Annotated in this window: 217 protein-coding genes, 2 tRNA genes, 1 other RNA gene and 8 pseudogenes (2 of these 228 cut by a window edge); 147 read left to right on the forward strand and 81 right to left on the reverse strand. The window is 59.6% G+C overall.

Annotated features, from left to right (window positions below; translation table 11 throughout):
* The 4 genes from dnaG to CAK95_RS13970 form a co-directional block, all read left to right on the forward strand.
* Positions 1-480, forward strand: partial view of a DNA primase gene (dnaG, locus tag CAK95_RS13955; protein WP_086088461.1) — the 3' end only. 1,464 nt of this gene lie to the left of the window's left edge; 480 of the gene's 1,944 nt are visible here — the last part of the coding sequence; its start codon lies off the left edge, out of view; the stop codon is at positions 478-480.
* 241 nt (positions 481-721) lie between these two features.
* Positions 722-3,040 (forward strand): RNA polymerase sigma factor RpoD, encoded by a 2,319-nt coding sequence (rpoD, locus tag CAK95_RS13960; RefSeq protein WP_245303758.1) that lies wholly within the window; start codon positions 722-724, stop codon positions 3,038-3,040.
* A gap of 335 nt (positions 3,041-3,375) precedes the next feature.
* The gene (locus CAK95_RS13965; RefSeq protein ID WP_245303759.1) at positions 3,376-4,458 is read left to right on the forward strand and encodes an alpha/beta hydrolase family protein; all 1,083 of its coding nucleotides are present in this window, start codon (positions 3,376-3,378) and stop codon (positions 4,456-4,458) included.
* Positions 4,459-4,583: 125 nt separating this feature from the next.
* Complete coding sequence (locus tag CAK95_RS13970) at positions 4,584-5,429, forward strand: phytanoyl-CoA dioxygenase family protein (RefSeq protein ID WP_086088462.1); 846 nt, start codon at positions 4,584-4,586, stop codon at positions 5,427-5,429.
* Between the two features lie 56 nt (positions 5,430-5,485).
* Here the strand turns inward: CAK95_RS13970 and CAK95_RS29210 are convergent, their stop codons facing one another.
* Both CAK95_RS29210 and CAK95_RS29215 read right to left on the reverse strand, forming a co-directional pair.
* A complete protein-coding gene (locus tag CAK95_RS29210; RefSeq protein ID WP_120265410.1) occupies positions 5,486-5,731 on the reverse strand; it encodes a hypothetical protein in 246 nt (81 codons plus the stop codon).
* Positions 5,712-5,996, reverse strand: a complete 285-nt coding sequence (locus CAK95_RS29215; protein ID WP_120265411.1) for a BrnT family toxin — start codon at positions 5,994-5,996, stop codon at positions 5,712-5,714. Before CAK95_RS29215 ends, CAK95_RS29210 begins: the two co-directional genes overlap by 20 nt.
* Before the next feature lie 115 nt (positions 5,997-6,111).
* Between CAK95_RS29215 and CAK95_RS29220 the strand changes: the two are divergent.
* From CAK95_RS29220 to mbfA, 4 genes and pseudogenes are all read left to right on the forward strand, one after another.
* A pseudogene (locus CAK95_RS29220) lies at positions 6,112-6,222 on the forward strand (RidA family protein); the annotation flags it as partial.
* A gap of 275 nt (positions 6,223-6,497) precedes the next feature.
* Positions 6,498-7,433, forward strand: coding sequence for a DUF817 domain-containing protein (locus CAK95_RS13980; RefSeq protein ID WP_086088463.1), 936 nt, complete (start codon positions 6,498-6,500; stop codon positions 7,431-7,433).
* 47 nt (positions 7,434-7,480) lie between these two features.
* Positions 7,481-7,858, forward strand: a complete 378-nt coding sequence (locus CAK95_RS13985) for a ribosomal maturation YjgA family protein (RefSeq protein WP_245303760.1) — start codon at positions 7,481-7,483, stop codon at positions 7,856-7,858.
* A 617-nt stretch (positions 7,859-8,475) separates the two neighbouring features.
* Positions 8,476-9,453 carry an iron exporter MbfA gene (mbfA, locus tag CAK95_RS13990; protein ID WP_086088464.1) on the forward strand — a complete coding sequence of 326 codons (978 nt, stop codon included), beginning with the start codon at positions 8,476-8,478 and terminating at the stop codon, positions 9,451-9,453.
* Between the two features lie 21 nt (positions 9,454-9,474).
* Here mbfA and CAK95_RS13995 read toward each other — a convergent pair whose 3' ends face one another.
* Together CAK95_RS13995 and CAK95_RS14000 are read right to left on the reverse strand one after the other, a co-directional pair.
* Positions 9,475-9,876, reverse strand: coding sequence for a four-helix bundle copper-binding protein (locus CAK95_RS13995; protein ID WP_086088465.1), 402 nt, complete (start codon positions 9,874-9,876; stop codon positions 9,475-9,477).
* A 122-nt stretch (positions 9,877-9,998) separates the two neighbouring features.
* Entirely contained in the window at positions 9,999-10,466 is a 468-nt protein-coding gene (locus CAK95_RS14000) for a DUF6647 family protein (RefSeq protein ID WP_086088466.1), read from the reverse strand.
* 130 nt (positions 10,467-10,596) lie between these two features.
* Between CAK95_RS14000 and CAK95_RS14005 the strand changes: the two genes are divergently transcribed.
* The 3 genes from CAK95_RS14005 to CAK95_RS14015 all read left to right on the forward strand — a co-directional run bounded on the left by CAK95_RS14005 (position 10,597) and on the right by CAK95_RS14015 (position 12,852).
* On the forward strand, positions 10,597-11,286 hold the full coding sequence (locus CAK95_RS14005; RefSeq protein ID WP_086088467.1) for a TetR/AcrR family transcriptional regulator: 690 nt from the start codon (positions 10,597-10,599) through the stop codon (positions 11,284-11,286).
* Positions 11,287-11,364: 78 nt separating this feature from the next.
* Positions 11,365-12,180 carry a lytic murein transglycosylase gene (locus tag CAK95_RS14010; protein WP_086088468.1) on the forward strand — a complete coding sequence of 272 codons (816 nt, stop codon included), beginning with the start codon at positions 11,365-11,367 and terminating at the stop codon, positions 12,178-12,180.
* A 60-nt stretch (positions 12,181-12,240) separates the two neighbouring features.
* On the forward strand, positions 12,241-12,852 hold the full coding sequence (locus tag CAK95_RS14015; RefSeq protein WP_086088469.1) for a LysE family translocator: 612 nt from the start codon (positions 12,241-12,243) through the stop codon (positions 12,850-12,852).
* Between the two features lie 9 nt (positions 12,853-12,861).
* Here the strand turns inward: CAK95_RS14015 and CAK95_RS14020 are convergent, their stop codons facing one another.
* A complete protein-coding gene (locus CAK95_RS14020) occupies positions 12,862-13,788 on the reverse strand; it encodes a LysR family transcriptional regulator (protein ID WP_086088470.1) in 927 nt (308 codons plus the stop codon).
* A gap of 140 nt (positions 13,789-13,928) precedes the next feature.
* On the opposite strand from CAK95_RS14020, the gene CAK95_RS14025 reads away from it, so the two are divergent.
* The 3 genes from CAK95_RS14025 to CAK95_RS14035 all read left to right on the forward strand — a co-directional run bounded on the left by CAK95_RS14025 (position 13,929) and on the right by CAK95_RS14035 (position 16,981).
* Positions 13,929-15,086 carry an FAD-dependent monooxygenase gene (locus CAK95_RS14025; RefSeq protein WP_086088471.1) on the forward strand — a complete coding sequence of 386 codons (1,158 nt, stop codon included), beginning with the start codon at positions 13,929-13,931 and terminating at the stop codon, positions 15,084-15,086.
* 2 nt (positions 15,087-15,088) lie between these two features.
* Entirely contained in the window at positions 15,089-15,907 is an 819-nt protein-coding gene (locus tag CAK95_RS14030; RefSeq protein WP_086088472.1) for an alpha/beta fold hydrolase, read from the forward strand.
* A 105-nt stretch (positions 15,908-16,012) separates the two neighbouring features.
* Complete coding sequence (locus CAK95_RS14035; RefSeq protein WP_086088473.1) at positions 16,013-16,981, forward strand: Bug family tripartite tricarboxylate transporter substrate binding protein; 969 nt, start codon at positions 16,013-16,015, stop codon at positions 16,979-16,981.
* A 60-nt stretch (positions 16,982-17,041) separates the two neighbouring features.
* On the opposite strand, the gene CAK95_RS14040 is transcribed toward CAK95_RS14035, so the two are convergent.
* Together CAK95_RS14040 and CAK95_RS14045 are read right to left on the reverse strand one after the other, a co-directional pair.
* On the reverse strand, positions 17,042-17,314 hold the full coding sequence (locus CAK95_RS14040) for a DUF2798 domain-containing protein (protein ID WP_086088474.1): 273 nt from the start codon (positions 17,312-17,314) through the stop codon (positions 17,042-17,044).
* 213 nt (positions 17,315-17,527) lie between these two features.
* Positions 17,528-19,117, reverse strand: coding sequence for an adenylate/guanylate cyclase domain-containing protein (locus CAK95_RS14045; RefSeq protein WP_086088475.1), 1,590 nt, complete (start codon positions 19,115-19,117; stop codon positions 17,528-17,530).
* A 191-nt stretch (positions 19,118-19,308) separates the two neighbouring features.
* Here CAK95_RS14045 and pncB point away from each other — a divergent pair, with 191 nt between their 5' ends.
* The 8 genes from pncB to CAK95_RS14085 all read left to right on the forward strand — a co-directional run bounded on the left by pncB (position 19,309) and on the right by CAK95_RS14085 (position 26,071).
* On the forward strand, positions 19,309-20,616 hold the full coding sequence (gene pncB, locus CAK95_RS14050) for a nicotinate phosphoribosyltransferase (RefSeq protein ID WP_086088476.1): 1,308 nt from the start codon (positions 19,309-19,311) through the stop codon (positions 20,614-20,616).
* Positions 20,617-20,729: 113 nt separating this feature from the next.
* On the forward strand, positions 20,730-21,182 hold the full coding sequence (locus CAK95_RS14055) for a hypothetical protein (RefSeq protein WP_086088477.1): 453 nt from the start codon (positions 20,730-20,732) through the stop codon (positions 21,180-21,182).
* 200 nt (positions 21,183-21,382) lie between these two features.
* Positions 21,383-22,615, forward strand: coding sequence for a hypothetical protein (locus CAK95_RS14060; protein WP_086088478.1), 1,233 nt, complete (start codon positions 21,383-21,385; stop codon positions 22,613-22,615).
* Between the two features lie 92 nt (positions 22,616-22,707).
* Positions 22,708-23,001: a DUF1330 domain-containing protein gene (locus CAK95_RS14065; protein WP_086088479.1), complete on the forward strand. Its 294-nt coding sequence runs from the start codon at positions 22,708-22,710 to the stop codon at positions 22,999-23,001.
* Between the two features lie 721 nt (positions 23,002-23,722).
* Positions 23,723-24,139, forward strand: a complete 417-nt coding sequence (locus CAK95_RS14070; protein ID WP_086088480.1) for a hypothetical protein — start codon at positions 23,723-23,725, stop codon at positions 24,137-24,139.
* Positions 24,140-24,250: 111 nt separating this feature from the next.
* Positions 24,251-24,682, forward strand: coding sequence for a superinfection exclusion B family protein (locus CAK95_RS14075; protein WP_245303761.1), 432 nt, complete (start codon positions 24,251-24,253; stop codon positions 24,680-24,682).
* A gap of 6 nt (positions 24,683-24,688) precedes the next feature.
* The gene (locus CAK95_RS14080) at positions 24,689-25,084 is read left to right on the forward strand and encodes an acyl-CoA thioesterase (protein ID WP_086088481.1); all 396 of its coding nucleotides are present in this window, start codon (positions 24,689-24,691) and stop codon (positions 25,082-25,084) included.
* A 96-nt stretch (positions 25,085-25,180) separates the two neighbouring features.
* Positions 25,181-26,071 (forward strand): diacylglycerol/lipid kinase family protein, encoded by an 891-nt coding sequence (locus tag CAK95_RS14085; protein ID WP_086088482.1) that lies wholly within the window; start codon positions 25,181-25,183, stop codon positions 26,069-26,071.
* Here CAK95_RS14085 and CAK95_RS14090 read toward each other — a convergent pair whose 3' ends face one another.
* Both CAK95_RS14090 and CAK95_RS14095 read right to left on the reverse strand, forming a co-directional pair.
* The gene (locus tag CAK95_RS14090) at positions 26,072-26,731 is read right to left on the reverse strand and encodes a UdgX family uracil-DNA binding protein (protein WP_086088483.1); all 660 of its coding nucleotides are present in this window, start codon (positions 26,729-26,731) and stop codon (positions 26,072-26,074) included.
* Positions 26,732-26,793: 62 nt separating this feature from the next.
* Entirely contained in the window at positions 26,794-27,390 is a 597-nt protein-coding gene (locus CAK95_RS14095; RefSeq protein WP_086088484.1) for a hypothetical protein, read from the reverse strand.
* Between the two features lie 70 nt (positions 27,391-27,460).
* Between CAK95_RS14095 and CAK95_RS14100 the strand changes: the two genes are divergently transcribed.
* The 3 genes from CAK95_RS14100 to CAK95_RS14110 all read left to right on the forward strand — a co-directional run bounded on the left by CAK95_RS14100 (position 27,461) and on the right by CAK95_RS14110 (position 29,812).
* Complete coding sequence (locus tag CAK95_RS14100) at positions 27,461-27,862, forward strand: DUF4112 domain-containing protein (protein ID WP_086088485.1); 402 nt, start codon at positions 27,461-27,463, stop codon at positions 27,860-27,862.
* Between the two features lie 52 nt (positions 27,863-27,914).
* Positions 27,915-28,880, forward strand: coding sequence for an amidohydrolase family protein (locus CAK95_RS14105; protein WP_086088486.1), 966 nt, complete (start codon positions 27,915-27,917; stop codon positions 28,878-28,880).
* 719 nt (positions 28,881-29,599) lie between these two features.
* Positions 29,600-29,812: a hypothetical protein gene (locus CAK95_RS14110; RefSeq protein ID WP_086088487.1), complete on the forward strand. Its 213-nt coding sequence runs from the start codon at positions 29,600-29,602 to the stop codon at positions 29,810-29,812.
* Positions 29,813-29,916: 104 nt separating this feature from the next.
* On the opposite strand, the gene CAK95_RS14115 is transcribed toward CAK95_RS14110, so the two are convergent.
* Positions 29,917-31,254, reverse strand: a complete 1,338-nt coding sequence (locus tag CAK95_RS14115; protein ID WP_086088488.1) for a dicarboxylate/amino acid:cation symporter — start codon at positions 31,252-31,254, stop codon at positions 29,917-29,919.
* 869 nt (positions 31,255-32,123) lie between these two features.
* Here CAK95_RS14115 and CAK95_RS14125 point away from each other — a divergent pair.
* Positions 32,124-32,744 carry a transglycosylase SLT domain-containing protein gene (locus CAK95_RS14125; RefSeq protein WP_086088490.1) on the forward strand — a complete coding sequence of 207 codons (621 nt, stop codon included), beginning with the start codon at positions 32,124-32,126 and terminating at the stop codon, positions 32,742-32,744.
* A 182-nt stretch (positions 32,745-32,926) separates the two neighbouring features.
* Positions 32,927-33,002 (forward strand) — tRNA-Ile (locus tag CAK95_RS14130).
* A gap of 14 nt (positions 33,003-33,016) precedes the next feature.
* Here the strand turns inward: CAK95_RS14130 and CAK95_RS14135 are convergent.
* From CAK95_RS14135 to CAK95_RS14155, 5 genes are all read right to left on the reverse strand, one after another.
* On the reverse strand, positions 33,017-34,207 hold the full coding sequence (locus CAK95_RS14135; RefSeq protein WP_086088491.1) for a tyrosine-type recombinase/integrase: 1,191 nt from the start codon (positions 34,205-34,207) through the stop codon (positions 33,017-33,019).
* An 814-nt stretch (positions 34,208-35,021) separates the two neighbouring features.
* The gene (locus CAK95_RS14140) at positions 35,022-35,321 is read right to left on the reverse strand and encodes a hypothetical protein (protein ID WP_086088492.1); all 300 of its coding nucleotides are present in this window, start codon (positions 35,319-35,321) and stop codon (positions 35,022-35,024) included.
* A 184-nt stretch (positions 35,322-35,505) separates the two neighbouring features.
* Positions 35,506-35,664, reverse strand: coding sequence for a hypothetical protein (locus CAK95_RS14145; protein ID WP_245303941.1), 159 nt, complete (start codon positions 35,662-35,664; stop codon positions 35,506-35,508).
* Positions 35,665-35,763: 99 nt separating this feature from the next.
* Positions 35,764-36,012, reverse strand: a complete 249-nt coding sequence (locus tag CAK95_RS29225) for a recombinase family protein (protein WP_342588012.1) — start codon at positions 36,010-36,012, stop codon at positions 35,764-35,766.
* A 67-nt stretch (positions 36,013-36,079) separates the two neighbouring features.
* On the reverse strand, positions 36,080-36,550 hold the full coding sequence (locus CAK95_RS14155; RefSeq protein ID WP_086088495.1) for a MarR family winged helix-turn-helix transcriptional regulator: 471 nt from the start codon (positions 36,548-36,550) through the stop codon (positions 36,080-36,082).
* Between the two features lie 442 nt (positions 36,551-36,992).
* Here CAK95_RS14155 and CAK95_RS14160 point away from each other — a divergent pair, with 442 nt between their 5' ends.
* The 13 genes and pseudogenes from CAK95_RS14160 to CAK95_RS14220 all read left to right on the forward strand — a co-directional run bounded on the left by CAK95_RS14160 (position 36,993) and on the right by CAK95_RS14220 (position 48,906).
* Entirely contained in the window at positions 36,993-39,230 is a 2,238-nt protein-coding gene (locus CAK95_RS14160) for a xanthine dehydrogenase family protein molybdopterin-binding subunit (RefSeq protein WP_086091414.1), read from the forward strand.
* A 16-nt stretch (positions 39,231-39,246) separates the two neighbouring features.
* On the forward strand, positions 39,247-39,690 hold the full coding sequence (locus CAK95_RS14165; RefSeq protein ID WP_245303764.1) for an SRPBCC family protein: 444 nt from the start codon (positions 39,247-39,249) through the stop codon (positions 39,688-39,690).
* Positions 39,691-39,693: 3 nt separating this feature from the next.
* Positions 39,694-40,569 carry an FAD binding domain-containing protein gene (locus CAK95_RS14170; RefSeq protein WP_086088497.1) on the forward strand — a complete coding sequence of 292 codons (876 nt, stop codon included), beginning with the start codon at positions 39,694-39,696 and terminating at the stop codon, positions 40,567-40,569.
* A complete protein-coding gene (locus CAK95_RS14175; protein ID WP_086088498.1) occupies positions 40,566-41,051 on the forward strand; it encodes a (2Fe-2S)-binding protein in 486 nt (161 codons plus the stop codon). The genes CAK95_RS14170 and CAK95_RS14175 overlap by 4 nt, the downstream gene beginning before the upstream one ends.
* A 41-nt stretch (positions 41,052-41,092) precedes the next feature.
* Positions 41,093-42,307 carry an FAD-dependent monooxygenase gene (locus CAK95_RS14180; protein ID WP_086088499.1) on the forward strand — a complete coding sequence of 405 codons (1,215 nt, stop codon included), beginning with the start codon at positions 41,093-41,095 and terminating at the stop codon, positions 42,305-42,307.
* 43 nt (positions 42,308-42,350) lie between these two features.
* On the forward strand, positions 42,351-43,064 hold the full coding sequence (locus CAK95_RS14185; protein ID WP_086088500.1) for an isochorismatase family protein: 714 nt from the start codon (positions 42,351-42,353) through the stop codon (positions 43,062-43,064).
* Positions 43,061-43,924, forward strand: coding sequence for an alpha/beta fold hydrolase (locus tag CAK95_RS14190; protein WP_086088501.1), 864 nt, complete (start codon positions 43,061-43,063; stop codon positions 43,922-43,924). The genes CAK95_RS14185 and CAK95_RS14190 overlap by 4 nt, the downstream gene beginning before the upstream one ends.
* A 26-nt stretch (positions 43,925-43,950) precedes the next feature.
* Complete coding sequence (locus CAK95_RS14195; RefSeq protein WP_183044264.1) at positions 43,951-45,003, forward strand: 2,5-dihydroxypyridine 5,6-dioxygenase NicX family protein; 1,053 nt, start codon at positions 43,951-43,953, stop codon at positions 45,001-45,003.
* Complete coding sequence (locus CAK95_RS14200; protein WP_086088502.1) at positions 44,939-46,015, forward strand: Bug family tripartite tricarboxylate transporter substrate binding protein; 1,077 nt, start codon at positions 44,939-44,941, stop codon at positions 46,013-46,015. Before CAK95_RS14195 ends, CAK95_RS14200 begins: the two co-directional genes overlap by 65 nt.
* 25 nt (positions 46,016-46,040) lie before the next feature.
* The gene (locus CAK95_RS14205; protein ID WP_086088503.1) at positions 46,041-46,532 is read left to right on the forward strand and encodes a tripartite tricarboxylate transporter TctB family protein; all 492 of its coding nucleotides are present in this window, start codon (positions 46,041-46,043) and stop codon (positions 46,530-46,532) included.
* A 3-nt stretch (positions 46,533-46,535) separates the two neighbouring features.
* Positions 46,536-48,041, forward strand: coding sequence for a tripartite tricarboxylate transporter permease (locus tag CAK95_RS14210; RefSeq protein WP_086088504.1), 1,506 nt, complete (start codon positions 46,536-46,538; stop codon positions 48,039-48,041).
* Positions 48,042-48,149: 108 nt separating this feature from the next.
* Positions 48,150-48,297: pseudogene (locus CAK95_RS14215) on the forward strand (DDE-type integrase/transposase/recombinase); the annotation flags it as partial.
* 48 nt (positions 48,298-48,345) lie between these two features.
* The gene (locus CAK95_RS14220; RefSeq protein WP_425349690.1) at positions 48,346-48,906 is read left to right on the forward strand and encodes a GNAT family N-acetyltransferase; all 561 of its coding nucleotides are present in this window, start codon (positions 48,346-48,348) and stop codon (positions 48,904-48,906) included.
* 416 nt (positions 48,907-49,322) lie between these two features.
* Here CAK95_RS14220 and CAK95_RS14230 read toward each other — a convergent pair.
* Both CAK95_RS14230 and CAK95_RS14235 read right to left on the reverse strand, forming a co-directional pair.
* Positions 49,323-49,880: pseudogene (locus CAK95_RS14230) on the reverse strand (NmrA family NAD(P)-binding protein); the annotation flags it as partial.
* 871 nt (positions 49,881-50,751) lie between these two features.
* Positions 50,752-51,387 (reverse strand): SAVED domain-containing protein, encoded by a 636-nt coding sequence (locus tag CAK95_RS14235; protein ID WP_120265413.1) that lies wholly within the window; start codon positions 51,385-51,387, stop codon positions 50,752-50,754.
* Here CAK95_RS14235 and CAK95_RS14240 point away from each other — a divergent pair.
* Positions 51,363-51,821, forward strand: a complete 459-nt coding sequence (locus tag CAK95_RS14240; protein WP_245303765.1) for an Ldh family oxidoreductase — start codon at positions 51,363-51,365, stop codon at positions 51,819-51,821. The two genes, CAK95_RS14235 and CAK95_RS14240, sit on opposite strands and share 25 nt — an antisense overlap.
* Here CAK95_RS14240 and CAK95_RS14245 read toward each other — a convergent pair.
* Entirely contained in the window at positions 51,770-52,417 is a 648-nt protein-coding gene (locus tag CAK95_RS14245; protein WP_086088506.1) for an ABC transporter ATP-binding protein, read from the reverse strand. The two genes, CAK95_RS14240 and CAK95_RS14245, sit on opposite strands and share 52 nt — an antisense overlap.
* 336 nt (positions 52,418-52,753) lie before the next feature.
* Here CAK95_RS14245 and CAK95_RS14250 point away from each other — a divergent pair, with 336 nt between their 5' ends.
* From CAK95_RS14250 to CAK95_RS30005, 13 genes are all read left to right on the forward strand, one after another.
* Entirely contained in the window at positions 52,754-53,755 is a 1,002-nt protein-coding gene (locus CAK95_RS14250; protein ID WP_086088507.1) for an amidohydrolase family protein, read from the forward strand.
* A gap of 320 nt (positions 53,756-54,075) precedes the next feature.
* Entirely contained in the window at positions 54,076-55,008 is a 933-nt protein-coding gene (locus tag CAK95_RS14255; protein WP_157699624.1) for a Bug family tripartite tricarboxylate transporter substrate binding protein, read from the forward strand.
* A 211-nt stretch (positions 55,009-55,219) separates the two neighbouring features.
* Positions 55,220-57,499: a xanthine dehydrogenase family protein molybdopterin-binding subunit gene (locus CAK95_RS14260; RefSeq protein ID WP_086091418.1), complete on the forward strand. Its 2,280-nt coding sequence runs from the start codon at positions 55,220-55,222 to the stop codon at positions 57,497-57,499.
* A 201-nt stretch (positions 57,500-57,700) separates the two neighbouring features.
* A complete protein-coding gene (locus CAK95_RS14265) occupies positions 57,701-58,234 on the forward strand; it encodes a cupin domain-containing protein (protein WP_086088509.1) in 534 nt (177 codons plus the stop codon).
* Positions 58,235-58,469: 235 nt separating this feature from the next.
* Positions 58,470-59,336, forward strand: a complete 867-nt coding sequence (locus tag CAK95_RS14270; RefSeq protein WP_086088510.1) for an FAD binding domain-containing protein — start codon at positions 58,470-58,472, stop codon at positions 59,334-59,336.
* A 2-nt stretch (positions 59,337-59,338) separates the two neighbouring features.
* On the forward strand, positions 59,339-59,815 hold the full coding sequence (locus CAK95_RS14275) for a (2Fe-2S)-binding protein (protein ID WP_245303766.1): 477 nt from the start codon (positions 59,339-59,341) through the stop codon (positions 59,813-59,815).
* Positions 59,812-62,103, forward strand: a complete 2,292-nt coding sequence (locus CAK95_RS14280; protein WP_086088512.1) for a xanthine dehydrogenase family protein molybdopterin-binding subunit — start codon at positions 59,812-59,814, stop codon at positions 62,101-62,103. The genes CAK95_RS14275 and CAK95_RS14280 overlap by 4 nt, the downstream gene beginning before the upstream one ends.
* 119 nt (positions 62,104-62,222) lie before the next feature.
* A complete protein-coding gene (locus tag CAK95_RS14285) occupies positions 62,223-62,894 on the forward strand; it encodes a TetR/AcrR family transcriptional regulator (protein ID WP_086088513.1) in 672 nt (223 codons plus the stop codon).
* A 348-nt stretch (positions 62,895-63,242) separates the two neighbouring features.
* The gene (locus CAK95_RS14290) at positions 63,243-64,205 is read left to right on the forward strand and encodes a Bug family tripartite tricarboxylate transporter substrate binding protein (protein WP_086088514.1); all 963 of its coding nucleotides are present in this window, start codon (positions 63,243-63,245) and stop codon (positions 64,203-64,205) included.
* Between the two features lie 122 nt (positions 64,206-64,327).
* Positions 64,328-65,245, forward strand: a complete 918-nt coding sequence (locus CAK95_RS14295) for an alpha/beta hydrolase (RefSeq protein ID WP_086088515.1) — start codon at positions 64,328-64,330, stop codon at positions 65,243-65,245.
* A gap of 98 nt (positions 65,246-65,343) precedes the next feature.
* Positions 65,344-66,291, forward strand: coding sequence for an amidohydrolase family protein (locus CAK95_RS14300; RefSeq protein WP_157699625.1), 948 nt, complete (start codon positions 65,344-65,346; stop codon positions 66,289-66,291).
* Between the two features lie 141 nt (positions 66,292-66,432).
* Entirely contained in the window at positions 66,433-67,884 is a 1,452-nt protein-coding gene (locus CAK95_RS14305; protein ID WP_157699626.1) for an aldehyde dehydrogenase family protein, read from the forward strand.
* 195 nt (positions 67,885-68,079) lie between these two features.
* Positions 68,080-68,325 (forward strand): 2Fe-2S iron-sulfur cluster-binding protein, encoded by a 246-nt coding sequence (locus tag CAK95_RS30005; RefSeq protein WP_245303767.1) that lies wholly within the window; start codon positions 68,080-68,082, stop codon positions 68,323-68,325.
* 90 nt (positions 68,326-68,415) lie between these two features.
* On the opposite strand, the gene CAK95_RS14315 is transcribed toward CAK95_RS30005, so the two are convergent.
* Positions 68,416-69,348 carry a LysR family transcriptional regulator gene (locus CAK95_RS14315; RefSeq protein ID WP_086088519.1) on the reverse strand — a complete coding sequence of 311 codons (933 nt, stop codon included), beginning with the start codon at positions 69,346-69,348 and terminating at the stop codon, positions 68,416-68,418.
* A gap of 286 nt (positions 69,349-69,634) precedes the next feature.
* Between CAK95_RS14315 and CAK95_RS14320 the strand changes: the two genes are divergently transcribed.
* The 8 genes and pseudogenes from CAK95_RS14320 to CAK95_RS14355 all read left to right on the forward strand — a co-directional run bounded on the left by CAK95_RS14320 (position 69,635) and on the right by CAK95_RS14355 (position 80,377).
* The gene (locus CAK95_RS14320; protein ID WP_086088520.1) at positions 69,635-70,828 is read left to right on the forward strand and encodes an ABC transporter substrate-binding protein; all 1,194 of its coding nucleotides are present in this window, start codon (positions 69,635-69,637) and stop codon (positions 70,826-70,828) included.
* An 81-nt stretch (positions 70,829-70,909) separates the two neighbouring features.
* Positions 70,910-71,785: a branched-chain amino acid ABC transporter permease gene (locus CAK95_RS14325; RefSeq protein WP_086088521.1), complete on the forward strand. Its 876-nt coding sequence runs from the start codon at positions 70,910-70,912 to the stop codon at positions 71,783-71,785.
* Positions 71,782-73,581, forward strand: coding sequence for a branched-chain amino acid ABC transporter ATP-binding protein/permease (locus CAK95_RS14330; protein ID WP_086088522.1), 1,800 nt, complete (start codon positions 71,782-71,784; stop codon positions 73,579-73,581). The genes CAK95_RS14325 and CAK95_RS14330 overlap by 4 nt, the downstream gene beginning before the upstream one ends.
* The gene (locus CAK95_RS14335; RefSeq protein WP_086088523.1) at positions 73,578-74,321 is read left to right on the forward strand and encodes an ABC transporter ATP-binding protein; all 744 of its coding nucleotides are present in this window, start codon (positions 73,578-73,580) and stop codon (positions 74,319-74,321) included. The genes CAK95_RS14330 and CAK95_RS14335 overlap by 4 nt, the downstream gene beginning before the upstream one ends.
* Before the next feature lie 19 nt (positions 74,322-74,340).
* On the forward strand, positions 74,341-75,042 hold the full coding sequence (locus CAK95_RS14340) for a cyclase family protein (protein WP_086088524.1): 702 nt from the start codon (positions 74,341-74,343) through the stop codon (positions 75,040-75,042).
* Positions 75,043-75,105: 63 nt separating this feature from the next.
* Entirely contained in the window at positions 75,106-76,509 is a 1,404-nt protein-coding gene (locus CAK95_RS14345) for an amidase (RefSeq protein ID WP_086088525.1), read from the forward strand.
* Between the two features lie 1,074 nt (positions 76,510-77,583).
* Positions 77,584-78,855 (forward strand): tyrosine-type recombinase/integrase, encoded by a 1,272-nt coding sequence (locus tag CAK95_RS14350; protein WP_342588009.1) that lies wholly within the window; start codon positions 77,584-77,586, stop codon positions 78,853-78,855.
* A 369-nt stretch (positions 78,856-79,224) separates the two neighbouring features.
* Positions 79,225-80,377, forward strand: a pseudogene (locus tag CAK95_RS14355) (IS3 family transposase).
* A gap of 721 nt (positions 80,378-81,098) precedes the next feature.
* Here CAK95_RS14355 and CAK95_RS30010 read toward each other — a convergent pair.
* Positions 81,099-81,257 carry a hypothetical protein gene (locus CAK95_RS30010; protein ID WP_245303768.1) on the reverse strand — a complete coding sequence of 53 codons (159 nt, stop codon included), beginning with the start codon at positions 81,255-81,257 and terminating at the stop codon, positions 81,099-81,101.
* Between the two features lie 9 nt (positions 81,258-81,266).
* Between CAK95_RS30010 and CAK95_RS30015 the strand changes: the two genes are divergently transcribed.
* Complete coding sequence (locus CAK95_RS30015; protein ID WP_245303769.1) at positions 81,267-81,548, forward strand: GAF domain-containing protein; 282 nt, start codon at positions 81,267-81,269, stop codon at positions 81,546-81,548.
* A gap of 59 nt (positions 81,549-81,607) precedes the next feature.
* On the opposite strand, the gene CAK95_RS14370 is transcribed toward CAK95_RS30015, so the two are convergent.
* Positions 81,608-81,841 carry a hypothetical protein gene (locus CAK95_RS14370; RefSeq protein WP_086088528.1) on the reverse strand — a complete coding sequence of 78 codons (234 nt, stop codon included), beginning with the start codon at positions 81,839-81,841 and terminating at the stop codon, positions 81,608-81,610.
* A 467-nt stretch (positions 81,842-82,308) separates the two neighbouring features.
* Entirely contained in the window at positions 82,309-83,049 is a 741-nt protein-coding gene (locus CAK95_RS14380) for a DUF1236 domain-containing protein (RefSeq protein ID WP_086088530.1), read from the reverse strand.
* 659 nt (positions 83,050-83,708) lie between these two features.
* Between CAK95_RS14380 and CAK95_RS14385 the strand changes: the two genes are divergently transcribed.
* Positions 83,709-84,383 carry a Crp/Fnr family transcriptional regulator gene (locus CAK95_RS14385; RefSeq protein ID WP_086088531.1) on the forward strand — a complete coding sequence of 225 codons (675 nt, stop codon included), beginning with the start codon at positions 83,709-83,711 and terminating at the stop codon, positions 84,381-84,383.
* A 9-nt stretch (positions 84,384-84,392) separates the two neighbouring features.
* Here the strand turns inward: CAK95_RS14385 and CAK95_RS14390 are convergent, their stop codons facing one another.
* Positions 84,393-85,484, reverse strand: a complete 1,092-nt coding sequence (locus tag CAK95_RS14390; RefSeq protein ID WP_086088532.1) for a sensor histidine kinase — start codon at positions 85,482-85,484, stop codon at positions 84,393-84,395.
* A gap of 520 nt (positions 85,485-86,004) precedes the next feature.
* Between CAK95_RS14390 and CAK95_RS14395 the strand changes: the two genes are divergently transcribed.
* Both CAK95_RS14395 and CAK95_RS14400 read left to right on the forward strand, forming a co-directional pair.
* Positions 86,005-87,237, forward strand: coding sequence for an SAM-dependent methyltransferase (locus CAK95_RS14395; RefSeq protein WP_086088533.1), 1,233 nt, complete (start codon positions 86,005-86,007; stop codon positions 87,235-87,237).
* 280 nt (positions 87,238-87,517) lie between these two features.
* Positions 87,518-88,659, forward strand: a pseudogene (locus tag CAK95_RS14400) (AI-2E family transporter).
* A gap of 577 nt (positions 88,660-89,236) precedes the next feature.
* Here the strand turns inward: CAK95_RS14400 and CAK95_RS29230 are convergent.
* A complete protein-coding gene (locus CAK95_RS29230) occupies positions 89,237-89,386 on the reverse strand; it encodes a hypothetical protein (protein ID WP_157699627.1) in 150 nt (49 codons plus the stop codon).
* An 817-nt stretch (positions 89,387-90,203) separates the two neighbouring features.
* Between CAK95_RS29230 and CAK95_RS14405 the strand changes: the two genes are divergently transcribed.
* Positions 90,204-90,461 (forward strand): GlsB/YeaQ/YmgE family stress response membrane protein, encoded by a 258-nt coding sequence (locus CAK95_RS14405; RefSeq protein WP_086088534.1) that lies wholly within the window; start codon positions 90,204-90,206, stop codon positions 90,459-90,461.
* A gap of 1,828 nt (positions 90,462-92,289) precedes the next feature.
* Here CAK95_RS14405 and CAK95_RS14415 read toward each other — a convergent pair.
* Positions 92,290-92,487: pseudogene (locus CAK95_RS14415) on the reverse strand (integrase core domain-containing protein); the annotation flags it as partial.
* A 41-nt stretch (positions 92,488-92,528) separates the two neighbouring features.
* On the opposite strand from CAK95_RS14415, the pseudogene CAK95_RS14420 reads away from it, so the two are divergent.
* Together CAK95_RS14420 and CAK95_RS14425 are read left to right on the forward strand one after the other, a co-directional pair.
* Positions 92,529-93,543 (forward strand): annotated as a pseudogene (locus tag CAK95_RS14420) (IS110 family RNA-guided transposase).
* A 289-nt stretch (positions 93,544-93,832) separates the two neighbouring features.
* A pseudogene (locus tag CAK95_RS14425) lies at positions 93,833-94,677 on the forward strand (IS110 family RNA-guided transposase); the annotation flags it as partial.
* Between the two features lie 256 nt (positions 94,678-94,933).
* Here the strand turns inward: CAK95_RS14425 and CAK95_RS14430 are convergent.
* A protein-coding gene (locus CAK95_RS14430; protein WP_157699628.1) for an IS3 family transposase occupies positions 94,934-96,087 on the reverse strand; the annotation gives its coding sequence in 2 pieces (ribosomal slippage) (positions 94,934-95,838 and positions 95,838-96,087; 1,155 coding nt in all).
* A 149-nt stretch (positions 96,088-96,236) separates the two neighbouring features.
* Here CAK95_RS14430 and CAK95_RS14435 point away from each other — a divergent pair.
* Both CAK95_RS14435 and CAK95_RS14440 read left to right on the forward strand, forming a co-directional pair.
* Positions 96,237-97,372 (forward strand): IS3 family transposase gene (locus tag CAK95_RS14435; RefSeq protein ID WP_120265451.1). Its coding sequence is split into 2 segments (ribosomal slippage): positions 96,237-96,501 and positions 96,501-97,372, totalling 1,137 coding nucleotides; the frame shifts between segments, so codons are not numbered across the junction.
* A 327-nt stretch (positions 97,373-97,699) separates the two neighbouring features.
* Complete coding sequence (locus CAK95_RS14440) at positions 97,700-98,131, forward strand: hypothetical protein (protein ID WP_157699629.1); 432 nt, start codon at positions 97,700-97,702, stop codon at positions 98,129-98,131.
* Between the two features lie 23 nt (positions 98,132-98,154).
* Here CAK95_RS14440 and CAK95_RS14445 read toward each other — a convergent pair whose 3' ends face one another.
* The 4 genes from CAK95_RS14445 to CAK95_RS29235 all read right to left on the reverse strand — a co-directional run bounded on the left by CAK95_RS14445 (position 98,155) and on the right by CAK95_RS29235 (position 100,947).
* Positions 98,155-99,012 (reverse strand): hypothetical protein, encoded by an 858-nt coding sequence (locus CAK95_RS14445; protein ID WP_147413734.1) that lies wholly within the window; start codon positions 99,010-99,012, stop codon positions 98,155-98,157.
* Positions 99,013-99,209: 197 nt separating this feature from the next.
* The gene (locus CAK95_RS14450) at positions 99,210-99,605 is read right to left on the reverse strand and encodes a hypothetical protein (RefSeq protein ID WP_086088538.1); all 396 of its coding nucleotides are present in this window, start codon (positions 99,603-99,605) and stop codon (positions 99,210-99,212) included.
* Positions 99,606-99,753: 148 nt separating this feature from the next.
* Entirely contained in the window at positions 99,754-100,281 is a 528-nt protein-coding gene (locus CAK95_RS14455) for a hypothetical protein (RefSeq protein ID WP_086088539.1), read from the reverse strand.
* Between the two features lie 303 nt (positions 100,282-100,584).
* Entirely contained in the window at positions 100,585-100,947 is a 363-nt protein-coding gene (locus CAK95_RS29235; protein ID WP_147413733.1) for a hypothetical protein, read from the reverse strand.
* 234 nt (positions 100,948-101,181) lie between these two features.
* Between CAK95_RS29235 and CAK95_RS14465 the strand changes: the two genes are divergently transcribed.
* Both CAK95_RS14465 and CAK95_RS14470 read left to right on the forward strand, forming a co-directional pair.
* Positions 101,182-101,499 (forward strand): hypothetical protein, encoded by a 318-nt coding sequence (locus CAK95_RS14465; RefSeq protein WP_245303404.1) that lies wholly within the window; start codon positions 101,182-101,184, stop codon positions 101,497-101,499.
* A gap of 397 nt (positions 101,500-101,896) precedes the next feature.
* Positions 101,897-102,205, forward strand: coding sequence for a hypothetical protein (locus tag CAK95_RS14470; protein ID WP_086088541.1), 309 nt, complete (start codon positions 101,897-101,899; stop codon positions 102,203-102,205).
* 148 nt (positions 102,206-102,353) lie between these two features.
* Here CAK95_RS14470 and CAK95_RS14475 read toward each other — a convergent pair whose 3' ends face one another.
* Together CAK95_RS14475 and CAK95_RS14480 are read right to left on the reverse strand one after the other, a co-directional pair.
* Positions 102,354-102,575, reverse strand: coding sequence for a hypothetical protein (locus tag CAK95_RS14475; protein ID WP_086088542.1), 222 nt, complete (start codon positions 102,573-102,575; stop codon positions 102,354-102,356).
* A 43-nt stretch (positions 102,576-102,618) separates the two neighbouring features.
* Positions 102,619-102,807: a hypothetical protein gene (locus CAK95_RS14480; protein WP_147413732.1), complete on the reverse strand. Its 189-nt coding sequence runs from the start codon at positions 102,805-102,807 to the stop codon at positions 102,619-102,621.
* A gap of 518 nt (positions 102,808-103,325) precedes the next feature.
* Between CAK95_RS14480 and CAK95_RS14485 the strand changes: the two genes are divergently transcribed.
* The 5 genes from CAK95_RS14485 (at position 103,326) to CAK95_RS14510 (ending at position 109,392) form a co-directional block, all read left to right on the forward strand.
* The gene (locus CAK95_RS14485; RefSeq protein ID WP_086088544.1) at positions 103,326-104,807 is read left to right on the forward strand and encodes a UDP-N-acetylmuramoyl-L-alanyl-D-glutamate--2,6-diaminopimelate ligase; all 1,482 of its coding nucleotides are present in this window, start codon (positions 103,326-103,328) and stop codon (positions 104,805-104,807) included.
* A complete protein-coding gene (locus CAK95_RS14490) occupies positions 104,807-106,252 on the forward strand; it encodes a UDP-N-acetylmuramoylalanyl-D-glutamyl-2,6-diaminopimelate--D-alanyl-D-alanine ligase (RefSeq protein ID WP_086088545.1) in 1,446 nt (481 codons plus the stop codon). The genes CAK95_RS14485 and CAK95_RS14490 overlap by 1 nt, the downstream gene beginning before the upstream one ends.
* Positions 106,253-106,260: 8 nt before the next feature.
* Positions 106,261-107,349 carry a phospho-N-acetylmuramoyl-pentapeptide-transferase gene (gene mraY, locus CAK95_RS14495; protein WP_086088546.1) on the forward strand — a complete coding sequence of 363 codons (1,089 nt, stop codon included), beginning with the start codon at positions 106,261-106,263 and terminating at the stop codon, positions 107,347-107,349.
* Positions 107,350-107,530: 181 nt separating this feature from the next.
* Positions 107,531-108,901 (forward strand): UDP-N-acetylmuramoyl-L-alanine--D-glutamate ligase, encoded by a 1,371-nt coding sequence (gene murD / locus CAK95_RS14505; protein WP_086088548.1) that lies wholly within the window; start codon positions 107,531-107,533, stop codon positions 108,899-108,901.
* 56 nt (positions 108,902-108,957) lie between these two features.
* Entirely contained in the window at positions 108,958-109,392 is a 435-nt protein-coding gene (locus CAK95_RS14510; RefSeq protein WP_086088549.1) for a GFA family protein, read from the forward strand.
* Between the two features lie 33 nt (positions 109,393-109,425).
* Here CAK95_RS14510 and CAK95_RS14515 read toward each other — a convergent pair whose 3' ends face one another.
* From CAK95_RS14515 to CAK95_RS30480, 6 genes are all read right to left on the reverse strand, one after another.
* Positions 109,426-109,638: a hypothetical protein gene (locus tag CAK95_RS14515; protein WP_086088550.1), complete on the reverse strand. Its 213-nt coding sequence runs from the start codon at positions 109,636-109,638 to the stop codon at positions 109,426-109,428.
* 147 nt (positions 109,639-109,785) lie between these two features.
* Positions 109,786-110,034: a ParB N-terminal domain-containing protein gene (locus CAK95_RS14520; RefSeq protein WP_086088551.1), complete on the reverse strand. Its 249-nt coding sequence runs from the start codon at positions 110,032-110,034 to the stop codon at positions 109,786-109,788.
* Positions 110,035-110,153: 119 nt separating this feature from the next.
* A complete protein-coding gene (locus CAK95_RS14525; protein WP_086088552.1) occupies positions 110,154-110,636 on the reverse strand; it encodes a DUF29 domain-containing protein in 483 nt (160 codons plus the stop codon).
* A 134-nt stretch (positions 110,637-110,770) separates the two neighbouring features.
* Positions 110,771-113,497, reverse strand: coding sequence for an ATP-dependent helicase (locus CAK95_RS14530; protein ID WP_183044353.1), 2,727 nt, complete (start codon positions 113,495-113,497; stop codon positions 110,771-110,773).
* A gap of 143 nt (positions 113,498-113,640) precedes the next feature.
* Complete coding sequence (locus CAK95_RS14535) at positions 113,641-114,372, reverse strand: dienelactone hydrolase family protein (protein WP_086088554.1); 732 nt, start codon at positions 114,370-114,372, stop codon at positions 113,641-113,643.
* Positions 114,373-114,484: 112 nt separating this feature from the next.
* Positions 114,485-115,036, reverse strand: coding sequence for a thioesterase family protein (locus tag CAK95_RS30480; RefSeq protein WP_086088555.1), 552 nt, complete (start codon positions 115,034-115,036; stop codon positions 114,485-114,487).
* Between the two features lie 239 nt (positions 115,037-115,275).
* Between CAK95_RS30480 and CAK95_RS14545 the strand changes: the two genes are divergently transcribed.
* Together CAK95_RS14545 and CAK95_RS14550 are read left to right on the forward strand one after the other, a co-directional pair.
* Entirely contained in the window at positions 115,276-116,703 is a 1,428-nt protein-coding gene (locus CAK95_RS14545; protein ID WP_086088556.1) for an FAD-binding oxidoreductase, read from the forward strand.
* A 343-nt stretch (positions 116,704-117,046) separates the two neighbouring features.
* The gene (locus CAK95_RS14550; RefSeq protein WP_183044352.1) at positions 117,047-120,715 is read left to right on the forward strand and encodes an AsmA family protein; all 3,669 of its coding nucleotides are present in this window, start codon (positions 117,047-117,049) and stop codon (positions 120,713-120,715) included.
* A 119-nt stretch (positions 120,716-120,834) separates the two neighbouring features.
* On the opposite strand, the gene CAK95_RS14555 is transcribed toward CAK95_RS14550, so the two are convergent.
* The 5 genes from CAK95_RS14555 to ssrA form a co-directional block, all read right to left on the reverse strand.
* Positions 120,835-121,101: a ribbon-helix-helix domain-containing protein gene (locus tag CAK95_RS14555; protein WP_086088558.1), complete on the reverse strand. Its 267-nt coding sequence runs from the start codon at positions 121,099-121,101 to the stop codon at positions 120,835-120,837.
* Positions 121,037-121,285: a DUF4169 family protein gene (locus tag CAK95_RS30485; RefSeq protein ID WP_086088559.1), complete on the reverse strand. Its 249-nt coding sequence runs from the start codon at positions 121,283-121,285 to the stop codon at positions 121,037-121,039. Before CAK95_RS30485 ends, CAK95_RS14555 begins: the two co-directional genes overlap by 65 nt.
* A gap of 192 nt (positions 121,286-121,477) precedes the next feature.
* A complete protein-coding gene (fumC, locus tag CAK95_RS14565) occupies positions 121,478-122,869 on the reverse strand; it encodes a class II fumarate hydratase (RefSeq protein WP_086091420.1) in 1,392 nt (463 codons plus the stop codon).
* A 126-nt stretch (positions 122,870-122,995) separates the two neighbouring features.
* Complete coding sequence (locus tag CAK95_RS14570; RefSeq protein ID WP_086088560.1) at positions 122,996-123,526, reverse strand: SspB family protein; 531 nt, start codon at positions 123,524-123,526, stop codon at positions 122,996-122,998.
* A gap of 91 nt (positions 123,527-123,617) precedes the next feature.
* Positions 123,618-123,977: a transfer-messenger RNA gene (ssrA, locus tag CAK95_RS14575) on the reverse strand.
* 704 nt (positions 123,978-124,681) lie between these two features.
* On the opposite strand from ssrA, the gene CAK95_RS14580 reads away from it, so the two are divergent.
* The 11 genes from CAK95_RS14580 (at position 124,682) to CAK95_RS14630 (ending at position 134,746) form a co-directional block, all read left to right on the forward strand.
* Entirely contained in the window at positions 124,682-125,263 is a 582-nt protein-coding gene (locus tag CAK95_RS14580; RefSeq protein WP_086088561.1) for a chromate transporter, read from the forward strand.
* On the forward strand, positions 125,260-125,790 hold the full coding sequence (locus CAK95_RS14585) for a chromate transporter (RefSeq protein WP_086088562.1): 531 nt from the start codon (positions 125,260-125,262) through the stop codon (positions 125,788-125,790). The genes CAK95_RS14580 and CAK95_RS14585 overlap by 4 nt, the downstream gene beginning before the upstream one ends.
* Before the next feature lie 117 nt (positions 125,791-125,907).
* Positions 125,908-126,393, forward strand: a complete 486-nt coding sequence (locus tag CAK95_RS14590) for a tripartite tricarboxylate transporter TctB family protein (RefSeq protein ID WP_086088563.1) — start codon at positions 125,908-125,910, stop codon at positions 126,391-126,393.
* Positions 126,394-126,402: 9 nt separating this feature from the next.
* The gene (locus CAK95_RS14595; protein ID WP_183044358.1) at positions 126,403-127,908 is read left to right on the forward strand and encodes a tripartite tricarboxylate transporter permease; all 1,506 of its coding nucleotides are present in this window, start codon (positions 126,403-126,405) and stop codon (positions 127,906-127,908) included.
* A gap of 150 nt (positions 127,909-128,058) precedes the next feature.
* On the forward strand, positions 128,059-129,060 hold the full coding sequence (locus tag CAK95_RS14600; protein ID WP_086088565.1) for a tripartite tricarboxylate transporter substrate binding protein BugD: 1,002 nt from the start codon (positions 128,059-128,061) through the stop codon (positions 129,058-129,060).
* Positions 129,061-129,199: 139 nt separating this feature from the next.
* Positions 129,200-129,994, forward strand: coding sequence for a thymidylate synthase (locus CAK95_RS14605; protein WP_086088566.1), 795 nt, complete (start codon positions 129,200-129,202; stop codon positions 129,992-129,994).
* A gap of 20 nt (positions 129,995-130,014) precedes the next feature.
* The gene (locus tag CAK95_RS14610; RefSeq protein ID WP_086091421.1) at positions 130,015-130,560 is read left to right on the forward strand and encodes a dihydrofolate reductase; all 546 of its coding nucleotides are present in this window, start codon (positions 130,015-130,017) and stop codon (positions 130,558-130,560) included.
* Between the two features lie 83 nt (positions 130,561-130,643).
* Complete coding sequence (hflK, locus tag CAK95_RS14615; RefSeq protein ID WP_086088567.1) at positions 130,644-131,801, forward strand: FtsH protease activity modulator HflK; 1,158 nt, start codon at positions 130,644-130,646, stop codon at positions 131,799-131,801.
* A gap of 11 nt (positions 131,802-131,812) precedes the next feature.
* Positions 131,813-132,742: a protease modulator HflC gene (hflC, locus tag CAK95_RS14620; RefSeq protein ID WP_086088568.1), complete on the forward strand. Its 930-nt coding sequence runs from the start codon at positions 131,813-131,815 to the stop codon at positions 132,740-132,742.
* 27 nt (positions 132,743-132,769) lie between these two features.
* A complete protein-coding gene (locus CAK95_RS14625; protein ID WP_086088569.1) occupies positions 132,770-132,955 on the forward strand; it encodes a DUF2065 domain-containing protein in 186 nt (61 codons plus the stop codon).
* Positions 132,956-133,198: 243 nt separating this feature from the next.
* On the forward strand, positions 133,199-134,746 hold the full coding sequence (locus CAK95_RS14630) for a Do family serine endopeptidase (RefSeq protein ID WP_086088570.1): 1,548 nt from the start codon (positions 133,199-133,201) through the stop codon (positions 134,744-134,746).
* Between the two features lie 94 nt (positions 134,747-134,840).
* Here the strand turns inward: CAK95_RS14630 and serB are convergent, their stop codons facing one another.
* The 3 genes from serB to CAK95_RS14645 form a co-directional block, all read right to left on the reverse strand.
* Positions 134,841-135,749 carry a phosphoserine phosphatase SerB gene (serB, locus tag CAK95_RS14635; protein WP_086088571.1) on the reverse strand — a complete coding sequence of 303 codons (909 nt, stop codon included), beginning with the start codon at positions 135,747-135,749 and terminating at the stop codon, positions 134,841-134,843.
* Between the two features lie 66 nt (positions 135,750-135,815).
* Complete coding sequence (locus tag CAK95_RS14640; protein ID WP_086088572.1) at positions 135,816-136,136, reverse strand: DUF5615 family PIN-like protein; 321 nt, start codon at positions 136,134-136,136, stop codon at positions 135,816-135,818.
* Positions 136,133-136,345 (reverse strand): DUF433 domain-containing protein, encoded by a 213-nt coding sequence (locus CAK95_RS14645; RefSeq protein ID WP_086088573.1) that lies wholly within the window; start codon positions 136,343-136,345, stop codon positions 136,133-136,135. Before CAK95_RS14645 ends, CAK95_RS14640 begins: the two co-directional genes overlap by 4 nt.
* An 87-nt stretch (positions 136,346-136,432) precedes the next feature.
* Between CAK95_RS14645 and miaA the strand changes: the two genes are divergently transcribed.
* Positions 136,433-137,347 carry a tRNA (adenosine(37)-N6)-dimethylallyltransferase MiaA gene (miaA, locus tag CAK95_RS14650; protein WP_086088574.1) on the forward strand — a complete coding sequence of 305 codons (915 nt, stop codon included), beginning with the start codon at positions 136,433-136,435 and terminating at the stop codon, positions 137,345-137,347.
* Positions 137,348-137,376: 29 nt separating this feature from the next.
* Positions 137,377-138,126 (forward strand): caspase family protein, encoded by a 750-nt coding sequence (locus tag CAK95_RS14655; RefSeq protein ID WP_157699630.1) that lies wholly within the window; start codon positions 137,377-137,379, stop codon positions 138,124-138,126.
* Positions 138,127-138,276: 150 nt separating this feature from the next.
* Here the strand turns inward: CAK95_RS14655 and CAK95_RS14660 are convergent, their stop codons facing one another.
* Entirely contained in the window at positions 138,277-139,119 is an 843-nt protein-coding gene (locus CAK95_RS14660; protein WP_086088576.1) for an RMD1 family protein, read from the reverse strand.
* A gap of 20 nt (positions 139,120-139,139) precedes the next feature.
* Entirely contained in the window at positions 139,140-139,574 is a 435-nt protein-coding gene (locus CAK95_RS30490; RefSeq protein ID WP_425349613.1) for a CsbD family protein, read from the reverse strand.
* Between the two features lie 201 nt (positions 139,575-139,775).
* Between CAK95_RS30490 and CAK95_RS14670 the strand changes: the two genes are divergently transcribed.
* The 14 genes from CAK95_RS14670 (at position 139,776) to CAK95_RS14730 (ending at position 153,522) form a co-directional block, all read left to right on the forward strand.
* Positions 139,776-140,615 (forward strand): TonB-dependent receptor, encoded by an 840-nt coding sequence (locus tag CAK95_RS14670; RefSeq protein ID WP_086088578.1) that lies wholly within the window; start codon positions 139,776-139,778, stop codon positions 140,613-140,615.
* A 246-nt stretch (positions 140,616-140,861) separates the two neighbouring features.
* Positions 140,862-142,622 carry an acetolactate synthase 3 large subunit gene (locus CAK95_RS14675; RefSeq protein WP_086088579.1) on the forward strand — a complete coding sequence of 587 codons (1,761 nt, stop codon included), beginning with the start codon at positions 140,862-140,864 and terminating at the stop codon, positions 142,620-142,622.
* A gap of 130 nt (positions 142,623-142,752) precedes the next feature.
* A complete protein-coding gene (ilvN, locus tag CAK95_RS14680) occupies positions 142,753-143,304 on the forward strand; it encodes an acetolactate synthase small subunit (protein WP_198343721.1) in 552 nt (183 codons plus the stop codon).
* Positions 143,305-143,307: 3 nt separating this feature from the next.
* Entirely contained in the window at positions 143,308-143,910 is a 603-nt protein-coding gene (locus CAK95_RS14685) for a LysE family translocator (protein WP_183044351.1), read from the forward strand.
* 30 nt (positions 143,911-143,940) lie between these two features.
* Positions 143,941-144,378, forward strand: a complete 438-nt coding sequence (locus CAK95_RS14690) for an RrF2 family transcriptional regulator (protein ID WP_086088580.1) — start codon at positions 143,941-143,943, stop codon at positions 144,376-144,378.
* 256 nt (positions 144,379-144,634) lie between these two features.
* Complete coding sequence (locus CAK95_RS14695; protein WP_086088581.1) at positions 144,635-145,624, forward strand: sulfate ABC transporter substrate-binding protein; 990 nt, start codon at positions 144,635-144,637, stop codon at positions 145,622-145,624.
* Positions 145,625-145,677: 53 nt separating this feature from the next.
* Positions 145,678-146,520: a sulfate ABC transporter permease subunit CysT gene (gene cysT / locus CAK95_RS14700; RefSeq protein WP_280949817.1), complete on the forward strand. Its 843-nt coding sequence runs from the start codon at positions 145,678-145,680 to the stop codon at positions 146,518-146,520.
* 7 nt (positions 146,521-146,527) lie between these two features.
* On the forward strand, positions 146,528-147,406 hold the full coding sequence (gene cysW, locus CAK95_RS14705; RefSeq protein WP_086088583.1) for a sulfate ABC transporter permease subunit CysW: 879 nt from the start codon (positions 146,528-146,530) through the stop codon (positions 147,404-147,406).
* A gap of 1 nt (position 147,407) precedes the next feature.
* Positions 147,408-148,451: a sulfate/molybdate ABC transporter ATP-binding protein gene (locus tag CAK95_RS14710; RefSeq protein WP_086088584.1), complete on the forward strand. Its 1,044-nt coding sequence runs from the start codon at positions 147,408-147,410 to the stop codon at positions 148,449-148,451.
* Positions 148,452-148,633: 182 nt separating this feature from the next.
* On the forward strand, positions 148,634-149,653 hold the full coding sequence (gene ilvC, locus CAK95_RS14715; RefSeq protein WP_086091424.1) for a ketol-acid reductoisomerase: 1,020 nt from the start codon (positions 148,634-148,636) through the stop codon (positions 149,651-149,653).
* Between the two features lie 254 nt (positions 149,654-149,907).
* The gene (locus CAK95_RS14720; RefSeq protein ID WP_147413731.1) at positions 149,908-150,855 is read left to right on the forward strand and encodes a tripartite tricarboxylate transporter substrate binding protein; all 948 of its coding nucleotides are present in this window, start codon (positions 149,908-149,910) and stop codon (positions 150,853-150,855) included.
* 206 nt (positions 150,856-151,061) lie between these two features.
* Positions 151,062-151,187, forward strand: coding sequence for a hypothetical protein (locus CAK95_RS30205; RefSeq protein WP_280949818.1), 126 nt, complete (start codon positions 151,062-151,064; stop codon positions 151,185-151,187).
* A 17-nt stretch (positions 151,188-151,204) separates the two neighbouring features.
* The gene (locus CAK95_RS14725; RefSeq protein WP_086088586.1) at positions 151,205-151,981 is read left to right on the forward strand and encodes an ATP-binding cassette domain-containing protein; all 777 of its coding nucleotides are present in this window, start codon (positions 151,205-151,207) and stop codon (positions 151,979-151,981) included.
* Positions 151,978-153,522 carry an ABC transporter permease/substrate-binding protein gene (locus CAK95_RS14730; RefSeq protein ID WP_086088587.1) on the forward strand — a complete coding sequence of 515 codons (1,545 nt, stop codon included), beginning with the start codon at positions 151,978-151,980 and terminating at the stop codon, positions 153,520-153,522. The genes CAK95_RS14725 and CAK95_RS14730 overlap by 4 nt, the downstream gene beginning before the upstream one ends.
* Positions 153,523-153,571: 49 nt before the next feature.
* Here the strand turns inward: CAK95_RS14730 and gntH are convergent, their stop codons facing one another.
* Genes gntH through CAK95_RS14745 form a run of 3 tightly spaced genes read right to left on the reverse strand, consistent with a single transcriptional unit; the run spans position 153,572 to position 156,136 of the window.
* Positions 153,572-154,630 carry a guanitoxin biosynthesis MBL fold metallo-hydrolase GntH gene (gene gntH, locus CAK95_RS14735; protein ID WP_086088588.1) on the reverse strand — a complete coding sequence of 353 codons (1,059 nt, stop codon included), beginning with the start codon at positions 154,628-154,630 and terminating at the stop codon, positions 153,572-153,574.
* A 23-nt stretch (positions 154,631-154,653) separates the two neighbouring features.
* Complete coding sequence (locus CAK95_RS14740) at positions 154,654-155,160, reverse strand: MarR family winged helix-turn-helix transcriptional regulator (RefSeq protein ID WP_086088589.1); 507 nt, start codon at positions 155,158-155,160, stop codon at positions 154,654-154,656.
* A 16-nt stretch (positions 155,161-155,176) separates the two neighbouring features.
* The gene (locus CAK95_RS14745; protein WP_157699631.1) at positions 155,177-156,136 is read right to left on the reverse strand and encodes a Bug family tripartite tricarboxylate transporter substrate binding protein; all 960 of its coding nucleotides are present in this window, start codon (positions 156,134-156,136) and stop codon (positions 155,177-155,179) included.
* Between the two features lie 421 nt (positions 156,137-156,557).
* Here CAK95_RS14745 and CAK95_RS14750 point away from each other — a divergent pair, with 421 nt between their 5' ends.
* The 3 genes from CAK95_RS14750 to CAK95_RS14760 all read left to right on the forward strand — a co-directional run bounded on the left by CAK95_RS14750 (position 156,558) and on the right by CAK95_RS14760 (position 159,240).
* Positions 156,558-157,313, forward strand: a complete 756-nt coding sequence (locus tag CAK95_RS14750) for an ABC transporter ATP-binding protein (RefSeq protein WP_086091425.1) — start codon at positions 156,558-156,560, stop codon at positions 157,311-157,313.
* 5 nt (positions 157,314-157,318) lie between these two features.
* Positions 157,319-158,110, forward strand: a complete 792-nt coding sequence (locus tag CAK95_RS14755) for an ABC transporter permease (RefSeq protein ID WP_086091426.1) — start codon at positions 157,319-157,321, stop codon at positions 158,108-158,110.
* A 116-nt stretch (positions 158,111-158,226) separates the two neighbouring features.
* On the forward strand, positions 158,227-159,240 hold the full coding sequence (locus tag CAK95_RS14760; RefSeq protein ID WP_086091427.1) for an ABC transporter substrate-binding protein: 1,014 nt from the start codon (positions 158,227-158,229) through the stop codon (positions 159,238-159,240).
* Between the two features lie 33 nt (positions 159,241-159,273).
* Here CAK95_RS14760 and CAK95_RS14765 read toward each other — a convergent pair whose 3' ends face one another.
* The 3 genes from CAK95_RS14765 to CAK95_RS14775 are packed head-to-tail and all read right to left on the reverse strand — an operon-like array spanning position 159,274 to position 163,051.
* Complete coding sequence (locus tag CAK95_RS14765) at positions 159,274-160,533, reverse strand: cytochrome c (RefSeq protein ID WP_245303407.1); 1,260 nt, start codon at positions 160,531-160,533, stop codon at positions 159,274-159,276.
* Positions 160,530-162,296 carry a GMC family oxidoreductase gene (locus CAK95_RS14770; RefSeq protein WP_086088592.1) on the reverse strand — a complete coding sequence of 589 codons (1,767 nt, stop codon included), beginning with the start codon at positions 162,294-162,296 and terminating at the stop codon, positions 160,530-160,532. Before CAK95_RS14770 ends, CAK95_RS14765 begins: the two co-directional genes overlap by 4 nt.
* A 5-nt stretch (positions 162,297-162,301) precedes the next feature.
* A complete protein-coding gene (locus tag CAK95_RS14775; protein WP_086088593.1) occupies positions 162,302-163,051 on the reverse strand; it encodes a gluconate 2-dehydrogenase subunit 3 family protein in 750 nt (249 codons plus the stop codon).
* A gap of 280 nt (positions 163,052-163,331) precedes the next feature.
* On the opposite strand from CAK95_RS14775, the gene pdxY reads away from it, so the two are divergent.
* The 6 genes from pdxY (at position 163,332) to CAK95_RS14805 (ending at position 169,487) form a co-directional block, all read left to right on the forward strand.
* Positions 163,332-164,183 carry a pyridoxal kinase PdxY gene (gene pdxY, locus CAK95_RS14780; protein WP_086091428.1) on the forward strand — a complete coding sequence of 284 codons (852 nt, stop codon included), beginning with the start codon at positions 163,332-163,334 and terminating at the stop codon, positions 164,181-164,183.
* Positions 164,184-164,316: 133 nt separating this feature from the next.
* Positions 164,317-165,213 (forward strand): PhzF family phenazine biosynthesis protein, encoded by an 897-nt coding sequence (locus tag CAK95_RS14785; RefSeq protein WP_086088594.1) that lies wholly within the window; start codon positions 164,317-164,319, stop codon positions 165,211-165,213.
* Position 165,214: 1 nt separating this feature from the next.
* Positions 165,215-165,916 (forward strand): NUDIX hydrolase, encoded by a 702-nt coding sequence (locus CAK95_RS14790; protein ID WP_086088595.1) that lies wholly within the window; start codon positions 165,215-165,217, stop codon positions 165,914-165,916.
* Between the two features lie 48 nt (positions 165,917-165,964).
* Positions 165,965-166,891 carry a polyphosphate kinase 2 family protein gene (locus tag CAK95_RS14795; RefSeq protein WP_086091429.1) on the forward strand — a complete coding sequence of 309 codons (927 nt, stop codon included), beginning with the start codon at positions 165,965-165,967 and terminating at the stop codon, positions 166,889-166,891.
* Between the two features lie 437 nt (positions 166,892-167,328).
* Positions 167,329-168,888: a 2-isopropylmalate synthase gene (locus CAK95_RS14800; protein ID WP_086091430.1), complete on the forward strand. Its 1,560-nt coding sequence runs from the start codon at positions 167,329-167,331 to the stop codon at positions 168,886-168,888.
* 194 nt (positions 168,889-169,082) lie between these two features.
* A complete protein-coding gene (locus CAK95_RS14805; RefSeq protein ID WP_086088596.1) occupies positions 169,083-169,487 on the forward strand; it encodes a Spy/CpxP family protein refolding chaperone in 405 nt (134 codons plus the stop codon).
* A gap of 59 nt (positions 169,488-169,546) precedes the next feature.
* Here CAK95_RS14805 and CAK95_RS14810 read toward each other — a convergent pair whose 3' ends face one another.
* Positions 169,547-171,556, reverse strand: coding sequence for a TRAP transporter permease (locus tag CAK95_RS14810; protein ID WP_086088597.1), 2,010 nt, complete (start codon positions 171,554-171,556; stop codon positions 169,547-169,549).
* Positions 171,557-171,724: 168 nt separating this feature from the next.
* Positions 171,725-172,774 (reverse strand): TAXI family TRAP transporter solute-binding subunit, encoded by a 1,050-nt coding sequence (locus CAK95_RS14815; protein WP_157699632.1) that lies wholly within the window; start codon positions 172,772-172,774, stop codon positions 171,725-171,727.
* 241 nt (positions 172,775-173,015) lie between these two features.
* Between CAK95_RS14815 and CAK95_RS14820 the strand changes: the two genes are divergently transcribed.
* The 3 genes from CAK95_RS14820 (at position 173,016) to CAK95_RS14830 (ending at position 174,157) form a co-directional block, all read left to right on the forward strand.
* Positions 173,016-173,522 carry a Spy/CpxP family protein refolding chaperone gene (locus CAK95_RS14820; RefSeq protein WP_245303408.1) on the forward strand — a complete coding sequence of 169 codons (507 nt, stop codon included), beginning with the start codon at positions 173,016-173,018 and terminating at the stop codon, positions 173,520-173,522.
* Between the two features lie 241 nt (positions 173,523-173,763).
* Complete coding sequence (locus CAK95_RS14825; RefSeq protein WP_086088599.1) at positions 173,764-173,964, forward strand: hypothetical protein; 201 nt, start codon at positions 173,764-173,766, stop codon at positions 173,962-173,964.
* A gap of 117 nt (positions 173,965-174,081) precedes the next feature.
* Positions 174,082-174,157: transfer RNA gene (locus CAK95_RS14830), tRNA-Lys, on the forward strand.
* A 12-nt stretch (positions 174,158-174,169) separates the two neighbouring features.
* On the opposite strand, the gene CAK95_RS14835 is transcribed toward CAK95_RS14830, so the two are convergent.
* The 6 genes from CAK95_RS14835 to CAK95_RS14860 all read right to left on the reverse strand — a co-directional run bounded on the left by CAK95_RS14835 (position 174,170) and on the right by CAK95_RS14860 (position 180,197).
* A complete protein-coding gene (locus tag CAK95_RS14835) occupies positions 174,170-175,213 on the reverse strand; it encodes a branched-chain amino acid ABC transporter permease (protein WP_086088600.1) in 1,044 nt (347 codons plus the stop codon).
* Complete coding sequence (locus CAK95_RS14840) at positions 175,213-176,076, reverse strand: branched-chain amino acid ABC transporter permease (protein ID WP_086088601.1); 864 nt, start codon at positions 176,074-176,076, stop codon at positions 175,213-175,215. Before CAK95_RS14840 ends, CAK95_RS14835 begins: the two co-directional genes overlap by 1 nt.
* A gap of 3 nt (positions 176,077-176,079) precedes the next feature.
* Entirely contained in the window at positions 176,080-176,787 is a 708-nt protein-coding gene (locus tag CAK95_RS14845; protein ID WP_086088602.1) for an ABC transporter ATP-binding protein, read from the reverse strand.
* Positions 176,780-177,502 carry an ABC transporter ATP-binding protein gene (locus tag CAK95_RS14850; protein ID WP_183044350.1) on the reverse strand — a complete coding sequence of 241 codons (723 nt, stop codon included), beginning with the start codon at positions 177,500-177,502 and terminating at the stop codon, positions 176,780-176,782. Before CAK95_RS14850 ends, CAK95_RS14845 begins: the two co-directional genes overlap by 8 nt.
* Before the next feature lie 122 nt (positions 177,503-177,624).
* Positions 177,625-178,911, reverse strand: coding sequence for an ABC transporter substrate-binding protein (locus CAK95_RS14855; RefSeq protein WP_086088604.1), 1,287 nt, complete (start codon positions 178,909-178,911; stop codon positions 177,625-177,627).
* 104 nt (positions 178,912-179,015) lie between these two features.
* A complete protein-coding gene (locus tag CAK95_RS14860; protein ID WP_086088605.1) occupies positions 179,016-180,197 on the reverse strand; it encodes an acyl-CoA dehydrogenase family protein in 1,182 nt (393 codons plus the stop codon).
* Positions 180,198-180,429: 232 nt separating this feature from the next.
* Between CAK95_RS14860 and CAK95_RS14865 the strand changes: the two genes are divergently transcribed.
* Positions 180,430-181,077 (forward strand): TetR/AcrR family transcriptional regulator, encoded by a 648-nt coding sequence (locus CAK95_RS14865; RefSeq protein WP_086088606.1) that lies wholly within the window; start codon positions 180,430-180,432, stop codon positions 181,075-181,077.
* A 29-nt stretch (positions 181,078-181,106) separates the two neighbouring features.
* Here the strand turns inward: CAK95_RS14865 and CAK95_RS14870 are convergent, their stop codons facing one another.
* Genes CAK95_RS14870 through CAK95_RS14880 form a run of 3 tightly spaced genes read right to left on the reverse strand, consistent with a single transcriptional unit; the run spans position 181,107 to position 187,143 of the window.
* Complete coding sequence (locus CAK95_RS14870; protein ID WP_086088607.1) at positions 181,107-182,924, reverse strand: CocE/NonD family hydrolase; 1,818 nt, start codon at positions 182,922-182,924, stop codon at positions 181,107-181,109.
* Entirely contained in the window at positions 182,921-185,056 is a 2,136-nt protein-coding gene (locus CAK95_RS14875; RefSeq protein WP_086088608.1) for a hydantoinase B/oxoprolinase family protein, read from the reverse strand. The genes CAK95_RS14870 and CAK95_RS14875 overlap by 4 nt, the downstream gene beginning before the upstream one ends.
* The gene (locus CAK95_RS14880; protein WP_198343722.1) at positions 185,053-187,143 is read right to left on the reverse strand and encodes a hydantoinase/oxoprolinase family protein; all 2,091 of its coding nucleotides are present in this window, start codon (positions 187,141-187,143) and stop codon (positions 185,053-185,055) included. Before CAK95_RS14880 ends, CAK95_RS14875 begins: the two co-directional genes overlap by 4 nt.
* Before the next feature lie 145 nt (positions 187,144-187,288).
* On the opposite strand from CAK95_RS14880, the gene CAK95_RS14885 reads away from it, so the two are divergent.
* From CAK95_RS14885 to CAK95_RS14895, 3 genes are all read left to right on the forward strand, one after another.
* Positions 187,289-187,975: a TetR/AcrR family transcriptional regulator gene (locus tag CAK95_RS14885; RefSeq protein ID WP_086088610.1), complete on the forward strand. Its 687-nt coding sequence runs from the start codon at positions 187,289-187,291 to the stop codon at positions 187,973-187,975.
* Between the two features lie 64 nt (positions 187,976-188,039).
* On the forward strand, positions 188,040-188,969 hold the full coding sequence (locus CAK95_RS14890) for an ABC transporter substrate-binding protein (protein WP_086088611.1): 930 nt from the start codon (positions 188,040-188,042) through the stop codon (positions 188,967-188,969).
* Positions 188,970-189,044: 75 nt separating this feature from the next.
* On the forward strand, positions 189,045-190,097 hold the full coding sequence (locus tag CAK95_RS14895) for a uroporphyrinogen decarboxylase/cobalamine-independent methonine synthase family protein (RefSeq protein WP_086088612.1): 1,053 nt from the start codon (positions 189,045-189,047) through the stop codon (positions 190,095-190,097).
* Between the two features lie 31 nt (positions 190,098-190,128).
* Here the strand turns inward: CAK95_RS14895 and CAK95_RS14900 are convergent, their stop codons facing one another.
* Together CAK95_RS14900 and CAK95_RS14905 are read right to left on the reverse strand one after the other, a co-directional pair.
* The gene (locus CAK95_RS14900; RefSeq protein ID WP_086088613.1) at positions 190,129-190,905 is read right to left on the reverse strand and encodes a cyclase family protein; all 777 of its coding nucleotides are present in this window, start codon (positions 190,903-190,905) and stop codon (positions 190,129-190,131) included.
* 18 nt (positions 190,906-190,923) lie between these two features.
* Positions 190,924-191,898, reverse strand: coding sequence for a fumarylacetoacetate hydrolase family protein (locus CAK95_RS14905; RefSeq protein ID WP_086088614.1), 975 nt, complete (start codon positions 191,896-191,898; stop codon positions 190,924-190,926).
* An 81-nt stretch (positions 191,899-191,979) separates the two neighbouring features.
* On the opposite strand from CAK95_RS14905, the gene CAK95_RS14910 reads away from it, so the two are divergent.
* The 5 genes from CAK95_RS14910 to CAK95_RS14930 are packed head-to-tail and all read left to right on the forward strand — an operon-like array spanning position 191,980 to position 196,008.
* The gene (locus CAK95_RS14910) at positions 191,980-192,699 is read left to right on the forward strand and encodes a GntR family transcriptional regulator (protein WP_086088615.1); all 720 of its coding nucleotides are present in this window, start codon (positions 191,980-191,982) and stop codon (positions 192,697-192,699) included.
* Between the two features lie 24 nt (positions 192,700-192,723).
* Positions 192,724-193,647 (forward strand): ABC transporter substrate-binding protein, encoded by a 924-nt coding sequence (locus CAK95_RS14915; RefSeq protein ID WP_086088616.1) that lies wholly within the window; start codon positions 192,724-192,726, stop codon positions 193,645-193,647.
* Positions 193,648-193,700: 53 nt separating this feature from the next.
* Positions 193,701-194,459, forward strand: coding sequence for an ABC transporter ATP-binding protein (locus CAK95_RS14920; RefSeq protein WP_086091432.1), 759 nt, complete (start codon positions 193,701-193,703; stop codon positions 194,457-194,459).
* Positions 194,456-195,232 (forward strand): ABC transporter permease, encoded by a 777-nt coding sequence (locus CAK95_RS14925; protein ID WP_245303409.1) that lies wholly within the window; start codon positions 194,456-194,458, stop codon positions 195,230-195,232. The genes CAK95_RS14920 and CAK95_RS14925 overlap by 4 nt, the downstream gene beginning before the upstream one ends.
* Positions 195,229-196,008, forward strand: coding sequence for an ABC transporter permease (locus tag CAK95_RS14930; RefSeq protein ID WP_086088617.1), 780 nt, complete (start codon positions 195,229-195,231; stop codon positions 196,006-196,008). Before CAK95_RS14925 ends, CAK95_RS14930 begins: the two co-directional genes overlap by 4 nt.
* 36 nt (positions 196,009-196,044) lie before the next feature.
* Here the strand turns inward: CAK95_RS14930 and CAK95_RS14935 are convergent, their stop codons facing one another.
* The gene (locus CAK95_RS14935; RefSeq protein ID WP_086088618.1) at positions 196,045-196,659 is read right to left on the reverse strand and encodes a TetR/AcrR family transcriptional regulator; all 615 of its coding nucleotides are present in this window, start codon (positions 196,657-196,659) and stop codon (positions 196,045-196,047) included.
* 17 nt (positions 196,660-196,676) lie between these two features.
* Positions 196,677-197,639, reverse strand: a complete 963-nt coding sequence (locus tag CAK95_RS14940) for a 3-hydroxyacyl-CoA dehydrogenase NAD-binding domain-containing protein (RefSeq protein ID WP_086088619.1) — start codon at positions 197,637-197,639, stop codon at positions 196,677-196,679.
* A gap of 104 nt (positions 197,640-197,743) precedes the next feature.
* Here CAK95_RS14940 and CAK95_RS14945 point away from each other — a divergent pair, with 104 nt between their 5' ends.
* The 5 genes from CAK95_RS14945 (at position 197,744) to CAK95_RS14965 (ending at position 203,761) form a co-directional block, all read left to right on the forward strand.
* Positions 197,744-198,889 carry an ABC transporter substrate-binding protein gene (locus CAK95_RS14945; RefSeq protein ID WP_086088620.1) on the forward strand — a complete coding sequence of 382 codons (1,146 nt, stop codon included), beginning with the start codon at positions 197,744-197,746 and terminating at the stop codon, positions 198,887-198,889.
* 120 nt (positions 198,890-199,009) lie between these two features.
* Positions 199,010-200,059 carry a branched-chain amino acid ABC transporter permease gene (locus tag CAK95_RS14950; RefSeq protein WP_086088621.1) on the forward strand — a complete coding sequence of 350 codons (1,050 nt, stop codon included), beginning with the start codon at positions 199,010-199,012 and terminating at the stop codon, positions 200,057-200,059.
* Positions 200,060-200,061: 2 nt separating this feature from the next.
* On the forward strand, positions 200,062-201,840 hold the full coding sequence (locus CAK95_RS14955; protein ID WP_086088622.1) for a branched-chain amino acid ABC transporter ATP-binding protein/permease: 1,779 nt from the start codon (positions 200,062-200,064) through the stop codon (positions 201,838-201,840).
* Positions 201,837-202,559, forward strand: a complete 723-nt coding sequence (locus CAK95_RS14960; protein ID WP_086088623.1) for an ABC transporter ATP-binding protein — start codon at positions 201,837-201,839, stop codon at positions 202,557-202,559. The genes CAK95_RS14955 and CAK95_RS14960 overlap by 4 nt, the downstream gene beginning before the upstream one ends.
* Before the next feature lie 50 nt (positions 202,560-202,609).
* Positions 202,610-203,761 (forward strand): acyl-CoA dehydrogenase family protein, encoded by a 1,152-nt coding sequence (locus CAK95_RS14965; RefSeq protein ID WP_086088624.1) that lies wholly within the window; start codon positions 202,610-202,612, stop codon positions 203,759-203,761.
* 22 nt (positions 203,762-203,783) lie between these two features.
* On the opposite strand, the gene CAK95_RS14970 is transcribed toward CAK95_RS14965, so the two are convergent.
* The gene (locus CAK95_RS14970) at positions 203,784-204,920 is read right to left on the reverse strand and encodes an FAD-dependent monooxygenase (RefSeq protein ID WP_086088625.1); all 1,137 of its coding nucleotides are present in this window, start codon (positions 204,918-204,920) and stop codon (positions 203,784-203,786) included.
* Between the two features lie 158 nt (positions 204,921-205,078).
* On the opposite strand from CAK95_RS14970, the gene CAK95_RS14975 reads away from it, so the two are divergent.
* Genes CAK95_RS14975 through CAK95_RS14985 form a run of 3 tightly spaced genes read left to right on the forward strand, consistent with a single transcriptional unit; the run spans position 205,079 to position 208,400 of the window.
* The gene (locus CAK95_RS14975; RefSeq protein ID WP_183044349.1) at positions 205,079-205,888 is read left to right on the forward strand and encodes a crotonase/enoyl-CoA hydratase family protein; all 810 of its coding nucleotides are present in this window, start codon (positions 205,079-205,081) and stop codon (positions 205,886-205,888) included.
* A 13-nt stretch (positions 205,889-205,901) separates the two neighbouring features.
* Positions 205,902-207,464, forward strand: a complete 1,563-nt coding sequence (locus tag CAK95_RS14980) for a class I adenylate-forming enzyme family protein (protein ID WP_086088627.1) — start codon at positions 205,902-205,904, stop codon at positions 207,462-207,464.
* A gap of 27 nt (positions 207,465-207,491) precedes the next feature.
* Positions 207,492-208,400: a beta-keto acid cleavage family enzyme gene (locus CAK95_RS14985; protein WP_086088628.1), complete on the forward strand. Its 909-nt coding sequence runs from the start codon at positions 207,492-207,494 to the stop codon at positions 208,398-208,400.
* Between the two features lie 45 nt (positions 208,401-208,445).
* Here the strand turns inward: CAK95_RS14985 and soxA are convergent, their stop codons facing one another.
* The 8 genes from soxA to CAK95_RS15025 form a co-directional block, all read right to left on the reverse strand.
* Complete coding sequence (soxA, locus tag CAK95_RS14990) at positions 208,446-209,231, reverse strand: sulfur oxidation c-type cytochrome SoxA (protein ID WP_245303410.1); 786 nt, start codon at positions 209,229-209,231, stop codon at positions 208,446-208,448.
* A complete protein-coding gene (gene soxZ, locus CAK95_RS14995) occupies positions 209,228-209,551 on the reverse strand; it encodes a thiosulfate oxidation carrier complex protein SoxZ (RefSeq protein WP_086088630.1) in 324 nt (107 codons plus the stop codon). The genes soxA and soxZ overlap by 4 nt, the downstream gene beginning before the upstream one ends.
* A complete protein-coding gene (locus tag CAK95_RS15000) occupies positions 209,551-210,015 on the reverse strand; it encodes a SoxY-related AACIE arm protein (RefSeq protein WP_086088631.1) in 465 nt (154 codons plus the stop codon). The genes soxZ and CAK95_RS15000 overlap by 1 nt, the downstream gene beginning before the upstream one ends.
* 1 nt (position 210,016) lies before the next feature.
* On the reverse strand, positions 210,017-210,460 hold the full coding sequence (soxX, locus tag CAK95_RS15005) for a sulfur oxidation c-type cytochrome SoxX (RefSeq protein ID WP_183044348.1): 444 nt from the start codon (positions 210,458-210,460) through the stop codon (positions 210,017-210,019).
* The gene (locus tag CAK95_RS15010) at positions 210,457-211,734 is read right to left on the reverse strand and encodes an NAD(P)/FAD-dependent oxidoreductase (protein ID WP_245303411.1); all 1,278 of its coding nucleotides are present in this window, start codon (positions 211,732-211,734) and stop codon (positions 210,457-210,459) included. The genes soxX and CAK95_RS15010 overlap by 4 nt, the downstream gene beginning before the upstream one ends.
* Entirely contained in the window at positions 211,731-213,926 is a 2,196-nt protein-coding gene (locus CAK95_RS15015; protein WP_086088632.1) for a xanthine dehydrogenase family protein molybdopterin-binding subunit, read from the reverse strand. The genes CAK95_RS15010 and CAK95_RS15015 overlap by 4 nt, the downstream gene beginning before the upstream one ends.
* Positions 213,927-213,937: 11 nt before the next feature.
* On the reverse strand, positions 213,938-214,387 hold the full coding sequence (locus tag CAK95_RS15020) for a (2Fe-2S)-binding protein (protein ID WP_086091436.1): 450 nt from the start codon (positions 214,385-214,387) through the stop codon (positions 213,938-213,940).
* Positions 214,388-214,661: 274 nt separating this feature from the next.
* Entirely contained in the window at positions 214,662-215,612 is a 951-nt protein-coding gene (locus CAK95_RS15025) for an oxidoreductase (protein ID WP_086088633.1), read from the reverse strand.
* Between the two features lie 295 nt (positions 215,613-215,907).
* Here CAK95_RS15025 and CAK95_RS15030 point away from each other — a divergent pair, with 295 nt between their 5' ends.
* Both CAK95_RS15030 and CAK95_RS15035 read left to right on the forward strand, forming a co-directional pair.
* Positions 215,908-216,534, forward strand: coding sequence for a class I SAM-dependent methyltransferase (locus tag CAK95_RS15030; protein WP_086088634.1), 627 nt, complete (start codon positions 215,908-215,910; stop codon positions 216,532-216,534).
* A 103-nt stretch (positions 216,535-216,637) separates the two neighbouring features.
* Positions 216,638-217,279, forward strand: coding sequence for a TetR family transcriptional regulator (locus CAK95_RS15035; protein ID WP_086091437.1), 642 nt, complete (start codon positions 216,638-216,640; stop codon positions 217,277-217,279).
* 27 nt (positions 217,280-217,306) lie between these two features.
* Here the strand turns inward: CAK95_RS15035 and CAK95_RS15040 are convergent, their stop codons facing one another.
* Positions 217,307-218,164 (reverse strand): EamA family transporter, encoded by an 858-nt coding sequence (locus CAK95_RS15040; protein ID WP_086088635.1) that lies wholly within the window; start codon positions 218,162-218,164, stop codon positions 217,307-217,309.
* A gap of 91 nt (positions 218,165-218,255) precedes the next feature.
* Here CAK95_RS15040 and CAK95_RS15045 point away from each other — a divergent pair, with 91 nt between their 5' ends.
* Positions 218,256-219,509, forward strand: coding sequence for a Zn-dependent hydrolase (locus CAK95_RS15045; protein WP_086088636.1), 1,254 nt, complete (start codon positions 218,256-218,258; stop codon positions 219,507-219,509).
* A gap of 10 nt (positions 219,510-219,519) precedes the next feature.
* Here CAK95_RS15045 and CAK95_RS15050 read toward each other — a convergent pair whose 3' ends face one another.
* A complete protein-coding gene (locus CAK95_RS15050; RefSeq protein WP_086088637.1) occupies positions 219,520-220,035 on the reverse strand; it encodes a TIGR02444 family protein in 516 nt (171 codons plus the stop codon).
* Positions 220,032-220,646: a UbiX family flavin prenyltransferase gene (locus tag CAK95_RS15055; protein WP_086088638.1), complete on the reverse strand. Its 615-nt coding sequence runs from the start codon at positions 220,644-220,646 to the stop codon at positions 220,032-220,034. The genes CAK95_RS15050 and CAK95_RS15055 overlap by 4 nt, the downstream gene beginning before the upstream one ends.
* Before the next feature lie 195 nt (positions 220,647-220,841).
* Here CAK95_RS15055 and CAK95_RS15060 point away from each other — a divergent pair, with 195 nt between their 5' ends.
* The 8 genes from CAK95_RS15060 to CAK95_RS15095 form a co-directional block, all read left to right on the forward strand.
* Complete coding sequence (locus tag CAK95_RS15060; protein WP_198343724.1) at positions 220,842-221,348, forward strand: MaoC family dehydratase; 507 nt, start codon at positions 220,842-220,844, stop codon at positions 221,346-221,348.
* Positions 221,349-221,493: 145 nt separating this feature from the next.
* Positions 221,494-223,122: a phytoene desaturase family protein gene (locus CAK95_RS15065; RefSeq protein ID WP_086088640.1), complete on the forward strand. Its 1,629-nt coding sequence runs from the start codon at positions 221,494-221,496 to the stop codon at positions 223,120-223,122.
* 8 nt (positions 223,123-223,130) lie between these two features.
* Positions 223,131-223,928 carry an SDR family NAD(P)-dependent oxidoreductase gene (locus tag CAK95_RS15070; protein ID WP_086088641.1) on the forward strand — a complete coding sequence of 266 codons (798 nt, stop codon included), beginning with the start codon at positions 223,131-223,133 and terminating at the stop codon, positions 223,926-223,928.
* Between the two features lie 16 nt (positions 223,929-223,944).
* Complete coding sequence (locus tag CAK95_RS15075; RefSeq protein ID WP_086091438.1) at positions 223,945-224,499, forward strand: 3-hydroxyanthranilate 3,4-dioxygenase; 555 nt, start codon at positions 223,945-223,947, stop codon at positions 224,497-224,499.
* Between the two features lie 156 nt (positions 224,500-224,655).
* Complete coding sequence (locus CAK95_RS15080; RefSeq protein ID WP_157699634.1) at positions 224,656-225,852, forward strand: ABC transporter substrate-binding protein; 1,197 nt, start codon at positions 224,656-224,658, stop codon at positions 225,850-225,852.
* A 99-nt stretch (positions 225,853-225,951) separates the two neighbouring features.
* Positions 225,952-226,809 (forward strand): branched-chain amino acid ABC transporter permease, encoded by an 858-nt coding sequence (locus tag CAK95_RS15085; RefSeq protein ID WP_086091439.1) that lies wholly within the window; start codon positions 225,952-225,954, stop codon positions 226,807-226,809.
* Entirely contained in the window at positions 226,806-227,813 is a 1,008-nt protein-coding gene (locus tag CAK95_RS15090) for a branched-chain amino acid ABC transporter permease (RefSeq protein WP_086088643.1), read from the forward strand. Before CAK95_RS15085 ends, CAK95_RS15090 begins: the two co-directional genes overlap by 4 nt.
* A protein-coding gene (locus CAK95_RS15095) for an ABC transporter ATP-binding protein (protein ID WP_086088644.1) crosses the window boundary here: on the forward strand, positions 227,810-228,144 show its 5' portion. It continues 421 nt past the right edge of the window; 335 of the gene's 756 nt are visible here — the first part of the coding sequence; its start codon is at positions 227,810-227,812; its stop codon lies off the right edge, out of view. The genes CAK95_RS15090 and CAK95_RS15095 overlap by 4 nt, the downstream gene beginning before the upstream one ends.

Consider the following 228,144-nt stretch of genomic DNA (forward strand, 5'->3'; position numbering starts at 1 on the left):
ATCCTGATGGCAGTGATCGAGCACCCCTGGCTTTTGGAAACCCATCTCGAGGAATTCGCCGAGATCGAACTGGTCCATCCCGACGCCGATCAGCTCCGCCGGGCGGTGCTGGAGACCGCCTCAGGCGAGACGGCGATCGAGAGTGAAACCCTGAAACGGGATCTGGCAGCACGCGGCCTCGACCCCCTGATCATGCGGGTTCGCGGCGCCATCACCCATACTTCGGACTGGCCGGCCCGCGCCGGAGCCGGAGAAACCGATGTTTCTCAATGGTGGGCACACATCGTTACCTTGCATCGCAAGACACGCACGTTAAATAGGGAGCTGAAAGACGCAGAGCGCGCGCTCGGGGACGATCCGAGCGAAGCCAATTTTGCCTGGATCCGGGACGTTCAGAACAGGCTCGCGGCCCTCGAGGGAACCGAGGCGCTCATCGAGGGCTTTGGAGCGTCGTCCGGGCGGTCCGTCAGGGGGTCTTGAGTTTTGCGGCCCGGCATGCATTTCGGGCAAGCTTTATGGGAATTGCCCCGTATCTGGGGCTTTTTTTAGCAAAGGCACGGGATCCTTTTAGGGTTAATCCCCACTTAAGGGAGCCCGGCGACAGTCGGTGTGTTGATTCGGCAACCTCGGGCGCATGGACTCAGCGTAAGATCGAGTCTCTCGCCATAGGGTAGGGGTGGTCGATACGGCGGGAGAACCCCGCTGCGGGAGAGAGAACTAAATGGCGAGCAAGAGCGCGACCAGCAAGACGGCGGCCAAGGTCAAGACCTCCATCAAGAATACCGTCAAATCGCTGGTCAAGTCCGCGACCGGAAAGGCCGCGTCCAAGCCTGCGCCCGCCAAAGAACCAGTGAAGGAACCAGTGAAAGTCACCGCCAAACCTGCTGCGAAGGCGCCCGCGCGCCCAGAGCCCGTCCGCCCCGCCCAGAAAACCGCCGTCAAGGCCGTATCCGAAAAGGAGGCCGTGAAGGCCAAGGTCGGCCAGACCAAGGATGAAGCCGCCGAGAAGGACAAGGACGCCGAGGCGACACCGGATACGCCGCTGCCGTTGCTCGACCTGTCCGATGCCGCCGTCCGCAAGATGATCAAGCAGGCAAAGAAGCGCGGCTATATTACCTACGAGCAGCTCAACGCCGTGATGCCGTCGGAGGAGGTCACCTCCGAGCAGATCGAGGACACGCTGTCGATGCTGTCCGAAATGGGCATCAACGTCATCGAGCAGGACGAGGCGGCGGACGAGGACGGCGAGAAGGAAGAGGACGACGACGACGAGGGTGGCGAGCTGGTCGAAGTCACCGCCAAGCCGCTCGCGACCACCGAAAAGAAAGAGCCGTCCGAACGCACCGACGATCCTGTGCGCATGTATCTGCGCGAAATGGGCTCGGTCGAGCTCTTGTCGCGCGAAGGCGAAATCGCCATCGCCAAGCGCATCGAGGCCGGTCGCGAGGCGATGATCGCCGGGCTCTGCGAAAGCCCGCTGACCTTCCAGGCGATCATCATCTGGCGCGACGAACTGAACGAGGGCAAGGTCTTCCTGCGCGACATCATCGATCTGGAAGCCACCTATGCCGGCCCGGATGCGAAGATGCCGGCGCCGGTCGGCCCCGACGGCAAGCCGCTGCCCGGCTCTGAATTTGCGGAGGCGTCGCCGCCATCCGCCCCCGCGCAGGCGACGCCGTTCAAGGCCTCGCCCAGCGTCGCCGATGGCGAGGAGAAGGACCCGGCCGAACTCGCCGCCGAAGCCGACATGGACGACGACGAGTTCGAGAACTCGATGTCGCTCGCCGCGATCGAGGCCGAGCTGAAGCCGAAGGTGCTGGAAACTTTCGACACCGTCGCCAACGAATACAAGCGCCTGCGCAAGCTGCAGGAGCAGGATATCGAGCTGCGTCTGAAGTCGGACTCGCTGTCGCCCAGCCAGGAGCGCAAATACAAGAAGCTGAAGGACGAGATCATCACCGCGGTGAAGTCGCTGCGCCTCAACCAGGCGCGCATCGACTCCCTCGTCGATCAGCTTTACGAGATCAACAAGCGCCTGGTCGGCCTCGAAGGCCGGATGATGCGTCTGGCCGAAAGCCATGGCGTCGCGAGAGACGACTTTCTGAAGAACTATTTCGGCTCGGAACTCGATCCGCGCTGGGTCAACCGCGTGTCGAAGCTGTCGGCCAAGGGCTGGAAGAACCTTGTCGCCAACGACAAGGAGAAGGTGAAGGATCTGCGCGGCGCCATTCACACGCTCGCGGCCGAGACCGGCCTCGAGATCGGCGAATTCCGCAAGATCGTGCATTCGGTGCAGAAGGGCGAGCGCGAAGCCCGTCAGGCGAAGAAGGAAATGGTCGAGGCGAACCTCCGCCTCGTCATCTCGATCGCCAAGAAATACACCAATCGCGGCCTGCAGTTCCTCGACCTCATTCAGGAAGGCAATATCGGCCTGATGAAGGCGGTCGATAAGTTCGAATACCGCCGCGGCTACAAGTTCTCGACCTACGCGACATGGTGGATCCGGCAGGCGATCACCCGTTCGATCGCCGATCAGGCCCGCACCATCCGCATTCCGGTGCATATGATCGAGACGATCAACAAGATCGTCCGCACCTCGCGGCAGATGCTGAACGAGATCGGCCGCGAGCCGACGCCGGAGGAGCTGGCCGAAAAGCTCGGCATGCCGCTGGAAAAGGTGCGCAAGGTTCTCAAGATCGCCAAGGAGCCGCTGTCGCTCGAAACGCCGATCGGCGACGAGGAAGACAGTCACCTCGGCGATTTCATCGAGGACAAGAACGCGATCCTGCCGATCGATGCGGCGATCCAGTCCAACCTGCGCGAGACCACGACGCGCGTGCTCGCCTCGCTCACCCCGCGCGAGGAGCGCGTCTTGCGCATGCGCTTTGGCATCGGCATGAATACCGACCACACGCTGGAGGAAGTCGGCCAGCAATTCAGCGTGACGCGCGAACGTATCCGCCAGATCGAGGCGAAGGCGTTGCGCAAGCTGAAGCACCCGTCACGCAGCCGCAAGCTGCGGTCGTTCCTTGATAACTGAGATCGTAAGTCAGTACTGACTTATCGCGTGTAATTGCCGGGCTTGACCCGGCAATCCATCGAAATAGAAGCCCCGGCGAAAGCCGGGGTTTTTTGTTTGTGCCTGCGTCTTTTGAGGAGGAGCGGAGAGTGTGGAGCAAGCAGAATCAAAACGCCGCGCTCAGCAATGGGCGCGGCGTTTTGATTTGTTGCTGGAATGTAAAGATGCGGCGGCTGGCTCACTTAAGCCGCTTTTATGACCGCGATAGAGATCGGGTGAGATCGACGCCTGCGGGATGATCCGGTTCAGCGCTCCGGGTTCACATCTCCCGGCTTTTGGGTCCATGAGGGGGCTTCATGCAAACGGGCATGCAAACGGAATTGAGCGGCACGGGCGTTGCGGCGTGCTGGCGGCTTTTCGGTGCCCTGTTGCTTGCGCTGGTGCTGACCGGCGCAGCCGCGACCGGCCCGGCGCGCGCGCAATCCCCGGCAATATCTCAGGCGACACCCAATGCGTCGGCCTTTCGCATCGTCGATTTCGACTGGGTCGATGGTGCGCGTTCGCGGCCGGTTCCGGCCCGGCTGCATTGGCCGAATGATGTCGCGCCCGGCGCACGCATTCCGCTGATCGTGTTCTCGCATGGCATGGGCGGGTCCCGCCGCGGATACAGTTATCTCGCGCGATACTGGGCGTCGCGCGGCGTCGCGAGTTTGCACGTTCAGCATGCGGGCAGCGACACGTCGGTCTGGGCCGGCAATCCTCTGACCCTTGTGCAGCGATTGCAGCAGGCGGCGCATGAAAGCGAGGCGCTGGCGCGGGGCCTGGATGTGCGGTTCGCACTGGACCGCGTGCTGTCGCGCGATGTCGGCGCCTATGAGGCACAGATCGACCGCCAGCGGATCGTCGTGGCCGGCCACTCGTATGGCGCCAACACGGCGCTGGTGGCTGTTGGCGCTGGCGTGATGCGCGAAGGCCGGCGGATGGAAGCGAAGGATCCGCGCTTCGCGGCGGCGATCGTCATTTCCTCGCCGCCGTTTTACGGGGAACCGCAGCTTGCGCCGGTGCTCGAGAATGTCACGGTCCCGACGCTGCATGTGACATCCACCGGCGATGTCATCAAAATTCCCGGATATTACTCGGCGGCGGCCGACCGGCTGGCGATCTACAACGCCATCGCGACGCCGCGCAAAGCGCTGGCTGTGTTTCAGGGTGGATCGCACAGCATGTTCACCGATCGCCCGGGGACCGGTGGCCTCGATCTCAATCCGAAGGTGAAGGCGGCCACGGCGGAGCTGTCCCTGGCGTTCCTCGACCTGGTGTTTGACGGTGACCGGACGGCGATGGCGCGCTGGAATGCCAAATGGCAGCCGATCATGGCGTCGTCGCCGGGCGCGCCGCCCCTTCTCCGTCCGGTCGCGCGGTCCAGCGTGACGCAGTGACATCGGCATGTTCGATCCGGCAGGATCACGCACGCCGCGCATACGCTTCGCCAGGGCGCGCACCGGCTCGACAACGGCCGCCGATGTCTGCATCCTGATAGGCCCCTGCACGGTGATGGCAACGTGTGACACACCATTCCCCGACATTCGCCGAGACGGGTTTTGCGCTTATCCCGTCCTTCCTCGCGCTGCGCGACGTGTCGGCGCTGCGCGCCGCCGTGGACAAAACGCTCACCGCGCCGCGGCATGCCGGCATGAGCCGGCCGGGTAACGATCTGCTGCCGCTGCGCTGGGATGACGCGATCGTCGCCCGCTGTCTCGGCTCGCCGCGCTGCATGGCGCTGTTGCGCAGCGTGCTTGTGCCGCGCGATCTGAAATGGCTGTCAGCTTACGTCACCAGCAAGGCGCCGTTGAGCCCGGCATTGTGGTGGCATCAGGACTGGTGGTGCTGGGACCATCCGGTCAGTTATCAAAAGGTGGCGCCGCAGGTCGCGGTTCTTTGCTATCTCACCGACACCGGCGTGGAGAATGGCGCGCTGCGCGTTCTGCCCGGCTCGCATCGCACCGGCGGCACGCTTCACCGGGCGCTGCCCGAGCCGCATTCGCAAGCGGCGAATGGGCTGCCGGAGGATCACGCCGCGATGGCCGATCATCCCGGGCAGGTGACGCTCGCGCTCCACGCCGGCGATGCCGTCGTGCTCGACTACAGGCTTCTTCACGGCACGCATGCCAACCGCAGCGCGGAGCGGCGCGATTGCATCCTGTTGTCCTTCGTGCCCGCCTGGCGCGATCTGCCGGCGGAGATCCGGGCGCACATGATCGCGCATCCGGCTTTGCCGGACGCCGGGGAAAGCGGCGCCCGCCGCGGCTGCGCCTATGCCGATCTGCTGCCGCAGTTCGACGGCGAGCCGGCGAGCCTTCCGGTCAATCGCCTGCCGCCGGCGGATTTCGCCGCGCACGAGGGCGCATAGCCGCGCGCAAGCCGGGTTTTTGTTTGCGCGTGTCTCACACTTCGCGCGAAAACGCTTTAGCCTTTCGCCTTGCCCTGCTTCTCCGCATATTGATCCACCAGCGCGCGGATCATCCGTTGATAGGGTACGCGCCGCGCCTTGGCCGCGCGCTTGAAGAAATCCAGGCTGCGCCGTGACAATTGCAGAGTCACCTTCACCGTGTCGTCGCGCGCGACGAGTTCATCGGGCGAGGGCAGGAAGTCTTCGATCACGCGCGCGCGGCCGATTTCGCCCGTGGTGTATTTAACGGTTTTTCTGCTCATAAATTCTCTTTCCTTTCCGCCAATAGCCTGCGCCGAAGATGCGGATGCGTCCCTCCCGCCAGGTGAAGCGCACGGTCATCACGCCGCCATCGACCCATCCGAAACAGAAATAGCGTTGCTCCTTCTCGCTGTGGTCGATGTCCTCCGCGATGACACGGCGCGGATCGAAGAAGGCCTGCTGCGCGAGGCGAAACGCGATGCCGTGCTTCTCCCGGTTCCGGCGATCCTTCGCCAGATCCCATTCAAAATGCGGTTTGCGGCTCATGATATGGTTATTTAGCCATATAAAACAATGGTCAAAAAATGAGTTTGTGGAGCGATTTTACATGACCTATGTGGTCGGCTACGACCAGACTTTGCTGCCGGTGATGACGGAACATGTGCAGGCGATGTTCGGCGTAGCGCTGCCGGCGCAGACGCTGGTGCCGGTCCCGCGCCTCGCGCTCGACGGCATGCTGTTCGAGGTCGACGCGGTGGTCGTGCTCGATTGAAGTCGCGCGGCCGCGAACACGTGCTCAGCGCGCCGTGTTTGGTTGTTTGTGTTTGACAGCCTCTCCACCCCACACACTCCCCGCGAAGGCGGGGACCCAGAATGCAAACGCCGCGCTCAACAATTGGGGGCGCTGGCGTTTACTGGGTCGCCCGATCAAGCAGAACGATGACAATATTGTGCCATCATTGTTAGGCTCGATTTTGCGCATTCCTAGAAATGCCATCGCCGGGGCACCCCCGGCGCTTTTTTTGAGATTTATTGCAAGGGATCATCATGTTCGACGCGCGCTCGGCCGCAAAAGAGAACGGAAGCTCGGCGGCAACATGGGCTGCGCTCAGGCCCTTCATCGAAACGGAACATCGTGTTGCATCTTGGATGGCGGAGCGCCGGAGTACGGCCCTCGTCTACGAGTTTCTGCGCTTCGGCATGAAACAGGCTTGGGCGTGCCTGTTTGGTGGCATGATGGTCGTGCTTCTGGTCGTGACCCACTTTTGGTATCCGGCGACGTTGCCTCTGGCGCGCTACGATTTCCTGTTTCTGGCTGCGCTGGCTCTACAAGTTTTTCTGCTGGCGTTCCGGCTCGAGACGTTCGAGGAAGCCAAGGTCATTCTTGTTTATCACGTGGTCGGTACAGCCATGGAGATTTTCAAGACCTCCGTGGGCTCTTGGATCTATCCCGAACCGAGCTTCTTCCGGATCGCCGGCGTGCCCCTCTTTACGGGCTTCATGTATTCCTGCATCGGCAGCTACATATGCCGCGCGTGGCGGCTCTTTCATTTCGAATTCTCGCACCATCCGCCGACCTGGGGACTGGTCGTTTTGAGCATCGCGATTTACGTCAACTTCTTTGCGCATCACTACGTTTTCGACATTCGCCTTGCGTTGTTTGCGGTGACAATCCTGCTCTTTGCACGCACGACCGTCTATTTCACGAACTGGAAAATTCAGCGTTCGATGCCACTGCTTCTTGGCCTTTTCCTGGTCTCGGTCTTTATTTGGATATCGGAGAATGCGGGCACCTTCAGCAGAGCGTGGATTTATCCGAACCAGACGAAGGCGTGGACGCTCGTCGGTGTCGGCAAGCTGGGGTCGTGGTTCCTGCTTCTTGTCATCAGCTACACGTTGGTTGTGCTTATCAAGAAGCCGATATCCGTTAGGCAAGGGAAGCGATTGTCCGCCGGTGCTGCGGAAAGTGTCGGTGTGCCGTGACCTTGTTCAAGGCAGAGGATAATCGACACTCGACTTTGAAGTTGCGATTGATCTACGCAGCCTTGGGGCTGGCCCTTGTTGCGCTCGGTTTGCTGTGGCGCTGGCCCGTTCTGAATTTGCCTCCCGTGGTCGCAAAGTATGGCGGATCGGTTCTGTGGGGCGTGCTTGTCTACGTCTGTGTTCGGGTGGCGTTGCCGAACGTTGCCATCAGAATCGTCGTGGTGCTTGCGGCTGTGTTCGCCGCTTTTGTGGAGTTCAGCCAACTATTGCATTGGCCGCCATTAGATACGTTTCGTAATTCGACGTTTGGGGCTCTGCTGCTCGGCCGCGTGTTCTCCTGGTGGGATATTGTTTCGTATTGGATCGGAATTGCCGTGATGGGGGCGCTGGATTGTTGGGGCAGGTGGCCGGAAAAAGAAGGATAGCGGCACGATTGTATCGTGCGACTCGCGTCCGCCGAAGGCGCGTCTCAAGGCCCGGTTTACGGCCGTCTTGACAAAATTCCTATCTAGGACTATATGCCTTCTCATCCCGTCCCCGCTGCAAGGGGCGTTTCATGAGCGTCGTGAGACGCGGGGCGGGATGCGGTGGTTGTGCTGTGGGGAGGACGTGACCTCGCGGCATGACCGGTTCAAGCCTTTGTCCCGTCGGGCGTGGCCGCCCGGCAGGAAATACGGTGGAGGATTGTCCACCGGGGACGAGGAGCAGACCGTCAAACACCGCGCGCGGAACGCTGGAATCGTCCAGCTTTTCCGTGGTGCTACCAATCTCATGCGCTTTCCATTTTGCGCATGGGGCCGCGGGCAGGCTGAGAGCCCGGCGTTCCGCGCGCCCTTGTGCATTGGGTGTACCCAATGCGCAACGCGAAAAAGGGCAACGGACTATCTGGAATACGGGCGCGCCCGCGCCGGCGAAAGAACAGGGCCGGCGGAGCTTTGTCTTTTTTGTCGTCCCCGGAAGGTGGGGCGACAACGGAGGCCGCTTGCCGGGCCGGACGGCCGGGCGTATCTAGATTATAATCGTTCCAATCTGGAAAAAGCCCATGTTCTCCGCCTTCGGTTCGCGCCGCAACTTCACCGATCTGTCCGAAGCCGAGATCCTGGCGCTGGCGATTTCGTCGGAGGAGGACGACGCGCGCATCTATGCCAGCTATGCCGAGCAGCTCCGCCACGATTATCCGGCGACGGCGGAGATGTTCGACGCCATGGCGGCGGAGGAGGACGGGCATCGGCGCCTGCTGATCGATACCTTCCAGCGGCGGTTCGGCCGCGTCATCCCGCTGATCCGGCGCGAGCATGTGGCCGGCTATTATTCGCGCCGCCCGGTCTGGCTCATTCAAAATCTCGGTCTCGATCGCATCCGCTCCGAAGCCGCGCGGATGGAAGACGACGCGGCGAATTTCTACACCCGCGCGGCGCAGGCGAGCAGCGATCCCGATACGCGCAAGCTCCTTGGCGATCTTGCCGCCGCCGAGCGCAAGCACGAGCATCGGGCCGAAGAGCTGAATGCCGACGCGGCGGACACCGGCACGCGCAAGGAAGAAGACGAGAAGGCGCACCGGCAATTCGTGCTGACCTGGGTGCAGCCGGGACTTGCCGGATTGATGGACGGTTCGGTGTCGACGCTGGCGCCGATCTTCGCCACCGCGTTCGCGACGCAGAACACCTGGACGACCTTCGTGGTCGGGCTCGCGGCCTCGGTCGGCGCCGGCATCTCCATGGGCTTCACCGAAGCCGCGCATGACGACGGCGTCATTTCCGGGCGCGGCTCACCGCTCAAGCGCGGGCTTGCGTCAGGGGTGATGACGACGCTCGGCGGCCTCGGTCACGCATTGCCCTATCTCATTCCGGAATTCTGGACGGCGACGGCGATCGCCGGCATCGTCGTGTTCTTCGAGCTGTGGGCGATCGCCTTCATCCAGAACCGTTATATGGAAACCCCGTTCATGCGCGCGGTTTTCCAGGTGGTGCTCGGCGGTTCGCTGGTGCTCGCCGCCGGCATTCTGATCGGCGGGAGTTAGCGACTTTATGGAAAACGCCGTTCAATGCATTTTGCGTCCGGCCTCCTGGCAGGCCTGCATGCAGCGGTGGCAGGCTTCCCCGCAGATGCGGCAATGCTCGTGCTGCGCCGCGTGGCGCATGCATTCATCGCCGCAGAGGCGGCAGGCGACCGCGCAGCTGTCCAGCATGCGGTGCATCATTTCTTCGTCGGAGCCGGTGCGCCGGGTGACGATCCGGCCGGTGATGTTGCAGATGTCGGCGCAATCGAGATTGAGCCGGATGCACTGGGTCAGGTCCTTCACCTTGTCTTCGGCGAGACAGGCGTCGGCGCAGGAGGTGCAGGTCTGCGCGCAGGAATAGCATTCCTCGATACAGCGAATGAGCGCGTCGCTGGCTTCGCCGCGCATGCTGGGATGGCTGCTGATCATTTGCTGGGCTTGCATGGCGTGTTCTCCAGGGTTTGTGGCCCCCGGCACGACAATCCCGGCAAGGCTGAAAAGTTCTGCGGGTCTGCATGCACATCCCCACCGTTCGGCATCCTCACGGTGAGAATAGAAGAACTCCCTTATAATCCACAGGATGTGCTGACCCGCAGTGTGAAGGCATCGAGATCGAAGTCATCGAACAGATTGCGGCCGAACATATTCAGCCACTTGTCCTGCGCGGCATAGGCCAGTTCCTCTCGCGCCGCCGGGCATTCGTAACGCAGTCCGCCTTCGCGCTGGACGTGATGGACCATTTCGTGGACCAGCACCGACAGATCGGCCGGGTTTTTGCTGTTCCAGCCTTCGGTCAGAAAAATCGTGCCGGTCGGCTCATCGTAAATCGCCACGGCCTTGCGGCTTTTGCCGTTCGTGTCGTTGCCGCCAACGGTTGCGAGCAGAGCCTGTTGTGCCTGCGGCGTGAAAGCTCTGTATCGCTTGAACAGAATTTCCTGCGCCGACACGACTTCCACTTTGGGCGGCTCGGATATCGCCGGTAAACCAAAATTGAACGAAAGCCATAGAGCGATCATTGCAAGCAGAGAGTCCATGCGAATCTCCTCTTGTCTGTCGCCGTCACGCGTGCCGACAATGTGTGCTGGCAAATGTAAGATCGCTCTGTAGGCCCGCGCGGGACCAGCGTAAAGTCACTCTCGCGTATACATCGCTCAGGGTCTCGCCATGCCGCGATCATCGCAACAGACGCATGCCCGCATTGTCGATGCCGCTCACGTCATGTTCTGGCGCAACGGCTTTGTACGCGCGTCTCTCGACGACATTGCCGATCAGGCGCACGTCACCAAGCGCACGCTGTATCAGCATTTCCGCAGCAAGGATGATTTGATGGCAGCGGTGTTGTCGCAGGCGAGCGAATTGTCGATGCAGCGGCTGCGTCGATATTTCGATCAGACCTACGATACACCTGCCGCATGTCTCGATGTGTTGTTTGGCGATCTGGCGAAATGGGCGGCAAAGCCGCGCTGGACGGGTGCCGGCTTCACGCGCGTTGCGATCGAACTCGCCGATCTGCCCGGCCATCCCGCCCGCATGGTGGCGCGCCGTCACAAGCAGACGGTTGAGGCCAGCTTCGTTGCGATGCTGGAGAAGACGAATGTCCCGTCTGCCGTTGAACGTGCTCGTGAGATCATGCTGCTGTGGGAAGGTGCCATGACATTGACGCTGATCCATGCCGATCGTGGCTATATCCTTGCGGCCGCCGAAGCCGCGAAACGGCTGCTGGAGAACCGCGACGCGATTTCGCCGTCGCGCAAGCATCGGGCCGGCCATATCAGCCCGGCGCTGAACCCGGAGGCGCAAGTACCTCCGGGATACGGTGAACAAGCCAGGGGCATTCGCGGGCATCGCCGTTAACCGGTCTGTGCCATCTCGCCACTTCTTTTGCCGCAATCGTCATGCGATAAGGGCGCCGGGGATTTTTTGAGGATTCGCATGTTTTTCCGACCTGCCGCCGTCCTGCTCGCCACCCTCCTGTCCGCCAATCTGATGACCACCCGGCCCGCCGATGCGGCGCAATGCGGTGGCGATTTCAATCGCTTCATCGCCGAATTCTCGCGCGAGGCGCAGGCGCAGGGAATTTCCCAAGCGACGCTGAATGCCGGGCTCAATGGCGTCACCCACGACCCGGCCGTCATGGCCTTCGACCGGCGCCAGCGCGGCACCTTTCGCAAGACCTTCGAGGAATATGCGGCGACGCGCGTCGGCCCGGCCCGGATCAAGCGGGCCAAGGCGATGATGATCAGGCATGGCTCGACGCTCAGCCGGGTCGAACAGCGCTTCGGCGTGCCGGCCGAGCTGATCGTCGCGATCTGGACGATGGAGACCGACAACGGCGCCGACATGGGCAAGCTGCCGGTGATCCGCACGCTGGCGACGCTGGCGCATGATTGCCGCCGCACCGAGCTGTTCCAGAGAGAGCTGATGGCCGCTTTGCAGATCGTGCAGCGCGGCGATCTGCCGGTGCGCGACATGGTCGGCGCTTACGCGGGCGAGATCGGCCAGACGCAATTCCTGCCCTCGTCCTACATCAAGTATGGCGTCGATTTCGACGGCAACGGCCATGTCGATCTGCGCCATTCGGTGCCGGACGTGCTTGCCTCCACCGCCAATCTGTTGAAAGTCAATGGCTGGAGACCGGGTCAGCCGTTCACCATCGGGACACCGAATTTCGAGGTGATGCGCGAGTGGAACAGGTCGGAAGTCTATCGCCAGACGCTCGGTTACTTCGCGGAGAAGATCAGGAACTAGTTCGACCGCGCCGCGCGCCGATCGGTATGCAAACTTTGCGAGAGGAAATGAGGGCTCGTCATGACGCTTGAATTCCTGCTCATCACCCTGATCATCGTGGCATCGCCCGGCACCGGCGTCGTCTATACGCTGGCCGCCGGGCTGTCGCGCGGTGGTCGCGCCAGCGTGCTGGCCGCGTTCGCCTGCACGCTCGGAATCGTGCCGCATCTCATCGCGGCGATGATGGGCCTGGCTGCCGTGTTGCACACCAGCGCGCTCGCCTACGACATCGTCAAATATGCCGGCGTCGCCTATCTCCTCTGGATGGCCTGGCAGTCGCTGCGCGAGCACGGCGTGCTGCGTGTCGAGAAGACGCCGGATGCGCGCTCCGCCTGGCGTGTCGTGATCGATGGCATTCTCGTCAACATTCTCAATCCGAAACTGTCGATCTTCTTCGTGGCCTTCCTGCCGCAATTCATCGCCGCTGATGAAGCGCATCCCTTGCTGCGCATGCTGGAATTGTCCGGGGTGTTCATGGCGATGACCTTCGTGGTCTTCGCCATTTACGGCTTGTTCGCCGCGGCCATGCGCGAGCATGTCGTCTCGCGGCCGGCGGTGATGACGTGGATGCGGCGCACCTTTGCCGCCGCCTTCGTTGCGCTCGGCGCGCGGCTGGCATTGCAGGAGCGATAGCCGCTTCGTTCACCTCGCTGTTACGTTCTTTTTGGCCACCTTCGGCGGCACAGTCATCGCCACTCTGATGAAGTTCTTCACCAGCATCAGGTCCTGGTCGGTGCGGTGGACGAGGTACAGCGGCAGGCGCGGCAGCATGTTGGCCGCGAGCGGGCGATAGACCACGGCTTCCTGATGCAGCGTCTGCATCGATGCCGGCACGAAGGACAGTCCCGCTCCGGCCGCCACCAGATTGATCGATGCCATCATGCGATGAACCTCATGCGTGACGCGTGGCATGAATCCGCCTTTGGCCAGCGAAGCAATCAGCCAGTCATAGATGCCAACGCCATCCCGACGGCGATATAGCACGAAGCCCTCTCCGTTGAGCATCTTCAGCGTCACCGGCTGTTTCGGCTTGTGCGCCAAGGCATGGTCGCGCGGAATGGCCAGCACCATCTCCTCATCGACCAACACCGCACGCGTCAGGCCCGGAAGATCGCGCGGCGCAAAGCGCATGAAGCCGGCATCGAGTTCACGCTGTTGCAGCCGCAGGATCAATTCGTAGGTCTCGCGCTCCTCCACCTCGACCTTTGCGAGCGGATAAGCATTGTTGAAGGCGCCGAGGATGCGCGGTGCGATCGGATGCATCGAGGCAGAACTGGTGAAGCCGACGGTCAGCAGGCCCTGTTCGCCGCGGTCGAAGCGGCGCACTTTTTCCATCGCCTCTTTCGCGCTCTGCAGGATCTGCCGCGCATCGTTCAGAAATTCCCTGCCGGCATTGCTGAGCACGATGCGCTTGGGTGCGCGTTCGAACAATTGCACCTTCAGCTCGGCTTCCAGCGCACGGATCTGCTGGCCGAGCGGCGGTTGCTGGATGCCGAGGCGCTGCGCCGCCTTGGTGATGCTGCCGCTTTCCGCAACGGCCACGAAGTAGCGAAGATGCCGAAGTTCCATGGTATCTATAAAGTTCCAAAGTTGTACTAAAAGAATATTTTACATTCTTTTCCTGCGAGGCCAACCTCCCGGCGAATTCACAGCGAGCGGCCCGTGAGAGCCGCCAAATGAAGTGACGCTTTGAGGGAGATGCAGCGCCAATGACGAAACCGCTTTCGATCGCCATCGTCGGAGCCGGAATGGGAGGCCTCGCCGCCGCCGCGACTTTGCGGCAGGTCGGGATCGACGTTCAGGTTTACGAACAGGCGCGGCAGTTCGCGCGCATCGGCGCCGGCATCCAGATGCTGCCGAATTCGTCGCGCGTGCTGCGCCACATCGGCATCGAGCAGAAGCTGCGCAAGACCGCATTCGAGCCCTATTCGCATCTCAACCGCGTCTGGGACACCGGCGAAGTGAAGCGCGAATTGCCGATGCCGGAAAGCCTGTTCGGCGCGCCGTTCCTGTGCATGCATCGCGGCGATTTGCACGAGGCGCTGCTTGCAAATATCCCGCAGGAAATCGTTCACCTGAACAAGAAGCTGGTCGGCCTCGATCAGCGTAACGGGAAGGTGACGCTCTCTTTCGCCGATGGCACGACCGCGCAGGCGGACGCGGCGATCGGTGCCGATGGCGTGCATTCGCTGGTGCGCGAGATCATCGTCGGGCCGGATGCGCCGATCCACAAAGGGCGCATCGCCTATCGCGCGGTGTTCGACACCAAGCTGATGGGCGGCAAGACCATCGCCCCATCGCGCGCGAAATGGTGGGGGCCGGATCGCCACATCGTCATCTATTATACGCGGGCCGATCGCAGCGAGGTCTATTTCGTCACCTCCGTTCCCGAGCCGGCAAACTGGATCACCAAGGAATCCTGGTCGGCCAAGGGTGACGTCAAGGAATTGCGCGCCGCCTATGAAGGCTTCCATCCGGAAGTGATGTCGGTTCTCAATGCCTGCCCGGATTGCCACAAATGGGCGATCCTCGAGCGCGAACCGTTGCCGAAATGGAGCGATGGCCGTGTCGCGCTGCTCGGCGATGCCTGCCATCCGATGACGCCGTATATGGCGCAAGGCGCCGCGACCTCGATCGAGGATGCGGCCGTTCTCGCCCGCTGCCTTGCCGCGGTGGAAAGCGATGATGTCGAGCGCGCCTTCAAAATGTATGAAGCAACGCGCAAGCCGCGCACCTCGCGCATCCAGGCGATCTCCAGCGCCAACACCTGGATGTCCGGCGGTGAGGAAGATACGTCATGGCTCTACGGTTACGACGCCATGAATGTGCCGTTGGTCGAGCCGGCCCGGCAAGCGGTTGCGGTCTGAGCATGCTGGCGCAAGGACTGAACTTTGCGACGACGCGCGACGGGGCGCGTCTCGCCTATCGCCGTCACGGCACGGCCGGCAAGCCGCGCATCGTACTGATCCACTCGCTGGCGCTGGACGGCAGCGTGTGGGATGGCGTGGTCGCGCGGTTGAAGGACAAGGCTGATCTCCTTGTCTACGATTGCCGCGGCCATGGCGCCTCGGATCGGAAGGCGGGCGATTACACGCCACGGCTCTTTGCCGACGATCTTGCTGTTCTGATGGATCATGTCGGCTGGCGCGATGCGGTGGTCGCGGGCTGCTCGATGGGCGGCTGCGTGGCGCAGGCCTTTGCCGGTGCTTACCCTGAACGCACGCAAGGCCTCGCGCTGATCGACACGACCGCCTGGTATGGCGAGAAGGCGCCGGCCGAATGGCGGCAGCGCGCGGAAACGGCGCGCGCGAAGGGCCTGCAAAGTCTCGCGGAATTCCAGACCACGCGCTGGTTCACCGATGCGTTTCGCGAAGCCAATCCGGATGTGCTCGAAAAATACATCGGCATCTTCGTTGCCAACGATCCTGATTGTTACGTTGCGTCCTGCATCATGCTGGGCGATGCCGATCTGCGTTCGCTGATGGCGGGTTACAAGATGCCGGTGTCCGTCATCGTCGGTGAGGAGGATTACGCAACGCCGGTTGCCGCTGCGCAAGCATTGCAGCAAGGCATTACGGGTGCGACGTTGAAGATCCTGAAAGGGCGGCACATCACGCCGGTCGAGCTGCCGGGCGACATTGCCGATGAACTGCAAACGCTCGCGGCGCGCGCTTACGGGAAAGCCTGAAGGAGTTTGAACGAACGGTCAGACAGGCCGCTGACGAATGGACGCGAGGCGGTGTCGTCTCACGTCCATAAACGACCAACAAAAGATAAAATCCGGGAGGACATCATGAAAGGTTTGAGGGCGGCAGGCCTTGCCTGCCTCTGGTTTGCTGCATCGTTATCGGGTGCCGCTGCGACGGATTGGCCGACACGGCCGGTCAAGATCGTCGTGCCGTTCGGCGCAGGCGGACAGTCGGACATCGTCGCGCGCCTGTTTGCGCAGGTGCTGAGCGAGCATTTCAAACAGCAATTCTATGTTGAGAATCTGAGTGGCGGCGGCACGACCCTGGGGTCGAAGGCGGTGGCACGTGCCGATCCCGATGGCTATACGCTGATGATCTCCGGTATGAGCACGCACGTTCTGGCGCCGGCCATCCACAAGAATATCGGCTTCGATCCGATCAAGGATTTCACGCATATCGCCTATATCGGCGGATCGCCGAGCGCGTTCGTGGTTCATCCCTCCACGGGGCTGAAGTCGTTTGAGGACTTCATGAGCTGGGTGAAGGCGACGCCTGAAGGCGTGCAATATGTGTCGCCGGGCACCGGATCGGGCGGCAATTCCGTCGCCGAATACTTTGCCTCCAAGGCCGGCATCAAGCTCGTGCATGTGCCGCATCGCGGCGGCAACACGGCGGTGAGCGATCTTCTCGCCGGGCATGTGAAGATGGGCAGTCTCACCTGGTCGACGGCGCGCGAGCATGTCAGCGCCGGCACATTGCTGCCGATCGCCGTATCGTCCGGCGATCGCGTTCCGGACTTTCCGGCTGTCCCGACCTTCAAGGACAGGGGCTATCCGGATGTCGTCACGACCGTCTGGCTGTCGCTGTCCGGTCCGCGCGGCATGCCCGACGACATCGTCGCCAAGCTCAATGAGCAGATGAACAAGGCGCTGACAGTGCCGGCGGTCAAGAAGCATCTCGAGCAGGATGCCTTCGACATCCGGCCGATGTCGGCAGCCGAAGTCACCAAACTGATGCAGAGCGAATACGACAAGTGGGTGCCGGCGATGCGCAAGGCATTGAACATCAACTGAACGCTGAAAGGGGCGGCAAACGTCAGGGGCTCTGTGCGGCCCCTGCACGTTTGCTTGCCATCAACGCGCCGGCTTTTGCGTTTCCACCACCAGCGCCACGATGCGCCGCACGAGCGGCAGGACAACAAGCAGCGTCGGGAAGGCGACAAGCCACGACAGACCCCAGGCCATCAGCCAGGTCCGTGCAAAGGCCGGCGACAATCCAAGGCTTTTCAGTGTCGAGATCGCCGAGACGATAAAGGTCATCAGCACCGACAGCACCAGCGGCATCATGATATTGGCGTAGCGCGCGGGCAGTTTCTTGCGCCCGCAAAGTAACGTCAGAAGGATCATCAGAGACTCGTTCCGATATGGTCCTTCGGTCACGTCGATGCATTCTCGCCGAAGAGATCCGGCGTGATGCCCGGCGCGAAGGACCGGGTTGGAATGCGTTGCCTGACGTGAGACGCTTACGGCGCCCGCTGAAACGCGGCGCGATGGCGGTCACATAGACGCGTGGGCCCGGTTTGGCAAGTGGCGTGATGCAGCGCGTGTCGACGCAACGCGTTACGCCGCTCCCGCCGTTCTCGTCTTCTCATTCAGCGCCGCCAATGCATTCTCGAGCAGGCGTCGCGTGCGCGCGGCGGCGACGGGGTCGATGACGTCGAGATCGAGAAACAGTTCGATGCCGGTCGCGTGTTCGCTGATCACGTGCTTGCGTTGCCGCAGATCCTGCAGCAGGCCGTCCACCGCATAGGGCACGACCTCGCGGCTGATGCCCTTCATGGTGATCAGATCGAGCGGATGCGCGCGCACGACTTCGCGCACCAGCGCATAGGTTTCGTATGACATCACGATGCCGCCCGGCTCGGCGATGGTCTGCAACCGCGCGGCAAGGTTCGCTTCGGCGCCGATGATCGTGTAGTCCATGCGGTCTTCGCTGCCGAAATTACCGACATTGCAATAGCCGGTATTGATGCCCATGCGGGCCCGGAACGGCTGTTCGATGCCGCGCCGCCGCCACTCGTTGTTGAGTTCGGCGAGGCGCGTCTGCATCTCCACCGCCATTTCGAGGCACGCCCGTGCGTCTTCGGCGGCGCCCTTGGTCTCGGGATCGCCGAAGAACAGCAGCATCGCATCGCCGATGAATTTGTCGACGGTCGCGCCATGCTTCAGTGCGATCGCCGACATCTCGGTGAAATACTCGTTCAGCAGCGCCGTCAGGTCTTCCGGCTGCAGCCGTTCGGTGGTGGCGGTGAAATCCTTGATGTCGGAGAAGAAGATCGTCAGCCGCTTCCTTTCGGTCGCGATCTGCACGTCGCGCTGGCCCGAGAAGATGCTCTTGTAGATCTGCGGCGAGATATATTTGGCGATCTTCATCGACACGGTGGCGAGAAAGTCGTTGGCCTCGGTCAATTCCTGGTTCACGCCGCGGATCTGTTTGGTCTGCTTGCGCTGCAGCCCAAGGAACGTCACGCCGACAGCGCCGACCGCGGCGAAATACGCCATCAGATATTTGAACGCGAAAATATTGTCGCCGATCGGCTGATGGATGGTGATCTCCTGGATGCCGCGCACGTCGCCGACTTTCCAGTCCTTCTTCGGCGATTCCGGGTGCTTGTTGTGGCAGTTCACGCAGGCCTGGCCCATGAACACCGGCGTCGCGAGCCGGATCGCGCGATCGAAGATATCGCCGGTCACCTTGATCTGCGGCGTCTTCGGGTCGGCGCGCAGCGCCTTGATCGCGCCCATCTCGAAATCGTCCAGCGTGTGCGAGCCGCGCCCGGCGAAGGGATAATCCGACACGAAACGGTATTGCACGGCATCGTTGCGCGCCGAGATCTGCTTGCCGAGCTCGATCGACAGCGTCGCGGGGATCGGGATGCCGCCATCCACGTCCTTATAATTATGCGTCGGCACTGCGACATTGCGCGACAGCACGCGGCCGACCACGTCACTCGCATAGAAATTGCGCATGTCGTTGATGACGCGGCTGATGTCGTCGGACTGGCGGGCGAGGAGCCGGTCGGACAGGGCACGCATGTCGAGCCAGGCGGCGATCGGCAGGCCGGCCAGCAGCACCAGCACGAGGACGATCACCAGCGGGCCATAGCTGCGCGCTTTGGCGGCGGGTTTCAGTTCAAATGGTTCGGTCATGGAAAGCTTGAGGTTATCTCTTTTTCGGTCCCCCGGAGGCGACGGACTATAGCAGATGCTGCGAAAAAGGATGTGACGGAGAGGGGCGGTCCACGCTTGGTCGGGGCGGCGGGGTTCGATATGGTGCCGCCGCGCCGGCCCAGGCGGCGCCTCCGTCCTTTGGACATCGAGCGGCAAGGCACTGAATTCTTATGACGACGCAGACGGATATCGCCAAGCGGGTCTACGACCACACCTGGAAGCTCGACCCGATCATCCGCAGCCTGCTCGATACCGATTTCTACAAGCTCTTGATGCTGCAGATGATCAAGGGCCTGTATCCGGACGTCGACGCCACCTTCACCCTCGTCAACCGCACGATGAATATCCGCCTCGCCGACGAGATCGACGAGACGGAGCTGCGCGAGCAGCTCGACCATGCCCGCACCGTGCGGCTCTCGAAAAAGGAGATGATCTGGCTCGCCGGCAACACCTTCTATGGCCGCCGCCAGATCTTCGGCCCGGACTTCCTGCGCTTCCTCGAAGACTTCCAGCTCCCCGAATATGAGCTGCGCAAGGAGGACGGCCAGTACATCCTCAACTTCGCCGGCCCCTGGACCCACACGACGATGTGGGAAATCCCCGCCCTCGCCATCGTCAACGAGCTGCGCTCGCGCGCCGCGCTCCGCGGCTGGGGCCGCTTCGAGCTCGACGTGCTCTATGCGCGGGCCAAGGCCAAGCTGTGGTCGAAGGTGGAGCGGCTCGCCGCGCTCCCCGACCTGAAGATTTCCGATTTCGGCACCCGCCGCCGGCACAGCTTTCTCTGGCAGCGCTGGTGCGTCGAGGCGCTGAAGGAAGGCCTCGGCGATGCGCTGATCGGCACCAGCAATGTGCTGCTCGCCATGGACAACGATCTCGAAGCGATCGGCACCAACGCGCATGAACTGCCGATGGTGCTCGGCGCGCTGGCCAGGACCGACGACGAACTCCGCGAAGCGCCCTATCGCGTGCTGCAGGACTGGCAGAAATATTACGGCGGCAATCTTCTCGTGGTGCTGCCGGATGCGTTCGGCACCGCCTCGTTCCTGCGCGATGCGCCGGACTGGGTGGCGGACTGGACCGGCTTTCGCCCCGATTCCGCCCCGCCGATCGAAGGCGGCGAACAGATCATCAACTGGTGGCGCGCCAAGGGAAAAGACCCGCACGACAAGCTGCTGGTCTTCTCCGATGCGCTCGACGTCGACACCATCGAACAGACCTATCGCCATTTCGAAGGCCGCGTGCGCATGAGCTTTGGCTGGGGCACCAATCTCACCAACGATTTCCGCGATTGCGCGCCCAAACCGAATGCGGCGCTGAAGGCGATCTCGCTGGTCTGCAAGGTCTCGGAAGCCAACGGCCGCCCGGCCGCCAAGCTTGCCGACAATCTCAACAAGGCGACCGGCCATCCCGACACCATCGCGCATTATCTGCGCGTGTTCGGCAACGAGGGCGTCGGCAAGCGCGAGGTGGTGATTTAAAGCGTTTTGGAGTGAACTGGTTTGCGCGCCTGAAACCGGCGAAGGCTTAGAAAGTTCTATGGTGTCAATGTCGGGGACCGCCTGAACGGACGTGCGTAAAAAAGGAGCAGTTCATGATCGGCAATCATATGCGGGCCATTGCTCTCACCGTCGCCTGCATCACCACAAGCATCTCTACAGCGCCGTCCGCCAGGGCGGCGTCTTTCGATGGCAACTGGAGCGTTGTTGCGCAGACGCCGGACCATTGCGGCACCACCCGCTGGATGGTGTCGATCGTCGGCGGCCAGGTCTTTCATCCTTATGTCGTCTTTGTCGGCGGCTGGCCGGCGACCCTGAATGGCCGGGTGTCGCCTTCGGGCCGCATCACCATCCAGGCGGTGGCGGGCCCGCGCGTTGCGACCGGCACCGGGCGGATGGCACGAAACCGGGGCCAGGGCCGCTGGGCCGGGCAGGGTCCGTCCGGCACCTGCGCCGGCGTGTGGACCGCGACGCGGCTCGCTCAGCCGGTCGCGCCGCCGTTCTATTATACGGGATTTAATGTGCCGCCGGGATCTGTGCGGCGGTAGGGGTGATTGGATTGCGACGTGTGACGCGCGCTCTGAAAGGGGCGCGTCATGCATTTATAACGTCGAGTAGAAAGTGAATTGCTCTTCGTCTGCGAGGCTAATGACTGCGTTGCGGCAAAACTGTCTTGGCCAAGCTTATTTAACGCCTACGTTGATTTTGCTAAATAGTCAGTCGATTGCTTTAAGCAGGCTCTGATTCGATGCCATTCTTTACAGTTTCAGGCAGTAGAACCCTTTTTTCCAGTGAAATACTTGCTGAGAAAATTAAAAGCGGAAAGCGCCTCATTCAAGAGGCCGTAGATGGCGTCGACCGTGACTCGTTGCTTGCGACGCCGATAAACGACCTAGTCAGTTTCGTGGAGCGGCAGTTGGTCCTTCGGCCTATCGAGCTTAACGAGGCGCATGCCTACCAATCAGATCCTGTGGAAGTGTTCTCATGGATTGATGACTACGGGCAAAGGATTAGTGCAAAGGGCTTTCAATACGAAATAAGAATTCCATACGAAGGCAATCTCATTCTTTTTGAGTATCGTCCTAGCGCATATGTGTCGCAACCAATAATGGGTGACACAACCAAGGAAGAGTTAATTATTCGAATTGGCTGCGCTGGCGAGCCTCGTGAAGTAGTCATTGACGCGATAAAAGAAAAAATTTCAGACGTGAAGAAGACGCTAAAAGCGCAGGCCGATGATATTTGTCCGTATAACGAATTTGTAGCTCAAAGGGCGCGTGAGCTGATAGATGCCCGAAAGGCGGAAATTTTGGCGGCTAGATCGATCGCGGCGTCAGTTGGAATTCCGCTTATCCGACGTGATACCGATCCAATGACCTACGTCGCAAATGTATCGAGAAATGTTACCCCAAAAATAGAACGGCCTCGGCAGGTGCCTGGTCAATATATTCCTGAGCCAACTCTCGATATGCAAGAGTATGAGCACATCCTTGCTGTCATTCAGGATATGACTTTGGTTATGGAGAGAAGCCCAAGCGCCTTTGAGCGATTGCCAGAAGAAACGTTGCGTGATTTCTATCTTGTCACCTTAAACAGTCACTATCGCGGTAGTGCGACTGGAGAGACCTTCAACGCATCTGGTAAAACGGATATACTAATTCGCGTCGACAACAAGAATATTTTCGTCGCCGAGTGCAAATTTTGGAGCGGGGAAAAATCGCTATTGTCCGCGATTGACCAATTGCTTGGTTATCTCAGTTGGAGGGATACGAAGGCCGCTTTGTTGATATTCAATAGAAACAAGATCTTTTCAAGCGTTCTAAGTTCTATTGTCGAGGCCCTGCCCGAACATGCTGACATCAAATCTGGGCCAACCGCTTTGAATGAGACGACATTTCGGTGCGTCTTTGGCAATCCGAAAGATCACAATCGTGAGATAGTTTTGACCGTGCTGGCGTTTGATGTGCCGAAGGCCGGTTAGTTGCAAAGTTATAGGCGCATCGCAGTATGCGGGGTCTCGCTTGCGACTGTCGTTCCGGTTAAAGAGACTATCCGAAACTAAGAGAGACGGAAATGCCAAAGGCCTACTGGGTATCGATCTACAAAAAAATCAATGACGAGGCGAAGGTTGCGGCCTATGCGAAGCTGGCTGGTCCCGCTTTGACCGGAGCGGGCGGCAAGTTTCTGGCGCGCGGGATGCCGGCGCAGATTTACGAGCAGGGCATCCAGCAGCGCACGGTGCTGCTCGAGTTCGAGTCCGTTGAAGCCGCGAAGGCTGCCCATGACAGCCCGGCTTATGCCGAAGCGCTGCGCGCGCTGGGCGATGGCTGCGATCGCGAAATCCGCATCATTGAAGCTGTGGAATAGGGGCGGCTCCGCGCGGGCAGTTTTGCCGTCGTCCGCTCATTCCCGCACTCGGGTCAGGCTTCGCCGGCCCGAGCACAGGCTCCGGCGGGAATCCAGACTCAAACAACGAGAGCGGTTAGCAAGACTGGATCCCCGCCTTCGCGGGGATGAGCGGAGTGAGGTGTCGTCGCCAAATTTCCTCTTGACTTTCTTCCCAATCTAGGATTTATTTCCTTTCATCCCGTCCCGCTGAAGGGGCGTTTCATGAGCGTCGTGAGACGCGGGGCGGGATGCGGTGGCTGGAGAGTGGGACGACGTAACCCGCGCTGCAGCCGGTTCAAGCCTTCGTTCCGTCGGGCGTGGCCGCCCGGCAAGGAATACGGTGGAGGATTGTCCACCGGGGATGAAGGAGCAGACCGTCACACACCGCGCGCGGAACGCCGAAGCTTTTCGGCGGTTCGTGGTGCTACCAATCTCATGCGCTTTCACACTTTGCGCATGGGGCCGCGGGCAGGCTGAGAGCCCGGCGTTCCGCGCGCCCTTCATTCTTGAAGGGCATGAAGCGGCGGTTGGGACTTCGGGCGCGCCCGCGCCGGCAAAAAAACAGGGCCGATTTCGCACGTCTGCTTGTCTGTCCACACCGCTTTCGCGCGGCTCCACTCCATAAAAATCACCCATCCGCATTCACGCTCGCGCGATCAATGGTCCCTATCATCGCGCCATGCCGAACCGGACCCGCCCCATGGCCAGATCTGCCGCGCGCAAACCCGCCAAAACCGCATCCGAGCCGCCGCCGGACGGCCCGCTCTGGAAGCTCGAAAGCAGCCATGCCCGGGTGATCTCGCGCGGGCGGTTTGCCGCGCGGATGGGGCTCGCGGCTGCGGTCTGGGGCGCCTTGATGCTGATCAGCCTCGCCATCGGCATGGCGGGCTATGGCTTTTTCGAGAGCATGAGGCCGATCGACGGCTTTGTGAACACGTCGATGGTGCTGTCCGGCATGGGGCCGGTGGAGGACAGCCGGACCTTCGGCGGCAAGATCTTCTCCGGCGCGTTCGCCGTCTTCTCCGGCTTCGTCATCATCATCGGCGCCAGCGTCATCCTCGTTCCCATCTTCCATCGCGTGTTGCATCGTTTCCATATGGAAGAATCGGGGAGCTGACGGTGCCCGGCCGCATTTCGCTTCGCGTTCTGCGGATCATAAAAGTCATGCGGGTTCACGCTGGCGCGCTGAATATGGCCTATCATCGCGCAGCCGAATCGGATCCGCCGCATGGCCAAATCCCCCGTCAGCAAATCCACCAAAAAGTCATCCGGCGGTGCCGCCTCCGGCCCGTCGCCCGAGGGTCCGCTCTGGGTGCTGGAGCGGCGCACCCACAAGGTGATCTCGCGTCATCGCTTTGCCGCACGCATGGGGCTGGCGATCCTGTTATGGGGCGTGCTCACCATCGTCGGTCTCGGCATCGGCATGGCCGGCTATGCGCATTTCGAGAACATGTCGTGGACCGATGCCTATGTGAATGCGGCGATGATCCTGTCCGGCATGGGGCCGGTCAGCGATCTGAAAACGCAGGCGGGCAAGATCTTCGCGGGCTCCTATGCGATCTTCTCCGGTCTCATCATCGTCATTGCCACAGGCTTCATCCTTGCGCCGGTCTTCCATCGTGTGCTGCATAGTTTCCATGTGGAATCGGGAAAGGACTGAGTTGACATGACGGAGCCAAAGCCGCGCGGCACTCTCACCGTGCGCGTCATCGCCATGCCGGCGGACACCAATGCCAATGGCGATATTTTCGGCGGCTGGGTGCTGTCGCGCATGGACCAGGCCGGCGGCATCGCCGCGGTCGAGCGCGCCCGCGGCCGCGCCGTGACCATCGCCATCCAGGCGATGACCTTTCACCGGCCGGTGCGGGTCGGCGATGTGCTGGAGGTCTATACCGAGGTGACCAAGGTCGGCCGCACCTCGATGGTGATCGAGATCGAGGCGATCGCGGTGCGCTTCAAGACCCGCCATCGCGAGAAGGTGACGGACGGCACCTTCACCTTTGTCGCCATCGACGATGACGGAAAGCCGCGCCCGATCCCGCAGGATACGATCACGGCGTGAACCAAACCTGCGTCGATGCATTACACTTCCCGTCATTCCGGGGCGCGCTGAAAGCGCGAACCCGGAATCCAGAGCAACGGCGGGACAGGGACGCGGATGGGCGACACACTGGTTCTTCTGAATGCGCGCGCCGGCACGCTGATCGATGCCGGCCCGGAGCGCGTGCGCGACGGACTGGTCGAGGCGCTCGACGGGCGCTGCTCGCGCAGCGATATCCGCCTGCTCAAGCCGCGCGACCTGATCGCGGAGATCCAGCGTGCGGCGACGAGCGATTATTCCACTATCGTGGTCGGCGGCGGCGACGGCTCGGTCAGTTGCGCGGCGCGCGCGCTCGCCCATAGCGGCAAGACGCTCGGCGTGCTGCCGTTCGGCACCATCAATCTTCTGGCGCGCGATCTCAACATGCCGGCCAATGTGCATGAGGCGGTGCAGGCTTTGGGCGATGCCACGCCGCGCGTGATCGATCTCGCCCGCCTGAACGGGCGGGTGTTTCATTCGCTGTCGGGCCTTGGTTTCTTCAGCCAGATGGCGCGCGCGCGCGAGGAGGTGCGGGGCACGCCGTTCGGCCGCCTGATCGGTGTCGGCATCGCCGCCTTCCGCGCGCTGTCGCGGACCTATCCGTTCACGCTCGATATCCGCACCGATCATCATCGCGAGCATGTCAAGGCGCTGGCGGTGCTGGTCACCAACAATCGCTTCAATCCGGACTGGCATCGTCCCGTTCTGGATGAAGGAACGCTCGAGTTGCACATCGCCGAACATGCGGGTGCGTTGAGCAAGCTGAAAGCCAGCGCCAATCTGCTCACCGGCGCATGGCGCAACGATGACGACACCGACGGCATCCGCAGTATCGTTGCCCGCCATGTCGTGATCGGCCGCGCCCGTAAGCGCGCCTTCGCCGCCACCGACGGCGAATTGCAGCGCGAGACAATTCCGCTGCGTTACGAGATCATGCCGAAGGCGCTGCGCGTGTTGTCGATAGGATAATCAAGCACGGATCGCCGGCGCCAGGTCGCCGATGCGTTTGAGGTCCTTGAGGAAGGCGCGATAGGCCAGTTGCCGGCTCTCCTCGTCCGGCGCCCGCAACAGCGACGAGGGATGCACGGTGATGAAGCCCTTGTGCTGCGGAAACGAAAACGGCCCGCGCATTTTCGTCACGGCAACGGCCTGCAGCGCCAGCGCCTGCGCGGCGGTCGCGCCGAGCGCCACCACGAGATCGGGTTTGATGGCGGCGAGTTCACCCTCCAGCCAGAAGCGGCAGGCGCGCACTTCGCCGGCATTCGGCCGCTTGTGCAGACGGCGCTTGCCGCGCGGCTCAAATTTGAAATGCTTCACCGCGTTGGTGACATAAGCGCGCGAGCGATCGAGCCCGGCTTCCTCCATCGCCTTGTCGAACATGCGGCCGGCGGGTCCGACGAACGGCTTGCCGGCGAGGTCTTCCTGATCGCCCGGCTGCTCGCCGACGAAGACCACGGGCGCGTTGCGCGGCCCTTCGCCGAACACGGTCTGCGTCGCATTCCGGTAGAGCGGGCAGCGGGTGCAGTGTTCGGCCTCCTGGCGCATGGCGGTAAGGCTGCCGGTGGCGTGACCGGTTTCGTCATTGCGACCTTGTCTTGCAAGCACATCCGGTTGCGCCACGGTCCTCATCTTGATCCCGCCTTTGAACGCGTCATGACGGGATAAGAGCCATGGTGTCGCGGCAGTTCCGTTCACGGCAGCAGATCGTCGGGCACGTGATCGGGCGAATAATCGCCTGGCCGGTTCCTGTTCCAGACGCGCCAGCCGGCATAGACAAAGCCGCCGCTGGTAAAGGCGATGCCGAACGTCTCGAACGAGGGCTTCCAAAGGATCAGAAACGCCGGCAATGCGCCAAACAGCAGCGCTCCCGCGAGCATCGCCGTCGAGACGATCATGTAGCGCGTCTCGCTCAATCCACCATTGAAACCGATGCGGTTGCGATCATGCATCGGGATTCGTCGGTGAAAATCGCGGATGAAATCGATGTAATGTTGCCGCTGGTCCGCATCGGCGCGGCCATGGCTATCGCCGCTGAAGATCGTGAGCTTGCGATAATTGCCGAACCTGACGGTGCAGATGCCGATGGGGATGTCGTCGCCTCGCACGAAAGTCGTCTGCAGGCGGATCGACCGGATTTCGCGGAAAGCGATCGTCCGGGTTTCGCGCTCGGAGGTGAAGGTGACGCCGGCAGCATCCAGCCGGACGCTGCGCGTGTCGATGGACCAAGACATCCCGGTGTCGCCATCGACGAAATAGAGTGGATATTCGGCAGGTTGCGCGGGTTCCATCCTATCAGTCTACGCGCCCGGTGGTTCCTGTTAATCTTGTATTCCGCTCGGCCATGCCCATGTTTTCGCTATGTCCACAACCTATGCTTCCACCCTTCACGGCAGGTTCGCGCGCTCGCCAAGCCGCGCGCAGCGGCTTGCGCGTCTCGATCGGCTGGCGACGCTGCTCGACACGGCGTTCGTGATTCCGTTCACGAAAATCCGCTTCGGTGTCGACGGCCTGTTCGGCCTTGCGCCGGTGGTGGGCGATGTCGTCACCACGGGTCTTGCGCTCTACATCGTCTATGAAGCGCACAAGCTCGGGGCGCCGAGGCATGTGCTGGCGCGCATGATCGGCAATGTCGCGCTCGACGGCCTGATCGGCGCGGTGCCGGTCGCTGGCGACGTGTTCGACGTGATCTGGCGCGCCAACAAGCGCAACGTCCGCATCCTGCGCGAGCATCTAGATCGCGAGGCGCAAAAGGGGCGGTAAACCCTAAAGCCCTGTGCTACACAAACCCCCGCAATATCCTTTGGGGGAATTCATGCTCAAGAAGCCTGCCTGTCCGGTGATCGCCATCGAGGAGCATTACTGGGACAAGGAATTATCCGACACCTATCAGGGCATCGGCCGCGCCACCCAGGCGGAAGAACAGACGCGGCGCATGCTCGATCTCGGCGAGCTGCGCATCCGCGAGATGGATGAAGCCGGCATCGATGTGCAGGTGCTCTCGCATGGCTCACCGTCGACGCAATTGCTCACCGGCCCTGAGGGCATCGCGCTGACCAAGCGCGTCAATGACCGGCTTGCCGAAGCCATCGCCAGACATCCCACCCGCTTTGCCGGCTTCTGTGCGCTGCCGACATCCGACCCGGAGGCCGCCGCGGCCGAGCTCGAACGCTGTGTCAAGAACGGCTTCAAGGGTGCGATGATCCACGGTCTCGCCAATGGTGTGTGGATGGATGACGTGCGCCTGCGTCCGATTTTCGCGCAAGCCGAAAAACTCGACGTGCCGATCTATCTGCATCCGTCGGTGCCAATGCAGCCGGTGATGGATGCCTATTACAAGGATTACATCAAGGACTTCCCGATGGTGATCCGCGCCGCCTGGGGCTTCACCGTCGAGACGGCGACGATCGCGATCCGCATGATCCTGTCCGGCATGTTTCAGGAACATCCGAAACTGAAGATCATTCTCGGCCATCTCGGCGAAACGCTGCCGTTCCTTCTGTGGCGCATCGATCATGCGCTGGCACGGCCGGGACAGAAACAGCTGAACTTCCGCGACGTCTTCTGCAAAAACTTCTATGTCACCACCAGCGGCTTCTTCTCCAATCCGGCGTTGCTCTGCACGGTGATGGAATTGGGTGTCGATCGCATCCTGTTCGCTGTGGACTGGCCGTTCGTCGCCAACACCCCCGGCACGCAATGGGTCGACACCATCCCGCTGTCGGATGAGGACAAGATCAAGATCCTCAGCGGCAACGCCAAGACGCTGTTGAAGATGTAAGACGCGCTCCGCCTTCATCTTCAAGCACAAGTCGGCTACCGCCGACTTGTGTGGATCGCGTCTCGAAGAAAGAGGCCGGGCACGATGCTCTCCCAAGCCCTCGCCCTTCGAGACGCATGCTGCGCATGGTTCCTCGGGGTGAGGGCTTGAACTCACGGCACGTCGTCATCTCCTCCGCATCGCTTTCCCTTCGAGATGCTCGATCTGTCGCGCCACGCGCCGCTACGGCGTGCCTCATTATGGCTGCATTTCAAGGCCCGATTTCGCTGGTAAAACACGGTTTTTGGGTCTATACGGCTGTGCGGACCGGGCGTGACAGTGATCGCGGTTTTGGGCGCCGCCTCGGCCATCTTGGTCCATCGAAATTGGTCCATTGAAATTTGCCCAGCGGGACATCGATCCTCACGGCTTTCGATGATCATCGTGATCGCATGTGTGCCACGGCGGCAAAATCCATGTGCGTGGCACAAGGATTCTGAATGACCTCAAAAGGTCGAAGTTCTGATCTTCAATTCGGGGATAACCGGGGACCACATTGATCGGCTTATTAGATCCATCATCGCTGCAATATTTGCATCCGATGTCCTGCCGCTGATCCGGCATGATGAAGCGCGGAGCGACTTGCTTAGCGACTCGGTCGGCGCGTCGACGCGTTGAAATCAACAAGAAACTCGGCCGTCAGGATCAACTGGAGCGGACGGCCGCAAACGGAGCTGCACATGACTGACCGCACGCATCAATTCAAAGTCGATGAATGGGTGGATATTCTCCCGTCGACCTTGCGTTCAGCCGCGCCCGGACGATATCGCATCGTTCGCCTCATTCCCTGTGATGCTGAAGATCCCCGCTATTGCATTCGCAGCCCGCAAGAAAAGCACGATCGCGTGGTGCCTGAGCGCGATCTGCGCCGCATCGAAGACGTGGTTGCTTAAAGCAAACGATCGCCAAACGATCTTTCTCTGAAGCGACGCACCTCAACCAGCCAATCGAAACGCGCGGTGCGCAATGTCCTGGCATTGCGCACCGCGCGCCATGTTTAAGCGCGCACGTGTTCCAGCTCTTCGCCAAGCTGAATCGGATGCGCCATGGTTTCGTGCAGCTTGTCCTTGTCGAGTTCGCCTTCCGACCGGCTGATGACGATGGTGGCGACGCCATTGCCGATCAGATTGGTCAGCGCGCGGCATTCGCTCATGAATTTGTCGATGCCGACAAGGATGGCGAGCGACTGGATCGGAATATCCGGCACGATGGCGAGTGTCGCCGCCAAGGTGATGAAGCCGGCGCCGGTAACGCCGGATGCGCCTTTCGAGGTGATCATAGCGACGCCGAGAATGCCCAGTTCCTGCCAGATCGTCAGTGGCGTGTTGGTCGCCTGCGCCAGAAACAGGATCGACAGCGTCATATAGATGTTGGTGCCGTCGAGATTGAAGCTGTAGCCGGTCGGGATGACGAGACCGACCACGGACCGCGATGCGCCGAGACGCTCCATCTTCTGGATCATCTGCGGCAAAACGGACTCCGATGACGATGTGCCGAGCACGATCAGCAATTCATCCTTGATATAGGCGATGAAGCGGATGATCGAGAAACCGGCCAGGCGCGCAACGCCGCCGAGCACGATCAGGACAAACAGCACGCTCGTCAGATAGAAGGTGCCGATCAGCGCCGCCAAATTCCACAACGAGCCGATGCCATAGGCGCCGATGGTGAACGCCATGGCACCGAACGCGCCGATCGGCGCAGCGCGCACGATGATGCGGATCACGCCGAAGAACACTTTCGCGGCCAGGTCGATCGCATGGGTGATCGGCTCGCCGGCCTTGCCCATGAAGGCGATGGCGAAACCCGACAGGATCGACACCAGCAGCACCTGCAAAAGATCGCCGCGCGCCAGCGCCCCGAAATAGCTTTCGGGAATGATTGCTATCAGATGCGCGACGATGCCTTGCTCTTGTGCCTGGGTGACGTAGGTCGCGATTGAATTCGGATCGATCGTCGCGGGATCGATATTGAATCCGGCACCTGGCTGCAGCGTGCGGCCGACGAGAAGGCCGATGGCCAGCGCGATGGTGGAGATGACCTCGAAATAGATCAGCGATTTGATGCCGACGCGGCCGACCCGCTTGAGATCGCCCATCGACGAAATGCCATGCACGACGGTGCAGAAGATCACCGGAGCGATCATCATCTTGATCAGCGCGATGAAGCCGTCGCCGAGTGGCTTCAGCGCCTTGCCGAGATCCGGATAGAGATAGCCGATGAGGATGCCAAGCGCGATGGCCGCGAGAACCTGGATATAGAGGATCGTGTACCAGGGGCGATGGCGCTTGATCGGGATGGGTGTTGCGACTGTCGAGATCACATCTTCGGCCATTGGATGATCCTTCGTTGCAACGCCTGACCGGGCGCCACGCCGCGGACAATCCGCGCCCTAAATAATGTCGGCCGGCGACCTTTCAGCGATGTGAATATGGAAGGCGGCATTGCATCGATGCAGAGCGCAAAACAGCAACCGAAATCAAAATGGGCAATTTCGGGCTTGACAATTCGCCACCTGAACCTGTCGAGGGGCGTGTCCTGGGACGCCATGAGACGCGGGATCAGGGCGGCGCCTGCGGGCGGGGCGGCGCAGCAAACCGACACGGCCAATGCCGGGCGACGAGGACGAGGATGACGATGGCGATCCTTATACGCTTCCGCGCGATATCTGGCGCACATGGATGGATGCCAGGAACGCGTGGTCGAGTTGTCATCGCCACGCTTGCAAACGCGAACGGGCCTGCCGCGGACGTGAGGTGCAATGCGTCGATGAATTGCCGTCGCCCAAGTGGCGCGGCAAGTCCGGAAAAAATTGAGCGCGACAACGCGCGAAACGCGGCGATCTTTCGGCGCACGTTGCGCGAGCGCGAGCTGGAACTGGAGCAGCAAGAAAGAGCCCGGAACGCCGAAGCGGCACCGCAGCCGAAAGCCCGCAGGCAGCGTCGGCCGAGACGCTGATGCGCGCGCATTGAGGCGGTTTGTGCCGGTATTAAAACCTGTGACGGGACGTGGGCGAGCCACCACATTCTCGCCGTATCCTGTCTTACCTCCAGGTCATCACGCCCGCCTGAATGGCTTGGCATGACTTACGGGTTTTGGGGCGGAAATTGTCACAAACCGTGACTTCATGCGGCGGAACGTGCCGCACCGTCGCCTCAATCAACAGTGAGCAGGAAAATATCCATAACGACGACTGGAGCTCAGATGGCTCGTTTCAGCACCTTTGGCTTTTCCACATTATCTATTGGCTTCATCGCCGCCGCTCTCGTTTCCGGCTCTGCACATGCGCAGGAAGGCGGCGCCTATTCCGGGTTGGTCTCAAGTCATGCCGCTGCGCATGGTCTGCCGCCCGCGCTCGTTCATCGCGTGATCATGCGCGAGAGCCGTTACAATCCGCGTGCCGTCTCGAAGGGCAATTACGGCATGATGCAAATCCGCCTCGGCACCGCGCGCGCGATGGGCTATCGCGGCGATGCCGCCGGATTGCTCGATCCGAACGTCAACATGACTTACGCCGTGAAATATCTCGCCGGCGCTTATCGCGCCGCCGGCGGCAATCATGATCGCGCGGTCGCGCTTTATGCGCGCGGCTATCACGATGTCGCCAAGCGCCAGGGTACGACAGCGGTGGCGCTTGCGGGCGGTGCTGCTGCGCCGGTCGCGATCCCGGCCGCTGCGGCGGGTGCGCCGGTGCCGGTCTTGCAGCCGCAAGCACGGCAGGCGCGGAATGCCGTTTACAATGAAGTCGCCTCTAGCGCGCGACGCCGCGGCAGCGATCCAGCGACGATGGTCACCACCGCGCGCGACCAGCAAGCGTTCTGGTAGGCCCCTGCGTTTTGGGAGACGGAGGGCGAGGGGATCTTGAGGCAGAGGATCCTGGGGCAGCCGATCTTTGGGCCAGAGAAATCCCGGGGCAGGGTTGATCCTGTCCCGGATTTTTTGCCGATCCGCCATTTGCGCCGACGCCCGGCATTGCTATGAGTGCGGGCCCCCGCCGGGACCCGGACGGGCCCGTAGCTCAATGGTTAGAGCCGGCCGCTCATAACGGTCTGGTTGCAGGTTCGAGTCCTGCCGGGCCCACCAGCAAAATCAATTAGTTACGCTCCGGGTTTTTGTTGGTTCATCCTCTCGGCCAATCGAACGACCAATCGATCGTTCTTGATTGGTCTCCCTTCTATTGCCGCTATGGCTCCGCTCATGAAGTCGGGGTGATGATGGCCGTAGGTCTCGCGCAACGTCTTCTCGCTCATTCCTAAGAAGCCGGCAGCCTCCCACATTGGAGCGCCGTTCTGCATCAACCAGGTTGCGGCCGTGTGCCGTAGCGTGTGCGGCGATGCGTGTTCGATCCTCGCCAGCTTCACTGCTGTCTTGAAGGAGGTCTTCACGGACTTTACCGGCTTGCCGTTCCACTCGACGAAGTGATTGACGGCGATGCCCTTGCGCACCCAGCGGCGCATATGCGCAAGAAGCCTTGGCGGAATTGGTGCGGGTGGCTGGCGCTTGTTCGTTTCCTTCTTGCCCTGTGGAAGGCGATAAAAAACGCCGCGGTCAAGATCCACAAATGACCGCCCGTCTCCCTTGATGGGCGAAGCACTGGCAATCGTAGCGGCGCGGTTACCCATGCGCAGACCGATTATGATAAACCGCGCAAGGTGACGCAACGGGCGCTTGTCGGTCTCGACTTTCTGTCCTTTCCTCGGGCCGCGGTGAATGGTCTGAATCTCGCGATGCCGCCAGCATGTCCACAACAGGTGCGCAGCTTCGCTCCGCTCAAACCATCGATCTCGTGCCTCACCCTTTGCGGGCAGCGCTACCTTAACATTCTCGCGGTGATAGCCTTCGCTTTGGTGGTGACGGATTGCTGCACGGAAGTCCTCAAGGTCTCGCCTCGAACCTCCTTCGTTGCCCCGTTTTTTCGCATAGTCCCGGCAATAATCGCCGTTTACCTGATCCAGCGTGTCGTTGCCGCAATGGTCATTAAGCCGGCCGATGCGCTTGGCCAGCTTGGTGTTGACTCCATCCGGATCTTTGAAATCGAGATAGATTGAAAGAACGTCCGCGATCTTGATCTGATCTAATGGGCGCTCTTTTCGTTTTGGTTTGTATTTGGCCGCGATGTAGGCGGCGAGCTTCTGTTGCGCGCGTTCAGTTTCGCCCGCAAAGCATCCTGTGGCGTGATGCTTTCGGTCGTCGATGATGATCCAGGTCCCGCGCTTGATGACTTTTCCCGCTTTGTTTCGGCGAGGCTTCCGCCACCAGAGCCGGACACCTTTGCTGACAGTTGGCATAAACGCCTCATTTCCGCGATGGCCGCTAGGGTGGTGTAATCTTTGCCTGCTGTCTGCTCGATGACAAGCCGGCCCTTGCCTGCCTCCCGGCGCAAGCCACTGGCAGTCATGGAGCCATCAGGATAGGCCAAGGCCGCCGCGACTTTCAATCGCAGCGGTGCGTTGGGGTCAATGTTTTCTGGCAGCTTCCCGTAGGTCATAGTCTACCTGAACTCCTGCATCGATCAAATCCCAGCGATCTGCTCCTCGTTAGAGCGGGACGTTTTAGAAGGCGCACTACTGCGCTGATAATCGTCGATGAACTGTAGGCCGGCGATAACGTCATCGATTGTTGTCGGTGCAGTCTTGAATGCTTTCCGATATCCTGCGGCGAATTCGCCGGACAAGCGCTCTGCGGATCATCACTGAGCCATTTGCCAGAGTTGGCTTGTGTTTGGGCAAGGAAGTCACCACGGAACTGTTTGCGCTTGCAGATTGACGCGGCCGATTGGAAATCGAATTTCTTGATACGTCAATGTAACAGACATCGTCCGTAATCGATGGCCAGAGACCACGTTCGCAAATGATCGCAAATTGACGAAACGCTCGCGCGCAAAAATACTTGCGTCTTGCAGAATGGAGATGGCTACGGACAGAAGCGAAAAGATTACAATCGTCTGGTTCTAGGTTTCGACCCCCGACGTCATCGATTGGAAAAAAGACTGAGCGCCGGCTGTGCCCGATCTTCTCCTGCGACGACCCATGATCAGCCGGAGGCACGGCAGTTGCTCCAACTCTGGTTCTATGCCGTCGAAGTGAGCCGTGCTTCAGCTGTTTAGTACTGGCGGATGGCAAGCACCGATTGCCCAGCCGCCCTCGTAGACAGTCTGTTGCGCACGAGCATCAGACTACGAATCTGGGGGGTCAGAAGTTCGAATCTCTTCGGGCGCGCCATTTGCGTACAAAACTGCGAACCCCAAGGCCCGATTTTTGCGGCGCCCGCGACGACCTGTTCGAGGGTCGCTTTATCGCCGATGATCCGGATGGCGTGATCGTCGACCGCGATCCGATCTACGACAGACTGGCTGTCGGCCTTGCGGAACGGGATCTCACCGCTGGGGATGTTTTCGTGCATGACCCGCCCGAACCGGGCAAGCGCTTCCGGGTCAATGGTGATTGACGATGCGGTAGGCCTGACACGATCGAGTGCAGCCTGGGCCCGCTCACGGTCAAACTTGAGTTCGGAAATCCTCGCCCTAAGGATATCGTCCTAGTCCGTCAGGCCATCCTCAACCATTTTATAGAGCCGCTTCAGCTCTTCATCGGCCTCGACGACCTCGGCACGCCGAAAGACGATCGACTTCGGCCGCCTTTTCTGCACGCTGGGTGGCGGCGGTGACAAGGATGGCCGACAGTCGTTCCGGATTGAACAAGCGATCAGCCAGATGCTCGACCACAAGATTGTCGAGCCGGTCCATCGGGATAAACCGCCCTTTGCACGCAGTCTTTCCCTGTCGCATGCAGGTCGAGCACGTGTAGTATTTGTGCACTTTGCCAGTCTTGGATGTGCCGGTCCGCTATGTCATCACGCCGCCGCAGGTTGCGCAGGTGGCGAGCCCCGTCAAGGATCGGGCCGGTGACGACCCGCGGGCTGTAACGCGCGGATCACGGGCTTTGAGAGTGGCCTGAACTGCATCGAATTCCTCCGGTGCGATAATGACCCGTACCTCGACCACGATGTGTTCGCTCACTGGCTTCTGCCGAAGCGTCTTGGAGCAACGTCGATTGAAAATCCAGGAGCCGACATAAACCGTGTTCGTCAGTATGCAGTGAACACTGGCGACGCCGAACCGCGAGCCTCGGCGCGTGCGATATCCGAGCGCGGTCCATCAACTAACGCAGTATGACTTTCTTTAGCAGGTCGGTCAGCGTGTCGTGCTCGGCCGCGCTGAGCGGAGAAAAGGTCTCCTTCGATATCTCTCGTATCGTCACTATGGCTTCATCGGCGATTCGCCGTCCCTCATCCGTCAGATCGATGGCGACGCGGCGGCTATCCAGCGGATCTTCACAGCTCTTGATCAGCCCGTGCGTTCGTAATCGATGGATGACGCCGGTGATCGTGGCCGAATCGTAATGGATCAACCTTCCGAGATAATTCTGCGAACACGGTCCGACCTCCCGCAGCTTAGCCAATGTTGAGAATTGTGGAGGCGTGAGATTCTCAATCATTTTCGATGTGAAGATCGTGGTGTGCGTGCGAAGCGCGACGCGCAACAAGAATCCCGGCTGATCATCAAGAGAGTATGAAGTGGCCGTCTCCTTTGATTTCTTGGTGGCTGGGTGTGACGGTTTGGCCTGCGGCATGAAATTCCTTCATTGATGAACGCAGAATGCAGTGCGGCGTTGTTGCAGGAGCAACCTACGAACTCGGAACTACACAGAATTTGAGCGATATGTATCGCGGATCTGAGCTGCTTGCTACATCCCGGCGTGTTGAACCTCTCTAAATGCTTGGAGGTCGTCGGTCCGACTGGATCAACGTTCCCCACCTTGCTCATGCTGAAGCTGGCGCGTGGCCGTTGAGCGCGACCAGCAGATTCGCGCCATTAGCTAATAAAGCACCCGCAATGCTTGTTTGCAAGTTATGCACTTGTGAACAAGTATTGTGCTTGCATACGAGTGAATTGAGCGCTACCGTTCCGATCAAGATGGGAACGGGCGGCGGTGGCGCTTTTCAAGTGCTGACGCTGAGCGGTCTCGGTGCGGCGAGGGGTGGTTCAAGCTCATGGATAAGGCGACGGCCCTCATGAATGTTCGGGCCGATTTGATCGAGAAAGTCACGGGTAGGGCGGAGTTTGTGACCGACCTGGATGTGCCTGGGATGCTGCACGGTGTCGTCGTGCGCTCGCCGGCGGTGCATGCACGTATTCGGTCCATCGACGCATCGGCGGCTCGCTCCGCCGCAGGCGTGGTTGATGTCTTGACTGGCGCTGACGTGGAATCGTTCGGTCAATGGGGGCTATTGCTTAGGGACCGCCCGCTGCTTGCGGTCGATCGCGTGCGCTATGTCGGCGAGCCCGTTGCGGTGGTCATTGCCGCGACCATTGAAGCGGCGGAAAATGCGGCCGAACAGGTTTACGTGGAGTACGAGGAGCTTCCTCGCGCGGCTACGATCGAGGCGGCGCTCGCAGAAGATGCGCCGCTGATTCATGATCGTCACGACTCGATCAATGACTTCTATTTCAAGGGTGGTGCGAAGCCGGTCGCAAACACCAATGTGTTTCACACCTTCTGCAACGATACGGGCGACGTCGATGCGGCAGAAGCCACAGCAGCCTACATTCATGAAGATCGCTTCCGATTTCCGGCGATTTTTCATTACGCGATGGAGCCGCATACAGTCATCGCTGACTTCAGGGGCAACGCGCTCACCGTTTGGTCGGGAGCGCAGACACCGGCGGCGGTGCAGAAAGTTCTGTCGCGGATATTCGATCTTCAGCTTGCCAAGGTTCGCGTCATCGTTCCGTTCGTAGGCGGAGGATTTGGCGGCAAGGCTTCCGTGAAGATCGAGCCGCTTGTGGCTGCCGCATCATGGAAAGTCGGGCGTCCTGTTCGCGTTGCGCAGTCGCTCGCCGAATCAATGCTGACGTGCCGCCGTCTTGGCGCCGATATCCGAATCCGCACGGCTGTGGACGCGGAAGGACGGATCGTCGCCAAGAGCGCAAAGATTGTAATGGACGGTGGCGCCTATGCGGATACCGGTCCCGCGGTTGCGACAAAGACGGCGAACCGCATCATCGGACCGTACGCGATACCCAACCTGCGACTGGACTCGTCGGCGGTCTATACCAACACCGTTCCGGGCGCGGCTTTCAGGTCGATCGGCGGGCCGCAGGCGGTTTGGGCCGCGGAATCCCACATGGACAATGTCGCGGCAGCGATCGGTCTCAGTCCAACGGAGTTTCGCCTGCGCAATCTGGCAGCGCGCGGACAACGCATTCGTCCCGATCTGCGTGCGCTGGATGTCGACATGAGCGAACTGATCGGGCTGGTCGGACAGTCGCTTGGATCCAACCCGCAGCCTTCGAGCTCCGTCGCGCGTGGCCTTGCTGTTGGGGCTACCGATCCGGGGATCGTTCCAATCGGTAATGCGGTCGTACGTCTGAAGATTGACGGGTCCGTTCTTGTCGCGATCGCGAGCGTCGAAATCGGGCAGGGTTCGCACGCGACGATGGCTCGCATCGCTGCGCAAACGCTCAACCAGCCGCTATCTTCCGTGACTGTTCTCACAACCGACACGGCAGTCGCTCCTTTCGATTGGGGAACGGGCGCGAGTCGGTCGACCGTTATCGTTGGTCTGTCGGTGGAGAATGCGGCGCAGGATGCAGCCAAACAGATTCTCGATCTGGTGGCAGACGTATGGAGTTTGCCGCTCGACCAATTGTCGCTGGTGCCAGGAGGTGTTTCGACCAGATCCGAGGTTCTGACCTTCCATCAGATCTTCCATCGCGCGTTCGGAGTCGATTCTGGCGAGGTGATCGGTCGCGGCGCCATCACGCCCCGCTCAAACAACGGAGCATTCGCAGAGGCGCCGCTGTTCTGGGAGACCGCGGCGGGACTGGCGGAAGTCATCGTCGACGAAGATACGGGGCAGATATCGCTCAAACGCTACGCGACAGCGGCCGACGTTGGCCGGGTGGTGAATCGCGTCGCGGCCGAGGGGCAGGACGAAGGGGCCGCAATACAAGGACTTGGGCATGCGTTGTTCGAGGCGCTCGAGTTCGAGGACGGTCAGCCGATCAACGCGACGCCGATCGACTACACGATTCCGAACATAGATGACGTGCCGGAAACATTCTCCACGATTCTTGTCGAAAATGAGGATGGTCCAGGTCCTCGCGGCGCCAAAGGTATGGGTGAAGGCGCCATTCTCCCGATCGCGCCGGCAATCGCCAACGCGCTGTATGCCGGCTACGGGATTCGAATCACGGACCTGCCCATGACGCCAGAAAAGGTCTGGCGCGCTCTTAAGCAAAGGAGCTGAGGACGTGCAATTTTCAATGTCGATGACGCTTCCGGCTGCTCCCGCCGATGTCTGGAACACACTGACCGAGGTTGCGCGCGTCTCTCAGTGCATTCCGGGATGTGAGGATGTCGAGGAGATTGAGAGGCTGTCGTCTTACAAGGCGATCATGAAGCAGAAGATCGGCCCGTTCAAAATAGAGGTGCCCGCCGACATCATCGTGGAGTCCCTGACTGAACCGTCACATGTGCGTACACGCGCCAGCGGCCGCGACAAATTCACAGGGACGCGGCTGGCGGTTGTACTCGACGTGAGATTGATGCCGCAGGAAGAAGGCGGCGGGTCCACGCTTGATCTTCAGGCGGAGGTTGATGTGCAGGGACGCCTCGCCTCGCTCGGCTTCGGGATCATCAAGCGGCGCGCCGACCAAAATTTCGAAGAGTTCGAGCAACGGCTCAAGACGATGTTGGAGGCATGCTGAACCATGCGTCCACCTCTCTTCGAGATCGCACGGCCGGCCAATGTGGGGGAGGCCATCCACGAGGCACTCGGACCGCAGGAAGGGATGTTCTATTCCGGTGGCACCGAGCTGCTATTGGCGATGAAGCTGCGCGTGATCCACACCGACAAGCTCATCGATATCAAAGGCATTCGCGGCCTCAGTGAAATCGCGCACGTCGATGAGAAGACATTCCAGATTGGTGCGCGGTGCACGCACAGCCAGATAGAGCAGAGCGAGCTGGTTCAGCGAATCCTGCCAACGCTGGCGCAGTTGTGTGGAAATGTTGCGAATGTTCGGGTCCGGAATGCCGGCACGATTGGCGGCAATCTCTGCTTCGGCGAGCCGCATGCGGACCCACCGACGCTGCTCGCAGCCTTGGGAGCGCGACTGTGTCTTTCGAGCATCGACGGCGAACGCCTCGTCGATGCAGACGATTTCATCCTGGATGAGTTTGAAACCGTTCGCGAGCCGCATGAACTTCTGACGCGCATACTCATTCCGATTCCAAACGGTCCGGTTGTCTATCAGCGGTTTCGTCATGGCGAGCGGCCAGCAGTCAATGCCGCGATGTTGTGGTCTCTTGACCCGAGTGGCCGGACCATCGCCAACGCCCGAATTCGGATCGGAGCCCTTGGCGCACGACCTCAGCGGCTTGAGCGTGTTGAGGCAGCGCTCTGTGGCGTCACCACCGCGGAGGCCGCTCAGGCGGTCAGCGACGTGCTGGGGTCGTCTCTCGATAGCATCGACGTGACGGATGATCGTCATGGCAGCGCTGAATACAAACGCCATCTCGCGGGTGTGCTGCTTCGTCGAAATATTGCCGAAGCCGAAACGATGTGCAGGGAGCGGCGGCGATGACCCAGTTGGTCAAGATTGCATTCTCATTGAATGGGCGGCCGGTGGAAACATCAATTCCGCCCAACACTTTGCTGATCGACTTGGTGCGGGATTGTTTTGGATTCAAAGGGACAAAGCGTTCCTGCGATATGGAGGTGTGCGGCGCTTGTACGATGCTACTTGACGGCGAGCCAATCTCAAGCTGCACCACGCTCGCTGTCGACGCTGATCAATGTGAGGTCACGACCATTGAAGGTGTGACCCCCGCCAGTGGCATGTCACGCGTGCAGGAAGCGTTTGTCGTTCACGGCGCGATTCAGTGCGGCTTTTGCACGCCAGGATTCGTTCTCGCAGTCACCGCGCTTTTGCGACGCAATCCCGCCCCAACTGACGAGGAGATTCGCCGTTACCTTCGCGGAAACCTGTGCCGCTGCACCGGATATGCGAAAATCTACGAGGCCATCAAAAGTCTTGCCAGCGAGGCAAACGCCAACGCTGCGTAACTTGAAATCATATCTCATACATTCGGGGTTCCAGAATCGCCATGAGTGCCGATCGAGTTGATAGAAAATCCAAGCTTCTGATTGCCGGCGCGGGCATTGGAGGGCTGACGGCAGCGCTCTCGTTGCTCCGACGTGGTTTTGACTGCGATGTTTTTGAGCAGGCGTCCGAACTTCGGGAGGTTGGCGCCGGCTTGTGGGTCTCCATGAACGGTGCGCGCGTGTTGATGGCGCTCGGATTGGAGGATGAACTGCAGCGGACATGCATCGTCGCCGATCAGCGCTCGATCAGGCTGTGGAACACCGGTGGCACCTGGCCGCTCTATAAACGCACGCAAGAGGCCGCGTCACATCAGCCCTTCCTCTTGCTACGAGCGCATCTTCTCAAAATGCTGGTGGATGCGGTGCGCCGGTTGAAGCCGGATGCGATTCATCTGAACGCACATTGTGTGGGCTTTAGGCAGGATGCGAACAGCGTTCGCATGAAATTCAAGGATGGATCGGTTGTCGAAGGGCGAGCGCTGATCGGTGCGGATGGTGCTCATTCGAAAGTTCGCGAGCAGATCATCGGAGCCGTGCCGGGTCAGTACACCAACGCGATTGCGTGGCGCGGACTGGTGCCGGTCGACCGGCTTCTTCCTCACCAGCGCGCGCATGTCGTGTCCACCTGGGTTGGTCCACAGGCGCATGTCACGGCATATCCGGTCCGCTGGGAGGGCACGGAGCTGATGACCTTCTCGGGACAGGTCGAGCATAGCGAATGGCAACTTGAATCGTGGTCCGAGAAGGGCTCTGTCGACGATTGTCTCAATGACTTCGCAGATTGGCATCCCGACATCCTCGAGGTGATCAAGAACGTCGTTTCACTTCACAAATGGGGATTGTTTGTTCGCCATCCGCTAGAGCGCTGGACGGAAGGGCGCGTGACGTTGCTTGGCGATGCGTGCCACTCCATGGTCCCGTATCTCGGCCAAGGTGTGAATATGGCCATCGAAGATGCTTGCGTGCTTGCGCGTTGTCTCGAAGAAACCCCAGATGATCCCGCAGCAGCATTCCTCGTCTATCAGAATGCGCGCATCGAGCGAACCTCGAAGGTCATCCGCTCCTCTGCGGGAATGCAGTACACGTTCCATCATGAAGCTCTCGCCGAAGAAGATGCGGCCAGTGAATACATTGAATCGCAGTGGTCACCGGAATCGAACGCGGCACGCTACAACTGGATATACCAGTATGACGCAACAACAGTGCCGCTTCATTGAGACGTGGCCCGCCACGAAATTCCTGTCATCGTTGAGGCTCGTAATGTCGATGCGCGAACGCCCTTGGGATCATGTGATTTCGCCTGAAGAGCAAGAAATCTATGCGCTGGGCGGTCTCGGCGGCGCTGGCGGATTTGGTCGACGCCCCGCCCTTCTCGTCATCGACGTTCAGTATCGTTCAGTCGGCGATCGGCCGATGTCGATCAAAGAAGCAATTCGACAATATCCAACCAGTTGTGGTGAGGCTGGCTGGGCGGCGATCGGTCAGATCGCGACACTAATCGAAATGTTTCGTCGTAGCGGTTGGCCTGTGATCTTTCCGCATGTCGCGCGGAAGCAGACTCACGACCAAGGCGCATTTGCCGCGAAAATGCCAGGGATCATGCAGATTCCGGAAGCGGGGTATGATTTTGTGCGCGAAGTTGCTCCGCAGCAAGGAGAGCTTTGCCTTCCAAAGACGCAGGCGAGCTCATTCTTTGGTACGCCGCTTGCGGGCTATCTGATCGGAGCAGGGATCGATTCTCTGGTTTTTGCGGGCTGTACGACAAGCGGGTGTATTCGCGCCTCGGTCGTGGATGCTTGTGCCTTGAACTTCAAGTCGATGGTGCCAAGCGATGCGGTGTTTGATCGCTCTCCGACCTCGCACGCGGTCAACCTGTTCGACATCGCAAGTAAATATGCCGATGTGATGCCGACAAGCGATGCGATCGATCGACTGAAGGCGCTGAACGACACGACATTGCGGGTGCGGTCGTGAACCAGACGAGCGCATCGGGCTTTCTTTATGGCGCCAACGTGCGCGCCAATGGAATTCGCCAACACTATCTGCGTTTCGGCGGGAAAGGCCCTGCGCTCATCATTGTGCCAGGAATTACAACGGTGGCGGCGCAGTGGGCGTTCGTCGCCGAAAGGCTCTGCGAGACGTTCGATATGTATGTTCTCGATGTGCGCGGGCGTGGCCTGTCCGAGAGTGGCGCTCATCTTGACTATGCCATCGACGCATGCGCGGCCGATATTGTGGAGTTCGCCACCGCGGTTGGGCTGAAAACATTCACCCTTCTCGGTCATTCGATGGGCGCCCGGATCGGTATCCGGGCAGCGCGCCACCACGCCAGTGCTTTCGATCAACTCGTACTGGTCGATCCGCCGGTTTCAGGGCCGGGCCGCCGCGCCTATCCCATTCCGCTGGAGCCGCTTCTGACACTCGTCCGCGCTGCAAAGCGAGGGGAGGCCGACGTTGCCCTGCGCGGTCCGAACGCGCCAAAGTGGCCGGAGGCGCACATACGCACGCGGGCGGAGTGGCTCCATACGTGCGACGAGCGAGCGATCGTCGAAACGCATCGTGGCTTCCATCACGACGACATTCACGCCGATCTGCCGCATTTAACGATGCCTACGGCGTTGATCGCCGCCGGGAAAGGCGGCGTCATCCTTTCCGAAGACGAGGTCGAAATCCGACAGCTATCGCCGTCGATGGCGATCAAACGGCTCGAGAGCGCCGGTCATCAGATGCAGATCGATGATCCCGAGGGATTTTTCTCGATTTTGGCAAGTCTGTTCAATTCAGAAAGTCTGTTCAGTTCAGAGAGCCGGCGGCGTCCGATTGGTCATCATTGAGGCATTCGCAGCGAGGAGAAACGTTCATGTCCAGAGCAGTTGTCGATGTCGAAATGCTCGATGTCTTCAAAGCCGAATTGAAGCTCTGCAAGGTGAAAGAGGGCGAGGTGGTCGCCGTACTCAGCGGCGGAAACGACCATCCTGAATATGCGCAGACCTTCATGCTGGCTGCTCAAAGCCTCGGCGCGACGACGTTCCACGTCAATGTTCCTAAGTATGGCCAGCGGAAAGCTGCCGGCGTGCAAGGGCGTCATGCGCTTACCGGCAATCAGCCCGCCGTCGATACGCTCAAGCGCGCGGACATGGTGATCGATCTGTTGGGTCTTTTGTTTTCAGCAGAGCAGGCCGAGATCCAGGCCGCCGGTGCGCGCATTCTGCGGGTCATGGAACCGTTTCATATCCTCAAACAGATGTTCCCGACCGAGGACTTGCGGCGGCGCACCGAGCTGTCTCGAACGCTTCTCCAATCGGCAAAGGTCATGCACATCACCTCGCCAGGCGGAACGGACGTTCGCTATGGCCTCAAACAGTATCCGGTGATCTCGGAATATGGCTACACGGACGAGTCCGGACGCTGGGATCACTGGCCGTCCGGCTTTGCTTTCACGCAGGCCACCGATGGCGAGGTGAATGGGACGGTTGTGCTGATGCCCGGCGATATTCTGTGTGCGTTCAAGCGGTATATCCAGTCGCCAGTGACGCTCATCATCAAGGATGGATACATCGTTGATTTGAAGGGCGAGGGCACGGACGCACATCTGATCAGGAACTACATCGAGAGCTTTGGCGATCCCCGTGGCTGGGCCATTTCACACATCGGCTGGGGATCGAATGAGCGCGCTCATTGGCACCATATAGCCGCTTCGCAGCAGCTTGCATCCGAGCACATCATGAATGCACTGTCGTTCTATGGAAACGTTCTGTTCTCAACTGGGCCAAACACGGAGCTCGGTGGAACTAACGATACGCCATGCCATCTCGATATTCCGCTTCGCGGATGTAGCCTGTGGCTCGATGACATTCATATCCTCAACAGGGGCGAGTTCGCGTATCCAGAATTGCGTGTTCCGGGTCGATAAGAACCGTGCGTGCATCAGTGACTTAGAAATTTCAGCTAACGAAGAGTGGAGAGGGGAAATGCGACGTCCAGTGGTATTGTGTGTTGTGTTTGGTCTGGCTTGTTCTGTTGCCGCGCAAGCTGCGGATGATAACTACCCGACGAAGCCGGTTACATTGACAGTGAATTACGGTGCGGGAGGCGGATCGGATGCCATCGGTCGCGCACTCGCACGTGCGCTCGAGAAGAGCTTCAAGCAACCCGTTGCCGTGGAAAACATCGCGGGCGGTGCGGGGACGCGAGGTGTAACCGCTGTTGTGACGTCAGCTCCCGATGGCTACAAAATCGGCGTGGCGACCAATAGTCCGATGACGATCGCGGTGCATTCGGTGAAGGGCCTGCCATGGGGAGCGCCAAGCACGTATGACATCATTGGCGGGATCGGGATCGTCTACAACGCGATCTGTATTCAACCGGATTCGACGCTCAAGAATCTCGAAGAGGTTGTGAGTTACGCCAAGGCTAATCCCGGAAAGCTCAAAGTTGCCAGCATTGCGGGAGGGATCAATCAATACACCTGGGATGCTTTCGCAAAGAAAGCCGGTATCAATATCCGTTTTGTGCCCTATAGCGGCGACGCCGATGGTGTCGCGTCATTTCTTGGAAAGAACACTGAGCTTGTCAATCTCACCTGGCCTGGTCTCAAAGCGCAGGTGGAGGCAGGGAAGGCCCGGCCGCTGGCGATTTTTGCTCCGGAGCGTATGAGTTCGAATCCTGGCGTCCCGACGTTTAAGGAACTCGGTTACGACGTGACCACGACCAGCGACTACATTGTATATGCTCCGAAAGGTATCCCGGCCGTGACGCGGAACAGGATCGTGGATGCAGTCAAGACGGCCGTCGCCGATCCGGATTTTGGAAAGGTGCTTGCCGCCCAGAATATCATCGTGAAGTTTACCGATGGGGCGAAGATGACGGAGCAATTCACCGACGTCTTCAATAACACCGCGCAATCGGCTCAGGCGAAGCCCTGACCCCAGCGCAATCCGGAGTCATGAAATGGAACGATATCCGCCGATTGCGAAACCTCATGTCCGCATCGCTTCGGCGATCCTGACAGCCGTGGGGTTGGTTTACGCTTACTATGCCTTGCAGCTTCCACTTGGCGATCCGGCCGGGACAGGAGTGGGAGCTGTGCCAACCGTGATTGGTGTGCTTTGGGTCGCTGTTGGTCTTTACGTTACGTTCCGCGACGTGGACCTTCAGATCCGCGATAGCGAGGTCGGGACCTGGCCAAGCCGCGAGATGGCAGTGCGTGTCGCGCTGGCAGTCGCGCTTTGCGTCGGCTTCATCGTGATGATGCCGTTGCTCGGCACGCTGATGACTTCGGGCGGATTCCTCTTCTTGATGGGACGACTTGCTGGCGCTCCATGGAGCAAAGCGCTGTTTGCGAGCATCGTCTTGCCGATTTTCTTTTGGCTCGTGTTCGGAAAGCTCCTGCAGGTTGCGCTGCCGGCAGGATCTTTGTTGGCGTTGGCGACAGGGGGCTGAGCGATGGATCTGATCAACGGCATGATCGGCGGCTTTGCTGTAGCACTGCAGCCTGTGAATTTGCTGGCTGCGCTCGTCGGCGCACTGGTTGGAACTGCGACCGGAGTTCTCCCGGGGCTTGGCGTCTTGGGTGCGATGGCCATACTCATGCCGATCACCATTCATTTTTCGGCAGTAACCGGCCTCATCATGCTGGCTGGCATCTACTATGGTGCGATGTATGGCGGCTCGACCACGGCTATTTTGCTCAAGATCCCGGGAGAGGGCGGTTCGATCGTAACGACGATCGATGGCTATGAGTTTGCCAAGAAGGGGCGGGCTGGTGCGGCGCTGATGATTTGCGCGGTCGGTTCATTCATCGCAGGAACAATCAGTATTCTCGGTTTATCTCTCTTTACGCCGGTTTTGGCAGATGTAGCCCTCCGGTTTTCATCGCCAGAGTTCTGTATGCTGGCTTTGTTGGGTGCCGTAACGCTGATTCGCATCACGGGTCGCGATCCGATGCGAAACATGCTGATGCTGCTGATGGGGGCCGCCCTCGCGACGATCGGCGTGGACGCTGTGAGTGGCGATACCCGCTTTACCTTTGAGAGAGAGAGTCTCGGACTCGGATTCGATCTCGTGCCGATCACGCTGGGACTCTACGGTTTGAGCGAGCTCTTCCAAGTGGTTGCTTCTACGCAAGGCTTTCCGCGCGCTGAAACGGTGCGTCTTCGGGACATGGTGCCAACGCGTGCAGAATGGAGCCGCGCCTGGCCCGCGATTGTACGCGGATCGGGCATCGGCTTTTTGATCGGACTTTTGCCGGGGCCGGGCTCGTTGACTTCGACCTTTGCATCGTATGGCGTAGAGCGCGGGATCGCGCGAAGGCATCGTGATGAGTTCGGGAAAGGAGCCGTGGAAGGTTTCGCAGGCCCTGAAGCTGCCAATAACGCCGTGGCGACATCTGCGCTCGTGCCGGTGCTGAGTCTTGGCATTCCCTTCACGCCCAATGTCGCTTTGCTGCTTGGGGCATTGATTGTGCAGGGCATCCAGCCCGGTCCTCTGCTCCTCGCGCAACATCCCGACGTCGTTTGGGGCCTGCTTGCGTCGATGTGCATTGGCAACATCGCGCTCCTCGCGCTCAATCTGCCTCTCGTCGGAATCTGGGTTCGACTATTACGGGTTCCGCAATATGCGCTGATTGGCGGAATCTTTGTCATCAGTTTCATTGGTGTTTACACCATGAGAAGCAGCTACTGGGATCTGTGCGTCTTGCTGGGAGCAGGTATCATTGGTTTCGTGCTTCGCCGAATGGAGTTCGACATGGCTCCTCTGGTTCTTGGATTGGTGATGGGTCCGATCTTCGAGAAGGCTTTGAGAGAAACATTGTTCTTGAGCGGCGGGAACCTTACAATCTTCGTGACGCGCCCTATCAGTGCGACTCTTGTCGCACTTTGTGTGGTGGCGCTCTTGGCGCCGTCGGCTCTGAACTGGATCAATCGACGGCGTGTGCACGTGCCATTATAACTGAGGGACGAGCGCGAAAGCGCTTCGCGGGATGCAAGCAGGAGGCGGTGCGCATCGCGCTAACCAGTAGGTTGCCCCCCGCGATCGGGTCGCATCGGATTTAAGGATATCTGGACGTCGGCGGGCTGGCTCTACCCTTGCCGTCATTCTTGACCTGCGTTGCCGCCGCGTCGTGGGCTGGGCAGTCAGCGACAGGATGAAGAAGGACCTGGCGATCAGGGCATTGGACATGGTGGTGCGCCTGCGCCAGCCTCCAGAGGAGGGTGCGGCATTGATCTAAGCAGGCAAGGCCTTTTCGAGAGTGATGGACGTGCAGATTATTGAAACCGAACGCCTGATCCTGAGGCCTTTCCGGGTGGGCGATGCTACGGACCTCTTCGCTTATCTGCGCGCGCCCACCGCCCCCTGCTTCCTGAAACTCAAGCTCGCAGATCTGGCCGAGGCGGAGATCGAGGTCATGAAACGCGCCCTCGACCAGGGTTGCGTGGCGATCTGCTTGAAAGAAACCGGTCAGCTCATCGGCGATCTGTTCGGCGGCGCTGGAGAGGATGACGAGGACGAGACTGCCTCGGTCTGCTGGAACCTCAATCCGCAATTCGGGGGTCAGGGATATGCGTTCGAAGCCACAAGGGCGCTGTTCGACCATCTTTTCCGGGCAAAGGGCTTTCGCCGACTCTATGCTTATGTCGAAGACCACAACAAGCCCTCGCAGCGCCTCTGCGAAAAGTTGGGCATGCGCCGGGAAGGCGTGTTCTTCGAATTCGTATCGTTCACCAATGACGATGCGGGCAATCCGATCTACGAAAACACCATGCAATACGCCATCCTGCGTCGCGAGTGGATGGGCGCGGTCAGCCGAAGCTGATGCAGGTCTATCGCGACGGCGGGTTGTCGTTGGACCAGTTGATGGCCTTCGCGATCACCGAGGATCACGACCGGCAGGACCATTTTCGACAACCTTTCCTATAATCGCGAGCCGTGGATCATCCGCCGCGACCTGACCAAGGCGAACGCGGAAGCGAGCGACCGGCGGGCGATCTTCGTCGGCGCGGACGCCTATGCCGAGGCTGGCGACACGATCATCCGTGACCTGTTCACGGAGGGATCGGTGCCTATTTCGAGGACGCCGCGTTGCTGGACCGGCTTGTCATCGCCAAGCTGTCGCCGCCGAGGTGCAGGCCGCGGAGTAATGGAAGTGGACGTCCGTTCACATCGACTATCCTCACGCTCATCCGATTGCGGCGACGGCCGTGAGCGATCGGCCGCCGCGCTGACCATGGCCTATCGCGGAGCGCCCGTCGCTTCGTCTCTCACACCGAACACTTCCCGATGCGCGCGAACCCAACTCTCGACATCTGTGGGCTGGAAGCCTTCCAAACCCGATCTGGCGACGTAGGACAATGCAAGGATCGCATCGGCGTCGTCGGGGCGCGCCGCAAAATAGCGGAATTTTGACGCGATGCGCCCGCCAACGCCGGCACCCATCGGGGCATCGACCTCGTGCTCAAACTCACCCGGCGACTGGCCTTGATAGCGAATCGTCCGGCCAAGGCCGACGCTGACGCGCGCTGCCAGTTCATCGCCTGTCAGGCTTTCCGGCCCGGCGATGCGATAATCGCCGCCCATTGCGCCGTGTTCCAGCAGCGTCATCGCCGCCTCGGCGCAATCGTCGGCCGATGTCCAGGCGATGCACTGCGACGACGGAATCGGCGGCGCGAACACGCCCTCGGTCATGATCTCCGCCCGTGCCGAGGGCTTAAGGAGATTGTCCAGATACATAGTCGGGCGCACGATAGCGAATGCCACGCCGGATGTTCGTGCGGCGTCTTCGATCATCTGGTTGGCAACGAAGCTCGGCTCCTCTCAAGGCTGAAACAGGGGTTCGATTCCCCTAGGGAGCGCCAGTAAAATCAATCACTTAGTACAATTTTAGCCTCGGCCGTCGAATATCGGTCGAATAAGCTTCCGGCGAACGACAGCGAACGCAAAGCCCCGCCGCAGGACTGATTCCCTACCTAAGCAAGTCAGCTCTAAGCTCTTGCCTCTCGACCAATCACGGCCTCACTGCGCAACAGCAGGCGCTTCACCAGGTCCGCGATGTCGTCCCACTTTATGCAACCGTACTGCCATATGTTGAAGAAGCTGGTCGAACCAGTCGGCTCTGCAACTGAAGAAAATGGGTAGACCGAGGTCCATTGCCCGGGCCACTGTAGTCAGGAACTATGCTGGAGACCTGCTAACTCTTAATCAGCGGGTCCAAGGTTCGAATCCTTGTGCACCCACCAATTAAATCAATCACTTAGAGAGACGCACCGTTTGAGAGGACCCGGACTCAAACGGTTTTTCAAACGGTGATTTGTTTGAAGGACGGCAGTTCGCTCTCCATAATGTGAAACAAACGAGCGTCGGGACTTTCGCGCGGCCGCTCAGTCGTGGTCTGCACCAACCTGTCGATCGCACAAGGCCAGTGCGGGCCCACTTGCGTAGTCGGAAAATTCAGCCCGGATCCGTCTGCTCGATTCCGCATTAATTCGCTGCCTTCGATTCAACGATTCGGCAGGATTGTTCGGCAGACTCAAGCCTCACACTACGAATCTGGGGATCAGGAGTTCGAATCTCTTCGGGCGCGTCACCTAACATCCTGAGAAACAACTCAATTTTTGATCGCCGCAAATTCCGCCGCAGACTAGAAATTCGATTAGTCTGCGATTTAGTCTGCGGAAATTTCCCAAAGAATTCTCATCGCGATGCGTCGGCGACCCAGTGGCTTCGGCGATGATGGATTGGAGGAATTGTATGCCCGACCACTCCGGCATGTATCATTCGCTTCCCCATTACGAAGCGTCACAGGCACCGTGAGCACCGGCGTATAGGAACGGCCTTGTCCGCCATCGAAATCAAACTCGTACAGGCGGACAGAACCGAGGGCCGGCTGACGTTGACCGAGAAAGAAAGTGAAGGCATTCGACGCGGCAACGAAAAGATGCGTGAGGCAAGCCCCAGTGGCGGGGCGCGCGGCGCGGACGGAAGTCGTCGTCGCATCCGCGAGCTCGAACGCGTGCCGACCGCATGCGACCGACTGTGCCCCAGAGCCCGTGCTGGGTTTCAGGATCAGAGGCCGTCCCACATGCGGAAGCGTGGCCTCGCAATATCGCCGCACGTCTGCTGAAACGTCGTGTGTTAGGCTGATCGCGACGGCGAGATCGGGCTGGTCCGTGCAGAGTTCTACCGATTCCGAAAGCAGGGTCGGCCAGCTTGCATCGGAGACCACGTCGTCGGCGGCCCACAAACGACGGCCCGGGCGCAGCTTTTCTGACCAATGTGCAGGCGTGGGACAAGAATCCAGGGATCGTCCAGAATTTGGGTCACGTCTTTATCTTAATTGATACCAGCATGCTTGGCGCATTATCGTGGTTGCATGCACGGATGGAGGAATTTCTATCCATCCTGCACGATACGCCTGCCGCAGATCCGGAGAATCCCGTTGTCACGCCTGACGAACGCGAAATGAAGGCCTATGCGCGAAGCAGCCGGGATGGGGTTGCTGTTTCGAAAGTCGATTTTGAAAATATTGGTTGCATCGGCCTGACCATCCTCGCAAAGGTCAATATGGGCGGCGCTTGCGTTGTCACGAACTTGAAGGCCTGGCCTTTTCCACTTTCATCCAGAACGATGCGGGCGATGGTGGGTCAAACGGGATTCACAGAGCAATGTCTGCACCTTTGTGGTCATGGTGCGTCAGCCCGGCTGGCCATGACCTGCTCGATCATATTGTTATAGAGACGCTCGCGCAGTTGAAGGTAGAGTGGCTCGCTGCGCGTTTCGATCTGCTGCCGTGGATAGCGCAGGGGCACTTCCACATTCACAGCGACCTTCGCCGACGCCCCAAGCATAATGACACGCTGTGCGACGTAAAGCGCCTCATCGAGGTCATGCGTGACGAATATGATGGTCAGACCGAGATCGCTCCACAGTTTGAGCAGAAGATCCTGCGGCTCGACGCGCCTCATGGCGTCGAGCGCGCTGAATGGCTCGTCCATCAGCAGGATCTTCGGTCGGCGAACCAATGCGCGGGCAATGGCAACACGCTGCTGCATGCCACCGGACAGTTCGTAGGGGTAGTAATGAGGATAGCGCCCAAGCCCTACCAGATCGAGCTGCTTAAGGCAGAGCTCTTCCTTCTCGGCGCGCGATGCGCCGGATTGGTACTTCACACCGAGCAGCACATTCTCGAGCACGGTCTTCCAGGGAAAGATCGATTTCGTGTATTGCTGGAAGACGAACATCATCTCGTCGCGCGGCCGGGTAATCACAGAACCGGATAGTCTGATCGATCCTGCTGTTGGTTGCGACAGACCGGAAATGATGTGTAGCAATGTCGCAGCCGGATGGGCCTATCTAGGCAACGAATTCGCCCTGGTTTACGGAAAACGTCACGTCCTTGAATGCAGCGCGTCCGTGCGATGCAAATCGCTTCTCCTGCCCGTCGATCGCCAGGTAGTTATTCATTTGCAATTCTGAGGCACCGGACGCAGAACGCTATCGCGGGAGTGTAAGACCATATCGCGCGAACAATCAAATCTTGTGCCAGACCCATGCGCTTCTGAGCGATCTCATATCAGCAATGCAGCGGCTGATCGGCGCAGCACAGAGGGCGATGCTTCCCCCCTGCGCTATCGAGGCGCAGCTATCTTTCCAACAGAGGAGTTCCCGTGCCGATCGATACTCATGCTCATTACATTCCGCCGCAACTCCTTGGCGCGATCGAACGCAAAGGCAGCGAAATTGGCGTCAGGCTGGTCGCGAGCGGCGGCGCGACGCCGGCGGTTCATTTCGACTATGGCTTTAAGGCCAGGCCGTTCTTTCCACTTCTCGTTGAGCCTGTGGCCAGGCGTGTTGCGTGGCTCGATCAGCAGCGCATCGATCGGCAGATCGTCGGAACATGGCCCGATATCTTTGGTTATGGTCTCGGCAAGGATACGTGCATTGCCTGGCACCGCATGCTGAATGACACGCTGGCAGAATGGTGCGCAGACAACAGCAAGCGCTTCTCCTGGATCGGATCGGTGCCTCTGATCGACGCGGATGCCGCGGCGCAGGAGCTGGAGCGCGCAGCCGGCCTCGGCGCCTGCGGCGTCATCATTTCCTCCAACATCGAGAACGTCAATATCGGCGAGTGTTCGCTCGACCCCTTCTGGCGCAAGGCTGAGGCGCTGAAAATGCCGGTGTTGATCCATCCGGTTCTAGTCGGTGCCGCGCCGCGGGCATCGAAATTCGGCCTCGCGCAGATCGCACAATACACGTTCGATACGACCCTCGGTGTCGGCTCGCTGATCATGACCGGTGTGCTGGATCGCTTTCCCGGCTTGATCCTGGTGCTGTCGCATGGCGGCGGCGCTTATCCTTATCTCGTCGGCCGTTTTGATATCATGCACCGCCGCATGGATCGCGCCGCTCAGAGTGATGTTGCAGCGCAAATGCCGTCTGCCTACGCGCCTCGCATGATCTATGACAGCATCGTGCATTCGCCGAAGCCGCTGCGTTTCCTCATCGATCAGGTCGGGATCGACAACATTGTGCTGGGTACAGACTATTCTTTTCCACCGGCGGATATGGAGCCTCTGGCCTTGTTGCATGCGGCTGGTTTGTCGGCTGCGGATTCCGAAGCAATTGCCGATGGAAATCCCCGCCGTGTCTTCTCGCGCATCGCGTGACGGTTGATTCATATCAACACGGGAGTGGCTGCTGCCGCGGTCACGTCCGTGTTTGTTTGTTATACAAAACGTTTCTGGCATAAAATCGGGCATGTGACGGCGAAAATTGATGCGCATTCGCAATGCGTCTCAGGTACGGTTTTTATTGCCCATTGGCTGCATAACGGTATTATTTGTGCGCGAACAATCGTTCGTGATGTCAGGTATTGTCGCCAAGGAACGTGGGGATGCCGAAACAATTGATGCGCGCAAGGCGGTGGGTTCCAACGCGCCGTGCGTTGTTGAGAGGAAGCATCGCGGCTGTGTCATCGACGCTCGCTATGCCTTTTATCGGACATTTGAGTCCGGCGCTGGCGGCCTGGCCCGATCGTCCGATCCGCTTCCTCGTGCCGTTCGGCACAGGTGGTCCCGTTGACGTGATTGCGCGTCTCATTGCGCCGCCACTGGCGGAATCATTGAAGGTGTCGATCTTTATCGAGAACAAGGTTGGGGCCGCCGGCAGCATCGGTGTGGGAATGGCCGCGCGCTCCGACCCGGATGGTTATACGATACTGGTGACATCGAATACCATGGTCATCAATCCGCTGCTGTACTTGAATATCCCTTACGACCCGGTCAATGACTTTCTACCGTTGGTCGACATGGCCGGTTCGCCGACGGTCTTCGCCGTGCAGCCCAAACTCGGCGTCAAGAATCTCAAGGAATTTGTGGCCTTGGCGAAGCAACGCGCTGGCAGCCTGAATTATGCAAGTTCGGGATTTGCGACGCCAGCTCACCTAGCCGCGGAATTCCTGAAGTCGCGGGCCGGCATTGAGATGACGCATGTACCTTTCAATGGCGGCGGCCCGGCGGTGCAAGGATTGCTGAGCGGCGCGGTCGATATGGTGTCTACGGCCTTGCCGGGTGCTCATCCGCAGATCGTTTCAGGCAACCTCACGGCTATCGGCGTGACCGGTGCAAAGCGCTGGTTCGATCTGCCCGATATTCCAACAATGGTTGAAGCCGGTTACTCAGGCTTCGTGCTGGACACCTACACGATGATGCTCCTGCCCGCAAAAACGCCGCGCGAGATCGCCGACAAGTTGACTGCGGCAACGATGGATATTCTGAAGCAGCCGGAAATCGTCGCGAAAATCCGTAAAGTCGGTTTTGAAGTTACGGCCGGCGATTCCGAATCTTTGAAGACGCGGATCGCGGCGGAATTACCGCTCTGGGCAGAAGTCGTGAAGCAGGCCGGCATCAAACCAAAGTAAGCGCTTCGTTATGAGATCGCTTGAGGGAGGGTCTTTCGACGATCGAAAGACGCACCAAAAGTTTTGAGGCTCCGAAACCCGGTAGCATGCTGGCTTCTTTCGTGAGCTCGGCTCGTCATCGAAGAGACCGGTACGTTTCCGCCTTGCAATCATGCGGCATGCAACTATGCTCGCGGGCTTCTTCGGAGTCTTCATCATCGGTCGGCCGACAATGAACAACGAAACAATAGTTGGCCAGCCCGTTCCGCGCGCAGAAGATCCGCGCCTGATCACCGGCACTGGCATTTTCGTTGACGACATTGTCCGTCCCGGCATGCTGCATGCGGTTGTTTTGCGCAGCAGCATCGCACATGGCCATATCCTCTCCATCGACACTTCGGCAGCGCTGGAGATAGAGGGTGTTCGCGCGGTGATCACCGCTGCGGATATCGGTGATGATATCCCGCTGATTCCGTTGCGTCTGGCGCCTTTGCCCGAGTTCAAGAACTATCTGCAGCCGGTGATTGCGAAGGACAAGGTTCGCTATGTCGGTGAGCCGATCGCGGTCGTTGTCGCCGACACGCGGGCGATTGCCGAGGACGCGCTCGACAATATTAACGTCGATATCGAGCCTTTGCCCGTTGCGCCTGACCGGCATGCCGCCGTTTCCGGTGCGTTGTTGTTTGAGGACAGCGGAACCAATCGTGCCGTCCGGTATGACGTTGCATTCGGGGATGCTGATGCCGCTTTTGCCGCGGCCGAATATACCCGCCGCGAAAGTTTCAAATGCCATCGGCTGGCTGGTTTGCCGATGGAGACGCGCGGACTTCTCGCCGAATGGGACGAAAACCGGCTGACCGTCTTCGGTGCCTGCAAGGTGCTGTTCTTCAATCGCCGCATTCTCGCGCCCATGCTGAAGGTGAGCGAGAGCGACATCGACATGATCGAGGTCGATGTCGGTGGTGGCTTCGGGGTGCGCGGCGAGTTTTATCCTGAGGACTTCCTGATTCCGTTCGCCGCCCGCCATGTCGGCCAGCCGGTGAAATGGGTCGAGGATCGCCGCGAACATTTAATGGCGACCAATCATTCGCGCGAGGTCGATTGCGATATCGAGATTGCCTGCAAGCGTGACGGTACCATTCTCGGTCTGCGCGGCAGCATCTATGCGGATATGGGCGCTTATATCCGCACCAATGGCGGCGTTGTCCCCGCGAAGGCGGCGCAATTTCTCCCCGGGCCATACCGCATTCCCGGCATCGCGCTCACGGTCGAAGCCGTGATGACCAATAAGACGCCGATCGGCACCTATCGCGCGCCCGGCCGCTTCGAGGGAAACTTCTTCCGCGAACGGCTGTTCGATATGGTTGCCACCGATCTCAAGATCGATCTGATGGAATTTCGTTTGAAGAATCTCATCACCGAAGCGGAATTGCCATACGCCACCGGCAAGCTGGTGCCCTACGAACCCGACACGGAATTCGACACCGGCGATTATCCCGCGACCTTCCAGCAGGCGCTTGATGAGATCGGATGGCGCGAGAACAAGACGCTGCAAGGCAAATTCATCGGCGGTCGTTATCACGGCCTTGCTGCCGTGCCATTCGTTGAAAGCGGTGGCTCCGGCAAGGAAAACGCGCGCGTCGTTGTCGGGGAAGGCGGCACGATTGCGGTCTATGTCGGCTCATCCATCCTCGGTCAGGGTCTTGAAACGACACTGACGCAGGTCGCGGCCGATGTCCTGAAAATCCCGTTTGATGACATCAAGATCCTGCACGGTTCGACGACCTATCTGCACGAAGGCTTTGGCACGTTTGCATCGCGCTCGATGGTCGTCGGCGGTTCGGCTGTGAAGGCGGCCTGCGAGAATCTGGTTGCGGCTATTCAAACGGTTGCCAAGGAGCGTCTCGGTTTTCCCAACGAACAGATCGAGGTCGCGCATGGCAAGGTCCGTGCCGGCAACAAGGAGGCGCGTCTTTCCGATTTCGCCGGCGTCGAAGCGGACGGGACATTCGCCACCACTATCCGCACCTACAGCAACGGCGCACACGCCTGCCACGTGGCGGTGGACCCGGAGACCGGCAAGGTCGACATTCTCGACTACGTCGCCATCGAGGATGTGGGGCGCATCATCAATCCGAACATCGTGCACGGTCAGGCAATCGGCGCCTTGGTGCAGGGCCTTGGTGGCGCATTCATGGAGCAGGTTGCTTACGATCAAGACGGGCAGATCCTCAGCGTCACGCTGGCTGATTATCTTGTTCCGACGGCATCCGACTTCCAGAACATCCGTGCCATTGCGACGGAGAAGTATCGTTCGAAGACCAATCCGCTTGGTGCGAAGGGCGCAGGCGAGGGCGGCATGGTTGCCGTTGCCGCCGCTGCTGCCAATGCCGTGGCTGCTGCTCTTGCGCCCCTCGGCGTTGAAGTGCGTGAGCTTCCGTTATCACCGGCCAATATCGCCAAACTGATCGACGCGCATCGTACGGTCGAGGACATAGCGCAGACATCGTGAACCGGCCGGCGGCCCCAGTCCGGCGTTCATCGTGCTGTTTCCAAATACTCCGACAATGGTGATCTGTCGATGTGTTATTTTGTTGACTAATTGGTCAACTAAAGAGTAATCTCCATTGGCTTCCTTCACGGTCCGAGCTGAACATCTATGCAGAATGCATCCTCGGTCCACGAAAGTGGTTTGAATTGGCAGGAGAAAGTTATGGCCACGGCAAGGCACGCTCGCCCCAAAGAGCTTGAGAATGCGTCGCTCGAAGAGATCATGGATCGTTATGTGGCGCGGTATGCCGATCGGAGGGCCGATTGGGCCGCATTCGAGGATGCAAAGATCGAAGGTTACAAGCGCGCGCAGCATCGGTTCATCGGTGCAGGTGGTTCCGGAAAGCACAACGATGTTAGCGCGATTCCAGCCGGAAACTTCACTCTGTCAATCATGTATGTTCCGCCCGGGCAGGGCAACGCGGCGCATACCCACGAGGTCGAAGAGGTGTTCTTCGTGCTCCAGGGGCATCTCGATGTTTTCGTCCAGGACGAGGATGGCCGGAAGATCTCCAAGCGGCTCGGGCCCTGGGAATGCATTTCCTGCCCGGCTGGCGTGATTCACGGCTACGACAACAACAGCCTTGAGCCCGTGTATTTCCAGGTGATGCTCGGGCGCGGCAAGCCGGAAACGATGGGATATGCAGACGACGATCTTTACAAGCGTCGCGATGAGCATCTGAAGGCAGTATCTTAATATAAGACCCGCTCAGCACTTTGGGCCAACGAGTTTTGTCCCAAGGTGCGGCGTCGCAGCCTCATTGTTAGATCAATCTCGCTGCGTATAGGCGGCGCTGCGCTTCCCGAATTTCAACTGCAAGCTGACGCTTCGTTGACTGAATAGTCAACTAGAGATATTCTATTCTGAATACCGGAAGCTGCTGCAACATTGCAGTCCAGGGTTATATCTTGCCAAGATGTGAACGAGCAAAATGAAGCCTCCTGCCTTCGAATATGCCGCCCCATTAACAATCGATGAGGCTGTAAAACTTCTGGCATCGTCGTCAGGAGGTGCCAAAGTGATATCGGGTGGGCAGAGCCTGATGCCGATGCTGGCCTTCCGTCTCGCCGCGCCTGACTTATTGGTCGATCTGAAGAGGCTTTCGGGCCTCAATCAGATCACAATTAGCGATGATGGAATCCACCTCGGAGCCAGGGTCCGCTGGTGTGATATCGAGGCCGACAATCGCCTCGCAAAATGCCATCCATTGCTAGCCAAGGCGATCGAACATGTCGCCCATTATCAGGTCCGCAATCGCGGGACGGTCGGCGGGTCGCTGGCTCATGCCGATCCATCTGCCGAGATGCCTGGAATTGCGGTGACCTGCGACGCGGTCCTCACGATCGTTGGCAGTGCCGGAACACGGACGGAAGTTGCGACCAATTTCTTCACCGGCCCGCTCCAGACGACATTGGGATCGGATGAGATCCTGACGGACGTGCTGTTGCCGGCTTGGTCGGCGGAGCGTCGTTGGGCATTTTTGGAATTTGCGCGTCGCAAAGGTGATTTTGCGATGGCTGGCGTCGCACTGTTCTACGACCTCGACGGGGCAGGGCGCGTGACCAACACGCATATTGGCGCGATTGGTGTGGCCGACTGCCCGATACGCCTTCACGCAGTGGAAACTGTGCTGAACGGCAAGGTTTTGGATGACCAGGCCATTGCCGCAGCGGCCAAGACGGTGCATGAAACCGTCGAGCCGCCGTCGGACATCCACGCACCCTCCGCTTATCGCCGCTCGCTGCTTGCGACATTGCTCGAGCGCGGGCTTAGACAATCGGCAACGAGAGGCTCCTGAACGTGACGCAGGTGAAGTTCGAGATCAACGGCAAGGCTGTCGACGTGGGCGTCGAGGCGCGGACCACGCTGGCGGATTGCATTCGCGATGACCTTCATCAGACCGGCACCCATGTCGGTTGTGAGCACGGTGTATGCGGAGCATGCACCGTACTGGTGAATGGTGAAGCGGTCAGGTCCTGCCTGATGCTGGCTGTACAAGCGCAAGGAGAGAAGGTGGTCACCGTCGAAGGTTTGTCCGGCGACGACCTCACGCCGCTACAGGCCACGTTCCGAAAGCATCACGCGCTGCAATGCGGGTTCTGCACGCCGGGTTTCATCACGACGGCGCACGCTTTGCTCACCAACGAGCCGGATGCAGATGAAGATCGCATCAGGGATGTTTTGTCGGGGAATTTGTGCCGTTGCACGGGATATGTGCCGATAGTTGAGGCGGTGCTCGAAGCACGCAGCCATTACGGACGCAAGGCCACGTCATGAACGTTCATAACACCTATATTGGCCGGCCCATGGAGCGGGTCGAGGACCTGCGCATGGTGCGTGGGCGCGGCACCTATATCTCTGATGTCAACAGGCCAGGGCAGCTTCACGCCGTCATTCTTCGCAGTTCAATCGCGCACGGCATCCTCAAGTCGATCGATGCGAGCGCTGCTCTCGCTTTGCCAGGTGTACGCCATGTGTTGACAGCGGCCGATCTTGGCGAGGTGGTGCCCGTCATTCCGCTGCGTCTGCAGCCGTTGCCGCAACTCGAGCGATTTCATCAGCCGGTTCTGGCCCACGACAAGGTTCGTTACGTCGGTGAACCCATCGCTGTCGTGATTGCCGACACCGCTGCGCTGGCTGAGGATGCGCTCGAGCATATCTTCGTCGACATTGAGACGCTTCCGGCCGTCACGGGTCGCGACCAGGCCGAGTCCAAAGAAGCGCTTCTGTTTGAGGGCCACGGCTCGAACGTCGCGATTACATGGCATGCCTTTAAGGGCAACGCTGACGAAGGTTTTGCAAAGGCGGACCGGATTTATCGTGACCAATTCAGGGTGCAGCGGCACGCAGCCATGTTCATGGAACCGCGTGGATTTGTTGCTGAGTGGAACAAAGTGGACGGCAAGCTGACTGTCTGGGGTGCGGCAAAGACCCCGTGGCACAATCGGCGTGTGCTGGCTGCGGCGCTTGGCCTTGACCTCGAGGCTGTCGATCTGATTGAGGTTGATGTTGGCGGTGGCTTCGGCTCGCGCGGCGAATTCTATCCGGAGGATTATCTGATCCCGGCGGCGGCGAAGTTCATTGAACGGCCGGTGAAGTGGGTGGAGGATCGTCGCGAGCATATGATGTCCGCGAACCATGCGCGTGACATCGAATGCGACGTGGAATTCGCGGTCAATAACGACGGCACCTTTGTCGGTATCCGTGGGCAGGTCTGGGCAGATGTCGGGGCGTATCTGCGCACCAACGGCTCGGTCGGTCCCCGCAACGTGGCGCAATATATGTCGGGTCCGTATTGTTTCGAGCATATCGATATCAAGAGCGAGATGCTGACGACGAACAAGACGCCGAGCGGTACGTATCGCGGTCCAGGCCGTTTCGAGACGGATTTTGTTCGCGAGCGGATGATCGATCTGATCGCAAAAGATCTCGCGATGGATCGGCTTGAGCTGAGGCGGCGCAATCTCGTCGCGGATGCGCAGATGCCGTATCCGCTTGCATCGATTGCGCCTTATGACAGCTCGACTGAACTCGACAGTGGTGACTACCATGCCGTGTTTGATCGCTGCGTGAAGGAATTCAATTGGGCCGAAAAGAGCAAACTGCGTGGCAAGGAGATCGACGGTTACTACCACGGTCTTGCGATCGGCAGCTTTATCGAGGGCGGCGCCGCGGGCCCGAAGGAAGAAGTTCGTCTGGTGCTGGAGACCGATGGAAAGCTTTCGGTCTACATGGGCTCGTCCTCGGTTGGGCAGGGACTCGAGACCATCATGGCGCAAATTGCCGCTGATGCGATGGAGATGCCTTACGAAAAGATCACGATCTTCCACGGTTCGACCAGCTATGTGAAGGATGGGTATGGCGCCTATCACTCGCGATCGACCGTCATGGGCGGTTCGGCGATCCTGCTCGCCGCCGACAAGCTTAAGCAGAAAATCCGGGACGTCGCGGCTTCACGCTTTGGATGTGCTGCCGATCAGATCGTGATCGAAGGCGAGCGCATCGGATATGGCGAGAAGTTCACGGACCTGAGCGGATTGTCGGATGCTCCGTTAGAGGTGGAGGCGGAGTTCTTCAACAAGAAGTACACATGGGCCTACGGCACTCAGGCTGCGCATGTCGCCGTGGATCCGGGGACAGGTCACGTCAAGGTGCTGGATTATCTGTCGGTCGAAGACGTCGGCCGTATGATCAATCCGCTGACGCTGCACGGTCAGGCCATCGGATCGATGGTACAGGGGTTGGGCGGGGCGTTCCTGGAGCATCTGATCTACGACGATCAAGGGCAGTTGCTGACCGGATCGTTTGCTGATTATCTGATGCCGACCGCGTTCGACTTCCCAAATCTCCGGTCGATCACGCTTGAGCTGAAGCCGTGTCCGAACAACCCGCTTGGCGCCAAGGGGGCGGGCGAAGGGGCGCTCATTCCCTCCGGCGGGATCATGGCGAATGCGATCGCCGATGCCTTGTCGCATCTCAATGTGCAGCCGAATGAGCTGCCGCTGTCGCCACCGAAAATCTGGCAATTGGTTGAGGAGGCAAAATCCGCGCAAGCTGCTGCCTGATACGTGGATCGGCTTTTCCAAGGCCGGGCCGGAACCCTGTCAGTTCCTTGCTAACCGCGTTGACAACGGCGCGAATCGTCGATCAATGCAGGTGAGGAACTTCTGACAGGAGAGCTGGCGTGGCGCAGCGAAGCGGTGATCCGGCGCGCGTTCGCGAGAAAATTCTGAAGCAGGCGATCGAGGAGTTCTCTCGTATCGGCCTAGAAGGCGCACGCGTTGATCGCATTGCGGAGCGATCACGCGTCAGCAAGAATATGCTCTACTACTATTTCAAGTCGAAAGAGGGACTTTTCATCGCCGCGCTCGACCGAACCTATGAACAGTTGCGTGAGCAGCAGAAAGACATCAGCATCCGTGCGAGCGATCCGCTTGTAGCGATGCAGCAGCTTGTGCAGCACACTTTTCGAGCCTTCGAGAATAATCCTCATGCCATCCGGTTGATGAACGAGGAGAACAAGCATCGCGGCAAGTATCTGCGGAAATCCGGACAGATACGTTATCTTTACACGCCGCTTGTTGAGACGATCCAGTTCATTCTGGAGCGGGGCCGCAGCGACGGCATTTTTCGTGCCTCGATCGATGCGCGTCTGCTCTACATGACGTTGTCTTCCCTTTGCTATCACTACCTCTCCAACCAATACACACTCGAAATCGCATTGGGCCGCGATCTGACGTCAGAGAAGTCGCGTCAGGAGTGGCTGGATCACGTTACGAATCTGGTCCTTCTTCACTGCGTCTCAGATCCGACGGCGATGATCGCGACGGACAAGAAAGCGCGCACTGCCTGCTAGGCCGGTTTCGCTTTTTCGCTCACTTTTTGATCAAGCAAACTCTCACAAATTAATCGACGTGCTGAACGTCTGGGCATCAGCAATCGCATATGTCGAATTGTTGCCATGCAATGTTGACTGATCAGTCAACTGTAGGATAGCTTTTCTTCAGAGTAATTCTGCTTTGGAATTTGCTCCTTTTGCGCACGCGCAACGGAGGCGACAGGCAAATTGCTTTGCGTTGACCGCTTGCGAACAAGCCGTTCTGCGAAGGGTGAACGCTGCTGTACGTTGCGGCTGTCCGAGGGGCTCGGTCAGCGCTGGCTATGCTTGCTCAACCCGGTCAGGAGAGTCTCGATAATGAGCTGCATGTACCGTTTTTTCACTGCCGCCTTGTTTTCCTTGGCTGCGTTATTTGCTCCGGCCCTTGCGCAGGAGTTTCCCGATCGTCCGGTTCGCCTCGTCGTTCCTTTCCTCGCAGGCGGCACGGTGGATTCCACAGGGCGCATTCTGGCGCAGAAGCTTTCCGAACAAACCGGCCAGCAATTCATCGTCGAGAACCGCGGCGGTGCAGGCGGCAATATCGGCTCGGAGGCTGTCGCAAAATCCAACCCGGACGGATACACGTTGCTGCACACCGCGCCAACGCTTGTCGTCAATCAGTTTCTTTACAACAATATGCCGTACGATGCGGACAAGGACTTTGCGCCGATCGGATTATTCGCCGTAACGCCTGTTGTGCTGATGGTCAGCAATGATCTGCCGGTAAAGAATCTCGATGAGTTGATCGCGTATGCCAAAGCCAATCCTGGAAAAGTGAGTTTTGGCTCGGCCGGCGTTGGCACGATTCCGCACTTGGCAGGAGAGCTGTTCAAGTCGCTGGCAAAAGTCGAGATTGTGCACGTTCCCTACAAAGGAACATCGGCGGCGATGAACGATCTTGTGGGCGGCCATATTCAGGTGCTTTTCGATCTGTTGCCATCCAGTCTTCCTCAGATCAAGTCGGGTCGTGTGCGCGCGATCGCCAATGCCGGAACCAAACGTCCAGCCGTTTTGGCTGATCTTCCCACACTCGCCGAGCAGGGATTGAAGGGCTATGATGCAGCTTCCTGGGTCGCTGTTGTGGCGCCGGTCAAGACGCCGGCGCCGATCCTGAAGAAGCTGCGGACAGAAATGGGCGCAGCCTTGAAGTCTCCGGACATCGTCAAGCGCCTGAGCGATCTCGGTTCGATGCCGGGCACCGCGGATGAGGCGGATTTCCGGAAGTTTCTGAAGACGGAAACGGACAAATGGGCCGAGGTGATCAAAGCTTCCGGCGCGAAGCAAAAGTAACCTCATCAACATGAATTGCTGCTGTGTGTGCTATGCCGCAGTAATGTTGCATGCCTTGATTGGCTATGTGATGAGCATCTGGCGATGACAGATCGCCAGATGCTCTACATCAGGTTTTATGAATGGCATCTCTTCCTGACATCCCTGACGATCTGCGTAAGCTGATGGCTGAAGTCGGCCCGAAATGGGCGACCGACACGCGCGGCCATATCAAGCTGATGATTGACCGTTTCAGCGAGGTGTTGGTCCATGCTCCGAAGGATGCCGCAGAGGTGGTCTCCAACGTCAGCTACGGTCCGCATGAGCGTCAGCGGTTTGACGTGTTTCGTCCACTCAACGATGTTCGCGTCGAGAATGGGAGACGTCCGGGACTGGTCTTCGTCCACGGCGGCGCTTTCACCGAGGGAAGCCGGCATCGCAGCAGCGAAGTGTATGCCAACGTGCTACACTATTTCGCGCAGCATGGGATCGTCGGCATCAATTCCGGGTATCGTCTTGCGCCGGATGCAATCTATCCGGAAGCGACACGCGATATCTCAAAGATCGTACAATGGATGCGCGACAATGCAGACGAACTTGGGGTCGATCCAAACCGTGTCTTCCTGATGGGACATTCGGCTGGCGGGGCCCATGTCGGCAGCTACGCGTACAACAAGAGCCTTCAACCTGAGGGCGGGCCAGGGCTGGCCGGCCTGATCATTGTCAGCGGGCGTATGCGTGCGGACAATCGCAGCGACAATCCGAATGCCCGGCGGGTGGAGGCATATTACGGATCGGATTCCAGCACCTACAACGATGTAACACCCATCACGCATGTCGATGCGGACAGCATGCCGACATTCATCGCCATGGCGGAGTTCGAGAATCCGCTGATCGATGTCTATTGCCTTGAGCTTGCGCATCGGCTTGCCGACGCCAAGGGATTTGCGCCCCCGGTTCTCTGGCTCAAGGAGCACAACCACACCTCGATCATTGCGCACGTGAATACGTCGGAAGAGGTGCTTGGACAGGCGATCCTGCGTTTCATCGACGAGCATTGACGCTGCGCGGACGCCCGCGAGCGGTTGGTGGTATGCCATCGCCGCCACACGGACCTCAGCTCGAAAAAGCCAATAAAATTCGGAGTGAAGAAACACCCATGATCATTGCCCTGGAAGAACACTATTTCGATGCGGATTGGAACGCGCAAGCCGACACGCCGCGGCATTCGCCACGTCCCGATACCCCGTTTCTCCGCCGACTCAGTGATCTTGGTGAACAGCGCATCAAGGAGATGGATGAGGCCGGCATTGATCTCCAGGTGATCTCGCATGCGCCTCCCGGAGCGCAAGGAGTGAAGGACGCCGACTCTGTGTCTTGGGCTCGAAGGACGAATGATCGTCTTCACGCCGCCATTCAACAGCATCCGAGCCGGTTTGCGGGGTTTGCTGCCGTGCCGACGTCGGATGCCGTTACGGGGGCTGACGAACTTGAGCGGGCTGTCGGCTCACTTGGTTTCAAGGGTGGGATGATCAACAGCCTCACCGAAGGACCGTTTTTGGACGATAAGCGCTACTGGCCGATTTTCGAGCGGGCGCAGGCGCTCGATGTTCCGATCTATCTTCATCCATCAGATCCCAATCCTGCAATCCTGTCGACCTATTACAAGGGGTATGCCGAAACCCATCCGATGTTCATTCGTGCAGGATGGGGCTTCATGGTGGAAACCGGGACGCAGGCGATGCGTCTGGTTCTGAGCGGCATCTTCGACGCTTATCCGCGTCTCAAGATCATCCTCGGGCATCTTGGCGAAACGATCCCCTATCAGATCGCGCGGATCGATGAAGCATTGAGTCGCGATACGCCGATGAAGAACTTTCGTGAGGTGTTTTCAGAGCACTTCTATGTCACCACAAGCGGTTTTTTCTCCACGCCTGCGATGCAATGCTGCATCGACGAGATCGGCATCGATCGTGTGCTTTTTTCGGTCGACTGGCCATATGCGTCGAACGTCGCCGGCGTCAAATGGATGAAGGAGTGCGCGATGACCGACAGCGACAAGGACAAGATCTTCTCCGGGAATGCCAAGCGCCTGCTCAAGCTCTGAAATGGCCTGTCCACGCGTTCGGTCACGTGTCATGAGGGTCGGAAGAAGGACGAAATCATTTCTATCCTGGCCAACGACGAAAGTTTGACTGTGGTGCGAGGCGGCGGCAATAAACAAATCAAATTCTGACAGGATATCGACGTGCAGCATTCGGATTCTCTCTTCATCGCCGAACCTTTTGTTCCGGGACATTCGAAGCCCAAAGGTGCAGTCCTGAAGACGTTTGTGCGCCCGCAGGATGGCGTACATATCGGCGATATCGTCGAAAGCGGGGCGGAAGGTGTAGCCGTGGCGGTCGCTTCGTCTCGGGCGGCATTCCGGGCCTTCAAGTCATCGAGCATTCATGACCGGATGGCGCTGCTCAAGCAGGCATCGGATGCAATTCGCGGCAGTGCTGCCGACATTGCAAAGCTCATCTGTGAAGATGTCGGCAAACCGATCAAGGCCGCGAATTTCGAGGCTAACCGCGGTTGCGATTTTATCGACGCCTGCATCGCCGCCGTGTCGCAGCTCCGCGGCGAAGTCCTGCCGCTGGACGCCGTGGCGACGGGGAGAGGCCTCACGGGCTTCACCAAACGTGTACCTTATGGCGTCGTTGGCGGGATTACGCCCTTCAACGCCCCAGTCAATCTGCTGCTCCAGAAAGTTATGCCTGCTGTGGCGGTTGGCAATGCGATTGTGGTGAAGCCGGCATTGTCCGGCAGTCGTGTCGCAACGCAACTGGCTAAGTTGTTCCTGGAGGCAGGGTGGCCGCAGGGGCTGTTCAATGTCGTGACCGGCGACCGTGAGACAGCGCTTGCCTTGGCCGCGCATCCTGATGTTGACGCGATTTCATTCACCGGCGGAACTGCTGCAGGACACGACCTCGTCCGTGCGGCCGGGGCCAAGAAGTTCGTCGCGGAACTCGGTTCGAACGCCGCCAATATCGTGCTCGGCGATGCCGATTTAAAATTTGCCGCAACCAGGATCGCGTCCGCCGGCTTCGAGGCCAGCGGACAGCAATGCATTTCCGCCCAGCGTGTTCTGGTTCAGCGCTCGGTACTGGGTGAATTCCTGGCGCTGTTCACTGCGGCTGCGAAAGCGATGAAGGTGGGGTTAGCGTCCGATCCGGCAACGGACGTGGGGCCGATGGTGCATCTGGCGGCCGCAGAGCGCGTGATGAGCATGGTGGAGGACGCTGTGGCGAAAGGCGCCACTGTTGCGCTGAAGCCAGAGAGGGACGGCGCGACTGTCTCCCCCGGCATATTGGTGGATATCGCAAAAAACAGTCGGCTTTGGAAGGACGAGGTGTTCGGTCCTATCGTTGCCGTCGTTCCATTCGACATGATCGATGAGGCAATTGAACTCGCGAACGATTCCGATTTCGGTTTGCAGGGAGCGGTGTTCACACAAGGCTTGTCGCATGCTCTTCGTTTCGCGGAGGACATGGACGTCGGGTCGCTGTGGATCAATGAAGCAAGCCGGTTTCGCCTCGATATGTACCCGTTCGGCGGTGTCAAGCAGAGCGGGATCGGGCGCGAAGGTGTGGTCTACGCCATGGAGGAACTGTCCCAAGTCAAGTTTATCGGCATTAGGTCGCAACCTCTCTCCTGACCGATAAAATGGGCTTGTGAAATTGATCGGGAGAAAATCGCGTTTGCCGCTGTAGATCCCCAAAGTGCATGCCGCATTCACACGGCAGGGCGCTGGAGTTTTCGACTGCAGGAGCCGAGTCCAGGAGTTTTGGCGATTGCTCAGAAAAGCGTCTCTGTGCCAGACAATTGTTCTCGGAACAGCAATGGGCCTTTCGTGGTCAAGCTCGCCCGGAGCCAAAGGGAATTGCTCTGGAACAGCGATGAACGCGATCTATTAAGTCTATCGGAGAAGAATGGCGTTGAGCTGCTGAACGGTTGCCGCACGGGTCAGTGCGAGAGCTGCCTCGTCAAGGTTCTGTCCGGCCAGGTCGCGCACCTTGCGCCAGTTGAACTCGAAGAACCCGGTACTTGCCTGACTTGTTGCGCGGTTCCTTTGAGCGACCTTGTGCTCGACGCCTAGGTTACTCTAGCCAACGCAATCGCGGCATCAGCTATAGCCTCGTTTAACAGCATGCACGCGCTTCAATTGGCGTTGATGCTCTATCCCGGCTCAAGTCCCCTGGGCCCGCAACCGTGCTCGCCAGGCGCCGCTTTCGACCATGGACTGGATCACTTCCGCAAGTGCAGTGGCCACGACTTCGCTGGAGCGCGCATTGATGGTGCGCTGTGACACGACGACCGAAAGCCGCCATGACGGCGTCGGATCGACAATCGGCACCGCGTTCATTTCGCCACGCGCGATTTCGTCGATGAAGGCGAAATGCGGCATGATGGTCATGTGTCCCGACCGCACAAGCTGGCTGATGGCCGTGAGGGAATCGCTGTCGATCACGATGTTGGGCGTAATGCCTTCGCGCACCGCAATACGGTCGATCACGTTGCGGAGCACATGCGGATTGCCCGGCAGCGCGATCGGCAAATTCTCGAGCTCCGAAAAGCGGACGCTCGCCCGCTTTAGAATTGGATTTTTGCTGTCCGCGATCAGCATCAAGTCTTCGACCATCATTTCGGTCCATGCCACATTCGGGAACGGCTTGTGATCGTAGAGCAAGGCGACGTCGAGCCGCCCGAGTTGCACCCATTCGTCGAGCGTGCCGGTCATCGCCTCGATAATATGAAGCGAGATATTCGGATAACGCTTCGCAACTGTTGCGATGAGTTGCGCAGACATGCCGCGGCAGGCCGACGTGGGCAGTCCGACAGAGACTTTTCCGATCGGACTCTTGGCCTGGCTCGAGACGATTTCCTTCGCGCGTTCGATGTCTTTCAGAATCGTGCGCACATGGTCGCAGAACAGGCGCCCCAGATCGGTCAGCGTCACGCCGCGCGCATGACGGTGCAGCAATTCGACACCGAGTTCCGTTTCGAGATGCTTGATCTGAAGACTGAGGGCGGGCTGCGAGGTGCGCATGATTTCCGCCGCGCGCGACAGGCTGCCGCAATCGGAGATGTGAACGAGCGAGCGTAACTGTCTGAGGTCCATCAATACATTGCCCTGGGGCATTTACCCATTGAGCAATTAAACAGCAGCGATAGCTGCATAGCAATTCGTTCTTGATCTGCCTTGAAATGCAAGAAAATTACGCATTTACGGGCGTTTAATTGTGCGGCTGGGCGATCAATGGGCTTATAGCTTCAAGGTATACGATCCAATTATATCTCCGATTAATAATTTGTCTTTGTGGCGCCGGCGGTTTTGCTCCGTAATTGGGTGCCGGGTCTCGGCGGCATTGATAGCCGCAGCGGTCAGCAACAAACGGAGAGCCCAGATGTCGCAACGCTTCGTAAGCCCCCTTCCTCTGATCGCTGTGATGGCGGCCGTGCTGATTGCAGGCCCGGCGGTGGCTCAACAGGAGCCCTGCATCGGAAACAGCGGGCCGTTGACCGGTCCCGCAGCTTTCGGCGGTGCGGCTGTCAAATACGGTGCGGAAGTCGCGATTGACGAAATCAACGAGAAGGGCGGTGTACTCGGCAGGAAGCTGCGTTTCGTCCAGTACGACGATGCCGGCGCTCCGCCACGCGGCGTCGACAATACGCGCCGCATTGCGCTCGCAGACAAATGTATCGCGATCTTCGGCGGCTATCACTCGACTGTAGGTCTTGCTCAGGTCGATCCCATTCAGGAAATCGGAATTCCCTATATTGGCACCATCGCTGCGAACACGAAGATCATCGAGCATGGCAAGACGCCGAGCTCCATGTTCCGCGTCTCCGCCAAGGACAAGTGGGTCGCGCACTTCCTTGTCGAACAGGCGATGAAAGCCACGAAGAACGGCAAGATCGCCTTTATTTACGAGAATACCGGCTGGGGCAACGGCGCTGTGCCCGACGTCAAGGCCGCATTGCAGGCCAAGGGCAAGGAACTCGTAACCGCCGAGACGTTCAACTGGAACGACCAGGATATGTCGGCGCAGGCGATCCGTATTCGCGACGCCGGTGCGGATACGTTGCTGATCTGGGGACTGGACCGCGAAGGCAATCAGGTCCTGCGCAGTCTCGACAAGATTGGCTACAAGCCGACCATGATTGCCGCTTGGGGCCTCGCTGGAAATCTCGGTGAACTCGCAGGACCGCTCGCCAACGGCGTTCGTGTGATGCAGACCTTCACCTGGATGGGCGATATGGATGCCAAGACCAAGGTGATCTGGGACAAGATCCAGAAGAAATACGGGCTGAAAGATCCGTCCGATCTGAAGATGGGCTCTGGCACCGCCAACGCCTATGACGCGGTCTATATTCTCGCGAAGGCGATCGAGAAGGCCGGATCCTACGACTGGGCGAAAGTGCGTCAGGCACTCTACACCGTGGAGCACACCGGGCTCGTTGCGAATTACAAGCCGGCTTTCGATGCCTCCAATCCTGAACGGCAGGATGCGATTCTTCCGCAATATTACCGCCTGACGGCTTGGCATGAAGGCAAGCTGCTGCCGATCTCGCAGACGCCCTACGGCGCAAGCCAGTAAAAGGTACCGGCTGGCGGACGCCGCGCGCGTCCGCCCTTTCCTACTTCCTGAATTCTCCCTTCGTCCTCTTCGAAAGCAGTGATGCAAACTGCCCTTCAATATGCGTTTTCCGGGCTTGCGATCGGCGGCATCTATGCGCTCGTCGCGCTCGGGTTTCACATCATGTGGTCGGCCGCCAAGGCGGTGAATTTCGCGCATGGCGACACGCTGATGCTGGGCGCAGTGCTGACCATCATGGGCATGGATGCGGGGCTGCCATTTCCGATTGCTGCACTCGTTTCAATCGCCACATCCTGCGTGTTCGGAATCCTGCTTGAGCGTTTCGCGGTACGGCCCTTCGCCAAATCGGCGGCGTCGATCGGCTGGATGCTGACTACCATCGCCGTCGGCATCATGCTCGAGGCGCTCGTGACCATGCGCTTCGGCGGGTTCTCGCGGCCGCTGCCGTCGCCCGGCGTGTCGCATGCCATCTCCATTTTTGGCGCGGGCGTGTATCCGCAGGAGGTCCTGATCCCGGTTTTTGCGATCGTGGTCATGCTCGGTTTCGGCTGGATGCAGCGCAAGACGCTGATCGGCCGCGCCATGCAGGCGGTTGCGTTTGATCGCAACGCGGCCGCGCTGATGGGCATCAATGTCAACGCTGTGTTTGCTGTTTCCTTTGCGCTCGCCGCCGGATTGGGCGCAGCAGCCGGCATCCTGGTTGCGCCAGTGACGCAGGCTTCGGCCACGATGGGCCTCATTCTTGGCCTCAAGGGCTTTGCCGTCGCCATCATCGGCGGGATCGCCAGCGCACCGGGCGTTGTCGTCGCCGGGCTTGCGTTCGGGATCATCGAGAAATTCGTCGAAGGCTACATCTCGACCGCCGCGCGCGAGATCATCGGTTTCAGCCTCATGATCCTTGTGTTGCTCATCTTCCCTCAGGGGCTGTTCGGCAAGCGCGAGGTCTTCAAGGTATGACGTCGCGCGGCTCGCTTACGGGCTTTGGCCTATTCATCGCGTTTCTCGTCGCCGTCCCGTTCGCGGCCGCAAACGAATACGAATTGCGGCTGTTTATGCTGTTCCTCATCTACGCCGTGATCGCGCTCGGGCTGAATATTCTTGTTGGGCTCGCTGGCCTCGTATCGCTCGGGCAGGCCGGGCTGTTCGCGCTAGGCGCTTATACCGGCGCAATTCTCGCGACCAGGGCCGGCTTTGACCTCATCACGGCAAGTATCTCTGCAATCGTGATTGCGAGCCTGTTTGGTGCCTTGCTTGCCTATCCGACCGTTCGGGTCCGCGGTGTATACCTCGCTGTGGTTACAATCGCCTTCGGCCTGATCGTCGAGAACGCGGCGATCGAGTGGCAGGGTCTGACGGGCGGTCCTATGGGGATCACCTCCATCCCAAAACCGACGTTGTTCGGCATCCCGCTTACGGGATATCGCTATTATGCGGTGCTGGCCGTGGTGCTCGTCGTCGTTGCCGCTGTCACGCACAATCTCAAGCGCTCGAAATACGGGCGTGCGATGCTGGCGGTCTCCCAGAGCGAAACCGCCGCGCGCAGCCTTGGCATCAATGCCACAGGCACCCGTACATTGGCCTTCGTGATCTCGGCGGCGACGGCGGGGCTGGCTGGCGTGCTCTATGCTTTCCTGAACTCCTATATTTCTCCGGACATTTTCACCTTTTCCGATTCCATCCGCTTTCTGCTGATGGTGATTTTTGGCGGCGCGGGAACGACGACCGGCGCGCTGATCGGCGCATTTATCCTCACGTATCTCCCGGAATATCTGCAGCAATTGCAGTACTGGCAAAAGTTTGCCTACGGTTTGCTGCTGGCGCTTGTGATGTTCGTCCTGCCGCTCGGCGTATTCGGGACGGCGGTGCATTTGTGGCGGCGCTGGCGGCCATCACCGCGCTCGGTCAACGCGTCCGAGGGGTTGCCGATCGAGCAGGCGCTTGGGCTGACAGGTGATCCCAAGCAACGGCTGGCGACTGAACTTGTGGCGCAAGGATTGACCGTGCGGTTCGGCGGTCTCACGGCTTTGAATGATGTCTCGCTGCGTGTGCGCCCGGCCGATATTCACGCGTTGATCGGACCGAATGGCGCCGGAAAGTCCACTTTCGTCAACACGATCACCGGATTTTACACGCCCGACAGCGGACGTTTTGAACTCAGCGGCGTCCCGCTGGATGGCCTTTCGCCCCATGCCATCGCGCGCGAGGGAATGGCGAGGACATTCCAGAACACCGAACTGTTCGGCGGCATGACGGTGCTCGAGAATGTCATGGCCGGATATCAGCACCGTTTCACTTATAGCATCCTCGACGCCGCTTTGCGGACGCCGCGTTTCCTGCGCGAAGAGGAGGATTGCCGCCGCGCCGCGATTGGTTTGCTCGAATTCGTCGGATTGACCGACTACGGAAACGAGGTGGCTCGCTTCCTGCCATTCGGTCTGCAACGACGGTTGGAAATCGCCCGCGCCTTGGCGCCAGCGCCAAGGCTTCTGCTGCTCGATGAGCCCGCAGCGGGACTGACTGTCCATGAGATAGATGAGCTCGATCGCATGATCCGGCGGATCTCCTCGCTCGGCATTTCCGTCCTGCTGATTGAGCATCATGTTGACCTGATCATGTCCGTCGCAGATCAGGTAACAGTCCTGGATTACGGCACCGTCATCGCGAGCGACACGCCGGACGAGGTACAGCGCGATCCGCGTGTGATCGAAGCCTATTTTGGTGGTTCGGCGGCCATCCACAAGGTGGCGTCATGAGCGAAGCCGACATCCTTCTGAAAGTCACCGGTCTGCATGTGCGCTATGGCGCGGCGACGGCCGTGCGTGGTGTCGATATGCACGTGCGCCGCGGCGAACTGGTTGCTGTGATCGGCAATAACGGCGCGGGGAAAACCTCGATCCTGCGAGGTATATCTGGCCTTGTACGACCGAGTGCCGGGCAGGTGACTTTCAACGGCGTTGAGACTGTCAGTTTCGCCGCGCATCAGAAGGTCAGGCTCGGTCTCGCGATGATTCCCGAGGGACGGTTGATTTTCGCGGATCAAACGGTCGAGGACAATCTGATCCTCGGTGCCTATATCCGATGGTCGCGCGAGCGGCCGCGCATCCGCACTGAGTTTGACGAAATCTTCGATCTTTTCCCGCGTCTGAAGGAGCGATTTCATCAGCGTGCCGGCAGTCTGTCTGGCGGCGAGCAACAGATGCTGGCAATCGCGCGCGGTCTGCTGTCGCGGCCGGCATTGCTGATGATCGACGAACTATCGCTCGGCCTCGCGCCGAAGATCGTCGATCAGCTGATGGGTTTGTTGCGCGATCTGAATGCCAAGGGACAGACGATCCTGCTGGTCGAGCAGTTGGCCTCGCATGCGCTGGCCATCGCGCAGCGTGCCTATGTCGTCAATCACGGTCATATCGAGCTCGAAGGAACGTCCGCGGAACTCTCCGGATCGCCGAAGGTGATGGAGACCTTCCTCGGCAAAAAGCGCAACGTCGTCTGAATCAGAAAAGGAGATCATAATGGGTCAGCGCGTCATCGACTTGAGCCTCTTGATTGAAGACAACATGCCGGCCCACAAGCTGTTTCAGCGGCCTGTCATGACCATGCATCTCAGCCACGAATCGACGCTGGCACTTAATCTCGGCGTTCCGGGCGACGCCATGACGTTCCAGACCAATTTCATTGCAACGCTCGATCACGTCGGCACGCATGTGGACGCGTTCCGTCATGTCAATCCGAAGGGCGCACCGGTCGACCAGATGCCGCTTGAAATGTTCATGGGCAAGGCCGTGTGTTTCGACCTCCGCCATATTCCGGACCTCGGCGACATCGCGGTCAAGGACATGGAAGAGGCCGAAAGGAAGGCCGGCATAAAGGTGGATGGCCACATCGTCCTCCTGTGCACCGGCTTTCACAAGCGCACCTATCCGACGCTGGATTCGGTGTGGAAGAATCCACTGCTAACAGTGGAGGCCACACGTTGGCTCTATGACCGCGGTTCGAAGATGCATGGCGTCGAAGGACCGTCCACCGACAAACCCTCCGACAATATCTTCGCGCAGCACCGGCTCTGCCGCGATCTCGGCATCAGCCACTGGGAGTGGCTGGTGAATCTGGAGGAGGTCCTCGGCAAGGGCGAATTCCAGTTCTTCGGCGTTCCGCTGAAGTTCAAGGGCGGCTCCGGCTCACCGGTCCGCGCTTTCGCGATCGTCAACGCATAATGCGTTGGACCGCGTCCGGGCGATACGCGTTGCCCGGGCGCGCTGCATTTGCGGGGGTGTTTTATGTCGGCTGAATTCGACGCCATGTCTGCGATTGAGTTGCGGCAGAAGATCGCTCGAAAGGAACTCTCTCCCGTCGAGGTCACCAGACGCGCACTTGAACGAGCAGAGGCAAGCCAGAGCACGCTGAACGCCTTCTTTGTGCTGTTGCCGGAGGCGGCGATGGCGGCGGCGCGCGAAGCGGAAGACGCCGTGATGCAGGGCAAGCCGCTCGGCTCGCTGCACGGCATTCCGTTTTCGGCGAAGGACCTGATGGCGGTCGCCAATGTGCCGTATGCGTCGGGCTCGCGCGCAATGGCGAACAATATTGCTGCCGTCGATGCGCCTGCGGTCGAGCGGGGCAAAGCAGCCGGGGCGATCCTGATCGGCAAGTCCACAACCAGCGAGTTCGGCTGCAAGCCAGTGGGGGACAGTCCGCTCACCGGCATCACGCGTAACCCGAGAAACCTGAACAAGACACCCGGCGGATCGAGCGCCGGTGCGGCCGCCTCGGTCGCCGCCGGCATTACGCCATTTGCGCTTGGCACCGACGGTGGCGGCTCGATCCGCATTCCCTGCAGCCTGACTGGGCTTGCCGGGATCAAGGGGCATTTCGGACGTGTGCCGGTGTGGCCAACGTCGGCGACACCGACGCTCGCACATGTCGGCCCGATTGCGCGCAATATGGAAGATGCTGCACTGCTGTTTTCGGCGATTGCGGGTTACGACGGGCGAGATCCGTTCAGTGTCGTAGGCCCAGTACCTGATGTGTTGGCGGCGACCAGGGCACCCGTCGCCGGCATGCGCGTCGCACTCAGCCTGACGCTAGGTTATGCGCGGCCTGATGCCGATGTCGTGGCGGTGATCGAAAAAGCTGGGAAGACGTTGGAAGACCTCGGCTGTATCGTCGAGACAGTGGACACGGTTTTCGAGAAAGATCCGGCTGATCTCTGGACCGCTGAATTCTACGCCGGTGTCGGTACGCGGCTGCGCGGGGTTGTCGCGACGCAGCGCGATCTGCTCGATCCGGCGGTCGCCGAAATACTGGAGGCCGCGCTCGCGCAGAACATGCGAGACTACTATGAGAAAGTCTTTGAACGTTACGTCTTCCGCGAAAAGGTTCGAACCTTCTTCGAGCATTACGATGCCCTTGTTTCGCCGGTCGTGCCGGTCAGTTCGCTCGATGTCGGCGTGAATATCCCGCCGCATCTTATTGATCGCAATCTAGTTTCCTGGGTGTACTACACCTATCCGTTCAACCTGACCGGCCAGCCGGCGACGACAATCTGCGCCGGGCTGGGCGACGGCGGCATGCCAGTTGGATTGCAGATCGTCGGGCGCTCACTTGGCGAGTTTGATGTTGTGCGGTTAGCATGTGCATTTGAGAGAGTTACTGTACCCGGCACAGCGCCTGTGAGACAGATTTAACGATTTGAGCAGTGGAGGATCTCTCATCATAATCCTTGAGGAATGGAGATAAGACAGAAATCCGGGTCATCAGAATCATCTTCCGAGCGGATTGCGAAAGACATTTGCCGGGCACGGCTGAAGATGATCCGACGTGTCCGCGAAACCTTCTCCTGGGTGTGGATGTGAACAGAGCGCGAAACGTCGGCGTCGCACCATGAGTTCTCCTGCGGTCAAACGAGGGCCGCTTGAAAGGCGTCCACCAAGCGTTAAAAGCCGTTCGAAAAATTCTGCCGCACGTGCACAAGCCATCAATGAAGGTTTGCCAATTTCGGAAATTCGGTAAGTGTAACAGTGTGCTCGATCAAAACGGAAAACTGGCAAACTTATTGATTGTTCTAAGAAATAACTCTTCCCTAGGGAGCACCATCTTGCTTGCTCCGGGCTAAAAGCGTTCTAAGATCTTGAAGGGCATGGTGGTTTTTGGAGTTCGAAAGCCGTCATTCGGTAGCACTTCAGATGCTCGTCGAATGTCAGACGAAGCACAAGTTTGACCCAGTGAATGCGGAGGTCGTAGCCGCCGCTCGCGAGATCACAAGCCAAACCTGCAGCTCAAGCTGATGACGACATGGTGCTGCAGAACCTCCGCCTCCGTGCGTGTGACTCTTCTCGAAGGAGAGCTCGGTAACGCGAGTGAGGAGGGCATTCGCCATCTGCGCGGTGTTACGGCTGTGAAGGAATCCTGCTTCAGCCCTCTCGGAGGAAGCGGGTAAGCGTCCGTTCAGCGACATCTCGATCAAGATAGATTTTGGTGCTGATGTTCCTAACGATACGGACCAATCACGGACCAAACAATAACCGGCACCGAACGTGAACAGAAGCAACCGAGAACGATGGAAAACGACGTTTTTTCCTGGGATTCCGGTCCGTCCTATGCACTCATAACGGTCTGGTTGCAGGTTCGAGTCCTGCCGGGCCCACCACAAGCCATTCCGCCCAAGTCCGCGAGCATCCACACAAGTCCGCCGTGAAGCGAAAAACATTGTGATTATTGGACAATATTGTCCGGGATAGCGCGTGTCTGGTTGCTGATCGTTGCTGGCATCCGAAATTTTTGTTGGTACATTCGTTGGCATCGAATCTGCTAATTTCCAAGATACCAACATGGCGTTGACCGATACAAATTGCCGTAACGCAAAGGCCCGATCTGCGCCTTACAAACTGTCAGATGGTGGGGGGCTTCATCTGCTCGTCGCGCCGAGCGGAGCGCGATACTGGCGTCTGGCTTACCGCTGGATGGGGAAGCAGCGCACACTGGCCCTTGGTGTTTATCCTGCCGTTTCTCTTGCGAGCGCCCGTGATGCTCGAGATGAAGCAAAACGCAATCTTGCGGCTGGCTCTGACCCATCTGCGGTGAAGCGAGCAAGCCGCCGAGCAGCGAAGCTGTCGGCCGATAACACGTTTGAGGCAGTGGCGAGAGACTGGCACGACGTTTGGAAGAGCGGACGCACCGAGTTCTATGCGACCCAGGTTATGCGACGGCTGCAAGCGGACGTGCTGCCAGAGATCGGCCAGCGGCCGATCTCCGAAATTGAACCGCCGGAGTTGCTGGATCTCCTCCGTAAAGTGGAAAAACGGGGCGTTCACGAAACGGCTCGTCGTCTCCACCAACTTATTGGTCAGATATTCCGCTTCGCAGTCATTACGGGGAAGGCGAAACGTAATCCTGCTGCGGATCTGAAGGGGGCGTTGCGAGCAACGGGCGAGCCCAAACGTCATAAAATGATGCCGCGGGCAGATCTACCTGTCTTTTTACGGTCTTTGGAGAACGATAGCGGTGAGCCGAGGACTCGCCTTGCGCTGAAGCTCGTGACGCTGACATTTCTCCGGACGACTGAATTGCGCGGCGGAAAATGGAGTGAGCTGGAGAACCTCGAAGACCCGTCTGCGTTATGGCGTATTCCCGCTGAGCGGATGAAAATGCGCAAGGAGCACTTGGTCCCGCTTTCTCGACAGGCAGTCGAAGTTATCCGGGAGCTCCGTCGCCTGTCAGGCATTAGCGACTTTATGTTCCCGTCACCGGGTAAGGAGGGCTACATGTCCAATAATACGATGCTCTACGCATTGTATCGGCTTGGCTATCATGGGAGGGCGACGACGCATGGTTTTAGATCGCTCGCCTCGACAATCTTAAACGAGCACAATTTCAATCGTGATTGGATTGAACGACAGCTCGCGCATGTCGAACGAAACGAAGTTCGTCGTGCGTACAATGCGGCGGAATGGTTGCAAGATCGCCGCGATATGATGCAGTGGTGGGCGGATTACCTCGACAGATTCGCTATGACCGAGACGAAAGCAGCTTAAATTTTTCTCGCTAAGGTATCTCGGGAAGATAGTGACAAAGCCACGGCTATAGTCCGTGACTCGTCTGCCTCATAACCTGAAGGTCGCTGGTTTAAATCCATCCCCGCAACCAACTTGAGATTTTGAAATAATTGTTAGTTTGAGAAAGAGCCGCCCATAAGGGCGGCTCTTTTGCTTTGCAGAGTCGCCACGCGCAGAACAAGCTCGCGAAAATTCAAACTACGAATCTGGGGAGCAGGAGTTCGAATCTCTTCGGGCGCGCCATTTGCGTACAAAACTGCGAACCCCAAGGCCTGATTTTGCCGAGTTTGAGCTGCTGCCGGTTTGATGGACACCAAGATAGGGTGTTTCATGAAGCCGGAGGTTGCCATGCAAAGACGGAAGTTTGGTCGCGAGTTCAAGCTTGAAGCGATAAAGCTGGTCAGGGAGCGCGGGGTCTCGGTCGCACAGGCAGCGCGTGACCTGGATGTCCATGAGAACGTGCTGCGCAAATGGGTGCGCGAGCTGGGCGCCGATCCTGCACAGGCCTTTCCCGGCCACGGACAGATGAAGCCAGAGCAGCAGGAGATCGCGCGCCTGCGCCGCGAAGTGGCCAAGCTCAAGGCCGAGAGGGATATCCTAAAAAAGGCCGCAGCCTTCTTCGCGAAGGAAGCGACATGAAGTTCGTCTTCATTGCGAAGCACCGGGGCATCTGGCCGGTGGCATGGCTGTGCAACGCATTGGGCGTCTCCCGGTCCGGCTTCCATGCTTGGCTGAACCGCTCGTTCAGTGCCCGAGCCCGTAGCGATGAAGTGATCGGCGGGCGGATCAAGGCAAGCTTCGTCAATAGCGATCGGACCTACGGAGCGCGACGCGTCTGGCGCGACTTGCTTGCCGACGGTATCGAATGCGGTCTGCACCGGGTCGAACGACTGATGCAGCAGCAGGCCTTGCGAGCCAGGCCACGACGACGGCGCTTGCCTAAGGATAACGGTGATCGCCAGATTGCAGTTGCTCCCTCGAACCTGCTGGACCGGCAGTTCGCAGCTAAGCGACCGAACCAGAAATGGGTTGCCGACTTTACCTATATCTGGACGGCCGAGGGATGGTTGTACGTCTCTGCCGTGATTGACCTGTTCTCACGGCGCGTCGTCGGCTGGTCAATGAGTGCCGGTATGACGGCTCAGTTGGTCGCGGATGCCCTGCTGATGGCGGTGTGGCGTCGTGGCAAACCGGACGCGCTCATGCATCACTCTGATCGCGGCAGCCAATATGCCAGTGACCAGTTCCAGCGCTTGATGGCCGACAGTGGCATCACCTGCAGCATGAGCCGATCCGGCAACGTCTGGGACAATGCCGCTATGGAAAGCTTCTTCTCATCGCTGAAAACCGAGCGCATCGCTCGAAGGAATACCGCACCCGGAACGAGGCCAAGGCAGATGTGTTCGATTACATCGAGCGGTTCTATAACACGACCAGGCGTCACTCGACGATCGGATACGTCAGCCCCGTTGAGTTCGAGCGGAAGCTGGGATTAGCTTAACTGGCTGTCCACTGAACCGGCAGCAGGCCACTTTAAAGATGTCGACCGCGGCAAATAAGCCAAGCCTATAGAGACCAAGACGGAGAAGAGCCCATGGTCGGGCTCTTCTTGGTTCGTAACCAGATAAAGTGCGGATTCGCTGCTGGATCGCGAGATTAGACCGTCACGAATGTACTGCGTTTGGATTCACGAAGGACATTGGGTTTGCTTCCGGGAACGGAGGCGGGTCTTTTGGCCGTGCTTTTCCGGCCGGTTGAGCGAGATGTTTCCCCGCGCCGCCAAATGCATTTTTATGTGCATTTTTATGCTTGTCGCCTCCGCATAAGTAGGGGCCTTTGGCCCGTGTTTGGGAAAGGCTTTCAAGGCCGCTGCTTTCCCAGCGGCTCTGCGACGACAATAGCTTCTGACATTGAGAATGAGACGAACCGCAGCACACGCGCGCCCACTCTGATAAAATTCGCGCTAGTCGGCGGATTCTTCTTTGTTATGCGGCTCGCCACGGTTTTTGGCAGACTTCTCCGCATCCCCGGGCTTTTTCCCGGCCATATTTCCGGGGTTGAAGTGGAACGTGCCTTCCGGATTCTCGTCAGGCTGCTTCTCATTTGGGTTTTTGTTGTTGTTGTGTGTCGAAGTGAGTATGGCACCCGACCGCGACGACCCCGGTGAAACCGGACTGCCAACTTCCAATCGCCATGGCAGCCCAGCAAGCCACCGTGCCTGACTACGACGCAGAGCGTGTCGACGCGCTGAAGGCGACCGGGTCCTGGAGGGCGACAAGCGCGACGCGCTGGATGCACTCGCCAAACGCGCGGCCGACGTGTTCAACCAGTGTTGCCGTGATCACCACGATCGACAAGACCGCGAATACTTCGTCGGACAAAGTGGAAAATTGCCGGATGCCATCACCGACGATACAGGCACGCTGCTGCCGATGGACCGCGAACACGCGATCTGCAACTACGTAGTAGCCAACGACGAGACGCTGGTGATTTCGGATATCGAGCGCGATCCGCGCTTTGTCGATAACGAGATGGTCGAGCAATGGAACATGCGTTTCTACGCCGGCGCGCCGCCGACGGTCTGGTATCTTCGGGTGTCCCCTTCCAGGCTGATTATCTTAATCAGCCTGGTCAAGAAAGCCCGGTCAGGTCACTGTCGCATCGGTGATTAACTTTGGAACGGTCAACCTTGTTGGTCGGTCTTTTCAACATCCGATCACGGCACAGATGATTATGCAGTTCGAGAACCTGCGAGCAACGCCTTAGCGGTGGCTTCATCAACTGGCTTGGTAAGCCGTAAAGCAAGCGGCCACGCTGCCACCATGGCAGCTGCTGCGGCAACAAAGAAGACAAGCATGCCGACATGGGCGTTAATCTGGTCAGTCAGCAATCCGATGCTTACAGCGATCGCAAGCCCTGTTATGGCAATAGTCGCGTATGCGACTATTAGAATGACGCCTTCCATTGTCGTTCTCCCTAAATGTAGAAAGCCCCGCCGGAGGCGGGGCCTAAAGTTTGCTTCTGGTTCTGAGCGGATGCTTTTCCACCCTGCTCTTGCTTTTGGGCGCCTGATTCTGCCGCTCAGACTTTTTCTGACTATCGCCCTGTTGATTGAGTTTTTGATCTTGATTGGTCATGGAACTTCTTCATTCGAGGTATTGTTTGAAGTTATGATCCTAATGTGGAGATCTTTTGGTGGATTACTAGTCACGAGAGCGAAAGCTCATGTATGGTCGATCTGTAGTGAGTACTGGTGGTTGGATTTCTTGGGTCGTCGCTAACTTGTCCATCTGCTGAGGATGGATGCCGCTCTTAGTGACGGAAATGCCGCTATCAGGGCGATGTGCCAATATAATTTAGAATCCTGCGATGGTGATCAATAAGAAGAGGCAGCCGGTGGGTCGCCTCTTTTTTATTTCCTCGGAACTGACTTCAGGCGTCGAGCACTGCCACGATTTCATACGTGCGCGGATTGACGACGATGATCTGATCGCCAACGAGAATGTAGTCATAGCCACGCCAGTGAGGATAGATCTGGACGAGCTCCACTGGTACCGGATGGAAATTAACAGTGCGGGGCACCCGACCGCCAACCGAGATGGAGAAGTTGACGTTCGTCATCGGCTGCACGTTCTGTTGCTTGATGACGGTGCGGATCGTGGTGCGCTGTTCAGTCGAGAGAGTTGCAGCCGTGCCAGCCGCGCCCTGACCCGTGGTCGCTGCTTTGGTATCGTCAGCCTTCTCAGAACTTTTGGCGTCGGCTTTCGTATCCGCCTTTGTCTTGGTATCGGCTTTCATGTCCGAACTCGTCTTGCCTGGGGACTTCGTTTCCGAGCTCGTGCCTCTTGACTTCTTATCATCCTGCGCTGGAGCTTGACCGGTGGTGGCCTTAGATTTGCTGTCCGGAGCCTGGTCTGTGGTGGATTTGGTCGCCGGAGCAGGCGCCTGCGCGCCTTTGTCCTTCTTGATATCAGCCTTCGGCTCGCTGGCCTTCTGGTCAGGCCTAGTGTCAGGCGAAGCCTGCGTTTCCCTCAAAGCTGGGCCCATTTTTTCTGCCGGTGCGTTTTGCTGTGCAGCGGGCGCAGGCGGCGCTTGTGCGGAAACGACACCAACGCCAGCGATCAATGCGGCGGCGGCAACAGATGTTAGCAACATCTTCCTTGTATTCGTCATAGAAGTTTTCCAGTTATCGTGTGTCGATCCAATAGTGATCGTGGCAACAACTCCCAGTGGCAGTGTAGAGTTCCAGGAAAGGTCGTTAGGCCCGAGGAGAATTAGTGGTCAATATTATACAGACGCGAATGTATTGAAGCGTCGGCAGTTGGCCAGACTGCGGAAATCGGGAGTCAATGCTCACGAAGTAGACTCCACGCAGATACGCCGCCATTTTGAGTCGGCCGTGACATTCGAAGTGCGAAACCAGCCTCGCGGGGCGACGGCATGAACTGTGATGATCTCCCAGCTTAATAATCAATTGACAGCAGCACCTTGTTGAGGTGGATGACGCGGGCGATCTGTCGCGCCTAATCAGTGCTGTTCTGACCAAGCATTTTGAAAGAATTGGCTCCTCCGCTCGTCGTAGTTTGGACCCGCGCAGCGCTCGCAAAGTCCGTTGCAACCAGCAACAATAGCCTTAGTCCACGACAGCCCGGATTAGTTTCCCACAACGGTTAAGGCTGCAGCTGAATTTCCTTCTCAGTCTCGACCAGTGGAGAGGCGGAATGCCCTTGGGTCAGCTAAATTGCCGCGGCGAGCGCACTTTCACGCCATGAGCGGTGCTGTTAAATGGTTTTGGGCTGGTTAGATGAAGGTCCGGCAAGGCGAAGGTTGCTATGAAACGTAATAAGAAGGGGCATCCGTTCGATCCAAAAACGTTCCTCTCGAAAGTGAACGGGGGACGAACCGTATCCAATTGCCAGAAAAATCAAGTTGTTTATCGGCAAGGTGATCCTGCGGATTCGGTCTTTTACATTCAGACGGGCAAAGCCAAAGTCACGGTTGTGTCAGAGCAAGGCAAAGAAGCTGTGGTCGCAGTTTTGGGACCAGGCGATTTCTTCGGTGAAGGATGCCTAGGCGGACAAACTTTGCGTTTGGCGACGGTGGCCGCTCTGACGGAATGTGCGATCACGCGAATACCAAAGGCAGAGATTGTCAGCGTGATTCACGAACAGCCGGCTTTTGCCGAATTGTTTATCTCGCATCTTCTTGCGCGCAACAGTCGCGTTGAGGAAGATCTGGTCGATCAATTGTTCAACTCAAGCGAGAAACGTCTGGCGCGGACTCTCCTGCTTCTTGCGAATTTTGGGAAGGAAGGTGAGCCCGAGCCGATCCTCGCGAAAATCAGCCAGGAGACACTGGCGGAGATTATCGGCACGACGCGATCCCGCGTCAGCTTCTTCATGAATAAATTTCGGCGAATGGGTCTAATCACCTACAACGGTCACATCGAGGTCCACAGGTCCTTGCTGAACCTTGTGCTGCATGAGAAGCCGGAAATCAGAGATTGAGCGAAACGGCTAGTATCGGGCTGGTGCGCAAATTGCCGCCTTGACTGCCTTGGTCGAGAACGTGGCGTGAGTGATCGACACGATCGTACCCCTGGCGCCGGCCGAGGTTTCCACCTTTGCATCGAGCTGCTGCGACAGCGCCTTGATGATGCCGGTGCCGAGCCCGGATTTGCCTGGTGCGAAGCCGCGCTCCGGTTTGCCAATCCCGTTGTCAGCGACGGACAGTTTCCAATCCGTTCCGTCCATGTCATACGCGACGGTGATCTGACCTTCGACCTTTTCGTCGGGGAATGCATGCTTCAGAGCATTCATGACGAGCTCGGTCACGATCAAGCCGAGACTCTCGGCCTGACGGGACGTCGCGCTGCCACCTCCGCCAATCACCTTGAGCGAGATGGGCCGGCTGTCGCCAATCATTGAGGCGGCAAGGGTCTCGCACAACCTTGAGAGATAAGGCGCAATTGCGATCGACCCACCGGTGCCGGAGGCATGGAGCTGCTTCTGCACGGCGGCAATCGACATGACCCGCTTGTGTGCGTCCTGCAGATGGAGACGCGTCTCTTCCGACTGAACCGCCCGCGCCTTCAGCAGAATGATGCTGGCGATAATTTGCAGGCTGTTGGCAATCCGGTGCTCCAGTTCCTCGAGCAGCACGTCCTTCTGCTGCAACAACTCGTCCTTCTCGCGTTCCAGAAGGCGCCGCGCGGTGACATCCTCCATGCCGAGCAGGATGGTCGTACCAGCACCGCCCTCGTAGAACACCTGGCGCGCGTTCAGGCACATCGTACGGTGTCCGATGTTCGGGAATTCATGCTCGACCTCATAGTCCTCCATCACACCGCGCTCGGGGATGATTTTCTCCAGCAGCACCCGAAGCTTTGGAATGTCCCATTGTCCATCGCCCAGAGTGTAAAGAAGCTTGCCCTGGGTGTCCTTGGAGCTCACCTCGAAAGTCGAATAGAAGGAGCGGCTGGCGGCGATCACGCGCAGCTGGTTGTCGAGCACAAGCACCGGCTCGCGGACAGTGTCGACAATGCCCTGCGCGAGCGCCCACGCATCTGCAATGACAGCAAACTGTTCTTTGAGGCCGATTGGTTGCACGAAGCCTCCGCAATGTCTGCGCTCGGAAAGGATTCCGGCCAGTACAGTCGCGCCGAGATCTCCGCGATCCTGATTTTAGGGGACGAGCGGAGAGTGCCCAGCCGCCGAAGCGTAGGCATCATATCGGTTGCGAGTCTGTATAATATTGACCACCCATTTTAGCCGGCGTCTGCCGGCCCTTGTGGGCGCCTGCTGGGCGGCGCGTTCTCGCCAGAAATTTTTGCTCGGTTTGATGAAGATGCCGGCTCTAGTCGGAGCTACCAGGCATTGAACGAGTCCATCACGAAAATTTGTGTCGAGGTAAATTGTAACGGTTCAACAGGCCGGACATCCTATAGTGGGGCAACGCGACCAGGATGGCAGCGTGATGTCAGATTCGATTGGGCAGTGAGACCCTGCAGCCATATAAATGACGCGGATGCACCATCTTGTTTTGAAAAGTCCGCGAACTAGACTCGGTTTACGCAGGTTTGCGCTAAACGTTATGTCTTATTTTTGAACAAGGCCGGAGGGCTGCCGCATGCTGTTTCCAGCGGTCCTCAAGTCAATCGTCCGGACCGGCAGCCTGCGCCTGATCGACGGGGCGGGCCGGATTAACGAATATGGCAACGGCACGCCGCCCTATTGTACGGTCCGCCTCAGCGCTCGCCATCTCGACTATACGCTGGCTCTGAACCCTGAGTTGTCGATTGGCGAAGCCTATATGGATGGCCTGCTGACCGTCGAGGAGGGAACGCTTTTCGATCTTCTCGAAATCGCTGCCAGGAACTATAGCAACTTCGAGCAGGTAGCCTGGTTTTCACTGTTGTCGCGCACAACGCGGCGGCTCAAGCAGCACAATCCGATCGGTCGGGCGCGGCACAACGTCGCCCATCACTATGATCTGTCGGATCAGCTCTACGACCTCTTTCTCGACAAGGACCGCCAGTATTCCTGCGCCTACTTCACGAGCAAGGACGACAACCTCGATACGGCGCAGGAAAACAAGAAGCGCCATATCGCAGCCAAGCTGCTGCTCGAACGGCCACGACTCAAGATACTTGACCTCGGCTCAGGCTGGGGCGGACTCGGCCTTTATCTGGCTGAGGAGACGGGTGCTGACGTTACCGGCGTCACCTTGAGCGTCAAGCAGCACCAGGTAGCCGAGGCGCGCGCAGCAGCGGCCGGTCTTGCCGACCGGCTGCGCTTCCATCTGCGTGATTATCGCGAGGAGTCGGGCCAATATGACCGGGTGGTATCGGTCGGCATGTTCGAGCATGTAGGCAAGAAGAACTATGACGAGTTCTTTGCCAAGCTTGGTGAGTTGCTCGCCACCGACGGCGTCGCGTTGCTGCATTCGATTGGATATGCGGACGCGCCGGCACCCATCAATCCGTTCATTCGCAAGTATATCTTTCCTGGAGCGGATCTCCCATCGCTCTCTGAGGTCTTTGCAGCCGCGGACCGATCCGGCTTGATTGTCACCGACGTGGAAATCCTCCGACTGCATTACGCTGAAACACTCCGCCATTGGCGCGAGCGCTTCATCGCGAATTGGCCGCGCGTTGCAGCGCTCTACGACGAACGATTCTGTCGCATGTGGGAGTTCTATCTGGTTCTGTGCGAGATTGGATTTCGCTTCCGCTCCATGATGGTTTTTCAGATGCAGCTTGCCAAACGGGCCGACACCATCCCGCTAACTCGCGACTATATGGTAAACTGGGAACGGGCGAACGCTCCGACGGCGCATCGTCGCATTCGCACGGTGGAATGAGGCAATGCCGGGCGTGCTTGCGGCCCGAAACCGCCACCAGCCGCGTGTTGCGGAGAGTGCCTAATCCGCAACGACACCAACACGGATAAGTAATTGATCAACGGCGCGACGGTCTGCTTAGCCACGCCCCGCGGTTGGCGAACAGCGCGCAGATCCAGGAGCTAAATGCTGCTGTTGAATTACCAGAGGATGTGACGCTTACCCAAAGCGAAATGTGGCGAAAGCGGGTAGAGTTCACTTCGTATAGAAGGGGTGCTCACCGCCAGAATGGAGACGGGCCATGGTTTCTGTCTCAACACCGCCGCAACGCTCCGCGTTATCGCCGGGCGAGGAAGCTCGTCCGTCGGAACCGAATGAAGTGTTGACGGAGGCTGCCGACGAGGTCGAGATGCCACTGCCATCCAATCTGCAGACGTTCTTTCTCGGCGGTATTTTCGCATTGAGCGCTTTGGCGGCGATCTACATAGCAAGCTCGATTATCCTCCCCATCGTATTGGCCTTCGTATTGAAGCTCCTTCTGCAACCCGTCGTGCGTGCTTACCTCGGGTCATCGGAGCGCTTTTGCCGATCCTGCTGGTCATTGGAGTGCTTGTCGGTCTTGTGGCGGTCCTGTCAGGTCCCGCCGCAACCTGGGCCGAGAGGTTGCCGCTAGGCATACCACGCCTCGAAACTCACTTGGTTGTTCTAAAGGGGCCAATCGAAGCGTTGCAAAAGGTCATCCAACAGGCTGAGCGCGTTGCCGACGCGCCCGGAGACAAGGCATCCACCATTACACTTCGCCGTGACCTCGGCCTGACAGGCGCACTGTTTGCGGGAACACGAGCCGTCCTCGACGGGCTGTTTACGACCGTCCTGTTGCTCTACTTTTTGATAGTGTCGGGCGATACGTTCCTTCGGCGGATCGTCGAAATCCTACCGAAATTCAGAGACAAGCGACAAGCCGTCGATATATCTCAGCAGATCGAAGGCAACATATCCGCTTATTTGGTGACGATCACGGCGATGAATGCTGCCGTGGGACTCGCAACCGCTGCCGCAATGTATCTTTGCGGGCTTGGAGACCCCTTATTGTGGGGGACCACAGCCTTTCTGCTCAACTACATTCCAATTCTGGGGCCGCTGTTTGGGACCGGCATCTTCCTCCTCGCTGGAATGCTGAGCTTCGACAGCCTATGGTGGGCTTTGCTGCCACCGATTCTCTATTTCGGCATCCACCTCGTCGAGGGTGAAGCAATAACACCCATGTTGCTTGCGCGGCGCTTCACATTGAACCCCGTGCTTGTCATCTTGTCGCTTGTGTCCTGGTTCTGGATGTGGGGGGTGCCTGGCGCGATCTTGGCCGTCCCGATGCTGGCCATCCTAAAGATCGTGTGTGATCGGCTGCGCCCGCTGAAAGCTCTGGGGCACTTCCTCGAAGGGTAATAACGGTATTGTCCCGTCACAGATCCTCCGCGTTCAGGTAGAGGAGATCGAAAGCCGAAAGACCATCCGGGTGGAGTGGGGAGCCAAGCTCGCGACGGAGCGCCTGAAAATCCGGACGCCCCTTGGCGCCGAACACGGCGACTTCTCCGTCTATGACCGCGCTCTCCACGCGAAGCTTGGCTGCGCCGCTCGCGACCGGCGCGAACTGCTCTGTTCAATCATCCTCGCGTGAAGAAACGGTGACGCGACCGTCGTGCACATGAACCCGGCCCGGGCAGTCGCCATCTTGAACTCATAGAGCCAGTCATCGCCGCCGGTGCCAGCGCCGCGAGTCTCCCGCTTTCGCAGGCGGGAGCACACATGCTCTCTCAGCCACCGCCGCCTACAGGAATTACGGCTACGCTTGAGTCGTGCTCAATCCGCTACCGCGCAAAGCGGTCGTTCGATTGGCTCAGTGAGTTGAGAATCCGAAGCCCAACCGGAAAGCCCGAGTTGAATAGTTCGCCTCGTGACGCTCTTGCTGTGCTAATTAATAGAAAGAGGCGGCCGATAGGCCGCCTCTTTTGTACAACGGGCCTCAGGCGTCGAGCGCTGCTACGATTTCATGCGTGCGCGGATTGACGACGATGATCTGGTCGCCGACGAGAATTTGGTCATAGCCGCGCCAGTGAGCATAGATCTGCACAATCTTCACTGGTGCCGGATGGATATTAACGGTGCGCAGCACTCGGGGGACGGCTGATCTTAAGGAACCCGATCGTCTCCTCTTCGCACTGCGTCAACGAGCACAAAAGGTTCGCACCCGACACCTACGGAGTGTTCATTGCTAAATGTGACCGTGCACTTCCCGGTATCGTTACGGTGCGGCATCACGGTCCAGATTTGATCCACGTTCACGAAAAATCTCTTCGATCCGTCAAGCGAAGGCACATCAAGCAAATAGACCATTCAAGCCTCCCATGAAAGTCAGGGAGGATAGCATTACTGATCGTTACCAGCGGCATCAGTTCACGGCGATGTAACGGACGTCAGTGTCCAAGATCCGCAGCTGCGCCGGCAGGTGAGGCGTCACCGCAGCCCACAGCGCAGGATCTCAAGTGGATAAAAATGATGCGGCGCAGCCAGAAGTTTAGCGACTACAAACGCCACGGAACGCATTAGGTACAGCGGGTTTCGAATTTAAAAATGACGGTTTCATTGATGTATTCCTCCCGGTCGGGCTATTGGTGTGCGCTGTGTGCGACGGTTCTCTGGGGCTGTTCAGTCATGCCGGCGCTTCGCTAACATGGGATCGAAGGGGGCGCTGTTGGGGTGATCTGGAAATGAATCTTGTAGTTGCGCAACTTCACCGAGAGCGGTTCGCCGCCATGAAAAAAGATCGTTGCCTCGCGGTTTGAATTCGCCTTGTTGCGAATAGAAAGTCCGTCTGATCAATCGAGCCGATCGGCCTGTCCGTTGGCACTTTGTCAGAGGTTTAGTCACATCACGGTTGAACCATTTCGCTTCCCGAGTGTTAGCTGGAATCACCTGACGCCGGAGTGCAAATGGAAGACGCACAAGTCGGCTGGATCGCGGCTATTATTATTGGGTTTATCGTCGGCTGCCTGGCCGAGCAGTTCATGCAAAGCCAGATGGGTATGCTAAAGAACATTTGTTTGGGCGTTGTCGGGGCCGCGATCGCAAGCTTTCTGCTTGGGGTGTTTGGCTTCACCTTCGGCGGCTGGCCCGGCTACCTCGTCGCTGGCTTCATTGGAGCCTGCATTCTGATTTGGTTGGCGCATGCGCTACGACGCGCAGCTTAATTTCTCAAGGATATCGACGCCGACGAAGGTACTCCCCCGTGCAAACCGGACGCGTCCGTTGATGACCACATAAAGCGACCGGTCAGAAGTAGAAACACGATAGGATAAATGGCGGCGAGACCAAGAGCTTGAGCAGTCTTTCCAGGCTAGCGATCCCCGATGATCACGCGCAGTGAACGGGGCGGCAATCAGAAGAGCCCCTACAGGACTAATGATGCGCGCTATGTGTCCTAGATAGGCGCACGATGCCCCGAAGCGGTCTTAGACGCGACCGCGCTCCCGCCCGACAGAGAGCAAATAGTGGCGGCGGAATGCGCGCTATCAAATTCCAGCTTTCCATTTAGCGGCAGGGTGTGATGGCGATATATTTCATTTGATTTCGACGGCAGAGAACTTCTGGATATACACGAAGCAATATTGTCTTTCGATGTTACAAAATCTGCCTCAAATCACAGACGGACCTGATGAGGGAAGTATCGGGTAGCGCGCCGGTTCGCTCATAAACCTTGCCATTAGGACACCAGACGCGCGCTCGGGTGGCACTGATCATACAGACTCCTAATGCTGCCTCCATCGCCTTGACCGGTTCCTGGCATCCGAGCCGCAATTTCACGCGTTTGCTTTTTTCCAGAAACTGAGCGGAGGCAGACGTACCGAGGAAAATGAATGCGGAAAGAATCAACAATCGTAGCGGTTGCGTCGCTTTGGATCGACCGGTCATTACATCACCTTCTTTGCTAGCGCAAATTTCAGAGAAAACTCCACGCCGAGAGGCGATGTGTCAATGTACCGCTACAGCCCGAATGATTGCCGAACAATCATCACCGCGATGACAAACACAGCCAAGCCAATCGGAACGACGATAGGCGGTACAAACCATTTAGACATTTCTGAACTCCTGAAAGAACCTCTGAACTCCTGAAAGAACCGCTTGCCGAAAACGAGGCGGTCGCAGGCCGCCTTACACCGGCAAAACGCGAGTTAAAGCTGGCGATCCTGTGCGTGGTATCGACATCACGCTGCGCGTGCGCTCTTTCGATGCTGTGTCTTTCCACTGTTGTCTAGATTGAGAGATGGGGATTGACTCGATCCTTTATCAGGCCGTGTCCATATCTTTTTATCTCTGCAGACTAGCCATCTGCGTGGTAACCGGCCGCGCTGCGAGTTAATAGTAACCCTTTTCAAACGGTGCGATCGAGATGCCTGATTGAAGTTGCGATCTGATGGCGATGAATGCGCGCTGGCAACTGCCAGATGGGTTGTCTTGGAGGTGGGCGGTCCCATCACCGGGAGTATCGCGCTGGATGATCGGCCCAAACGGCACTCCGCGGCATACTACCGTTTTCTTGAGAGCCTCATTGAGCAGCTCTGAAATCTCGCCTTCGCTTCGGCGTGTCCGCGGGGCATGATGCATCACTTGGCCCTTCCATGTTTGGTGGAGGCAAGTATTGCAAAACATGCGCGGGTCTGAAGAACACGTTTTGAACTCTTGGGATCCTCGATTTCAACCGACGAACAGGCCTTTTTGATGGTCAACTGATCATTGGAATTGCGAACGCTGGCATTGCTTTTGCGACCACAAACTGCGATTGGCTTGCGCCAATCCTCATGTGCCGATCGACAACTCAATGCATGCAACAGTAAACTTAGTCGTGAGAGCGACCTTTTCAGAATGAGGGGCAACACGTGACTAAGTTTGTGCACTCCCGGCCTTGCTTCAGCTGCGCTGGATCGTTTTACCGATGCTGGCCGTGACCAGCCCCCAGTTGGTGGTCCGATCTGAATGTTAGTTTATAGATTTCATTTTGACCATCTGATGTGGGGCTGACTAGGCGAAGACCTCCGGTGCCGGCGGTCGATATCCGAGCGATGAGTGCGGACGCACCGTGTTGTAGTGGCGTCGCCAGTTCTCGATCACAGTCTGGGCCTGCTTCAGCGTGTAAAAGATCTCCCCGTTGAGCAGCTCATCGCGCAGCTTTCCGTTGATGGGGTGGACGGCCCCTGCACCCGGCATCGGCGTGCCATGGTGGCCGTGGTGTAGGTCCGCTCAGGCAGGAGCCGCCCAAAATGCAGATTAGCGTCATTGGTTTCGATATCGCCAAGCAAGTTTTCCAGATCCACGCTGCGGACGCTGAAGGGCGCATGGTTGCCCAGGCGCGGCTGCGGCGCGGCCAAGTGCTCGACCATTTCCGGGATTTGCCTCCATCCCTCGTAAGCATAGAGGCGTGCGCAACTGCCACCACTGGGCGCGGGAGCTGATCGCGATGGGCCATAACGTCAAATTGATGCCGTCCGCCTACATGAAGCCATACGTCAAGCGCAACAAGACCGACGCGGCCGACGCCCAGGCGATCGCCGAAGCGGTCACGCGACCAACGATGCGCTTCGTCGCGGTCAAGTCTGCTGATCAGCAGGCCATGCTCATGCTTCACCGTGTGCGCGAGCTGCTCGTCCGTCAGCGCACGATGTTGGCGACCGCGCTGCGCGCGCATCTGGCCGAGTTCGGAATCGTAGCGCCTCAGGGCATCCACCGTGTGGAAAAGCTCGCGGCCGAGGTCCACGACCCGGCGGTGCCGCAGCTGGCGCGCGAGGTGCTGATGCTGCTCGTCGACGAGCTCGCGAGCGTGCGGCAGCGCATCGAGACGCTTGAGAAGCGATTGGTGGCGCTTCACCGCGCCGACGCCTCAGTCGGCATCTCGCCTCAATCCCCGGCGTCGGCCCCATCACCGCGATGGAGATCGTCAGCACCGTGCCTGATCCCGCAATGTTCCGCTCTGGCCGCGAGTTTGCCGCATGGCTCGGCCTCACGCCCAGAAACCGCTCGAGTGGAGGTAAGGACAAGCTCGGGCGAATTTCCAAGCGCGGCGACCGGTACATCCGTCATTTGCTCTATGTCGGCGGCAACGCCATCCGCTTCGCTAAGGCACGTGCCGCGGCGGGCGAAGCGTGGATCCAAGGCTTGCAGGAGCGCCGTCCGCCGAAGGTTGTCATCATCGCGCTCGCCAACAAGATGGCGCGGATCGCTTGGGCCTTGATGATGCGCGGCGAGACCTTCCGCTCTCCGGCGCATACGGCAGCATAGCCGCCGATCGCAGGAGACTCGGTTGGAGGGCGAAAGTGAGGTGATGGCACGACCGGGCTGGACCGGGGATCGACAAAAGCCCGCAGAGCTTTGGGCGCCACGAGCGCGTCCCGTTGATGAGGCGTCGATCCGCGAACTCCATCAGGGCCAGCGGTCATGAGATGGGCCGCAAAAACAGCCGCATACATGAACGCACCTGACCCGAACGTTGCCGAAGCTTCATCTTGCGCCTTGCAAAGCAGGGTCCGTCCATACATGAAGCTCTGTGAGTCCGATCGGCGACGAGCAATGGATTTATGCTGGCCTCGTCGAGGTCGGTCTTGCAGCGATCTGTTTCGAGACCCGGCACATGCATGCTGCTCTCTCGGCACGAATCAACAAGACCGACCGGAACGATGCCCGTGGCATCGCCCAGATGATGCGCGTCGGTTTATTTAAGGCGGTGCATGTCAAAACCCCTGCCAGTCAGCATCGACGACTGCTGTTGACCTCGCGCAAGCTGTTGCAGCGGAAGATCTATGACATCGAGAACGACCTGCGCGGTTCACTGCGCAATTTCGACTTTAAAGGGGGCGTCGTTGGCTCGGTCAAATTCGAGGATCGCATTTGTGAGCTCGTCAAGGGCAATCCGCTCGTTGCTGCGATCGTCGGCCCGCTTTTGGAGGCTCGAGCGGCTCTTCGAACTCAGTTTGCAAAGCTCCATCGCATGCTGCTGGATTTGGTGCGGGTCGATCTGGTCTGTCGCCGGTTGATGTCCGCGCCCGGGGTCGGGCCGATCGTCGCGCTTACATTCCGGACCTGCGTTGATAATCCCGCACGATTCTCAAGATCCAAATGTGTGGGTGCACATTACGGACTTACACCACGCCTTTATCAATCCGGCGAGGTCTCCAGGACGGGTCGTATCTCGCGATGTGGAGACGTGATGCCTCGATCGAGTCTTTATGAAGCTGCGCCTTGTCGTTCTGACCGGACCTGGCCGCTGGAATCCGCTTAAAGTCTGGGGCATCGCGGTTGCACGTCGACGCGGCATGCAAAAAGCCATGGTCGCCGTCGCGCGCAAAGTCGCCACCATCCTTCATCGGATGTGGCGGGGATAACGCCGACTTCCGCTGGACCGCAAGCGCAACATAAACAGGGGACAACCAATCGACCTGTTCAACTTCCTCCCCGCTGGAGGAGGCGTCCCGCGAGGACGATGGGACCGGGTGAGACCGAGGAAACTCGTGCGGCGTACTTCGACCGCGCGGCTTAGATGGCTCCGCCCGATCCTTCTGATCCCATCATGAGGCGGCAACAACCCGACCTCGGTGAGAAGCAAGAGCCTCGCAGGATGATCTCAGACATCGGGGATGTACAATGGCCTGCTGCCGGTTCAGTGGACAGCCAGTTAAGCTAATCCCAGCTTCCGCTCGAACTCAACGGGGCTGACGTATCCGATCGTCGAGTGACGCCTGGTCGTGTTATAGAACCGCTCGATGTAATCGAACACATCTGCCTTGGCCTCGTTCCGGGTGCGGTAGTTCCTTCGAGCGATGCGCTCGGTTTTCAGCGATGAGAAGAAGCTTTCCATAGCGGCATTGTCCCAGACGTTGCCGGATCGGCTCATGCTGCAGGTGATGCCACTGTCGGCCATCAAGCGCTGGAACTGGTCACTGGCATATTGGCTGCCGCGATCAGAGTGATGCATGAGCGCGTCCGGTTTGCCACGACGCCACACCGCCATCAGCAGGGCATCCGCGACCAACTGAGCCGTCATACCGGCACTCATTGACCAGCCGACGACGCGCCGTGAGAACAGGTCAATCACGGCAGAGACGTACAACCATCCCTCGGCCGTCCAGATATAGGTAAAGTCGGCAACCCATTTCTGGTTCGGTCGCTCAGCTGCGAACTGCCGGTCCAGCAGGTTCGAGGGAGCAACTGCAATCTGGCGATCACCGTTATCCTTAGGCAAGCGCCGTCGTCGTGGCCTGGCTCGCAAGGCCTGCTGCTGCATCAGTCGTTCGACCCGGTGCAGACCGCATTCGATACCGTCGGCAAGCAAGTCGCGCCAGACGCGTCGCGCTCCGTAGGTCCGATCGCTATTGACGAAGCTTGCCTTGATCCGCCCGCCGATCACTTCATCGCTACGGGCTCGGGCACTGAACGAGCGGTTCAGCCAAGCATGGAAGCCGGACCGGGAGACGCCCAATGCGTTGCACAGCCATGCCACCGGCCAGATGCCCCGGTGCTTCGCAATGAAGACGAACTTCATGTCGCTTCCTTCGCGAAGAAGGCTGCGGCCTTTTTTAGGATATCCCTCTCGGCCTTGAGCTTGGCCACTTCGCGGCGCAGGCGCGCGATCTCCTGCTGCTCTGGCTTCATCTGTCCGTGGCCGGGAAAGGCCTGTGCAGGATCGGCGCCCAGCTCGCGCACCCATTTGCGCAGCACGTTCTCATGGACATCCAGGTCACGCGCTGCCTGTGCGACCGAGACCCCGCGCTCCCTGACCAGCTTTATCGCTTCAAGCTTGAACTCGCGACCAAACTTCCGTCTTTGCATGGCAACCTCCGGCTTCATGAAACACCCTATCTTGGTGTCCATCAAACCGGCAGCAGCTCACAAAAAGGAGCTTGCATCATGCGCTGACCTGACCGGGTTTTCTTGAACCAGGCTGATTGAGATAATCGGCATGGAAAGGATACCCGAAGATGCCAAGGAAACGACATAGCGCGGAGCAGATCGTTGCCAAGCTTCGCCAGATCGATGTGTTGGTTGCGCAGGGGCGGACAATTGCCCAAGCTTGCAAGGAAGCCGAGATAGCGGAGCAGAGTTTTTATCGGTGGCGCAATGAGTATGGCGGGCTTGAGATGGAGCAGGCCAAGCGCTTCAAGGAGCTGGAGCGAGAGAACGCTCGGCTCAAGCGGCTGGTCGCCGATCTGTCGCTGGAGAAGCAGATCCTGAAGGATGTCGCTGAGGGAAACTTTTAGCGCCTGACCGGCGCCGGCAGGCAGTCGAAGCGATCCGACGCAAGTATCAGCTCTCGGAACGTCATGCCTGCCGGATTGTCAGCCAGCCGCGGGGAACGCAGCGTTATATTCCCACGATTCGTGCCGACGAGGATGCGCTCACCCGAGCCATTGTCACCCTTGCCTCCGAATATGGCCGTTACGGCTATCGTCGGATCACGGCGCTGCTGAAGATTAGCGGCTGGCAGGTGGGGAAAGGCCGGGTGCAACGGATCTGGCGCCGGGAGGGCCTCAAAGTCCCTAAAAAGCAGCGTCCGAGGGGGCGCTTATGGCTCAACGATGGATCGTGCGTCCGGTTGCGACCGGAACGTCCACGGCATGTGTGGAGCTATGATTTTGTATCAGCGCAAACCCATGATGGTCGATCGCTGCGTCTGCTGACGTTGATTGATGAATACACCCGCGAGTGCCTTGCTATCCGGGTGGCTCGACGGATCACGAGCATCGGCGTCATCGAGACCTTCGCCGATGTGATGCTGAGGAAGGGTATCCCCACTCACATTCGTTCCGACAACGGCCCCGAGATGACCGCCAAGGTTGTCAGGGATTGGCTCGCTCAGCTCGGGTTAAACACTCTGTTCATCGCACCTGGCAGCCCTTGGGAAAACGGCTATTGCGAAAGCTTCAATGGCAGGCTCCGCGACGAACTGCTCAACGGCGGAATCTTCTACAGCCTGAAGGAGGCCAGGATCGTCATTGAACAATGGCGCCGCCATTACAATCACAAACGCCCACACTCATCGCTTGGATATCGACCTCCTGCACCTGCGGCCTACAGCGACATGAAGCCACTCGAAATGGAGATCGCGTTGCAATAAGCTCTCACCGCGCCTGGATTAGAATCTCGGTCAGGTCAAGGCACCGATTAGCTGTTAGCGATTAAAACGGGGCAAGAAAGTATGGAATTGAAAAAAGAATAGCGACTATGAATCCCACTGAAAGCGTCAGATAAACCGAATTACGATACTGGGACCCTGTGTAGTGGATTGACTGCGGTTGTCGTGCTTGTGGCGTTCCTCGTCGTGACGGCGCATGTGAACGCGTCGGCTCCCGCCTATGCCGGTTCTTCGGAACGATTTGCCATTCTGCCGCAATAAGCGGCGGCCCCGGCGTCTTGTCCAATAACTGCGCACTTCGATTTTACCGTGAAACGCTTCTGCGGTTCCGTGGTTATCAATCGGATAACCCCCACATGGAACTCTGTGATGCTTCACTGGCGACTAGTCTGCGCGGCCGTTATCTTTTCAATGATTCTGGGGCTGCCCGTTCATGCCCAGACGACGGCTGTCTCCCCAACAGGGCCGGGACTTGGCCTGACCCAGGATCATAAACGGACGATTTATCGTGAAATCGGCAGCCAGCAGCCGCAGCGGGTGCCCGACGGGACTGCCATGGAAATCGGCAAGGAAATTCCCGATTCCATCATGCTCAATGAAATGCCGATTTCGGTGAAGGATCAGATCGGCCTGTTGCGCGACTTCAAATCCGCCAAGCTGCCGGACGAAAAAATCCTCATCGTGGATCCCGCCAAACGGCAGGTGGTCGACATCGTCACCAAGGACGAGGGAACACGATAGCGCCCGCCCTTGCGGCGCGTTGGCTACCAGGATCGCTTGAAGCCGGCTGTCAGGCTGTGGTCATGGACGCCGGTTGTCGTTTCGCTCACGGTCCCGCGCACGGAAATACCGCCGAACAGGTTCTGTTCGGCGCCAAACGAGTTGAGCCAGCGGTCATCGTTCGATGACAGCTTCGAGCCGGCAATGAAGCTGGTGCCCGTCGGTGTCCAGCTCAGCTTGGCCGAACGATCCGCCTCAACCATATGCGCGGGCGCGGATCCGAGAGAGGATGAAGCCAGCGTCTGGCTCACCCCCAAGCCACTCTGCAGTGTCAGCGACATCTGTTCGTTGAGTGGCATCGACTTGCTGACGGATGTCCCCAGTCTGCCCTGATCGGCTATCGGGTCGAGGCGGGCATTGACTGATGCCTGATCCCACCACGGACCAAAGGATGGCAGCGCGGTACTGGCCCAAGCCGCTCCGCTCGAGGCTTGTTGCTGTGCGCCGGGTAAGGTGATCGCCGATGATGACGGCGAGATCACCATGTCAACACCGACTTTGGTGTCGAGAGCTGTCGGCAACGACCGTTTCACCGTCACGTTGGCCGAGCCATTTCTGTTTTCCGTCCGGTCCCAGACCGGAGCATTCGTATTGCCGTTGCGGCGTATATCGCGGGCTTTCATCGAACGCGTAAGGTCGTACGCGTCGATGTTGACGCGGTTCCAGTCGATGGCCGGCAATTCCTCGCCCGTTGACTCATAGGTGTCGGGCGAGCCGATCACCTCGGATTCGGCAGGTGCCGGCGCGATGATGGAAACGTTCTGCGCAAGTGCTGTGTTGCTAACGGCAGTGGCAAACGCCAGCAGACATCCCAAAGCCGAATGCCTCAATGCCAATGTCATCGTGCAGCCGTCCATTTTTTGATTTCGGGTGTCGGGGTGCCAGCCGGAAACGGCATTTGTTGGGCCAAGCCCTTATCACGACATGATGACAACCGAAATCGCCGGACACGACGCAAAATGCGGCATCGTGTCTGTTCTTTGGACTGTTTTCAGAGTGGCCGATTGCGAGCGTATGCCCGCAATCGGTGATGATAAAATCAGTTGGAGTCGGGGCGCGGCGGCATCGGGAGAGTATTGCCCGGCTTCAATTGCGACAGCGTGTCGCCGATGACTTTCATCGTTGCGACGGCCGATTGGCTAAGGCCGGCATACCCGGTGATCTCGCGGCGAACGCGCTCGCCTTCGTTGTGTAGAAGCGTGCGAATGCCCTGTAATTCCGAAATCAAGCGATCAATCTCACTGACCGTTGCGCCGGAAACGCGCTCGATCAGCGAATTCAGATTTTCGGTGTTGCCTTCGCCGCCCGTTTCCGTACCGGAATCGGTTCCATGCCTGCGCATGGTGACGTCACGGCGGATGAATTCACGAATTTCCCCTTCGAACTCGTTCGAAGCATTCCGATCAACATCGCCAAGACGCTTGATGGCTGTCATACTCTTTACTCCCTTCCAATGCGCGCAGAGGTACGGCCCCTTTGCGCTCCCCAAGAAAAGCGAATTTCCATAGCGGCATGTGAAAGCGGCCTCACAAGATCGTGATCGGGGCCGTTCCACGGTTCAATTATGGCGAATTTGGCCATGATTACCGTTGCGACTGTTTACGGTTGAGCATCACCTGCCAGCCTGTCTTGCCGTCGCAGTCGCGTGTCTGCCGCCAATAGACGAGGGACGGTGAGGGCTGTTTGCCTTCTATCTGCCAGCGTCCTTCGGCGCGGCAGATCCGGCGGGTCAACCGTCCGACCGTGCCGGAAATTTCATTCTTGGCCGATGCGAACGTGACATTGCCCAACCCTGAAATGCGTCGGCCTTCAGGACGGTGAAACATCAAGAGCCGTGCATTTTTTCCGTCGCGTTCGGTCGCGAAAACCAGACGATCCTGCTGACCGCTGCTTGTCGTGCAGGCCCGACTGAACACGAAGCCGCCGGCTAAACTGCGACGTGTCACCGGGCCCGACGGCGACTTGCATTGCATACGCGAGGTTACGACCGACGGCACATCTTTTTCGGCAATCGTTTCCGCGTCATCTTTGATGACAGACTGCGCCGTTGCTGTCGCGACGGCTGCAAGCATCGCGACAATTGCGATCGCAGGCTTGATTGCACGTCTCATGACTTCACTCCGTGTGGCGGCAGATGCGTTGCAACACTTCATGCAACGATATTCATCTCAACCTAAATATATGTTTATAAACGTGAATTTTGCGTAACCCGTGGAAATGCCGCATTAGATCGTTACGCATTCTCCAGCGGACATGAACCGCGAAAAGGGAGAATACAATGAGGATGATCGCAATCGCATTCGCTGCTGCATGCACGCTTGGCCTCGCCGCACCGGCAATGGCTGCACAGAATGCGACGCCGATTTCACCGGCAATGTCTGTGCAAACGGAGGCGGTCAAGGCTGCCGATGAATTCAGTTCGGGACGCCGGCATTGGGACGGCCGTCGTCATTGGCGTGGCGACCGCCACTGGCATGGACGCCGTTGGCACGGGCGCCGTTGGCATGGGCACCGCTGGCATGGGCACCGCTGGCATGGATACCGCTGGCATGGGCACCGGTATTGGGGTCCTCGCCGTTGCTGGCATGTATGGCGTCATGGCCATCGGGTCCGTGTCTGCCGCTGATGGCCGGTGTGCTGCTGAACCTGGAAAGCCCCGGCTTATGACCGGGGCTTTTTCCATCCGAGATCTGTGAATCCTGGGGAGCGGCTGGAAAATTGCACTGCTGCGCTGGAACAAAAGCGGAAATCGCTTGAACCTTAAAATAATATTCCATGGGCGGCGAAATTTTGTTGCGCCGCAGTATGGGCGGTTAATTCTGCACACAAGCCTTGCATCGCCAAATGCGAATCAGGCTGGCAAAAACCCTCAGGAAGGCCCATCTAAAGGCCACTTGGCCGCGTTCAGACGGCCCCATTTGTAATGCCGCTCGGGCGTGCGGCTTTTCATTGTTTCGCCAGCGTCTGTTTATTCGGTCGCTGCGACACCAAGAAGCGACAGGAGAAGACACATGGCGAACGAGCCTCAATCCATCAATCGTGCCCGCTGGCAGGCGCAGCTCCGCGATCTGTCCGGTTTCGATTACAAGGCGCCGGCCGAGCTTTATCCCAGCCGCAGCCGCCGGGTGCGTGGACCGTTCACCTACAAGCGTTTCAACACTGCGGCTGAAGCTTTGCGCTTTGCCCTGGAGCAGATGCCGGAGGGCGCGCTGCTTGGCGCGACACTGGAGGTGAATGAATCGCGTTTCACTGAAGCCGAAATGCGCGCACTTTACGAAAGCCCGGCGTTTCCGTTGAAGCGTGTCGCGAAGAAGCAGAGCGCGGCTTAAATCTGCAAGATTGGTTTTTGCAAACTGGGTTTGCGCGGGACATTCTACGACCAAGGCCGGGGGGAGACCCCCGGCCTTCTTTTTTTGAGAACAGCGTCACGCCCGCACCGCGGGCGGACAAACCAGCTTCAATGCCGGTCGGCTTTACTTCTTGCCGCCCTGGCTCTGCTGAGCCTTGTAAGCTGAAACCTGTTTGACCTTGTTGCCATCAGCCTTCGGCTTTTTGGCTTCCTTGTTCGATTTCATTTGTCCCTTGGCCATCGTCTCGCTCCTGTGACGGGTCGCTCTGTTGCGCCCGAAAAAAACATCAAAAAATTAACACTGCTGATGAACATGCGGAAGGCGGATAGCCACCGTCCGCGCTAATTGCTAGATTGTGGCAATTCGGAGATTCACCATGGCCTTTCCAACGCCGTTTGCGCTTCTAATTCCTCTCGCCTTCGCCGCAGCCGATGGCGTGCCGGCCTTCAACGTCGAGCCGACCTGCAAGGGCGGTTTGGATAGCCCCGGCCTGAACGAGCGCTACAGTCGCTGCCTCGTAGAGGAAAAGGAGGCCCGCGGCAAACTTGAAGCCGGCTGGTCGAAATATCCGGCTGCCGACCGGACGCAATGCTCCGACACCGCGCGCATGGGTACGCCAAGCTACGTCGAATTGCTCACCTGCCTCGAAATGGCACGTGACGCGGCGAAGATGAAGCTGAAATAGGTCTCGTTGCGCGGCGATGGGCCGGGGGGCGTTCACTCGGCCTTCGATCACGATGATTTTGGGTCGAATCGATCCAAATCATAAACGTGATCGGTTCTAATAGGTTAGAGCATGATGTCGTCCGAAAACCGCTTCGCACTTTTCGGCATCATGCTTTAGGCACCAGCGACGGTCCATGAAAGACCGGCTGCAGATCGTCATCGATGTAGCGATAGGCACGCACCGCCTTGCTGTGGCAGCGGCTGCAGATCAGTTTTTTTGTGACGACGACAAGAGACTCGTCGGGCCTGAAGCCGAGCGTTTCAAGTTCGGCTTCCGGCATCGACACGCAATGCCCGCAGTTCAGACAATCGATGGCGATTGCACGCATCTGTCACACGCATACTCAACATGCTGCTCAACGCTCGCAGCCGTCAGGCATCTGCCTTTTCTTCTTTCCGGCGATGCTCCAGCCACGTGTCGAGTTCGTTGGCGATCCAGTCGTTGGCTTCGCTTTCGGTGCGAAAACCAATGATATCCTCGATCTGGCCCTGCGGCCATTTTGCCGCAACCCACCAGCGGTCGCTGGTATCATGACGGATCTGCATGACGGGTCCGGTCATGGCTTTCAATCCCTTGTCCGTGTTCTTGTCCTTGAACGCCTCTTGGCCCCGGTAACGCGGGCGCCCGCAAGTCTGTTCCAAAACCCTAAAGTGCTGGCAGAGCCGGCTTCGCGCCTTCGCGCCGCCCGCTTCGGAGGCCGGACGAAATCATCCTCTAACTTATTAGAATCGATCACGTTTTTATTTCGGATCGATTCGACCGAAAATTCATGTGATTGGGAGGCGCTGTCCGGGTGGAACCTGGTCGTCCAAGCGCAAAACCGATCACCTGCCGTGTCATGCTTTTGAAGGCGCGGCCGCAAAACAAAAAACGCGTTGGTCCCGGCATAACGAAATTGTCATTACAGTGCGACGCCAAGACGCGAACGTATGTCGGTGGTGACCGGACCTTCGACGAACAGCCTGTCAATGAGCATCTCGCGCTCCGGTGTGGAGGAAAAGGCGACTGTCTCGCCACGCTGAGCTTTTCTTATCGACGCCCCCTTGCCGGATTGGCTGGGTCGTGAAAGATCGCAGTGATGAAGCTTTCCCAGATTCTAGACGGGCTCGCGGAGCCAAACGCAATAGCAGCAAATATTGATATCGGCGGTGTGACCGCCGACAGCCGTGCCGTGAAACCAGGCGATCTGTTCGTCGCGATTTCCGGCAACAAGACCGATGGCATGCGCTTCGCTGCCGATGCCGCCACGGCGGGCGCTGTCGCCATTTTGGCCGAAGGACGACAGGACCAAAGCGCATCACGTATTCCGGTGATCGGCGTGGAGAATGTGCGACGGGCCTTGTCACTCGCTGCAGCCAGACTGCACCCGCGTCAGCCAGAAGTGATCGTCGCGATCACTGGCACCAGCGGCAAGACATCCGTCGCCGCTTTCACCCGTCAGATCTGGGATTCCGAAGGGCACGCGGCTGCGAGCATCGGCACCATCGGCGTCGTGTCACCGAAGGGTGAGACCTATGGCTCACTGACCACGCCGGACCCGGTCGCACTGCACCGCACGCTGGACGAACTCGCCGGTGAAGGCGTGACTCATCTGGCGCTGGAAGCGTCGTCGCACGGGCTCGATCAGCATCGGCTCGATGGCGTGCGTGTTGCGGCGGGGGCCTTTACCAATCTCAGCCGCGATCACCTCGACTATCACCCCGATCTTCAATCCTATCTGCGCGCGAAGCTGCGTCTGTTTCAGGATCTCGTGCAGCCGGGTGGCAGCGCGGTGATTTCCGCGGATCACGAACAGGCGCGCGACGTTATTGCAGCAGCATCGGCGCGCGGCTTGCGCGTTTTCACGGTCGGCCGTGATGGCGATGATATTCGTCTCATCAAGAGTGCGATCGACGGCTACGCGCAGAGCGTGACGCTGCAATACAACGGCAAGCGTTACACACTGCATTTGCCGTTGGTTGGCGAATTCCAGATCGAGAATGCGCTGGTCGCGGCCGGACTTGCTATCGTCACCGGAACGCCGGCGGAAAAAGCATTCGAGGCGATGGAAGATCTCGAAGGGGCCAAGGGGCGGCTGGAATTTGCCGGGCGTTCCGGCGATGCGCCGGTCTTCATCGATTACGCGCACAAGCCCGATGCCTTGTCGAAAACACTAGAGGCGCTTCGGCCTTATGTGAGAAAGCGGCTTGTCGTTGTCTTCGGTGCCGGCGGGAATCGGGATCCCGGCAAACGCGCGATGATGGGCGCGATCGCTGCGGAGAAGGCTGACAAGGTGATCGTCACTGACGATAATCCGCGCAATGAGGATGCGGGCACCATTCGCGCCGCGATCATGGCGGCGGCGCCCGGCGCGATCGAAATCGGCGATCGCGGCGAGGCGATCCGTCAGGCCATTGCGACGCTGGAAAGCGGCGATGTTCTGGTGGTGGCCGGCAAAGGGCACGAAGCCGGCCAGATTGTCGGTGACCGTGTGCTGCCGTTCAGCGATCATGAGGCGGTGGCTGCGGCATTGGGAGACAAGTCCTTGACGACGACCAAGTCCTTGGCAAGCGGGATGTGATGAGCGCGCCGGCACTTTGGTCCATCCGTGCGATGGTGGCGGCCATGCATGCGCATGGCGAGGAGCCGTTGCCCGATTCGGTCGGCGGCATTTCCATCGACAGCCGCACGCTGACGCCGGGCGATGCCTTCTTTGCCATCGCCGGTGACAATCGCGACGGCCATGCGTTTGTCGAAAGTGCGCTGAAAGCAGGCGCCGGTGTGGCTGTTGTTGCTGCCAGCAAGCGCGACACGCTTCCGAACAATGCACCATTGATCGTTGTCGAGGATGTCCTTGAAGGGCTTCGCGATCTGGCGCGCGCGGCCCGGGCGCGTCTGAACGGCAAGGTGATTGCCGTGACCGGGTCGGTCGGCAAGACGTCGACGAAAGAAGCGTTGCGCCTCGTGCTCGACCGCGAGGGCAAGACCCATGCATCGGCTGCGTCTTACAATAACCACTGGGGCGTGCCGCTGTCGCTGGCGCGCTGTCCCGGTGATGCGCGCTTTGCCATATTTGAACTCGGCATGAATCATGCTGGTGAGATCGCGCCGCTGTCGCAACTCGTGCGCCCCGATATTGCGATCATCACCACAGTCGCCCCGGTACATCTGGAATATTTCAAATCGGTTGATGACATTGCCGATGCCAAGGCGGAGATTTTCGAAGGCCTGATGCCTGGCGGCACGGTGATCCTCAATTGCGACATTCCACAATTCAAGCGCATGGCCGATCGCGCGCAAGAGGCACGGGTGGGCCGGGTTGTTTCGTTCGGCGAGAGCGAAGGCGCCGATGCCCGGCTGATCAAATGCATGCTGCAGCCGGACAGCACGACGGTGCAGGCCCACATCCTCGGGGAGGAAGTCACCTACAAGCTCGGTGCTCCGGGCAAGCATCTCGCCATGAATTCGCTGGCCGTGCTGGCTGCCGCAAAGATCGCCGGGGCCGATCTCGCCTTGTCGGCGCTGGCATTGGCCGGGCTGCAGCCGGCCAGCGGCCGCGGTACACGCTCGACGCTGGAACTTCCAGGCGGCTCTGCGCTGCTGATCGATGAAAGCTACAACGCCAACCCGGTCTCCATGCGGGCGGCCATCGCGCTGCTCGGCCAGGCCCAGCCTGGTGCTTTGGGCCGCAGGATTGCGGTGCTCGGGGACATGCTGGAACTGGGCGATCAGTCCGCCGCGCTGCATCGCGATCTGGCTGGACCGCTCGTGGAACATGGGATCGATCTGGTATTCTGTTCCGGTCCGGAGATGCGGAATCTGTATGATGCGCTTCCCTCGAACCGCCGGGGCGGCTATGCCAGCCAATCCAGCGCCCTCGAACCGCAAGTGTTGGAGGCGGTTTCGGATGGCGACGCCATTATGATCAAGGGCTCGTTCGGCTCGAAAATGGCTCCGATCGTGAAGGCGCTGCAGCGCAAATATGCGCCGCGGGCCGCGACGAACGGAGCCGCAATGCAAGGTTGATTGCAGCAATGCTTTATTGGCTTGCCGATTTTGCTGACAAATTCCAATTCCTGAACGTCTTCCGCTACATCACCTTCCGCACGGGCGGCGCATTGATGACGGCGGCGGTGTTCATGTTCATCGCCGGTTCGCCGATCATCGACTGGTTGCGCGCGGCGCAGGGCAAAGGCCAGCCGATCCGCGCCGACGGCCCGCAATCGCATCTGAAGAGCAAGATCGGCACGCCGACCATGGGCGGCCTGATGATCATCTTCGCCGTCACGGTATCGACGATCCTGTGGGCCAATCCGTACAACCCTTATGTGTGGATCGTGCTCGGGGTCACACTCGCCTTCGGCATCATCGGCTTCTACGACGACTATCTGAAGGTGACGAAGCAGCAGGCTTACACGAGCTTTTCCGGCAAGCTGCGGATCACCGCCGAAGCAATCGTTGCGATCCTCGCCTGTCTTGCGATCTCGCAGCTCGGCCGGCCGGCCTTCGCGACGTCGCTGACCTTTCCGTTCTTCAAGGATCTGATCGTCGATCTCGGTTGGTTCTTCGTTGTGTTCGGTGCCTTCATCATCGTTGGCGCCGGCAATGCGGTGAATCTCACCGACGGTCTCGACGGTCTTGCTATCGTGCCAGTGATGATCGCGGCGCTCAGCTTCGGGCTGATCGCCTATCTCGCCGGTAACGCGCTGTTCGCCGATTATCTGCAGATCCATTATGTCGCCGGCACTGGCGAACTGGCGGTGCTGTGTGGCGCGGTGATGGGGGCCGGCTTGGGCTTTCTCTGGTTCAACGCGCCGCCGGCTTCGATCTTCATGGGCGATACCGGCTCGCTCGCGCTCGGCGGCCTGATCGGCTCGATCGCGGTGGCGACCAAGCACGAGATCGCGCTCGCGATCATCGGCGGCCTGTTCGTGCTCGAAGCGGTGTCGGTGATCGTGCAGGTGATCTCGTTCCGCCTCACCGGCAAGCGCATCTTCCGCATGGCGCCGATCCACCATCATTATGAGCAGAAGGGCTGGACCGAGCCGCAGATCGTGATCCGCTTCTGGATCATCTCGATCGTGCTGGCGCTGATCGGCCTGTCGACGCTGAAGCTGCGATGATGATTGTCGCGACGATCGCGCGGCACACTCTCTCTGCTCCCTCCCCCCTTGAGGGGGCGGGTTGGGGAGGGGGATACATTGCTTCGCGTTCTCTTTATCCATTCACCCCCCTCCCGACCGCCTCCGCTGACGCTTTGGCGGTCGACCTCCTCCGCAAGGGGGGAGGTGAAGAGAGAGCGAAATGATCCCCGTCACCACTTTTGCCGGTAAGACCGTCGCCGTGTTCGGTCTCGGCGGCTCGGGCCTTGCGACCTGCCATGCGCTGATCGCGGGCGGGGCGAACGTCATCGCCTTCGACGATGACGCGAGGAAGGTGGCCGAGGCGAAGGCGGCGAATGTCGGCACGGCCGACCTTCGCAGCATCGACTGGTCGAAAATCGCCGCACTGATCCTGACGCCCGGCGTGCCGCTGACGCATCCTGAGCCGCACTGGTCGGCGAAACTGGCGACCGCAGCCAACGTCGAGATCATCGGCGATGTCGAACTGTTCTGCCGCGAGCGGCGGGTGCATGCGCCGGACGCGCCGTTCGTCGCCATCACCGGCACCAACGGCAAGTCCACCACCACGGCGCTGATTGCGCATATCCTGCGCGAAGCCGGGCGCGACGTGCAGATGGGCGGCAATATCGGCGTGCCGGTGCTGCAACTCGAACCGCCTACCAACGCGCGCCATTACGTCATCGAATGTTCGTCCTATCAGATCGATCTGGCGCCCTCGATCGATCCGACCGTCGGCATCATGCTCAATGTCACGCCCGACCATATCGACCGGCACGGCACCATCGAGAATTACGCGGCGGTGAAGAGCCGCATTCTCGGCCGCGCGAAAACCCGCATCGTCGGCGTCGACGACGAGTTCGGCCGCGGCATGATGAAGGGCCTCGCGGCGATGCAGAAATTCGTCGTGCCGATCTCGATCAAACAGATCGTGCCGCATGGCTATGTCGGCGGCGAAAAGAACATCTACCGCACCGGCGCCAGCGAAGCCGAGGACATCGCCGATCTCACCGGCATTGGCTCCTTGCGCGGCAGCCACAACATGCAAAATGCGGTTGCGGCCTTCGCCGCCTGCTCGGCGCTCGGCGTTGACGACAAGACGATCCAGGCGGCGCTCCGTACCTTTCCCGGTCTCGCGCATCGCATGGAGGAGATCGGAAAGAAAGGTGCGGTGCTGTTCATCAACGATTCCAAGGCCACCAATGCCGACTCGGCGGCGAAGGCCTTGGCCTCGTTCGAGAACATTTACTGGATCGCCGGCGGCAAGCAGAAGGAAGGCGGCATCGAAAGCCTGACCGAATTCTTTCCGCGCATCGCCAAGGCCTATCTGATCGGCGAAGCGGCGCCTGATTTTGCCGCGACGTTGAACGGGCATGTGCCTTATGACATGTCCGGCACGCTCGATGCGGCGGTAGCGCAGGCCGCGCGCGACGCCGCCTCTGGCGGCAAGGGCGCGGTGGTGCTGCTCTCGCCCGCCTGCGCCTCGTTCGACCAGTTTCGCAATTTCGAAATCCGCGGCGAGCATTTCCGCACGCTGGTGCAGGGGCTGCTGTAGTTCTTTTTCTTCACCGTGCCGTCGCTGATTTTTCGCGAAGCAAAGAAGAGATACGCATGACGCAAGCATCACCCAAACTCCGCCTCGCGCGCTGCGGCTGCGGTGCGCTGACGGCGGAAACGCATGGCGAGCCGGTGCATGTGTATGTGTGCTCGTGCCGCGTTTGCCAGATCAAGAGCGGCTCGGTCTTCACCTATGCGGCGTTGTTCTCGGGCGACGATGTGGTGGTGCGCGGCGCGCACAAGGCCTGGCGGCATATCGGCGACAGCGGCCGCTGGGTCGAGAACCATTTCTGTCCCGAATGCGGGATCACGGTGTTCTTCTATTCCGAAGGCTTTGCGGGCGCGATCGGCGTTCCGGTCGGCGGGTTTGCCGAAGACAAAGAGGCCGCGACGGACGCTGCGCTCACGCCACAACGAATGTATTGGGCCTCCCGCAAGCGCGGCTGGGTGCAGACGCCGGAGGGCGCGGAGGTGCTGGAGGGGCAGTAGAGCGTTCGAGCGAAGTGGTTCAGGCGAGAAACCTTACCCCTGCGTGATGTGCTTGGGCTCGGTCAGCTTGACGGCAATGATCCAGGCGATCGGCAGCAGCACGACCAGTGTGCCGAAGAACACCAGCAGGCTCAGCATATCATGAATGTACGGAAGACTGTCGGCGATCAGCCCGGCGAATACCGCCGCTCCGATGGATACCAGCGCCAACACCAGAAATGTCCCAAGCAACGTCAAGCCCTGCATGTCAGCCTCCCGGAATCGATTCCGGCATAACGCCGATGCGGGCTGATGTGTTTCACCCCTGCGACAAAGTGTACGGGGTGCGATTGGCGGCTGGTAACGCGTGCAGGCAGCTCAACGCTTGCGGGCCAATCCATGCTTGCGCGTGGATCAATGCTTTCGTGAACTGACGCGATAGCCGTCGATGGTGGTCTCGCCCAGCTTTTTGGCGGCTTCCAGCCGGTGCAGACCCTCAACCAGCACAAAGCGCGCGCCGTCCTCCCGCACGAGGATCGGCATCTTCAGCCCATTGGCGAGGATATCGTCAGCCAGCGCGTCGACGCGTGCGGGCTCCAGCGTCGCGCGCCGCTTCACCGGCACGTAGATGTTCGCAATCTCGAAGGGCTCGCGTTTCAACATGAGGCGGGAGGGTAGCAGGTTTTAGGGGGGAAGGGATGGAGTTTTGAGATGCTGCGCTAAGCGAGAGGAACCAGGATGGGCTCTTCTCAAGAGGCATCGCTGCAATGACCATCCGAAGATCAACGGTCGAAGGTGCGGTTCATCGCTTCGTCAAAAGCATATGGGCAGGTCTGCGGAAACTTGGCGACGTCGAATTCAGTCTCTTTCGCAGCAGCCAATCGCGCGCGGCGATAGGCACGGGCGAGAGCTTCATCAATTCTTGGCTTGAGGCCGGGATTGTCGTCGAGCACATCCTGTACCGCAAGGCGCTGATCCCTGATCGATAACTCCCAGCTTCGCGAGCGCCGCTCGGGTTGATGATCCCATTTCAGCATGTGCAGCAGGAGGACGCGCAGCGCGCTCTCCAGCTTGTTGAATTGCTCCCGCCCCAAGCTCTCGATCTCCTCGGCGAGATTGTCGCGATCGATCGCCGACCAGCGTTCCTCGCGCACAAAACGCGCCTGCTCCATCAGCCAGGAATAGAAATCATGCTCGTACTTCGCGCGCACGGGATCAGTGGGCGGGACGAGGCCGATGTCGTTGTCCTTGTCGCGTGCAGCCATGAGCAGAGCTCCTGGGTTCTATACTACGTCATTCCGCGGTGTGAGCAACGTCTGCGAACCCGAAACCCATATACGCCGGTTGTGGATGTGGATTCCGGGCTCGCCGCTTTGCGGCGCCCCGGAATGACAACGCCTCACACCCTCTCCACAAAACTATCCACCACGCGCTTTTCGCCGGCCTTGTCGAAAAGGATGGTCAGCTTATTGCCATCCACGGCCACGACGTTGCCGTTGCCGAACTTGATGTGAAACACGCGATCGCCGGTCTTGAAGTGAGATGACACGCCGGTCGATTTGGCGATGAGTTCGCCTTCGATGGTGAGCGGTTCTCGGCGCGCGGCGAAGCGGCCTTTGGCAGTGCCGGTGGCGCGCGAGGAATGGGAGCCCTGGCGTGTGACCCCCTCCCGGCCGGCAAAGCCGGCCGACCTCCCCCTTTCAGGGGGAGGAGAAGAAAGATCATCGCTGTCATCCGAAAAGCGGCCTTCGCTTTCGTATTCGGAGCCTTCGTCACCGAAGCCATCGAACTCATCGTCGCGCTGGCGCTTCTGTGCGCGCTGCCAGCCGGGTGTTGAATAGCTCGAGCCCGAAGGCTTGAAGGAATCAAAGCGCGAGGCCGCGAACCCGCCGCCGCCATAGCCACCCATGCCGGTGAAGCCGCCTTTCGCCTCCGTCACCTCCACATGCGCTTCCGGCAATTCGTCGAGGAAGCGCGAGGGGATGGTCGAATTCCACATGCCATGCATGCGGCGGTTGGTGGCGAAGTAAAGCTTGGCGCGTTTGCGCGCGCGGGTGATGCCGACATGAGCGAGCCGCCGTTCTTCCTCGAGGCCGGCGCGGCCGCTCTCGTCAAGCGAGCGTTGATGCGGAAACAGGCCTTCTTCCCAGCCCGGCAGGAATACGGTGTCGAATTCCAGCCCCTTGGCGGAATGCAGCGTCATGATGCTGACGGCGTCCATCGGCTCGCCGTTGTCGCGGTCCATCACCAGCGCAATGTGTTCGAGGAAGCCGTTGAGGTTCTCGAAATCCTGCATGGAGCGCACAAGCTCCTTCAGGTTTTCGAGCCGGCCGGCGGCGTCGGCGGAACGGTCCTTCTGCCACATCTCGGTGTAGCCGCTCTCGTCGAGCACGATTTCGGCCAGCTCGGTATGCGGTAGCGCTTCGCTCTGCGTGCGCCAGCGATCGAACGAGGTCATGAGATCGCGAAGCGAGCCGCGCGGCTTTGGCTTAAGTTCATCGGTTCCAATGATGGCATGCGCAGCTTCGGTGAGCGGGATGCGGCGCGCACGGGCATGGTCGTGCAAGAGCTTCACCGTCGCGTCGCCAAGGCCACGGCGCGGCACATTGACGATGCGTTCGAAGGCGAGATCGTCGGCCGGCTGGTTGATCACGCGCAGGTAGGCGAGCGCATCGCGGATTTCCGCGCGCTCATAGAAGCGCGGGCCGCCGATCACGCGATAGGGCAGGCCGAGCGTGACGAAGCGGTCTTCGAATTCGCGCATCTGGAACGAAGCGCGGACCAGAATGGCGATCTGGTCGAGATTGTGCTTGGCGCGCTGGAGCTGTTCGATCTCCTCGCCGATCGCGCGTGCTTCCTCTTCCGAATCCCAGGCGCCGGTGACGGTGACCTTCTCGCCCGGCACGTCCTCGGTGTGCAGCGTCTTGCCGAGCCGCCCCTCGTTATGAGCGATGAGATGCGACGCGGCGGCGAGAATGTGGCCGGTGGACCGGTAATTGCGTTCGAGGCGGATCACGCGCGCGCCGGGGAAGTCCTTCTCGAAGCGCAGAATGTTATCCACCTCCGCTCCGCGCCAGCCATAGATCGACTGGTCGTCGTCGCCGACGCAGCAGATGTTGCGGGGCGCGCGTTGTGGCATCTCGGCCTCGCCCTTCGAGACGCGCGGCTCGCCGCGCTCCTCAGGGTGAGGGTCGGAGAGTTGAGGCATTCGCAAATCTTGCCCCTCATCCTGAGGAGCATCGCCAACGGGGTCGCGCGAAGCGCGACCCGATAGATTTGGCGATGCGTCTCGAAGGACGAGGCCTGGTTGCTGCGAAGACAGCGGCTGCCCGAGCAACCTCAGCCACAGATACTGCGCGACGTTCGTGTCCTGATATTCGTCGACGAGGATGTAGCGGAAGCGCCGCTGATAATCGCGCAGCACATCCGGGTTCTCCCGGAACAGCCGCAGCTGCTCGAGCAGGAGATCGCCGAAGTCGCAGGCGTTCAGCGTCTTCAGCCGGTCCTGATAGGCAGCGTAGAGCTCCTTGCCCTTGCCGCCCGCGAACGCCATCGCCTCGCCGGCGGGAACCTGCGCCGGCGTCAGTCCTCGGTTCTTCCAGCCGTCGAGGATTCCGGCGAACACGCGGGCTGGCCATCTTTTTTCGTCGATATTCGCCGCTTCCAGGAGCTGTTTGATCAGCCGGATCTGGTCATCGACATCGAGGATCGAGAAATTGCTTTTAAGGCCGACCAGCTCGGAATGCCGGCGCAGAATCTTGACGCCGATGGCATGGAAAGTGCCGAGCCAGGGCATGCCCTCGACCACCTGGCCGACCATCTCGCCGATGCGGTGCTTCATCTCGCGCGCGGCCTTGTTGGTGAAGGTCACCGCGAGGATTTGCGAGGGATAGGCTTTTCCGAGGTTGAGGATATGGGCGATGCGGGTGGTGAGAACGCGCGTCTTGCCGGTTCCCGCGCCCGCCAGCACCAGCACCGGCCCGTCGAGGGTTTCCACCGCCAGCCGCTGTTCGGGGTTCAGCGCCTCCAGATAGGCGAAGTTGCTCGGGCCACGGACGGCCTGCATCGCGCGCGCGGCGATGCCGCCGGAGGACTGGATTTGCGGTTTTTGTGCTTGATCTGCCATGCGAATCTCAACGCCCAACATGGCATCGCAAGCGCCAAAACGGGAGGGGTTCGGGCTGCTTTACCGGCCGCCCCCTCGTTCCTTGGGCCGAATATTGGTGATATTCGGCCGCTATCGGCGTTGTTCCCCAGCTTTTTGCGCGGTCACAACTTTTTGGCGAAGGCATCCTGGATGAAATCATCCAGCATCCGGTAGGCTTGGTGCGCGGCCCCGGCGTTGTATTCTGCCACCCCCGGCATATCGGCTTCTTCCTCGGTGAAGGAATGGAGGCGGCCGCCGAAATCGAGGATCTGCCAGTTGGCGCCGGCGCCATCGAGCTCCGTTTCCAGCGCATCGCGATCGGCCTTGCCGGAGACCGGGTCCTTGGTGCCATGCAGGACGAAGATCGCAGCTTTGATGTCGCCCTTCTTGGCCGGCATCGTGGTGGCGAGATCGCCATGCAACGAGACGGCCGCGTCCAGCTCGGCGCCGCTGCGGGCGAGCTCCAGCACATTGCCGCCGCCGAAGCAGAAACCGACCGCGGCCTTCTTCGATGAATCGCCGATGCCGCGCTTCTCGGCCTCCGCGATCAGGGTCTGCAGCGCCGCATTGACGCGGGCGCGGCCCTCGACCCGATCCTGACGCACCTTGGTCATCCACTCGGTGGCTTCCGCCGGCCCCTCGCAGGTCTTGCCCTCACCATACATGCAGGCGACGAAGGCGATGTATTTGTCGCCTGCCATTTTTGCGGCGCGGTCGATGATGGTCTCGGTCACGCCGAGCCAGTTCGGCATGACCAGCAAAAGCGGACGTTTGCCGCTGACCTTCTCGTTCCAGACCAGCGCACCGTTTCCGGTGACGCCGCCGGCTTGATATTGAATTCGTTCAACAGTCACCGCATTCCTCCCAACTCACTATTGGCCCTAAGTCACGTTCCTAGTCACAAGCATGCCACCGATCCAACCTATGCCGGATCAGTGTCGCGCGCGCTACGGACCGTTTGGTGTTTCAATCATACTGGAGCGGCATGGGCCGAGAGAAAATTTGGCGCTCACGCCTTCTCCGGCATCGCGATGCGCCGGCCGACAGCTTCGGGCCGTGGCAGACGGGCGTGCGACTTCCGCACTTCGCCCAAGCGCTTTGCGACGTCCGGCGGGAAAGGCGCGGTCTTTTTTGCAGACATGTCGATATGCAGCGACAGGTTCTCCGACGTCGCCGAAACCCAACCCTCGGTCGCGTGGAAAAGCTGCTGAAAGAAGTGCATCCGCTTCGTATCGAAATCGGCAACTGGAACGTCACCCGCACGGGCGCGCCCTCCTGCAATTCGCGCAGATAGCGGATATGGACTTCGGCGGTGAAGAAGGAATGCTTGCGCTCCTGCAGATAACGCTGCCCCAGCCCTGCAAGATTGTAGAGTTCGTCGAGGCCGCGATCGAACAGCACATTGTAATAGGCCATGTTCAGGTGGCCGTTGAAATCAATCCAGGCCGGCTCGACGGTCATCACCGACGAGACGAAGGGAGCAAAGAAAACCGGTTCGAAATCTGCGCGATCGAGCATGCTTGATTGTGTCGGGGTGGGCTGCGCGTGTAAATCGATAATCCGTAAAATGGCAGCAATTTACTCAATCTCGTGCCTTTTCTGCGACCTCGATGCGGAGCGCAGAGCGACATGAGCTTGGCGTGGAGTTACCGGTTGAGGGGAGCTTTTTAAGACCCGGGCGATCTCCGGAAAACCCGATTCCACTTTTTGGAAATCATGGATTAGTTTGGCGGCGTATCTGCAAAGGAACCTGCTCGATGGCGTTTGCGGCCGAAGCGAAAACGACCTCCATCCCGGCGCGCGATCCGCGCGCGACTGCAGCCGCCATCGCGGAACTCGCAGCCCATTTCGGTAACCGGCTCGTCACCTCGCAGGCGGTCCGCGAGCAGCATGGCAATACAATGACCTGGATCGACAACCAGGCGCCGGATGCGGTGGTTTTCCCGCAGGAGACCGCTGACGTGCAGGCGGCGGTCCGGATCTGCGCGAAGCATGGGGTGCCGGTCATCCCCTTCGGAGCTGGAACCTCGCTCGAGGGCCAGATCAATGCGCCACAGGGCGGGGTCAGCATCGATTTCCGCGACATGAACCGGATTCTCGCCGTGCATACAGAGGATCTGGATTGCGTGATCGAGCCCGGCGTGACCCGCAAGCTGCTGAACGAGCACCTGCGGGACCAAGGCCTGTTTTTTCCGATTGATCCGGGCGCCGATGCCTCGCTCGGCGGCATGGCCGCGACCCGCGCATCCGGCACCAATGCGGTGCGTTACGGCACCATGAAAGACAACGTGCTGTCGCTGAAGGTCGTCAAGGCTGACGGCGAGATCATGACCACGGCGACCCGCGCGCGGAAATCGTCGTCCGGCTATGACCTGACGCGACTGATGGTCGGTTCGGAAGGCACCCTCGGCGTGATTACGGAAATCACGCTCAAATTACACGGCATTCCGGAGGCAATTTCCGCAGGAATCTGCCCGTTTCCGTCGGTTGAGGCCGCCTGTAACGCGACCATTCTCACCATTCAGTCCGGCATTCCGATCGCCCGCATCGAACTCCTGGACGAGGTCCAGGTGAAGGCCAGCAACGCCTATTCCAAGCTGAGTCTGCCGGAGACGCCGCTGCTGCTGGTGGAATTTCACGGCACCGAAACCGGGGTTGCCGAGCAGTCCCAGCGTTTTGGTGAGATCGCGGAGGAGCTTGGCGGCGGCCCGTTCGAATGGGCGACCAAGGCAGAGGACCGGACGCGCCTTTGGCAGGCCCGCCATGACGGCTATTTCGCTGCATGTTCGTTGCGGCCGGGAGCAAAATCGCTCGCGACCGATGTCTGTGTGCCGATTTCCCGTCTCGCCGAATGCGTGACCGAGACCCAGCGCGACGTACAGGAGGCAAAGCTGGTGGCGCCGATCGTCGGTCACGTCGGCGACGGCAATTTCCATGTGGCGCTGATGGTCGAGCCGTCAGACCCTGTCGAGATGAAAGCGGTCAAGATTTTCCTCGAACGTTTGACGGAGCGGGCACTGCGTATGGGGGGAACCTGCACCGGCGAGCACGGGGTCGGACAGGGGAAAATGAAGTATCTTCTGGCCGAGCATGGCGCGCCGGCCCTCGCGGCCATGAAGGCCATCAAGCTTGCGCTCGATCCGCAAAACATCATGAATCCCAGCAAGATGCTGCCGCCGGACTGACGCTGCCGCCTAGTTTTCCACTTGGCCTAAACCATAGATTTGCCGTCAAAAGGCGCTAGTCACTACAATCTATCGTGACGGGCGAGGCAGCCTACGCTCGCACTGATTTGACATTTCTTGCAGGGCAGAGCGGGTAGGTTCGTCTATCAAGGCGGGCCAGACGGATTTTGATGGGCTAGTGCGGTTTTTTTGACGTTCCGATTACCCTCGCGATCATCTCTTTCATCGGAACGTCAGAGACAAAACCGCACTAGAATCAAAAGTTGCTAGTGTCCTTTTGTCTCCAACGCTTCGTTCAAGAGGCCGTGGCAAAGGGATACGAAGCGTCGGAGACAGGACACTAGTGCAAACGACGTTGCTCAGCTTGGCGATTGCCCTGATCGTGGCACTGCTTGCAGCGCTGCTTGGTCCGTATTTCATCGACTGGAATACCCATCGCGCAACATTCGAGGAACAGGCCAGCCAGGCTGTTGGCCTGCCGGTTCGCGTCACCGGCCCGATGGATGTGCGGCTGTTGCCTGCGCCCCGCCTCGTTCTCTCTGGCGTCGAGATCGGCAAGCCGGACGACCCGCAGGCTGTGCGTGCCAAGGCGCTTGCCATCGAGTTCGCTCTGACGCCGCTCTTTTCGGGCAAGCTGCGCGCCGTGGAGATGCGGCTGATCGGTCCGGAGGTGAAGGTCTCGCTCGCGGAGGATGGACGCGCGACGTTCCCGACGGCGCTTGGCGGTGTGAGCACTCAGACCTTGTCGATCGACAAGCTGAATATTGAAGATGCGAGCGTGGAGTTGTCGGACGCCGCGAGTGGCACACATGCGACCTTGAGCAAGTTGTGGTTCAACGGCGAAGTGCGGGCGCTACCGGGGCCGATCCGCGGCGAGGGAGCATTCGTTCTGAATGGCGGGCTTTACAGCTATCGCGTATCGACCGGACGGCCGGAGGCCAATGGATCGCGGGTCCGCTTCAGTATCGATCCAAGCGACCGTCCGGTGACCGCCGATGTGGACGGTCAGTTCACCGCGGACGGAGGAGCACCGCGTTTCGAGGGGCAGGCGACGCTGGCGCGGCGTATTGTTTCCGGCAAGGGAGACAAAGGCGTTCCTGATCCATGGCGTGTTACGGCGCGCGTGAAAGCGAATGCAGCGAATGCGTTGTTCGAACAGGTCGAGTTTCAATATGGTCCGGACGATCGTGCTCTGAAACTGGCCGGGACGGCAGAAGCGAAATTCGGCCGACGGCCTCGGCTCGACGTTGTCCTGTCCGCACGCCAGCTTGATGCCGATAAATTGCTGGTGGCGACAAGCGGCGCGAACTTGCCGCCGCGTGCGGCGCTTGCCGCCGTGCTGTCGGCGGCTGGAGAGATCGCGCCGCCGCCGCTTCCGACCCAGATCGGTTTCGGTATCGATGTGGTGACGCTGGGCGGCGCGGCCCTGCAGAATGTGCGCGGCGATATCGAACTCGGTGGGCACGCAGCGATCTTGAGCGGCTTCGAGGCGCGCGGGCCCGGCTTCACGCAATTGCAGGCCAGCGGACAGATCCAGACCGACGGTGACCGGCTATCGTTCACAGGGCCGGTGGAAGTGACGTCAGCCGATCCGCGTATATTCGGCGACTGGCTGGAAGGCAGGGCCATCGCTGCCTTGCCGTCGCGATCCGTTCGCCTGCGCGGCGACGTCACTCTGGGGACGGGCAAGATCGCGATCGAGCGCATGCAGGCGGAGCTCGATCGCAAGGCCTTCGACGGCGGCTTTTCCTATGCCAAGGCCAGTGCTGGCGAACGCAGCCGGCTCGATCTGACCCTGCGCGCCGATGAGCTCGATCTCGATGCGCTGATGCAATTCGCCGGTTCGGCCAAGGCGCTGGCCGACATGGAACGGCCGGATGACGTGGCGCTGTCGCTGGCCCTGGGACGGCTGCGATTTGCCGGCGTCGATGCCGGCAAGACCGATGTCAAACTGGCGCTGAATGCCGCTGGATTGAACGTCGAACGATTCTCGATCGGTGATCTCGGCGGACTGTCCATCGACGGCGAGGGACGTATCGATCTCAAGGCGCAAGCGCCGCGAGGCGGCCTCTCCTTCAATCTCGGCATGCGCGATCCTGCCGCGTTTGTCGCGCTCGCCAGTCGTTTGTCGCCGGGCCTCGGCGCATCCTTTGAAAGGGCCGTTGCTGCGACTGCTCCGGCGAAACTGTCCGGGACCATTGCCGTCGAGCCATCAGGGAATGCAGGGGCCAGCCAGGCGAATATCGCAATCAACGGTGCACTGGGCGCAGCTCAGCTCAATCTGAAAACGTCGCTGACCGGCCAATGGAAGGACCCCGGCAAGGCAGACATTGCACTTGATGCCTCGCTCGATGCGAACGACGTCAATACCCTGGTGACGCTCGCAGCCGCAGAAAAATGGATTTCAGTGCCGCGGCAACCCGGCACTTATACCCTCTCGCTTCGCGGCAAGCGCGATGGCGACATGCGGATCGATACCCGCATCGCGGCCGCCAATCTCGACGCGCGGGCTAATGGTACGATCCGCCCCTTTACGAGCGATGGCAAAAGCGCCGCACTCAATATCGCCATCGGCAAGGCCGATGTCATGTTCAACCGCAAGGCGATCCCGGTTGTTCTGCGCACCAGCCTGAAGACCGATGCGTTCCGCGCCCGTCTCGATAACATCAATGCGACGATTGCCGGGACCGTGTTGCGTGGACAGCTTGGCCTGTCCTTCGGCGACGATGTGCCGGTGATCGACGGCGAGCTGAAAACGGGTGCGATCGACGTCGGCGCATTCTTCGCGGCAGCCACCGGCCTCGATGCGGCGAAGACTGCGAACGAGCGATGGAGCGCCTCGCCATTTGTGCTGCCCGCGCTGCCGGCATTGGCGGGGGAAGTGAAAGTGGAAGCCGCGCGGGCGGCGCTGTTGCCGTCGTTCACGGCGTCGAAGCTGCAAGCCATGCTCCGCTTCTCGCCGACCCGGATCAAGGCGGAGTCCATCGAGGCGGATCTCCTGGGCGGGCGCGGCACCGCAGAAGTGACGTTGCGGCGCAGCGCCGACGGCATCGGCATGCAGGGCCGCGTGGCGATCAAGGGGGCCGATGCGGCCCAGCTTTTATTTTCTGAAGGGCATGCTTCTCCGCTCAGTGGCCGCGCCACGCTCGATATGCAGTTTGAAGGTGGTGGGTTGTCGCCGCGGGCCATCGTCGGCTCGCTGAACGGATCCGGTATGCTGACGCTGGAGAAAGCGCGTGTGGCATCGCTCGATCCGGGCGCATTCTCGACCGTGACCCGCAGTGTCGATCAGGGCCTGCCGCTGGATGCGCAACGTGTTCGCGGCGTGGTAACACGCTCGCTCGATGCAGGCTCGCTGGCCATCGCCAGCGCCGAGGCCTCATTGGCGATGGCCAGCGGTATTGTGCGGATAGAGACATTCGCGGCCAGCGCCGAGCCCGTCGAGCTTGCGGTGACGGGGTCCTACAATCTGCTCGATGCGCGGATCGATACGCGCCTCGCGTTAACGGGTGCGGCCGTTGCCGGCGCGCCAATGCGTCCCGAACTTGTGGTCGCTCTTCGCGGTCCGGCATCGGCGCCGGAACGGACCGTCGATGTTTCTATGCTAACCGGATGGCTCGCGCTGCGCTCTGTCGATCGGCAGACGAAACGGCTCGAAGCGATCGAGCAGGGGCGGCCGGCAGAGGCGGCCCTGCAAACACAAGACGACAAGGCTGCTTTGGATAAGGAAGCGTCGGGAGAACCGACATTGCCGGAGCTGGCGCCCGTCTTGCCGCGGCCCCGACCTGCCGCGCCGCAGCAACCGCATGTCGCAGCGCCCAGTCAGCAGCCGCATGTCGAGCCGTTGCCGGCGCCGGTGGAAATCAGGCCGGCGGCAGGCGAGCGTCGCCGGGTTCCGCAGCGTGTCGAAGGCCCGCCGCGCGCCAATCCATTTCCGCAGCCGTTGGGAAATCCATTCCCTCAGCCTTTGGGAAGCCCGCCAGCGGCGGATTCGCCATCGCTGTTCCGTTGAGACGGACGCAATAACCACAACCTGCGAAACCGCAGTTTCGAAGGTTGTCTGTCACCTCTATTTTCGAAACAGCCGCATCGCGATCCTGGACCGCGCAGGTCCAGGATCAATGGCCGACGTTATGGGATGCTACGCATTCCGTCACTGTGTCCGTTCCTGTCCCTGTCCCCCGACAGCGAACGGTAGTGATCCAGTACGAACAGCCGGATTGCAGAAGACAGGTTGCCGTGCCGGCGTTGTGAATCGATATTCGCGACCATGTCTGAAAGGGTCATATTGCGCTCGTCGGCGATTTCCTTCAGTCCCTTCCAGAAGGCATCTTCAAGACTCACACTCGTCTTGTGCCCCGCGATCACGATTGATCGTTTCACGACCGGCGACTTCATTGGCCTCTCCGAATCCAAGCCGGTGCCCGTCGAGAATGTTTGAAGACTTGTCACGTTGCGCCCCTTCCGTTTTGCGCTCCGTCTTTGATCGACCGTGGATCAGTCGACGTGCTGCAGCACTATCCGCTTCGCGCTGCCGCTCGCGTTTCTTCCTCTCCAACCGAAGATTAAAGACGTTGCCCATTTAGACTCAGCGGTAGCCCGTTAAACAAACCCCCAACGGGCCCCCACGATTAATCAGCACATACCGACCGTTGATTGTGCCATTAGCGTGGCGGGGCCAAGGCGGAATTGTTCTCGGTTAAAAAATGCAGTTGCCATCCCCTTACCGGGGGGATCCAAAAGCACGGTATGATCGCAGGGCAGGCGCCAACAATCAGTGCGGGCGCACCATTTTTTCCGGCCGCACAAGCTTGTCGAACTGGTCGGCGGTAACAAAGCCGCCCTTGACCGCCTCTTCCTTCAGGGTCGTGCCATTCTGGTGCGCCAGCTTGGCGATCTTGGCGGCATTATCGTAGCCGATGGTCGGTGCCAGGGCCGTCACCAGCATCAGCGAGCGCCCCATCAGCTCGTGGATGCGCTTCTCGTCGGCGCGGATGCCGATCACGCAATTATCGGTAAAAGAGCGCGCTGCATCGGCCAAAAGGCGAATCGATTGCATCATCGAAAACGCAATAACCGGCTTGTAGACGTTCAGCTCGAAATGCCCCTGGCTGGCTGCCATGGTGATGGTGGTGTGGTTGCCGAACACCTGGCAGCACACCATCGTCAGGGCCTCCGCCTGGGTCGGGTTGACCTTGCCGGGCATGATCGAGGAGCCGGGTTCGTTCTCCGGCAGGATGAGTTCCCCGAGCCCCGAGCGTGGTCCCGATCCCAACAGGCGGATATCGTTGGCGATCTTGAACAGGCCGGTGGCCATCGCATTCAGGGCGCCATGCACGAAAACATAGGAGTCATGCGTTGCCAGCGCTTCGAATTTGTTCTGTGCACTGACGAAGGGCAGCTTGGTGATGGCCGCGACATGCTGCGCGAACAGTTTTGCGAATCGCGGCTTTGAGTTGAGCCCCGTCCCCACCGCGGTACCGCCCTGAGCGAGTGGATACAGTTCCTTCGTCGCCTGCTTGATGCGCGAGATGCCAAACTTGAGCTGGGCCGCGTAGCCTGAAAATTCCTGGCCAAGGGTCAGCGGCGTTGCGTCCTGCGTATGCGTGCGGCCGATCTTCACGATTTTCGCGAAGGCCTTTTCCTTCGCTTGCAGCGCTTCGTGCAGATGCTCAAGCGACGGTATCAGGACGTTGGTGATCTCCAGCACGGCGGCGATATGCATAGCCGTCGGAAAGCTGTCGTTCGACGACTGGCTCATATTGACCTGGTCGTTCGGATGCACCGGCGTCTTGCTGCCGCGCGGTGCGCCGAGCTTCTCGTTAGCCCGGTTGGCGATGACCTCGTTGAGATTCATGTTGGTCTGGGTGCCGGACCCGGTCTGCCACACGACCAGCGGGAAATGATCGGCGAGTTTGCCGTCGATGACGTCCTGCGCCGCAGCGACGATGGCTTTGCCGCGTTTGGCGTCGAGCGATTCCAATTCCATGTTGGTTTGCGCGGCCGCACGTTTGACGATGCCGAAGGCACGGATCAATTCCGCCGGCATGCGGTCACCGCCGATGCGGAAATTCTCGAGGGAGCGCTGCGTCTGCGCGCCCCAATAGCGATCGTCGGCAACCTCAATGGGGCCGAAGCTGTCGGTCTCTGTGCGTGTTTTGGTCATGCGCAATTGTAACGCGGCAAGCGTCACGCGCGGAAGCGGCCAGATTTGGAATTGATGGAAAGGATTAGTTTTTGCTTTTGCGCATGATCTTGTCGGAAAATCGGTCCCCACTTTTCCGGATCAGGCTCATTTCTTTCGGAAGCGATCGAGCCGCACCACCTCGCCGGACGGCTTGTCGCCCGAGGGTTCGTCATCCGAAGGCTTGTCGGTCTCGGCCGCAGCAGGAATGGGTGTCACTGACGATTGGCCTTCGGCGCTTTCCGGTTTCTCCGACGGCATGTCGGCATTGTCCTGCTCGACCTCGATGGTCTCGAACTGCAGGCCGAATTGCACCGAGGGATCAAAGAAGCTTTTGATCGCCGTGAACGGGATGGCCAGCTTTTCGGGAATGCCGCTGAACGACAGGCCGACTTCGAAGCCGGTGTCGGTCACCTTTAGATCCCAGAACTGATATTGCAGGATGATCGTCATCTCCTGCGGAAATTGTTCGCGCAGCCGCTGCGACATCCGAACCCCTTCGTCGCCGGTGCGGAAGGTGATCGAGAAATGATGTTCGCCGGGCAAGCCGCTCTTGGCGGCGTCCGTCAGCACGCGGCGCACGAGGCCGCGCAGCGCGTCCTGGGCCAGGAGATCGTAGCGGATATGGTCGATGGCCATCTTTTTTCGTCGTCAGATTCGGCGTCATGGTACTCCGCCTGTCCGCCCGCGTCAGCAGAAGCGCCAAGGAAGCCGGGGACAAGTTGGGAGAAGTGGAGGCTTCTGTTGCCAGGTGCCTCCGAACCCCGCCTGACGGAGCTTAACCCATCAGGGCTTTAGGCTTGGTCTTTCAAACCGCTTACGCGGCCTGAGCAACCGGAGCATAGTTGTCGTTGGCAACTATACGATTGGCCCGATATCGGCGGTACCATGCCGAGCGAAAGAACAACTTTTACGCCCTCGTCGATCCTGTTTCGCCCCCGCCAAAGCCCGTTTTTCACGGCGGACTTTGGTGGAGGCGCCGGGTACTGCCCCCGGGTCCGAAAGGTTTATTATGAGGCCCGTTTATCGCCATAGCCGGCTTGCGCCGGCACTGAGGAATATAAGTGCGCACGCCCGGTGAGGGAAGGGCAATCGCGGTTTCCGGCATGATGGCGTCGATATCTCAGGATGAAGTGGAGCAGACGCGCGAAAGCCGCCCCATTTTTTTGCCGGCGCGGGCGCGCCCGTCTTCCAGACCGCCGCTCGGAACCCTTCGAAGAGAAGGGCGCGCGGAACGCCGGGCTCTCAGCCTGCCCGCGGCCCCATGCGCGATGTGAGTAAAGCGCATGAGATTGGTAGCACCACGAACCGCCGAAAAGCTTCGGCGTTCCGCGCGCGGTGTTTGAGGCTTGCTCTGCGACAACCCCGGAGGACAGACACCGTGGACCGGACGACACCGGGCGGCTCTTCTTGTTATCCTCCGCTGGTGACCCACGGCCGGTGAGCCGGATCATCGCAGCTTGGGCCTCCGCATCGCGCGATACGTCCTTCGCGCCACACGGCCACCGCATCCCGCCCCGCGTCTCACGACGCTCATGAAACGCCCCTTCAGCGGGACGGGATTCAAGGATTTAAATCCTAGATCGACGAAAATGTCAAGTGGAATTTTTGCTGCCGTTATCGCGGCAAAAGTATCTCCGTTGCCCCCGCGAAAGCGAGGCCATAACCACGGTTGCTTTAACGCACAGTCGAACACGACCTCGCTCGAAAAAAGCTCCGGTCCAGCAAAAAAGCATCGCGCCTGTTCTGACATCGCGGGACGGGACCTGCGCCTCTTGCGCTAAACCAAAACGCATGTCGAATACGCAGACCGACCCGGTAACGCCCACCATCACCCATCTCGATCTGACCCTGTCCGAACTCTTTCTCGGCTTCGCGAAGATTTCCGTGTCCGGCTTCGGCTTCATCCTGCCCTGGGCGCGGCGGCTGATCGTCGACGAAAAGAAATGGATGACGCCGGAGGAATTCAACGAGACGTTCTCGCTGTCGCAATTCCTGCCGGGACCGAACGTCGTCAACATGGCGGTGGTGTTCGGCTCGCGCATGCGCGGTGCGCCGGGCGCTGCGGTCGCATTCGCCGGCTTGCTTGGACCGCCGGCGCTGATCGCAACGTTTCTATCCTTTCTCTATTCGCAGTTCGGCGATGCTGACATCCTGCGCCGCATCCTGACCGGCATTGCCGCAGCGGCGATCGGTCTGATGATCGCGGCGATCGCCAAGATGGCGGAGCCGCTGCTGCGCAAACTCTCGCCGTCCGTGATTGTTCTCGTCATCACCTTCGTTGCGATCGGCGTGTTTCGCTTTCCGTTGATACAGACACTTCTGGTGCTCGCACCCGTGAGCATCGCGCTGGCCTATTGGTGGCAGCGCCGATGAAAAGCACCGATCCTCTTGTCACGCTGGCTGCGCATTTCGCGATGCTGTCGCTGTTTGCAATCGGTGGCGCCAATGCCGGTCTGCCGGAAATGCATCGGCTGGCCGTCGAGGTCGAGCACTGGATGACCGATCAGCAATTTGCCGATCTGTTCGCGATCGCGCAGGTGACGCCAGGGCCGAATGTGATCATCTCCACCCTGATCGGTTATCAGGTCGCGGGAATCATGGGGGCCTTTGTCGCGACAGTTGCAGTCTGCGGGCCGACTTGCGTTGCCACATTCTTCATCACGCGCGTATGGGATCGTTTTCGCACTGCACCATTGCGCATCGCCATTCAGGCTGGACTGGTTCCAGTATCCGTTGGGCTTCTCGCCGCCAGCGCGTGGATATTGGCGCAATCGACGGACAAAACCGTGATCGCGTTCGCAGTCACGGCGGCGACCGCCCTGATCGGATTTTTCACCAGGGTTAATCCGCTCTGGATCTTTGCCGCCGCGGCATTATTGGGGGGAATCGGCCTGATGTAAGCGGCCGCCCACAATTGTTTCTTTCAGTTCGTGTCATCGAACTGCTAGACAAGCGCATCAGCTTGGGCGAAAGACCCGAGCGAGGGGCACTGTATTTCTACGAGTTGGGGAGGGCGTATGGCCGCAGGCGTAGGACAGCCGGGACAGCCACAAGCCAGTGGGTTCATCCGAAGCCCGCAGGACTTCTGGGGCGGCGTCGGTCTTGTCGCATTTGCAATATTCTCGCTGTGGGCGGGAAGTGATCTGCCAGGATTACGCGGCTTCGCGTTCGGGCCTGGCACCGCGCCGCGATTGTTCGGCTGGCTGCTGGTCGGAACAGGTGCGCTGGTCGCAATCAATGGCCTGATCTCGCATGGACCGCCGCTTGAGAAGTGGGGTATCCGCGCTCCCGTTCTCTTCATCGCATCGGTCGTGTTTTTCGGAGCCACGATCCGTCCGTTGGGGATGATCATCGCAACTTTTTTTACGTTGATGATTGCAGCCGCCGCTTCCAAGGAGGTGCGTTGGGGTGAAAGCGTGATCTGGTCCGCTGTGCTGACGGCGGGCTGTGTGGCGTTGTTCATCTACGGCCTCAATCTTCCGCTTCAGCTCTGGCCGCGGTGAACGACCATGATGGATCTCATCAATAACCTCGCCTTCGGCATTAGCGTTGCCGCGTCGTTCCAGAACCTGATGCTGTGTCTGATCGGTGCGCTGGTCGGTACGCTGATCGGCGTGCTGCCCGGTCTTGGACCGGTTGCCACTATCGCGATGCTGCTGCCGATCACCTATGGCCTGCCGCCGGTCGGTGCGCTGATCATGCTCGCCGGCATCTATTACGGCGCGATGTATGGCGGTTCGACAACGGCGATCCTCGTCAACATCCCGGGCGAATCTGCGAGTGTGGTCACGACACTCGACGGTCACGAGATGGCGAAGCAGGGCCGTGCCGGTCCGGCACTCGCCATCGCCGCGATCGGCTCGTTCTTTGCCGGCTGCGTGGCGACCGTGGTGATCGCGGCGGCGGCGGCGCCGCTCACGAGCGTTGCGCTTCTTTTTGGCCCGGCGGAATATTTTTCGCTGATGGTGCTCGGCCTGATCTTCGCGGTCGTGCTGGCCAAGGGATCGGTGCTCAAGGCCGTCTCCATGATCCTGTTCGGCCTGGTGCTGTCGATGGTCGGCTCCGACCTCGAAACCGGTGCCGGACGGATGAACTTCAACATTCCCGAGCTAGCCGACGGTCTTAACTTCGTCGTCATCGCCATGGGCGTGTTTGGCTTCACCGAGGTGCTGCGTAATCTTGAAGTGACGCACAGCCGTGAGATCGTCCAATCCAAGATTACCGGCTTGATGCCGACGCGGGAGGATCTCAAGGCCGCGGCCCCGGCGATTGGGCGCGGTACCGTCCTCGGATCGCTGCTCGGCGTTCTGCCTGGCGGTGGATCGATCATCTCGGCCTTCGCGTCCTACACGCTGGAGAAAAAGCTGGCCAAGGATCCGCGACGGTTCGGCCGTGGCGCCATCGAAGGCGTCGCCGGGCCGGAAACCGCCAACAACGCGGCGTCGCAGACCTCCTTCATCCCGCTGCTCACCCTCGGCATTCCGCCGAATCCGGTGATGGCGCTGATGGTCGGCGCGATGACGATCCACGGCATCGTGCCGGGCCCGCAGGTGATGACCAAGCAGCCCGACCTGTTCTGGGGCATGATCGCCTCGATGTGGTTCGGCAACCTGATGCTGGTGATCATCAATCTGCCGCTGGTCGGTCTGTGGGTGCGGTTGCTGCGGGTGCCTTACCGCCTGCTGTATCCGCTGATCCTGATCGTCTGCTGCATCGGCGTCTACTCGGTCAACAACGCACCGGCCGACGTCTATTTGACGGCAGCCTTCGCGGTGGTCGGCTATTGGCTGGTGAAGCATGATTTCGAGCCGGCACCGATGCTGCTCGGCTTCGTGCTCGGCCCGCTGATGGAGGAAAATCTCCGCCGCGCCATGCTGATCGCCCGCGGTGACTGGAGCGTGTTCCTCACCCGTCCGATCTCCGGCGCCTTGCTGGCGATATCGGCGATCCTCTTGATCATCGCGCTGTTGCCGATGATCCGTAAAAAGCGCGACGAGGTGTTCGTCGAAGAAGGCTAACCCCTGCGTCTATTGGCTAACTTGATTTCGGGCGGCGTTTTCGATGAAAACGCCGCCCGAATGCTATGATATTTGCTTGATCCTGGCCGTAAGGCCCTTAGCTCCAACCAGAAAATGCCGGACACACGTTGTCCAACGGAGGAAATTTGCATGCGCCTTTTCACCCGTCTTGCCGGAACTGCCGCCGGCCTGCTTGCGCTCGTTGCGCTAAGCCTTGGCGCCCTGATCGTGCCTTCGCAGGCGCAAAATTATCCGGCGCGTCCGATCACCCTGATCGTGCCGTTCGCGGCCGGCGGTCCGACCGACATCATTGCCCGCATCGTCGCTGACAACATGTCGAAGACGCTCGGCCAGCAGATCGTGATCGAAAACGTGGTCGGCGCCGGCGGGACCACCGCCAGCACCCGGGCGATGCGTGCCACCCCGGATGGCTACACCATCATCATGGGTCACATGGGCACCCATGCCGCCGCCGTGCCGCTCTATCCGAAGCTCGCCTATCACCCGGTCAAGAATTTCGAGCCGATCGGGCTTGCCGCCGGGACGCCGGTTCTGATCGTGGCCCGGAAAGATTTTCCGGCCAAGGATCTCAAGGAATTCATCGCCTATGTGAAAGCCAATGCTGACAAGGTCAACATGGCCCATGCCGGTGTCGGGTCGGTGTCATTCACCAGCTGCCTGCTCTTGAATGCGTTGATGGATGTGAAGCCGACATCGATCCCGTTCCAGGGGACGGGACCTGCGCTGAATGCGCTGATCGGCGGTCAGGTCGATTATATGTGCGATCAGATCGTCAATCTGGTGCCACAGATCACGGCCGGCAACATCAAGGCTTACGCCATCGGTACGCCGGAACGCAGCCCGGCTCTGCCGGACGTGCCGACCACGAAGGAAGCCGGCCTGCCGAAATTCGATGTGTCCGCCTGGAATGCGCTGTTCGCGCCGAAGGGCACGCCGAAAGCGGTGCTCGACAAGCTGTCGGATGCGCTGAACAAGGCGCTGGATGACGAAGGCGTGCGCAAGCGTCTGCTTGATCTCGGCAGCGTTATCCCAGCACCGGACGGCCGCGGCCAGGCCGCGCTGAACAAGCTGGTGGAGAGCGAAATCGAGCGCTGGACCCCGGTGATCAAGGCCTCGGGCATCACGCAATAAGCTTCCGGGAATACCGGTGTCGGAAAGGGGGGCGGCCGCGCGGCTGCCCCTTTTTCATGTGGGAATCGGATATCCTTGCCGGAAGGCAGCGGAATGCTTTGATACAGTGGCGATCCGACCTTCACGCGGAAAAGACCAGATGCGGCAATACCTTGAACTGATGGAGCACGTCCTCGCTCACGGTGTGGAAAAGCGCGACCGTACCGGTACCGGCACCCTGTCGGTGTTCGGTTATCAGATGCGGTTCGATCTTTCGGAGGGTTTCCCGCTTCTCACCACCAAGAAGCTGCATGTGAAATCGATCATTCACGAACTGCTGTGGTTTCTCGCGGGCGACACCAACATCAAGTATCTGAAGGAGCAGGGCGTTCGCATCTGGGATGAATGGGCTGACGAGAATGGCGATCTCGGTCCGGTCTATGGCCGGCAATGGCGCTCATGGCCAGCGCGCGATGGCGGCACCATCGATCAAATGCAAAATCTGCTGCGCGACATCGAGCGCAATCCGGATTCACGCCGCCTGATCGTCACCGCCTGGAATCCGGCCGACGTCGACAAGATGGCGCTGCCGCCCTGCCACTTGCTGTTCCAGTTCTATGTGGCGAAGGGCAAGCTGTCCTGTCAGATGTATCAGCGCTCGGCCGACATCTTCCTTGGCGTGCCATTCAACATTGCCTCCTATGCGCTACTCACCATGATGGTGGCGCAGGTGACGGGACTGAAGCCCGGTGAATTCATTCACACCCTTGGCGATGCACATCTCTATCTCAATCATGTCGAGCAGGCGCATCTGCAATTGTCGCGCGCGCCGCACGCGTTGCCGACGATGGCGATCAATCCGGACGTGAATGATCTGTTTGCCTTCCGCTATGAGGATTTCACGCTCGAAGGCTATGAGCCGCATCCGCATATCAAGGCACAGGTCGCGGTGTGACCGATCGTGCTGCATCCGGCATGGCCGCGTCCAACCGCGTTCCGATCATGCTTGTCGTTGCCGTGGCGGAGAATGGCGTCATCGGCCGCGACAACCAACTGCCGTGGCGGATCAAATCCGACCTGAAATATTTCCGCGCCATCACCATGAACAAGCCGGTGGTGATGGGTCGCAAGACCTATGTCTCGATCGGCAAGCCGCTGCCCGGCCGCACAAATATTGTGGTCTCCCGTCGGGACGATTTCACCGCCGCCGGTGTTCTTGTCGCCCCCGGGATCGATCAGGCGCTGGCCGCGGCGCGCGGTGACGCGCTGCGGCGCGGGACGCATGAAATTGCCGTGATCGGCGGCACCGAGATTTTCAGACAGACCCTGCCGGTGGCGGACCGGCTGGTTTTGACGCAGGTCCATGCAAATCCGGACGGCGATACTTATTTCCCGGCCATCGACCCGGCGATCTGGCGTGAAATCGATCGGAAGCCGCAATCGCAAGGGCCGGACGATGAATATGGCTTTACGATTGTTAATTATCGACGCAGGGACGACCAAGGATCGGGCGCGTCATGAACGCGCGTTGTAAGGGACTTGGGGCTCCCCTATAACCCACGCCGGAACAACGGACACCCCGAGGGGTGTCCAGGGAGACTTACATGCCGTGGAGCAATCAGGGCGGTGGCCCTTGGGGTTCGGGTTCAAAGGGGCCATGGGGATCCGGGCCGCAATCGCCCGGCGGATCGACCCCGCCCGACCTCGAAGACCTGCTGCGCCGCAGCCAGGACAAGCTGAAGACTGTGCTGCCAGGCGGCGGCTTCGGAGGCCGCGGTATTGCGCTGTTGGTGGTCGCGGCTCTGGTGATCTGGGGCTTTTCCGGCTTCTACCGGGTGCAGCCCGGTGAACTCGGCGTGGTGCTGCGCTTTGGCCAGTATGTGCGCGATACGCCACCCGGCCTGAACTATCACCTGCCGTACCCGATCGAGTCCGTGCTCACCCCGAATGTCGAGCAGATCAATCGTATCGAAGTCGGCATGCGGCAGGTCGAGGATGCCCGGCGCGGTACAACGATGCGTGATGTGCCGGAAGAAAGCCTGATGCTGACCGGCGACGAGAATATCGTCGATGTCGATTTTGCGGTGCTGTGGAAGATCAAGCCGGATGAGGCGAGGAACTACCTGTTCAACATCCAGTATCCGGAACTGACGGTGAAGGCGGTGGCCGAAAGCGCGATGCGCGAAGTTATCGGCCGGTCCAACATTCAGCCGGTGCTGACCGGCGCGCGGCAGAATATCGAAACCGCGGTGCATGACCTGATGCAGAAGACGCTGGATGAATACAGAGCCGGCATCCAGATCCGTCAGGTGCAGATGCAGAAGGTCGATCCGCCGGCGCAGGTGATCGATGCGTTCCGCGACGTGCAGGCGGCGAGAGCCGACCTTGAACGCGCGCAGAACGAAGCGCAGACCTATGCCAACCGCGTCGTGCCGGAAGCGCGCGGCCGCGCCGCGCAGATCCTGCAGAATGCCGAAGCCTATCGCGAGCAGACCGTCGCCGAAGCGACCGGCCAGACCTCGCGCTTCAAGCAGGTGTTCGAGGAATATGCCAAGGCACCGCAGGTGACGCGCCAGCGCATGTATCTCGAAACCATGGAGCGGCTGTTCAGCGGCACCGACAAGATCATCCTGGATTCGGGCGTGGGTGGCAGCGGAACGGGCGTCGTGCCTTATCTGCCACTCAATGAATTGAACAGACCGCGGCAGCCGCAAACGCAAACGCCGCAGACACAAGTCCAGCAACAACAGCAGCGCCGGTAACGGAGGCACCCATGAAATTAGGAGTTGCGGGCGGCGTGCTGGCAGTTCTGGCCATCATTGCAGCGATTGTCGGCTACAGTTCGATCTTTACGCTTCCGGAGACCGGACAGGCTCTGGTCGTGCGGCTGGGTGAGCCCATCCGCACCGTCACCAATGCCGGATTGCACTTCAAGGTGCCGTTCATCGATAATGTCATCATCATCGACAAGCGCATTCTCGACCTGGAAAATCCGGCGCAGGAAATCATCGCGTCCGACCAGAAACGTCTCGTGGTCGACGCCTTCGCGCGTTATCGCATCGTCGATCCGCTGAAATTCTATCAGGCGGTGCAGACGGTCCCTCGCGCGAATTCCCAACTGGCGACGTTGCTCAATTCGGCGCTGCGTCGCGTGCTCGGCGAAGCCTCGTTCCAAACCTTGGTGCGGGACGAACGTCCGGCCTTGATGGGGCGCATCCGCGAACAGCTCGACCGCGAAGCAGAAAACTACGGCATCAACGTTGTCGACGTCCGTATCCGGAGAGCCGACTTGCCAGAGCAGAACAGCCAGGCGGTCTATCAACGGATGCAGACCGAGCGTCAGCGCGAGGCTGCGGAATTCCGCGCGCAAGGCTCACAACGCGCGCAGGAAATCCGCTCGCGTGCCGACCGTGACGTGACGGTGCTGGTCGCCGAAGCCAATTCAAAGTCCGAGCAGATCCGCGGTGAGGGCGACGCAACGCGTAACCGCATCTTCGCCGAAGCCTTCAGCAAGGATCCGGATTTCTTCTCCTTCTATCGCTCGATGCAGGCGTACGAGGCCGGCCTCGGCCACAACGACACCCGCATGGTGCTGAAGCCGGATTCGGAATTCTTCCGCTTCTTCGTCGATCCGTCTGGCCGCATGCCGGGCAGTGCGCAGCCGGCGCAACCCGCGCCGACCGCACCGTCCGCCGCGAGGTAATCGAAGCAAACCGGGCGCGACACGTTGATGTGGGATTTTATTGTCGCGGTCGGTCTTGTACTGGCGCTTGAAGGCCTGATGTTTGCGGCATTCCCGCGTGCCGCAAAGCAGGCGATGTCCAGTGTGCTCGAGACCCCCGATCAGATGTTGCGGATCGTCGGGATCGTTTGTGCGTTGGTCGGAATTCTGGTGATCTGGTTTGTCCGCGGGTGACAGGCGGCAGGGCCGTGATTCCGCCACAAAGCATGATGCCAAAAGTGCGAAGCGGTTTTCGGACCCATCATGCGCTAGTGTATTGGAATCGATCACGTTTACGATTTTGGATCGATTCGAACCAAAATCGTCGTGATCTCATGTGACCCTTGTTTGCATCGCGGCATTGCCCTTGCTTCGACAGACGGACGAAGGCAGTGTCATGCAAGCTTTTAGGACAGCCTTTCGGGAGATGTCGCAGCCATGACGGCTTTCTTCGCATTGCCTTTCAGCGCCTATCGCCGGCCCTTGCTGGCTGGATTGGCGGCAGCGGCGATGGTCGCTCTGGCCCCACCCGCCCAGGCGCGCGGTCCGGAAAATATCGCGGACGTGGCCGAGCAGGTGATCGACGCGGTGGTCAATATTTCCACCTCGCAACGGGTCGAGGGCAGCGGCCGCACCGGCCCTGGTTCCTCCCCCCGCCAGGGGCCACAGGTTCCTCCCGGTTCCCCCTTCGAGGATTTCTTCAAGGACTTCTTTGAAAACAGGCGTGGCGGACAGGGCGGCCCCGGCGGCCGTCCAGGCCAGCAGGGCCAACAGGGCGAGAACCAGAATAGGGCTCCGCGCCGGACCTCGTCGCTCGGTTCCGGCTTTGTGATCGATCCGAACGGGCTTGTGGTGACCAACAACCACGTGATCGCCGACGCCGAGGAGATCAACGTCGTGTTCAACGACGGTTCGCGGCTGAAAGCCGAACTGATCGGCCGCGACGTGAAGAGCGATATCGCGCTCCTGCAGGTCAAGCCGGAGAAGCCGCTGACGGCGGTGAAGTTCGGCGATTCCGACAAGCTCCGGCTGGGCGAATGGGTGATCGCGATCGGCAATCCGTTCAGTCTTGGCGGTTCGGTGAGCGCCGGTATCGTATCGGCGCGCAATCGCGACATCCAGTCCGGTCCGTATGACAACTACATCCAGACCGACGCCGCCATCAATCGTGGCAATTCCGGTGGTCCGCTGTTCAATCTCAACGGCGAAGTGATCGGCGTGAACACGGCGATCATCTCGCCGTCCGGCGGTTCGATCGGTATCGGCTTTGCCGTGCCGTCGAAAGTCGTGACGAGCGTCATCGACCAGTTGCGCGAATTCAAGGAAGTGCGCCGCGGCTGGCTCGGCGTGCGCATTCAGCAGGTGACGGACGATATCGCCGAAAGCCTCGGGTTGAAGCAGGCGCGTGGTGCATTGATTGCCGGTGTCGACGACAAGGGGCCGGCAAAACCCGCGGGCATCGAGGCCGGCGACATTGTCGTGAAATTCGATGGCCGCGACATCAAGGAAATGCGTGACCTGCCGCGCATCGTTGCCGACACCGCCGTCGGCAAGGATGTCGAAGTGGTCATCGTCCGCAAGGGCAAGGAAGAGACCAAGATCGTCAAGCTCGGCCGTCTCGAAGATGCGGAAAAGGCAAAGCCGGCTTCGATCGAGCGTGATGCGCCGGCCGACGACAAGACGGTGGTGAAGAAGTCGTTGGGTCTCGACCTCGCCAATATCTCCCCGGACCTGCGCACCCGCTACAAGATCAAGGATACGGTCAAGGGCGTGGTGATCACCGCGATCGACCAGAACTCGGCGGCCGCCGACAAGCGGCTCAGCGCGGGCGATGTGATCGTCGAAGTGGCGCAGGAAGCTGTCGCCAATACCGAGGACTTCCAGAAGCGGATCGACAAGCTGAAGAAGGATGGCCGTAAACTGGCATTGCTGCTGGTGGCCAATCCTGAAGGCGAGGTGCGGTTCGTGACGCTGGGGCTGCAGTAGCTGCAGTTTTAACCGTTCGCCCCCGCGAAAGCGGGGGCCCAGCACATTCAGATCTTGTGGCTCCTGGGTCCCCGCTTTCGCGGGGACGAGCGGCTTATGGTTCTGTGATCCATTCCTCCACAAACTCTTCCCGCTTATAACCCTGCAGATACAGCAGCGCCGTCAGATCGCCGTGATCGATGCGCGCATCGGCGGCGGCGGCGACCGCGGGCTTGGCGTGATAGGCAACGCCGAGACCGGCGCGTTCGATCATGCCCAGATCGTTGGCGCCATCGCCGACGGCCAATGTTCTCTGCAGCGGCAATTGCAGATGGCGCGCCAGTTCGAGCAGCGTGTCGAGCTTGGCCTCGCGGCCAAGCACCGGTTCTTCGACAAAGCCGGTCAGCTTGCCGTGCTCGACCAGCAATGTGTTGGCATGGTTCTCGTCGAAACCGATCATGTCGCCGACCACTTGCGTGAACAGCGAAAAGCCGCCGGAGACGAGGCAGGCATGGGCGCCATGCTTGCGCATGGTGTTCACCAGCAGTTTCGCGCCCGGCATCAGCGTGATGCGGTTCTCGATCACCTCATCGACCACGGTGACCGGCAGGCCCTTCAATAAAGCCACGCGTTCGCGCAAGGCCGGTTCGAAGGCGATCTCGCCGCGCATGGCCCGCTCGGTGATGCCGGATACCAGCGCCTTGAGGCCGACCAGATCGGCCAGTTCGTCGATGCATTCCTGGCCGATCATGGTGGAATCCATGTCGGCGACGAGCAGCAGCTTGCGCCGATGCGCCATCGGCTGCACCACGATATCGATCGTCTTGCCGGACAGGGTTTCGCGCAATTCGTCGGTGACCGCCCGTTGGTCAATGCCCTCATCCGGGGTAAAGGCAATGTCGGCAGCGATGCCGGGATCGAGCCATTGCGGGTCGCCGGCACGCGGCAGCGCCGCCCGGGCGCGGATCAGCGCGTCCTCGCCAAGGCCGTTGGGATAGGCGATCAGAGTGGCGACGTGGGTCATGTGAGGTTCGATCAAGTGAAGCGCGCGGTGCTTATTGCAGGGCCGACCGCCAGCGGCAAGTCGCGCCTAGCGACCAATCTGCTTGATGTTTCCTGGGGTCATGAGCGGGAGGGCATCGAGCAATTCCGGTATCAGTGAGCGGATGTCAGATAATCTACTGGTTTTGGGTCTCAGGAGCGCCACCGCGATCTGAAGGCGGCCAATCGTCTGCTGATATGGAAGATTGCTGTCCAATGTAATGAAAACGTCGAAACGGTTTGCCGCCAGCGAGAGCAGTTCGCCGTTTTTGATGCCAGCCCAGCCCATCGTGTGAACGGTGCGGACGTCGTGCCCGGACAGTTCGCGTGTGAGGCGCCAGTCGATGCACTCGTCCAGCAAAATCCTCACGACGCGGCTTCGACAGCCCTGTCTTTCGCCTCTTCCAGGAAAGCGATGACTTGAGCACGTGTGACGCTTGGAAAACCGTCCAGGAAATCGTTGATCGATTCCCCGCCTTCAAGATAGTCGAGAAGGGTCTGCACGGGCACACGCGTTCCCCGGAACACAGGCGTTCCGTTCAGAATGTCGGCGTCGCGGCTGATAACCGATTGCTTCATGCTCACAATCCTAGCCCGGTTGCAGCCTACCCTTCAATCCGGCAGAAATCTGCTGTCGGTAACAAAAGATAAGCATTCCATCTCGATATGAAACAGCGTGCTGCCATCTTGATTGCAGGGCCGACCGCCAGCGGCAAGTCGGCGCTGGCGCTGGCGCTGGCCGAAAAGCTTGGCGGCATCGTCATCAATGCCGATTCCATGCAGGTCTACCGCGATCTGCGCGTGCTGACGGCGCGGCCGACAGTCGAGGAAGAAAAGGCGGTGCCGCATGCCCTGTTCGGGCATGTGGATGCGGCGGAGAATTATTCGGCCGGGCGGTATGTCCGCGACGTGTCGCGAATTCTCTCCGATCTCCCGCCGGACCGCTTGCCGATCTTTGCCGGTGGGACCGGACTCTATTTCAGGGCGCTGATGTCCGGTCTTGCGGCCATTCCACCGATTGATCCCGGCATCCGCGACGCGTTGCGGCAGCGCCTCGATGCGCAAGGCGTGGAAGCATTGCATGCCGAACTGACCGTCCGCGATCCTGAAGCGGCTGATCGCATCATGCCGCGCGACCGCTCGCGCATCCTGCGTGCGCTCGAAGTTCTGCAGGCGACCGGCCGTCCGATTTCGGACTGGCATCGTGAAGGATTGGTCCCGGTCATCGACCCCGATCGCACCACCAAAATCTTCCTGCATCCGAACCGCTCGGACCTGAAAAAGCGGATCCAGACGCGCTTTGAAATGATGCTGGAGCACGGGGCGCTCGAGGAGGTGCGTGCGCTCGATGCCCGTCATCTCCCGGAAACATTGCCGGCGATGAAGGCGCATGGCGTGCCGTGGCTACGCAAATTGCTGCGCTGCGAGATTTCGCGCGAGGAGGCCATCGAAGGTTCGATCATGGACACACGCCGTTATGCCAAGCGGCAGGTGACCTGGTTCCGCAACCAGATGCCGGGATGGGCCTGGACCTCCCCGGATGGGGGAATAGCAACAGCCGAAGCGTTGATGCAGACTTGAGGCATTGCTGGCCAACAAGAGTATTCGTCATGCGTCTTTTTTGGCTGAAGCTCGTCATGCTTGCCGTCACTGTCTTGTCGCTGCAGTCCGCATTTGCGCAGGACAAGCGTGTTGCCTTGGTGATCGGCAATGCCGACTATCGCAACATCTTCAAGCTGAAAAATCCGGTCAATGACGCAACCGATATTGGCGCTGCATTGTCCCGCATGGGATTCTCCGTCACCATGTTGAACAACGCGACGGCGGAACAGATGCACGATGCTTTGGCGGCGTTTGGCGGCAAGGCCAAACAGGCCGACTATGCCGTTGTCTTTTATGCGGGACATGCGATCCAGGCGCATGGCGTGAACTGGCTGATACCGGTCGATGGTTCCGTCGACACGCTGCTCGATGTCGCCAATCATTCCATCACGCTGGACGAGATCGTCGGTCAAATGGCTGGCGCCGAACAGCTCGCCGTTGTTCTGCTCGATGCCGCGCGCAATAACCCGTTTCCGGAATCAAAGACACTGCCGCGAACGACGCCTCAGGCCGCTACGCCGAAAAACCTGCTGATCGGATATGCGACCGGTCCCGGACAAAAGGTGTCAGATGGGGAAGGGCGCGACTCGCCTTACACGCGTGCGCTGTTGAGGCATATCGAAACGCCCGGCCTCGATGTGGCCGATCTCGTGAAACGGGTGCGTGACGACGTCGTGAAGGCGACCGCGGCGAAACAGATTCCGTTCTTTCACATGTCCGGTCCGGATGAAGCGGTTTACCTCGTTCCGCCACGCTGACCGGCGCTAGTGTCCCGATTCCGAAGTTCGTATCCCTTCGCGGCGGTCTCTTATACGAACTTCGGAATCGACGGACACTAGCAACTCATTGAATCTCGTGTTTCGGACTCGCTGCGGGAATGATGCGGGCTTCTGAACCGCCACACTGGATCAGCCGAACAATTTGATCTGCTTGACGAATTCGTACAGCGTGAACAGCACCTCGACCACGATCAACAAGACAATCGCCACTTCAAGCCGCGTCGCGCGGGCGGCGTCGATCAGATCGGTGAGGGCGCGCGCGGTTTCGCCGACCACCTCGATCTTGCGCGACAGCATGCCGGCGCGTTCCTTCAGTTCGTATTCGTCGGCAAGGCGTGCGTGCAGACGCTCCAGATCCCAGCGATCCCACAACACGTCCGGCTTTTCCTCGACTTCGACGCGGCCGCTCATGCGATGGCGAACCAGCAAGGCCTGGCCGATCAGCTTCAGCATCTCGCCGCGCCGTCCGGGTGTGCGTCCTTGTTGCGCAAGCCGCGCGGCCAGCGGATCGATCACATCGAAGACGCGGCTCACTTCGCGTTCGTCATGCGCGAGCGCGACATTCTTGGCGAGCGCATCGGCGATGACCACAAGCCGTTCCGGCGACAGATCCTTGACCTTGATGAGACCGCTCGGCTCAATCTGGTCGTCCTGATCGGGCGCGATCTCGATGGTCGCGCTTTCGTCTTCCATGCGATCGAAGGAGCCGATGATCCGCGGCCCCAGACCGCGAATGGTCTCGTCCTCTTCGATCGGCGACAAGCCGACGAGGACGGCAACGCCGTAGCGGAACAGCACCGCGAAGCCATTGCCGACACGGAAGGCGAGCGGCACCGTGCTGATGACGTCGCTGCGCTCCAGCCCCAGCGTATCGATGCGCTCGCCGAGAATGAGCGCATGCGCCGTCAGGCGGCGCCGCGGTGCCGCAGTCGTTGTGGAAGCCGGCTGTGTATTGGTTTCGATTGAATTCATGACGCCTGCTTTATGCACGCTTATTTCAGCGTTTTCAGCCATTCGTCGATCTGCTTGTCGGCGGCGTCGCGGTCGATACCGTAACGGCTCTGAATATAACCATTCAGGGTTTCGCGGCGACCCTGCGACTCGCGAATGTCATTATGGGTGAGCCTGCCCCAGCGCTCCTTAACCGCGCCCTTCATGCGTTTCCAGTTGCCGGACACCTTGTTCCAGCTCCAGGTGCGGAAACCCTCCTTGGCCGGCGCCTGTTTGGCTGACGCAGCCGGAGAGGTTGCGGGACTTTGTGCCTGTGCGCCGAACCCCATCACTGCAAATGCGACCGTCGCACAAAACAATATTCGCCTCATCATGGAGTCCTCGCCGCTCTGACACGCCACGCTGCGTTCATTACAATGATAATGAACAGTCTGAATGATACCGTCCATACCTTTGAAACGTTCGAAACCACACATACAACAACTTCGGAACGATGCATATTACACGTTATCCAAATCATAGTTTTTGATTTGCACCCGGCGCTTCCGTAACCATCGCTTTACTGTTTTTGTTATCGGGGCGCGCAGTGACAATTGTATTGTTATCGCCGAAGCGTCGCTTGCTGGCGAGTGCTGCAGGGATCAGTGTACTGGTTGCTGGTCTGACAGCGGCAACAGTTGCAACAGCGCAGGAGCAAGCGCCCCGTCAGCGTGATCGGCGGCGTGCGGCGTACGCAGATCGATCAGAGCAATTTCGATATCGTGACCGGCCAGCAGTTGAGCGGCTCGTCCGCGAGTGCGGTCACGCCGTCGATTGCCGGGCTGATCAAGATCACGCCGTGGCTGGCGCTCTACGGCAATTATATCGAGGCGCTGGAGCGCGGCGGCGTCGCGCCGCCGGGGACCGTTAATGTGGGGCAGACTTTTCCGGCGCTCGTGAGCAAGCAACACGAATTCGGAGCGAAGTTCGACTTTCAAATCCTCGGAGCGACCTTCGCTTATTACAACATCAATAAAGCCAACCAATATATCGATACGGCGACGAATATCTTCACGCAGGATGGCCGGCAGGAAAATCGGGGCTACGAGGTCACGATCTTCGGCGAGCCGATCAAGGGTATTCGTTTTGTCGCGGGAGCATCCTTCATCGATGCCGTGCAGCTCCAGACGGATTCGGGCGAGTTCGATGGCAAGAAGGTCACTTCGGTTCCGGACAGCGAATATCGGCTCGCCGCCGAAGTCGACCTCCCGTTCGTTCCCGGCTTCACCGTGACCGGGGCGATCTATCACACCGGACCGGCGCCGTATAACAATGCGAACACGTTCGATGTTCCGTCCTGGACCCGCTTTGATCTCGGCGCCCGCTATGTCTATTATGTGGACCAGGTGAAAATGACGGCGCGCTTCAACGTCGAGAGCCTGACCAATGAGGCCTACTGGATCGCCGGATACGGCAGCGGCGGCCTCGCTCAGTCCGGAGCCCGGCGCTACGTGGCCTCATTGACCGCCTCGTTCTGACGGCCCGCCGAGAGGCTCGGCGCTTGACGGGGCGGGAGACGACCCTTATACCACGCGCAACGTTCGTACTGGACTAGGCTATGTCGCGCAATTTTATTTCGTGGACGCTTCTCATCGTAGGAAGGCGCATCGCTGGGGGTGGTTGAAACCACCTATGCCGGGCGATGCGCTGTTCAGGGGGCCTCACGGGCCCTTTTTTCTTTTCCCGGATGACCACGAGAGACGACGAGTGATTGGAGCAGTGAGATGAGCAAGGAAATGACCGGCGCCGAAATGGTGATCGAGGCGCTCGCCGATCAGGGTGTGACCCACATTTTCGGCTATCCCGGCGGCGCGGTGCTGCCGATCTACGACGCCATCTTCCAGCAGGAGCGGGTCAAGCATGTGCTCGTGCGCCATGAGCAGGGCGCAGTCCATATGGCGGAAGGCTATGCCCGCTCGACCGGCAAGGTCGGCTGCGTGCTGGTGACGTCCGGTCCCGGCGCGACCAATGCGGTGACCGGCCTGACTGACGCGCTGATGGATTCGATCCCGATCGTCTGCATCACCGGCCAGGTTCCGACGCATCTGATCGGCAATGACGCTTTCCAGGAATGCGATACCGTCGGCATCACGCGGCCCTGCACCAAGCACAACTATCTGGTGAAGCGGATCGAGGACCTGCCGCGCGTGCTGCACGAGGCGTTCTATGTCGCCGCCAGCGGCCGGCCGGGTCCGGTGGTGATCGACATCCCGAAGGATATTCAATTCGCCAAGGGCACCTATTCAGGCCCGCAGAATATCAAGCACAAGACCTACACGCCGAAGATCAAGGGCGACCTCGACAAGATCAAGGCGGCGGTCGAACTGATGGCGAGCGCGAAGAAGCCGCTGTTCTATACCGGCGGCGGCGTCATCAATTCCGGCAAGGAAGCGAGTCATCTCTTGCGCGAACTGGTCAAGCTGACCGGTTTCCCGATCACCTCGACGCTGATGGGGCTTGGCGCTTATCCGGCGGCTGATCCGCAATGGCTCGGTATGCTCGGCATGCACGGCACCTACGAAGCCAACTGGGCGATGCACGATTGCGACGTGATGATCTGCGTCGGTGCGCGGTTCGACGACCGTATCACCGGGCGGCTCGATGCGTTCGCGCCGAACTCACGCAAGATCCATATCGATATCGATCCGTCCTCGATCAACAAGACGGTGAAGGTCGATATTCCGATCATCGGTGATTGCGCGCATGTGCTCGAAGACATGACGCGGCTGTGGCGTTCGTCTTCGTTCCAGCCGGACAAGAAGGCGATGGCCGAATGGTGGAAACAGATCGACAAATGGCGCGCGCGCAAGTCGCTCAGCTATCGTCCGTCGAAGGACATCATCAAGCCGCAATATGCGATCGAGCGGTTGTTCGAGCTGACCAAGGACAAGGACACCTACATCACCACCGAAGTCGGCCAGCATCAGATGTGGGCGGCGCAGTTCTATCGTTTCCAGGAGCCGAACCGTTGGATGACCTCGGGCGGCCTCGGCACGATGGGCTATGGCCTGCCGGCGGCGGTCGGCGTGCAGATGGCGCATCCGAAATCGCTGGTCATCGATATTGCCGGTGAAGCCTCGGTGCAGATGACCATGCAGGAAATCTCGACGGCGGTTCAGTACCGGCTGCCGATCAAGGTGTTCATCCTGAACAACCAGTATATGGGCATGGTGCGCCAGTGGCAGGAATTGCTGCATGGCAACCGCTATTCGGAAAGCTATTCGGAGGCGCTGCCGGACTTCGTGAAGCTCGCGGAAGCGATGCATGCGCATGGTATCCGCTGCCAGAAGCCGGGCGATCTCGACGATGCGATCAAGGAGATGATCGATATCGACAAACCGGTGATCTTCGATTGCGTGGTCGATCAGAAGGAAAATTGTTTCCCGATGATCCCGTCCGGCCGCGCGCATAATGAGATGATCCTCAGCGATGCCGCGGAGAGCCTCGAGGATGCGATCACCGAAGAAGGCAAGATGCTGGTTTGATCTGGTCATTCCGGGGCGCGAGCGAAGCTTGCGAACCCGGAATCCAGAGATCGATTCTGAGGCCTGGATTCCGGGTTCGCGCTTTCAGCGCGCCCCGGAATGACGACAGTACAATAAGGGAAAATTGCTCGTGAACGCCACCATACCCACCACGTCCCATTATCCCGCGGCGCCGGCAGCGGAGGTTTCCAGTTCGCATACCTTGTCGGTGCTGGTCGACAACGAGCCGGGCGTTCTTGCGCGGGTGATCGGGCTGTTCTCGGGCCGCGGCTACAATATCGATTCGCTAACGGTGTCGGAGACCGAGCATCAGAAGCACATCTCCCGCATCACCATCGTCACCAGCGGCACGCCGATGGTGATCGAGCAGATCAAGAACCAGCTCGAGCGTCTTGTGCCGGTTCACCGCGTGATCGATCTCACGGTGGCGGGTCCTTATCTTGAGCGCGAACTGGCAATGGTGAAAGTGCGCGGCAAGGGCGAGCACCGCGTCGAGGCGCTGCGTCTCGCCGATGCATTCCGCGCTCGCGTGATCGATGCGACCACTGAAAGCTTCGTGTTCGAGATCACCGGCAAGAGCGACAAGATCGACCAGTTCATCGAGCTGATGCTGCCGCTCGGCCTTGTCGAAGTGTCACGCACCGGCGTGGTCGCCATCAGTCGCGGCCCCGAGGCGATGTAGCGGATGGGCATGCCGTTCGACCTGTTTCTGGCGCTTCTTGCGTTTGCGGCGGCAACGGCATTCACACCGGGCCCGAACAACATCATGGTGACCGCGTCCGGGGTGAATTTCGGGTTCACTCGGACGCTGCCGCATATGTTCGGCATCACGCTGGGCTTCGTCGTCTTGCTGATGGGTTGTGCAGCAGGACTGGGCGCGATCTTCGCCGCCTATCCGCCATTGCAGATCGTGCTGAAGATCGTGGGTGCGGCCTATATGCTTTGGCTCGCATGGAAGATCGCGACCGCAAAGCCCGCGGCCGACAATGACCGGCATATTTCTCAGCCGATTTCCTTCTGGCAGGCAGCGCTGTTCCAGTGGGTCAACCCCAAAGCCGTCGTGATCGCCCTGAGCGCGATCGCGCTCTATGTGAGGCCGGAACGGTGGTTGTCCGATCTTGCTTTGCTGCTGGTGGTGTTCGCGGTCGCGACAATTCTCGCCGTGGTGACCTGGACCGGCTTCGGCGTGGCTTTGCGCCGGCTGCTCACCGACCCGAACTATGCACGCGTCTTCAATCTCGCGATGGCGGCGCTTCTGGTTGTCAGCATCGTGCCGATGGTGGTTTAACGTTGCATCGGAACCGCGCAAACGCTGACCATGCTTTCCCGCCGCGCCAAATATGCTCTTCGAGCAATGATCTATCTTGCCGGCCATAGAGGCGCGGCGCCGGTATCTGTTCGCGACATCGCGCAGGACCTGAAAATTCCGCGCCCTTTTCTTGAGCAGATTTTCTCCGAACTAAAGCGATCGAACCTTCTGGTATCCACACGCGGGAACCAGGGCGGTTTCCTGTTGAGCCGTACGCCCAAGGACATCAATTTGGCCGAAATCATCCGCCACATTGACGGGCCGCTGGCGCTCGCGCCCTGCGCGAGCCAGACGGCGTTCCGACAATGCCCGGACTGCGTCGATTTGCACATCTGCACCCTGCGGCCGGCGCTGATCGCAGCTCGTGATGCGACGGCGAAAATCCTAGAAAAAACAACGCTCGCGCAGGCCGCCGCAGAAAAATCGCCTCGAAAAGGCTCCGGATAAATAAAACTATTCTGATTGATTTAGTCAGAATTATGTGGCCCCATTCCCACGGGTTCGGGGGGCGATACCCAACGATCCTTGTGCCTTGGTGGCGAAATGGCCGGATTTTCAGTCCGGCGGTGCTGCGGGAATGCCCGCGCCATCGCATTGCCACGGCGCATCGCTGACTGAGAGGTCGGATAAATGCGACAGGCCGCAATGGTCCGTCGCTGCAACCCTTGACCTGTGCCGGAGTTGTTCCGGCCGATGGAGGATCATGATGCGGCTTCTTGTTGCAATGCTCGCCATTGCCGGCTGGGTGACATCGGCGGCCGCCCAGAACATTTCGCTGCTCAACGTGTCGTACGATCCGACCCGCGAGCTTTATGCCGATTTCAACAAAGCTTTTGCCGCGAAATACAAGGCTGAGACCGGCACGACGGTTGCCATCAAGGCCTCGCATGGAGGTTCCGGCCGTCAGGCTCGTTCGGTCATCGATGGGCTCAGTGCCGATGTGGTCACGCTGGCGCTGGCTTACGATATCGATGCAATCGCCGATAAGGGATTGCTCTCGAAAGACTGGCAGCAGAAGCTGCCGCAAAACTCATCGCCCTATACATCGACTATCGTGCTGCTGGTGCGCGCGGGCAATCCCAAAAAGATCAAGGACTGGGACGATCTCGTGCGTCCCGATGTGAAGGTGATCACGCCGAATCCGAAAACATCGGGTGGCGCCCGCTGGAATTATCTCGCGGCCTGGGGTTATGCGGCAAAGAAATACGGCTCCGAGGATAAGGCCAAGGAGTTCGTGAAGAACATCTTCAAGAATGTGCCAGTGCTCGACACCGGTGCCCGCGGTTCGACCATCACCTTCGTCGAACGTGGCGTCGGCGACGTGTTCATCTCGTGGGAAAATGAAGCGTTCCTCGCCATCAACGAACTCGGCAAGGACAAGTTTGAAATCGTCATTCCGTCGGTATCGATTCTTGCCGAGCCGCCCGTCGCCGTCATCGACAAGGTTGTCGACAAGAAGGGAACGCGGGCTGCGGCTGAGGCCTATCTGAACTATCTTTACAGCAAGGAAGGTCAGGACATCGCCGGAAAACACTACTACCGCCCGCGCGATCCTGAAGTCGCCAAAAAATACGAGAATATATTTCCGAAGCTGAGCCTTCTCACCATCAATGACGATTTCGGCGGCTGGCGCGCGGCGCAGAAGAAGCACTTCGACGACAAGGGCGTCTTCGACGAAATCTATAGCCAATGAGCGTTGCTGCCCATACAATTGGCGATCAACTGGACAGTCGGGAGACGACATCCTTGGATCGCCGTCGCAACCGGCGCCGCCGGAGCGTGATACCTGGTTTTGGCATCACGCTCGGACTGACGCTGACCTGGCTCGCCTTGATCGTGCTCATTCCGCTCGGTGGTCTGTTTCTCAAGACCGCTGAGTTATCGCCTTCGGAATTCTGGTCGATCGTGACCGGAACGCGCGCGCTCAATGCCTTGAAGATCAGTTTCGGACTATCGCTGGTTGCAGCGGCCGTGAACCTGTTTTTTGGCGCGTTGGTGGGATGGGCCCTGGTGCGTTATGAATTCCCCGGCAAGCGTCTGGTCGATGCGATCATCGATGTTCCTTTTGCATTGCCGACTGCGGTTGCCGGCATCGCGCTGACCACGCTGTTCGCGGAAAATGGCTGGCTCGGTGGATTGTTGGCGCCGTTCGGCATCAAGGTTGCGTTCACGCCGCTTGGCATTCTGATTGCGTTGATCTTTATCGGCTTGCCGTTCGTGGTGCGCACGCTGCAGCCGGTGCTGGAAGATCTCGATACGGAAATCGAGGAAGCCGCGGCGACGCTGGGCGCCAGCCGCTGGCAGACGATTACGAAGGTCATCGCGCCAATCGTCCTGCCGAGCTTGTGGACCGGTTTTGCACTCGCCTTCGCGCGCGCTGTCGGGGAATATGGCTCGGTGATCTTCATTGCCGGCAATCTGCCGAATATCTCCGAGATCGCGCCGCTGTTGATCGTGATCCGGCTTGAGGAGTTCAAATATGCCGACGCCACGGCCATTGCGGTGGTGATGCTGCTGGCCTCCTTCGTCATTCTGTTCGCCATCAACCGCCTGCAACGGTGGTCGGCGACGCGCACCGGCCACGCGTGAGATCATCATGGCTGGACCCGCAACAGGTTTCGCAGATCGCACGCGCTCGAATGGCGCCACACGGCCGCGTCCGGCGCGCTCCGAGTCATTTTTGGTGCGCTGGCTCATCATTGGCGTGTCGCTGACGTTTCTTTTTATTTTCCTGGTGTTGCCGCTGGTCACCGTGTTCGTACAGGCCTTCGCGCGCGGCATCGGCCCTTACTTCGATGCACTGACCGACCCCGACGCCGTGTCGGCGATCCAGTTGACGATTCTGGTCGCCTCCATTTCCGTCGTGCTGAATTTGATATTCGGTCTCGTTGCCGCTTGGGCGATCGCGAAGTTTGAATTTCCCGGCAAAAGCCTTTTGATCACGCTGATCGATCTGCCGTTCTCGGTGAGTCCGGTCATCTCCGGTCTGGTTTTCGTGCTGCTGTTCGGCGCGCAGGGCTTCTTCGGCGCGTGGTTGATCGAGCATGACGTCAAGATCATCTTCGCCTTGCCTGGTATTGTGCTGGCGACGCTGCTGGTGACATTCCCGTTCGTTGCGCGAGAACTGATCCCGCTGATGCAGGAGCAGGGCACGCAGGAGGAAGAGGCCGCGATCTCGCTCGGCGCCTCCGGCCTGCAGACCTTCTTCCGCGTGACGTTGCCGAATGTGAAATGGGCGCTGCTTTACGGCGTACTTCTCTGCAATGCGCGCGCGATGGGCGAGTTCGGCGCGGTGGCGGTGGTGTCCGGTCATATCCGCGGCGAGACCAACACCATGCCGCTGCATATCGAAATTCTCTACAACGAATACCAGTTCATGGCCTCGTTCGCGGTGGCGTCTCTCCTGGCGCTGCTGGCGCTGGTGACGCTGATCGCCAAGGTCGTGCTGGAACGGTTCGCGATATCGGAGCGATGAGATGAAAATCGACATTCGCAATGTCACCAAGCGCTTCGGCGACTTTACGGCGCTGAATGGCGTCGACCTCGAAGTGAAGTCGGGCGAACTGGTCGCGTTGCTTGGCCCATCCGGCTCCGGCAAGACGACGCTGCTGCGGATCATTGCCGGTCTCGAATGGCCAGACACCGGCCACGTTATGTTTGATGGTACCGATGCCTTGTCGCGCAGTGTGCGCGAGCGCCATGTCGGCTTCGTGTTCCAGCATTATGCGCTGTTCCGGCATATGAGCGTGTTCGAGAATATCGCATTCGGTCTGCGGGTGCGGCCGCGCCGTCAGCGTCTCAGCGAGGAGAAGATTCGCCAGAAGGTCGACGAATTGCTTGACCTTGTGCAGCTCAAATGGCTGGCGGACCGATATCCGTCGCAACTCTCCGGCGGGCAGCGCCAGCGTATCGCGCTGGCGCGCGCGCTGGCGATCGAGCCGCGCGTTCTGCTGCTCGACGAGCCATTCGGTGCGCTGGATGCAAAGGTGCGCAAGGAGCTGCGCCGCTGGCTGCGCAGCCTGCACGAGGACATCCACGTCACCTCGGTGTTCGTCACGCACGACCAGGAAGAAGCGCTGGAAGTCGCCGACCGCGTAGTGGTGATGGACAAGGGCCGGATCGAGCAAGTCGGTGCCCCCGAGGATGTACATGACCGCCCGGCGACAGCCTTCGTGCATGAATTCATCGGCGAGTCACTGATGCTGCCGATCACGGTGCAGGACCAGCGGGTGCATGTGGAAGGCCGGCCATTGTCGATCGATCCCCAAGGCGCTGCGAATGGGGCGGCCAGGCTGTTCGTGCGTCCGCACGAGATCGACGTGGTCGCCGCCGACGGAGCGACCCTTACGGGCGTGGTCAAGCGCGTGCACGGCCTTGGCGCGGCGCGGCGGGTCGAGGTGTTGCTGTCGGCGCCGGAAACGCTGGTCGAGATCGACACCCCGCGGAACCTGCCGGTCGAAGTCGGTGCCACCATCGGCCTCAAGCCGCAGCGCTACCGGATTTTTGCCGACCCGCACTAGCGCCCGACGCTTCCGCCGAGCGGGGACGGACCGAGATATGATCATTCGACCGGGGCCGATGCCGCCTCCGGGACTTGTCGCGGGCCCGCCATACCCCTAGAAACCTCGCCTGACCGGCGCCGGAACCCTTCTGGCGCACCGATAACACTGCGGCCGGGACAAGCCGCCACAAGGGGTTGATGATGCGTGTTTATTATGACCGGGATGCCGACCTGAACCTGATCAAGGGCAAGAAGGTCGCCATTGTCGGCTATGGCAGCCAGGGCCATGCCCATGCGCTCAACTTGCGCGATTCCGGCGTAAAGGATGTGGCCATCGCGCTCCGCAAGGGTTCGGCCTCGGCCAAGAAGGCCGAAGGCGAGAAGTTCAAGGTCATGGAGGTGGCCGAGGCCGCCAAGTGGGCCGACGTGGTCATGATGCTGACCCCGGACGAATTGCAGGGCGACATCTACCGCGATCACCTGCATGCCAACATGAAGGAAGGCGCGGCGCTGCTGTTCGCCCACGGCCTCAACGTGCATTTCAACCTGATCGAGCCGCGCGCCGATCTCGACGTGCTGATGGTCGCCCCGAAGGGCCCCGGCCACACCGTGCGCGGCGAATATCTCAAGGGCGGCGGCGTGCCCTGCCTGATCGCGATCGACAAGGACTCGTCCGGCAACGCCCATGACCTCGGCCTGTCCTACGCCTCGGCGATCGGCGGCGGCCGTGCGGGCATCATCGAAACCACCTTCAAGGAAGAGTGCGAGACCGATCTGTTCGGTGAGCAGGCCGTGCTCTGCGGCGGCACGGTGGAACTGATCCGCGCCGGTTATGAGACGCTGGTGGAAGCGGGCTATGCGCCGGAGATGGCGTATTTCGAATGCCTGCACGAACTGAAGCTGATCGTCGACCTGATCTACGAAGGCGGCATCGCCAACATGAACTACTCGATCTCCAACACCGCCGAATACGGCGAGTATGTCACCGGTCCGCGCATCATCACGCCGGAAACCAAGGCTGAAATGAAGCGCGTGCTGAACGACATCCAGTCCGGCAAGTTCACCCGCGACTGGATGCTGGAGAACAAGGTCAATCAGGCCTCGTTCAAGGCGACCCGCGCGCGGGCCAACGCCCACGATATCGAGAAAGTGGGCGAGAAGCTGCGCGAGATGATGCCGTGGATCAAGAAGGGCGCGCTGGTCGACAAGGCCAAGAACTGATCTGATCCGAAACGATCGAATTGCAAAGGGCTCGCTTCGGCGGGCCCTTTTTTGTTTGTGCAACGCGTGATGGGCGATATCGCCATCGGCCGAATATTCGCTTGCTTTCACGTCGGCAATTCAGTCGACTTGGACGTGTCGCCCGCGTGAAGGATATCGCTTCGCGCGAACACAAGACGTCAAACAATAAGCTGGGCCACGGCTTCCTCTCATCAAAGCCGGAAAGGCTCGGAACGGTCGGGGAGGCCACTTACATGTTCGACAAGAAGGCATGTTGTATTATTGCGCTCATGGTCTCGCTGCTGGTGCCGGTGACGGCATCCGCACAAGGCTCGCGCAACATTGAGCTTATCGTTCCGTTTCCTGCGGGCGGCGTCACCGATCTGGTTGCGCGGATACTGTCGGAGCGCTTGTCGAAAGACCTCGATCAAACGATCGTCGTGATCAACAGAGACGGCGCGGGCGGTACCATCGGTGCGACCGCGACGGCGGTGGCGGCACCGGATGGCGTCACACTGGGCTTTTCGGCGATGGGGGTCATCACCGGCCGGCCGCATCTGCGCAGCGATCTGCGCTACAATGTGAATTCATTCGACTATATCTGCCAGGTGGCGATTACGCCGACCGTGATTGTGGTATCGCCCGAGAGCCCCTATCGGTCGCTGAAGGATCTGTTCGATCAGGCTCGCCAAACACCTGACAAACTCACCTACGGCCATCCCGGGCACGGCAGCATCCCGCATCTGCAGATGCTCGATCTGTCTTCGCGAGCCGGCGTTACGCTGACGTCGGTGCCGTTCCGCGGCGACGCGCCGGCACGCACCGCATTGATCGGAAAGCATATCGACATTCAGATGTCGGGCGACGCCGGGGGTATCGGCAATATGCGCGCGCTGGCGATCATCGCGCGCGAACGCACGCCAAGTTTGCCGGATGTGCCGACCACGAACGAACTCGGCTTCGGCGAGGGCTTTGCGACACCGTTCGGCTTATATGCGCCGAAGGGCGTGCCGGCGGCTGCGCTGACCCGGTTGCGCAAGGCTTGCGCAGATACGGTGGCGTCCCAGAGCTTTCGCGCGGCGATGACGAAATCCGGACAGACGGTCGATTATTTCGATGGGCCGGAATTCGCCGCGCGGATGGAGCAGGTCTCACGGCTCGTCGGCGACCTGGTCGAGAAAATGCCGGCGCTGAAAAACTAGGGGCTTTCTGGTTTTGATGGATCACAGCCAAAAATGCTCCGGGTAGACAGAGGCCCGCATTCGCGTCACCATGGCGTCGCTGGTCAATATCGGGAGAGCATGATGGATTGTGAGCCAATGCTGTGCATCATTGGCGAAGGCTATGCCGCCCGCGCGTGCGGCGAATCGAAGTTCAATCTGAATTCCGCGCCACAAACGGTGGTTGGGTGCCGCTCGGCGGCGATCCGGGCGAGGATCTTGTCATCATTTTCCGCCGCCACCTGACCGGAACCGGCGCGCCGACACTGGTGTTGTTGCTCAACCTGCTCTCTGAGATTTCGATCGCGTGGTAAAGCCCGAACCAGCGGCCATGATCGCGTTCGACGCCGTTACCAAGCGTTACGGCGACAATGTGCGCCCGGCGCTCGACAATATCTCGCTCGACATTCAATCCGGCGAATTCATTGTCATGGTTGGACAATCCGGTTCGGGCAAGTCGACGCTGCTTGGCATGATCAACCGGCTGATCGACCCGAGCGAGGGCGTCGTTTGGTTCGAGGGCGAGGATGTGCAACACCTCGATCCGGTCCTGCTGCGCCGGCACATCGGCTACGTGTTTCAACATGTCGGATTGTTTCCGCACATGACTCTGGCGGAGAATATCGGCATCACGCCACGCCTCCTCGGCTGGGACGAGGCGCGCATCGCGGCCCGCACCGAAGAACTATTGACCTTGGTTCAACTGCCGCCGGAGCAATACCGGGATCGTATCCCGTCAGAATTGTCCGGCGGCCAGCGCCAGCGCATCGGTGTTGCGCGCGCCATCGCCGCCAAGCCACGCGTTGTCTTGATGGACGAACCGTTCGGTGCGCTGGATCTGCGAACCCGCGATGCCCTGAGCCGTGACTATCGCAAGCTGCACGAGGCACTTCAACTCACCACCGTCATGATCACCCATGATGTGATCGAGGCCGTGCTGCTTGCGGATCGCATCGCGGTTTTGCAGGACGGCCGCATTGCAGGTCTCGGCACGCCGCATGATCTCGTGACGAATCCGCCAAACGATGACGTGCGGGCCCTGATGGACATGCCGCGCCAGCAGGCCGAGCGATTGAATGCGCTGATGCGTGAAAGCGCCGCGTCATGAGCATCGATCCCGCCATCGCCGATGCGTGGTCACGGCTGCCCGATTATCTCAGCCAGCATGTGCTGGTGAGTCTGACCGCACTCGCCATCGGATTAGCGATCAGCCTGCCGCTGGCGCTGTTTTCCGTCCGCCGGCCCTATCTGCGCGACGTGGTGCTTGGCATTGCCAGCATCGTGCAGACGATTCCCGGCCTTGCGCTGCTTGCGCTGTTCTATCCGCTGCTGCTTGGTACAGCTTCGCTGACGGCGCGCTTTCTCGGCTTCGATTTTTCCGCACTCGGCTTTTTGCCGTCCGTCCTGGCACTGGCGCTCTATTCAATGCTGCCGGTGTTGCGCAATACCATCACCGGCATCGAGGGTGTTGATCCCGACTTGCGTTGGGCGGCACAGGGCGTCGGCATGACCGAGCGGCAATCTCTGTTCATGGTGGAATTGCCCCTCGCCATTCCGGTGATCATGGCCGGCATCCGCACCGCGGCCGTATGGGTGATCGGTACGGCAACGCTGTCGACGCCGATTGGCCAGACCAGTTTGGGCAATTACATCTTCAGCGGCCTGCAGACACAGAACTGGATCTCCGTGCTGTTCGGCTGTGTCGCGGCGGCATTGCTGGCGATGGCGGTCGATCAATTGCTGGCGCTGATGGAGCGGGGTGCCGCATCCCGCCGCCGCTCGCCCGTTATTGCCGGATTTATCGGGCTGTTCCTCATCGTCAGCCTCGCGCTCGCGCCCGCCTGGGGCGCGCGCAAAGCGGATTATGTGATCGGCGCCAAGACATTTTCCGAACAATATATTCTTGCGGCTTTGATGGCGCAGTCTCTCGAAGCGCAGGGCCTGACTGCGCGCCGCCGCGAAGGTCTCGGCTCCAACATCATCTTTGCCGCGCTCGTCGCCAACGACATCGACGCCTATGTGGAATATACCGGGACGATCTGGGCGACGATGATGAAGCGCAGCGATATCAAATCGCGCGCCGAGACTTTGGCCGAAGTCACGCAATGGCTGGAGCGCGAGCACGGCGTCCGGCTTGCGGGCGCGCTCGGCTTCGAAAACGCCTATGCCCTTGCGATGAAGCGTTCGGAGGCGGAACGGCTCGGCATCCGCACCATCGCCGATCTCGCACGTGTTGCGCCGAACATGTCGATCGCCGGCGATTACGAGTTCTTCGGACGTGCCGAATGGGCGGCCATCCGCGATGGCTATGGACTGCACTTCCGGGAAGAGCGTTCGATGCAGGCGGAGTTCATGTACCCGGCCGTGGGCAACGAGGTGGATGTGATCGCAGCCTATACCAGCGACGGGCGCATCGCGCAGTTCGACCTCGTCGTGCTGGACGATCCCAAGCATGTCATCCCGCCCTATGATGCGGTGCTGCTGCTGTCGCCCAAGCGCGCCAAGGACACGGCATTGATCAACGCTCTGAAACCGCTGAATGGCGCCATCGACGTCGCGCTGATGCGCGAGGCGAACCTGCGCGCCAACCAGGGCGAGTCCCCGGACAATGTGGCGCGCTGGCTGTGGGACAAACTGCGCGGCAAATGATGTTCTCGAAGCGATAAGTGCCGGGGCAAGCCTGGGATGCACCCGAGAGCTACCCCTTCGGAAACATCACTTTGTCGAGCAGCCACTGCGACATTTTCAGCTTCTCCCCGCGCGGCAATTTTTTGAATCCCTCGTCGTGGAATTCCTTATTCGGCCAGGTAGCCGCCGCGGTCACGGCCATGCGCGTTTTCACCTGCTCCTTGGTGACATTGAAGACCATGAGATCGCGCGCGAACACCAGCGGTCCATCATAGTTCTTGCGTACCGCGGCGAGATGACCCGGCAGCGTATCGTCGTCGTTATAGAAATGATAGCCGACGGCCAGCCGCGGATTGCAGAGCGCCAGCACCTTGCCAGCTTCTTCCGGATCGGAATGCGCTACGGTGCAGACACCGCGCGCGGTACGCTCGTCGTAACCGGCGCGCTCCATCATCACCTGCCAGCGATCGAATGTCTCGTGGATCAGGATGTCCGCGCCCTTGCCATTTTCGGCCATGAAGTACGACGGTGTTGTGTCGCCGGAATAGACCAGCGTCAGCCCGTGCCATTCCAGCCGCAGACTCACCGGGCCGTCATAGATATGCACCGCCGGGAACGAGGTGATCTTCACGCCATTCTTGTCGTAGATCACGCAGACTTTCGAATAATCGAATTCATGCACATCGATCTCAGAACCGACCAGTGGCAACAGGCCGTGACGGGTATCGGCGTCCCATCGGAACGCAGCCACCTGATGCTGTACGAAATGCTTCATGCCGTGCTCGGGAATTTTGCCTGACGGCCCATACACCTGCAGCGGATGCATGCGCCCGCCGGACCATCCGCCCTGACGGATCTGCATGAAATCGCCGACGTGATCTGTGTGCAGATGCGTGGCGATCACAGCGGTAATCGCGTTGTAGGGAATTTCCAGCGACACGAAGTTGAGTTGTGTGCCGAAACCGAAATCCAACAGGAACCTGTCGCCGTTGCCGAGTTCGACCAGCCAGCCGGTATTGGCCTGCGCCTTTCGCAAATAAGGCCGCCCGGTGCCGAGTGCGATAATGCGCATTTCATCCGGCGCCAGCGCCTCTGTATTGGGAAAATAGTGGTCACGGTACTCGCGCATCAATCACTCCAAAACAACTGGCATCAGGCCACGGATTTTGCCGTCCTTTGCTCTGGCAATCCGAGAAAGGGTTCGTAATTCTCACTCACTTTGACGAGCAGGCGCGTGAATTGCTCGCGTTCGTTCGCCGTCAAAGAGGCGAGGAAAAAATCACGCTCCTGCATGATGACTTCGAAAGCCGCCTCATAGAGGGAGCGGCCAAGTTTGGTCAGCTCCAGCTCGGTGATGCGCGCCTCGCCGGCCGGTTTATTCCGTGTGATCACGCCGGCGCGTGCGAATCGGTCGATCATGCGACTCAACGTCGACGGATCGGTGGCGATGTAATTGGCGACATCGGCCGGACGGTTGAATGGCGTATTCGCAAGCGTCGCCAGCAGGCGCCAATCATGGATCGTCAGTCGCTTGACGCGAAACGCTTTCTCAAGCCGCATGTTCAGCCGTCGGCTGAGCGAATTCAGCACGAAGGGAACGAAGCGTTCAAGATCGAAAGGTTTGCTCGCTGCATTCATGCGCACAGTTCTCTTGACCATCTCCGTCTCCGCGGGGTCAGTTTTTCGGCCTGCCAACCTTGGCAATCAGCGCCGCAATCGTGTTCGAATCCTGCGCGATGCGGTCGGCGAAAGCCGGGCCGTCAAGATAACTGACGTTCTGCCCGGACTTCTTCATCGCCTCGATAAACGCATCGGATTTCATCGCCGTCGCGCAGGCAGCGCGCAATTTGGTCAGCACTTCACCGGATAAGCCCTTCGGTGCGAATAAACCGTTTGGCGTGCCGAAACCGGTGTTCAATCCGAGTTCCCTTGTCGAGGGCACATCTGGGAGACTTGCCAGACGATCGCCCGCAAAGACCGCAAGCGGGCGGATCTTTCCGATCACCGCGGCATCGCCTGACATGAGAATATCGATGTGATTGCCGAGAAGATTGTTGAGCGCCAGCGCATCCCCTCTGAATGGCACCGGCGTCAGTTTGAGGTTTTGATCGGAAGCCAATTGCAGCATTAGCAGATGCGGCACGGTACCAGGCCCTGGATGGCCATAGGTCAGCTTGTCAGGGTTTCGCCGCGCATAAGCAATGAGATCCTTCAGGCTCTTGTGCGGACTCTCGTTGGACACTGAGGCGATGACGAACACATCCGTCGCCTGGCAGATGTAATCGAACGACTGGGCACTGTAGCGCAGGTCGTCGCGCAGATGAGGCTGTGCGGTGACAGGCCCCATTGCTGAAAAGACAATTGTATACCCATCCGGCTGCGCAGCGGCTGCGGCCGCAGCACCGATCGTTCCGGCGGCGCCATCCTTGTTGGTGACGACGGTCGCCTGGCCGAGTGTTTTCGAGATGCCCTCTGCCAGGGCACGCGCGGCGAGGTCGCTGTTCGCCCCGGCCGGAAATGGCACGATCATTTCGATGGCACGCGAGGGATAGGCTTGCGCTAACGCAACCTGCGGCGGACAGGCGCCAAAAGCCAGCGCAACCCATGCGGCAGCGCTCAACATACGTCCCTTCATGACATGCCCCGCAATCGCGCATGCGCGCTGGCTGGCCAACCGGCCTTGCCATTCCATCCAATTGCATTTGCAATTGCAAGTGAGATTTATGGCCGCCCGGCCCGACGGGGGCAACAGGTTCAATTCCGATGCCTGCCGCCTTCGCCGGCATCGAGATATCCGTCTGCATAATCCCTTGCGTTTTCTGTGAACTTGATCCGTAAGAATGGCCGACGATCTTGCATCCCGGGGGCCTTTCCTAGAGCCGCATGGATAGCTGGTCCGCGGCCTTGCGTCGCGCAACTCACTCGGTAATGTCTTTGCAAAAGTACAGGGAGCGGAGCGTCACTTGATCCAGAGTTCAGCAGCCGAGGCTTTGCCGGCGAGGGCGAAGTCAGCGGCCCCGGCGGTGGCGCTGTCCGATGTCACCATCACCTTCCGGATGGGCGGCAAGGTGGCTTTTACCGCTGTCGAGCAGGCGAGCCTTTCGGTCGCCGATGGCGAGTTCGTCTCGATTGTCGGCCCGACCGGGTGCGGCAAATCCACGCTGCTGAATGTGGCCGCGGGGCTGCTGCAGCCGTCGGGCGGCAAAGCGGAGATCTTCGGCACGCCGCTGGCCGGGCTGAACCGGCAATCGGGTTATCTGTTCCAGGCAGACTCGCTGTTTCCCTGGAAGACCGCGATCCAGAATGTGGCGATCGGCCTCGAAACTGCGGGAACGCCATCTGGCCAGGCGCAAGCGCGCGCGCAGGACTGGCTGAAGCGCGTCGGCCTTGGCAATTTCGCCGAACGCTATCCGCACATGCTGTCGGGCGGACAGCGAAAACGTGTCGGCCTCGCGCAGGTGCTCATTCGCGATCCGAAAATCCTTCTGATGGACGAGCCGTTCGGGCCGCTCGACGCGCAGACGCGGCAGATCATGGGCAACCTGCTGCTCGATCTGTGGAGCGCCGACCGCAAGGCGGTGCTGTTTGTCACCCACGATCTGGAAGAGGCGATCGCGCTCTCCGATCGCGTGGTGATCATGTCCGCGGGACCGGCCGCGCGCATCATCGGCGACTGGAAAGTGCCATTGCCGCGCCCGCGCGACATTTCCGAGGTGAGGCTGGACAAGGCCTTCCACGATTTGCATCGCGAGATCTGGCACGTACTGAAAGAAGAAGTGCTCAAGGGTTATGCGCAGACGGGGGGCGGGTGATCGTCATGAACCGTCTTTCTCTCGTCGGCTTTCAGATCCTCATTCTCGTCATCACGCTGGTGCTGTGGCACGTGCTGACGACCATTCCGATGTCCGATGGCAAGCCGCTGGTGCCGCCGTTCTTCTTCTCGACGCCGGGCGACGTGTTCGCGCGGATCGTCAAATGGTTTGCCGAAGGCACGATCTGGCGGCATCTGTGGATCACGCTGACCGAGTCGGCTCTCGCCTTTATCATCGGATCGGTCGGCGGCGTGCTCGTCGGCTTCTGGTTCGCGCGGCAGCCGATCATTGCCGCGATCTTTGACCCCTACGTGAAGATGATCAACGCGCTGCCGCGCATTGTGTTGGCGCCGATCTTCACGTTGTGGTTCGGCCTCGGCATCTGGTCGAAAGTCGCGCTCGGCGTCACGCTGGTGTTCTTCATCGTGTTCTTCAACGTCTATCAGGGCGTGCGTGAAGTCAGCCCGACGGTGTTGAACAACGCCCGCATGCTCGGCATGAACGAGCGGCAATTGATGCGGCATGTCTACTGGCCGTCAGCCCTGTCCTGGATGTTCTCGTCGCTGCACACCTCGGTCGGTTTTGCCGTGGTCGGTGCGGTGGTCGGTGAATATCTCGGTTCGGCCGCCGGCCTCGGCTATCTGATCCTGCAGGCGGAGGGCACCTTCGATATTGCCGGCGTGTTCGCGGGCATGTTCGTGCTTGCCGCTTTCGTCATCGTGATCGATGGGCTCGTGACCATGGTGGAAAAGCGTCTTCTGGTGTGGCGCCCGGTCGCAGCCGATACGCGAACGTGACGCCTCTTTAACTCTGAAATGCGCCGGACTTTGCACCCCCGGTGTGTTGTTTTACTCTTGCTCATCAAATGCGGCCGGGAACAGGCCGCGTGTCCAACGGGAGGACTTGTTTCATGATGGCTCGGATCGTCCGGCGGATGGCGTCGTCGCTGTTCGCTCTTGCATTGATGTCAGGCGCGGCCTTCGCGCAATCCAAGGTCACCATCGCGGTCGGCGGCGCCGCCTGTTTGTGTTACCTGCCGACGGTGCTGGCAAAGCAGCTTGGCGAATATGAAAGGGCCGGGTTGAATGTCGACATGGTCGACTTCAAGGGCGGCTCGCAATCGCTGACCGCGGTGCTCGGCGGCAGCGCCGATGTCGTCTCCGGCTATTTCGATCATTGCGTCAATCTCGCCGCCAAGGGGCAGATGCTGCAATCGATCGTGGTCTACGATCGCTATCCCGGTTTCGCGCTGGTCGTCTCGCCCAAACATGCCGACAAGGTGAAATCGGTGAAAGACCTCGCCAATCTGAAAGTCGGCGTCAGCGCGCCGGGCTCATCGACCGACTACTTCCTCAAATACATCCTGAAGAAAAACGGCGTCGATCCGAATTCGGTTGGCGTGATCGGCATCGGTCTTGGTGCCACGGCGGTCGCGGCGATGGAGCAGGGCTCGGTCGAAGCGGCGATCATGCTCGATCCAGCGATCACGCAATTGCAGGGCCGCAACAAGGAACTGCGCATCCTGACCGATACGCGCACGCAGAAGGACACACTGGATGTGTTCGGTGGCGAGTATCCGGGCGGCGCCCTTTATACCAAGGCCGACTGGATCGAGAAAAATCCGAAAGCCGCGCTCGGCTTGGCCACGGCGATCCTCAACACACTGAAATGGATCCACTCTCATACGCCGGAAGAAATCATGGCGAAGATGCCGCCCGAACTCGTCGGCGCGGACAAGGCGCTATATCTCGAAGCACTGAAGGCGACGCTGCCGATGTATTCGGAGACCGGCCGTATGGACCCCAAGGGCGCCAAGGCGGTGCTGGATGTGTTCAGCCAGTCCAACCCGGATGTGGCCAAGGCGAATATCGACCTGTCGAAGACCTACACCAACAAGTTCGTCGAGCAGGCCGCCAAAGCCAAGTGATCATTGGCGAATGCCGGGCCAAACTCAGCGTGGTCACTGCCCGGCATTCGCGCTTTTTCGATACGTGCCGACATCTGACGATGCGACGGGCGGTGCGGCATTGCCCCATGAATTGCGAATATAGGTGAGGACGGCGGCGACATTGTCGTCGTTGAGGCGCCAGCCGAACGATGGCATGGCGGGGCCGGTTGGCGCGGCGGCAGTCGCGGCGCCACGGCTGCCCAACAGCACCACGCGGGTGATCGTCGATATGTCATCCGATTGCACAACGGTGTTTCCACGCAAACGCGGAAACAGGCGCGGGATGCCCGCGCCGGCGCTCGTGTGGCATCCTTCGCAATTATCCTTATAGATTGCGCCACCAGCGATCATGCGTGCATCATTCGGATCGAGCGGTTGCGGTGGCGTTCCTGTACCGGACTTGAGGTCCTTGAGATAGACGGCGATCGCGTGCGCGTCCGAATCCATCATCTTCGAGCTTGAATTGATGATCTCGTCGGCCATCGGGCCGGAGGCAATGGCGCGATCATTGACGCCAGTCTTCAGATACTCGACGATTTCACTTTCCGACCACGTGCCGATGCCTTTATGCGGGTCGGCCGTGATGTTAGGAGCCAACCAACCCTCTAACGTCGCGCCTTGCAGATAGTTTGCGCTCTTGTCACCGCCGAGGATATTCTTGCTCGAGTGGCAGGTGCCGCAATGACCGAGCGCTTCAACGACATAGGCGCCACGATTCCATTCTGCCGACTTTTGCGGATTGGGCTGAAAGCGGCCATCTTTGAAATTCAGCCAGTTCCAGAACAACAAGCTGGAGCGCTGGTTGAAAGGAAACGGCAATTGATTGACGTCGACGGCGTTTTTCACCGGCTCCAGCGTCGCAAGGTATGTACGGATAGCGAGAACGTCTTCGCGAGACAGTTTTGTATAGGCTGGATAGGGCATGGCCGGATAAAGACGTTTGCCGCCGCGGCCGATGCCGTCATGCAAGGCGGCAATGAAATCCTCATCGGTCCAAGCCCCGATGCCGGTCTCCTCATCCGGCGTGATATTCGGTGAGTAGAGCGTGCCGAACGGTGTCTGCAGAGGCAGCCCGCCTGCATAGGGCTTTCCGCCCGGAGCCGTGTGGCAGGCGACGCAATCAGCGAGTGTTGCGAGATAGCGGCCATGCTCGATTGTTTCGAAGGATTGACTATCGGCCTTGGCGATGATTGTGCCGAATACAAGCGTCATGAGCGCAGCGACTGTGCAGCGCCACAGCATTGCGGCGATTGTGCACGGCGTCCGTTTCATGACGGCACCAGCGGCCCTGGAGCTTTGAGATAAAGCGTGCGGATGGCGTCCGCGGCCTTGAAGGCCAGAGCGCCGACTGTGCCAGTCGGATTATAACCGGCATTTTGCGGAAAAGCCGATGCACCGACCACGAACACATTCGGCACGTCCCAGCTTTGCAGATATTTATTGACGACGCTGGTCTTTGGATCGCTGCCCATGATGGCGCCGCCCGTATTGTGCGTACTTTGATAGGGAACGACGGAATAGGGCTTCTTCCGGAATGACGTCACGGTTTGACATGGTTTGAGAGCCTTGGCGATCTCTTCGGCTTTGCGCGTGACATAATTCGACATGCGGATGTCGTTATCGGGGAAATCGAACGTTATCCGCATCAATGGCCGTCCGAAGCGATCGGTATAGGTCGGATCGAGATCGAGATGATTGCCGCGCGTCGCATAGCTGCTGCCCTGGACCGTAATGGCAAGCGTGCTGAGATAGTTGTCCGCGACCGCTTTCTTCCAGGCCGAGCCCCAGCGCGGCGTGCCGGGAGGCGTCGGATGCCGGCCGATCGGGCGCCCATTCGTGGGAATGCAGTTAATGCCGCCGCCACCGACAAAATCGAGGCCGGCGTGATCGAAATTATCGCCGTTGAAATTATCGACCGTTTGCCCGAGGGCGCCGGTAGCGATGAATGGATTGAAATTCTTGTCGTCGAAAAACATCTCGACCGCGGAATTGGTTTGGTATGCGTAGTTGCGCCCGACTGTCCCGGTCCCGCTCTGTGGATCGTAGGGCTGTCCAATCCCGGACAGGAGGAGCATGCGGACGTTAAACAGGATGAAGGCGCAGACGAGTACGATTTCGGCTGGCTGTTCCCATTCCTGCCCCTGCGAATCGACGTAGGTCACGCCGGTCGCGCGTTTGCCTGCTCCGTCAAGATTGATTCTGGTGACCTCACATTCGCTGCGGCACTCGAAATTCGACTTACGCATCAAGACCGGCAAAACCGTCGTTTGCGGGCTCGCTTTGGAATAATTGGCGCAGCCGAAGCGTTCGCAGAACCCGCAATAAGTACACGGGCCCATATTGACGCCGAGCGTATTGGTATAGGGCCGTGAGGCGTTGGCGGCCGGCGTCGGGAAGGGATGATAACCGACGGTGCGCGCGCCCTCTGCGAATAGCGTCGGCCCATAGGTCATGTCGAGCGGCGGCAGCGGAAAATCGCGGCTGCGCGCGCCTTCGAACGGATTGCCGCCGTCTTGGAGCTGGCCTTTTATGTTTCCGGCTTTGCCGGATATCCCTGCGAGGTAATCGAACTTGTCATAATAGGGTTCTAGCTCCTCATAGGTGATGCCCCAATCCTGAATGGTCAGTTCATCGGGAATGGAATTGGCGCCATAGCGTTCGGCAAGATGGCTGCGACAACGAAAATCGCTCGGCAGGAAGCGCCAGGTCTGCCCATTCCAGTGGACGCCCGCTCCGCCGACCCCATTGCCGGGAAGGAATGAGCCGAATTGCCGGATCGGCAAAGCCTGCTGATCCGCATTGTTGCGGAAGGTGGGCGTGTCCTGCGCCGGACGCAAAAACAGATCCTGCCGGACCGCATAGCGCAATTCATCCTGGATATAACCGATGTTGAAATCGGATGCCGTATCGCGCCAGGGACCGCGCTCTATCGCGACGATGTCGAGGCCTTCATCGGTCAACTCATTGGCGAGGATCGACCCGGTCCATCCAAGCCCGATAATGACAACATCTTTGGCCGGGAGCCGCTTTGCCATGCTCGCTACCTCTGCGCTATCCAGTCCGTGCGCCCGAGAATGCTCACGGGCGGAAGCGGATAGCGTTCGTTGTGTTTTTTGACGAAGTCCCGGTAGTCGTAACGCGCGCCGGGAAAACCAACGAGCTTCCAGCTCACCATCTCGCGATTGCCGCCGTAAATCGGATCGGCGAAAAACCCTTCGAGCGTATGCTGCAGAACCTGCTCGAAGAACTCCGGACCGTCGACATTGGGGAGCTGGATTGTCTTCTCTTCCAGGCCGCGCAGGATCGTGTCCTGCTGTTCAGGCGTGAGTTCGGCGAAAGATTTCTCCCCGAAATTGGCGCGGCAATACGTGTCGAGTGCTGCCAACCCGCCGCGGTAACGTGATGCCGGCCGAATGGGCGATTGCGGGCCCTGCTGCGGTAGCGCCTTTAAGAAGGGTGGCTTCATGTAAAGCCGGCGCGCATCGCCGAACGGCCCGGCCAGCAATCGATCGATATACACGGCACAGCCGGCCGCTTTGGCGCCCGGACCGAGGTCGTCTTGCGGAATCAGTCTGTCGAGGATCGCCTCGATCGCGATCGCTTCATCATGTGTGAAGAATTGCCAGGGGTCGGGCCGCACGGGCGTTGGAGGATCGGCCACGCCGGGTTGCCACGGAAGGCTGCCGGAAATGGACCGTGCATGCGCGCCAGCGACGCCGAGGATCGTCGCGATCGCCGTTGTCGCCAGAAACCTCCGGCGACTGACGTTGCGCAGGGACGCGGCTCGCATGCCAGCTCCAAGTCGGGTGAACCATAAACAGGTCAAACGCTCGGCAGTGACCTTGAGCCGGCCCGGCTTGAGAAAGTGTCAAGTCAGAGAAACATAAGCAGCATGAACTTGATGTAAATCTATTCACGTGCGTTTCCGGATCGATAGCCGTGACCCGTCCCGAGGCAGATCAGCTTTTATGATCGAAGTCGGCTCGTCATGGTTGGGTTTGTCATCACGAGTCGGGTATATCCTGGGCTCACGCGGCAAGAATGAACGCGGCGGGTCCAGCAAGTCAGCAATGAATATCCTCTCCATTCAGTCTCACGTCGCCTATGGTCATGTCGGCAATGCCGCGGCGGTGTTTCCGCTGCAGCGGATCGGCGTCGAAGTGTGGCCGGTCAACACCGTGCAGTTCTCCAATCACACTGGCTACGGCGCCTGGGCCGGGGAGGTGTTCGGCGCCGATCATATCCGCGAGGTGGTGCAGGGCATCGAGGACCGCGGCGTGCTCTCAGGCTGCGACGGCGTGCTCTCCGGCTATATGGGATCGGCCGAAATCGGCGAAGCAATCCTCGATGCCGTGGCGCGCGTGAAGCGCGCCAATCCGGCCGCGCGTTATTGCTGCGATCCGGTGATCGGCGACGTCGATACAGGCATCTATGTCCGCGAAGGCATCCCCGAATTCATCCGCAACAAGGCATTGGTGATGGCCGATGTGGCAACGCCCAATCAGTTCGAGCTTGGTCTGTTGTCCGGCCTCGATACCGGGATTGTGGACGGCCTGCTGGCGGCGATCGATTGGCTGCACGCGCTCGGCATCGGTTCGCTGCTGGTGACATCGGTCCAGACCGATGAAACGCCGGACCATTGCATCGAGATCATGGCGTCGGGCCGCGACGGAGCCTTTCGCCTGCGCACGCCGCTGCTGCCGATCAGCGTGAACGGTGCCGGCGATGCCGTCGCCGCGTTGTTTTTCGCGCATCTGATGCGCGGCATGGCGACGGCCGACGCTTTGGCCAAAGCGGGGTCGTCGCTTTTTGGGGTGCTGAAGATGACCGCCGAGCGGGAGGCGCGTGAAATCCTGCTGGTCGAGGCGCAGGAGGAGTTCGTGAAACCTTCAACGCTGTTCGAACCGGTGAAGGTGGGGTAGATCAAGCGAGCCGCTCATTCCCGCGAAGGCGGGAATCCAGCGTAAAAAAATGGGTCCCCGCCGGAGCCTGTCATCAGGCCGCGCTGTGCGCGGACCCGTTGGCGGCGACGAGCGGAAAACTGAAAGTGATCGCATGCGCCGTCGTTTTGTTACCCTTGATGTGTTCACCGAAAATCGTTTCACCGGCAATCCGCTGGCGGTGGTGCTGGAATCTGACGGCCTCGAAAAATCCGATATGCAGGCGATCGCACGCGAGTTCAATCTCGCCGAAACGGTGTTCGTCATGCAGCCGGCAAATGAGAGGCATCGCGCCTTGCTGCGCATCTTCACGCCGCAAACCGAATTGCCGTTTGCCGGACATCCAACGGTCGGTACCGCGGTGCTGCTCGGCTGCATGAGCGGTTACAACCTCGGTGCACATGATCTCGTGCTCGAAGAGACGGTCGGCCTCGTGCACTGCACGGTCGAGCCGAAGGGGAGGGAGCATGGTCATGCCAGCTTCGTGTTGCCGCGCCTGCCGGAAAAGCTCGAAGGGGCGCCCAGTGGAGAAGCAGCGATGGCGGCGCTCGGCCTGAACGCGAGCGATATCGGTTTTGGCGAGCCATCCGCCTGGTCTGCGGGCGTGGCGGTGAATTTCATCCCGGTGCGCGATCTTGAGTCCATCGCGCGTGCAACGCCCGACGCTTCACATTTTGACGGTGCATTCGGGAAGAACGGCCGCAGCGTCGCCTATCTGTTTTGCGGAGAAACCAGCGACCACGCTCACCATTTCCATGCCCGCATGTTTGCGCCGAAACTGGGCATACGCGAAGATCCGGCAACCGGGGCCGCTGTGGCAGCCTTTGCCGGCCTGATTGCCGAAACGACGCGGCCGGAGGACGGTTCGCATCGTTTCGTGATCGAGCAGGGATACGAGATGGGACGGCCGAGCCAGATCGAGCTTGGTATGACGATCGAAAGCGGCGCGCTGACCCGCGCTACCATCGGCGGCTCGGCAATCATCGTCAGCGACGGACATCTCGAGGCATGATGTGTCGTATTCGCAGGACGTGATCCGCATCGAGACGCTCGACCTGTCATTGGGGGAGTATGATTGGGGCTTCGCGCGGGAACGCAGCGCGGAGATCGCCGCGCATTTCGAAGCCGCGCAAAAGCAGAAGCCGGCTTTGTGGAACGGTCGCGTATTGCTGATGCACAAACGCGAGATCGCCGACGCGATACTTCGCGGACAATATTTCGAAACCGACTTCGCAAACTTCATGGCGTTGCGCGATTTCGGCTTTCCGGATCGATCGGTCGCAAACTGCTTTGCGCTTGGCGTCTTGCAGGGTTCGGACGGCGGCTATGTGCTGGGAATCATGGGCGGGCATACGATGAATGCCGGGAAGATCTATTTCCCGGGCGGCACGCCGGACCCGAGCGATCTCGTTGGTTCGCGAGTCGATCTGGAATTGAGCGTGCGCCGCGAGGTGCAGGAGGAGACCGGGCTTGCGCCATCCGATTTCGATATCGATGCCGGCTGGCATTGCGTGCCGGGACAGTCTTTGATTGCATTGCTCAAACCCATGCGCGCGCGGGAAACCGCGGAACAGCTTCGTGCGCGGATCATGGATCACATCGCGAGCGAGGAGGAGCCGGAACTCGCCGGCGCCGCCATCGTGCGCAGCCTTGCCGATCTGAACGATAAAATGCCGGCCTTCGTGCAGACATTCTTTCGCACGATCTATTTCTGAAACAACCGAGGCGTGCCGACAGCGCTTCGTCAGCATAAAGCGAAGACCATGAAGCTCGAAAACCTCGCTGACCGTTTCCGCATCGACAATCCCGACAAGTTCAGACTGGCCGATTACGATACCGGCGATTGCTGCGGCCTCGATATCGAAAAGGATGAGGCCAAGGATATGCTGAAGGACAGCATCAAGCGTCTCTCCGATCTGCAGGACATGCTCTATGCGCAGGATCGCTGGGCGATTCTGTCGGTGTTTCAGGCGATGGATGCGGCCGGCAAGGATGGCGTGATCAAGCACGTGATGTCGGGCATCAATCCGCAAGGCTGCCAGATTTTTTCCTTCAAGGCGCCGAGTTCACAGGAGCTCGATCACGATTTCATGTGGCGGACCACCATCTGCATGCCGGAGCGTGGCCGTATCGGCATCTTCAACCGTTCCTATTATGAAGAGGTGCTGGTGGTGCGCGCGCATCCGGAAATTCTGGCGCGCCAGAAACTGCCACCGAAGCTGGTCGGCAAGGACATTTGGAAAGAGCGTTTCGAGGACATTCGCGCGTTCGAGAAATATCAGGCGCGCAATGGCACGCTGATCATGAAGTTCTTCCTGCATGTCTCGAAGGAAGAGCAGGCCAAGCGCTTCCTCGAACGGATCGACGATCCATCGAAGAACTGGAAATTCTCGTTCGGAGATGTTGAGGAGCGCAAGCTGTTCGACGATTACATGCGTTATTATGAAGAGATGATCCGCGAAACCAGCCGTGATTATGCGCCGTGGTTCGTGGTGCCGGCCGACAAGAAATGGTTCTCGCGGCTCGTCGTTGCGTCCGCAATGGTGGAAGGGCTGGAGAGCCTCGGTCTGCATTACCCCGTCGTCGATGACGCCACCCGCGCCGAATTGCAGACGGCAAGGGTCGCACTGGCGGCGGATGTGCCGGGCAAGAACGGCAAAAGAAAAGGCAACGATAAGGCCGCGAGCTGAGCCGCCACCTCGCCCGGGTGAACGGTGCGGACGGCTTTTCCCTTGGATTGCCACCTATGACACGCCGTTGAGGATGCCCCCTCCCGGCTTGGCCGGCCAGATAAAGCAGCCGCCGGGCCTTGCAGGAGGGTGGCAAGGTCCGCTACATAGCGGCCCTATCCCTTGGGGTTAACGCCGGGTTTACCGGTCTGAGGCACCTTCGGGACTGGCTTTTCGAGGTTTTGGCACATGTCACAGCGCTTCGATATGCGCGCGACGGAACGGAGGGCGGTGAACGCCCTGTCCGGTGCTGCCCTCATTCTTGGCGGTCTGCTTCTTCTTAGTTGCCCCTGAGGGCCGGCTGGGCGCATGCGCCTGGGCACTCAGGGGAGTTTGACGAGCAAAACCCCCAATGAGCGCCCGACGAGAGGCGCATGCGAGACGAAGGACCAGATTTCATGACCACGGCCACCAAGTCCGACAAGGACCGCGTCGTCATCTTCGACACCACTTTGCGCGACGGCGAGCAATGCCCCGGCGCCACCATGACCCACGAGGAGAAGCTGGAAGTCGCCAGCCTGCTCGACGAGATGGGCGTCGACATCATCGAGGCCGGTTTTCCGATCGCCTCGGAAGGCGATTTCGCCGCTGTTCACGAGATCGCCAAGCGCAGCAAGAATGCGGTGATCTGCGGCCTCTCTCGCGCGGCGCCGAAGGATATCGATCGCTGCGCCGAGGCGATCAAGCCGGCTGCGCGCAGGCGGATCCACACCTTCCTGTCCACCTCGCCCGTGCACATGAAATACAAGCTCCAGAAGGAGCCGCATGAGGTCTATGAGATGGTGATCGCGCAGGTGACGCGCGCCCGCAACCACACTGACGACGTGGAATGGTCGTCGGAAGACGGCACCCGCACCGAGCACGATTTCCTCTGCCGCTGCGTCGAGGCCGCGATCAAGGCCGGCGCGACCACGATCAATATCCCGGACACCGTTGGCTATACGACGCCTGAGGAATATGCGGCGTTGTTCCGCATGGTGCGCGAACGTGTGCCGAATGCCGACAAGGCGGTGTTCTCGGTGCATTGCCACGACGACCTCGGCATGGCGGTGGCGAACTCGCTGGCCGGCGTGATGGGCGGTGCGCGGCAGATCGAATGCACCATCAACGGCATCGGCGAGCGGGCCGGCAATGCCGCGCTGGAAGAAGTCGTTATGGCGATCCAGACGCGCAATGACGTGTTGCCGTACTGGACCAATATCGACGCGACGATGCTGACGCGGGCGTCGAAGCTGGTCTCGGCCGCGACCTCGTTCCCGGTGCAATACAACAAGGCGATTGTCGGCCGGAATGCGTTCGCGCATGAATCCGGCATCCACCAGGACGGCATGCTGAAGAATACCCAGACCTACGAGATCATGACGCCGGAATCGGTCGGCGTGAAACAGACCTCGCTGGTCATGGGCAAGCATTCCGGCCGCCACGCCTTCGTGCACAAGCTGGAAGAGCTCGGCTACAAGCTGGGTGCGAACCAGTTGGAAGATGCGTTCACGCGCTTCAAGGCGCTGGCCGACCGCAAGAAGCACATCTACGACGAAGACATCGAGGCGCTGGTCGATGAGGAAATCGCCACCGCGCAGGACCGCATCAAGCTGGTGGCGCTGACGGTGATTGCCGGCACGCGCGGGCCGCAATCGGCGACGCTGGAGCTCGATATCGACGGCCGGCATCAGACCATCCAGGCGACCGGCAACGGCCCCGTGGACGCGACCTTCAATGCCATCAAGGCGATCATCCCGCATGAGGCGACGCTGGAGCTGTATCAGGTCCATGCCGTGACCGAAGGCACCGACGCGCAGGCAGAGGTGTCGGTGCGGCTGGCGCAGGGCGATTATGCGGTGACCTCGCGCGGTGCCGACCCCGATACGCTGGTGGCCTCGGCCAAGGCCTACCTCGGCGCCCTGAACAAGCTGACCGCCCGCGGCGCCCGGACCCACGCCCAGCATTCGGCGCAGTAAGCTTAAAGATCGATCAGAGGCGCAGCATTTGCCGGGCCTCTGATCATCTGCCCCATTAGGGCCGCATTATCCGAGAGTTTCTGAAAGATTTCTTGATCATTTTAACCACGAACCTTTTCCCGTTTGGGTTGTTTGTCGCCCTCCGATGCGGTATCCCGCGCCGCAGCAATCATAAAAAACGTGGAGTTGACTTGATGTGGAAGGCGTTGATCGCCGGCCTGTTCGCATTGGTTTTTGCGGGGTCGGTTCAGGCGAATGCCCAATCAGCAAATCCCGAGCTGGAAAGTGGTATTTCGCGCTTCAAATCGGCTCTGCGTCTGACGCCGGAGCAACACAAACACTGGCCGCGCGTCGAAGCGGCCCTGCGTGCGATGGCGCGTGATAATGAGCGCGCTGAAACTGACCAAGAACAGCGGCCCGGGCTGGTCCGCCGCGTGCGCAATCGTGTTGGTGAGATTGCGTCGAATGCAGGTTCGATGGGCCGGCTGGTTGCCGCCGCGCGTCCGCTGGTGAAGTCGCTCGATCCGGACCAGAAGCGCGAAGCCATCCAGCTTGCCCGCTCAATGGGATTCGCAAGTCTCGCGGCCCGCTTCGAGTAGCGTCACTCGCATATCGCATGATGCGTTATGAGGGCCGCTTTCCAGCGGCCCTTTTCTTTTTACATCTCGCGTTTGGCTTCCATCATCAGAGCCGACAGGTCCTGAGTGGTGTCAGCTGATTCTGCCGGGCGAATAGCCGGCGGCGCCACGATGTGGTGGCGCATGAGCCCCGCGAGCAGCAGGATGGCGCAGAAGGGCGATGCCATCAGGGCCCATGTGTCGTTCGGGAGGAACAGCACGAAGGCCGCAATCACTGCCAGAACAAGCCTTAGCGCGATATCGCTTCCGGCATGGGCTGAGAAGCGGCCGAACATCGCGAAGGCAATGGCGGAAGTGCCGATCAGCACCAGCAATGTATCGACGACCTGCAGCCAGCCGGTCGTGACCACCATGTTCGAACGGGCGAAGATCGCAAACGTCATCAGCGTGATCGGCAGGCAGATCTTCAGTGCTTCCCACATCGTCTTCATGAACGATGCTTCCGCGATGCGGGCTGATATCGCTGCCGTCAGCGATGTCGGCGGCGACAGCTCGCCCCAGACCGAAATCAGGAACACGAAGAAATGCGCCACCCACGGGTTGACGCCGAGAGACACCAGCGGCTGCACGATGATGACGGCGCCGATGATATAGGTCGCCGTGGGCGGAAGGCCGGCGCCGACCAGCCAGCCGAAAATGTAGGCCATCGCGATCATGGCAAGGATGTTCCACGATCCGAGGTCGAGCAGCGTCGCGCCCATGCGGTTGATGAAGCCCGTGACTGTGAACAGGCCGATCATGATGCCGAGCGTTGCCAAGAGCAGCGTCAGATAGGACGTCATGTCGCCATGCGTCTCGATGCTGAGCCTGATGTTGCCGAGCAGCGTCTCCTTGGCGACTTCGGGATCCTTCAGGACATGCTTGAAATAGAGGAAGTTCAGCATCAGGAATGCGAACATGAAGGCGGCCGTGTAAAGCGCGGCCAGCAACTCGCCGGTGCCAGCATATCCCATCAGGAAAATCAGAAAGAGCACCGAGACGAAGAAGATTGAGGTCTTCACCTGATCGTAGGTAACGACCGGTGGCGAGGTGATCTCGTCGCGGGGCAGCAGCCGCACGCAAAGAAGATAAACTGCCAGTGCCAGCGAAACGTAATAGACGGCTGCTAGCGCGAAGCCGCGGGCGACAACGTCCCAATAGGGCACGCCGAGGAATTCCGACATCAGGAACGCGCCGATGCCCATCAGCGGCGGCATCAGCAGGCCGCCCATCGACGCGGCAGTCTCCACTGCAGCCGCAAATGCGCCCGGAACGCCGTAGCGCTTCATCAGCGGAATGGTGATGCTTCCCACCACCACCGCATTGGCCGAGCCGCTGCCGGAAATGGTGCCGACTGCAAGCGAGCCCAGCACTGCGGTTTGCGGCACCATCTGACGGGACCGGCCGGCGAGCCTGCGCATCACGTTGATCATGGCGCTTTGAGCGCCGAATCCGCGTGCGGCCGCGGCCAGCAGCAGAAAGGCCGCAATCACGGTGAGCGCGATCTGTCCGTAGATGCCGTAGATGCCGGTCGACATCTCGACCGTGCTCGATGTGACGATCCGGTAGAACGAGGTGCCTGGATGCCAGAAGAAGTCGAACGGGCTGAGGTAGCCGTACAGCGTGTAGAAAACGAGGACCAAGTTGATCCAGAACAGCGCCGGATGCGCCAGCCGCGACAGTTCCATCACCAGTAGGAACATCAGCAAGCCGCAGACGAAATCCTCGCGCGTATAGGAGCCCTGGCGGTAGATCGCGATCTCTTCGAATTCCCAGAAGAAATGCCAGAAGGCATAAGCCGCGATGGCGAGATAGATCACGATGATGGCATCGTTCACGCGCGGCGGCAGCCAGGGGTAAAGATATCCTTCGCGGTACATGAACAGGGTTTGCAGGATGACAGTGATTGGAATCAGGTGAGCCACCAGTTCCTGCGGGCCGCCCGATCCCGTGTAGAAATACCAGAGCAGCCAGCACAACAGCACGGTTGAGAAAAGCAGGATCAGATTGTTGAGGCTGAACTGCCTCTTGATTCCCTCGAACGATGTCATCGTCTGGTCCCCTCGCTTCTTAATGCTTCTTGTTGTTCTGTGCCTTTCGCCACGTCTTTACGCGCGGCGTCATCACTGCCGCATTGCCGGTGGCCGCAGGTCAACGGGGCGAGGGAATGCGCCTGCCCGCGCATCGACCTCGCCCCCAATGATCAATCGATCGTCCGCCTAGCTCGCGCTGGTCGCGATCTTCCACTTGTCGTCCCAGGCTTTGTGTTCTTTCAGAAACCTCGCGAGTCCGGCATGGACCGGAATATCCGGATTGGCCTTGATGCCGTTGACCTGCATGCCGACGAAGTCCTTTGCCATCGAGGCAAAGCCCGGATCGGCCTTCGCGAGCGCATCGCGATTTTTGTAGAAGGCGTTCAGGAGCTTGTAGACCACGTCCTCCGGCATGTCGGCACGCATATTGTAGCCGAACAGGATCGGCACCGCCTTGATGCCGTCGACTCCGACGTCCTTGGTGAAGACTTTCGGATCGACATCGGCAACCACGAGACCTGCTGATTGTAGCTTTGCGATTTCGTCGGGGCAGGGATTGACGATCTTCACGTCCATGCGGACATCGGTTTCCTTCCAGTACGGCGCGAGCGAACGCCCCGCGGTCGTATAGGCCACGGACCCTGCGATCGTGCCGCCCTTCAGCGCGTCAGACTGCGTTTTGGGATCGATCTGCACATGCTTGAAGTCGTAGCCGAGCGCTTTGTACATGCGCTGGAAATTCAGCCAGTTCATGAAGCCGGCGGGCGTGAAGAAGGTGGGCTTGCCGCTCAGATCCTTCAGGCATTTGAATTGTGCGGCTTTGTCGGCCGGCACCGCCATAAAGGATTCCATCGGATACGCGTACCAGGTGTGAACCAGTTTGCTTTTCGCTGGGGTGTAATTCTTGAAGCCGCCTTCGCCCGCATAGAGCTGGGTCATGCCGACATCGGCGGTGTAACCGATCTCGCCGGTGCCATCCATCGCAGCCTTCATGGCCGCCGTTGTTGCCGGATACGGATTGACCGTGATCGTATATTCGCCGCCGAGCGCCTCTTCCGCGATCTTCACCATCGCGGCGGCGACCTTGTAGCCATAGGAATCGACGCTGGATGTGGACCAGCGAATCGATTTTCGCTCCTGCGACTGCGCGAGCGGCGCTGATACCAAAATGAGAGCGGCCGCGAGTGTTGCGGCGGAGACAGCGGGACGGAGTCCGTCCTTCATGTTCTTCATCATGTTTATCCTCCCTGACGATATCTTTTTATCCGCAGGACCCGGCATTGCCGATCCACGGTGATGGTCTGGAGTGTAAGCCGATCCTGCGGCCGGCGCTGCCGCAAAAAGCGGCGGTAAAGTGGCAAATCGCCGCGCGGGTTCCATCGGCGCGAGCCTGAAACCTGTCCGATAATTAAGTTGTGGATCGCCATATTGGCGTTAGCTTTCGAGGGCCGCTGCAATCGCGGTTAAGGAGAGGGCAATGTTCCGGAAAATCCCGATCGGGCTTGTCGCAGCCAGCATGGTGTTGTCGTCGGCTGCCCTTGCGCAGCAATCTGCACCGTCTACCGATGGCGTGCGCAGCGAGCGCGGCACAGGGGATCGCGGCGCGCGCCTGTCTCCTGATGACCGGGCTGCGTTCGTCGATGCGCGGATTGCTGCACTGCGTGCGGGCTTGCGGCTGAATGCCGATCAGGAAAAGAATTGGCCGCCGGTGGAGAGCGCTCTTCGCGATCTTGCCAAGGAGCGGGCGCAGGCGATGGAACAGCGCCGTCAGCGACGAGAATCGGATGAGCGTCCCGATCCGATCCAGAGGCTCCGCAATGCTTCGGAGGCGATGAGCAACCGGGGTGCTGCGCTGAAGCGTCTCGCGGACGCCTCGGAACCGCTGTATCGCAGCCTCGATGATGCGCAGAAGCGGCGGCTCGAGGTCCTCGGCCGCCAAGTGATGCGACCGCATGGCATGGGCCGTCGAGGCCGACATCGATAACAGGCCAAGAACAGTTCGTAGCGGCGATCACTTAAAGCCCCCAGCCCCCGATCGCCGTGACGCAGGAGGCCGCCGGGACCCCCGCCCGGCGGCCTTTTCTTTTGCCGAAGACGGGTATGGTCACCCCGCGCGCCCCTGAAACCTGTGTTGGATCGATCGGTCTTGCTCGCGCGTTTGATGTCCAATGGCCGACTTCGGCCGGCCGATGCGGCACAGGGAGTGCAATACAGGGAGTGCAATTATGAGTGGCGAAGCCGGCGGATGGATGTGGATTATCGTCGACGTTGGGGCGGTTGTGTTGCTCGGCCTTGGGCTTCTTTATGGCCTTTTCGTCTGGCGGAAACGCCGGAGCCCAGAGGTGGACCGCCTCCGCGACCGCAAGACGGAGGAACTGCACCGCCGGCCGGATCCAGACGAAAAGGCCCCGATTGTCGGCCGCTAGCCGAGACTAGGGGGCCTACAGGCTTTATCCCCGAATCAAAGCCCGGCATTGCTGGACACCCAGCCTCTGCTTTGCTAAACGGACCGCGCTTTCGCCTTATGGGCGAGTAAGTGGCCCGGGTGCATAGCTCAGTTGGTAGAGCAGCTGACTCTTAATCAGCGGGTCCAAGGTTCGAATCCTTGTGCACCCACCACGCTCCCATTCTCTACATTTCGACACGGTCATTTTTTTTGTCGGCGCCCGCCATCACCACGTGTCGCGCCAAGGGAAATAATTGCCAGCCATAACGATCGGCGACATAGCCCCACAGCCCCTTTGGGGCCTTCAACATGACCGCAATAGCAACAAGTCCGAGCATCAGCAAATATAACGCGCCGAGATCGGACATGGTTTGCCGCAGAACGAAGAAGACGATCGTGCCGATGATCGGGCCTTCCAGTCGCCCTATGCCGCCAATGACGGTGATAAAGATCACGAACGCGGTCCAGTCATTGATGCTGAAAGCGGTGTCGGGCGAAATGCGCAGTTTTTGCAGGAATATCAGTGCTCCGATCGCTGCGGTCGCGCCGGCGGTGATGATGTAAACGATCAGCTTGATACGTTTCACATCGATACCGTTCGAGAGTGCAGCCGTCTCATTGTCGCGGATCGCGGTGAGCGCGAGGCCATAGCGCGATCGCAGCAAGATCACGATGATGCCGAGGATTGCGGCGAGCAAGGCAAGCGATACCCAATAAATGAGGAATTCACGCAGCTGACGCGTTTCCGCCATCGACACCACGATCTGGGCCGGCAGGCTCGTGCCAGATCCGCCGCCTAAAGCAGAAACTTGCGAAGCAAACAGACGAAACACCTCGGCCACAACCCAGGTGCCGATTGCAAAATAATGTCCACGCAGGCGAAACATCAGCAGCGCCACCGGTATTGCAACAAGCGCCGACGCGACGCTCGCGATCGGGATCGTCCAGAGCGGCGGAATGCCGGCAAGCATGGAGAGTCCGAAAAGGAGATAGGCGCCGAGGCCGACGTAAGCTTGCTGGCCGACTGATACGAGACCGGCGTAGCCCGCGAGCAGATTCCACAGGCTTGCGAGCGCCATATACGCAAAGATTTCCGCGAGCAGACGCAGGTCGGCCCGATCGGCCCAGTAGGGGGCGGCGGCAAGCGTGACGAGAAGCACGGCAAGAACGCTCATGCCGATGCGGCTGAAACGCGTCGTGTGTTCGATGGTGAAGGTTTGCTCGCTCATCACTGCACCTTCGGGAACAGGCCTTGCGGCCGGACGGCGAGAATGAAGAGAAACACCAGATGACCGGCGAGCAGGTTCCAGCCAGGATCGAGTTGCGCGCCGATGGCTTGCGACACACCGAGAATGATACCGCCAGCCAGAGTGCCCCACATCGAACCGAGGCCGCCGATGATGACCGCCTCGAAGCCGAAGATAAGCCGCGCAGGCCCGATCGATGGATCGAAATTCGTGCGCACGGCGAGGAAGACGCCGGCTACCGCAACAATGGCAAGCGAGAGCGCCATCGCAAGACCGAAGACATGCCGGTTGTCCAGCCCCATCAATTGCGCAGTGGATTGGTCGTCCGATGTCGCGCGGAAGGCGCGGCCGATGGCGGTGCGATAGAACAGAATCTGCAAGGTGCCGATAATGGCAATGGCGACAAGAAATTGGATCAGCGGAAGAATGCCGATCGAAATCCCTTGCGCAATCTGGATGCTCGCGATCTCGATCGGTCCGGCATTCAGCTTTCGGCTGTCGGCGGTGAAGAGTTCAAGCAACCCATTCTGGATGATGATTGACAACCCGAAGGTGACAAGAAGGGGCGGGAGGAGATCGTCTCCCAGCGTTGGATTGAGGATCGCACGCTGCAACACATAGCCGAATAACGCCATGACCGGAATGACAATGACAAGTGACAGCAGCGGATTGATCCCGAGCGCTTCGGTGACCAGAAGGGCCACATAGGCAGCCAAGACGATCAAATCGCCATGGGCGATATTGACGAGCCGCATGATGCCGAAAATGAGCGACAGTCCTGCCGCGAACATTGCATAGAGTCCGCCGAGCAGTATGCCCTGTACAATGGTGTTTGCCCATTCCACGTATCAGACTCCAAAATATGCGGCGGTGACCTCATCGCGGCTCAATGAACCGGTCGGAGCGTTTAACGTGACGCGGCCTTCCTGCAAGCAATAGATGTGGTTCGCGGCCCTCATCGCCTGCATCACGTCCTGTTCCACGATGACGACCGATAATCCGCCAGCAGCGATATCGGGAAGACGCGCATAAATGTCTCGGATAACAATCGGTGCAAGCCCAAGGCTGATTTCGTCGCAAAGAAGAATTTGCGGATTGGACATCAATGCCCGGCCGATCGCGGCCATTTGCTGCTGTCCGCCAGAGAGCGAGGTTGCGGGGGCGCGCCGGCGTTCGCCAAGGATCGGGAAGAGATCGTAGATGCGCGATAAGGTCCAGTTTCCGGGACGCTTTGTCTGCCCGCCGATCATCAGATTTTCCTCGACCGACAATGAAGGAAACAGCTTGCGTCCTTCCGGCACGAGCGCAATGCCACGCGCTGCGACCTTGAAGGCAGGCTCGGATCCGATCGGCTGACCGTCGAACAGGACAGCGTCCTCGCGTGTCGGCATCAATCCCGCAATGGTCTTTAGCAACGTGCTTTTGCCGGCTCCATTGGCGCCGACAATGGACACGATGCTACCGCGCGCGATTGTCATCGAGACCGAGAAAAGCGCCTGGAAGTCCCCATAATGGGCATCGAGCCTACGCAGTTCGAGGATCGGCGCGTCAGACATCGACCGGAATCCCCATATAGATCTCCGCCACTTGCGGCGAGCGGATCACGCTTTGCGGATCGCCTTGGGCGATGAAGGCGCCGCCATGCAGCACGACAACGCGATCGACGACGGCTGTCAGCGCGTGAACCACATGCTCGATCCAGACGATCGTCAGGCCGGACGTCCGGATATCACTGATCAGCGCCACCAGCGCGTGGCATTCCTGTTCCGTAAGCCCGCCTGCGACCTCATCGAGCAGCAGAAGTTTCGGTTCGGTTGCAAGCGCACGCGCAAGTTCCAGTCGCTTGCGATCGAGCAGGGTGAGGGTGCCTGCCAGACGGTTGATTTTGCTGGCCAGACCGCAGCGCTCGATGATCTCGACGCTCGTCGCACAGACGTCACGTTCGCTTTTGTCTTGACCGAAGGCTGCGGCGACGACGAGATTTTCGAACACCGTCATTCCGCCGAACGGCTGCGGTACCTGGAAGGCACGTGCGATGCCTTTGCGGCAGCGCTTGTCGGGCGGCAGATGCGTGATGTCCTCACCTTGAAAGATAACACGCCCGGAATCGGGTGAGATCGTGCCAGCGATGATGCCAAATAACGTGGTCTTGCCGGCACCATTCGGTCCCAGAATGCCGAGCGCCTCGCCGTCGCCCACGGCCAGATCGACGCCGTTTGCAATGACGATGGCGCCGAAGCGTTTGGAGATGGAGTCGAGGGTAAGGATCATTTTTCTCCGCCATTCCGACCGAGCAAAGCGAGGGCCGGAATCCATACTCCCGATTATGGTTATGGATTCCGGGTTCGCCCGCCGTCGCCTTCGGCTTGACGGGCGCCCCGGAAAGACAATGACTAGCCCAGCAGCTCCAGCTTCCCACCGACCGGAATTTCCGGCGCTGGTTTGTTGGTGGTGATGACAAGATTGAAGGCGTCGTTCTTGCGCTGCCACTGGCCGGCGACGAGCGGTGTCTTGCTCACATTCTTCACCGGCTTGCCGTCCCAGTTCACTTTGCCGACGATCGATTGATAGTTGGTGGCGACAATGGAATCGAGAATGGCTTTCGGCTCCAGTGTTTTGGAGCGCTTGAGCACGTCGACGGCTACTTCGAACAAGGCGTGTTGGAAGCCAATCGGTTGCGACCACGGCCGGCTGGTGGCCTTCATATAGGCGTCTGTCAATTCTTTCGTGCTCTGTCCGGTGAGGCCGGATTTGAACGGGTGGTTCGGCGTCCACCAGATTTCCGTGGTCAGGCCGTTGCCGCGCGCACCGAGCGAATTGATCACCGACGGGAACAGCAACGCCTTGCCGATGGTGACGATCTTTGGCTTGAAGTCCTGTTGCGCGGCCTGCGACCAGAATGTTGCGAAGTCCGGCGGGATCATATTGCCGGTAACGATCTCGGCGCCTTGCGCCTTGAAGGCGGCGATTTGCGACGAGAAGTCATTGTTCATCACCTGGTAGCGGCCGGGGTCGAATAGCTTGTATCCGGCCTTCGCCAATGCAGGCGGAAGACCCAGTTCCTTGTCACCCCAGGCATTGCCGTCGGCATCGTTCGGAAATAGTCCGCCGACCACTTTGTTCGTTGGCGCCGAATCCCACAGGGAGAGAAATGCGCCGATCACGTCTTCCAGCCCCCAGAAGAAATGATAGGTCCATGTGAAACCTTTTTTCGGATCGCCTTTGCGACCGAAGAAGTAAGGCTGCCACGGACAGTTTGTCGTGATGCACGGCACTTCGTTGACTTCGGCCTGATCGGCCACTGGGTTGGTTGTGTCAGGTGCAGATGCGCCAAGCAGGATATCGACCTTGTCTCGCAGGATCAGTTCGGAGGCGACATCAGCAGCGCGCGTCGAGGTCGACTGGCTGTCACGCGAGATGATTTCGACCGGATAGGTCTTGCCGCCGCTTTGTATCCCCTTGCCAATGACGCCTTTGACCTGTTCGATGATGAAGGTGTCGGCTTCGCCGAACCCGGCCAAAGGCCCCGTCCGCGGATTCACATGCCCGATTTTGATCACCCGGCTCTGCGCATTGACCGGAATGATGTTGAGAACCGCTGGCGCAGCAACTGCCCCGATACCGGCTTGAATCATATGACGGCGTGAGAGTCCGCTCTTTCTGCTTTCGTATTCTGACATGCTCCCTCCTGTTTATTTGTATGATGCAGGCGTCTTGACATGCGCCCTTTCGTAAAATGGACCGGTGCTGGATGAGACCGCGCACACCGAATTGCTCGACGTCATCAGGCCAACGGATCAGCCGGCAGACCCAACCGAAACTTGCCGTGATTTTCATAAGCCGTGTCACTCATGACCTGATGGATGCCGGCCGTGTTTAGATCGCGCAACAGACGTCCTATCACGTTAGGATGATGGAGGCCTGTATTTCCGGCGAAATGATAAGCCATGGTGGCAACGGAGATGGCGGCGTCTGTTGCATAAACGCAGATGGCCCGCACATCCGCGATGTCTGCACCATCGGGTAAGTGGCCGGCATTCACCTTCTCATAAAGCGCCTCATAGCGTTCGTGCATCAGCGCGCGCGCCGAGCGCAGTTTGAGGTCTGCCTCGGCGATGAACCGATGAACCACCTGGCGCTCATCGAGTTTGGAGGCGCGGAACGTGCCTCTGGTGGTCGTGGCGATGGTGATCAGTTCGTCAAGTGCGCGCCGTGCGCCGCCGATGGCGACGCTGCCATGCTCCTTCGCCACATAGGCGAATGGCGGAAGCAGGTAGGAAGCGCCGCCACGCACCGGCGCTGGCTTCAGGAGATCCCACACGAAGCCCTGATCTTCCGGCAGAAAATAATTCTCGACCGAGCAATCGCAGGAGCCGGTGCCGCGCAGACCCGTGACGCCACCCCAGTTGTCGTAGAGTGTCACATCTTTTGCGGGGATTGCGGAGAACATCACAGGCGGCTGGCCGGGCTCGGCATCTTCGATAACCGTGCCGCCAACCACCCATTCGGCATGGCGGATGCCACTGTTGAATCGCCACCTGCCGCTGAGGCGATAGCCGTTGCCCTCGCGCTTCGCGCGTCCGGCAGGAAAGAATGAGATCGATGCAGTGGGAATCGATCCGTTCTGGAAAACCTTGGCGAGGGCGCTTGGCGTGAGGAAAGTGCCCAGAGATGCGATGGCGGTTGCGCCGACCATCGTACACCAGCCACTGGTCAGATCGTTGTAGGCGAGATTCTCAAGCACCAGCATTTCGGTGACTGGATCGGCTTCGGCGCCGCCCATCTCGGCACACAGCTTGAGCCGGAACATGCCGGCATCGCGCAATGCCGAGACGGCTTCAGGTGCGAGCGTGCCAAGTTCTTCACTCTTTGGTCCTGATGCCTTGAGTGTATCGGCAATCGACGCAACGCCATCGAGCAGCATCTTGCGTTTGGACGCACGATCCTGAGGGAAATTCTTGATCACGTAGTCCTCCCTCCGCCTTTTTTTGTTTGTGAAACGTGTCTGGCGGTATCGATGAACGTTATCCGAAAGTGAACGTCAGTCAACTTTGATTATAGGGTTGATATCGCACGCAAAATTGCACCTAGATTCACGATTGAACGGGGTCGGCAAGAATCTATATTGCCCTTTAGAATCGGTGGTTTATGATATTTGTGATGATGAATCGGCTCTAATAATTGAACAGTATTCATAAATGAATATAAGATCTGCCGACACTCGTGAACAGGAAACGCGAAGCGATCGCCGCAAGCGGCGCAATCGCGAGGCGCTGTTGGCGGCTGGTCATCAGGTGATGGCTGGCAAAGGCATCGATGCGGCGACGATGGCCGAAATCGCCGAACTTGCCGATGTGGGGGCGGGCACGGTCTACAATTACTTTGCGTCCAAGGACCATCTGGCGATGTGCGTGATGGAGCGGGTGATGGACCTGATGGCGCAACGCATCGAAGCTGTGACCAATACGTTCGATGATCCTGGACAGGTCTATGCCTTCGGCGTCCGCAATGTGATGAAAGCCGCGACCACCGATCATCGCTGGCGGTGGCTTCTGCGTCGCTCGGAAGTCATCGCCGATGCGATGTATCGGGTGATGGGGCCGTATGCGATCCGCGATATCCGCAATGCGGTGAACGCCGGTCGCTATCGCACCGAAGACCCCGACCTGGCGTGGCGCATGGCCACGCATGCCATCGTTGGGTTCAGCCTTGCGGTTTGCGATCGCAAAATTGATATCGATCAGATGAACGATGCCGTGGTCAATTTGCTCGGTATGGTTGGCGTTTCGCCGGAAGAGGCGTGGGAAATTGCGTTGCGTCCTTGTCCGGAATTGCCGAGCGAGTGAAACGCCTAGAAGAGCAAGAGCAGTATCACTCAATCATCGCGGCCCGTTGCTTGAGGAATGATCGGAAGGAGCAAGTGAGAAGGATGCTGCTCGTCGTGATAAATCTTGTGCAAGGTCGTTTGGCTGGAACAAATATGATAAGGAAAATATTCGATATTTGTGGCGCCGCCGACACCTGTCGGGACATCCAATGATGTGATGTCGACGCAGATGCGGTGACCCGTCTTGAACATGTTGGCCGCCGCCATCAGCTCTATCGAGTATTCCATGACTTCGCCGGGAATAGCCGGCTTTTTCGCAGCACGCGTAAGCTTGTGCCAAGGCTTCCACGGCTTTGAACGTTTGGGATCGATTTCGCGCATCGATGCCTTCAGCCAGCCACGCGTGATTTCGCGCTCGGGGAGCTCGGCTGGAACGTAGCGTTCGCTGTCGCGTGCTGTACGCACCGATACGTCGGGGCCGAGATCGCTCAGCACAATGATCCAGTTGGTATCGTCCTGGTCGATCGACGCGAAAAGATTTAGGACCATAGGGCCAGCGATCAGCGTGTCCTGCGGCAAAGGCTCGCTGACGTAGCGCAGGCGCTGCACGTCGTTGGTTTGCGTGATCGGCATCTGCACGAAGGCGTCAGGCGCAAGGCGTCCGTCATTGCTGGATGGCAGAAATGGCTCGGGGCGAAGACGGCCCCAGCTCGAAAGATAAAGTTTGGTCCATTGCGTTTCCGGCAGCGGCCAGTCTTCGCCATAGCGCCATTCGTTTGCGCCCATCGTCCAGTACTTCACCGGCGGCTCGTTCATGATGCCGGTGTCGATGCCTTTCAACCAGTGATCGTGCCAGCGCAAGATTTCCCGATGCAGCGAATGGAAGGGCCGTTCGAGATGCGAGGGACCGCCGAAGGCGAGCTTCTTGGGTGATTTGATATTGCGAAACCAGTTCTGCGCACCGTTCAGATGCGTCTTGTAACCATAGGCATACCAGCCAGAGCCGGTGTAAGCGGGAATCTTGATCTTGTCGAAGTCAGATTCGGCGCGTTCGACGATCTCTTCTCTGTCGTAAGGATGGATCAGAAAATCAAAAATCGCCGGGAGGTGCTGACCCTTCTGTGTCAGAATGTTGTAGACATGCGGATAGATCTTGAAATCGGGATTGCGCATCGCCTCTTGCCACAACGCTTCACGCTCTGGCGGCAATGCTCCCGGCTGGCCCTTGTTCTGGTGCGCCACAAGATTGATCGATAGCAGATAGCGGAAAAGGTGCAGTACGCCGCCGGGATATTCCTCACGGAAGCTGCCGAGCGTGCCGTATGCACCGCGCGGGTCGAACGGAAAAATGGCCTTCAGCGACGGCGGTTGCTGCTTGGCGGCATTGAACTGCTCCGCGCCGAATCCGGAGATGCCGATCATGCCGACATTGCCATCGCACCAGGGCTGTTTCGCGATCCACTCGATAAGGTCGTAGCTATCGAATTCGCGGGAGCCGCCGCCTTCGGACTTTCCGATGGAGCGCGGCGCACCGATGACATGAATATAGCCGCGTGAGGTCAGAAACCGCGTGTCGCCAGCCTCCAGCCATCCGGTCCAGAGCGCAGACCAGGACGGCTGCGGTGTCAGCGCATCGGCAATATCCGGCCCTTGCAGGTCCTTGTTGTAGATGGCGAAAGCCAGCAGGGCAGGGAGCTTCTTCGTCGTATCTGGCCGGTAGATATCGATCGAGAGATGCACACCGTCGCGCATGGGAACGAGAACGTCACGCTCCTCAATGAAGCCGTCATATTCCGGCGCGCGATCGTATTGCGTCGGAAGCTCGTCGCCGGTGGCGGTCAGGAATGGGTTGGGCACCTTACTCATGACGCCATCGCTGCAATCGAATCTAGATCAAGTAGAAGATCGTCGACCGGTTTTTCGTCCTTGCGATGGAAGTCAACCGCCAGTAAAGCGCCGCTCGCCGGGCAATATTGTAACGTACAGCGCAGATCGGCGTGCAGATCGATGCGATAGCGATCTGGCAACCGATCAAAAGTGACGGATTGAGCGCTCTTGCGCCAGGCCGTGTTGCCGGTCGAGAGGATATAGCCAGCGCGCGAGACGACGTGCATGCCGCGCTCGTCCTGCGCGATAAAAAGGCCTTCGCTCAAGGAGGCGACCGGCGCTGCCGCTGAACGCCGGGCCGGATCTGTGTCGAAGTGCCCGACACGATCCTTGCGGATCTTTTCGCGTTGTCCTTCGGTTGCAGCGTCATCCACCTTGCCGTTGCTGACAATGACACCATAAATTTCTTTGGCTGCATCCGCGGTGATTGCGCCCGATGCGACATCGTGCGCTACGGCGCCTGCTTCGCGTTCCAGCGGATCGCCCCAGCCCCCGCCACCTTGCCAGATGACGGAATAGACGTCGCGATTGGTCATCGGCATCAGGCCGGGCTTGGGACCGAAACGTTCCCAATCGCCCTTGACCGGAACGCCATTCTCGATGGCACCGCGGCCCATCGATTGCACGACAGTGGAGCCCGGCCAGCCGCCGGCAAGGCCTGCCGTGTTCGGCACTTCGGCGCCGTGAGTCATCACCAGCGCCATCGCTTTTTCGATGCCACCGAGCGTCAGCGCGACCTCGGCACTCAGACCGCCGCGAAACTTGCCGGCGCCGCCAGTATCGGGCGTGAGCTTGCGGTGCAGATAAAACAGCGGCACGGCCTGCTCATTGCGTTCCACATCGGCGATACACGACACCGGCGAGGTGATGGGTCCGCCGGCATCGATGCCGTCCTTGGTTGCAAAGGCACCGGACCCCGCGGCCAGCGGATCCATCAGATGCAGACCGAACGGTTCGCCATACTGATTGATGCCTCCGAGATTGAACGTCGCCATGCAGCCATCGCTGATGCATTGCGCGCGATAGCGATATTTCGGCGAGGTTGCGAGCAGCTTGTTCAGCGCCGCCATGACCGCGTTGCTCACCGACCAGATGGTTTCGACGGTTGCCGACCCGACGGGCGCGGGGAATTGCGCGGTACAGATTAATCCGTCCGGCGCAACGATCTCGACCGGATCGAGAATGCCCTGGTTCCACTGGATGTCGAACCCGAGTGTCGTCAGCACGCCGCCGGCACAGCCGCCGACGAGACCGGAGCGCGTGGCATTGATGAAGCCGGGCGCCTGCTTGCTCGAGCCTGAGAAATCGAGCGTAAGCTTGTCGCCTTTTTTCGTCGCCTTGCAATCGATCTTGTAGAGGACGTTTTGATGGCCGTCATGCTCGATAAAATCGGAAGCACGGGCCACGCCATCCGGCAATTCGCGCAGGCGTGCCCGCAGCCGAACTTCGGACGACGTAATCATACGGCGCATGACGTCTGTCACGGTCTTTGCGCTATAGCGGTCGACCAGTTCGGTCACGCGGCGGCGTGCGACATTCACCGTCGCGATGAACGCCCGAATATCGAGGCCGAGTTGATCGGGCAGGCGCGAGGCGGTGACGATCATCTCCAGTACGTCTTCGCGCATCTCGCCCTGATCGACCAGCTTCACGCAAGGAATGCGGATGCCTTCCTGATACACTTCACGGGCCTTTGGACACCAACTGGCGAAGTCCATGCCGCCGACGTCAGTTTCATGGGCCTCGACGCCGGCCCAGGCGATGATCTCATCGCCCGCGTAGATCGGTCCGATCATCTGCACGTCATTCTGGTGCAGTGCGCCGATATACGGATCATTGCCGATGAAGATATCGCCATCCTTTACTTTAAGTTGCGGTTTGCCATTGATGTGCCGGATCACCTGTCCGCAGACCGGCGCCTGGAACGACACCTGAAATCCCATCGAGACAACGGCGCCGTCAGGCAGGAACAATCCGGTGAAAAAGTCTGACGCCTCGGTCACTGTGGGCGAACCCGAGACGGCTTGCAGTGCAATCCGCATTTCCTCGGAAATGGCCACAAGCCGGTTACGGATCACTTCAAAGGTGACAGCACTGATCTCGCCGCTCATGATGCGAGCCTCACATGAATGTTGCCGAAGCGGTCTGCCGTCGCGCTGGCACCGGGCGGTACGACCACGCTCTGGCCGGGAAATTCGATGATCGCGGGGCCCTGCGTGGTTTCGCCATCCTTCGGGAAGGACGTGCGGTAGATCGCGGTCGCAACAGGTGTTTTCGCGTCGCGAAACACAACCGGGCGGCTGCCGCGCGGCTCGAACGCTTCGCCCTTGGTGGCAAGCGCGGGCGGGGGGAGGGCTCCGCTGCCCACGACACGAACGGAAATGAGTTCGTAACCTGCGTTGGAAAAAGCTGCGCCGCGGCCGAACAGGGCTTCGTATTGTTTCTCAAATGTGTTTGTCACCGCACGAAACGTATCGAGCGTAAAGGTCTCACCGTCGAACGGGACATCGAGATAATTGGTCTGGCCGCGGAACTTGATGGCCGCAAAACGTTCGACTCCGATGTCGCCCCTCGGACCGGCAAGCGAGAGGTTTCTGCAGACTTCGTCGGTGGCCGACGCAAGGGCGGCAGTCACTTTCCCGAGTTGGTCTGCACTTGGTGCGGTGCCTGGTGAGACGCGCACGTAAGCTGGGCGCTCTGCGGTAAAGCCAAGATCGGAATTGCCGGTGCCATAGGCCGATTCTGCTGTAGCGGCCGCCGGAACGATGAAGCTGTCGAGCCCGAGTTCATCGCCCAGAACCCAGGCATGTGACGGGCCAGCACCGCCATTAGCCAAAAGCGTGAAGTCGCGTGGGTCGTAGCCACGCTCGATGGTCATGCGACGGAGTAGGTCGGCCATCTTGCTGTCGAGGATCTGACGGATGCTCCAGGCCGCTTCGATGACACTCATACCGAGCGGCTTTGCAACATGCTCGTCGATCGCGCGGTGTGCTGCTTCCACATCAAGGCGCATGCGGCCGCCGATGAAATTGTCCGGATCGAGGACGCCGAGCACGAGATCGGCATCGGTTGCGGTCGGTCGTGTGCCGCCGCGACCGTAGCAGGCCGGGCCTGGATTGGCACCGGCGCTGCGCGGGCCGACGCGCAATTCGCCGAATTCGACATAGGCGATGGAGCCGCCGCCGGCACCGATCGATTCCACGTCGATCGAATGCACGCGAATATCGGCGCCTGCAACAGAGATTTCGGATCGCATGATTGGCTTGCCCGAGACGATGACGCCGACATCGAAACTGGTGCCGCCGATATCCATCGTAACGATGTTGTTGAAGCCGGCCTGCGCGCCGGTTGCGCGCGACCCCATGACGCCGCCGGCAGGGCCGGAAAACAATGCGAAAGCGGGGCGGTCATTCAGTACCGCCGTCGGCAAGACGCCGCCCGCGCATGTCATCATGAGAACTGGCACTTTCATGCCGGCCTTTTGCAGTTTCGCCTCCAGGCTTGACAGGTAACGGCCGGCAAGGGGGCCAAGCGCAGCATTGCCGGCGGTGGTCGACATGCGCGCATATTCGCCAACGCCGGGCGAGATTTCGTGCGAGCAACTCACAAATACGCTGGGTAATTCCTCCAGCACGAGGTCGCGCAGCCAGCGCTCGTGCGAGGGATTATGCGTCGCCCAAAGCGTGCATATTGCAACGGCTTCGATCCCGCGATCCTTCAGCTTGCGGATCTCGGCGCGGGCTTGCTGCTCATTCAGTTCCTTGATGACGTTTCCTTTGACGTCGATGCGTTCGTCGATTTCGATCACGAGATCACGCGGAATCAGCGGTGGAATCCGGTTGCGGAGATAGGCGTCCGTGCGCTCCAACTCGTTCATGCCCGATGTCTGACGTTTAAGCCGCCCGATCTCCAGCGTGTCACCAAACCCCATGGTCGTAAGCACGGCCGTCTTCGCCGCGTTGCCGGTCAGCAAAGCGTTCAGGCCGACGGTCGTGCCGTGACCGAAGCGATCAATCTTCGCGCAAAATTGCTCGAAACTGAGCCCATACGCTTCCGCGGCCAGCGCGATCGCATCGAGCACGCCGCCGAGCACGTCGTGCGTTGTCGGCGATTTGAAGACGCGAGTTTGGCCATCGTCAGCCGAAACCCAAAGGTCGGTGAATGTGCCGCCGACATCCGTTCCGATGAAGAATCCCAATGTTTTCTCCCCGAATCCCGCATTATTGCGGTGCAGAATTATTTGCTTCTTGCGCTAGTCGACGACGAAAACATTTTGCTCGCATCGAAAACGCTCTTGCACTAGAGTTGAACAACTGTACAAATCGTCTGTCAATAGGATCGGAATGAGGAACGGCAAATTGCGCAGCAGCGCCAACACCAGAACAGCGATATTGGATGCGGCGGAAAATCTTTTTGCGGCAGCCAGCTTCGATATCGTTTCGATGCGCGATGTTGCGGCCAAGGCCTCCGTGCCGCTCGGGCTGATCAATTATCATTTTCAGAGCAAGGAAAAGCTGTTCGAAGCGCTCATCGCGCGGCGCTCCGACGAACTGAACAGCCGCCGTCGTGACGCTTTCGCAGCCTTGAAGGAAAAGCCGGATTTGCGGCAGGTGCTGGACGTCTTTCTTCGTCCTTATCTCGATCTGATGTTGGAGGGTGGGCCAGGCTGGCGCGCTTACGGCCGTTTGCTGGCGCAAACCGGTCAGGCGGAACGCTGGACGCGCCTCATCACACGCCACTTCAAGGAAACGCAGGACATCATCCTTGACGCCTTGGTTGAGGCGGAGCCGCGCTTGACGAAGGAAGCCGCAGCGCGAGGCTACGTTCACTTGGTTTCGATCATGTTCGGCATGTTTGCCGCCAACGATTTGCTGAGTGTGATTTCGAAGCGGGCCTATTCCAGCCGCGATCTCGAACGCGCGTATGAGTATGCCTTGCCGTTTCTGACGGGTGCATTTGAGGGATTGGCAGCTGCATCGGCACAACCGCGTCGTGTCGCAGCAACGCGCAAGAAGGCAGCCTCTGCATGAACTGAACTGACGCAAAAGCTCGACGCGGGATCAACCTGTGCGGCAAATTTCACGGGAGGAAAAAATGAGACGACTTATTGCACTTGCCGTTGCGGCAGCGTTGATGGCCTGGGGCGCCTCGCCGGCCCTGGCACAGAAGAAGATTACCTTCGGTCACCAGCAGATCTTCGATCTCGCGCCGATTCTTCTGGCGCAGGAAAAGGGCTATTTTGCCAAGCACGGCATTGAAGTCGCGCTCAAGCCAATCCCGCTGAATTCGCAGAATCCTGCGGCGCTGGAGAGCGGCGAAGTCGATATCGCCATGCCGACAGCATCGGTGTTGCTCCAGGCGGTGAACGGCGGCCTCGATATCGTTGCGGTCTCTGGCTACACCGAGACGACCAAGGATGATAGCAACTTCGGCATCGTGGTGCGTCCAGAATCGGGCATCAAGACGCCGGCAGATTTCGTCGGCAAGAAGGTTGGGGTGCCGGGGCTAAACGCCTTTCTGCATGTGATGTTCCGTGAGTGGCTCACCATGAAAGGTGTCGACTGGAAAAAAGTCGAATTCGTCGAGACCCAATTCCCGCTGATGGAAGGTATCCTGAAGTCCGGCTCGGTCGATGCTGTGGTGGCAATCCAGCCGTTTATGGCGCGCATCATCGGCACCAAGGCCGGCGAATTGCTGTCGATGTTCATTCGTGACATGCCAGCGGGCATGAGCATCACGGTTTTTGCCAGCAAGAAAGCCTGGGCAGAGAAAAACAAGGATGCGATTAAGGCCTACCGGGTAGGCTTCGAAGAGGGCGCGGCCTACGCGCACGCCAACCCGGACGAAGCGCGGGCGATCGTGGCGAAGTTTCTCAAGCTGCCGCCACCCGCGGTTGCCGCGGTCGCGATTCCAAAGTTTGGTTCCAAGCTGAGTGACAGCAATATCGAGCCCTGGATTTCGATCATGAAAACCCAGGGGATGATCCGCGGCGACGTCAATCTCAAGAACATCATCGTCCCGTGATTGCGACTGGGCGGTCTGCCGACATGCAGGCCGCCGCTTTCATTTCAGAACATCAGCATGTGATGAGGGATCGCCATGACCGCAGCGGTAAATCTACCTGACAGCGTCTATCTCGTCGGCAGCATCGGCCTCGATAATGTCGATGAAATCTTCCATACCGTCGGCCAGAAGATTGGCCAGCGGCTCAAACGCGTGCCCGACGGCGAGGTCGGCCCGCGCAGGCTTTGGGCGAGCTTCCAGTATCCGCTGCTGCGGTCGAGTCCGTTTCTGCGGCCTGATCCGGCGGGTGCGGTGCGTGCCACCTCGAAATTCCCACTGCTGGTGCTGGCCGAAGGCGTAACGGCGGACGAGATCAGCTTCGGTGAGCTCGGCTATGCACGCGAAGCGCGGGCGTCCTATCAGGATCTGCAGGCCGCAAAGGAACGCGGCGATCTTCCGGAACATGTGCGGTTGCAGGTCTGTATGCCGACGCCCTATGGCGTCGTCTATGCCTTTTGCGCGCCCCAAGATGTGCAGGAGATCGAGAAGGCCTACGAGAAGGCGATGATTGCCGAGGTGAAAGCCCTCTGCAACGCCATTCCGCATGAGCATCTGTGCATCCAGTGGGACTTCTGCCACGAAATGATTGCACTTGACGGCCAGCCGCAAGACTGGTTTCCGCGGCAGGGATCATCGCAGGCCGAGATCGTGGCGCGTATGCAACGCATCTGTGCGCCGGTCCCCGCCGATGTCGAGCTTGGCATCCATGTCTGTTACGGCGATTTCGGTGCGAAGCATTTCATCGAGCCAAAGGACGCGAGCCGCATGGTCGACGTGGCGAACGACATATCCAAGGCGGTAACGCGTCCGATCACCTATATCCATTTCCCGGTGCCGGTGGCGCGCACAGATCGCGAATATTTCGCGCCGTTCAAGGACCTCAAGCTCGATCCGACAACTGAAATCTATCTTGGTGTCGTACATGTCGCAGATGGCGTCGACGGCGTCATCAAGCGCATCGAAACCGCGCGGGAATTTGTCCCGCAATTCGGTATTGCCACCGAATGCGGTATTGCGCGGGCCCGCAAGCCGGACCTCGTGCACCGCATCCTCGACACTTACGCTGGCGCATCGCGAAACTCGTCATGACGGATCGAGCAAGCGACATGAGCGCTGGCACTCAATCGTCGATGATTGCGATCGCGCGAGTCCATCCGGCAGATGCGCCGCGGATCTTGATCGGTAGACATGAGACAGTGAAGCCCGCTGGCGGAAGTTGCTCGAGATTGTGAAGTTTCTCGATATGGCAGTAACCGATTTCCAAACCGGCCTTGTGACCCTCCCATACAATGGAGGGGTCGCCGGTTTCCTTGAAGCGCCGCGCCGTGTGCGAGAATGGCGGATCCCAACTCCAGGCGTCAGTGCCGGTTACGCGGATGCCGCGCTCCAGCAAATACAAGGTGGCTTCGCGGCCCATACCGCATCCGGAATCGATGTAATCGGGTTGTCCGAGTTGCCCGCCGGCGCGTGTGTTCACCAGAACAATCTCCAGCGGTTTGAGAGAATGGCCGATGCGCGCAAGTTCGTTCTCCACGTCGGCCGCGCGCACGAGGTAACCGTCCGGGAAATGGCGGAAGTCCAGCTTCACGCCGGGCTGCAGGCACCATTCAAGCGGAACTTCGTCGATCGTGATTGCGCGCTCGCCCCGATTCATCGTCGCGGCGTAGTGCCAGGGCGCATCGATGTGCGTCCCGTTATGGGTCGTCAGTTCGATGTGCTCGACGGCGGCGAATGCTCCATCCGGAAAATCCTCGGCTGTCATGCCGGGAAAAAACATCAGGGCCTCGGGCGTCGTGTCCTTGTGCGACTTGTACGCAATTTTGGGCATCAGTGGCGGCGGATCCGCCGGCACGTCATTTTCAAGATGGATCGAAAGGTCAATGAGACGACGGGTCATGGTGACACTCGAAATAGATTACTGATCCTGACGAACGACCGTATTGCGCAGAATGCCGATTTTTTCGACCTCGAGTTCGACAACGTCGCCGTGTTCGAGATAGCGGTCCTGTTCCAGCCCGCAGCCGTTACCCATTGTGCCCGACCCAAAAAACTCGCCGGGCGACAAGGTCTCGTCGCGAGATGCAAACGCGATCATGTCCTCGAACGAGTGCAGCATGCCGCTGGAATCGCCCCGCGACCAGGTCTTGCCGTTCACACGCGCGGCCATCTGCAGGCTGTAAGGGTCGGGAATTTCGTCTGCCGTGACGATCCAGGGTCCGATCGCGTTGCCGGTATCGAAATCTTTGCCTTTTGCCGGGCCAAGCATGCTCCGCATCTCGGTCATCTGCGCATCGCGTGCCGAGAAATCGTTGAAGATCGAAAATCCGAAAATGTGATCGCGCGCATCTTTCGCCGCGATATTGGCGCCGCCTTTGCCGAGGAAAATCCCGAACTCCAGTTCGTAGTCCATGTACTGGCTGTAACGCGGCCAGCGCACAGTAGCGCCGTGACCGACGACGCTGAGGTGATTGCCGCGATAGTAGATCGGCTGGTTGCGATAAACCGCCGGCACATGGTCCGCAGGCGTGATGTCGGGTGCCGGTTTTCCGTCGATGCGCGCGGCAAGCTTCTGCATGCCAACCGGCGCTTGCCGGATATGTATAGGGAATACCGAAAAATCGCGGATGAGCGTCGGGCGCGGCACGGGTGGCAACAGCACGATGTCGTTAAGTGTGCAGGAAAACCGTGGATCTGCAGCAAATCTGGCTTGGAGATGCCGCGCGTAATCAAGGCCGCGTTCTCCGCTCTCGATCAATGCTTGCATGGACGCAAACAACGAAGCTGCATCTCCGGCCTGTTCTGCGGCCGCTTGAAGATCGAACAACTGCTCGTCATCGCCGACGATTCCGACCCGTATATCGTTCGCCCGGCGAAAGCTCGCGAGTTTCATCGACGATCTCCAAAAATATATATACTTTCTGGAAATACCGATATAAGGTTGTGGTGTCCAAAGCAAGGGACAACGCGGGCCATGGATGCGGAGTCTTCATATTCAGGATCGGAAGCGCCTCTTCCGGAGACGCTGGCGGAGCGTTCGGCCGCTCTGCTTCAGCGCGATATCCTGACAGGGCGATTGCTGCCCGATTCCAAACTCGTCATCTCCGATCTGGCGGACAGTTACGGGATTGGTGCTACGCCGATCCGGGAAGGGCTATCGCGCCTTGTGGCGCAAGGGCTCGTCATTGCGATCGGGCAGAAGGGTTTTCGCGTCGCACAGGTCAGCCGCGAGGACTTGGCCGACATCATCCGCATGCGCAGCGTGATCGAAAGCGAAGCGCTACGGCTTTCGATGGAGCGCGGCGGCGATGAATGGGAGGCGGGAATCGTGGCGAGCCTGCACCGGCTCAAGCGTTTCGCCGCGCGCGGGCCTGAGGTCTTCCGAAAGGAAATCGACAGTTTCGAGCGCGTGCACAAGGCGTTTCATACCGCGCTCATCGCAGCTTGCGGCTCACGTCGCATGCTGGAACAGCACAGTGCGCTGTATGACCAGACCTATCGTTATCGACACCGGATGCTGGAAGCCATTCCACCTCTGGATGATTTTTGCGCCGAGCATGAGGATTTGGCGGAGCTTGCCATCGCACGCGATGCAGAGAAGGGCGGCGATCAGCTTTGCAAGCATTTCGCGCTGACGCTGACGACACTTTATCCGGATACGCCTGCCAAGATACCGACGCACAAGCGCCGCTAGAAGTAGAAAAAGAAGGGGAGGACAATGCGAATTCTGTCCGCTGCGGCATTCGCCGCTACATTTGCTATTGTGTCGGTTCAGCCGGCAGTCGCGCAAATTCTGATTGGGGGAACGCCCAATGCCGAGCAGGCGACGGCAATGGTGGCCGAGCAAGAAGGCATTTTCAAAAAGCACGGCATTGACGGCCAATTCAAAATCATCCCAATCAACCCGACCATCCCTGCTGCCTTGCTATCGAATTCGATCCAGATCGGCGTGCCGACACCAACGACCTTCCTTCAGGCGGTCGATAACGGCATCGATCTCATTATCATCGCCGGCGGTTCGGTGAACAATCCGAAGGGCACCGGGATCGGCATTGTCGCGCGCAAGGACAGTGGTATCAAGACGGCGAAGGACTTGGTCGGCAAGCGTGTCGGCGCGCCGGGGCTGAATGCCGTTCTGCACGTCATGGTGCGGCGCTGGCTGATGGAGCAGGGCGTCGATCCGAAGTCCGTCAATTTCATCGAAGCCATGTTCCCCGTGCACGGAGATCTTCTGAAGGCCGGTCAGATCGATGCTGTTGTGACGGCAGACCCGTTTCTGACGCGCATCAAGCAGAGTAGCGATGGCGAGGAAATCCTGAATCTGGTGACGACCTTGCCGGATGACGCGCCGCCGGTGATGTATGTCACCACGCGCGAATGGGCGCAGAAAAATCCCGGTGCGATCAAGACGTTTCGTGCGGCGATCGAAGAAGCGGCCGCTTTCATAGAAGCAAATCCGGAAAAATCTCGCGAGGCGATTGGCAATGCTTTGAAACTCCCGCCTGCGGTCGTCAAGACACTGACTTTGCCCAAGGTTGCGACCAAAATAACTCCACCTCAAATGGCATTCTGGATCGACGTCATGAACAAGCAGAAGATGCTCAAGACGAAGCTCGATCCGTCGGACCTGATTTTGCCGTGAGAGTTGAATTTGGAACAGGGTTACCTTGCGCGGTTATGCTGGAGAGCGATGTTATGGCGCTGATCGCGTTCGAGAAGGTCGATCTGTCGCTCGGCGGTCGTTCGATCCTGACTGACATCGATGTCTCGATCCAAAAGGGTGAGTTTCTATCAGTGGTTGGCCCTTCCGGTTGCGGCAAGACTTCGCTGCTCAATCTTGCCGCCGGTCTTTTGATGCCGAGCGCTGGCCGCGTAACTTATGCGGGCAAGGAGGTCACCGGGCCGCGGCAGGACATCGCAATCGTCTTTCAGGATTACGGCAAGGCGTTGCTTCCCTGGCGGACCGCGTCCGGCAATATCGCGCTGGCCCTTGAAGCCATGAATTATCCGAAGGATTTGCGGGAGACCCGGATTGCCGAATTGCTGGATCTGATCGGTCTGTCCGAGCACGCCGAGAAATTTCCGAACCAGCTTTCCGGCGGCATGCAGCAACGGCTGCAGATTGCCCGTTGTCTCGCACAGGATCCGGCCGTGCTGTTGATGGATGAACCGTTCGGCGCACTCGACGCCATGACGCGGCAGACCTTGCAGGACGAGGTTCTTGCGATTGCGGCCCGCACCGGTGCCACAGTGCTGTTCATCACCCATGATCTGGAGGAAGCCATCTACCTTGGCGACCGCGTGATTGCGATGCGGCCGAATCCTGGCCGCTTCGAGGTCTCCTTCAAGATCGATCTGCCGCGTCCGCGCGATCAACTCACAACACGTGAACGTCCTGAATTTCTGAAGTTGCGGCGTGAATTGTTCGACGTGATCAAGGAGGTCGAGCATTGAGCGCGAATGCACATCGGTTTGATTGGCGCGGACTGGTGATCCCGGTCGGATTCCTCGTCGTTGCGGAGGCCGCCGCTCGCGCGACCGGGTGGGAAAGCAGCATGCTGGCATCGCCGTCAGGGATCGTTGCTGCATTTTGGACCGCGCTGGCCGATGGAACGATTCTGCAGGCGACATGGCAAACCCTTGCGACGTCCTTGGCGGGACTCTTCATTGGTGCGGTGTTCGGAATTTGGCTTGGTGTGCTGCTCGGGCTTGCACCGATCGCCGACCGGCTGCTGGAATTTTCGATTGAAGCGCTTCGGCCTGTTCCGGCGGTCGCTCTTATTCCGATTGCCCTGCTGGTATTCGGGTTTGGGTTCCGAATGGAAATTGCAATTGTCGCATTCGCTGCCTTCTGGCCAATGGTGATTTTGACACGAGCCGCCGTTGCCGGCGTTGAGCCGCGCCTGCTCCAGGTGGCGCGTGCACTTGGCTTTGGCATCGGAGCGCGTGTCAGGAAAATTGTGCTGCCAGCGGCGCTACCGCGGATATTCGTCGCCTTCCGCCTCGCTGCCGGTATCGCGCTGATCGTCGCAGTCACAGTCGAGATCGCCGCCAATCCATTGGGGCTCGGCTACAACATGATTCTCGCGCAGCAGACCCTGCGGCCAGAGCTGATGCTGGCGCTGCTGGTCTGGCTCGGCATCGTCGGCTGGGCGCTCAATCGGCTTCTGTTGTGGTCGCAGAAGCGGCTATTCGGTCCCGCTGCCATGGTCAGGATCGAGCGATGATCACGCTGCCACAGCTCAATCGCATCGGCTGGCTGCTCGCAAGCTTCGGCGTCGGCTTGCTGCTCGTGGCGTTGTGGCAAGTCGTGGCACAGATGCGGCTCGTATCGCCGGTCTTCTTGCCCACGCCCGGGCGAGCCTTCGATGCCTTGGTTTATGGTCTGACCGAAGGCGATCTGAGATCAAAGACAATCGGCACCATCGAACGCATGATCTATGGATGGTTGCTTGCATCACTTGCAGGTATTGTCATCGGTGCGATGATCGGTGTGTCGCAGACGGCGCGTGCTTATGTCGAGCCGACGCTGGAATTCTTACGGCCATTGCCGGCCTCCGCCATGATGCCGGTCGCCATCGCCATTCTCGGTCTGACCGATGCAATGGTGCTCGCTGTGATCGCCTTCGGTGCATTATGGCCCATGCTGCTGGCCACCGTGCATGGCTTTGCCGCGGTTGAACCGCGGCTTTATCAGGTCAGCCGCGTTCTCGGTCTTTCACATTGGGACGTCATCTGGAAAATCGCCTTGCCGAGCGCCATGCCAGACATTCTTTCCGGCATGCGCGTCGGCCTGACCATCGCACTGATTCTCGCTGTCGTTGGCGAAATGCTGGCGAGCCGGCCGGGTTTGGGGCAGGCGATCCTTCTTGCCGCACGCTCATTCCAATCCGCCGATCTTTATGCAGGCGTTATTCTGCTCGGCATCATCGGTTACGTCAGCAGCGTGTTGCTCGGGCTGTGTGAGCGGCGGTTGCTGCGGTGGCGCCAAACTCACCATTGAGAAGGACATCTCTTCCCATTTCACCCGTTCCGCTGTTCAGGGTTTCTCGCCGTTGGCTTTATCGCGCGGCAGTAGCAATGCTCCGGCGATCCGGCGCCGCCGCTTGATCTCCTCCCGATCATTGACCGCCAATGTCATCCGGATGCCGATGACGACAGCCATGTGGGCTTCCGCATAATCCAGCGCGTCGGCCTCGCTCAGTCCGGCCTCGCGATATAATTGGACTGCGAATGCATTGCGTTCCGCATCGACTGCACGCACGACGTCCGCCACCTTAGGGTCGCGGCGAGCCCAATCACGCAATGTCATTTCGAAAGGACCGCCGGGAACGTCTGCACGGCCGGAAATCGCTATACGCAACAGACGCTCTAGCCTCTCCCAGGGCGTCCCCGACTTATCGAAGATCAGCGCACGGACTTCACTCGTCATCCGCAAGCGCCAAGCATCGAGCACACCGGACAGTAAATCCTCGCGCCCCTTGAAATGCCAGTAGAAGCTGCCCTTTGTGACACCAAGCTTTTCAGCCAGCGTATCCACTCGCAAAGCCTCGACATTGTCTTCCGCCAGTAATGTGATTGCGGCTTCGATCCAGTCGTTACGCCCAAGCGGCGGCTCGGCGGACTTGTGCGATTTGGCGGCTTGGCGTGCCATGTGAATCTCTTTCGCCCTTAATTCCGTTTCTTGGGCTGGTCGCCAGGATTGACCGCATGAAGGAGGTCAGCAAGCTTGTCGTTACGCCAAGCCATCAAGTCCGCCAGCGATTGGCCCTGAGTGATCTCGGCGGCCGCCTTGATCAGCGCTGCCTGAACGTCCGGCGCCGTCAGTTTGGGAGAGCCAAGAGCATCCATCCATTTCTGCAATTCGGGCGCGATGGTCAGTACGTGTGGCATGCCACCGGCGCCGCCAGCCAATGTAAAAGTGGTTAGCGCACCCATAACAGCCCAGCGGGGACCAAGGCCGTAACGCATCGCATCCTCAATCGCTTGCGGACTCGCAATGCCTTCAGCGACGCAATGCACTGCCTCACGCAGTAATGCGAATTGAAGGCGATTGGTGAGAAACGCGGTCACCTCTTTGTCGACGCGGATCGGCTTCTTGCCCAGAGCCCCGAAAAATCGAAGCGCCCAATCAACAATTGCGGGTGCTGTCTTCTCGCCGCCGACAATTTCGACCAGCGGCATGATATGCGGCGGGTTGAAAGGGTGACAGACCAGCAATCGCTCCGGGTGCCGCATTCTGGCCTGCAATTGCGTCGGCGGGATGCCGCCGGTGCTCGACGCGATCACAAGCGTCGGAGGAGCTGCGGACTCGATTTCGTCGTAGACCGATTGCTTGAGTGCGATATTTTCCGGCGCGTTCTCATGAACGAGATCGACGGAGGAGGCTACGTCGGCCGGTGTCGTTACGAATGATAATTTTTCGTCGGGAAAACTGTCAACCGTCGCCACGCCAAGCTTGTGCAGTGCATCCCAGGTGTCGGCAATGAAGGCACGCGCGCGCTTTTCGGCGTTGAGAGCTGGATCGCTTGCAATGACGTCATAACCGCGCGCGACGTAGACCGCAGCCCAGCCGCAGCCCACCGAGCCGGTGCCGATCAACCCGATGCGTTTAGGATATTCAAGCGGAAACATCGGGCTTCACCTTTATAAAAAGAGTGCAGCGTGTCGCATCGCAGCGAATTGACTTCGCAAAATCCCACATCCATACTTGTAGGTATTGAGCCAGGGAGGACATCATGTCAATCAAGAAACTAATGGCTTTCGTATCGGCTGCGGCATTCGTGGTGGTTGCGGGACCTGCACAGGCCGACATCAAGATCGGCGTCGTGCTGGCATTGACCGGCCCGAACGCATCGCTTGGCGTTCCTTACCGCAAAGGCGTGGAATTGTTGCCAAAGGAAATTGGCGGCGAGAAGATTCAGCTTATTTTTCTGGACGATGCATCGGATCCGTCCACCGCCGTGCGAAACGCGCAAAAACTGATCTCCGACGATAAGGTTGATATCCTGATCGGTGGTTCGAATACGCCTGCGTCACAGGCGATGGCGAACATCACGACCCGCGAGCAAATCCAACAGGTCGCGCTTGCTCCGGCTGCGCATCCGGCCGACAAGAATCAATGGCTGATCTCCATGCCACAACCAGCAAATCTATGGGCTGCGGCACTGGTGAAGGACATGGTTCGACGGAAGGTGAAGACGGTTGCCTACATTGGTTTCAGCGACCCATGGGGCGATATCGCATATAATGGACTGAAAGAAGCGGCCGAAAAGGCGGGTATTCAGGTTGTAACCAACGAACGCTATGCCCGCGCCGACACCAGCGTCACCGGTCAGGTGTTGAAGATTATCGCTGCGAAACCGGATGCGGTTCTCGTCGGTGGGTCTGGTACTCCCGGTGCGCTACCGCACATCGCGCTGGCCGAACGCAACTACAAAGGCCCGGTTTATGCAACGCCTGGCGTTTTCAACAAGGACTTCCTGCGCGTCGGTGGCAAGTCGGTTGAAGACGTGATCGGCGTAACCGGTCCGATCGGTGCCCACGAGCAATTGCCTGCCGGCAATCCGATCAAGAAGGTGTCCGAGGAGTTCATCAAAAAATATGAGGACATCAACGGCAAGGGAAGCTGGAATAGCTTCGCCGCCTTCGCCTATGACGGGATGCTGACGCTCGAGGATGCGATTCCGCGCGCGCTCAAGAAAGCGAAGCCGGGCACGCCAGAGTTTCGAAAGGCGGTGCGCGATGAAGTGCGGGCGGTGAAGGAACTGGCGGGCACCAATGGTGTCTACCAATTCCCGGAAGGATCATCTTATGGTGTCGACGAGAGGTCGGTGATCCTGGTTCAAGTCAAGAACGGCGACTGGAAGCTGATCTCCAACTAAGAAGAAAACGCGATCCAGCCGGCGCCGGCACGCTGGCTGGATTTTTTACTCCAAGGTGAGGGGACGGCGCGTCACGTCTCGGGTTCGTGACGATCCCGGCGCGATGGCGCAGGTTGCAGCATGACGTTCGAGATTTTTTTTCTGCTGATTCAGGACGCCGTCGGCACCGGCGCGATCTATGTGCTGATGGCACTGGGGATCGTTCTGATCTTCAACGTCACGCGCGTGATCTTTGTCTCTTATGGCGATCTTGTCGCCTATTCGGCGCTTACGCTCGGCTCGTTCGAGTTGCAGCGTATGCCGGGGACAGTGTGGCTGGTATTGACACTCGCCGGTCTGGCTTTTCTTGTCGAGGCCGCCTCGCTATATCGGCGCAATCAGATGCAATTGATTCCTAAGGCTTTCCTTTATTGGGGTATCATTCCTGCAATCCCGGTGGCGCTGACATTCCTCGTTGGTGCGCAGAATCTTTCGCTGCCGGTCTCTATCCTGCTGACGATCGCGCTCGTGCTGCCGCTCGGGCCGCTATTGTATCGCATCGTGTTTCAGCCAATCGCGACAGCGCCGGTGCTGGTACTGCTGATGGTGGCAGTGGCTTTGCATTTCGCCATCGCTGGCCTGGCACTCTTGTATTTCGGGCCTGAGGGTTTTCGGACGGAGGCTTTCGTTCGCGGCGACGTCATGATCGGTAACTTTGGCATCCCGGAGCAATTGATCCTCATCGTGGGTGCTGCGGCAGTCTTTTCAGCGATCCTGTTCTTGTTTTTTCAATATACGCTGGCTGGCAAGGCGCTACGGGCGACAGCGGTCAATCGAGAAGGCGCGCGGCTGGTCGGCATCTGGACGACGCGAGCAGGTGCGCTGGCCTTTTTCCTGGCAGCCGGAATCGCGGCCGTCGCCGGCATTTTGATCAGCCCGACAACCACGATCTATTACGATACGGGGTTGATCGTGGGTCTGAAAGGCTTTGTGGGCTCGGTGGTTGGCGGCTTCGTCAGCTATCCGCTCGCGGCGGTCGGCGCGATCATCATCGGCCTGATCGAATCCTTCGGATCGTTCTATTCCAGCGCATTGAAGGAGGCGATCGTATTCGCCGCGATCATCCCCATCGTGCTGTGGCGCTGGCTCTATGTGTCGGCACATGATGCCGACGAGAATGAGGACGAATAGCCGTGACACGTGCATTTCGTCTCATTGTCATTGGCTTGTTTGCAGTCGCCATTGCTGCCGTTCCGTTGCTGTTTGATGGGTTCATTGTCACACTTCTGAATTATATCGGGATCTATACGCTGATCACGCTTGGCCTCGTGCTGCTAACCGGTTGCGGTGGCATCACATCGTTCGGGCAGGCGGCCTTTGTCGGCATCGGCGCTTACGCCACTGCCTATCTCACGACCGCGATAGGCTGGTCGCCGTGGATAGGTCTGTTGGTCGCAATCGCGTTGACGAGCTTTGTCGCGCTCGCGCTCGGATACATTACGCTGCATCTCGGCGGTCACTATCTGCCGCTGACGACGATTGCATGGGGTGTCGCGATCTATCTGAGCTTCGGAAACTTTCAGTTTCTCGGCGCGCATGGCGGCATTGGCGATATCCCGCCGGTGTCGCTATTCGGTTACGCCTTCGATGAGCCGCAGAAGCTCTATTATATCATCTGGGCGTTTTGCGGCGTAGCGTTGATCGCAGCGGCTAACCTTCTGCGATCGCGCCAGGGGCGCGCCATCCGCGCACTGCGTGGCGGCAAGGGCATGTCCGAAAGCCTTGGCATCGACGTGTTCTGGGTGCGATTATGCGTGTTCGTCATCGCGGCAGCGCTCGCCGGTGTTTCCGGCTGGCTGTATGCGCATATGACGCGCTTTGTCAGCCCGGCTCCGTTCGATCTGAAAGCCGGTATCGAGTATCTGTTGATGGCGGTGCTCGGCGGTGCCGGTACGATCAGCGGTGCTCTCGTCGGCGCGGCGGCAGTCGCTCTCGCCAAGAACTGGTTGCAGGATTTGTTGCCGCATATCACGAGCAACAGCGCCAACCTCGAGATTGTGGTATTCGGTTGTCTGTTCATCCTGCTGCTGCACAAGTCGCGTAGCGGTATCGTTCCCCTGGTGCGCCAATATTTGCCGTTCAAGACCGACATGACAGCTCCGCCCGCAAAAGGAAGCGGAGTGAGCCTGCCGGAGATTGCGCCGCCCGGCCGTGGCAGCGTCTTGCTCAACGTGGACGGCATGACCAAGCGGTTCGGCGGCCTCGTCGCCGTCGATAATGTGAGCTTCGAGGTGAAAGCCGGCACGATCACTGCGCTGATCGGCCCAAACGGCGCAGGGAAAAGCACGAGCTTCAATCTCATCACCGGTGCATTGAAGCTCACCGCTGGCCACGTGACATTTGCGGGCCGTGATCTTTCCGGGGTCAAGCCGCATGAAGTCGTGTCGCTTGGCATGGCGCGTACCTTCCAGCATGTGAAACTGCGACCGACCATGACGCTGCTCGAAAACGTAATGCTTGGTTGTTACCAGCGCACGCGATCGGGCTTCATCGCCGGCGCGCTGAAGCTCGATGGTGTCGAGGAACGTGCCGTCTACAATGAGGCGATGCGTGAGCTTGAGCGGGTCGGCCTTGCCGACAAGGCACATGATCTGGCGGGTAATCTCGCTCTCGGGCAGCAGCGCGTGCTGGAAGTGGCGCGCGCCCTTGCAGCCGGTCCGCTGCTGATCATGCTGGATGAGCCCGCGGCCGGTCTGCGGAGCCTTGAGAAGAAGGCGCTGGCCGAATTGCTGCGCGGCCTGCGTGCCGATGGCAAGAGTATCCTGCTTGTCGAGCATGATATGGATTTCGTCATGAGCCTCGCCGATCGTGTGGTCGTGCTGGATTTCGGGAAGAAGCTTGCCGAAGGTGCGCCGGCCGAAATCCAGGCCAATCCAGCCGTGCAGGAAGCCTATCTCGGGAGCATCGAATGAACGCGATGCTCGAAGCAAAAAACCTGTCGGTCTCCTACGGCAAGCTGAATGCGGTGAAGGATGTCAGCTTCGCCGTTGAGGAGGGAAAAATCGTCACCATCATCGGCCCGAACGGTGCCGGCAAGACGACGCTGCTCAAGTCTCTGATGGGGCAATTGCCGGCAACTGGCCGGATTATCTATCGTGGCGAAGACATCGGTGATGCGCAGGTCGAAAGGCGCGTTGAGCGGGGCGTTGTTCTCGTTCCCGAAACGCGCGAACTGTTCACCGACATGGTGGTGGCGGACAATCTTCTGCTTGGTGCCTACATTCACCGGCGCAACGGCGCGCAGGTGAAAGAGGACCTTGAGAAAGTCTATACGCTGTTTCCACGGCTGCGCGAACGGCGGGAGCAGCTTGCCGGTACGCTATCGGGCGGTGAACGGCAGATGCTGGCGCTCGGTCGTGCGCTGATGGGACGCCCGAAACTTCTGATGCTGGATGAGCCAAGTCTTGGTCTCGCACCGATCATCGTGCGCGAGATCTTCAAGATCATCACACAGCTCGGTGCGCAGGGCGTGACGATGTTGCTGGTCGAGCAGAATGCGCGTGCTGCGCTGGAAACCGCCGATTACGGCTATGTGCTGGAGTCGGGTGAGGTCGTGCATCAAGGCAAGGCATCCGAGCTGATGCGGGACCCGAAGGTGATGGCAACCTATCTCGGCAAAAGCGCGTCGTAAGAGCGTGTGGCGGACAGTATCCGCTCCGATGGAAAGAACAGGAGTGAAACGTGGATTTTTCTTTCTCCGAAGAGCAGATTCTTTTGCGCGACAGCGTCCGCAAATTGATGGAGCGGGTCGCAACGCCGGAGTATGTGGCCAAGCTGGATCGTGAGCGCGCCTATCCGCATGAATTGTTCGAGGCGTGGACCGCGGCCGGTCTCTTCGGGCTTCCCTTCTCCGAAGACCTCGGCGGCGCTGACGGCAACGTGCTCGATCTTGCGCTGGTGTCGGAAGAGATTGGCCGCACCAGTGCCGACCTCGTGATGGCCTATGCGGGCGCGCTCTTCTGCGGACTGACGGTGGCGCGCAAAGGCTCCGACGAACAGAAGAAGGCATGGATCCCGCGACTGATCAACGGCGAGATCAAGTTTTCGATTGGAATTTCGGAGCCCGACGCTGGCTCCGATGTTGGCGCGATCCGCACGTCGGCGCGTAAGGATGGGAAGGACTGGGTGCTCAACGGGCGCAAGGTCTGGCAATCCGGTGCGGGCGCAAAGGATAACGTCATCTGTCTCTATGCGCGTACCGATACAAACGCGCATTACCGGCAGGGGATGTCACTCTTCCTGATTGAGAACGGCCGGCCCGGCATCTCGATGCGTAAACTCGACATGCTGGGCCGCTATTGCATGGGCACCTACGAGGTCACGTTGGAAGATGTCCGCGTGCCCGAAGACCAGATTATTGGCGGCGTGAACAACGGCTGGGATGCTCTCCTGTCCGGCTTGCAAACCGAGCGGATTACGGTCGCGGCTTGCGATGTCGGCAGCGCGCAGGGCGTGGTTGATCTCGCGCTAAATTATGCGAAGGAGCGCAAGCAGTTCGGCCGTCCGATCGGTCATTTCCAGTCGATCGCGCATATGCTGGCAGACATGCAGACCGAAGTGGAGGCCGCGCGCTCGCTCATGTATCGCGCTGCGTGGATGGTTGATGCCGGGCACAACGCCATGAACGAGATCAACATGGCGAAGCTGTTCGCCTCCGAAGTCTATGTCAAGGTCGCTAACATGGGCATGCAGGTCTACGGCGGCTACGGCTACAGCATGGAATATCCGATGCAGCGGCACTATCGGGATTCGCGGATTGCGACCGTCGTCGCCGGTACATCGCAGGTCATGCGCAACATGATTGCCGGCGGGATGGGGTTGAGGCCGCAATAACCACTGTCATTCCGGGACGCGGCTACGCCGCGCCCTTCGTCTGCCGTTCGTATTCGGCAACGAATTTCGACGCGACCTTGCGGATACGCTCGATATCCATGCGGCCGGTGCGCGAGAGATAGGACATCGCGAAATCGTAGGGCGCCAGCGCCATGTGGTTGCTGAAATTCTCGTACCAAGCCGCGCTGTTGTTGGCGGCCGTGACCAGCTTGGCGAGGATCGGCTTGCGCTGCGCCTCATAAGCCGCAAGGGCCTCGCGAACATCTCGGGGATGAGCGCGGATGGCGCGGGCCAGAGCAATCGCATCCTCGATCGCCAGCCGCGTTCCCGATCCGATCGAGAAATGCGCCGTGTGTAGCGCATCGCCGAGGATCACCTTGTTGCCGGAAGACCAATGCTCGTTCCTGATGACCGGGAATTGCCGCCAGATTGACCGGTTCGAGATCAGCGGATGGCCGTCCAGCGTCTCTGCAAAGTGCTGCTGTAGAGTTTTGCGTGTCTCATCCTCGCTCATGCGGTCGAAACCGCTGTCGAAGAACGTCTTCTCGTTGCACTCGACGAGGAATGTGCTCATCGTAGGAGAGTAGCGGTAATGGTGCGCGGTGATGGCGCCCGATGGCGTTTCGATAAAGGTTTGCGTCAGGACGTCGAACACTTTGGTGGTGCCGAACCAGGCGAACCGGTTCGTCAGGTAGGACAGTTTGGTCCCAAACGCCGTCTCATCAGAGCGCCGCACCAGCGAACTCACGCCATCGGCGCCGACAATCAGATCGGCATCGGCGAATTCCGAAAGGTCGGAGACCTGACGGTTGAAGTGGATGGTAATCCCTTCGGCACGCGCCTGTTGCTGCAAAAGCTGGAGAAGGTGAAGCCGCCCTATGGCACTGAAACCGATGCCGTCGATGGGCACCCTTACACCGCGGTGGACGACGGCTATATCATTCCAAATCTCCAGTTCCGGCGTGATGGCGCCAAAAATCTCCGGATCGTCTTCCTTCAGAAACTCGAGCGCGTTCTCGCCGAATACGACACCAAACCCAAATGTCGAATCCGGTGCATTCTGCTCGACGACAGTCACTTCCACGGACAAGCCGCTACGCTTGAGCAGCAGTGAAAGATAGAGCCCGGCTGGGCCTGCCCCGATGATGACAATCCGCATGGTGGTCTTCCGAATAGGGCCGTGAAGCCGTGCGCAAAGATGCAAATTCAACAAACTCAAATTGACAAAGGATGGGCAGAATGTCCATACTGAAAAGTATGGAACAAAGGCAGCGGGGCTAACCTGCGCCGATGGTGAGGAAATCTGCGGAGGTTTGCATGGGGATGAACTGGGGCAAGCTGAACGTCGAGTTGCCGCCATCTCTACGTGCGGAGCGGCGTGACGACATCGTCATTTTGCGCTTGTCGCGACCGGAAAAGCGGAATGCGATCGGTGGCGAAATGCTGCTCGGCATCCGTTTATTCTTTTCCAATCTCGCCGACGATGTGAAGGGCGTGGTGATCTGTGGTGAGGGCGACAATTTTTCCGCCGGTCTCGATCTGTCCGAATTGTCGGAGAAGGATGCTGCGGAAGGCGCGATGCTGTCGCGCGAATGGCACGAAGCGTTCCATCACGTGCAGTATTCGCGCGCGCCTGTGGTTGCGGTGCTGCATGGCGCAGTGATCGGTGCCGGGCTTGAACTGGCGAGTTGTGCGCATATCCGTGTGGCAGAGCCGTCGACGTATTACGGCCTGCCAGAAGGCCAGCGCGGCATTTTCCTCGGTGGTGGTGGTTCGATGCGGCTGTCGCGATTGATCGGCGTGCCGCGTGTGTTCGATCTGATGATGACTGGCCGCACGCTGAACGCGCAGGACGGCTATCTGTTCGGCTTTGCGCAGTATCTGGTCGGGGAGGGCCAGGGACTGGCGAAAGGCATCGAATTGTCCAGGCGCATCGCCACCAATGCACCGCTGAGCAATTACGCGATTATCCAGGCGTTGCCCCGCATTGCCGAGATGGGACCGGAAGAAGGCCTGTTCACCGAGGCGATGGTATCAGGCGTTGTGCAGAGCTCAACCGATGCGAAAGAACGGTTGCGTGCCTTTTTCGAAAAACGGGCCGCGAAGGTGACGAGGCCCGACGTCTGAAAGCGACGTTGTCATGAGCGCACTCCGCTCTCTGGTGATTGGTGATGTTTATCGGCTGAATGCCGAACGGTTCGGCGAAAAGCCCGCTTTCGTCATGCCGGATGGACGCGTGCGCTCGTTCGCGGAGCTCTATGAACGCGTCATACGCCTCAACAATGCTTTGCTGGATCGCGGTCTGAAGCCGGGTGATCGCGTCGGCATCCTGTCGCGCAACCGCATTGAGTATGTCGAGGGCTATGGCGTTTCGGCGAGCGGATTGATTGCGTTGCCTTTAAACTGGCGATTGGCGCCGCGCGAATTGCAGATTGTGCTGGAGAACGCGGAGCCTGCCGCCCTGATCGTCGATCAGTCGTTCACTCCAGTGATCGACGCAATTCGCGAGGCGCTTCCTTTCGTGCAGCATTTCATAGGCTTCGATGCGCCGCCGGGCAGCTGGCTCGGTTACGAAGCGCTGCTTGCCGGTGCATCGCCAACGCCGATCGAAGCACTGATTTCACCTGACGATACGGCGTGCCTCCTCTACACCAGCGGCACGACCGGTATCCCGAAAGGTGCCGAACTGACCCATCGCGGTCTGCTGCTGAATTGCGAAGCTGCGATCACTGAGATGTTTGGCTTTTCCGATGTCGACGTGACGCTGGCGCCGATGCCGTTTTTTCATGTCGGCGGCATGTGGTATCATCTGTTTCCGAGTTTCGCTGCCGGCTGCACCACGATCATCATGCCGCAATTCGACCCACAGGGCGCACTGGAATTGATGGCGCGACATCGTGTCACCAATACGCATCTCGTACCGACGATGATCCACACGCTGCTGGAACAGCCAAATATTGCCACGTTCGATCTCTCGGGCTTGCGCCTGATGTTCTATGCTGCGTCGTCCATGCCGACGGAAACATTGAAGCGGGCGACGGCAACTTTTGCCTGCAATTTTGCGCAAGGGTATGGCTCGACCGAGGCCGGTATGGTGACCTGCCTGACACCGGGTGATCATCGCCTTGCCCGAGCAGGGCGCGAAAACTTGCTGCTCGCCTGCGGGAGGACATTGGACGCTGTTACATTGCGTCTTGCGCCGCTCGACAATGCCGAGGATGAGGACATCGGCGAAATTCTCGTTCGCAGCCCGATGACCATGGCCCGCTACTGGCGTAATCCCGAATTCACCGCGCAGATCATGCAGGATGGCTGGCTACATACGGGCGATCTCGGCCGCATCGATGATGAGGATTATCTCTCTATTCTTGACCGTAAGAGCGACATGATCGTCACCGGTGGTGAGAATGTCTATCCGCGTGAAGTTGAAGACGTCTTGCTGCAGGACGTCGACATCGCCGAGGTTGCCGTGTTCGATCTACCGGACCCGCGCTGGGTGCAAAAAGTCGTCGCTGCGGTCGTGCTCAGGAGCGAAGGCGCGGCGGCGGATATGCTCCTGTCGCGCGCGCGGCAAAAGCTGGCGGGCTACAAATGCCCAAAGCATATTTTTATTACGGAAAGTCTGCCGAAAAATGCGGCTGGGAAGGTGCTTCGCAAGGTCCTGCGGGACACATATCGTTTGAAAGAAACGGCCGACGTCTAGGGATCTTACAACAGGAGAGGATGAGAAATGGAAACGCCGAAAGTCATCGTCACCATCGCGCCGACCGGTGGTATGGCCAGCAAAAAGCAAAACCCAAACATCCCGACGCAGCCGCAGGAAATCGCCGACGACGTGTATCGCTGCTACAATGCCGGCGCCAGCCTGGTCGCGGTGCATGCGCGACGGCCCGACGACGAAGCGACCTGCAATCCGGAAATATATCGGACGATCAACAAGCTGATCCGCGATAAATGCGACATCATCCTCAACAACTCCACCGGCGGCGGCATCAATGGCGACATGGTGCGCAAGGCGGAGAATGGCTATTACGAGATCATCTGGGAGGAGCGCCTGAAAGGCATGGAAGCTGGCGCGGAGATGTGCACGCTCGACCCGACAACGATCAATGCGACCTTTGAAGGCCGCGAAATCCTGATGAATACCTCGCCGTCGCGCTGCAAATTCCTTGCGGCCGAGATGCAGAAGCGTGGCATCAAACCGGAATGGGAAGTGTTTTCGCCCACCCACCTGATCCAGGACGTGCAGGCGTGCCTCGATGCAGGGCTTGATACCAAGCCTTATTTCGTCAACTTCGTACTGAATGCCAATAAGGGATTCCAGGGCGCGATGCCCTATACGCCCAAGGTGCTGCAGCAAATGGTCGAGTTGATGCCGGAGGGCGCGATTTTCAACGTCAGCGCCATCGGCATCGCGCAGCTCAATGCCGCGGTGCAGTCGCTTTTGCTTGGCGGCCACGTCCGGGTGGGTCTTGAAGACAACCTCTATTATTCGCGTGGTCGGCTCGCAAAGAATGTCGAACTGGTCGAGCGTGTGGTCCGCATTATCCGCGAATTCGGTATGGAGCCGGCGACGCCTGCGGAGGCTCGGACGATCATTGGCCTGCCGCAGCTGTCGCAGCGCAAGGGCGCAGCGTAGTTCTGAACCAGCAACGGATGAATATGAGGCGCGCCGCGCGGCGCTTCAGGGCCGCACGCCGGGTGCGTCCATTGTCATTCCGCGCGCACGCCACATCAGGAACAGCTCGAGGTCCACATATTCGGGCGCGCCGAGCGGATAGGGCTCGGCGCGAATGCCGGTCATGCAGTTGCGAAGCCGCCGCTGCAACGAACCGAGATTCTGCCATTCCAGACGGTAGATCGGATAACCGGTCGGATGCGCCTGCGGGATGATATTGCCAGCGAGGCTCTTGCCCCAGTTGTCGTCATGGCATTGCGCGCATGACAGATTGAGCTGACCCTGGCGCTGGTGAAACATCGCGCTGCCTTTTTCAAGGAAAGGCTTGAGCCGCGGGTCGTCGAATTGCGCGATCGGTTCGCCACGCGATTGCATGGCGATATAGGCTGTCAGTGCCAGTAACTCTCGGCTTTCGTAAGCCAGTGGCGGTGATTTCTGATCCTGTTCGCGCGATATGTTGATGCGCTGTTCCAGATTCACCGGCTGGCCGTTGCCGCCGTCGAAAGCGGGATAGCGCGCCGCGACACCTTTCATGCTGGTGGCGGCATCGCCATGACAATCGGCACAGGACTTGCCGGATGCGCCGGCCTTGGCATTCCATAACGCTTCGCCATCCAGCACGAACAGCATGGCCGGGTTGGTAGTGTCGTCGTCCTGCATTGCCTTGTTGTCGCGGCTCATGTCTTCATAGGACGAACGGCGCTGGTCCAGTGGGATCTCGGCGGCCGACAACGCCGCTGCAAACACGAGCAGGCCCGCAACAACACTTGCCGCCAATAATCGTCCGTTCATTCGACCATGATCTTGGCCGAGGCTTCCTGTGTGAAGCCGTTGTCGCCGGTCCATTTAAAGTTGATGGTGCCGCTCTCGATCGCGACGGTATGAAATGTCAGAAACGGATTTGCGGAAATCGCCGGATACAGCGTCGCGTCGAAGATCGTCTCGCCGTTATAGGTGCAGACGAACGATGTGATGATGTCGCGCGGGATCGGTTGGCCCATATTGTTGTGGCGGAAGCCGTTCTCCATGATGTGCGAGATCAGTGTGCGGATCTGGATCACATCGCCGCGCTTGGCTTTCGGTGGGACATTGACGAGTGTGCGTGCAGCCATCAGACCGGGTCCTCCAGGCAGGCGCTGAGCGTCAGGATCACATCGACCTTGTCGGACCAGAATGATCCATCCGACATTTCGCAGACGGCGACGACCCGTTGCGTGTCGGCGAGGCGGATGCGGGTTTGAAACTCGGCCTTGCCGGAGCGTGGTCCGAGCTTGACGCTGATGACGTTCGGTTGTGGATTCTTTTCAGTGAAGATGTGGATCGCTTTCACATAATCGCTCGCCGTCATCGGGCTCTCGACCCTGACGGTCGTCGCCACCGAATTGCCATTCTCGACCAGTGGCGGCAGCTCGAGCTGGATCCTGCCAGTCTTGATCTCGGCTTCGCCTGCGACTTGACGGATTGCGGCGGCCATGGACTGCGGTGTTGCGCCGGCCGGTCGCACGATCATCAGCGCGCCGGCACCGGCCAGGAAAGTGCGGCGCGTTGCTTTGACAACGGGAGATTTGTCCAGCATCTCACTCATCCTTCAGCGTGGTCAGAAAGGCGACGACGTCTTCGATCTCCTCAGCGGTCAACACTGGTTTGCCGCGAAGGTTCGGTGCGACGCGCGTCAGACCATCGGTTTTGTAGAACGAGGGCATGATCGTGTCGGGGTTCAGATGCGACGCGTCGACCATGCGCAGCCGCAATTCTCCCTCCGACCAGCGTGCGCCAGCACCGGTCAGATCGGGCGAAAGGTTCCCCTGAAAGCGTTGGTCGGGAAACGGGCCGGAATGGCAGAGCAGGCACGTCGACTCGCGCTTTACGACGATCGCGCGGCCGCGCACAGGATCGCCGGGCGTTCCGGTGAGCGATGTCGGAATCGCATCGCCGACGATATCGTATGTCAGCAGCGATCTTGCCTCACTGGGCATGCAACCAATCGCAAGGATAGCGAATGCGAATGCCACGCGCTTCATCCGAACACCGATTGCGTGATGTTGCGGTACCATTCGCCGGCCTGCTGAGCTTCAGCGACGCGCATATCGCGTGATGCATTCTGCGGGCTCAGAACCGTGCCGCCTTCCGCCTCGTTATATTGGTCATCCACCGGGCGATAGGTGCCTTTCTGCGAGATCGCATAGTCGGGCGCGATCAGGCTGTAGCATGACGAGGTCAGCGTCGGTGCTGCGGGCTTGTTGCCGGCAAGCTGGGCGGCAATCGCGGCGGCACAGATCTGCGCTTGCGAATGAGCAGCAGAGGCCGAACGCGGCATCGCGCCTGCAATCGCCGCATCGCCGATGACATGAATGCCGGGACGCAATCTCGATTCAAATGTCAGCGGGTCGACCGGACACCAGCCGGTGCGGTCGGCAACTCCGGCGAATTCCGCAACATGTCCTGCAATTTGCGGCGGGATGATACTGGCGACGGCAGTCTGATATTTGTCGAAGTCAGTCGAGAGTGTCCTGGTTGCGGCATCGACGCTGATGAGCGCGCCGCCCTGCGAAAGCCCGATCCATTCGATCAAGCCGGGATAGAGGTCCTGCCATGCGGCTTCGAACAGCTTCTGCATCGTGAAGCTGTCCTTGGCGTCGAGGATGATCACCTTCGAGCGTGGCTTTTTGGTCTTCAGGAAATGAGCGATCAGGCTCGCACGTTCATAGGGGGCGGGAGGGCACCGCGCCGGATTGACCGGCGACGAGATGACGACCGTGCCGCCATCTTCCATCGCTTCCAGTTGCTGCCTCAGCGTGATGATCTCGTTACCGCTATTGTAGGCGGGCGGCATTGCAGCCATGGCTGCCTTGTCGTATCCCTCGATTGCATCGGCTTTGAACGTGATGCCGGGCGAGATGACCAAACGTTCGTAATTCAGTGTCGTGCCGTTTGCGAGAGTGACGGTTTTCTTCGCTGGATCGACGGCGGTGGCAGTCGAAATGACGACATCGACGCCTTCGGACTTGATCCGATCGTAACCGAATTGCTGGGCCTTGATGTCGACAAGGCCGGCGATGACGGAGTTGCTTTCCGGTGGCGCGGTGTAGGTCGCGTTGGTCTCGACCAGTGTGACCTTCAATTTCGGATCGGCCTGGCGCAGCGCCCGTGCGCAGCTTGCACCGCCGAAGCCGCCGCCGATGACAACGACAGACGGGCCTGTCGCTTGCCCGAGCACGGGCATTGGAAATGCAGCAGCCGCGGTGCTAGCCGCGGCTGCTTTGATCAATTGCCTGCGATCGACGCGCGTGTTCACGCGATCTCGAGGTTATGGTTCTTCAGCGGGAAGGTGCGATAGCGTCGCCCGGTCGCCGCGAAGATGGCGTTGAGTACGGCCGGTGCGGCCACGAAGATCGTGGGCTCGCCGACGCCACCCCAGAAGTCATTTGACGGCATGATGACCGATTCCACCTTCGGCATTTCAGCCATGCGGAGCGAGTCATAAGTGTCGAAATTGGTTTCGACCACAGCGCCGTCCTTGATCGTGATGCCGCCATGGAAGAGTGCCGACAAGCCATACACGAATGAGCCGGCGATCTGGCGCTCGATCTGCGCCGGATTCACCGCGTGTCCGGGATTCGTCGCCGCCACGATGCGATGCATCTTCACCTTGTTGTCCTGCACCGATACTTCGGCCGCGGCAGCAACATAGCTGCCATAGCCCATGTGCTGGCAAAGGCCGCGGAAGATGCCTTGCGGAGCCGGCTTGTCCCAGCCGACGCGTTCGGCCACGGCATTGAGCACCGCCAGATGCTTCGGGTGTTTTGCCATCATCTTGCGCCGGAATGCGAGCGGGTCCTGCCCCGCCGCCTGTGCCAGCTCGTCGATGAAGCATTCCAGATAGATGGCGTTCTGGTTGTTGTTCACGCCGCGCCAGAACCATGGCGGCACGTGCGGATTGCGCAGGGAGTGATCAATCAAGAGGTTCGGAATGTCGTATCCTAACGCGCCTTCGGCGCCGCCAGGATTGAGGCCTTGGAAGATGATGGGATCAGCACCACCTTTCATCGCTTCCGGACGCGCATAAGACAGGATCGATTGTCCCGATATACGCATATGCAGGCCGACGAGGTTGTTGTCCTTGTCGAGTGCGCCGGTCAGCTTGCATTGCGTGACCGGGTGATAGACACCGTTGGTCATGTCCTCTTCGCGAGACTTTAGCAGCTTGACCGGAATGCCGGGCATTTGCTTGGCGATCAGCACGGCCTCGGTCACATATTCGCTGCGCGTGCGCCGGCCGAAGCCGGTGCCGAGCATCAGCCGGTGGATCTCGCATTGATCGGCGCGCAAGCCCGACGCCGCGATGGTTGCGGCATAAGCGGCTTCGCCGTTCTGCGTTGAGGTCCAGACCTCGCATTTCTCGGGCGTGTAGAGCACCGTGGCGTTCATCGGCTCGAGACAGACGTGGTTCTGGAACGGATAGGCGTAAACCGCTTCAACTTTCTTTGCCGCGCCGGAGAGGGCGGCAGTGGCGTCACCCTGCTTGTTGCCGACATAGGCGTTTTCAGCCGTCAGCCCTTCCTCGAGCCACTTGGCGATCGATTCAGACGAAACCTTTTCATTCTCGCCCTTGTCCCATTCGATCGGCAATGCGTCGAGCGCTGTCTTGGCCTGCCACCAGGTATCGGCAACGACCGCGACCGACTTGTCGTCGACCTGCAGCACCTTCTTGACGCCTTTCATGCCGGAGACTTTGGAGGCGTCGAAGCTCTTCACCTTGCCGCCAAACACAGGGCAATCCTTGATCGCGGCACTGAGCATGCCCGGCATCTTGAAGTCGATCGAATACATCATTTTGCCGACGACCTTGTCGGCGGTATCGAGGCGCTTCAGCGGCTTGCCGGCAATCTTCCAGTCCTTCGGATCCTTGAGCGCTGGCTTTTCCGGCACTGGGAGCTTGGCCGCAGCGGCCGCAACCTTGCCGTAGGTTGTCGTGCGGTTCGAGGCCTTGTGGGTGATGACACCTGCCGATGCGGTGCATTCGGAGGCCGGCACCTTCCACTCATTGGCCGCGGCCTGGATTAGCATCAGGCGTGCAGCGGCACCGCCTTCACGCACATATTGATGCGACTCGCGAATAGCGCGGCTGCCGCTGGAATTGTAATTGCCCCAGGCGCGTTTGCGTTTCACGTTGTCCATGGGCGTCGGATATTCGGTTGTGACCTTTGCCCAGTCGCAATCCAGTTCTTCCGCGATCAACTGGGCAAGACCGGTCTGCGAGCCCTGGCCCATTTCGGCGCGGACAACGCGGATGGCAACGGTGTCATCCGGCTTGATGGCGACCCAGATGCCGAGTTCGTTCGGGGTGAGATTCTCGCCGAACTGGTCGGCCGCACCGGCTTGCGCCAGCGCATCGCCGCCAAAGGGAATGCCGAGCGCGAGTCCGCCGCCGACGGCGGCTGAACCGATGACGAAAGCGCGGCGATTGATTTTCGGTTGGAAATTCATGCGGGCCTCCCTCAAGCTTTCGCCGCGGCATGAATGGCCGCGCGGATTTGCTGGAAGGTGCCGCACCGGCAGATATTGGTCATCTGCTGGTCGATGTCGGCGTCGGTTGGCTTCGGGTTATTGTTGAGCAACTCAACGGCCGCCATGATCTGGCCGGACTGGCAATAGCCGCATTGCGGCACGTCATTGTCGATCCATGCCTGCTGTACTTTGTGCAGCGCACCGTTTTGCGCGAGGCCTTCGATCGTGACGACTTTGGTGCCGACAGCGCCGCTGACGGTGAATGAGCAGGAGCGAGTGGCCACGCCATCGACATGCACCGTGCAGGCACCGCATTGTGCAATGCCGCATCCATATTTTGTGCCGGTCAGGCCAACATTTTCCCGAAGGACCCACAATAGGGGCGTGTCGGGATCCACGTCGACGTCGTGATCTTTGCCATTGATGTTGAGAATCATTATCCAACCTCTCCAGGTGGTATTTGCCCGCCGGCACATCTACCGAACGACCGCGTAGACGTAATCCAAACTTGTAATTGGATTATTTCAAATCAACAATCGATGGCGCTTGATATTCCGAGACGATCAAGACCGGATTGAAGAGGGATTTTCTGACGGCATGGCAGCCACTTGCAGAACGCAATGCTGTCGGTGGCAGCATTGCGTTGCGTCACGGTGTCGCTGCAAATACAGAGGTTTCTGATACACTCTGATACATATTGATGAGTTCGTTGTGTCAGGCCGCGATCGGCCTTGCAATGGTCACGCTGGTGAGCTGTTCGGAGACGTCCCATAGTCGGCGCCATGTGGCTTGATCGAGCGCGCGTTGCGCAATCTTCGCCTGGTGTGGGGAGCCTTTCATTTCATAAAAGCCGTTCGGACCATACAGCACGCCTCCCACAGCATCCGGCGATGTTGCTGCGTATAATGTCGGTAATGCACCGGCGGCCGCAGATTGCGATAAAAGCGGCCCAAGCCATGTCCCGAGCCGCTCCATGGGCGCGGGCCTCCCACCGCGGCCCATCCGTGGACCTGTGCTCTGCAATCCGGTGCGTGCAAAGCCGGGATGGGCGGCGTTGCTGATCAGCGGCCAGTTTTCAGAGCGCGCCCTGCGCTCCAATTCCATGCTGAACATCAGATTGGCGAGCTTCGACTGACAATAGGCGCCCCATGACGAATAGCGTTTCTCCGATTGCAGATCGTCGAAATTGATCCGGCCGGACCGGTGGGCGAGGCTGCTGAGCGTGACAACGCGGGCGGCGGACGATGACAGTACTTTTGGCAACAGATGCATCGTCAGCGCGAAATGACCGAGATGATTGACGCCGAATTGCATCTCGAATCGCTCGGCGGTGACGAAAGGCGTGGGGATCGCCATCACGCCGGCATTGTTGATGAGCAGATCGATGCGCGGCACGGATCGCGAAATCCGTTCGGCGCCGGCGGCGACAGATGACAGGCTGGCGAGATCGATCGGTTCGAAGGAAATCTCGGCAGCCGGATGCGCCTTGCGGATATTCGCGACCACTTCCGCAGCTTTCATCCCGTTGCGCGACGTGATGATCACACGCGCACCGGCTTCGCTTAGCGCCAGTGCGGTTTCATAACCGATGCCACTTGTCGCTCCGGTGATGACGGCAACCCGTCCGGTTTGTGACGGAATATTCGCGGTGCTCCAGGCGGGCATGACATTCTCCAATACGGATGGTTGAAGTCGGAATGATGCGGCGGCGCGATGCGTAACGGGCGCGGCCGATCCAATGACCAGCGAAGATGGACTTGAGGCTATCGGCCTGTTGCCGGCGACGGCAAACCGGTTGTTCCGGTGCGCTGGGCCAGTCGATCCAATCGCTCATGAGGCGCTGTCCTTCTCCGCAGGGTGCAGATTGCCCGACCGATGAACGGATATTTATTGCACTTAATGCAAACTTGCAATAGATAAATATTTGCGTGTGATGAAATCATAAAAGCGGAGATTTTCAGTGACGAGCGCTGCGACGACAGGGTGCCTCGATTTCGTTCAGTTCTTTCGATCCTGGATCGCCGATCCGCTGCGGGTGGCCGCGGTTGCGCCATCGGGAGAAGCCTTGGCCCGGCTGATCACGCGGGACATTGCGCCGGACGACGGCCCGGTGCTCGAGCTCGGGCCAGGTACCGGTGTGTTCACCAAGGCGCTGCTGGCGCGCGGCGTCAGCGAACGCGATCTCACGCTGGTCGAATACGGCTCGGAATTCATGCGCATGCTGCAGTTTCGCTTTCCGCAGGCGCGTGTTCTGTGGATGGATGCGGCGCAGCTTTCGCGCTACGAGATTTATGCCGGCGCGCCAGTCGGCTCCGTCGTCAGCGGATTGCCGCTGCTGTCAATGTCGCCACGCAAGGTGACGTCGATTCTGTCTGGCACTTTCAGCTATATGCGGCCGGGCGGCGCGTTTTATCAGTTCACTTACGGGCTGCGTTGTCCGGTGCCGCGTCCGATTCTCGACCGCTTGGGCCTTAAGGCCACCTTGGTCGGACGCGTCGCCCGCAACATTCCTCCGGCCGCTGTTTACAAGATCGTTCGGCGCCGGCCGGTCACAATTGCCAACCGCCGCTTCGGAGACATTGGATGACCACACACGCAGAAGCGCCCGCGATCATTGTCCCGATAGGCTGCGGATGCTATCCCCGCATCGGCAGCGCGTCTGCAGGGGCAATACCATAACCGGCATGGGCATGCGCGGATCGAATAAAAATAACAACAAGACCGCCGAGGGTCTGCGCGAGCGCAAGCGCCGTCAGACCCGCGAGCGAATCAGTCAGGCTGCGATCGCCCTGTTCATCGAGCGCGGCTTCGACGCCACGACGGTCGACGACATCGCGGCGGCGGCGGATGTCTCGAAGCGCAGCTTCTTTGATTATTTCCCGACCAAGGAAGACGTGATCTTTGCCTGGCAGGATGGCTTCGGCGAGTCTCTCGCCGCCGCCGTGGCGGAACGCCCGGCTGACGAGCCGCTCCTGAGCGTCATCGAGGAAGCTTTCGTTGCGGTCGTGACGAAAGCGGTGGCCGATCCGCGAACGCTCGCCATCGGCGACCTCATTTGCGAGACGCCGGCACTGCGTGCGCGCGACCAAATGAAATATGCCAAGCTGGAGCAGGTGCTGGTGGATGCGCTGGCCAAGCGCACGAAGGGCAAGGACGGTTATCTCCGTGCACGCCTGCTGGCGATGATGGTGATCGGCGCCATGCGGATCGGCAAGGAGACTTGGCAGGATCGGCAAAAAAGCGAATCCGTCGAGGCTTATGCCAGGCGGATCTTCAAGATGATCCGCGCCGAATTGAGTGGATTCGATGACACGGCCGCGAAGCGCTCGTAGCATTGGACGTCCGACGCCGGACTGGCGTCAGCTTGCGGCCAGCGCCGCCAGCGCACATAGCGCAAACGCAAGGCCAGCCGCTTTGCGCACTGTGACCGCCTCCCGTAGCACGAATATCCCGAGCAGCGCCGCGACGATGAAGCCCATTTGCGCGATCGGCACCAATGCGCTGGCCTGGCCGAGAGCGAGGCCGCGCAGGAGGAACAGCGTGGCGCAGAGCAGCGCAATGGAAGCGGGAAGACTATATTTGAAAGTCGCGGCCGGCAGACGAACAGTGCCCTTTGCGTGAAAAACGATAAACGTGGCCAGCGGCATGAATACCGCGGCCTGTGCGACCATGAGGATTTCGGGTCCGGCACCGGATCGCAGCCCGACCGTGTGAAAGAACGTTGCTGTACCGAAGGCGATAGTGGCCACCGTGACCTGGATCAGCGACTTGCGTTGCACAGGTGAGGACGCCGAGCCAGCAAGTGATCCTGTGCCGACCAAGAGCCAGGTTGCCGTCAGCGCCAGCACAAGGCCGGCCATTCTGGTCGTTGTCAAATGCTCGCCCAAAAAGGCGATCGACAATGTCACTGTGACGATGAAATTCAGCCTGAAAATCGTTGCGTTGGTGCTGACCGCGCCGGCTGCAAGGCTGCGGATGAAGAAATAGAACCCGACGAAATAAAGACCGCCCGCGAGCGAGCCCCACAAGGCCGCGAGGGTGAATGTCATCGTTCCGGTCGCCAGCGCATAGACGATGACGGTCGGACAGAAGACCCAGGCTTGCGCCATCAGGAAGTGATCGGCGCGGATGCCCGCGGTTGCGGCCTGTTTATAGATGAAATCGGAGAATCCGTAGCAGGCCATCGCCAGGATGGCGTAAACGATCGGTTCGGGCATGTCAGCTTGTCAGGTGGCGGGATGAATTGGATTATCGCATAGTGGCTTAAAGTTGAAGCGGTCGCGTTAAACTGTGTATGGTCAAAGATTGATGCCAAAGTCCCTCATCGATGCCGACCGTCTGTGGAATGACCTGATGGCGCTTGCCGCCATCACTGATCCCGATAAGCCGTATACGCGCCGGTCCTTCTCTCCGCTCTTTCTCAAAGGCCGGGAGTGGCTTAAAGCGCGCTTCGAAGAAACGGGGCTTACGGTCCGTCTTGATGAAGCCGCCAATCTGATCGGCCGGCTTGATGGCGCCGAGCGCGATGCGCCGACCATTATGCTGGGCTCGCATTCCGATACGGTGCCGTCCGGAGGCCGCTTCGATGGTCCTGCCGGTGTGCTCGCTGCTTTGGAAGTGGTGCGGGCGATGAAGGCCGCGGGTTATACGCCGCGCCACGCCATCGAGATCGTCGACTTCCTGGCCGAGGAGCCGAGCGAATACGGCATCTCCTGTGTCGGCAGCCGCGGCATGGCCGGCGTGCTCGACGACAAGATGCTGGCCTACACGAATGCAGCAGGCGAAAAGCTGTCGGACGCCATCAATCGCGTCGGCGGCGATGTCGCCCATCTCGATCGCGCGTGGCGCAGCGATATCGCCGGCTATCTCGAATTGCATATCGAGCAGGGCGTGGTGTTGCAGAACAACAAGATCGATCTCGGTCTTGTCACCGCCATCGTCGGCATCACCCGCATCGAAGTTGTGTTCGAAGGCGCTGCCGATCACGCCGGCACCACGCTGATGGAATATCGCAAGGATGCGAGTCTTGCTGCCGCGCAACTGATGCTGTTCGTCAACGAACGGGCAAATGCGCTGGCCGCGCGCAAGCAGGGACGCTTCGTCGCGACGACCGGCATCCTCAATATCGAACCGAATGCGTCAAATGTCGTTCCCGGCCGTGCGCGTCTCGTGTTCGATATCCGGGCCGAGGACCATGCGATGATCGGCGGATTCCTGGATGCGCTCGATGCGCAAAGCCAAGCGATTGCCGAGCGCGACCATGTGAGGCGCACGCAATACAACGTGCTGTCGAGCACCAAGCCAACGATTTGCGACGAGCACTTGCTCGATCTGCTCAAGCGCGGTGCGGAAGCGCTCGGGCTTTCGACCATGCCACTGGCCTCCGGTGCGGGACACGACGCGGCGTTCGTCGCGCGCATCGCCCCGAGCGCTATGCTGTTCATTCCCTGCCGCGACGGCAAAAGCCACGCTCCGGAAGAGTGGACCGACAAAGAGCAGGTCGCCTCCGGCGCGGCCACGCTGTTCGAAGCGGTGCGACTGTTGGATGGGCAAAACAGATGATGACTCAAGTTCAGCCTGATGCGAGAGACAGCGCTGCCGCTATCAAGTGTTTCGGCGGCGATGGGGCATCGTCCACGGGCTGATAATATTCAATGAGCGCGCGAATATTGTTGAGGACTGCAGCATCGGGCGAAGATGGTTTGAAGTGACGTGCGCGTGCCCAATTGGCCAACAGGTCGTGTTCAATGCGCTCGGCATCCAGTTCGAGTTTCTTGACGGCACCGCGCAGCGTACGCGCGCCGTCTTGAGCCAACGAATCGCGTCCCTCTTCCCACGGCTTTAGTGCCTGTCGTGCGGCGCGAAGGTTGCGGACGACGTCTGTATGCCATGCTGTGCTTGCAGCGACAGCCGCTTGGATATCGTCGCGGTCGAGTAAGGCCTTTCGCATCGCGCCAAGATAAGCGCAAAGCAGCAGCAGATTCACATCGGCGCCAAGGCGGTCCTGCAGGGCGAGGCATTCCTCCGGAACGCCGGGTTGCCGATAAACAGCGAGAGAGAAGTCCCAAAAATCCTGGCCGCTGCTCATGCCGTTAACGTGCCAGTATCTTCCGGCGTATCGCGCCAACGCTTCACGATGCCGGCATCGATATCGAACAGATCGAGGCAGCGTCCGACCGTTTGGTTGACGATATCGTCGATCGTTTTCGGGCGATGATAAAAAGCCGGGACCGGCGGCATGATGATGGCGCCGTTCTCCGTGGCCGCCAGCATGCTGCGAAGGTGGCCGGTATGGAGCGGTGTTTCGCGCACCACCAGGACCAGGCGACGCCGCTCTTTCAGCACGACGTCGGCTGCGCGGGTGATGAGATTGTCGGTGCTGCCATAGGCAATCTCGGACACGGTCCGGACTGAGCAGGGCGCCACGACCATGCCGCGCGTGCGGAATGAACCGGAGGAGATGGCCGCGCCAATATCGCCGATCGGATAGGTGACGTCGGCCAGTTGGCGCACATCGTCGATGGAAATGTCCGCTTCCTCTTTCAGAGTGATAGCGGCCGATTTGGAAATGACGAGGTGTGACGGGATACCCACCTTACGAAGCACTTCAAGGATGCGGACACCATAGATTGCACCGGACGCACCACTGATGCCAACGATCAGCGGCAGTTCCTTCTGGTTTGGGGCTTTTGCAGACATTCGCTATGCACTGTGAGGAATTCTTATGGTCTTCCTACAACATCCCACTGCGGCCTGATAGTCCGCTGGCGTTCCACAGTCTTATGAATGCGCTCGGCATTAACTTTTTACGAGAGACAGGCATGTCATCGAAAGCCGGTCCGCTGGACGGACGATGGTAACGGGGGTGGCGTTCCATAGCGCCAACGGAACCGATTGTTCCATTGGAAGCATTCGTGCACCGTGTTGCTCATAGGTGAAATAGCAGGAACGAAGATGGGACTTTATCTGGACGATCTGGTGGTGGGGCAACGCTTCGAGACGGAGAGCATGACGGTCACGGAAGCCGATATCATTGCCTTCGCCAAACAATTCGATCCGCAATATTATCATGTCGACCCGGTAGCCGCGCAGAAATCCGCATTTGGCGGATTGATTGCATCGGGTTTTCACACGCTCAGCGCCTCAATGCGGCTGTTCTTCGATTTAAATCTGTGGCCGGAAGCCATCATCGCCTCGCCGGGCATGGAACACGTCAAGTGGCTGAAGCCACTTCGTCCAGGGGACACCATCCGCGCAGCGGCTGACGTGGTGGATGTCCGGATGTCATCGTCGAAGCCCGATCGGGGCGTGGTGACAATGGATCACCCATGCTGGAATCAGGCCGATGAGATGATCCTTACGTTTCGATGCGCACACATGCTGCGTCGCCGAACAACCTAATGTGTTTGCAGCACGTGGTCGTCAAGGTGCCCCCAATCGCTTCCGCAGGTCCGATATGTCGGTACCGGGATTTCCATGTGCTATGTCAAGTATATGATGGCCGGCAACGTTGGCCTCGACGCCGACGATGTACGGAGGAAATTGCGTGCCAGCTCTCGACAAGACTTATGATGGCATCATCATCGGCGCAGGACAGCACGGGCTTGTGCTCGGCTCCTATCTCGCCAAAGCCGGTCTCAACATTCTGCTGGTGGACCGGCGGCTGACCTATGGCGGTGGGCTTTGTACGCGCGAGGTGACGAAGTCGGGATTCTATCACAACCTGCACTCGATCAATCATTTCAGCATCAGCGACGCGCCCTGGTTCGCCGATCTCAACCTCGGCGACAAGGTCACCTACATCACGCCGCGCTATGAATTCGGGCAAGCGCATCTTGATGGAACAGCGCTCGTGCTCGGCCGCGATCTTGATGAGACCACCGCCAGTATCGCGCGCTTCTCGAAAAAGGACGCCCAGACATTCCGAGAGTGGAATCGGCGTGCCGAAGAGATCACGGCAAAAATTCTGATCCCGGAGCGCTACGCCGAGCCGCTGTCACAATCCGAGCGCGATGGGCTCTTGTCGCGCACGGCGATCGGCCGTGATTTTCTGGAAGTGACACAGCGCCAGCCGCTCGATATGGTGGAAGAGCTATTCGAGAACGAACACGTCAAGCTTCTGTTTCTGTTCAAAGTCTCGTTGTTCGGCACCTGGCTCACCGACACGATATCGAAGACCAGCCCGACCGGTTCGGTGATCCGCGCGTTCGACCTGCAAACCGGCTATCAGCTTTGTCAGGGTGGCTCGTTCAATCTCGCTCGCGGTTTGATGGAGACCTTCATTGCTGCCGGTGGCACGTTCCAGCCGCAGGTATCGATCGACAGGATTGTCATAGAAGGCGGACGCGCCACCGGTATTCAATTGGCCGATGGCCGAACCGTGCGCGCATCGCAATTCGTTGCCAGCACGGTCGATGTGCATACGACGCTCGAAGATCTGCTCGGCCGCGAGCAGTTGCCGGAAACGTTCCGACAGAAGCTCGACAACTTCAAGTATACGCAATGGACATTGTTCGGCCTGCACCATGCCCTGCATGAAAGCCCGAGGTTCGCGGCGTCAGCGTTCGATCCGAATCTCAATCGTGCGCTGAAATGGAGCCTTGGCGCCGAGACGATGCAGGATCTGTTCTCGGCGCATCTCGACGTGCAAGCCGGCCGGGTTCCGAGCCTTGTCCAGTTCGGCTCCGGCCCGCTCAGCCTGCTTGATCCGACACAGGCTCCTCCTGGAAAGCACACGACCTATGCCTGGCATGTGATGCCGTTGCTGGAGGATATGAACGAGCGCGACTATGAGACTTTCAAGGAAGAGTTCTCGGACAAGATCGAGGAAGTTTATGCGCGCTATTGTCTTAATATGACCAAGGACAACATCATCGGCCGCTATGCTTACACGGCGCGCGAGTATGTGCTCGAGTTGCCGAATATGCGCGATGGCGACATTTTCATGGGCGCGTTCAACGCCGAGCAGGTGATGTATAACCATTTCGGCTACCGCACGCCGATCCCGAACCTCTATTATGCAGGCTCTGGCGCACATCCGGGCGGGGCGATTTCCGGCGGTCCGAGCTACATCACCGCGGGGATCATCGCGCGCGATCTCGGATTGAAAATGTGGTGGACGCCATGGGACGCGCGCGCCGCGCTTGAAACGCTGGCGTCTTCGGAGGCGGCGTGAGAGGTGAAATGACGGTTCAGACACAGATTGTGCCGCCGCAGGCCGATTTTGCCTCCCTGAGCGGACGCGTGGTAATCATCACTGGAGCCGGGCAGGGGATCGGCAAGGTTTTTGCCAAGGCCTTTGCACGCTGCGGCGCCGTCGCCGTGATTGCCGAACGCAATGCCGCCAGCGGCGAATCCGTCGCCAAGGAGATCGCGGCGGACAAGGGGCAAGCCATTGCCGTCACGACCGATGTCTCACGCGAAGACTCTATTGCGACCATGGTCGCGGCGGTCGAAGAGCGCTATGGCCGCATCGATATCCTGATCAACAATGCCGGCATCTTCTCCACGCTGGACATGCGTCCCTTCGACCAGATCCCGCTCGCGGAATGGGAGCAGGTGCTCCGCGTCAATGTGACCGGGCCGTTCCTGTGCTCGCGGGCGGTGCTGCCGGCGATGCGGCGGGCGAAATGGGGCCGCATCATCAACATGGCCTCAGGCGCCGTGACGATGGGGCGGCCGAACTATCTGCACTACATTGCGTCAAAGGGTGCGCTGGCCGGCATGACCGGTTCAATGGCGCGTGAACTGGGTCCGGACGGCATCACCGTGAATGCCGTCCTGCCGGGCGCGACCTTCACCGAAATCGAGCGCAAGACAGTCTCACCCGAACAGAAGGTGCGCATTGTTGCGCAACAATGTATTCCTCGTCCCGAAACGCCGGATGATCTCGTTGGCACCGCGCTATTTCTGGCATCCGACAATGCCGCATTCCTGACCGGGCAGTGCATCACGGTCGATGGCGGCGCCACACATCGATGATCTGAAGGAGAGGACCATGACCGCTCATCCACGCTTCAAACCGTTTAATTTCCAGGACTGGATCGAGCGCAACAAAGGCAGTTTGCAACCGCCCGTCTCCAACAAGCAATTGTTCGACGAGAAGACCGGCATGATCGTGATGATCGTCGGCGGGCCGAACAAGCGCGTCGATTTCCATGACGATCCGGTCGAGGAATTCTTCTATCAGCTCAAGGGCGACATGATTCTGAAGATCGCCGAGAACGGAAAAATCTACGATGTCGTGATCAAGGAAGGCGATGTGTTCATGTTGCCGCCGCATGCGCGACATTCCCCGCAGCGGCCGCAGGAAGGGTCGGTTGGGCTTGTGGTCGAGGGGGCCCGGACCGGGGGTATGCGCGACGGCTTTGAATGGTACTGCTTCAATTGCGGGGAGAAGGTGCACCGCATCGAAGTGGAGGTAAAGGATATCGTGAAGGACCTGCCGCCTTTGTACGAAGCCTTCTATTCCGACGAGAAAGCGCGGACTTGCAAGAATTGCGGCACCGTGCATCCCGGCAAGACCCCGCCTGAGGGCTGGGCGCAGATGTAACCGGGCCGTTAATAGCTCTCCTAACCTTGCTGCACCGCATCGCGGGCCGAATGTGCTGCAATATGCATCGTCCGGCCCGCTTGCGGAGCGTCCTTCCTGCCCACTATGATTGCGGCAACCAATCATGCCGCTCAAGCGGCTCCTGGGAGGACTAAAATGATTAAAAGAATGATCGTGGCTGGCTTGGCCCTCGGCCTGGCTGCGGGAGCCGCACAGGCACAGGACGTCAAGGTTGGTCTGGTGCTGCCTTACACCGGGGTTGGTGCCGAATTGGCGCAGCCGATCGACCGCGGCGCTGAGCTTTATCTCAAGATGCACGCGGACGAGATCAAGCCTTACAAGATCCATCTCATCAAGCGTGACGCGAAGGATGCAAGCGGCGCGAATGCCAAGATTGTCGTGCAGGAATTGCTGACGCAGGACAACGTCGACGTATTGGCGGGCTGGGTCTATTCCCCGAATGCCATCGCCACTGCTCCGTTGGTCGCGGCCGGCAAGAAGCTCGCTGTGATCATGAATGCCGGCACGGCGCATATCACGAATATGTCGCCTTACTATGTGCGCACATCGTTCAGCATGTGGCATGCCGGACATGCCTTGGGCGAAGCAGCGGCGAAAAACCTGAAGGCGAAGACAGCCGTCATTGGCTATACCGATTTCCCGCCCGGCAAGGACAGCCTTGCCGCGTTCAAGATGGCTTTCGAAGCCAATGGCGGCAAGGTGATCGACGAGATCCCGATGGGCGGCGCCAATGCCGTTCCGGATTTCACGCCGTTCTTCCAGCGCGCCAAGGACAAAAAGCCGGATGTGTTCTTTGTTTTCGTGCCCGGTGGAGATCACTCCAGCGCCGTCGTGCGCACCTATAATGCACTCGGCATGAAAGAGGCCGGCATCAAGCTGATCGGCCCGGGCGATATCACGCAGGATACCAAGCTGCAGGCGATGGGGCAGAGCGCCGACGGTCTCATCACCATGCATCACTACAACGCCGACCTCGACAACCCTGAGAACAAGAAGTTTGTCGCGGCCTGGAAAAAGGAATACGGCCCGGATTCAACACCCGACTTTATGGCCGTCGCCGGCTATGACGGCATGGCCGCGATCGTGCATGCAGTCAAGGGACTGAAAGGCAAAGTCGATGGCGAAAAGGCCGTGGCATTGCTGAAGGGCTGGAAATATCAAAGCCCGCGTGGTCCGATCCAGATCGATGCCGACACGCGCGACATCATCATGAATGAATACCTGTCGCAGGCTTCGTTCCAGAACGGCCGCGTGGTTCAAAAGAATATCGGCAAGATCGAAGCGGTGAAGGACGCGTGCAAGGCCAACAAGGTCGGACCCTGCGCCAAGTAGTCGCCTCGCAATAACCATACGCAACAACCGCCGCCCGGCTTCGGGCGGCGGTTTCGCTTGAAAACTGCGGACGGACGCTTCGTGATATTCGGGGAAGATTTGGCGGGTATTGTGCTCGGTGGCTTGGCCGCCGGCATGGTGCTGTTCATTGTATCGGTCGGCTTGTCGGTGACGATGGGGCTGATGGGATTTGTCAATCTGGCGCATGGCGGCTTCGCCATGATCGGCGGCTATGTCATCGTGCTGTCGATGAACCGGTTGGGCGTACCATTTGTCCCGGCGGTCATTCTGGGATTCGTGCTGACCGCAGCTTTCAGCGTAGTGATGGAGCGTTTGTTCTACTCGAAGCTTTATCGGGCGGCCGAACTCGACCAGGTGCTGTTTTCCATCGGACTCGCTTTCGTGATGATCGCATCGGTGATCATCATCATTGGACCGGAGACGCAGCCGCTGATCCTGCCGTCGTGGCTGCGTGGACAGATGGATCTCGGGTTCACCACATATCGCACCTACAGCATCTTCCTGATCGCAGTGGGGGGCCTGATTGCGCTCGGTCTCTGGCTCGGCTTCGAGCGCACCCGCATGGGCGCTCAGATTCGTGCGGCCGTCGATAATCGCAAAATGGCGGAATCGCTTGGCATCAACATCGATCGGCTATTCACCATCACCTTTGCGTTCGGCAGCGGCATGGCGGCGATCGGCGGTGGCCTTGGCGCTGAATTCCTCGGTCTTGATCCTCAATACACGCTCAAATATCTCGTCTTCTTCCTGATCGTTGTTGCGGTCGGCGGACTGGGGCGCATCACCGGCGTCTTCTATGCAGCGATGCTGATCGGCGTGATGGATTTCGTTCTGAAGAAATATGTGCCGCAAGGCGGCACCGCATTTATCTATGCGCTGACGATCCTGATTCTCTTGGTGCGGCCGCAAGGGTTGTTCGGGAGGAAGGACGCATGAGTGCCGTGGACATCGCATCGCATCCGGCGACACAGGCTCTCGTCAATCGTCACAAGTTGCGGTGGTGGGAGCCGATCCCGTGGATTCTGGCGATCGGTTTCTTCTTCCTTTTCCCCCGTCATCTCGGCTTTGGCAACGAGATGCTGGTCATGGTGTTGTTCGCACTCTCGCTCGATCTTGTCCTTGGCTATGCGGGCATCGTAACCTTGGGGCACGCCGCATTTTTCGGCATTGGTGCCTATACCGTCGGGATGCTGGCGCGCCACGGCATCTGGACGGAGCCGTTGAGCGGCTTGTTAATCGCAGCGGCCGTGGCTGCGGTATTTGGCCTGCTGTCGGGATTTGTGCTTCTCCGGACAACCGGTCTGACGCTGCTCATGCTGACGCTCTGCATCATGCTGTTGCTCGAGGAGGTCGCCAACCTGGCACAGGAATGGACCGGCGGTTACGACGGTCTCGACAACGTGCCGATCGATCCGATCTTCGGGCGGTTTGAGTTCAACCCGCTCTATCCGACCACGCAATATATTTACATTCTCTGTATCCTTTTCATCGGCTTCCTGATCGTCCGCACGATCGTCTATTCGCCATTTGGTGAAAGTCTTACAGGCATCAGAGAGAATACGCTGCGCATGCACGCGGTCGGTGCGCCGGTGCGTAAGCGGCTTGTGATCTCCTATGCCATTTCGGCAGCGATTGCTGGCGTTGCGGGGGCGCTCTGGGCGCAATCAAACGCTTATGTCAACATGAGCACGTTGAGCCTCGATCGCGCGGCGACCGTGCTGATCATTCTGGTGCTTGGCGGCTACGGCAGGCTTTACGGTGCATTCGTTGGAGCGGTCGCTTATATGGTGCTGTCGCATTATCTGGCGAAGCTCTATCCGACCGCATGGCAACTCGGTCTCGGTCTAATGCTGATGGTCATCGCGCTATTCGCGCGCAATGGGATCATTGGAATTTTCGAGTCTCTCGTGGCGCGTTGGCGTGGAAAGCCGGCATCATGAGCGAGACACTTTTGGAAGCGCGTGGTGTCGGCAAGCGGTTCGGGGCCTTGGTGGCAGCGAGCGATATCAATTTCCGTCTCGGAATTGGTGCGCGGCATGCGCTGATCGGTCCGAACGGAGCGGGGAAAACGACCTTCATCAATCTTCTGACTGGTGTGCTGACGCCGACGCAAGGACAGGTGTTTCTCAACGGTGATGACGTCACGGCCGTTGCGCAAGCCGAGCGGGTGAAACGTGGCCTTGCCCGCACGTTCCAGATCAATCGTCTGTTCCGCGGACTGTCCGTCTTGGAGAATGTCTATATCCCGGTCTCTGAGCAGCTTGGCGCTGC

It is taken from the genome of Pseudorhodoplanes sinuspersici (genome assembly GCF_002119765.1).
Lineage (GTDB): Bacteria > Pseudomonadota > Alphaproteobacteria > Rhizobiales > Xanthobacteraceae > Pseudorhodoplanes > Pseudorhodoplanes sinuspersici.

Excerpts from the sequence above, each read along its gene's own strand:
- rpoD (WP_245303758.1), top strand. The coding sequence starts at position 722 with ATGGCGAGCAAGAGCGCGACCAGCAAGACGGCGGCCAAGGTCAAGACC.
- CAK95_RS13965 (WP_245303759.1), top strand. The coding sequence starts at position 3,376 with ATGCAAACGGGCATGCAAACGGAATTGAGCGGCACGGGCGTTGCGGCG.
- CAK95_RS29210 (WP_120265410.1), bottom strand. The coding sequence starts at position 5,731 with ATGAGCAGAAAAACCGTTAAATACACCACGGGCGAAATCGGCCGCGCG.
- CAK95_RS29215 (WP_120265411.1), bottom strand. The coding sequence starts at position 5,996 with ATGAGCCGCAAACCGCATTTTGAATGGGATCTGGCGAAGGATCGCCGG.
- CAK95_RS13980 (WP_086088463.1), top strand. The coding sequence starts at position 6,498 with ATGTTCGACGCGCGCTCGGCCGCAAAAGAGAACGGAAGCTCGGCGGCA.
- mbfA (WP_086088464.1), top strand. The coding sequence starts at position 8,476 with ATGTTCTCCGCCTTCGGTTCGCGCCGCAACTTCACCGATCTGTCCGAA.
- CAK95_RS13995 (WP_086088465.1), bottom strand. The coding sequence starts at position 9,876 with ATGCAAGCCCAGCAAATGATCAGCAGCCATCCCAGCATGCGCGGCGAA.
- CAK95_RS14000 (WP_086088466.1), bottom strand. The coding sequence starts at position 10,466 with ATGGACTCTCTGCTTGCAATGATCGCTCTATGGCTTTCGTTCAATTTT.
- CAK95_RS14005 (WP_086088467.1), top strand. The coding sequence starts at position 10,597 with ATGCCGCGATCATCGCAACAGACGCATGCCCGCATTGTCGATGCCGCT.
- CAK95_RS14010 (WP_086088468.1), top strand. The coding sequence starts at position 11,365 with ATGTTTTTCCGACCTGCCGCCGTCCTGCTCGCCACCCTCCTGTCCGCC.
- CAK95_RS14015 (WP_086088469.1), top strand. The coding sequence starts at position 12,241 with ATGACGCTTGAATTCCTGCTCATCACCCTGATCATCGTGGCATCGCCC.
- CAK95_RS14020 (WP_086088470.1), bottom strand. The coding sequence starts at position 13,788 with ATGGAACTTCGGCATCTTCGCTACTTCGTGGCCGTTGCGGAAAGCGGC.
- CAK95_RS14025 (WP_086088471.1), top strand. The coding sequence starts at position 13,929 with ATGACGAAACCGCTTTCGATCGCCATCGTCGGAGCCGGAATGGGAGGC.
- CAK95_RS14030 (WP_086088472.1), top strand. The coding sequence starts at position 15,089 with ATGCTGGCGCAAGGACTGAACTTTGCGACGACGCGCGACGGGGCGCGT.
- CAK95_RS14035 (WP_086088473.1), top strand. The coding sequence starts at position 16,013 with ATGAAAGGTTTGAGGGCGGCAGGCCTTGCCTGCCTCTGGTTTGCTGCA.
- CAK95_RS14040 (WP_086088474.1), bottom strand. The coding sequence starts at position 17,314 with ATGATCCTTCTGACGTTACTTTGCGGGCGCAAGAAACTGCCCGCGCGC.
- CAK95_RS14045 (WP_086088475.1), bottom strand. The coding sequence starts at position 19,117 with ATGACCGAACCATTTGAACTGAAACCCGCCGCCAAAGCGCGCAGCTAT.
- pncB (WP_086088476.1), top strand. The coding sequence starts at position 19,309 with ATGACGACGCAGACGGATATCGCCAAGCGGGTCTACGACCACACCTGG.
- CAK95_RS14055 (WP_086088477.1), top strand. The coding sequence starts at position 20,730 with ATGATCGGCAATCATATGCGGGCCATTGCTCTCACCGTCGCCTGCATC.
- CAK95_RS14060 (WP_086088478.1), top strand. The coding sequence starts at position 21,383 with ATGCCATTCTTTACAGTTTCAGGCAGTAGAACCCTTTTTTCCAGTGAA.
- CAK95_RS14065 (WP_086088479.1), top strand. The coding sequence starts at position 22,708 with ATGCCAAAGGCCTACTGGGTATCGATCTACAAAAAAATCAATGACGAG.
- CAK95_RS14070 (WP_086088480.1), top strand. The coding sequence starts at position 23,723 with ATGGCCAGATCTGCCGCGCGCAAACCCGCCAAAACCGCATCCGAGCCG.
- CAK95_RS14075 (WP_245303761.1), top strand. The coding sequence starts at position 24,251 with ATGGCCAAATCCCCCGTCAGCAAATCCACCAAAAAGTCATCCGGCGGT.
- CAK95_RS14080 (WP_086088481.1), top strand. The coding sequence starts at position 24,689 with ATGACGGAGCCAAAGCCGCGCGGCACTCTCACCGTGCGCGTCATCGCC.
- CAK95_RS14085 (WP_086088482.1), top strand. The coding sequence starts at position 25,181 with ATGGGCGACACACTGGTTCTTCTGAATGCGCGCGCCGGCACGCTGATC.
- CAK95_RS14090 (WP_086088483.1), bottom strand. The coding sequence starts at position 26,731 with ATGAGGACCGTGGCGCAACCGGATGTGCTTGCAAGACAAGGTCGCAAT.
- CAK95_RS14095 (WP_086088484.1), bottom strand. The coding sequence starts at position 27,390 with ATGGAACCCGCGCAACCTGCCGAATATCCACTCTATTTCGTCGATGGC.
- CAK95_RS14100 (WP_086088485.1), top strand. The coding sequence starts at position 27,461 with ATGTCCACAACCTATGCTTCCACCCTTCACGGCAGGTTCGCGCGCTCG.
- CAK95_RS14105 (WP_086088486.1), top strand. The coding sequence starts at position 27,915 with ATGCTCAAGAAGCCTGCCTGTCCGGTGATCGCCATCGAGGAGCATTAC.
- CAK95_RS14110 (WP_086088487.1), top strand. The coding sequence starts at position 29,600 with ATGACTGACCGCACGCATCAATTCAAAGTCGATGAATGGGTGGATATT.
- CAK95_RS14115 (WP_086088488.1), bottom strand. The coding sequence starts at position 31,254 with ATGGCCGAAGATGTGATCTCGACAGTCGCAACACCCATCCCGATCAAG.
- CAK95_RS14125 (WP_086088490.1), top strand. The coding sequence starts at position 32,124 with ATGGCTCGTTTCAGCACCTTTGGCTTTTCCACATTATCTATTGGCTTC.
- CAK95_RS14135 (WP_086088491.1), bottom strand. The coding sequence starts at position 34,207 with ATGCCAACTGTCAGCAAAGGTGTCCGGCTCTGGTGGCGGAAGCCTCGC.
- CAK95_RS14140 (WP_086088492.1), bottom strand. The coding sequence starts at position 35,321 with ATGCACGAAAACATCCCCAGCGGTGAGATCCCGTTCCGCAAGGCCGAC.
- CAK95_RS14145 (WP_245303941.1), bottom strand. The coding sequence starts at position 35,664 with ATGGACCGGCTCGACAATCTTGTGGTCGAGCATCTGGCTGATCGCTTG.
- CAK95_RS14155 (WP_086088495.1), bottom strand. The coding sequence starts at position 36,550 with ATGCCGCAGGCCAAACCGTCACACCCAGCCACCAAGAAATCAAAGGAG.
- CAK95_RS14160 (WP_086091414.1), top strand. The coding sequence starts at position 36,993 with ATGAATGTTCGGGCCGATTTGATCGAGAAAGTCACGGGTAGGGCGGAG.
- CAK95_RS14165 (WP_245303764.1), top strand. The coding sequence starts at position 39,247 with ATGTCGATGACGCTTCCGGCTGCTCCCGCCGATGTCTGGAACACACTG.
- CAK95_RS14170 (WP_086088497.1), top strand. The coding sequence starts at position 39,694 with ATGCGTCCACCTCTCTTCGAGATCGCACGGCCGGCCAATGTGGGGGAG.
- CAK95_RS14175 (WP_086088498.1), top strand. The coding sequence starts at position 40,566 with ATGACCCAGTTGGTCAAGATTGCATTCTCATTGAATGGGCGGCCGGTG.
- CAK95_RS14180 (WP_086088499.1), top strand. The coding sequence starts at position 41,093 with ATGAGTGCCGATCGAGTTGATAGAAAATCCAAGCTTCTGATTGCCGGC.
- CAK95_RS14185 (WP_086088500.1), top strand. The coding sequence starts at position 42,351 with ATGTCGATGCGCGAACGCCCTTGGGATCATGTGATTTCGCCTGAAGAG.
- CAK95_RS14195 (WP_183044264.1), top strand. The coding sequence starts at position 43,951 with ATGTCCAGAGCAGTTGTCGATGTCGAAATGCTCGATGTCTTCAAAGCC.
- CAK95_RS14200 (WP_086088502.1), top strand. The coding sequence starts at position 44,939 with ATGACATTCATATCCTCAACAGGGGCGAGTTCGCGTATCCAGAATTGC.
- CAK95_RS14205 (WP_086088503.1), top strand. The coding sequence starts at position 46,041 with ATGGAACGATATCCGCCGATTGCGAAACCTCATGTCCGCATCGCTTCG.
- CAK95_RS14210 (WP_086088504.1), top strand. The coding sequence starts at position 46,536 with ATGGATCTGATCAACGGCATGATCGGCGGCTTTGCTGTAGCACTGCAG.
- CAK95_RS14220 (WP_425349690.1), top strand. The coding sequence starts at position 48,346 with ATGGACGTGCAGATTATTGAAACCGAACGCCTGATCCTGAGGCCTTTC.
- CAK95_RS14255 (WP_157699624.1), top strand. The coding sequence starts at position 54,076 with ATGCCTTTTATCGGACATTTGAGTCCGGCGCTGGCGGCCTGGCCCGAT.
- CAK95_RS14260 (WP_086091418.1), top strand. The coding sequence starts at position 55,220 with ATGAACAACGAAACAATAGTTGGCCAGCCCGTTCCGCGCGCAGAAGAT.
- CAK95_RS14265 (WP_086088509.1), top strand. The coding sequence starts at position 57,701 with ATGGCCACGGCAAGGCACGCTCGCCCCAAAGAGCTTGAGAATGCGTCG.
- CAK95_RS14270 (WP_086088510.1), top strand. The coding sequence starts at position 58,470 with ATGAAGCCTCCTGCCTTCGAATATGCCGCCCCATTAACAATCGATGAG.
- CAK95_RS14280 (WP_086088512.1), top strand. The coding sequence starts at position 59,812 with ATGAACGTTCATAACACCTATATTGGCCGGCCCATGGAGCGGGTCGAG.
- CAK95_RS14290 (WP_086088514.1), top strand. The coding sequence starts at position 63,243 with ATGTACCGTTTTTTCACTGCCGCCTTGTTTTCCTTGGCTGCGTTATTT.
- CAK95_RS14295 (WP_086088515.1), top strand. The coding sequence starts at position 64,328 with ATGGCATCTCTTCCTGACATCCCTGACGATCTGCGTAAGCTGATGGCT.
- CAK95_RS14300 (WP_157699625.1), top strand. The coding sequence starts at position 65,344 with ATGATCATTGCCCTGGAAGAACACTATTTCGATGCGGATTGGAACGCG.
- CAK95_RS14315 (WP_086088519.1), bottom strand. The coding sequence starts at position 69,348 with ATGGACCTCAGACAGTTACGCTCGCTCGTTCACATCTCCGATTGCGGC.
- CAK95_RS14320 (WP_086088520.1), top strand. The coding sequence starts at position 69,635 with ATGTCGCAACGCTTCGTAAGCCCCCTTCCTCTGATCGCTGTGATGGCG.
- CAK95_RS14325 (WP_086088521.1), top strand. The coding sequence starts at position 70,910 with ATGCAAACTGCCCTTCAATATGCGTTTTCCGGGCTTGCGATCGGCGGC.
- CAK95_RS14330 (WP_086088522.1), top strand. The coding sequence starts at position 71,782 with ATGACGTCGCGCGGCTCGCTTACGGGCTTTGGCCTATTCATCGCGTTT.
- CAK95_RS14335 (WP_086088523.1), top strand. The coding sequence starts at position 73,578 with ATGAGCGAAGCCGACATCCTTCTGAAAGTCACCGGTCTGCATGTGCGC.
- CAK95_RS14340 (WP_086088524.1), top strand. The coding sequence starts at position 74,341 with ATGGGTCAGCGCGTCATCGACTTGAGCCTCTTGATTGAAGACAACATG.
- CAK95_RS14345 (WP_086088525.1), top strand. The coding sequence starts at position 75,106 with ATGTCGGCTGAATTCGACGCCATGTCTGCGATTGAGTTGCGGCAGAAG.
- CAK95_RS14370 (WP_086088528.1), bottom strand. The coding sequence starts at position 81,841 with ATGGAAGGCGTCATTCTAATAGTCGCATACGCGACTATTGCCATAACA.
- CAK95_RS14380 (WP_086088530.1), bottom strand. The coding sequence starts at position 83,049 with ATGACGAATACAAGGAAGATGTTGCTAACATCTGTTGCCGCCGCCGCA.
- CAK95_RS14385 (WP_086088531.1), top strand. The coding sequence starts at position 83,709 with ATGAAACGTAATAAGAAGGGGCATCCGTTCGATCCAAAAACGTTCCTC.
- CAK95_RS14395 (WP_086088533.1), top strand. The coding sequence starts at position 86,005 with ATGCTGTTTCCAGCGGTCCTCAAGTCAATCGTCCGGACCGGCAGCCTG.
- CAK95_RS14405 (WP_086088534.1), top strand. The coding sequence starts at position 90,204 with ATGGAAGACGCACAAGTCGGCTGGATCGCGGCTATTATTATTGGGTTT.
- CAK95_RS14445 (WP_147413734.1), bottom strand. The coding sequence starts at position 99,012 with ATGACATTGGCATTGAGGCATTCGGCTTTGGGATGTCTGCTGGCGTTT.
- CAK95_RS14450 (WP_086088538.1), bottom strand. The coding sequence starts at position 99,605 with ATGACAGCCATCAAGCGTCTTGGCGATGTTGATCGGAATGCTTCGAAC.
- CAK95_RS14455 (WP_086088539.1), bottom strand. The coding sequence starts at position 100,281 with ATGAGACGTGCAATCAAGCCTGCGATCGCAATTGTCGCGATGCTTGCA.
- CAK95_RS29235 (WP_147413733.1), bottom strand. The coding sequence starts at position 100,947 with ATGGAATATTATTTTAAGGTTCAAGCGATTTCCGCTTTTGTTCCAGCG.
- CAK95_RS14465 (WP_245303404.1), top strand. The coding sequence starts at position 101,182 with ATGGCGAACGAGCCTCAATCCATCAATCGTGCCCGCTGGCAGGCGCAG.
- CAK95_RS14470 (WP_086088541.1), top strand. The coding sequence starts at position 101,897 with ATGGCCTTTCCAACGCCGTTTGCGCTTCTAATTCCTCTCGCCTTCGCC.
- CAK95_RS14475 (WP_086088542.1), bottom strand. The coding sequence starts at position 102,575 with ATGCGTGCAATCGCCATCGATTGTCTGAACTGCGGGCATTGCGTGTCG.
- CAK95_RS14480 (WP_147413732.1), bottom strand. The coding sequence starts at position 102,807 with ATGACCGGACCCGTCATGCAGATCCGTCATGATACCAGCGACCGCTGG.
- CAK95_RS14485 (WP_086088544.1), top strand. The coding sequence starts at position 103,326 with ATGAAGCTTTCCCAGATTCTAGACGGGCTCGCGGAGCCAAACGCAATA.
- CAK95_RS14490 (WP_086088545.1), top strand. The coding sequence starts at position 104,807 with ATGAGCGCGCCGGCACTTTGGTCCATCCGTGCGATGGTGGCGGCCATG.
- mraY (WP_086088546.1), top strand. The coding sequence starts at position 106,261 with ATGCTTTATTGGCTTGCCGATTTTGCTGACAAATTCCAATTCCTGAAC.
- murD (WP_086088548.1), top strand. The coding sequence starts at position 107,531 with ATGATCCCCGTCACCACTTTTGCCGGTAAGACCGTCGCCGTGTTCGGT.
- CAK95_RS14510 (WP_086088549.1), top strand. The coding sequence starts at position 108,958 with ATGACGCAAGCATCACCCAAACTCCGCCTCGCGCGCTGCGGCTGCGGT.
- CAK95_RS14515 (WP_086088550.1), bottom strand. The coding sequence starts at position 109,638 with ATGCAGGGCTTGACGTTGCTTGGGACATTTCTGGTGTTGGCGCTGGTA.
- CAK95_RS14520 (WP_086088551.1), bottom strand. The coding sequence starts at position 110,034 with ATGTTGAAACGCGAGCCCTTCGAGATTGCGAACATCTACGTGCCGGTG.
- CAK95_RS14525 (WP_086088552.1), bottom strand. The coding sequence starts at position 110,636 with ATGGCTGCACGCGACAAGGACAACGACATCGGCCTCGTCCCGCCCACT.
- CAK95_RS14530 (WP_183044353.1), bottom strand. The coding sequence starts at position 113,497 with ATGGCAGATCAAGCACAAAAACCGCAAATCCAGTCCTCCGGCGGCATC.
- CAK95_RS30480 (WP_086088555.1), bottom strand. The coding sequence starts at position 115,036 with ATGCTCGATCGCGCAGATTTCGAACCGGTTTTCTTTGCTCCCTTCGTC.
- CAK95_RS14545 (WP_086088556.1), top strand. The coding sequence starts at position 115,276 with ATGGCGTTTGCGGCCGAAGCGAAAACGACCTCCATCCCGGCGCGCGAT.
- CAK95_RS14555 (WP_086088558.1), bottom strand. The coding sequence starts at position 121,101 with ATGAAGTCGCCGGTCGTGAAACGATCAATCGTGATCGCGGGGCACAAG.
- CAK95_RS30485 (WP_086088559.1), bottom strand. The coding sequence starts at position 121,285 with ATGGGCAACGTCTTTAATCTTCGGTTGGAGAGGAAGAAACGCGAGCGG.
- fumC (WP_086091420.1), bottom strand. The coding sequence starts at position 122,869 with ATGACCAAAACACGCACAGAGACCGACAGCTTCGGCCCCATTGAGGTT.
- CAK95_RS14570 (WP_086088560.1), bottom strand. The coding sequence starts at position 123,526 with ATGGCCATCGACCATATCCGCTACGATCTCCTGGCCCAGGACGCGCTG.
- CAK95_RS14580 (WP_086088561.1), top strand. The coding sequence starts at position 124,682 with ATGTCGAATACGCAGACCGACCCGGTAACGCCCACCATCACCCATCTC.
- CAK95_RS14585 (WP_086088562.1), top strand. The coding sequence starts at position 125,260 with ATGAAAAGCACCGATCCTCTTGTCACGCTGGCTGCGCATTTCGCGATG.
- CAK95_RS14590 (WP_086088563.1), top strand. The coding sequence starts at position 125,908 with ATGGCCGCAGGCGTAGGACAGCCGGGACAGCCACAAGCCAGTGGGTTC.
- CAK95_RS14595 (WP_183044358.1), top strand. The coding sequence starts at position 126,403 with ATGGATCTCATCAATAACCTCGCCTTCGGCATTAGCGTTGCCGCGTCG.
- CAK95_RS14600 (WP_086088565.1), top strand. The coding sequence starts at position 128,059 with ATGCGCCTTTTCACCCGTCTTGCCGGAACTGCCGCCGGCCTGCTTGCG.
- CAK95_RS14605 (WP_086088566.1), top strand. The coding sequence starts at position 129,200 with ATGCGGCAATACCTTGAACTGATGGAGCACGTCCTCGCTCACGGTGTG.
- CAK95_RS14610 (WP_086091421.1), top strand. The coding sequence starts at position 130,015 with ATGGCCGCGTCCAACCGCGTTCCGATCATGCTTGTCGTTGCCGTGGCG.
- hflK (WP_086088567.1), top strand. The coding sequence starts at position 130,644 with ATGCCGTGGAGCAATCAGGGCGGTGGCCCTTGGGGTTCGGGTTCAAAG.
- hflC (WP_086088568.1), top strand. The coding sequence starts at position 131,813 with ATGAAATTAGGAGTTGCGGGCGGCGTGCTGGCAGTTCTGGCCATCATT.
- CAK95_RS14625 (WP_086088569.1), top strand. The coding sequence starts at position 132,770 with ATGTGGGATTTTATTGTCGCGGTCGGTCTTGTACTGGCGCTTGAAGGC.
- CAK95_RS14630 (WP_086088570.1), top strand. The coding sequence starts at position 133,199 with ATGACGGCTTTCTTCGCATTGCCTTTCAGCGCCTATCGCCGGCCCTTG.
- serB (WP_086088571.1), bottom strand. The coding sequence starts at position 135,749 with ATGACCCACGTCGCCACTCTGATCGCCTATCCCAACGGCCTTGGCGAG.
- CAK95_RS14645 (WP_086088573.1), bottom strand. The coding sequence starts at position 136,345 with ATGAAGCAATCGGTTATCAGCCGCGACGCCGACATTCTGAACGGAACG.
- miaA (WP_086088574.1), top strand. The coding sequence starts at position 136,433 with ATGAAACAGCGTGCTGCCATCTTGATTGCAGGGCCGACCGCCAGCGGC.
- CAK95_RS14655 (WP_157699630.1), top strand. The coding sequence starts at position 137,377 with ATGCGTCTTTTTTGGCTGAAGCTCGTCATGCTTGCCGTCACTGTCTTG.
- CAK95_RS14660 (WP_086088576.1), bottom strand. The coding sequence starts at position 139,119 with ATGAATTCAATCGAAACCAATACACAGCCGGCTTCCACAACGACTGCG.
- CAK95_RS30490 (WP_425349613.1), bottom strand. The coding sequence starts at position 139,574 with ATGTGTGGTTTCGAACGTTTCAAAGGTATGGACGGTATCATTCAGACT.
- CAK95_RS14675 (WP_086088579.1), top strand. The coding sequence starts at position 140,862 with ATGAGCAAGGAAATGACCGGCGCCGAAATGGTGATCGAGGCGCTCGCC.
- CAK95_RS14685 (WP_183044351.1), top strand. The coding sequence starts at position 143,308 with ATGGGCATGCCGTTCGACCTGTTTCTGGCGCTTCTTGCGTTTGCGGCG.
- CAK95_RS14690 (WP_086088580.1), top strand. The coding sequence starts at position 143,941 with ATGCTTTCCCGCCGCGCCAAATATGCTCTTCGAGCAATGATCTATCTT.
- CAK95_RS14695 (WP_086088581.1), top strand. The coding sequence starts at position 144,635 with ATGATGCGGCTTCTTGTTGCAATGCTCGCCATTGCCGGCTGGGTGACA.
- cysW (WP_086088583.1), top strand. The coding sequence starts at position 146,528 with ATGGCTGGACCCGCAACAGGTTTCGCAGATCGCACGCGCTCGAATGGC.
- CAK95_RS14710 (WP_086088584.1), top strand. The coding sequence starts at position 147,408 with ATGAAAATCGACATTCGCAATGTCACCAAGCGCTTCGGCGACTTTACG.
- ilvC (WP_086091424.1), top strand. The coding sequence starts at position 148,634 with ATGCGTGTTTATTATGACCGGGATGCCGACCTGAACCTGATCAAGGGC.
- CAK95_RS14720 (WP_147413731.1), top strand. The coding sequence starts at position 149,908 with ATGTTCGACAAGAAGGCATGTTGTATTATTGCGCTCATGGTCTCGCTG.
- CAK95_RS14725 (WP_086088586.1), top strand. The coding sequence starts at position 151,205 with ATGATCGCGTTCGACGCCGTTACCAAGCGTTACGGCGACAATGTGCGC.
- CAK95_RS14730 (WP_086088587.1), top strand. The coding sequence starts at position 151,978 with ATGAGCATCGATCCCGCCATCGCCGATGCGTGGTCACGGCTGCCCGAT.
- gntH (WP_086088588.1), bottom strand. The coding sequence starts at position 154,630 with ATGCGCGAGTACCGTGACCACTATTTTCCCAATACAGAGGCGCTGGCG.
- CAK95_RS14740 (WP_086088589.1), bottom strand. The coding sequence starts at position 155,160 with ATGGTCAAGAGAACTGTGCGCATGAATGCAGCGAGCAAACCTTTCGAT.
- CAK95_RS14745 (WP_157699631.1), bottom strand. The coding sequence starts at position 156,136 with ATGAAGGGACGTATGTTGAGCGCTGCCGCATGGGTTGCGCTGGCTTTT.
- CAK95_RS14750 (WP_086091425.1), top strand. The coding sequence starts at position 156,558 with ATGGGCGGCAAGGTGGCTTTTACCGCTGTCGAGCAGGCGAGCCTTTCG.
- CAK95_RS14755 (WP_086091426.1), top strand. The coding sequence starts at position 157,319 with ATGAACCGTCTTTCTCTCGTCGGCTTTCAGATCCTCATTCTCGTCATC.
- CAK95_RS14760 (WP_086091427.1), top strand. The coding sequence starts at position 158,227 with ATGGCTCGGATCGTCCGGCGGATGGCGTCGTCGCTGTTCGCTCTTGCA.
- CAK95_RS14765 (WP_245303407.1), bottom strand. The coding sequence starts at position 160,533 with ATGAAACGGACGCCGTGCACAATCGCCGCAATGCTGTGGCGCTGCACA.
- CAK95_RS14770 (WP_086088592.1), bottom strand. The coding sequence starts at position 162,296 with ATGGCAAAGCGGCTCCCGGCCAAAGATGTTGTCATTATCGGGCTTGGA.
- CAK95_RS14775 (WP_086088593.1), bottom strand. The coding sequence starts at position 163,051 with ATGCGAGCCGCGTCCCTGCGCAACGTCAGTCGCCGGAGGTTTCTGGCG.
- pdxY (WP_086091428.1), top strand. The coding sequence starts at position 163,332 with ATGAATATCCTCTCCATTCAGTCTCACGTCGCCTATGGTCATGTCGGC.
- CAK95_RS14785 (WP_086088594.1), top strand. The coding sequence starts at position 164,317 with ATGCGCCGTCGTTTTGTTACCCTTGATGTGTTCACCGAAAATCGTTTC.
- CAK95_RS14795 (WP_086091429.1), top strand. The coding sequence starts at position 165,965 with ATGAAGCTCGAAAACCTCGCTGACCGTTTCCGCATCGACAATCCCGAC.
- CAK95_RS14800 (WP_086091430.1), top strand. The coding sequence starts at position 167,329 with ATGACCACGGCCACCAAGTCCGACAAGGACCGCGTCGTCATCTTCGAC.
- CAK95_RS14805 (WP_086088596.1), top strand. The coding sequence starts at position 169,083 with ATGTGGAAGGCGTTGATCGCCGGCCTGTTCGCATTGGTTTTTGCGGGG.
- CAK95_RS14810 (WP_086088597.1), bottom strand. The coding sequence starts at position 171,556 with ATGACATCGTTCGAGGGAATCAAGAGGCAGTTCAGCCTCAACAATCTG.
- CAK95_RS14815 (WP_157699632.1), bottom strand. The coding sequence starts at position 172,774 with ATGATGAAGAACATGAAGGACGGACTCCGTCCCGCTGTCTCCGCCGCA.
- CAK95_RS14820 (WP_245303408.1), top strand. The coding sequence starts at position 173,016 with ATGTTCCGGAAAATCCCGATCGGGCTTGTCGCAGCCAGCATGGTGTTG.
- CAK95_RS14825 (WP_086088599.1), top strand. The coding sequence starts at position 173,764 with ATGAGTGGCGAAGCCGGCGGATGGATGTGGATTATCGTCGACGTTGGG.
- CAK95_RS14835 (WP_086088600.1), bottom strand. The coding sequence starts at position 175,213 with ATGAGCGAGCAAACCTTCACCATCGAACACACGACGCGTTTCAGCCGC.
- CAK95_RS14845 (WP_086088602.1), bottom strand. The coding sequence starts at position 176,787 with ATGTCTGACGCGCCGATCCTCGAACTGCGTAGGCTCGATGCCCATTAT.
- CAK95_RS14850 (WP_183044350.1), bottom strand. The coding sequence starts at position 177,502 with ATGATCCTTACCCTCGACTCCATCTCCAAACGCTTCGGCGCCATCGTC.
- CAK95_RS14855 (WP_086088604.1), bottom strand. The coding sequence starts at position 178,911 with ATGTCAGAATACGAAAGCAGAAAGAGCGGACTCTCACGCCGTCATATG.
- CAK95_RS14865 (WP_086088606.1), top strand. The coding sequence starts at position 180,430 with ATGAATATAAGATCTGCCGACACTCGTGAACAGGAAACGCGAAGCGAT.
- CAK95_RS14870 (WP_086088607.1), bottom strand. The coding sequence starts at position 182,924 with ATGAGTAAGGTGCCCAACCCATTCCTGACCGCCACCGGCGACGAGCTT.
- CAK95_RS14875 (WP_086088608.1), bottom strand. The coding sequence starts at position 185,056 with ATGAGCGGCGAGATCAGTGCTGTCACCTTTGAAGTGATCCGTAACCGG.
- CAK95_RS14885 (WP_086088610.1), top strand. The coding sequence starts at position 187,289 with ATGAGGAACGGCAAATTGCGCAGCAGCGCCAACACCAGAACAGCGATA.
- CAK95_RS14890 (WP_086088611.1), top strand. The coding sequence starts at position 188,040 with ATGAGACGACTTATTGCACTTGCCGTTGCGGCAGCGTTGATGGCCTGG.
- CAK95_RS14895 (WP_086088612.1), top strand. The coding sequence starts at position 189,045 with ATGACCGCAGCGGTAAATCTACCTGACAGCGTCTATCTCGTCGGCAGC.
- CAK95_RS14900 (WP_086088613.1), bottom strand. The coding sequence starts at position 190,905 with ATGACCCGTCGTCTCATTGACCTTTCGATCCATCTTGAAAATGACGTG.
- CAK95_RS14905 (WP_086088614.1), bottom strand. The coding sequence starts at position 191,898 with ATGAAACTCGCGAGCTTTCGCCGGGCGAACGATATACGGGTCGGAATC.
- CAK95_RS14910 (WP_086088615.1), top strand. The coding sequence starts at position 191,980 with ATGGATGCGGAGTCTTCATATTCAGGATCGGAAGCGCCTCTTCCGGAG.
- CAK95_RS14915 (WP_086088616.1), top strand. The coding sequence starts at position 192,724 with ATGCGAATTCTGTCCGCTGCGGCATTCGCCGCTACATTTGCTATTGTG.
- CAK95_RS14920 (WP_086091432.1), top strand. The coding sequence starts at position 193,701 with ATGGCGCTGATCGCGTTCGAGAAGGTCGATCTGTCGCTCGGCGGTCGT.
- CAK95_RS14930 (WP_086088617.1), top strand. The coding sequence starts at position 195,229 with ATGATCACGCTGCCACAGCTCAATCGCATCGGCTGGCTGCTCGCAAGC.
- CAK95_RS14935 (WP_086088618.1), bottom strand. The coding sequence starts at position 196,659 with ATGGCACGCCAAGCCGCCAAATCGCACAAGTCCGCCGAGCCGCCGCTT.
- CAK95_RS14940 (WP_086088619.1), bottom strand. The coding sequence starts at position 197,639 with ATGTTTCCGCTTGAATATCCTAAACGCATCGGGTTGATCGGCACCGGC.
- CAK95_RS14945 (WP_086088620.1), top strand. The coding sequence starts at position 197,744 with ATGTCAATCAAGAAACTAATGGCTTTCGTATCGGCTGCGGCATTCGTG.
- CAK95_RS14950 (WP_086088621.1), top strand. The coding sequence starts at position 199,010 with ATGACGTTCGAGATTTTTTTTCTGCTGATTCAGGACGCCGTCGGCACC.
- CAK95_RS14960 (WP_086088623.1), top strand. The coding sequence starts at position 201,837 with ATGAACGCGATGCTCGAAGCAAAAAACCTGTCGGTCTCCTACGGCAAG.
- CAK95_RS14970 (WP_086088625.1), bottom strand. The coding sequence starts at position 204,920 with ATGCGGATTGTCATCATCGGGGCAGGCCCAGCCGGGCTCTATCTTTCA.
- CAK95_RS14975 (WP_183044349.1), top strand. The coding sequence starts at position 205,079 with ATGGGGATGAACTGGGGCAAGCTGAACGTCGAGTTGCCGCCATCTCTA.
- CAK95_RS14980 (WP_086088627.1), top strand. The coding sequence starts at position 205,902 with ATGAGCGCACTCCGCTCTCTGGTGATTGGTGATGTTTATCGGCTGAAT.
- CAK95_RS14985 (WP_086088628.1), top strand. The coding sequence starts at position 207,492 with ATGGAAACGCCGAAAGTCATCGTCACCATCGCGCCGACCGGTGGTATG.
- soxA (WP_245303410.1), bottom strand. The coding sequence starts at position 209,231 with ATGAACGGACGATTATTGGCGGCAAGTGTTGTTGCGGGCCTGCTCGTG.
- soxZ (WP_086088630.1), bottom strand. The coding sequence starts at position 209,551 with ATGGCTGCACGCACACTCGTCAATGTCCCACCGAAAGCCAAGCGCGGC.
- CAK95_RS15000 (WP_086088631.1), bottom strand. The coding sequence starts at position 210,015 with ATGCTGGACAAATCTCCCGTTGTCAAAGCAACGCGCCGCACTTTCCTG.
- soxX (WP_183044348.1), bottom strand. The coding sequence starts at position 210,460 with ATGAAGCGCGTGGCATTCGCATTCGCTATCCTTGCGATTGGTTGCATG.
- CAK95_RS15015 (WP_086088632.1), bottom strand. The coding sequence starts at position 213,926 with ATGAATTTCCAACCGAAAATCAATCGCCGCGCTTTCGTCATCGGTTCA.
- CAK95_RS15025 (WP_086088633.1), bottom strand. The coding sequence starts at position 215,612 with ATGCCCGCCTGGAGCACCGCGAATATTCCGTCACAAACCGGACGGGTT.
- CAK95_RS15035 (WP_086091437.1), top strand. The coding sequence starts at position 216,638 with ATGCGCGGATCGAATAAAAATAACAACAAGACCGCCGAGGGTCTGCGC.
- CAK95_RS15040 (WP_086088635.1), bottom strand. The coding sequence starts at position 218,164 with ATGCCCGAACCGATCGTTTACGCCATCCTGGCGATGGCCTGCTACGGA.
- CAK95_RS15045 (WP_086088636.1), top strand. The coding sequence starts at position 218,256 with ATGCCAAAGTCCCTCATCGATGCCGACCGTCTGTGGAATGACCTGATG.
- CAK95_RS15050 (WP_086088637.1), bottom strand. The coding sequence starts at position 220,035 with ATGAGCAGCGGCCAGGATTTTTGGGACTTCTCTCTCGCTGTTTATCGG.
- CAK95_RS15055 (WP_086088638.1), bottom strand. The coding sequence starts at position 220,646 with ATGTCTGCAAAAGCCCCAAACCAGAAGGAACTGCCGCTGATCGTTGGC.
- CAK95_RS15070 (WP_086088641.1), top strand. The coding sequence starts at position 223,131 with ATGACGGTTCAGACACAGATTGTGCCGCCGCAGGCCGATTTTGCCTCC.
- CAK95_RS15075 (WP_086091438.1), top strand. The coding sequence starts at position 223,945 with ATGACCGCTCATCCACGCTTCAAACCGTTTAATTTCCAGGACTGGATC.
- CAK95_RS15080 (WP_157699634.1), top strand. The coding sequence starts at position 224,656 with ATGATTAAAAGAATGATCGTGGCTGGCTTGGCCCTCGGCCTGGCTGCG.
- CAK95_RS15090 (WP_086088643.1), top strand. The coding sequence starts at position 226,806 with ATGAGTGCCGTGGACATCGCATCGCATCCGGCGACACAGGCTCTCGTC.